General features: G+C 66.6%; 207 protein-coding genes and 1 pseudogene. 135 read left to right on the forward strand and 73 right to left on the reverse strand.

Translation table 11 applies throughout. The features are described 5' to 3' along the window. The first annotated feature begins 12 nt into the window (after positions 1-12). Together dxs and AC4PTB_RS03810 are read left to right on the forward strand one after the other, a co-directional pair. Positions 13-1,938 (forward strand): 1-deoxy-D-xylulose-5-phosphate synthase, encoded by a 1,926-nt coding sequence (dxs, locus tag AC4PTB_RS03805; protein ID WP_492191768.1) that lies wholly within the window; start codon positions 13-15, stop codon positions 1,936-1,938. A 142-nt stretch (positions 1,939-2,080) separates the two neighbouring features. Continuing rightward, positions 2,081-2,665, forward strand: coding sequence for a hypothetical protein (locus AC4PTB_RS03810; protein WP_492191769.1), 585 nt, complete (start codon positions 2,081-2,083; stop codon positions 2,663-2,665). 12 nt (positions 2,666-2,677) lie between these two features. On the opposite strand, the gene AC4PTB_RS03815 is transcribed toward AC4PTB_RS03810, so the two are convergent. After that, a complete protein-coding gene (locus AC4PTB_RS03815; RefSeq protein ID WP_492191770.1) occupies positions 2,678-3,352 on the reverse strand; it encodes an anti-sigma factor in 675 nt (224 codons plus the stop codon). After that, positions 3,349-3,894: a sigma-70 family RNA polymerase sigma factor gene (locus AC4PTB_RS03820; protein WP_492191771.1), complete on the reverse strand. Its 546-nt coding sequence runs from the start codon at positions 3,892-3,894 to the stop codon at positions 3,349-3,351. Before AC4PTB_RS03820 ends, AC4PTB_RS03815 begins: the two co-directional genes overlap by 4 nt. A 165-nt stretch (positions 3,895-4,059) precedes the next feature. On the opposite strand from AC4PTB_RS03820, the gene AC4PTB_RS03825 reads away from it, so the two are divergent. The 4 genes from AC4PTB_RS03825 to AC4PTB_RS03840 are packed head-to-tail and all read left to right on the forward strand — an operon-like array spanning position 4,060 to position 7,015. Next, positions 4,060-4,767, forward strand: coding sequence for a TspO-related membrane protein (locus tag AC4PTB_RS03825; RefSeq protein WP_492191772.1), 708 nt, complete (start codon positions 4,060-4,062; stop codon positions 4,765-4,767). Further along, the gene (locus AC4PTB_RS03830; protein ID WP_492191773.1) at positions 4,764-5,315 is read left to right on the forward strand and encodes a glutathione peroxidase; all 552 of its coding nucleotides are present in this window, start codon (positions 4,764-4,766) and stop codon (positions 5,313-5,315) included. Before AC4PTB_RS03825 ends, AC4PTB_RS03830 begins: the two co-directional genes overlap by 4 nt. Further along, entirely contained in the window at positions 5,316-5,456 is a 141-nt protein-coding gene (locus AC4PTB_RS03835) for a DUF2256 domain-containing protein (protein ID WP_492191774.1), read from the forward strand. It begins immediately after the preceding gene. Then, complete coding sequence (locus AC4PTB_RS03840; protein WP_492191775.1) at positions 5,453-7,015, forward strand: cryptochrome/photolyase family protein; 1,563 nt, start codon at positions 5,453-5,455, stop codon at positions 7,013-7,015. The genes AC4PTB_RS03835 and AC4PTB_RS03840 overlap by 4 nt, the downstream gene beginning before the upstream one ends. 12 nt (positions 7,016-7,027) lie before the next feature. Here AC4PTB_RS03840 and AC4PTB_RS03845 read toward each other — a convergent pair whose 3' ends face one another. From AC4PTB_RS03845 to AC4PTB_RS03865, 5 genes are all read right to left on the reverse strand, one after another. After that, complete coding sequence (locus tag AC4PTB_RS03845) at positions 7,028-7,936, reverse strand: ABC transporter permease (protein WP_492191776.1); 909 nt, start codon at positions 7,934-7,936, stop codon at positions 7,028-7,030. After that, on the reverse strand, positions 7,929-8,936 hold the full coding sequence (locus AC4PTB_RS03850) for an ABC transporter permease (RefSeq protein WP_492191777.1): 1,008 nt from the start codon (positions 8,934-8,936) through the stop codon (positions 7,929-7,931). The genes AC4PTB_RS03845 and AC4PTB_RS03850 overlap by 8 nt, the downstream gene beginning before the upstream one ends. A gap of 127 nt (positions 8,937-9,063) precedes the next feature. Next, complete coding sequence (locus AC4PTB_RS03855; protein WP_492191778.1) at positions 9,064-10,767, reverse strand: peptide ABC transporter substrate-binding protein; 1,704 nt, start codon at positions 10,765-10,767, stop codon at positions 9,064-9,066. Positions 10,768-10,835: 68 nt separating this feature from the next. Next, complete coding sequence (locus AC4PTB_RS03860; protein WP_492191779.1) at positions 10,836-11,834, reverse strand: ABC transporter ATP-binding protein; 999 nt, start codon at positions 11,832-11,834, stop codon at positions 10,836-10,838. Further along, the gene (locus AC4PTB_RS03865; RefSeq protein WP_492191780.1) at positions 11,827-12,852 is read right to left on the reverse strand and encodes an ABC transporter ATP-binding protein; all 1,026 of its coding nucleotides are present in this window, start codon (positions 12,850-12,852) and stop codon (positions 11,827-11,829) included. The genes AC4PTB_RS03860 and AC4PTB_RS03865 overlap by 8 nt, the downstream gene beginning before the upstream one ends. Before the next feature lie 816 nt (positions 12,853-13,668). Here AC4PTB_RS03865 and AC4PTB_RS03870 point away from each other — a divergent pair. Further along, on the forward strand, positions 13,669-14,835 hold the full coding sequence (locus AC4PTB_RS03870) for a M20 aminoacylase family protein (protein WP_492191781.1): 1,167 nt from the start codon (positions 13,669-13,671) through the stop codon (positions 14,833-14,835). Between the two features lie 177 nt (positions 14,836-15,012). Here AC4PTB_RS03870 and AC4PTB_RS03875 read toward each other — a convergent pair whose 3' ends face one another. The 3 genes from AC4PTB_RS03875 to kynU form a co-directional block, all read right to left on the reverse strand. Further along, positions 15,013-15,420, reverse strand: a complete 408-nt coding sequence (locus tag AC4PTB_RS03875; protein WP_492191782.1) for a universal stress protein — start codon at positions 15,418-15,420, stop codon at positions 15,013-15,015. Positions 15,421-15,533: 113 nt separating this feature from the next. Continuing rightward, positions 15,534-16,535: a GTP 3',8-cyclase MoaA gene (gene moaA / locus AC4PTB_RS03880; RefSeq protein WP_492191783.1), complete on the reverse strand. Its 1,002-nt coding sequence runs from the start codon at positions 16,533-16,535 to the stop codon at positions 15,534-15,536. Between the two features lie 71 nt (positions 16,536-16,606). Then, a complete protein-coding gene (gene kynU, locus AC4PTB_RS03885; protein WP_492191784.1) occupies positions 16,607-17,803 on the reverse strand; it encodes a kynureninase in 1,197 nt (398 codons plus the stop codon). Between the two features lie 103 nt (positions 17,804-17,906). Here kynU and AC4PTB_RS03890 point away from each other — a divergent pair, with 103 nt between their 5' ends. The 3 genes from AC4PTB_RS03890 to AC4PTB_RS03900 all read left to right on the forward strand — a co-directional run bounded on the left by AC4PTB_RS03890 (position 17,907) and on the right by AC4PTB_RS03900 (position 21,680). Beyond that, positions 17,907-18,362, forward strand: coding sequence for a methyltransferase family protein (locus tag AC4PTB_RS03890; RefSeq protein WP_492191785.1), 456 nt, complete (start codon positions 17,907-17,909; stop codon positions 18,360-18,362). A gap of 291 nt (positions 18,363-18,653) precedes the next feature. Next, positions 18,654-20,228: a Re/Si-specific NAD(P)(+) transhydrogenase subunit alpha gene (locus AC4PTB_RS03895; protein ID WP_492191786.1), complete on the forward strand. Its 1,575-nt coding sequence runs from the start codon at positions 18,654-18,656 to the stop codon at positions 20,226-20,228. A gap of 15 nt (positions 20,229-20,243) precedes the next feature. After that, positions 20,244-21,680, forward strand: coding sequence for an NAD(P)(+) transhydrogenase (Re/Si-specific) subunit beta (locus AC4PTB_RS03900; RefSeq protein WP_492191787.1), 1,437 nt, complete (start codon positions 20,244-20,246; stop codon positions 21,678-21,680). A 136-nt stretch (positions 21,681-21,816) separates the two neighbouring features. Here the strand turns inward: AC4PTB_RS03900 and AC4PTB_RS03905 are convergent, their stop codons facing one another. Further along, positions 21,817-22,557, reverse strand: coding sequence for a sulfite exporter TauE/SafE family protein (locus AC4PTB_RS03905; RefSeq protein WP_492191788.1), 741 nt, complete (start codon positions 22,555-22,557; stop codon positions 21,817-21,819). A 218-nt stretch (positions 22,558-22,775) separates the two neighbouring features. On the opposite strand from AC4PTB_RS03905, the gene mdh reads away from it, so the two are divergent. Then, positions 22,776-23,738, forward strand: coding sequence for a malate dehydrogenase (gene mdh / locus AC4PTB_RS03910; protein WP_492191789.1), 963 nt, complete (start codon positions 22,776-22,778; stop codon positions 23,736-23,738). Between the two features lie 51 nt (positions 23,739-23,789). Here the strand turns inward: mdh and AC4PTB_RS03915 are convergent, their stop codons facing one another. Next, entirely contained in the window at positions 23,790-24,830 is a 1,041-nt protein-coding gene (locus tag AC4PTB_RS03915) for a glycosyltransferase family protein (protein ID WP_492191790.1), read from the reverse strand. Between the two features lie 214 nt (positions 24,831-25,044). On the opposite strand from AC4PTB_RS03915, the gene sucC reads away from it, so the two are divergent. The 19 genes from sucC (at position 25,045) to AC4PTB_RS04010 (ending at position 43,120) form a co-directional block, all read left to right on the forward strand. Then, positions 25,045-26,238, forward strand: a complete 1,194-nt coding sequence (gene sucC / locus AC4PTB_RS03920) for an ADP-forming succinate--CoA ligase subunit beta (RefSeq protein ID WP_492191791.1) — start codon at positions 25,045-25,047, stop codon at positions 26,236-26,238. 4 nt (positions 26,239-26,242) lie between these two features. Further along, a complete protein-coding gene (gene sucD / locus AC4PTB_RS03925) occupies positions 26,243-27,127 on the forward strand; it encodes a succinate--CoA ligase subunit alpha (RefSeq protein WP_023914735.1) in 885 nt (294 codons plus the stop codon). A gap of 113 nt (positions 27,128-27,240) precedes the next feature. Further along, positions 27,241-27,555 carry a hypothetical protein gene (locus tag AC4PTB_RS03930; RefSeq protein WP_492191792.1) on the forward strand — a complete coding sequence of 105 codons (315 nt, stop codon included), beginning with the start codon at positions 27,241-27,243 and terminating at the stop codon, positions 27,553-27,555. A 17-nt stretch (positions 27,556-27,572) separates the two neighbouring features. Continuing rightward, entirely contained in the window at positions 27,573-27,947 is a 375-nt protein-coding gene (locus AC4PTB_RS03935) for a hypothetical protein (protein ID WP_492191793.1), read from the forward strand. A gap of 237 nt (positions 27,948-28,184) precedes the next feature. Further along, positions 28,185-31,157 (forward strand): 2-oxoglutarate dehydrogenase E1 component, encoded by a 2,973-nt coding sequence (locus AC4PTB_RS03940; protein ID WP_492191794.1) that lies wholly within the window; start codon positions 28,185-28,187, stop codon positions 31,155-31,157. A 1-nt stretch (position 31,158) separates the two neighbouring features. Continuing rightward, on the forward strand, positions 31,159-32,709 hold the full coding sequence (gene odhB / locus AC4PTB_RS03945; RefSeq protein ID WP_492191795.1) for a 2-oxoglutarate dehydrogenase complex dihydrolipoyllysine-residue succinyltransferase: 1,551 nt from the start codon (positions 31,159-31,161) through the stop codon (positions 32,707-32,709). Beyond that, positions 32,709-33,365: a hypothetical protein gene (locus AC4PTB_RS03950; protein WP_492191796.1), complete on the forward strand. Its 657-nt coding sequence runs from the start codon at positions 32,709-32,711 to the stop codon at positions 33,363-33,365. Before odhB ends, AC4PTB_RS03950 begins: the two co-directional genes overlap by 1 nt. Position 33,366: 1 nt before the next feature. Beyond that, positions 33,367-34,755 carry a dihydrolipoyl dehydrogenase gene (lpdA, locus tag AC4PTB_RS03955; protein WP_492191797.1) on the forward strand — a complete coding sequence of 463 codons (1,389 nt, stop codon included), beginning with the start codon at positions 33,367-33,369 and terminating at the stop codon, positions 34,753-34,755. Between the two features lie 134 nt (positions 34,756-34,889). Next, on the forward strand, positions 34,890-35,756 hold the full coding sequence (locus AC4PTB_RS03960; RefSeq protein ID WP_492191798.1) for an HpcH/HpaI aldolase/citrate lyase family protein: 867 nt from the start codon (positions 34,890-34,892) through the stop codon (positions 35,754-35,756). A 10-nt stretch (positions 35,757-35,766) separates the two neighbouring features. Then, positions 35,767-36,333, forward strand: coding sequence for an NnrU family protein (locus tag AC4PTB_RS03965; RefSeq protein WP_492191799.1), 567 nt, complete (start codon positions 35,767-35,769; stop codon positions 36,331-36,333). Beyond that, a complete protein-coding gene (locus tag AC4PTB_RS03970; protein WP_492191800.1) occupies positions 36,330-36,533 on the forward strand; it encodes a DUF1737 domain-containing protein in 204 nt (67 codons plus the stop codon). The genes AC4PTB_RS03965 and AC4PTB_RS03970 overlap by 4 nt, the downstream gene beginning before the upstream one ends. A gap of 1 nt (position 36,534) precedes the next feature. Next, positions 36,535-37,572 (forward strand): MaoC family dehydratase, encoded by a 1,038-nt coding sequence (locus AC4PTB_RS03975; protein ID WP_492191801.1) that lies wholly within the window; start codon positions 36,535-36,537, stop codon positions 37,570-37,572. A gap of 331 nt (positions 37,573-37,903) precedes the next feature. Beyond that, on the forward strand, positions 37,904-38,302 hold the full coding sequence (gene sdhC, locus AC4PTB_RS03980; RefSeq protein WP_492191802.1) for a succinate dehydrogenase, cytochrome b556 subunit: 399 nt from the start codon (positions 37,904-37,906) through the stop codon (positions 38,300-38,302). Between the two features lie 10 nt (positions 38,303-38,312). After that, a complete protein-coding gene (gene sdhD, locus AC4PTB_RS03985; protein ID WP_444462824.1) occupies positions 38,313-38,714 on the forward strand; it encodes a succinate dehydrogenase, hydrophobic membrane anchor protein in 402 nt (133 codons plus the stop codon). A 16-nt stretch (positions 38,715-38,730) separates the two neighbouring features. After that, entirely contained in the window at positions 38,731-40,536 is a 1,806-nt protein-coding gene (gene sdhA / locus AC4PTB_RS03990; RefSeq protein ID WP_492191803.1) for a succinate dehydrogenase flavoprotein subunit, read from the forward strand. 64 nt (positions 40,537-40,600) lie between these two features. Further along, positions 40,601-40,840 (forward strand): hypothetical protein, encoded by a 240-nt coding sequence (locus AC4PTB_RS03995; protein WP_492191804.1) that lies wholly within the window; start codon positions 40,601-40,603, stop codon positions 40,838-40,840. Beyond that, positions 40,840-42,009 (forward strand): glycosyltransferase family 61 protein, encoded by a 1,170-nt coding sequence (locus AC4PTB_RS04000; protein WP_492191805.1) that lies wholly within the window; start codon positions 40,840-40,842, stop codon positions 42,007-42,009. The genes AC4PTB_RS03995 and AC4PTB_RS04000 overlap by 1 nt, the downstream gene beginning before the upstream one ends. A gap of 11 nt (positions 42,010-42,020) precedes the next feature. Next, positions 42,021-42,800: a succinate dehydrogenase iron-sulfur subunit gene (locus AC4PTB_RS04005; RefSeq protein ID WP_492191806.1), complete on the forward strand. Its 780-nt coding sequence runs from the start codon at positions 42,021-42,023 to the stop codon at positions 42,798-42,800. Between the two features lie 155 nt (positions 42,801-42,955). Continuing rightward, positions 42,956-43,120, forward strand: coding sequence for a hypothetical protein (locus tag AC4PTB_RS04010; protein WP_492191807.1), 165 nt, complete (start codon positions 42,956-42,958; stop codon positions 43,118-43,120). A gap of 174 nt (positions 43,121-43,294) precedes the next feature. On the opposite strand, the gene AC4PTB_RS04015 is transcribed toward AC4PTB_RS04010, so the two are convergent. Then, positions 43,295-43,642: an ArsR/SmtB family transcription factor gene (locus AC4PTB_RS04015; protein ID WP_492191808.1), complete on the reverse strand. Its 348-nt coding sequence runs from the start codon at positions 43,640-43,642 to the stop codon at positions 43,295-43,297. Between the two features lie 212 nt (positions 43,643-43,854). Here AC4PTB_RS04015 and AC4PTB_RS04020 point away from each other — a divergent pair, with 212 nt between their 5' ends. The 5 genes from AC4PTB_RS04020 to AC4PTB_RS04040 all read left to right on the forward strand — a co-directional run bounded on the left by AC4PTB_RS04020 (position 43,855) and on the right by AC4PTB_RS04040 (position 46,481). After that, positions 43,855-44,199: an AtpZ/AtpI family protein gene (locus AC4PTB_RS04020; protein WP_492191809.1), complete on the forward strand. Its 345-nt coding sequence runs from the start codon at positions 43,855-43,857 to the stop codon at positions 44,197-44,199. Between the two features lie 2 nt (positions 44,200-44,201). After that, the gene (locus AC4PTB_RS04025; protein ID WP_492191810.1) at positions 44,202-44,978 is read left to right on the forward strand and encodes a F0F1 ATP synthase subunit A; all 777 of its coding nucleotides are present in this window, start codon (positions 44,202-44,204) and stop codon (positions 44,976-44,978) included. Positions 44,979-45,048: 70 nt separating this feature from the next. After that, positions 45,049-45,285, forward strand: a complete 237-nt coding sequence (locus AC4PTB_RS04030) for a F0F1 ATP synthase subunit C (protein ID WP_013066486.1) — start codon at positions 45,049-45,051, stop codon at positions 45,283-45,285. Positions 45,286-45,358: 73 nt separating this feature from the next. Beyond that, positions 45,359-45,919: a F0F1 ATP synthase subunit B' gene (locus AC4PTB_RS04035; RefSeq protein ID WP_492191811.1), complete on the forward strand. Its 561-nt coding sequence runs from the start codon at positions 45,359-45,361 to the stop codon at positions 45,917-45,919. A 4-nt stretch (positions 45,920-45,923) separates the two neighbouring features. After that, a complete protein-coding gene (locus AC4PTB_RS04040) occupies positions 45,924-46,481 on the forward strand; it encodes a F0F1 ATP synthase subunit B (protein WP_492191812.1) in 558 nt (185 codons plus the stop codon). A gap of 132 nt (positions 46,482-46,613) precedes the next feature. Here AC4PTB_RS04040 and phaZ read toward each other — a convergent pair whose 3' ends face one another. Beyond that, a complete protein-coding gene (gene phaZ, locus AC4PTB_RS04045) occupies positions 46,614-47,882 on the reverse strand; it encodes a polyhydroxyalkanoate depolymerase (RefSeq protein ID WP_492191813.1) in 1,269 nt (422 codons plus the stop codon). Between the two features lie 92 nt (positions 47,883-47,974). On the opposite strand from phaZ, the gene phaC reads away from it, so the two are divergent. From phaC to AC4PTB_RS04065, 4 genes are all read left to right on the forward strand, one after another. Beyond that, positions 47,975-49,768: a class I poly(R)-hydroxyalkanoic acid synthase gene (gene phaC, locus AC4PTB_RS04050; protein WP_492191814.1), complete on the forward strand. Its 1,794-nt coding sequence runs from the start codon at positions 47,975-47,977 to the stop codon at positions 49,766-49,768. 193 nt (positions 49,769-49,961) lie between these two features. Further along, positions 49,962-50,408, forward strand: a complete 447-nt coding sequence (locus tag AC4PTB_RS04055) for a Phasin (protein ID WP_492191815.1) — start codon at positions 49,962-49,964, stop codon at positions 50,406-50,408. A 139-nt stretch (positions 50,409-50,547) separates the two neighbouring features. After that, entirely contained in the window at positions 50,548-51,090 is a 543-nt protein-coding gene (gene phaR / locus AC4PTB_RS04060) for a polyhydroxyalkanoate synthesis repressor PhaR (RefSeq protein ID WP_492191816.1), read from the forward strand. A 163-nt stretch (positions 51,091-51,253) separates the two neighbouring features. Next, on the forward strand, positions 51,254-52,198 hold the full coding sequence (locus AC4PTB_RS04065) for a LysR family transcriptional regulator (protein ID WP_492191817.1): 945 nt from the start codon (positions 51,254-51,256) through the stop codon (positions 52,196-52,198). 348 nt (positions 52,199-52,546) lie between these two features. Here the strand turns inward: AC4PTB_RS04065 and pyrG are convergent, their stop codons facing one another. Both pyrG and secG read right to left on the reverse strand, forming a co-directional pair. Next, complete coding sequence (pyrG, locus tag AC4PTB_RS04070; protein WP_492191818.1) at positions 52,547-54,190, reverse strand: CTP synthase; 1,644 nt, start codon at positions 54,188-54,190, stop codon at positions 52,547-52,549. A 151-nt stretch (positions 54,191-54,341) separates the two neighbouring features. Next, positions 54,342-54,776 (reverse strand): preprotein translocase subunit SecG, encoded by a 435-nt coding sequence (gene secG, locus AC4PTB_RS04075; RefSeq protein WP_492191819.1) that lies wholly within the window; start codon positions 54,774-54,776, stop codon positions 54,342-54,344. Between the two features lie 177 nt (positions 54,777-54,953). Between secG and AC4PTB_RS04080 the strand changes: the two genes are divergently transcribed. Together AC4PTB_RS04080 and AC4PTB_RS04085 are read left to right on the forward strand one after the other, a co-directional pair. Further along, positions 54,954-56,246: an adenylosuccinate synthase gene (locus tag AC4PTB_RS04080; protein ID WP_492191820.1), complete on the forward strand. Its 1,293-nt coding sequence runs from the start codon at positions 54,954-54,956 to the stop codon at positions 56,244-56,246. A gap of 4 nt (positions 56,247-56,250) precedes the next feature. Beyond that, positions 56,251-56,496 carry a DUF2842 domain-containing protein gene (locus tag AC4PTB_RS04085; RefSeq protein ID WP_492191821.1) on the forward strand — a complete coding sequence of 82 codons (246 nt, stop codon included), beginning with the start codon at positions 56,251-56,253 and terminating at the stop codon, positions 56,494-56,496. A 46-nt stretch (positions 56,497-56,542) separates the two neighbouring features. Here the strand turns inward: AC4PTB_RS04085 and AC4PTB_RS04090 are convergent, their stop codons facing one another. Then, positions 56,543-58,888 (reverse strand): hypothetical protein, encoded by a 2,346-nt coding sequence (locus AC4PTB_RS04090; protein WP_492191822.1) that lies wholly within the window; start codon positions 58,886-58,888, stop codon positions 56,543-56,545. A gap of 140 nt (positions 58,889-59,028) precedes the next feature. Here AC4PTB_RS04090 and AC4PTB_RS04095 point away from each other — a divergent pair, with 140 nt between their 5' ends. After that, the gene (locus tag AC4PTB_RS04095; RefSeq protein WP_492191823.1) at positions 59,029-59,700 is read left to right on the forward strand and encodes a thiamine diphosphokinase; all 672 of its coding nucleotides are present in this window, start codon (positions 59,029-59,031) and stop codon (positions 59,698-59,700) included. On the opposite strand, the gene AC4PTB_RS04100 is transcribed toward AC4PTB_RS04095, so the two are convergent. Next, entirely contained in the window at positions 59,651-60,562 is a 912-nt protein-coding gene (locus tag AC4PTB_RS04100; RefSeq protein WP_492191824.1) for a DMT family transporter, read from the reverse strand. The two genes, AC4PTB_RS04095 and AC4PTB_RS04100, sit on opposite strands and share 50 nt — an antisense overlap. A gap of 138 nt (positions 60,563-60,700) precedes the next feature. On the opposite strand from AC4PTB_RS04100, the gene AC4PTB_RS04105 reads away from it, so the two are divergent. After that, complete coding sequence (locus tag AC4PTB_RS04105) at positions 60,701-61,441, forward strand: alpha/beta hydrolase (RefSeq protein ID WP_492191825.1); 741 nt, start codon at positions 60,701-60,703, stop codon at positions 61,439-61,441. 111 nt (positions 61,442-61,552) lie between these two features. Continuing rightward, complete coding sequence (locus tag AC4PTB_RS04110; RefSeq protein ID WP_492191826.1) at positions 61,553-62,254, forward strand: alpha/beta fold hydrolase; 702 nt, start codon at positions 61,553-61,555, stop codon at positions 62,252-62,254. A 28-nt stretch (positions 62,255-62,282) separates the two neighbouring features. Here AC4PTB_RS04110 and AC4PTB_RS04115 read toward each other — a convergent pair whose 3' ends face one another. Beyond that, a complete protein-coding gene (locus AC4PTB_RS04115) occupies positions 62,283-64,625 on the reverse strand; it encodes a methyl-accepting chemotaxis protein (RefSeq protein ID WP_492191827.1) in 2,343 nt (780 codons plus the stop codon). Positions 64,626-64,793: 168 nt separating this feature from the next. Then, complete coding sequence (locus tag AC4PTB_RS04120) at positions 64,794-66,731, reverse strand: methyl-accepting chemotaxis protein (RefSeq protein WP_492191828.1); 1,938 nt, start codon at positions 66,729-66,731, stop codon at positions 64,794-64,796. Between the two features lie 1,101 nt (positions 66,732-67,832). Between AC4PTB_RS04120 and AC4PTB_RS04125 the strand changes: the two genes are divergently transcribed. The 24 genes from AC4PTB_RS04125 (at position 67,833) to AC4PTB_RS04240 (ending at position 95,580) form a co-directional block, all read left to right on the forward strand. Beyond that, positions 67,833-69,302, forward strand: a complete 1,470-nt coding sequence (locus AC4PTB_RS04125; protein WP_492191829.1) for a Ni/Fe hydrogenase subunit alpha — start codon at positions 67,833-67,835, stop codon at positions 69,300-69,302. Continuing rightward, positions 69,284-69,829: a homospermidine synthase gene (locus tag AC4PTB_RS04130; RefSeq protein WP_492191830.1), complete on the forward strand. Its 546-nt coding sequence runs from the start codon at positions 69,284-69,286 to the stop codon at positions 69,827-69,829. Before AC4PTB_RS04125 ends, AC4PTB_RS04130 begins: the two co-directional genes overlap by 19 nt. 83 nt (positions 69,830-69,912) lie before the next feature. Next, positions 69,913-71,283 (forward strand): sensor histidine kinase, encoded by a 1,371-nt coding sequence (locus AC4PTB_RS04135; RefSeq protein ID WP_492191831.1) that lies wholly within the window; start codon positions 69,913-69,915, stop codon positions 71,281-71,283. Beyond that, positions 71,280-72,278: an NADH-quinone oxidoreductase subunit B family protein gene (locus tag AC4PTB_RS04140; protein WP_492191832.1), complete on the forward strand. Its 999-nt coding sequence runs from the start codon at positions 71,280-71,282 to the stop codon at positions 72,276-72,278. The genes AC4PTB_RS04135 and AC4PTB_RS04140 overlap by 4 nt, the downstream gene beginning before the upstream one ends. Next, on the forward strand, positions 72,275-73,705 hold the full coding sequence (locus tag AC4PTB_RS04145) for a nickel-dependent hydrogenase large subunit (protein WP_492191833.1): 1,431 nt from the start codon (positions 72,275-72,277) through the stop codon (positions 73,703-73,705). The genes AC4PTB_RS04140 and AC4PTB_RS04145 overlap by 4 nt, the downstream gene beginning before the upstream one ends. A gap of 52 nt (positions 73,706-73,757) precedes the next feature. Continuing rightward, positions 73,758-75,977: a carbamoyltransferase HypF gene (hypF, locus tag AC4PTB_RS04150; protein ID WP_492191834.1), complete on the forward strand. Its 2,220-nt coding sequence runs from the start codon at positions 73,758-73,760 to the stop codon at positions 75,975-75,977. Between the two features lie 202 nt (positions 75,978-76,179). Further along, positions 76,180-77,256, forward strand: a complete 1,077-nt coding sequence (locus AC4PTB_RS04155) for a hydrogenase small subunit (RefSeq protein WP_492191835.1) — start codon at positions 76,180-76,182, stop codon at positions 77,254-77,256. A gap of 3 nt (positions 77,257-77,259) precedes the next feature. Beyond that, entirely contained in the window at positions 77,260-79,053 is a 1,794-nt protein-coding gene (locus tag AC4PTB_RS04160; protein WP_492191836.1) for a nickel-dependent hydrogenase large subunit, read from the forward strand. 9 nt (positions 79,054-79,062) lie between these two features. Next, the gene (cybH, locus tag AC4PTB_RS04165) at positions 79,063-79,851 is read left to right on the forward strand and encodes a Ni/Fe-hydrogenase, b-type cytochrome subunit (RefSeq protein ID WP_492191837.1); all 789 of its coding nucleotides are present in this window, start codon (positions 79,063-79,065) and stop codon (positions 79,849-79,851) included. A gap of 204 nt (positions 79,852-80,055) precedes the next feature. Next, on the forward strand, positions 80,056-80,688 hold the full coding sequence (locus AC4PTB_RS04170) for a HyaD/HybD family hydrogenase maturation endopeptidase (protein ID WP_492191838.1): 633 nt from the start codon (positions 80,056-80,058) through the stop codon (positions 80,686-80,688). Beyond that, positions 80,688-81,008, forward strand: coding sequence for a HypC/HybG/HupF family hydrogenase formation chaperone (locus AC4PTB_RS04175; RefSeq protein ID WP_492191839.1), 321 nt, complete (start codon positions 80,688-80,690; stop codon positions 81,006-81,008). The genes AC4PTB_RS04170 and AC4PTB_RS04175 overlap by 1 nt, the downstream gene beginning before the upstream one ends. Positions 81,009-81,015: 7 nt before the next feature. Further along, positions 81,016-81,432 carry a thioredoxin domain-containing protein gene (locus tag AC4PTB_RS04180; RefSeq protein ID WP_492191840.1) on the forward strand — a complete coding sequence of 139 codons (417 nt, stop codon included), beginning with the start codon at positions 81,016-81,018 and terminating at the stop codon, positions 81,430-81,432. A 3-nt stretch (positions 81,433-81,435) separates the two neighbouring features. Continuing rightward, entirely contained in the window at positions 81,436-82,263 is an 828-nt protein-coding gene (locus AC4PTB_RS04185; protein WP_492191841.1) for a hydrogenase expression/formation protein, read from the forward strand. Between the two features lie 89 nt (positions 82,264-82,352). Beyond that, a complete protein-coding gene (locus tag AC4PTB_RS04190; protein WP_492192578.1) occupies positions 82,353-83,108 on the forward strand; it encodes a [NiFe]-hydrogenase assembly chaperone HybE in 756 nt (251 codons plus the stop codon). Continuing rightward, positions 83,105-83,989: a hydrogenase expression/formation protein HupK gene (locus AC4PTB_RS04195; RefSeq protein WP_492191842.1), complete on the forward strand. Its 885-nt coding sequence runs from the start codon at positions 83,105-83,107 to the stop codon at positions 83,987-83,989. The genes AC4PTB_RS04190 and AC4PTB_RS04195 overlap by 4 nt, the downstream gene beginning before the upstream one ends. Then, positions 83,982-84,323: a hydrogenase maturation nickel metallochaperone HypA gene (gene hypA, locus AC4PTB_RS04200; protein ID WP_492191843.1), complete on the forward strand. Its 342-nt coding sequence runs from the start codon at positions 83,982-83,984 to the stop codon at positions 84,321-84,323. The genes AC4PTB_RS04195 and hypA overlap by 8 nt, the downstream gene beginning before the upstream one ends. Then, a complete protein-coding gene (hypB, locus tag AC4PTB_RS04205) occupies positions 84,323-85,330 on the forward strand; it encodes a hydrogenase nickel incorporation protein HypB (protein WP_492191844.1) in 1,008 nt (335 codons plus the stop codon). Before hypA ends, hypB begins: the two co-directional genes overlap by 1 nt. Continuing rightward, a complete protein-coding gene (locus tag AC4PTB_RS04210) occupies positions 85,330-86,808 on the forward strand; it encodes a sigma-54-dependent transcriptional regulator (protein ID WP_492191845.1) in 1,479 nt (492 codons plus the stop codon). Before hypB ends, AC4PTB_RS04210 begins: the two co-directional genes overlap by 1 nt. Further along, positions 86,808-87,098 carry a HypC/HybG/HupF family hydrogenase formation chaperone gene (gene hypC, locus AC4PTB_RS04215; protein ID WP_492191846.1) on the forward strand — a complete coding sequence of 97 codons (291 nt, stop codon included), beginning with the start codon at positions 86,808-86,810 and terminating at the stop codon, positions 87,096-87,098. The genes AC4PTB_RS04210 and hypC overlap by 1 nt, the downstream gene beginning before the upstream one ends. Next, positions 87,095-88,228, forward strand: a complete 1,134-nt coding sequence (gene hypD, locus AC4PTB_RS04220; protein ID WP_492191847.1) for a hydrogenase formation protein HypD — start codon at positions 87,095-87,097, stop codon at positions 88,226-88,228. Before hypC ends, hypD begins: the two co-directional genes overlap by 4 nt. Positions 88,229-88,339: 111 nt before the next feature. Continuing rightward, positions 88,340-89,362, forward strand: coding sequence for a hydrogenase expression/formation protein HypE (gene hypE, locus AC4PTB_RS04225; protein ID WP_492191848.1), 1,023 nt, complete (start codon positions 88,340-88,342; stop codon positions 89,360-89,362). Positions 89,363-89,536: 174 nt separating this feature from the next. Continuing rightward, complete coding sequence (locus AC4PTB_RS04230; protein ID WP_492191849.1) at positions 89,537-92,578, forward strand: CheR family methyltransferase; 3,042 nt, start codon at positions 89,537-89,539, stop codon at positions 92,576-92,578. Beyond that, positions 92,575-95,259, forward strand: a complete 2,685-nt coding sequence (locus AC4PTB_RS04235; RefSeq protein WP_492191850.1) for a putative bifunctional diguanylate cyclase/phosphodiesterase — start codon at positions 92,575-92,577, stop codon at positions 95,257-95,259. Before AC4PTB_RS04230 ends, AC4PTB_RS04235 begins: the two co-directional genes overlap by 4 nt. A 93-nt stretch (positions 95,260-95,352) precedes the next feature. Further along, the gene (locus tag AC4PTB_RS04240) at positions 95,353-95,580 is read left to right on the forward strand and encodes a hypothetical protein (protein ID WP_492191851.1); all 228 of its coding nucleotides are present in this window, start codon (positions 95,353-95,355) and stop codon (positions 95,578-95,580) included. A 63-nt stretch (positions 95,581-95,643) separates the two neighbouring features. On the opposite strand, the gene AC4PTB_RS04245 is transcribed toward AC4PTB_RS04240, so the two are convergent. The 8 genes from AC4PTB_RS04245 to xdhA all read right to left on the reverse strand — a co-directional run bounded on the left by AC4PTB_RS04245 (position 95,644) and on the right by xdhA (position 106,384). After that, the gene (locus AC4PTB_RS04245) at positions 95,644-96,927 is read right to left on the reverse strand and encodes an NAD(P)/FAD-dependent oxidoreductase (protein WP_492191852.1); all 1,284 of its coding nucleotides are present in this window, start codon (positions 96,925-96,927) and stop codon (positions 95,644-95,646) included. Positions 96,928-97,090: 163 nt separating this feature from the next. Next, positions 97,091-98,173 carry a BMP family ABC transporter substrate-binding protein gene (locus AC4PTB_RS04250; protein ID WP_492191853.1) on the reverse strand — a complete coding sequence of 361 codons (1,083 nt, stop codon included), beginning with the start codon at positions 98,171-98,173 and terminating at the stop codon, positions 97,091-97,093. Between the two features lie 41 nt (positions 98,174-98,214). After that, positions 98,215-99,144 (reverse strand): ABC transporter permease, encoded by a 930-nt coding sequence (locus tag AC4PTB_RS04255; protein ID WP_492191854.1) that lies wholly within the window; start codon positions 99,142-99,144, stop codon positions 98,215-98,217. After that, positions 99,141-100,220: an ABC transporter permease gene (locus AC4PTB_RS04260; RefSeq protein WP_492191855.1), complete on the reverse strand. Its 1,080-nt coding sequence runs from the start codon at positions 100,218-100,220 to the stop codon at positions 99,141-99,143. The genes AC4PTB_RS04255 and AC4PTB_RS04260 overlap by 4 nt, the downstream gene beginning before the upstream one ends. Further along, on the reverse strand, positions 100,217-101,734 hold the full coding sequence (locus tag AC4PTB_RS04265; protein ID WP_492191856.1) for an ABC transporter ATP-binding protein: 1,518 nt from the start codon (positions 101,732-101,734) through the stop codon (positions 100,217-100,219). The genes AC4PTB_RS04260 and AC4PTB_RS04265 overlap by 4 nt, the downstream gene beginning before the upstream one ends. Continuing rightward, positions 101,731-102,669: a xanthine dehydrogenase accessory protein XdhC gene (xdhC, locus tag AC4PTB_RS04270; RefSeq protein WP_492191857.1), complete on the reverse strand. Its 939-nt coding sequence runs from the start codon at positions 102,667-102,669 to the stop codon at positions 101,731-101,733. Before xdhC ends, AC4PTB_RS04265 begins: the two co-directional genes overlap by 4 nt. Next, entirely contained in the window at positions 102,666-104,999 is a 2,334-nt protein-coding gene (gene xdhB, locus AC4PTB_RS04275; protein ID WP_492191858.1) for a xanthine dehydrogenase molybdopterin binding subunit, read from the reverse strand. Before xdhB ends, xdhC begins: the two co-directional genes overlap by 4 nt. Next, positions 104,996-106,384 carry a xanthine dehydrogenase small subunit gene (xdhA, locus tag AC4PTB_RS04280; RefSeq protein WP_492191859.1) on the reverse strand — a complete coding sequence of 463 codons (1,389 nt, stop codon included), beginning with the start codon at positions 106,382-106,384 and terminating at the stop codon, positions 104,996-104,998. Before xdhA ends, xdhB begins: the two co-directional genes overlap by 4 nt. A gap of 193 nt (positions 106,385-106,577) precedes the next feature. On the opposite strand from xdhA, the gene dnaE reads away from it, so the two are divergent. Beyond that, positions 106,578-110,087, forward strand: a complete 3,510-nt coding sequence (gene dnaE, locus AC4PTB_RS04285) for a DNA polymerase III subunit alpha (protein ID WP_492191860.1) — start codon at positions 106,578-106,580, stop codon at positions 110,085-110,087. A gap of 6 nt (positions 110,088-110,093) precedes the next feature. Here the strand turns inward: dnaE and AC4PTB_RS04290 are convergent, their stop codons facing one another. Then, positions 110,094-110,300, reverse strand: coding sequence for a SlyX family protein (locus tag AC4PTB_RS04290; RefSeq protein ID WP_055213557.1), 207 nt, complete (start codon positions 110,298-110,300; stop codon positions 110,094-110,096). A gap of 73 nt (positions 110,301-110,373) precedes the next feature. Here AC4PTB_RS04290 and hisS point away from each other — a divergent pair, with 73 nt between their 5' ends. Genes hisS through hisG form a run of 3 tightly spaced genes read left to right on the forward strand, consistent with a single transcriptional unit; the run spans position 110,374 to position 113,647 of the window. Beyond that, on the forward strand, positions 110,374-111,873 hold the full coding sequence (gene hisS, locus AC4PTB_RS04295) for a histidine--tRNA ligase (RefSeq protein ID WP_492191861.1): 1,500 nt from the start codon (positions 110,374-110,376) through the stop codon (positions 111,871-111,873). Then, positions 111,873-112,943, forward strand: coding sequence for an ATP phosphoribosyltransferase regulatory subunit (locus AC4PTB_RS04300; RefSeq protein WP_492191862.1), 1,071 nt, complete (start codon positions 111,873-111,875; stop codon positions 112,941-112,943). Before hisS ends, AC4PTB_RS04300 begins: the two co-directional genes overlap by 1 nt. After that, complete coding sequence (gene hisG, locus AC4PTB_RS04305; protein ID WP_492191863.1) at positions 112,940-113,647, forward strand: ATP phosphoribosyltransferase; 708 nt, start codon at positions 112,940-112,942, stop codon at positions 113,645-113,647. The genes AC4PTB_RS04300 and hisG overlap by 4 nt, the downstream gene beginning before the upstream one ends. 15 nt (positions 113,648-113,662) lie before the next feature. Here the strand turns inward: hisG and AC4PTB_RS04310 are convergent, their stop codons facing one another. The 7 genes from AC4PTB_RS04310 to nhaA form a co-directional block, all read right to left on the reverse strand. After that, on the reverse strand, positions 113,663-114,601 hold the full coding sequence (locus tag AC4PTB_RS04310; protein ID WP_492191864.1) for a 2-hydroxyacid dehydrogenase: 939 nt from the start codon (positions 114,599-114,601) through the stop codon (positions 113,663-113,665). 3 nt (positions 114,602-114,604) lie between these two features. Continuing rightward, positions 114,605-115,744, reverse strand: a complete 1,140-nt coding sequence (gene rodA / locus AC4PTB_RS04315) for a rod shape-determining protein RodA (protein WP_492191865.1) — start codon at positions 115,742-115,744, stop codon at positions 114,605-114,607. A 9-nt stretch (positions 115,745-115,753) separates the two neighbouring features. Then, positions 115,754-117,691, reverse strand: coding sequence for a penicillin-binding protein 2 (gene mrdA / locus AC4PTB_RS04320; protein WP_492191866.1), 1,938 nt, complete (start codon positions 117,689-117,691; stop codon positions 115,754-115,756). 16 nt (positions 117,692-117,707) lie between these two features. Next, positions 117,708-118,247, reverse strand: a complete 540-nt coding sequence (locus AC4PTB_RS04325) for a rod shape-determining protein MreD (protein ID WP_492191867.1) — start codon at positions 118,245-118,247, stop codon at positions 117,708-117,710. Next, on the reverse strand, positions 118,240-119,139 hold the full coding sequence (gene mreC / locus AC4PTB_RS04330) for a rod shape-determining protein MreC (protein WP_492191868.1): 900 nt from the start codon (positions 119,137-119,139) through the stop codon (positions 118,240-118,242). Before mreC ends, AC4PTB_RS04325 begins: the two co-directional genes overlap by 8 nt. Positions 119,140-119,175: 36 nt before the next feature. Further along, positions 119,176-120,213 (reverse strand): rod shape-determining protein, encoded by a 1,038-nt coding sequence (locus AC4PTB_RS04335; protein ID WP_492191869.1) that lies wholly within the window; start codon positions 120,211-120,213, stop codon positions 119,176-119,178. A 169-nt stretch (positions 120,214-120,382) separates the two neighbouring features. Continuing rightward, a complete protein-coding gene (nhaA, locus tag AC4PTB_RS04340) occupies positions 120,383-121,552 on the reverse strand; it encodes a Na+/H+ antiporter NhaA (RefSeq protein WP_492191870.1) in 1,170 nt (389 codons plus the stop codon). A gap of 198 nt (positions 121,553-121,750) precedes the next feature. On the opposite strand from nhaA, the gene AC4PTB_RS04345 reads away from it, so the two are divergent. From AC4PTB_RS04345 to AC4PTB_RS04360, 4 genes are read left to right on the forward strand one after another with little or no spacing between them, the layout of a single operon-like run. Beyond that, positions 121,751-121,819 carry a hypothetical protein gene (locus AC4PTB_RS04345; protein WP_492192579.1) on the forward strand — a complete coding sequence of 23 codons (69 nt, stop codon included), beginning with the start codon at positions 121,751-121,753 and terminating at the stop codon, positions 121,817-121,819. A 9-nt stretch (positions 121,820-121,828) separates the two neighbouring features. Continuing rightward, positions 121,829-122,533 carry a TerB family tellurite resistance protein gene (locus AC4PTB_RS04350; protein WP_492191871.1) on the forward strand — a complete coding sequence of 235 codons (705 nt, stop codon included), beginning with the start codon at positions 121,829-121,831 and terminating at the stop codon, positions 122,531-122,533. Further along, complete coding sequence (locus tag AC4PTB_RS04355; RefSeq protein WP_492191872.1) at positions 122,533-123,561, forward strand: endonuclease/exonuclease/phosphatase family protein; 1,029 nt, start codon at positions 122,533-122,535, stop codon at positions 123,559-123,561. Before AC4PTB_RS04350 ends, AC4PTB_RS04355 begins: the two co-directional genes overlap by 1 nt. 18 nt (positions 123,562-123,579) lie before the next feature. Beyond that, positions 123,580-124,035: a hypothetical protein gene (locus AC4PTB_RS04360; RefSeq protein WP_492191873.1), complete on the forward strand. Its 456-nt coding sequence runs from the start codon at positions 123,580-123,582 to the stop codon at positions 124,033-124,035. A gap of 17 nt (positions 124,036-124,052) precedes the next feature. Here AC4PTB_RS04360 and ppx read toward each other — a convergent pair whose 3' ends face one another. The 6 genes from ppx to AC4PTB_RS04390 form a co-directional block, all read right to left on the reverse strand. Then, on the reverse strand, positions 124,053-125,606 hold the full coding sequence (gene ppx / locus AC4PTB_RS04365; RefSeq protein WP_492191874.1) for an exopolyphosphatase: 1,554 nt from the start codon (positions 125,604-125,606) through the stop codon (positions 124,053-124,055). 36 nt (positions 125,607-125,642) lie between these two features. Next, positions 125,643-127,817, reverse strand: a complete 2,175-nt coding sequence (locus AC4PTB_RS04370; RefSeq protein WP_492191875.1) for an RNA degradosome polyphosphate kinase — start codon at positions 127,815-127,817, stop codon at positions 125,643-125,645. A gap of 47 nt (positions 127,818-127,864) precedes the next feature. Next, positions 127,865-128,542 (reverse strand): P-loop NTPase family protein, encoded by a 678-nt coding sequence (locus AC4PTB_RS04375; RefSeq protein ID WP_492191876.1) that lies wholly within the window; start codon positions 128,540-128,542, stop codon positions 127,865-127,867. Position 128,543: 1 nt separating this feature from the next. Beyond that, positions 128,544-129,647, reverse strand: coding sequence for an AI-2E family transporter (locus tag AC4PTB_RS04380; protein WP_492191877.1), 1,104 nt, complete (start codon positions 129,645-129,647; stop codon positions 128,544-128,546). 84 nt (positions 129,648-129,731) lie between these two features. Beyond that, on the reverse strand, positions 129,732-130,025 hold the full coding sequence (locus tag AC4PTB_RS04385) for a hypothetical protein (protein ID WP_492191878.1): 294 nt from the start codon (positions 130,023-130,025) through the stop codon (positions 129,732-129,734). Between the two features lie 117 nt (positions 130,026-130,142). Beyond that, complete coding sequence (locus AC4PTB_RS04390; protein ID WP_492192580.1) at positions 130,143-131,051, reverse strand: LysR family transcriptional regulator; 909 nt, start codon at positions 131,049-131,051, stop codon at positions 130,143-130,145. Between the two features lie 123 nt (positions 131,052-131,174). On the opposite strand from AC4PTB_RS04390, the gene AC4PTB_RS04395 reads away from it, so the two are divergent. Then, the gene (locus AC4PTB_RS04395; RefSeq protein WP_492191879.1) at positions 131,175-131,600 is read left to right on the forward strand and encodes a DoxX family protein; all 426 of its coding nucleotides are present in this window, start codon (positions 131,175-131,177) and stop codon (positions 131,598-131,600) included. 57 nt (positions 131,601-131,657) lie between these two features. Then, entirely contained in the window at positions 131,658-132,488 is an 831-nt protein-coding gene (gene ygiD / locus AC4PTB_RS04400) for a 4,5-DOPA-extradiol-dioxygenase (protein WP_492191880.1), read from the forward strand. A 3-nt stretch (positions 132,489-132,491) separates the two neighbouring features. Here the strand turns inward: ygiD and AC4PTB_RS04405 are convergent, their stop codons facing one another. Then, entirely contained in the window at positions 132,492-133,421 is a 930-nt protein-coding gene (locus AC4PTB_RS04405) for an L-lactate dehydrogenase (RefSeq protein ID WP_492191881.1), read from the reverse strand. Between the two features lie 292 nt (positions 133,422-133,713). Here AC4PTB_RS04405 and AC4PTB_RS04410 point away from each other — a divergent pair, with 292 nt between their 5' ends. The 12 genes from AC4PTB_RS04410 (at position 133,714) to recN (ending at position 147,775) form a co-directional block, all read left to right on the forward strand. Beyond that, positions 133,714-134,883, forward strand: a complete 1,170-nt coding sequence (locus AC4PTB_RS04410) for a peptidoglycan glycosyltransferase FtsW (RefSeq protein WP_492191882.1) — start codon at positions 133,714-133,716, stop codon at positions 134,881-134,883. 10 nt (positions 134,884-134,893) lie between these two features. Beyond that, complete coding sequence (locus AC4PTB_RS04415; protein ID WP_492191883.1) at positions 134,894-135,997, forward strand: UDP-N-acetylglucosamine--N-acetylmuramyl-(pentapeptide) pyrophosphoryl-undecaprenol N-acetylglucosamine transferase; 1,104 nt, start codon at positions 134,894-134,896, stop codon at positions 135,995-135,997. Further along, positions 135,994-137,400, forward strand: a complete 1,407-nt coding sequence (murC, locus tag AC4PTB_RS04420; protein ID WP_492191884.1) for a UDP-N-acetylmuramate--L-alanine ligase — start codon at positions 135,994-135,996, stop codon at positions 137,398-137,400. Before AC4PTB_RS04415 ends, murC begins: the two co-directional genes overlap by 4 nt. A gap of 23 nt (positions 137,401-137,423) precedes the next feature. Then, positions 137,424-137,663, forward strand: a complete 240-nt coding sequence (locus AC4PTB_RS04425; RefSeq protein ID WP_492191885.1) for a DUF2484 family protein — start codon at positions 137,424-137,426, stop codon at positions 137,661-137,663. Positions 137,664-137,856: 193 nt separating this feature from the next. Next, complete coding sequence (gene murB, locus AC4PTB_RS04430; protein WP_492191886.1) at positions 137,857-138,777, forward strand: UDP-N-acetylmuramate dehydrogenase; 921 nt, start codon at positions 137,857-137,859, stop codon at positions 138,775-138,777. A gap of 111 nt (positions 138,778-138,888) precedes the next feature. Then, positions 138,889-139,767: a D-alanine--D-alanine ligase gene (locus AC4PTB_RS04435; protein ID WP_492191887.1), complete on the forward strand. Its 879-nt coding sequence runs from the start codon at positions 138,889-138,891 to the stop codon at positions 139,765-139,767. Then, positions 139,755-140,717 (forward strand): cell division protein FtsQ/DivIB, encoded by a 963-nt coding sequence (locus tag AC4PTB_RS04440; RefSeq protein ID WP_492191888.1) that lies wholly within the window; start codon positions 139,755-139,757, stop codon positions 140,715-140,717. The genes AC4PTB_RS04435 and AC4PTB_RS04440 overlap by 13 nt, the downstream gene beginning before the upstream one ends. After that, the gene (gene ftsA, locus AC4PTB_RS04445) at positions 140,714-142,042 is read left to right on the forward strand and encodes a cell division protein FtsA (RefSeq protein WP_492191889.1); all 1,329 of its coding nucleotides are present in this window, start codon (positions 140,714-140,716) and stop codon (positions 142,040-142,042) included. The genes AC4PTB_RS04440 and ftsA overlap by 4 nt, the downstream gene beginning before the upstream one ends. A gap of 201 nt (positions 142,043-142,243) precedes the next feature. Next, entirely contained in the window at positions 142,244-143,962 is a 1,719-nt protein-coding gene (gene ftsZ, locus AC4PTB_RS04450; protein ID WP_492191890.1) for a cell division protein FtsZ, read from the forward strand. A 215-nt stretch (positions 143,963-144,177) separates the two neighbouring features. Beyond that, on the forward strand, positions 144,178-145,095 hold the full coding sequence (gene lpxC / locus AC4PTB_RS04455; RefSeq protein WP_492191891.1) for a UDP-3-O-acyl-N-acetylglucosamine deacetylase: 918 nt from the start codon (positions 144,178-144,180) through the stop codon (positions 145,093-145,095). Between the two features lie 154 nt (positions 145,096-145,249). Then, entirely contained in the window at positions 145,250-146,095 is an 846-nt protein-coding gene (locus AC4PTB_RS04460; protein ID WP_492191892.1) for an outer membrane protein assembly factor BamD, read from the forward strand. A gap of 30 nt (positions 146,096-146,125) precedes the next feature. After that, on the forward strand, positions 146,126-147,775 hold the full coding sequence (recN, locus tag AC4PTB_RS04465) for a DNA repair protein RecN (protein WP_492191893.1): 1,650 nt from the start codon (positions 146,126-146,128) through the stop codon (positions 147,773-147,775). 163 nt (positions 147,776-147,938) lie between these two features. On the opposite strand, the gene AC4PTB_RS04470 is transcribed toward recN, so the two are convergent. Together AC4PTB_RS04470 and AC4PTB_RS04475 are read right to left on the reverse strand one after the other, a co-directional pair. Next, positions 147,939-148,331, reverse strand: coding sequence for a Cif family virulence factor (locus tag AC4PTB_RS04470; RefSeq protein ID WP_492191894.1), 393 nt, complete (start codon positions 148,329-148,331; stop codon positions 147,939-147,941). Next, positions 148,328-149,713 (reverse strand): FAD-binding oxidoreductase, encoded by a 1,386-nt coding sequence (locus tag AC4PTB_RS04475; RefSeq protein WP_492191895.1) that lies wholly within the window; start codon positions 149,711-149,713, stop codon positions 148,328-148,330. Before AC4PTB_RS04475 ends, AC4PTB_RS04470 begins: the two co-directional genes overlap by 4 nt. A 159-nt stretch (positions 149,714-149,872) precedes the next feature. Here AC4PTB_RS04475 and AC4PTB_RS04480 point away from each other — a divergent pair, with 159 nt between their 5' ends. Beyond that, a complete protein-coding gene (locus tag AC4PTB_RS04480) occupies positions 149,873-151,258 on the forward strand; it encodes a bifunctional enoyl-CoA hydratase/phosphate acetyltransferase (protein WP_492191896.1) in 1,386 nt (461 codons plus the stop codon). After that, on the forward strand, positions 151,258-152,427 hold the full coding sequence (locus AC4PTB_RS04485) for an acetate/propionate family kinase (RefSeq protein ID WP_492191897.1): 1,170 nt from the start codon (positions 151,258-151,260) through the stop codon (positions 152,425-152,427). Before AC4PTB_RS04480 ends, AC4PTB_RS04485 begins: the two co-directional genes overlap by 1 nt. Before the next feature lie 164 nt (positions 152,428-152,591). Here the strand turns inward: AC4PTB_RS04485 and AC4PTB_RS04490 are convergent, their stop codons facing one another. Genes AC4PTB_RS04490 through cobS form a run of 3 tightly spaced genes read right to left on the reverse strand, consistent with a single transcriptional unit; the run spans position 152,592 to position 157,256 of the window. Beyond that, complete coding sequence (locus AC4PTB_RS04490; protein WP_492191898.1) at positions 152,592-154,391, reverse strand: aminopeptidase P family protein; 1,800 nt, start codon at positions 154,389-154,391, stop codon at positions 152,592-152,594. A 6-nt stretch (positions 154,392-154,397) separates the two neighbouring features. Further along, positions 154,398-156,272 carry a cobaltochelatase subunit CobT gene (gene cobT / locus AC4PTB_RS04495; RefSeq protein WP_492191899.1) on the reverse strand — a complete coding sequence of 625 codons (1,875 nt, stop codon included), beginning with the start codon at positions 156,270-156,272 and terminating at the stop codon, positions 154,398-154,400. A 9-nt stretch (positions 156,273-156,281) separates the two neighbouring features. Further along, complete coding sequence (gene cobS / locus AC4PTB_RS04500) at positions 156,282-157,256, reverse strand: cobaltochelatase subunit CobS (protein ID WP_492191900.1); 975 nt, start codon at positions 157,254-157,256, stop codon at positions 156,282-156,284. Between the two features lie 176 nt (positions 157,257-157,432). On the opposite strand from cobS, the gene AC4PTB_RS04505 reads away from it, so the two are divergent. Both AC4PTB_RS04505 and AC4PTB_RS04510 read left to right on the forward strand, forming a co-directional pair. Beyond that, positions 157,433-157,804 carry a DUF4177 domain-containing protein gene (locus AC4PTB_RS04505; RefSeq protein ID WP_492191901.1) on the forward strand — a complete coding sequence of 124 codons (372 nt, stop codon included), beginning with the start codon at positions 157,433-157,435 and terminating at the stop codon, positions 157,802-157,804. 160 nt (positions 157,805-157,964) lie between these two features. Continuing rightward, positions 157,965-158,588 carry a DnaJ domain-containing protein gene (locus AC4PTB_RS04510; protein ID WP_492191902.1) on the forward strand — a complete coding sequence of 208 codons (624 nt, stop codon included), beginning with the start codon at positions 157,965-157,967 and terminating at the stop codon, positions 158,586-158,588. 180 nt (positions 158,589-158,768) lie between these two features. Here the strand turns inward: AC4PTB_RS04510 and AC4PTB_RS04515 are convergent, their stop codons facing one another. Further along, complete coding sequence (locus AC4PTB_RS04515; protein ID WP_492191903.1) at positions 158,769-160,922, reverse strand: malate synthase G; 2,154 nt, start codon at positions 160,920-160,922, stop codon at positions 158,769-158,771. Between the two features lie 155 nt (positions 160,923-161,077). On the opposite strand from AC4PTB_RS04515, the gene pepN reads away from it, so the two are divergent. From pepN to AC4PTB_RS04535, 4 genes are all read left to right on the forward strand, one after another. After that, positions 161,078-163,624 (forward strand): aminopeptidase N, encoded by a 2,547-nt coding sequence (gene pepN / locus AC4PTB_RS04520; RefSeq protein ID WP_492191904.1) that lies wholly within the window; start codon positions 161,078-161,080, stop codon positions 163,622-163,624. 173 nt (positions 163,625-163,797) lie between these two features. Next, positions 163,798-165,315, forward strand: coding sequence for an Asp-tRNA(Asn)/Glu-tRNA(Gln) amidotransferase subunit GatB (gene gatB / locus AC4PTB_RS04525; protein ID WP_492191905.1), 1,518 nt, complete (start codon positions 163,798-163,800; stop codon positions 165,313-165,315). A gap of 378 nt (positions 165,316-165,693) precedes the next feature. After that, positions 165,694-166,320: a hypothetical protein gene (locus tag AC4PTB_RS04530; RefSeq protein WP_492191906.1), complete on the forward strand. Its 627-nt coding sequence runs from the start codon at positions 165,694-165,696 to the stop codon at positions 166,318-166,320. 94 nt (positions 166,321-166,414) lie between these two features. Further along, positions 166,415-167,389, forward strand: coding sequence for a DUF808 domain-containing protein (locus AC4PTB_RS04535; protein WP_492191907.1), 975 nt, complete (start codon positions 166,415-166,417; stop codon positions 167,387-167,389). Here the strand turns inward: AC4PTB_RS04535 and AC4PTB_RS04540 are convergent, their stop codons facing one another. Together AC4PTB_RS04540 and AC4PTB_RS04545 are read right to left on the reverse strand one after the other, a co-directional pair. Further along, positions 167,390-167,944 (reverse strand): hypothetical protein, encoded by a 555-nt coding sequence (locus AC4PTB_RS04540; protein WP_492191908.1) that lies wholly within the window; start codon positions 167,942-167,944, stop codon positions 167,390-167,392. A gap of 232 nt (positions 167,945-168,176) precedes the next feature. Further along, positions 168,177-168,788, reverse strand: a complete 612-nt coding sequence (locus AC4PTB_RS04545; RefSeq protein WP_492191909.1) for a hypothetical protein — start codon at positions 168,786-168,788, stop codon at positions 168,177-168,179. 575 nt (positions 168,789-169,363) lie between these two features. Between AC4PTB_RS04545 and AC4PTB_RS04550 the strand changes: the two genes are divergently transcribed. From AC4PTB_RS04550 to AC4PTB_RS04575, 6 genes are read left to right on the forward strand one after another with little or no spacing between them, the layout of a single operon-like run. Beyond that, positions 169,364-170,962: an ABC transporter substrate-binding protein gene (locus AC4PTB_RS04550; protein ID WP_492191910.1), complete on the forward strand. Its 1,599-nt coding sequence runs from the start codon at positions 169,364-169,366 to the stop codon at positions 170,960-170,962. Positions 170,963-171,008: 46 nt separating this feature from the next. After that, complete coding sequence (locus tag AC4PTB_RS04555) at positions 171,009-172,073, forward strand: ABC transporter permease (RefSeq protein ID WP_492191911.1); 1,065 nt, start codon at positions 171,009-171,011, stop codon at positions 172,071-172,073. Further along, entirely contained in the window at positions 172,073-172,978 is a 906-nt protein-coding gene (gene nikC / locus AC4PTB_RS04560) for a nickel transporter permease (protein WP_492191912.1), read from the forward strand. The genes AC4PTB_RS04555 and nikC overlap by 1 nt, the downstream gene beginning before the upstream one ends. After that, positions 172,975-173,808, forward strand: a complete 834-nt coding sequence (locus AC4PTB_RS04565) for an ABC transporter ATP-binding protein (RefSeq protein WP_492191913.1) — start codon at positions 172,975-172,977, stop codon at positions 173,806-173,808. The genes nikC and AC4PTB_RS04565 overlap by 4 nt, the downstream gene beginning before the upstream one ends. After that, positions 173,801-174,580 (forward strand): ABC transporter ATP-binding protein, encoded by a 780-nt coding sequence (locus AC4PTB_RS04570; RefSeq protein ID WP_492191914.1) that lies wholly within the window; start codon positions 173,801-173,803, stop codon positions 174,578-174,580. The genes AC4PTB_RS04565 and AC4PTB_RS04570 overlap by 8 nt, the downstream gene beginning before the upstream one ends. Continuing rightward, the gene (locus AC4PTB_RS04575) at positions 174,577-175,632 is read left to right on the forward strand and encodes a dipeptidase (RefSeq protein WP_492191915.1); all 1,056 of its coding nucleotides are present in this window, start codon (positions 174,577-174,579) and stop codon (positions 175,630-175,632) included. Before AC4PTB_RS04570 ends, AC4PTB_RS04575 begins: the two co-directional genes overlap by 4 nt. A 51-nt stretch (positions 175,633-175,683) precedes the next feature. Here the strand turns inward: AC4PTB_RS04575 and AC4PTB_RS04580 are convergent. After that, positions 175,684-177,331: pseudogene (locus tag AC4PTB_RS04580) on the reverse strand (DEAD/DEAH box helicase). A gap of 121 nt (positions 177,332-177,452) precedes the next feature. Next, the gene (locus AC4PTB_RS04585) at positions 177,453-178,262 is read right to left on the reverse strand and encodes a hypothetical protein (RefSeq protein ID WP_492191916.1); all 810 of its coding nucleotides are present in this window, start codon (positions 178,260-178,262) and stop codon (positions 177,453-177,455) included. Between the two features lie 127 nt (positions 178,263-178,389). Between AC4PTB_RS04585 and argS the strand changes: the two genes are divergently transcribed. The 6 genes from argS to AC4PTB_RS04615 are packed head-to-tail and all read left to right on the forward strand — an operon-like array spanning position 178,390 to position 183,843. After that, positions 178,390-180,135 carry an arginine--tRNA ligase gene (gene argS / locus AC4PTB_RS04590; protein ID WP_492191917.1) on the forward strand — a complete coding sequence of 582 codons (1,746 nt, stop codon included), beginning with the start codon at positions 178,390-178,392 and terminating at the stop codon, positions 180,133-180,135. Between the two features lie 54 nt (positions 180,136-180,189). Next, on the forward strand, positions 180,190-181,203 hold the full coding sequence (locus AC4PTB_RS04595) for an SPOR domain-containing protein (protein WP_492191918.1): 1,014 nt from the start codon (positions 180,190-180,192) through the stop codon (positions 181,201-181,203). Beyond that, complete coding sequence (locus AC4PTB_RS04600) at positions 181,179-182,198, forward strand: glycoside hydrolase family 3 N-terminal domain-containing protein (protein ID WP_492191919.1); 1,020 nt, start codon at positions 181,179-181,181, stop codon at positions 182,196-182,198. Before AC4PTB_RS04595 ends, AC4PTB_RS04600 begins: the two co-directional genes overlap by 25 nt. Then, a complete protein-coding gene (locus AC4PTB_RS04605) occupies positions 182,191-182,994 on the forward strand; it encodes a segregation and condensation protein A (protein ID WP_492191920.1) in 804 nt (267 codons plus the stop codon). The genes AC4PTB_RS04600 and AC4PTB_RS04605 overlap by 8 nt, the downstream gene beginning before the upstream one ends. Then, a complete protein-coding gene (scpB, locus tag AC4PTB_RS04610) occupies positions 182,991-183,632 on the forward strand; it encodes an SMC-Scp complex subunit ScpB (RefSeq protein ID WP_492191921.1) in 642 nt (213 codons plus the stop codon). Before AC4PTB_RS04605 ends, scpB begins: the two co-directional genes overlap by 4 nt. A gap of 1 nt (position 183,633) precedes the next feature. Then, the gene (locus AC4PTB_RS04615; RefSeq protein WP_492191922.1) at positions 183,634-183,843 is read left to right on the forward strand and encodes a hypothetical protein; all 210 of its coding nucleotides are present in this window, start codon (positions 183,634-183,636) and stop codon (positions 183,841-183,843) included. A 4-nt stretch (positions 183,844-183,847) separates the two neighbouring features. On the opposite strand, the gene AC4PTB_RS04620 is transcribed toward AC4PTB_RS04615, so the two are convergent. Then, on the reverse strand, positions 183,848-184,633 hold the full coding sequence (locus AC4PTB_RS04620; RefSeq protein ID WP_492191923.1) for an enoyl-CoA hydratase: 786 nt from the start codon (positions 184,631-184,633) through the stop codon (positions 183,848-183,850). 68 nt (positions 184,634-184,701) lie between these two features. Here AC4PTB_RS04620 and AC4PTB_RS04625 point away from each other — a divergent pair, with 68 nt between their 5' ends. After that, entirely contained in the window at positions 184,702-185,118 is a 417-nt protein-coding gene (locus AC4PTB_RS04625) for a PaaI family thioesterase (RefSeq protein ID WP_492191924.1), read from the forward strand. Here the strand turns inward: AC4PTB_RS04625 and AC4PTB_RS04630 are convergent. Then, entirely contained in the window at positions 185,097-186,614 is a 1,518-nt protein-coding gene (locus AC4PTB_RS04630) for an SLC13 family permease (protein WP_492191925.1), read from the reverse strand. The two genes, AC4PTB_RS04625 and AC4PTB_RS04630, sit on opposite strands and share 22 nt — an antisense overlap. Before the next feature lie 240 nt (positions 186,615-186,854). Here AC4PTB_RS04630 and rplM point away from each other — a divergent pair, with 240 nt between their 5' ends. Both rplM and rpsI read left to right on the forward strand, forming a co-directional pair. After that, entirely contained in the window at positions 186,855-187,319 is a 465-nt protein-coding gene (gene rplM, locus AC4PTB_RS04635; protein ID WP_013066607.1) for a 50S ribosomal protein L13, read from the forward strand. A 2-nt stretch (positions 187,320-187,321) separates the two neighbouring features. Beyond that, positions 187,322-187,810 carry a 30S ribosomal protein S9 gene (gene rpsI, locus AC4PTB_RS04640; RefSeq protein WP_136906499.1) on the forward strand — a complete coding sequence of 163 codons (489 nt, stop codon included), beginning with the start codon at positions 187,322-187,324 and terminating at the stop codon, positions 187,808-187,810. 67 nt (positions 187,811-187,877) lie between these two features. Here rpsI and AC4PTB_RS04645 read toward each other — a convergent pair whose 3' ends face one another. Continuing rightward, entirely contained in the window at positions 187,878-188,507 is a 630-nt protein-coding gene (locus AC4PTB_RS04645; RefSeq protein WP_492191926.1) for a LysE/ArgO family amino acid transporter, read from the reverse strand. A gap of 70 nt (positions 188,508-188,577) precedes the next feature. Between AC4PTB_RS04645 and AC4PTB_RS04650 the strand changes: the two genes are divergently transcribed. The 3 genes from AC4PTB_RS04650 to fghA all read left to right on the forward strand — a co-directional run bounded on the left by AC4PTB_RS04650 (position 188,578) and on the right by fghA (position 191,632). After that, positions 188,578-189,501, forward strand: a complete 924-nt coding sequence (locus AC4PTB_RS04650) for a LysR family transcriptional regulator ArgP (protein ID WP_492191927.1) — start codon at positions 188,578-188,580, stop codon at positions 189,499-189,501. 183 nt (positions 189,502-189,684) lie between these two features. After that, a complete protein-coding gene (locus AC4PTB_RS04655; RefSeq protein ID WP_492191928.1) occupies positions 189,685-190,794 on the forward strand; it encodes an S-(hydroxymethyl)glutathione dehydrogenase/class III alcohol dehydrogenase in 1,110 nt (369 codons plus the stop codon). A 7-nt stretch (positions 190,795-190,801) separates the two neighbouring features. Further along, entirely contained in the window at positions 190,802-191,632 is an 831-nt protein-coding gene (gene fghA / locus AC4PTB_RS04660; RefSeq protein WP_492191929.1) for an S-formylglutathione hydrolase, read from the forward strand. Between the two features lie 69 nt (positions 191,633-191,701). Here the strand turns inward: fghA and AC4PTB_RS04665 are convergent, their stop codons facing one another. Beyond that, entirely contained in the window at positions 191,702-192,418 is a 717-nt protein-coding gene (locus AC4PTB_RS04665) for a Bax inhibitor-1/YccA family protein (RefSeq protein WP_492191930.1), read from the reverse strand. 121 nt (positions 192,419-192,539) lie between these two features. After that, positions 192,540-193,499 (reverse strand): NADPH:quinone oxidoreductase family protein, encoded by a 960-nt coding sequence (locus AC4PTB_RS04670; RefSeq protein WP_492191931.1) that lies wholly within the window; start codon positions 193,497-193,499, stop codon positions 192,540-192,542. Between the two features lie 336 nt (positions 193,500-193,835). Between AC4PTB_RS04670 and AC4PTB_RS04675 the strand changes: the two genes are divergently transcribed. Next, positions 193,836-194,198, forward strand: coding sequence for a helix-turn-helix domain-containing protein (locus AC4PTB_RS04675; protein ID WP_492191932.1), 363 nt, complete (start codon positions 193,836-193,838; stop codon positions 194,196-194,198). Positions 194,199-194,266: 68 nt separating this feature from the next. After that, positions 194,267-195,088, forward strand: a complete 822-nt coding sequence (locus AC4PTB_RS04680) for an inositol monophosphatase family protein (RefSeq protein ID WP_492191933.1) — start codon at positions 194,267-194,269, stop codon at positions 195,086-195,088. Positions 195,089-195,169: 81 nt separating this feature from the next. Here the strand turns inward: AC4PTB_RS04680 and guaD are convergent, their stop codons facing one another. After that, positions 195,170-196,408 (reverse strand): guanine deaminase, encoded by a 1,239-nt coding sequence (gene guaD, locus AC4PTB_RS04685; RefSeq protein WP_492192581.1) that lies wholly within the window; start codon positions 196,406-196,408, stop codon positions 195,170-195,172. A gap of 174 nt (positions 196,409-196,582) precedes the next feature. Between guaD and mgtE the strand changes: the two genes are divergently transcribed. From mgtE to AC4PTB_RS04700, 3 genes are read left to right on the forward strand one after another with little or no spacing between them, the layout of a single operon-like run. Beyond that, a complete protein-coding gene (gene mgtE / locus AC4PTB_RS04690) occupies positions 196,583-197,965 on the forward strand; it encodes a magnesium transporter (protein WP_492191934.1) in 1,383 nt (460 codons plus the stop codon). Further along, positions 197,962-198,561: a 5-formyltetrahydrofolate cyclo-ligase gene (locus tag AC4PTB_RS04695; protein ID WP_492191935.1), complete on the forward strand. Its 600-nt coding sequence runs from the start codon at positions 197,962-197,964 to the stop codon at positions 198,559-198,561. The genes mgtE and AC4PTB_RS04695 overlap by 4 nt, the downstream gene beginning before the upstream one ends. Before the next feature lie 46 nt (positions 198,562-198,607). Beyond that, positions 198,608-198,952, forward strand: a complete 345-nt coding sequence (locus tag AC4PTB_RS04700) for a zinc ribbon domain-containing protein YjdM (RefSeq protein ID WP_492191936.1) — start codon at positions 198,608-198,610, stop codon at positions 198,950-198,952. A 58-nt stretch (positions 198,953-199,010) separates the two neighbouring features. On the opposite strand, the gene AC4PTB_RS04705 is transcribed toward AC4PTB_RS04700, so the two are convergent. Continuing rightward, the gene (locus AC4PTB_RS04705) at positions 199,011-199,592 is read right to left on the reverse strand and encodes a CHAP domain-containing protein (RefSeq protein ID WP_492191937.1); all 582 of its coding nucleotides are present in this window, start codon (positions 199,590-199,592) and stop codon (positions 199,011-199,013) included. 314 nt (positions 199,593-199,906) lie between these two features. Between AC4PTB_RS04705 and AC4PTB_RS04710 the strand changes: the two genes are divergently transcribed. From AC4PTB_RS04710 to AC4PTB_RS04725, 4 genes are all read left to right on the forward strand, one after another. Continuing rightward, positions 199,907-200,722, forward strand: coding sequence for a TIGR00282 family metallophosphoesterase (locus AC4PTB_RS04710; protein WP_492191938.1), 816 nt, complete (start codon positions 199,907-199,909; stop codon positions 200,720-200,722). Between the two features lie 131 nt (positions 200,723-200,853). Then, on the forward strand, positions 200,854-202,641 hold the full coding sequence (locus AC4PTB_RS04715; RefSeq protein ID WP_492191939.1) for an SLC13 family permease: 1,788 nt from the start codon (positions 200,854-200,856) through the stop codon (positions 202,639-202,641). Between the two features lie 7 nt (positions 202,642-202,648). Further along, complete coding sequence (locus AC4PTB_RS04720) at positions 202,649-203,032, forward strand: hypothetical protein (protein ID WP_492191940.1); 384 nt, start codon at positions 202,649-202,651, stop codon at positions 203,030-203,032. Between the two features lie 86 nt (positions 203,033-203,118). Beyond that, positions 203,119-203,859 carry a YebC/PmpR family DNA-binding transcriptional regulator gene (locus AC4PTB_RS04725; RefSeq protein WP_492191941.1) on the forward strand — a complete coding sequence of 247 codons (741 nt, stop codon included), beginning with the start codon at positions 203,119-203,121 and terminating at the stop codon, positions 203,857-203,859. A gap of 267 nt (positions 203,860-204,126) precedes the next feature. Here the strand turns inward: AC4PTB_RS04725 and AC4PTB_RS04730 are convergent, their stop codons facing one another. From AC4PTB_RS04730 to AC4PTB_RS04760, 7 genes are all read right to left on the reverse strand, one after another. Next, positions 204,127-205,125 carry a hypothetical protein gene (locus tag AC4PTB_RS04730; RefSeq protein ID WP_492191942.1) on the reverse strand — a complete coding sequence of 333 codons (999 nt, stop codon included), beginning with the start codon at positions 205,123-205,125 and terminating at the stop codon, positions 204,127-204,129. Beyond that, on the reverse strand, positions 205,122-205,799 hold the full coding sequence (locus AC4PTB_RS04735) for an ABC transporter ATP-binding protein (RefSeq protein ID WP_492191943.1): 678 nt from the start codon (positions 205,797-205,799) through the stop codon (positions 205,122-205,124). The genes AC4PTB_RS04730 and AC4PTB_RS04735 overlap by 4 nt, the downstream gene beginning before the upstream one ends. Continuing rightward, complete coding sequence (locus AC4PTB_RS04740; protein ID WP_492191944.1) at positions 205,796-206,935, reverse strand: ABC transporter permease; 1,140 nt, start codon at positions 206,933-206,935, stop codon at positions 205,796-205,798. Before AC4PTB_RS04740 ends, AC4PTB_RS04735 begins: the two co-directional genes overlap by 4 nt. Continuing rightward, the gene (locus tag AC4PTB_RS04745) at positions 206,932-207,261 is read right to left on the reverse strand and encodes a hypothetical protein (protein WP_492191945.1); all 330 of its coding nucleotides are present in this window, start codon (positions 207,259-207,261) and stop codon (positions 206,932-206,934) included. The genes AC4PTB_RS04740 and AC4PTB_RS04745 overlap by 4 nt, the downstream gene beginning before the upstream one ends. Further along, positions 207,258-207,779, reverse strand: a complete 522-nt coding sequence (locus tag AC4PTB_RS04750; protein ID WP_492191946.1) for a nitrous oxide reductase accessory protein NosL — start codon at positions 207,777-207,779, stop codon at positions 207,258-207,260. Before AC4PTB_RS04750 ends, AC4PTB_RS04745 begins: the two co-directional genes overlap by 4 nt. Before the next feature lie 55 nt (positions 207,780-207,834). After that, positions 207,835-208,482: a nitrous oxide reductase accessory protein NosL gene (locus AC4PTB_RS04755; protein ID WP_492191947.1), complete on the reverse strand. Its 648-nt coding sequence runs from the start codon at positions 208,480-208,482 to the stop codon at positions 207,835-207,837. A gap of 100 nt (positions 208,483-208,582) precedes the next feature. Beyond that, complete coding sequence (locus tag AC4PTB_RS04760) at positions 208,583-209,014, reverse strand: DUF2946 family protein (protein WP_492191948.1); 432 nt, start codon at positions 209,012-209,014, stop codon at positions 208,583-208,585. A 216-nt stretch (positions 209,015-209,230) separates the two neighbouring features. On the opposite strand from AC4PTB_RS04760, the gene AC4PTB_RS04765 reads away from it, so the two are divergent. Then, on the forward strand, positions 209,231-210,118 hold the full coding sequence (locus tag AC4PTB_RS04765) for a DMT family transporter (RefSeq protein ID WP_492191949.1): 888 nt from the start codon (positions 209,231-209,233) through the stop codon (positions 210,116-210,118). Between the two features lie 65 nt (positions 210,119-210,183). Here AC4PTB_RS04765 and choV read toward each other — a convergent pair whose 3' ends face one another. The 3 genes from choV to choX all read right to left on the reverse strand — a co-directional run bounded on the left by choV (position 210,184) and on the right by choX (position 213,274). Continuing rightward, positions 210,184-211,230: a choline ABC transporter ATP-binding protein gene (choV, locus tag AC4PTB_RS04770; RefSeq protein ID WP_492191950.1), complete on the reverse strand. Its 1,047-nt coding sequence runs from the start codon at positions 211,228-211,230 to the stop codon at positions 210,184-210,186. A gap of 11 nt (positions 211,231-211,241) precedes the next feature. Next, positions 211,242-212,258, reverse strand: a complete 1,017-nt coding sequence (choW, locus tag AC4PTB_RS04775) for a choline ABC transporter permease subunit (protein WP_492191951.1) — start codon at positions 212,256-212,258, stop codon at positions 211,242-211,244. Positions 212,259-212,347: 89 nt separating this feature from the next. Next, positions 212,348-213,274 (reverse strand): choline ABC transporter substrate-binding protein, encoded by a 927-nt coding sequence (choX, locus tag AC4PTB_RS04780; protein ID WP_492191952.1) that lies wholly within the window; start codon positions 213,272-213,274, stop codon positions 212,348-212,350. Positions 213,275-213,390: 116 nt separating this feature from the next. Between choX and betI the strand changes: the two genes are divergently transcribed. The 6 genes from betI (at position 213,391) to AC4PTB_RS04810 (ending at position 218,797) form a co-directional block, all read left to right on the forward strand. After that, positions 213,391-213,975, forward strand: a complete 585-nt coding sequence (gene betI / locus AC4PTB_RS04785; RefSeq protein WP_492191953.1) for a transcriptional regulator BetI — start codon at positions 213,391-213,393, stop codon at positions 213,973-213,975. After that, positions 213,972-215,423 carry a betaine-aldehyde dehydrogenase gene (betB, locus tag AC4PTB_RS04790; RefSeq protein ID WP_492191954.1) on the forward strand — a complete coding sequence of 484 codons (1,452 nt, stop codon included), beginning with the start codon at positions 213,972-213,974 and terminating at the stop codon, positions 215,421-215,423. The genes betI and betB overlap by 4 nt, the downstream gene beginning before the upstream one ends. 81 nt (positions 215,424-215,504) lie before the next feature. Further along, positions 215,505-217,160 carry a choline dehydrogenase gene (betA, locus tag AC4PTB_RS04795; protein WP_492191955.1) on the forward strand — a complete coding sequence of 552 codons (1,656 nt, stop codon included), beginning with the start codon at positions 215,505-215,507 and terminating at the stop codon, positions 217,158-217,160. 53 nt (positions 217,161-217,213) lie between these two features. Beyond that, positions 217,214-217,849 carry a thermonuclease family protein gene (locus AC4PTB_RS04800; RefSeq protein WP_492191956.1) on the forward strand — a complete coding sequence of 212 codons (636 nt, stop codon included), beginning with the start codon at positions 217,214-217,216 and terminating at the stop codon, positions 217,847-217,849. A 78-nt stretch (positions 217,850-217,927) separates the two neighbouring features. Then, positions 217,928-218,482: a DUF1003 domain-containing protein gene (locus tag AC4PTB_RS04805; protein WP_492191957.1), complete on the forward strand. Its 555-nt coding sequence runs from the start codon at positions 217,928-217,930 to the stop codon at positions 218,480-218,482. 75 nt (positions 218,483-218,557) lie between these two features. Further along, entirely contained in the window at positions 218,558-218,797 is a 240-nt protein-coding gene (locus tag AC4PTB_RS04810) for an HP1242/YdcH family protein (RefSeq protein WP_492191958.1), read from the forward strand. 60 nt (positions 218,798-218,857) lie between these two features. Here AC4PTB_RS04810 and AC4PTB_RS04815 read toward each other — a convergent pair whose 3' ends face one another. After that, on the reverse strand, positions 218,858-220,255 hold the full coding sequence (locus AC4PTB_RS04815) for a helix-turn-helix domain-containing protein (protein ID WP_492191959.1): 1,398 nt from the start codon (positions 220,253-220,255) through the stop codon (positions 218,858-218,860). 110 nt (positions 220,256-220,365) lie between these two features. On the opposite strand from AC4PTB_RS04815, the gene AC4PTB_RS04820 reads away from it, so the two are divergent. Beyond that, on the forward strand, positions 220,366-220,926 hold the full coding sequence (locus AC4PTB_RS04820; RefSeq protein ID WP_492191960.1) for a hypothetical protein: 561 nt from the start codon (positions 220,366-220,368) through the stop codon (positions 220,924-220,926). Here the strand turns inward: AC4PTB_RS04820 and AC4PTB_RS04825 are convergent. Together AC4PTB_RS04825 and AC4PTB_RS04830 are read right to left on the reverse strand one after the other, a co-directional pair. Further along, positions 220,920-222,104, reverse strand: a complete 1,185-nt coding sequence (locus AC4PTB_RS04825) for a multidrug effflux MFS transporter (RefSeq protein ID WP_492191961.1) — start codon at positions 222,102-222,104, stop codon at positions 220,920-220,922. The two genes, AC4PTB_RS04820 and AC4PTB_RS04825, sit on opposite strands and share 7 nt — an antisense overlap. 119 nt (positions 222,105-222,223) lie before the next feature. Continuing rightward, the gene (locus AC4PTB_RS04830; RefSeq protein WP_492191962.1) at positions 222,224-222,574 is read right to left on the reverse strand and encodes a DMT family protein; all 351 of its coding nucleotides are present in this window, start codon (positions 222,572-222,574) and stop codon (positions 222,224-222,226) included. A gap of 176 nt (positions 222,575-222,750) precedes the next feature. On the opposite strand from AC4PTB_RS04830, the gene AC4PTB_RS04835 reads away from it, so the two are divergent. Together AC4PTB_RS04835 and AC4PTB_RS04840 are read left to right on the forward strand one after the other, a co-directional pair. Next, positions 222,751-224,283, forward strand: a complete 1,533-nt coding sequence (locus AC4PTB_RS04835; protein ID WP_492191963.1) for an acyl-CoA carboxylase subunit beta — start codon at positions 222,751-222,753, stop codon at positions 224,281-224,283. Between the two features lie 10 nt (positions 224,284-224,293). Next, positions 224,294-224,833, forward strand: a complete 540-nt coding sequence (locus AC4PTB_RS04840) for a DUF6497 family protein (protein WP_492191964.1) — start codon at positions 224,294-224,296, stop codon at positions 224,831-224,833. Positions 224,834-224,957 lie beyond the last annotated feature (124 nt).

Genomic DNA, 224,957 nt, shown 5'->3' on the forward strand with positions numbered 1-224,957 from the left:
GAGGACGCAGCCATGAGCGCCACGACATCCCGCACCCCCCATCTTGACCGCGTGACCGGTCCTGCCGATCTCAAGGCGATGAGCATTGCCGATCTGACGGCGCTCGCCTCCGAAGTCCGGCGCGAGATCGTCGAAGTGGTCAGCCAGACCGGGGGGCATCTTGGCTCCTCGCTTGGCGTCGTCGAACTGACGGTCGCGCTGCATGCGGTCTTCAACTCGCCCGGCGACAAGCTGATCTGGGACGTGGGCCACCAATGCTATCCGCACAAGATCCTGACCGGCCGCCGCTCGCGCATGCTGACGCTGCGCCAGGCGGGGGGGATCTCGGGCTTCCCGAAACGATCTGAGAGCCCGCATGACGCCTTCGGCGCGGGCCATTCCTCGACCTCGATCTCGGCCGCTCTTGGCTTTGCAGTCGGTCGGGAACTGGGTCAGCCGGTGGGCGACACCATTGCCATCATCGGCGACGGCTCGATCACCGCGGGCATGGCCTATGAGGCGCTCAACCACGCCGGCCATCTGAAATCGCGGATGTTCGTGATTTTGAACGACAATGACATGTCGATCGCGCCGCCGGTGGGGGCGCTGCAGCATTATCTCAACACCATCGCCCGGCAGGCGCCCTTTGCGGCGCTCAAGGCCGCGGCCGAGGGGATCGAGATGCACCTGCCCGGTCCGGTGCGCGATGGCGCGCGGCGTGCGCGGCAGATGGTGACTGCGATGCCAGGGGGCGCGACGCTCTTTGAAGAACTTGGCTTCGACTATATCGGCCCGGTCGATGGCCATGACATGGCGGAGCTGGTGGAGACCCTGCGCGTGACCCGCGCCCGCGCCTCGGGGCCGGTCCTGATCCATGTCTGCACCACCAAGGGCAAGGGCTATGCCCCCGCCGAGGGCGCCGAGGACAAGCTGCATGGCGTGTCGAAATTCGACATCGAGACCGGCAAGCAGAAGAAATCGATCCCGAATGCGCCGAATTACACCACCGTCTTCGGCGAACGCCTGACCGAGGAGGCGGCCCGCGATCAGGCCATCGTGGCGATCACCGCGGCGATGCCCACCGGCACCGGCGTTGACATCATGCAAAAACGCTTTCCGCGCCGGGTCTTCGATGTCGGCATCGCGGAACAGCATGCGGTGACCTTTGCCGCGGGCATGGCCGCGGCGGGGCTGAAACCCTTCCTCGCGCTTTATTCCAGCTTCGTGCAGCGCGGCTATGACCAGATCGTGCATGATGTCGCGCTGCAAAACCTGCCGGTGCGGCTGATGATCGACCGCGCCGGGCTGGTGGGGCAGGACGGGGCGACCCATGCCGGGGCCTTTGACGTGTCGATGCTGGCGAACCTGCCGAATTTCACCGTGATGGCGGCTGCCGACGAGGCGGAGCTTTGCCACATGGTGGTGACCGCGGCGGCGCATGATTCGGGTCCGATCGCATTGCGCTATCCGCGCGGCGAGGGCCGGGGCGTCGACATGCCCGAACGCGGCGAGGTGCTGGAAATCGGCAAGGGCCGGGTGCTGAAGGAAGGCACCGAGGTTGCAATCCTGTCCTTTGGCGCGCATCTGGCGCAGGCGCTGAAAGCGGCCGAGATGCTGGAGGCCGAGGGCGTCTCGACCACCGTTGCCGATGCCCGTTTCTGCCGTCCGCTCGACACCGATCTGATCGACCGGCTGATCGAGGGCCACGCGGCGCTGATCACCCTTGAACAGGGCGCGATGGGCGGTTTCGGCGCGATGGTGCTGCATTATCTCGCCCGCACCGGCCAGCTGGAAAAGGGCCGCGCCATCCGCACGATGACGCTGCCCGACTGCTACATCGACCATGGCTCGCCCGAGGAAATGTATGCCTGGGCCGGGCTGACCGCGAATGACATCCGCGACACCGCCCTTGCCGCCGCGCGGCCGGCCAAGGCGGTGCGGGTCGTACACAGCGCGTAAAGCCGCGCAAGACACCGCAAAGATGCACGGACAAGGCATAAATTCGCCGTGTCCGTGCATTTGGCTTGCCTGCGACAAGCCGGACATGACACAGTCAGACGGGGTCCCGCGGTCGGGCCGGACCCGCAGTCGGACGAAACTCTTGAAATTCCAACAGGTTTATTACGTTCTTGACCCGCAGGACCGGATTCTCTGGATCGGCGGCGAATGGGACGAGTTCGCGCTGGCAAATGGCGGTTCGGGCGCTTGCGCGAATCTCGTGCTGGCCACGCCGCTTTCGCGCCATGTCGCGGGCGAGACCACGCGCGCCGCGCTGGCGCGGATGATCGGGGCCGTGCGTGCTGCGGGGGCGCCGCTGCGCATCGACTATCGCTGCGACAGCCCGCGGCTGGCACGCCGCGTGCGGTTCACCATCCAGCCGATGAAGGAGGCGCGCGTGCTGATGGTGCATGATCTGCGCGACGCCTGCGCCTTCGAGGAGGCGCTGCCGCATTGGCGGACCGAGGCGTCGGCGGCGGCGCGGAAATGCTCGTTCTGCGGCGCGGTGCAACAGCCCGGACGCGGCTGGAGCTTCGCCGAGGATCTGGGCGCGGCGCATCCGGCCGCGGTCGACTATGACGTCTGCCCGGGCTGCACGGCGCAGATCGACGCGGCGGTGGCTGACCTGCGCCCGCGCCGGGCGCCCGGCAGGCCGATGACCGGTGGCTTCGGCCCCGGCGCTGACTAGATCCGGCGCAGGCTAAATCCGGCGCAGCGCCGCCTTGGCGACCAGCGGGCCGGTGGCGACGCCTTCGGGCGATCCGCCCAGCGGTTCCTCGGTGATCGCCAGCACCGCCTCGGCCAGCATCGGTCGGATCGCCTCGGGGATCGGCATCGCCGCCTTGCCCTGCCGCGGCATCACGCCGAGCGAAATCGGTTTCGCCTCGCCCGCGATCACCCACAGTTCGAAATCATGCCCCGGCGCGGGGGCATTGCCGCCCATCGACACCCGCATCTCGCCGGTCTCGCTGTCATAAAGCGCCGCCAGCCGCACTGTGCCATCCGAAGACACCATGTCCGAAACCAGCATCGGCCCGCGCGCCGGCAGCAGCGGCTGCCCAAGCGTCAAAAGCGCCGCCAGAAACGCCACCGACAGCCCCGATGCCCCGGCGATCCAGCGCCAAAGACCAAAGCTCGCCCGCTCCGGCCGCCCGAAGACCCGGGTCTCGACGCCGCTCCAGAGCCGCGCGGGCGGCGCCACCGGCGTCACCTCCGCGGCAAGCGGATCGAACCGGCTTTCCCAGCGCGCCACCTCGCGGGCGAAATTGGCATCGGTCGCGATCCGCCGCACCGCCGCCAGCCGCTCGGGGCCGGGCAGGGTGCCCAGCACATATTCCCCCGCCAGCGCGATATCGTCCTGCGTCAGCCCGCTCATCCTTCCAGACACTCCCGCAGCGAGATCAGCGACCGGCGCAGCCAGGACCGCATCGTGTTGAGCGGCACAGCAAAGCGTTCCGCCAGTTCCAGATAGCTTTCGCCCTCGACATAGGCGCGGCGCACGGCCTCGGCGCGGGCCTGGTCCAGACGGCCCAGACAGGTCTCGATCTGCCGCCCCTCCGAGGCGCGGATCGCCGCCGCCTCGGGGCCGGGGGCCTCGGCGGGCAGGTCCTCCAGCATCTCGACCCCCACCTCGCCGCCCTTGCGCCGCCGCAGCCGGTCGATGCACAGATTGCGGGTGACCGAATTCAGCCAGGCGGCGGGGCTTGCCACCTCGGGGACATAACGGTCGGCATTCATCCAGATCTTCACGAAGACATCCTGCAAGGCATCCTCCGCTTCACGGCGGTCCTTGAGGAGACGCAGGCAGAGGCCGAAAAGTTTCGCGCCCTGCACCGAATAAAGCCGTTCGAAGGCCGCCCGGTCCGCCAGCGCCACCCGCGCCAGCAATTCCCCCAGATCCTGTCCTGCATCCGCCATCTGATCCGGTCGCCTTTCGCCGCTTTCGTCGTTTCGGACGCAACCTTTTGCCCGGCGCCCGCGTCTTGTCAAAACAAGAATGACACGAGGCCCGCCGCGATGACAATCGCCGAGGTTGCGCTTCGCGGCGCGGACCCGCAGGATGGCGGAAAACGGAGGATGAGGATGGATCGCTGGCTGCTGGCGCCCCTGGTGCTGATCACGACGCTGACCTTTGCCGGATCGCCGTTCCTGAGCGAGGGCTTTCGCGGCTTCACGCCGTCGCAATTCCCGATCGTGGCGGACCGCTGGCCGGTGCAGCCGGTGGGCTGGGCGTTTTCGATCTGGGGGGCGATTTATCTGTGGCTGATCGTGGGCGCGGGCTACGGGCTGGTGCGGGCGTGGCGCAACCCGGAATGGCAGGACATGCGGCGGGCACTGATCCTGTCGCTGGCGGTGGGCAGTTTCTGGATCACCGTGGCGAATTTGCAGCCGGTGCTGGCGACGGTGATGCTGATCTTCATGGCGGCGACGGCGATTGCGGCCTTTCTGCGTGCGCCCGCCGGTCTGTGGGCGGCGGGACCGGTCGGGCTTTATGCGGGCTGGGTGACGGCGGCCTGCGGCGTCGCCATTGCCATCACGCTGGGCGGGCAGGGGGTCTTGACCGGCCAGCAGGCGGCCTATCTGTCGCTGACCGGCGTCACCCTGACCGCGCTTCTGGTCGTCTGGCGCCGCCCCGATGTGCCAAGCTATGCGTTCGGCGCGGGCTGGGCGCTCTTTGGGGTTATCGTGTCGAATGCCCGGGCGGGGGACTGGCCGGTGCTCGCTCTCGCCCTTGTCGGGCTTTTGCTTGTCGCGGCAACGCTTCTTTTGCGCAGGAGGAAACTGCAATGAAATTCAAGCTGATGGCGGCCGCGGTGCTGAGCGGTTTCGGGGCCTTTGCCACCCCCGCGGCGCGCGCTGCCGAGGCCGAGGCGCCGAGCTTCACCTTCGCCTCGATCGAGGGCGGCGTGATCGACACCGCCGCCTATCGCGGCCATCCGGTGCTGGTGGTCAATACCGCGTCGCTGTGCGGCTTCACCCCGCAGCTGGAAGGGTTGCAGGCGCTGCACAAGGTCTGGGGCCCGAAGGGGCTGATCGTTCTGGCCGTGCCCTCGGATGATTTCAAGCAGGAGCTGGAGAGCGGCAAGGAGGTTTCGGAATTCTGCACCCTGACCTATGGGCTGACGGTGCCGATGACCGACATCACCCCGGTTCTGGGCGAGAACGCGCATCCGTTCTACAAATGGCTGAAAGAGACGCAGGGTTTCGTGCCGCGCTGGAATTTCAACAAGGTGCTGCTGGATGGCGAGGGCAAGGTGGTCGCCACCTGGGGCTCGATGACGAAGCCGGAAAGCAGCGCCATCCGCGCCGCTTTCGAGCCGCTTTTGCCGGGGGCGTGAGTGGCGAAAAGGATCCGCAAGGGCGATCTGCCGCAGAAGATCTGCGCCGGATGCGGCCGCCCGTTCACCTGGCGCAAGAAATGGGCGCGGGACTGGGAGAATGTCCGGTTCTGCTCTGACCGCTGCCGCCGCGCGCGATGAGGCTGGTTTTTATCCTGGGCGATCAGCTGACGCGGGGGATCTCGTCTTTGGACGGGATCGAGCCCACGCGCGATGTCGTGCTGATGGTCGAGGTCGCGGCCGAGGCGACCTATGTCCGGCACCACAAGCAGAAGCTGCTGCTGGTCCTGTCGGCGATGCGGCATTTCGCGGATGAGCTGCGGGCCGAGGGGATCGCGGTCGATTACGTGCGGCTGGACGATCCGGCCAATGCGCAGGATTTCACCGGCGAACTGGCCCGGGCCGTCGCGCGGCACCGGCCCGAAGCGGTGGTGGTGACGCATCCGGGCGAATGGCGGGTGCTGCAGCTGATGCAGGGCTGGTCCGGGCGGATCGGTGTGCCGGTCGAGATCCGCGAGGATGACCGTTTCCTGTGTTCGCCCGCGGAATTTGCGCGGCTGAGTGCGGCGGGCAAGACCGGGCGGATGGAGTATTTCTACCGCGAGATGCGGCGGCGCACCGGGCTTTTGATGGAGGGGGCGAAACCCCTTGGCGGCAAATGGAATTACGACGCCGAGAACCGCAAGGCCCTGCCGCGTGGCCATCGCGCGCCAAAGCGCCTGCGCTTTGCCCCCGATCCGCTGACCGAAGACGTGGCGGCCCTTGTCGAGGCGCGGTTCGCTGGTCACTTCGGCAGGCTTGATCGTTTCGGCTGGCCGGTGACGCGGGCGCAGGCGTTGCAGGCGCTCGATCATTTCCTCTGCGTCGGTCTGCCGTCCTTTGGCGATTGGCAGGATGCGATGCAGGCGGGCGAGGATTTCCTCTATCATGCGCTGATTGCGCCCGCGCTGAACATCGGTCTGCTGACCGCGCTTGAGGTCGCGCAGGCGGCGGAGCGGGAATATCACGCGGGCCGGGCGCCCCTGAACGCGGTCGAGGGCTTCATCCGGCAGGTGATCGGCTGGCGCGAATTCGTGCGCGGGATCTATTGGACCGGGATGCCGGGCTATGCGGCGACGAATGCGCTGAACGCCACGCGGCCGCTGCCGGCGTTCTACTGGAGCGGCGAAACGCGGATGCGCTGTCTGGCCGAGGTGATCCGGGGCACGCGCGACAATGCCTATGCGCATCACATCCAACGGCTGATGGTGACGGGGAATTTCGCGCTTCTGGCCGGGATCGCGCCTGCGGAAATCGAGGAATGGTATCTGGCGGTCTATGCCGATGCGTTTGAGTGGGTGGAGCTGCCGAATGTGCATGGGATGGTGGCCCATGCCGATGGCGGGCGGCTGGGGTCGAAACCCTATGCGGCGGCGGCGGCCTATATCGGGCGGATGTCGGATTACTGCCGCGGCTGCGGCTATGACGCCAAGGCGCGGACCGGGCGAAACGCCTGTCCGATGAATTATCTGTACTGGAGCTTCCTGATCACCCATCAGGCGCGGTTCGGAAAGAACCCGCGGATGGCGCTTCCCTACAAGGCCCTTGCCGCGATGGGGGAGGGGGAGCGGGCGGCGATCCTGGCCGAGGCCGAGGCGTTCCTGGCCAAAATGGAAACGCCGGAGGCAGAGCCCCCGGCGCAAATCCCGATGCCGTGGTGATCAGCGGCGTGATCAGCGGCCGCGGATGCGCGGGTCGAGCGCGTCGCGCAGACCGTCGCCAATATAGTTCACGCTCAGCACCGTCAGCGAAATCGCGATGCCGGGAAGGATCACCCGCCAAGGGTAAAGCTGGATCTGATCGACGGCATCGAACAGAAGCCGCCCCCAGGTCGGGAAATCGGGCGGAAAGCCGAGGCCCAAGAACGACAGCGCCGATTCCGTGATGATCGCCGAGGCGATGCCAAGCGTGGCCGAGACCATGATGGGCGACATCACGTTGGGCAGGATGTGGCGCAGCACAAGGCGATGGGACGGCGTGCCGATCGAGCGCGCGGCCAGCACGAATTCGCGTTCCTTCAGCGCCAGCACCTCGCCGCGCACGATGCGGGCGGTCTGCATCCACGACGTTGCCCCGATCGCGGTGACGATCAGAAGGAAGATCCCGCCCTCGGGGCCGAAGCCCTTCGACAGCGGATCGCGGAACAGCGTCACCATCAACAGCAGCAGGGGCAGCAGCGGCAGCGCCAGGAACAGGTCGGTCAGCCGCATCAGATGCCCGTCAAGGCGTTTGAAATAGCCCGCGAGCACGCCGATCGTGGCGCCAAGGAAGATCGAGAGCGACATCGCGGTCAGCCCGACCGAGATCGAGACCTTGCCCCCCGCCATCATCCGCGCCAAGAGGTCGCGGCCGAGCTGGTCGGTGCCCAGGGGATGGGCGAGCGAGAAGCCCTTGTTGCGGGCGCGGAAATCGACATAGGTCGGGTCGATCTTCCAAAAGAGCGGTCCGAGCAGGATCAGCCCGAGGATCGCGACAAAGATCGTCAGGCCGACCAGCGCGCCCTTGTGGGTTTTGAACTGGTCCCAGACATCCCACCACTGGTTGCGCGGCGGGCGGATTTTGGCAGCGGTGGTGTCAGTCATAGCGGATCCGGGGATCGAGGATGCCGTAAAGCAGGTCGGCGATCAGGTTGAAAAGCACGATCAGCACGGCGAAGATGAAGGTCAGCGTCATCACCATCGGCAGGTCGTTGGCGTGGATGGCCAGGATCAGCTGCTGGCCGAGCCCGTTCACCTTGAACACCTGTTCGGTGATGATCGCGCCGCCGAAGATCGAGGGCACGCCAAGCGCGATCACGGTGACGACCGGGATCAGCGAGTTCCGCAGCACGTGGATCAGCACCACGACGCGCTCGGTCAGGCCCTTGGCGCGGGCGGTGCGGACATAATCCTGGCCGAGGTTGTCCAGCATCGACGAGCGCATGAACCGCGAGATCTGCGCCGCGTTGAAGAGCGAGAGCACCGTGACCGGCATCACCATCTGCTGGAGCTGCTTGGTGAAGCTTTCCCAGTCGGTGACCTGCAAGGTGGTGTCATAGACCATCGGGAACCATTGCAGCTTGACCGCGAAGATCACGATCAGCACGACGCCGGTGAAGAAGGTCGGCACCGAAAAGCCGATCATCGAGATGAAGGTGCCGAGGTTGTCGAACCAGGAATATTGTCGATAGGCCGAGATAATCCCGATCGGCATCGCGATCAGCACGCCGATCACGTAAGCCGAGCCGACGACGATCAGCGTCTGCGGCATGCGCTCGGCGATGATGTCCATCACCGGCTGGCGCGACTGGAACGAGATCACGCGCTGCATGTCATCGGCCAGATGCGTGCCGAACAGGTTGTCGATCAGATGCATCGGCTCGATCCAGAACATCTGCTTGAGCCAGAGGAAATAGCGCACATACCACGAGGCATCGAGGCCAAGCGCGCTGCGCATCTTCGCCTTCACTTCGGGCGGCACGGTCAGGGGAACCTCGCCCAGAGGGTCGCCGGGGGCCGCCTCCAGAAGCAGGAAGATCACCAGAGAAATGATCAGAAGCGTCGGGATCGCAATCAGCAATCGTCGCATCGTATACTGGAACATCGGCGCCTCGGCTCGTCTCTCTTTCTTTCGGGGGGTGGCGGGGGGGCGCCGGGCCGCAGGCCCGGCGCCCCCCCGCCCGGGTCGGACCGGCCCTGCCGGTCCGACCTCACGGTTTCTTATCCTGCGATCACTTCGCCCGCGACCAGTCGGCCACGTTCCAGTATTCGCTGTCCCAGGCGTTCATCTCGACGCCGAGAAGCGTGTTCGACACCGCCGAGAAGCGGGCCCGGTTCGCCAGCGGCACGGTGACCATCGACTCTTTGGTCACCATGTCGTTCAGCTTCTTGATCATGTCGGCGCGTTTGTCCGCATCGGCGGTCGTCAGCATCTCCTTGATCAGCGCATCGTAATCCGGGTTGCAGAAGCGCGGGATGTTTTCGCCCTGCCACTGATCCTCGGGCTTGGGCGCCTTTTCGCAGGTCAGCTGCGCCAGATAGGCTTGCGGATCGGTGCCGTCCCATTCGTTGGCGAACATCTGCACATCGGCGTAGAACTTCTGGAACGTGTCGGGCGAGCCCGCATCGCCGCCAAAGAAGACCGAGGGGTCGATCTGTTTCAGCTCGACCTCGATGCCGACATCGTTCCACCATTGCTTGATCATCGCCTGGAAGTTCTGCCGGATCGGGTTGACCGAGGTCTGGAACACCAGGCTCAGCTTCTTGCCGTCCTTGTCGCGGATGCCGTCGCCGTCGGTGTCGGTCCAGCCCGCTTCATCCAGAAGCTTTTTCGCGCCTTCGACATCCTGCGTCAGGCAGCCGGTGTTGTCCGAGGCGAACATCTCGGGCGCGGGCACCAGGTTGCAGGTCGGCCGCGCCGCCTCGCCATAGCCGATTTCAACCAGCAGCGACCGGTCGATCGCCATCGACAGCGCCTGCCGCACGCGGATGTCCGAGAACACCGGATGCGGATGCTTGACGGTCGAGCGCTCGCCCTCGGGCAGGGCCGAGGAGGGGTCGGTCATGTTCAGCTCCAGCCGTTCGACCAGCCCGCCGTAAGCGTTCATGAACTTGCCCTTGCCGGCGGCGATCATCTGCGCCTGCACTTCGGGCTCGATCTGGGTGTTCCAGCCGTAATCGTATTCGCCGGTCTCCATCACGGCGCGCGCCGTCGACATCGCGTCGTTGCCGCCCTTGAGCGTCGCACGGGCGAAGGCGGGCTTGGCCGGATCGCGGTAATAGGGGTTCGCCTCGAACACCGCCACGTCATTGGTCTTGAAATCGGTGATCATGAACGGGCCGGTGCCGACCGGCTTGAAGTTCGCCTCGGTGCAGCTCGAGGCATTGGCGCCCAGGCATTTCTCGAACTGCTTCTTCTGCAGGATCGGCGCCAGCGCGCCGACGAAAGCGGAATAGGGATTCGTCTTCGGCTTCAGGAAGGTGATCTTCACGGTCAGCGGATCGACGGCCTCGATCTTCTCGATGCCTTCGAATTTCGACAGCTGCGCGCAGCCGCCGGCCGGATCCATGCAATATTGCCCGGTGAAGACCACGTCATCGGCGGTGAAATCGCTGCCGTCCGACCATTTCACGCCCGGCAGCAGTTTCCAGGTGATGGTCTTGCCATCGGCCGAGACGCCGCCGTTTTCCAGCGTCGGGATTTCCACGGCAAGGCGGGCCATCAGCGTGCCATCGGGCTTGTAGGAGGCCAGCGGCTCCGAGACCATCGAGGAGGCGTTGATGTCCTTGGTGCCCGAGGACAGGTACTGGTTCATCGTCGAGGCGGCCTGCGACTGGATGATCTTCAGCTCACCGTCGGCACCGCGTTCGGCGAACGCGGCGGGCGCAAAGGCCAGCAGGGCCGCGGCCCCCATCAAAGCGGTCTTGAGTTTCATGCGTCCTCTCCTTCATGGATGCAGGGATCACGTTTGCTCGGGCTCTTGCCCGCGTGTCACGCCGCCGTTTACCCGGCGGTCTGATTGTGCAGATGGCAGGCGGTGAAATGACCCGGCGCCACTTCGCGATATTCGGGTTCCACCTTGCGGCACAGATCCATCACCTTCGGGCAGCGGGTGCAGAAATTGCAGCCCTTGGGCGGATTGGCGGGCGAGGGCACGTCGCCGGTCAGGATGATCCGCTGCCGGGTCTTTTCGGCATTCGGATCGGGCTCGGGCACGGCGGAGAGCAGCGCCTGCGTATAGGGGTGCAGCGGCGCCTCATAAAGCGCATCGCGCGAGGCCAGCTCGACGATCCGGCCCAGATACATCACCGCGACCCGGTCGGCGATGTGGCGCACCATCGACAGGTCGTGGCTGATGAAGAGATAGGTCAGCCCAAGGCTGTCCTGCAGCTCTTCCAGCAGGTTCACCACCTGCGCCTGGATCGACACGTCCAGAGCCGCGATCGGCTCGTCGCAGACGATGAAGCGCGGGTTGAGCGCCAGTGCCCGGGCGATGCCGATGCGCTGGCGCTGGCCGCCGGAAAATTCATGCGGATAGCGGTTGGCGAAATCGCGGTTCAGCCCGACCTTGTCCATCAGCGCATAGATCCGGGCCAGCTTCTGCGCCCGGTTCAGCGTCGTGTGTTCATCAAGCGGCTCGCCGATGATCCCCGCCACCGTCATCCGCGGGTTCAGCGATGCCTGCGGGTCCTGAAACACCATCTGCATCTTCGGGCGCAGCGCCCGCAACTCGCCCGGCGGCGCGGCCAGGACATCCTCGCCGTCGATCAGCACCGAGCCCGCGGTGGGTTCGTAAAGCCGCAGCACCGCGCGCCCGCAGGTGGATTTGCCGCAGCCCGATTCCCCCACCAGACCAAGGGTTTCGCCCTCGTAGATGGTGAAGGTCACGTCATCGACCGCCTTCACGTCACCGACCTTGCTGCGGAACAGCCCCGCGGTGATCGGGAAATACATCTTCAGCCCTTCGACCTCGACCAGAGGCCGCTTGCCGCCGTCAAACATCGACTTTCTCCGTCACTTCCCGGCGCGGGGCATTCGTTTCGAAATCCCAAAAACAGGCCGCATCATGGCCCGGACCCACGTCATAGCGCGCCGGATTGGCGGCATCGCAGGCGGCAAAGCGCAAGGAACAGCGGTCGCGGAACGGGCAGGCGGTGGGGGCGGCGCGCAGGATCGGCGGCTGCCCCTCGATCACGTTCAGCTTCTCGGCGCGCTCGCCGCGCACCGAGGGCACCGTTTGCAACAGCGCCCGCGTGTAGGGGTGGCGGGGCTTGGCGAAGACTTCTTTCACCGTGCCATGTTCGACGATCTGGCCGCCATACATGACCATGATCCGGTCGGCGATGCCCGCGATCACGCCCAGATCATGGGTGATCCAGACAATCGCCATGCCCAGTTTCTGCCGCAGATCCTTCACCAGTTCCAGGATTTGCGCCTGAATCGTCACATCGAGCGCCGTCGTCGGCTCGTCGGCGATCAGCACTTTCGGATCGCAGGCCAGCGCGATGGCGATCATCACCCGCTGCCGCATCCCGCCCGAGAACTGATGCGGGAAATCCTTCAGCCGCCGCCCGGCATCGGGGATGCCCACCAGCTCCAGCAGCTCCTGCGCGCGGATCTGCGCCTGCGCCTTGGTCATCCCCATATGCTTCATCAGCGGCTCGCGCAGCTGATAGCCCACGGTGAAGACCGGGTTGAGCGAGGTCATCGGGTCCTGAAAGATGAAGCCGACGCCGGGGCCGCGCACCGCGCGCAGCTGGGCGGGGGTGCATTTGAGCAGGTCAAGCCCGTCGAACATCACGCTGCCCTCGCGCACCTCGGCGGGGGGGCTGGGCAACAGCCCGATCAGCGACATCATGGTGACGGATTTGCCGGACCCCGACTCGCCGACAACGCCCAGCAATTCGCCGGGCTTCAGGTCGAACGAGACGGAATTGACCGCATGCACCTCGCCGCCACGGGTGCGAAAAATGGTCTTGAGGTTCGTCACCTCGAGCACGGGCTGCGCGCCATTGCGCATTGCGTCCCCCAGTCTTTGACTTGCGCCGTTTTCCGGCGTTGTTCTGCGCGCCTTCACAGATAGGTGAAGATATTTGACCGATTGTTAGAGATTTTCGCGTCCAGTGCAAGCGGTAACGCCGCGGCAGCCCTGCGCGGGCGGTACGGCGGCTGCGTCCACCCGTGCCGAAGGGGCAGCCGATGCCGGTTGTGATCTTGCGCAAGGACCCGGTGCGTTTTCCGCCGTCCTGCCCGAGGCCGCCGATGTGGGAAGGTGGGCGCGGGCATCGCCGAAGTGGCGGGGGTTCATTTTCTTGCGCAGGCCGGAGGCATGTCGTGATTTTGGAAAAGACCCGGGGCGTGAGCAAGCAATCTTCGTGAAACCGGGGCTGGAGCCGGCAAAGGCGCCGCGATCCCGCCGAATTGCCGATCCTGCAGGCGGCGATGTGGCTGTGGCAGGGGCTTGCCGCCGGGACGGACCCCGCGCCCGGCCTTCGCCACGGCGGCATCGCCGGGCGGTCGGACACGCCTCTCGCGGCCGAGGGTTTGGCCGCCCGGGTCGATTTGGCGCGGGCGCGGGGCGGGAAAGCCCCCTGCCGGGCCGGGGCCGTCGGCGGCGGTGATTCCCCGCGGCCCACTTCGGGTGACCGGCCTTGTCACGCCCTTGAAGGCGCGGGCCGGGCCCTTTGGGACGCTGCCGGCGGCTGCACCCCGCGCCGCTTCCGCCGCGGCCGTTTGACCGACGGATCAAAAATTGACCCCGGCCCCGGCTTCTGATCTTGCCGCCGCCGCCAAAGCCTGCGACGTTTCAAGGATCTTTGCCAGGAAAGACAGGATCATGCCCGTCAAGAACCGCTTTGCCGAATTGCTGCCCGAAATCACCGCCTGGCGGCGCGACTTCCACGAAAACCCGGAACTGCTTTACGAGGTGCACCGCACCGCCGCCAAGGTCGCGGCGCTGTTGCGCGACTTCGGCTGTGACGAGGTGGTCGAGGGCATCGGCAAGACTGGCGTCGTCGGCGTGATCCGCGGCCGCAGCGATACGTCGGGCCGGGTGGTGGGGCTGCGCGCCGACATGGATGCGCTGCCGATCATGGAGCAGACCGGGGCGGCCCATGCCTCGAAAGTGCCGGGCAAGATGCATGCCTGCGGCCACGACGGCCATACCGCGATGCTGCTGGGCGCGGCCAAATATCTGGCCGAGACGCGGAATTTCGACGGCACCGCGGTTGTCATCTTTCAGCCCGCGGAAGAGGGCGGCGCCGGCGGCAAGGCGATGGTCGATGACGGGATGATGGAGCGCTGGGGAATTCAGGAAGTCTACGGCATGCACAACATGCCGGGCTTTCCGGTCGGCAGCTTCGCCATTCGCCCCGGCCCGATGATGGCGGCGACCGATCAGTTCGACATCGTGGTGACCGGCAAGGGCGGCCATGCGGCGAAACCGCATGATTGCATCGACACGACGCTGGTCGCGGCGCATATCGTCGTGGCGATGCAGCAGATCGCGGCGCGCAATGTCGATCCGCTGAAACAGGTTGTGGTGTCGATCTGCACCTTCCGCACCGAGAGCGAGGCTTACAACGTCATTCCCCAGACGGTGGTGCTGCGCGGCACGGTGCGCTCGCTTGATCCCGCGGTGCGCGATCTGGCCGAGGCGCGGGTGAAGGCGGTGGCCGAGGGGATCGCGGCGGCGCATGGCGCGACGGTCGGGATCGACTATTTCCGCGGCTATCCGGTGACGCTGAACACGCCCGAGAATACCGACCATGCCGTCGCTGTGGCGCAGGCGGTCTCGGGCCATGTCGATACGACGGTGGCGCCGATGATGGGGGGCGAGGATTTCTCCTACATGCTGAATGCGCGGCCGGGGGCCTATATCTTCCTTGGCAATGGCGACAGCGCGGTGCTGCATCACCCGGCCTATGATTTCGACGACAGCGCAATTCCCTTCGGATCGAGCTGGTATGCCGGGATGGTCGAAAGCCGGATGCCCGCGGCGTAAGACGGGCGGGGCAGGGGGCGCTGCCCCTCTCCCGGCCAAGTCACCCCCCGGGATATCTGCACCAAGCGAAACCAAAATGAAAAAAGGGCGCCCGCACGGAGCGCCCTTTTGCATGTCCCCCTGGCGAAACTCTCCCGGGGCAAGGCCGCAAGGCTGCCGGGGCAGAGCCCCTCCGCCTTAGCGCAGCACCATCACCGAACAGGGCGCATGGCGCACCACCCGCGCCGCGGTCGAGCCGATCAGGTAATCGCTCAGACCCGGCCGGTGCCCGGCGATCACGATGCAATCGGCGCCGATTTCGTCCACCAGATCAAGGATCTCGTTCGCCGCATGGCCTTGCCGCAGCACGCCCGCGCCATTCTCGAACTCGGCCGCCAGCGCATCAAGCTGGTTTTGCAGCGTCTGGCGCAGCTCGGCATCATAGCCCTCGGGCATGTAGGAAATCGCATAGCCCGGCACATCGGCCATCACATGCACGATGGTCACCCGCGCCCCCGCGGCGGCCAGCGTCCGGGCCACGTTCAGCGCCGTGTCGGGATTGTGTTCCGCGTCGAAGGCGACGGGCACGATGAGGTTGGAATACATGGCGATCCCCCTTGAAGGCGTCGTTACGGATGGGGTCATTCTGCCCGAAAAACAGGCGGGCGCCTTGATGCAGGTCACGCTTTCTGTCCGTTTCCGGACTTACCCCTCCCTGTCTATCCCCCGGTCTGGTTCATGCCGCGCCCGACCCGGCCCGAGACCCCGGTGGCGCCATAGCCGAAATCATGGCCGCGCGGCTTGCGCCCGATCGCGGCGCGGATGGCGCGGATCAGGGCCGTGTCCCCCTCCGAGCCGCGCAGGGGCGCGCGCAGATCGGTGCCGCCCTCCTGGCCCAGACAGGGAAAAAGCATGCCCGTCGCGCTGAGCCGCACCCGGTTGCAGGCGGCGCAAAACCCGTGCGAGAGCGGCGTGATGAAGCCGATCCTTTGACCGGTTTCGGCGGCGTGGACATAGCGGGCGGGGCCGCCCGTCGTTTCGGGCAGGTCGGTCAGGGTCAGGTGATTGGCGAGCCGCGCCCGCACCTCGGCCAGCGACAGGAAGGTGGCGGCGCGATCTTGCATCGGCATCTCGCCCACCGGCATCACCTCGATGAAGCTCAGGTCATGGCCCTCGGCCCCGGCCCAGGCGGCAAGATCGCGCAGCTCGTCCTCGTTCACCCCGCGCAACGCCACGGTGTTGATCTTCACCCGCAGCCCGGCCGCTTTGGCCGCGGCGATGCCCGCCAGCACGGGGGCCAGATCGCCGCGCCGGGTGATTGCCCTGAACCTTTCGGCGCGCAGGCTGTCGAGCGAGACATTCACCCGCCTCACCCCGCAGGCGGCCAGATCGGCGGCATGGGCGGCCAGCGTCGTCCCGTTCGTGGTCAGCGTCAGTTCGTGCAGCGCGCCGGTTTCCAGATGCCGCGACAGCGCCCGGAACAGGCTGATCACGTTGCGGCGCAACAGCGGCTCGCCACCCGTCAGACGCAGTTTGCGCACCCCCAGCCCGATGAAGACCGAGCAGAGCCGGTCAAGTTCCTCGAGCGAGAGCAGATCGGCGCGGGGCAGGAAGCGGGTGCCCTCGTCCATGCAATAGCTGCAGCGAAAATCGCAACGATCCGTCACCGAGACCCGAAGGTAGGTGATCGTCCGCGCGAAAGGATCGGTCAGCTGTTCCATGCCCGCAGGTTAGATGCCCCGCCGCGGCCCGGCAAGCACCGGCTGCGGCGGGTTGTCGCGGTTTGGCGACCTCAGGTCACTTTCGCCCGGGCGTGGAATTCGGGCCGGTCCCAGGCGCGGGTCGCCATCACCTCGGTCAGGATTTCGGCGGCGCGGTCGATCTCGGCCTCGCCGATGTAAAGCGGCGTCACGCCGAAGCGCAGGATGTCGGGGGCGCGGAAATCGCCGATCACGCCGCGGGCAATCAGCGCCTGCATGATCGCGTAACCCTCGGGATGGGCGAAGCTGACCTGGCTGCCGCGGGCCTGCGGATCGCGCGGGGTGACAAGGGTCAGATCGGGGCAGGCGGTCTCGACCGCGGCGATGAAGCGGGAGGTCAGCGCAATCGAGCGGGCGCGGACATCGGTCATCGAAACACCGTCCCAGACATCAAGTGCTGCGTCGAGCGCGGCGAGTTGCAGCACCGGCGGCGTGCCGACGCGCATCCGCGCCGTGCCCGGCGCGGGGCGGTAGCCGGGCTCGAAGGCAAAGGGCGCGTCATGGCCGAGCCAGCCCGACAGAACGGGGCGCACCTGGCCCGCATGGCGGGGGGCAACATAGATGAAGGCCGGGCCGCCGGGGCCGGAGTTCAGGTATTTATAGGTGCAACCGGCGGCGAAATCGGCGCCTGCCCCCGCCAGATCGACCGGCACCGCGCCCGCCGAATGGGCCAGATCCCAGAAGGCCAGCGCCCCGGCGGCATGGGCTTTCGCGGTCAGCGCTTTCATGTCGTGCCTGCGGCCGGTGCGGTAATCGACCTCGGTCAGCATCGTCACCGCCACCGTCGCGTCGATCGCCGCTTCGACCTCTTCCGGCGCGACCACGCGCAGCTCATAGCCCTGACCGAGACACCCGGTCAGCCCCTGCGCCATGTAAAGATCGGTGGGGAAATTGCCGCTGTCGGACAGGATCACCCGGCGCGCGGGGCGCAGCTGCAGCGCCGCATCAAGCGCCTGAAACACCTTGATCGAGAGCGTGTCGCCCAGCGTGACCGACCCCGGCTCCGCCCCGATCAGCCGCCCGATCCGGTTGCCCAGCCGCTCGGGCAGGTCCATCCAGCCGGCCCTGTTCCAGGCGGTGATCAGCATCTCGCCCCATTCGGCGCGGATCGCCGCCTCGACCCGCGGGGCGACGGCGCGCGGCAGCGGCCCAAGCGAATTGCCGTCCAGATAGATCACGCCCGCGGGCAGATCGAAAAGCGCCTTGGTGGCGGTGAAATCGGTGGTCATCGGGGTCTCCTTTCGGGCAGACTGGCGCGGGCAGAGGGCGGCCGCAAGGGGGTTGCGCGCCGCAGCACCCCGCATCACCCTGCGGCGGGGAAAGGGGGCCGCGATGACCGTGAAACAGGCGCTGAGAGAGATTGACCTGCCGCCGCTGTGGCTGGCGCTGTTTGCCGCGGCGGTTTGGCTGACCGGGCGGGCCGTGCCCCTGCCGCTGCCCTTCACCCATCCGCCGGGCTATGCGCTGATTCTGGCGGGCGTCGGTCTGACGCTGGTCGCGGCGGCGCAGATGGTGCTGGCGCGCACCACTCTCATTCCGCGGCGCAGGCCGGGGCGGCTGCTGACGGGGGGCGTCTTCGCGCTCTCGCGCAATCCGATCTATCTGGCCGATGCGATGATCCTCGCCGGGCTGGTGCTGGTCTGGGATGCCGCGCTGGCCGCGCCGCTCGTGCCCGCCTTCATGGCGCTGATCACCCGCCGCTACATCCGCGGCGAAGAGGTCGCCATCGCCACGCTCTTCGGCCCCGAATACCAAGCCTATCGTGCCCGGGTCCGCCGCTGGCTGTGACCGATTTGCTGCATTGCAGAAAAATCGTCGCACCCCCTCGCAAGGCCTGTGCCAAAGCGACGCCGCAAGGGCGGCGGAGACCCCGGCCAAACCCTTGAATCCGCGCCAAAATTGTCAGCGGTAACATGGTATGCAAAGGTATACATCGCTGGGGGCGCGACCCGGCATCCGTTTTGCAAGTCTTTCCTTGTTTCAATCGCTTGTGAAACTTTCTTACGCGGTGTTAAGAGGTCTCGCCACGTTTTGTCCCCGGGCTGAAATCGTCCCGGGGCAGCATTGGGAGAGACACAAGTGAAAATCGGCGCTCCGAAGGAGATTTTCGAGGGAGAGGCGCGTGTCGCGCTGACCCCCGACTCTGCGGTCCAGCTGCAAAAGCTGGGGCACATTTGTTTTCTCGAGGCGGGGGCGGGTCATGCCGCCGGCTTCGAGGATTCGGCCTACGAAGCCGTCGGCGTGACCGTGGTGAAAGGTGCCGAGGCGCTTTTCGACGCGGTCGACGTGGTGGCCAAGGTGCGCCCGCCGGTTGAAGCCGAAGTGGCCCGGCTGAAAGCGGGCAAGACGCTGATTTCCTTCTTCTATCCGGCGCAGAACAAGGATCTGCTCGAGGCCGCCAAGGCCACCGGGGCGAATGTGATCGCGATGGACATGGTGCCGCGGATCTCGCGCGCGCAGAAGATGGACGCGCTCAGCTCGATGGCGAACATCTCGGGCTATCGCGCGGTGATCGAGGCGGGCAACAACTTCGGCCGTTTCTTCACCGGCCAGGTGACGGCGGCGGGCAAGGTGCCCCCGGCCAAGGTGCTGATCGTCGGCGCGGGCGTGGCCGGTCTGGCCGCCATCGGCGCCTCGACGGCGCTCGGTGCGATCACCTATGCCTTTGACGTGCGCCCCGAAGTGGCCGAGCAGATCGAATCGATGGGCGCCGAATTCGTCTATCTCGATTTCGAGGAACAGGCCCAGGATGGCGCCGCGACCGGCGGCTATGCCGCGCCCTCCTCGCCGGAATTCCGCGAAGCGCAGCTGAAGAAATTCCGCGAACTCGCCCCCGATATGGATATCGTCATCACCACCGCGCTGATCCCGGGCCGCGATGCGCCGATCCTGTGGACGCGCGACATGGTCGAGGCGATGAAGCGCGGCTCGGTCATCGTCGACCTTGCGGCCGAACGCGGCGGCAACTGTGAGCTGACGAAAAAGGACGAAAAGATCGTCACCCCGAACGGCGTGACGGTGATCGGCTACACCGATTTCCCCTCGCGGATGGCGGCGCAGTCGAGCCAGCTTTACGCCACGAACATCCGTCACATGATGACCGACCTGACGCCCGGCAAGGATGGCGTCGTCGTGCACAACATGGAAGATGACGTGATCCGCGGCGCCACCGTGACCTTTGACGGCGCGATCACCTTCCCGCCGCCGCCGCCGAAAATCGCGGCCATCGCGGCGCAAAAGCCGAAGGAAAAGGCCAAGGTCCTGACGCCCGAGGAAATCCGCGCCGCCGAGAAGGCCGCCTTCCGCAAGGAAACCCGCAACCAGATCCTGATGCTGGGTGTGGGCGGCGTGGCTTTGCTGGCGCTGGGCCTTGTGGCGCCTGCGTCCTTCATGGCGCATTTCATCGTCTTTGCGCTGTCGTGCTTCGTCGGCTTCCAGGTGATCTGGAACGTCAGCCATTCGCTGCACACGCCCTTGATGGCGGTGACGAACGCGATTTCCTCGATCATCATTCTGGGCGCTTTGCTGCAAATGGGCTCGGGCTCGTTCCTGGTCATCCTGCTTTCGGCCGTGTCGGTCTTCATGGCGGGCGTCAACATCTTCGGCGGTTTCATGGTCACCCGGCGCATGCTGGCGATGTTCCAGAAGTCGTAAGCGGAGGAAAGAACAATGGATTTCGGTTTCACCACGGCCGCTTACGTCGTTGCGGCAGTTCTGTTCATCCTCTCGCTGGGCGGCCTTTCGGGGCAGGAAAGCGCGAAACGCGCCGTCTGGTATGGCATCGTCGGCATGGCGCTTGCCGTGGGCGCGACGCTCGCTGGCCCGGGGCAGGGGCTTTGGGTCCTGTCGCTGATCCTTCTGGGCGCGGGCGGCTTTTATGGCATGAAGGTCGCGAAAAAGGTCCAGATGACCGAGATGCCGCAGCTTGTGGCCGCGATGCACTCGCTGGTCGGTCTGGCGGCCGTTCTTGTGGGCTACAACGCCTATATTGAATCGGTGCGCGTGCCGGGCATGGACGAGGCGGCGAAAGCCGCGCTGGAAGGCTTCGCGGCGCTCGTCGCGCACAAGACGCCGACCGAGCTGGCGATCCTGCGGGTTGAGCTGTTCCTGGGCGTCTTCATCGGGGCTGTGACCTTCACCGGCTCGATCATCGCTTTCGGCAAGCTCGCGGGCAAGGTCGACACCAAGGCGAAGAAACTGCCGGGCGGGCATCTGCTGAACGCGACGGCGGCGCTGACCTCGGCGGCGATGCTCGTGCTCTTCATGCTCGATTATGGCACCTGGCCGCTTCTGGTGATGACGCTTCTGGCGCTGTTCATCGGCTATCACCTGATCATGGGCATCGGCGGCGCCGACATGCCGGTGGTGGTGTCGATGCTCAACAGCTACTCGGGCTGGGCGGCGGCGGCGATCGGTTTCTCGCTTGGCAACGATCTTCTGATCGTCACCGGCGCTCTGGTCGGCTCCTCGGGCGCGATCCTGAGCTACATCATGTGCAAGGCTATGAACCGCTCGTTCATCTCGGTGATCCTGGGCGGCTTCGGCAATACCTCGGGTCCGGCGATGGAAGTCGCGGGCGAGCAGGTGGCGATCGATGCGCAGGGCGTGGCCGATGCGCTGAACGAGGCTGACAGCATCATCATCATCCCGGGCTATGGCATGGCGGTGGCGCAGGCGCAGATGGCGGTGTCGGAGCTGACCTCGGTGCTGCGCGGCCGCGGCAAGACCGTGCGTTTCGCCATCCACCCGGTGGCGGGCCGTCTGCCCGGGCACATGAACGTGCTTCTGGCCGAGGCGAAGGTGCCCTATGACATCGTTCTGGAGATGGACGAGATCAACGAGGATTTCGCGAATACCGACGTGGCGATCGTCATCGGCTCGAACGACATCGTGAACCCGGCGGCGCAGGAAGATCCGAATTCGCCCATCGCCGGGATGCCGGTTCTGGAATGCTGGAAGGCGAAACAGGTCTTCGTGTCGAAACGCGGTCAGGGCACCGGCTATTCGGGCATCGAGAACCCGCTGTTCTACAAGGAAAACACCCGCATGTTCTATGGCGACGCGAAGAAGTCGCTGGAAGAGCTGCTGCATCTGATCCGGCACTGAGCCGCCTTGGACCCCGTGACGGAGCCCCGCCGGAAACGGCGGGGTTTTTCATTTCGCCCCGGCGCAGCAGGGGCGACCCGCCGGGGCTTCGCCCCCGGACCCCCAGGATATTTGCCCCAAGGGGAAAGGGGAGGGCTCAGGGAAGCAGATCCCAGAGCAGCTTGAGCGAGATCAGCAGCAGTGCCCAGGTGACGAGCTTGTAAAAGCTCTCGTGCGGCAGGATTCGCACCAGCTTCACCCCGAAAAAGACCGAGACCGCGGCGACCGGGGCCAGTGTCAGCGCCGTGCCGAGGCTGGTGACATTGATCTGGCCAAGCGCCGCATAGGGGATCAGCTTGATCGCATTCACCCAGGCAAAAAGCAGCGTCGAGGTTCCGGCAAAGACCGTCCGTGGCAGGTTGAGCGGGATCGTATAGGCCTGATAAGGCGGGCCGCCGGAATGGCTGACGAAGCTGGTGAAGCCGGTGATCGTGCCCCAGAAAAGGCCGGGCGCCAGCCGTGGCTCGCGCGCACCGCCAAGGCGCGGACGCGCGAGCGCATTCAGCGCGAAAACCACCCCGATCAGACCGACCAGCGCCGTCACCGCGGCTTCGGGCACGACCGAGGCGGTGGCCCAGCCGAAGCCCACCCCCAAAGCTGTCGCAGGCACCAGGATCTTCAGCACCCGCGCGTCAAAATCGCGCCGGTAGGCAATCAGCCCGAACAGATCCGAGACGATATAGACCGGCAGCAAAAGCCCCGCCGCCGCCACCGGGTTCATCACCCCCGCCAGAAGCGGCACCGACAGCGAGGAGATCATCGGCAGACCGCCCTTGGCCATGCCGACGCTGACCGCCGCCAGCACCGCCATGACCCAGCCAAACGCATCGAGTTCCATCACCCCTCCGAGAATCACCCGGCCGCGACCCGGGCTTTCGCGCCCCGGGCCGCCCGCCGCAGGGAAATGTTTAGCGCAAACAGCGGGGCGGGGGCAGTATGCAATCGCATACATCACAAGGGAACTGGTCCTGCTGCCCCGCAGCACCCTTGCCAGCCGGGGGGTTAGACGCTAGTCCTTCGCCACGCTTACACCATTCCCGACCTGTGGAGGAACCCATGGCCCGACCCAAGATCGCCCTTATCGGCGCCGGTCAGATCGGTGGCACGCTTGCCCACCTCGCCGCGATCAAAGAACTGGGGGACGTTGTCCTCTTCGACATCGCCGAGGGCACGCCGCAGGGCAAGGCGCTCGACATCGCCGAATCCGGTCCCTCCGAGGGCTTCGATGGCTGCTTCAAGGGCACCAATGACTACGCCGACATCGCGGGCGCCGATGTCTGCATCGTCACCGCCGGTGTGCCGCGCAAGCCGGGGATGTCGCGCGATGACCTGCTGGGCATCAACCTGAAAGTGATGAAATCGGTCGGCGAGGGCATCGCCAAATACGCGCCGAACGCTTTCGTGATCTGCATCACCAACCCGCTCGATGCGATGGTCTGGGCGCTGCAGCAATTCTCGGGCCTGCCCGCGGAAAAAGTCGTCGGCATGGCCGGCGTGCTTGACTCGGCGCGGTTCCGTCACTTCCTCTCGGTCGAATTCGGCGTCTCGATGCGCGATGTCACCGCCTTCGTGCTGGGCGGCCATGGCGACACGATGGTGCCGCTCGCCCGCTACTCGACCGTCGCAGGCATCCCGCTGCCGGATCTGGTGCAAATGGGCTGGACCACGCAGGAGAAACTGGACGCGATCATCCAGCGCACCCGCGATGGCGGTGCCGAGATCGTCGGCCTGCTGAAAACCGGCTCGGCCTTCTATGCGCCCGCGACCTCGGCGATCGAGATGGCGGAAGCCTATCTCAACGACCAGAAACGCCTGCTGCCCTGCGCGGCCTGGGTCGATGGCGCCTTCGGGCTGGACGGCATGTATGTCGGCGTGCCGACGATCATCGGCGCCGGTGGCATCGAGAAAGTCGTCGACATCAAGCTGAACGACGCCGAACAGGCGATGTTCGACAAGTCGGTCGAGGCGGTCAAAGGTCTGGTCGCGGCCTGCAAGGCGATCGATCCGACGCTGGCCTAATCGGCGCCAAAGTTATGAAAGGGCGGGGATTTCCCCGCCCTTTTTCGTGGCTCACGCCAGGCTTTCCGGGGCAAAGCCGAAGGTGGCCCGCAGATTTTCCAGCAAATCCCGTTCGCGCGCGATCAGCGCCCGGTCAAAGGCGGCGGGGCTGAGGTCGGGGCAAAAGCCGAGCTGCGCCGCGACGCTTTGCGCGATGCCGGGAGTGTCGTGGCTCAGCACCCCGCGCGCCTCGAGTGCCGCCGCCTGCGGCCGGTCGAGTGTCTTGGCCAGCCGCCAGATCCGGTGCAGCCGCTGCGCATCCCCCGCGCGCCCGGCCACCGCCGCAATCTGCATCAGACGCGCCGCGCCATGGCGCGAGGGGGCACCGGGGACAACCCCCTGCGCCCGGCGCAAGATTTTGAGAAGATAGTGCAATTCGGTCAGCCCGTCGAAATGCAGCAGGCGCAGCCCGGGCAGGGTGCCCTGCGCCACGGCGCGCCCGCCCGCCCAGCTCTGCAGCCCGTGATGCACGCCGATGAAGAGCCCCCGTCCCGCCCGGGCGCAGCATTTGCCGTTGTGATGCCCGGCAAGGCCGTGGTGCAGATAGTCGCAGGCCGCCGGGGCGAAGATCCCGGCGCCCTCGGTGTCAAAGTCGCGCCAGGGCCTGCGGAAAGCGCCCGCGAAAATATCGGCCCCGGCGCGCCCGCCGATCTGCACCCGCTCGGCCACCTCCACCGCGACCCAGTCGAGCGCCGCGGGGGCGGCGGCCAGCGCCTCGGCCACGCTGCCCCCCGGCGCAGTCAGGAATTCGTCGGCATCGCAATGCATCACCCAGTCGAGCCGGGTCTCGGCGAGCGTCTTCGAGGCGATATACTTTTGCCGCGCGGTATGCAGGTTCGGACGCCGCCCGCCCCCCTGAAACGCCCATCCATCCTCGCCCGCGTGGTGCAGATGCACCCCCGCCATCGCGCCCAGAAGATCGGCGGCCTCCGGGTCGGGCCGGTCCAGCCACAGATGCACCTCGGCCGCCCCCGCCGCAAGATGATGCGCCGCCTGCGCCGCCAGCAACACCGCCGGCTCATCGACCAGCGCAACCACCCCCCAAGAGGCCATGCCATCCTCCGCAAATGCCCAGCCGCGACTGAACGCGATTCCGTTACCGCAAGCAAGTTCGCTGCTCTGCGGCAATTTGTGATCACGCATTTGCGGGCCGTGATCACAAAGCCGGTTTTTCTGCCCCGGCGCCCGCGAAACCCGCAGTTTTGGGTTTGTGGCCGGGGCGGAATATGCCAAACCATCGCAAACACATCAGCATGGGATCAATGCCATGAATATCCACGAATACCAGGCCAAGCAGTTGCTCAAGAGCTACGGCTGCCCGGTCTCGAACGGCCGCATCGTGCTCAAGGCAGACGAGGTCAAGGCAGCCGCCAGCGAGCTTGACGGCCCGCTTTGGGTGGTCAAGGCGCAGATCCACGCCGGGGGCCGCGGCAAGGGCCATTTTGTCGAGCCCGAAGCGGGCGAAAAGGGCGGCGTGCGTCTGGCCCGCTCCGTGGCCGAGGCCGAAACGCTGGCGCGGCAGATGCTGGGCCGCACCCTTGTCACCCACCAGACCGGCCCGGCCGGCAAACAGGTGAACCGCATCTATATCGAGGAAGGCTCGGACATCGCGCGCGAGCTGTATCTGGCGCTGCTCATTGACCGCAAATCCTCGCGCGTGAGCTTTGTCTGCTCGACCGAGGGCGGCATGGACATCGAGGAAGTGGCTGCCCACACGCCGGAAAAGATCCTCTCCTTCTCGGTCGATCCGGCGACGGGGCTGAGCGATTTCCACGGCCGCCGCATCGCCTTTGCGCTTGGCCTTGAAGGCAATCAGGTCAAGCAATGCGTCGGCCTGATCAAGAAGCTCTACAAGGCCTTCCTCGAGAAGGACATGGAGATGCTGGAGATCAACCCGCTGATCGTCACCACCGAGGGGCAGCTCAAGGTTCTGGATGCGAAGCTCGGCTTTGACAACAACGCGCTGTATCGCCAGCCCGAGGTGATGGACCTGCGCGACGTGACCGAGGAAGACCCGAAGGAACTGGAAGCCTCGCGGTTCGACCTGAACTACATCGCGCTGGATGGCGAGATCGGCTGCATGGTAAACGGCGCGGGTCTGGCGATGGCGACGATGGACATCATCAAGCTTTATGGCGCCGAACCGGCCAACTTCCTCGATGTCGGCGGCGGCGCGTCGAAAGAGAAAGTGACCGAGGCCTTCAAGATCATCACCTCGGACCCGAAGGTGAAGGGCATTCTGGTCAACATCTTCGGCGGCATCATGCGCTGCGACATCATCGCGGAAGGCGTGTTGGCGGCGGTGAAGGAAGTCGGCCTGAAGGTGCCGCTGGTGGTGCGGCTTGAGGGCACGAATGTCGAACTTGGCAAGGATATCATCGCCAAGTCGGGGCTGAATGTGATTGCCGCGGATGATCTGGCCGACGGCGCGAAGAAGATCGTGGCAGCGGTGAAAGGCTAAGAAGATGGCAGTCCTCGTCAACGAACACACCAAGGTCATCTGCCAGGGCTTCACCGGCTCGCAGGGCACTTTCCACTCGGAACAAGCCATCGCTTACGGCACGAAAATGGTCGGCGGCGTGACCCCGGGCAAGGGCGGCACCGAACATCTGGGCCTGCCGGTCTTCAACTCGGTCCATGAGGCGAAACATGTCACCGGCGCCCATGCGACGGCGATCTATGTGCCGCCGCCCTTTGCCGCGGACAGCATCCTTGAAGCGATCGACGCCGAGATGGAGCTGATCGTCTGCATCACCGAGGGTATCCCGGTTCTGGACATGATGCGGGTGAAACGCGCGCTCATTGACAGCAAATCGCGCCTGATCGGGCCGAACTGCCCCGGCGTGATGACGCCCGACGCCTGCAAGATCGGCATCATGCCGGGCTCGATCTTCAAGCGCGGCTCGGTCGGCGTCGTGTCGCGCTCGGGTACGCTGACCTATGAGGCGGTGAAACAGACGACCGATGTCGGTCTGGGCCAATCCTCGGCCGTGGGCATCGGCGGCGATCCGATCAAGGGCACCGAACATATCGACGTGCTGGAAATGTTCCTTGCTGACCCGGAAACCACCTCGATCATCATGATCGGCGAAATCGGCGGCTCGGCCGAGGAAGAAGCCGCCGAATTCCTGATGGCGGAAAAGAAAAAGGGCCGCTGGAAGCCGACCGCGGGCTTCATCGCCGGTCGCACCGCCCCCCCCGGGCGTCGCATGGGCCATGCTGGCGCCATCGTCTCGGGCGGCAAGGGCGATGCGGAAAGCAAGATCGAAGCGATGAAACGCGCGGGTATCGTGGTGGCGGACAGCCCCGCCCATCTGGGCGAAGCCGTGCTGAAAGCGATCAAGGGCTGAGGCCCTTCGGGGCCGCGGCAGAGGAGGCCGCGGTCCCATCTTTGCTCCGGGGGTGTCGGGCCGCCGGGTGTAACAAGGGCAACGCGTGGCCGCAGGCCAGACGGGAGGGTCGCATGAAGCTTTCACGGACGACGGGGGGGATCGCCCTCGCGCTGGCGCTTGCAGGCTGCACCGATCCGGCGCCGGTCGCTCCGCCGCCGCCGGGCCCGATCACCACCACTCCGATCGTGACGACGCAAAAAGTTCCCGTCGGCATGACGCCGACCGGGGCGACCGGCTATGCGCTGGCCAATTCCGCGCGCACGAACGGCACCATCCTTGACGGCACCGCAGCGCCCTGCGGGCCGGAAAACGCAGGCGGCCGCTATCAGATCGCCTGTTCCGAAGCCGCCGGATTGCCCGGCACTGCAACCCCCTACCGCCGCTGACCTATCCGAGGCAAAGCATGTCCCGCTCCGCATCCGCCGTTCTGGCCGCCCTTCTGACGCTGTCGCTCTCCGCCTGCATGGAGAGCGCGCCCACGCTTCCCGTCGCCGGTTCCGCCGCCCCCGCGCTGGCGCCGCCGATCCCGGTCGACAACCGGGCCAAGGCCGATTTCGCGCGGATGACCGGCATCAACAGCGATGCCGTTGCCGCGATCTCGGGCGATGCGACGCGCTCTTACATCTATTTCGATCTGTTCGCCGCCAACAAGGAGGCGGTGGCCGCCGCGCCGGAGCGGCTGTGCCGCCACTATGGCAAAAGCCTGAAAACCTCGCATGTCACCGATCCCGGCGACCGCGTCCCCGGCATGAAAGCGCTGGTGGTGGCCTGCAAATAGGCCTCCAAAGCCCTGAGATGAAAGGAAAGTCGATGCGTCCCCTCACGCTCGGTCCGATCCTCCCCCGGCCGCCTGCCGCGGCCTTCGCCGTGGCGCTCGCGCTGCGGCCGTGGTCCGCCCCCGTGTCGAGCGCGCGTCCCCTCCGCGCCTGATCCGCCCCGGCGCGTCACCGGCGCGCCGGGCCCCGTTCCCTCCGGCCCCTGGCCGTCCCGCAGCCGATCTCGCAAGGATCACCCCATGAACGACCACACACCGAACGACCAGTTCCACGCTTCGTCCTTCCTGCAAGGGGCGAACGCGGATTATGTCGAACAGCTTTACGCCCGTTATGCCGCCGATCCGACCTCGGTCGATCCGAACTGGGCCTCTTTCTTCGAAAGCCTTGGCGACACCGAACTTGACGCCAAGCGCTCGGCGCATGGGCCGAGCTGGGCCCGCGCCGACTGGCCGCCGACGCCCAGCGACGATCTGACCGCGGCGATGACCGGCGAATGGCCGATGCCCGTCGCACCCAAGGAAAACAAGGCCGCGGCCGAGAAGATTGCCGCCGCCGTCAAGGCCGCGGGGGTGCAGGTCTCGGACGAGGCGATCAAGCGCGCCGTGCTGGACAGCATCCGCGCGCTGATGATCATTCGCGCCTACCGGATCCGGGGCCATCTGATCGCGGACCTTGACCCGCTTGGCATGCGTTCGGGCGAGGAGTCGCACCCGGAACTTGACCCGCGCTCCTATGGCTTCACCGAAGCCGACATGGACCGGATGATCTTCATCGACAACGTGCTGGGCCTGCAGGTCGCCTCGATGCGGCAGATCCTCGACGTGCTCAAGCGCACCTATTGCGGCACCTTCGCGCTGCAATACATGCATATTTCGAACCCCGAGGAAGCCGCCTGGCTGAAGGAACGGATCGAGGGCTATGGCAAGGAAATCCAGTTCACCCGCGAAGGCCGCCGCGCCATCCTGAACAAGCTGGTCGAGGCCGAGGGCTTCGAGAAATTCCTGCATGTGAAATACACCGGCACCAAGCGCTTCGGCCTTGACGGGGCCGAGGCGCTGATCCCGGCGATGGAACAGATCATCAAGCGCGGCGGCGCGCTTGGCCTCAAGGAAGTGGTCATCGGCATGCCGCACCGCGGCCGGCTGAACATTCTGGCCACGGTGATGGCGAAACCCTATCGCGCGATCTTCCACGAATTTCAGGGCGGCTCCTACAAGCCCGAAGACGTGGATGGCTCGGGCGACGTGAAATATCACCTTGGCGCCTCCTCGGACCGCTCGTTTGACGGCCACACCGTCCACCTGTCGCTGACCGCGAACCCGAGCCACCTGGAAGCGGTGAACCCGGTCGTTCTGGGTAAGGTCCGCGCCAAGCAGGATCAGGCCAATGACGAGGACCGCACCCAGGTTCTGTCGGTGCTGCTGCATGGCGATGCGGCCTTTGCGGGGCAGGGGATCGTGGCGGAATGTCTGCAGCTGTCCGGCATCAAGGGGCACCGCACCGGCGGCTGCATCCATATCGTCGTGAACAACCAGATCGGCTTCACCACGGCGCCGCATTTCAGCCGCACCTCGCCCTATCCGACCGATATCGCGCTGATGGTGGAGGCGCCGATCTTCCACGTCAACGGCGACGATCCCGAGGCCGTCGTGCATGCCGCGAAAGTGGCGACGGAGTTCCGGCAGAAATTCCACAAGGACGTGGTCATCGACATCTTCTGCTATCGCCGCTTCGGTCACAACGAAGGCGACGAGCCGATGTTCACCAACCCGGCGATGTACAAGAACATCAAGGGCCACAAGACCACGCTGCAGCTTTACACCGAACGTCTGGTCGCCGACGGGCTGATCCCTGAAGGCGAGATCGAGGACATGAAAGCCGCCTTTCAGGCGAAGCTGAACGAGGAATACGAGGCGGGCAAGCAGTTCCGCCCGAACAAGGCGGACTGGCTGGATGGCCGCTGGAAGCACCTTGACCGGCAAAGCAGTGATTACGACGCGGGCGTGACCCCGATCTCGCCCGAGCTGATGGCCGAGGTGGGCCGCGCGCTGACCAGCTACCCCGAGGATTTCGACATCCACAAGACCGTCGCCCGCCAGCTCGAGGCGAAAAAGGCGATGTTCGAAAGTGGCAAGGGCTTTGACTGGGCCACGGCCGAGGCGCTGGCTTTCGGCTCGCTTCTGGCCGAGGGCTTCCCGGTGCGTCTGGCCGGTCAGGACTGCACCCGCGGCACCTTCAGCCAGCGCCATTCCGGGCTGATCGACCAATCGACCGAGGAACGCTATTATCCGCTCAACCACATCAAACCCGGTCAGGCGAAATACGAGGTCATCGACAGCATGCTGTCGGAATATGCCGTGCTTGGTTTCGAATATGGCTATTCGCTGGCGGAGCCGAACAGCCTGACGCTTTGGGAGGCGCAGTTCGGCGATTTCGCCAATGGCGCGCAGATCATGTTCGACCAGTTCATCAACTCGGGCGAGCGGAAATGGCTGCGGATGTCGGGGCTGGTCTGCCTGCTGCCGCATGGGTTTGAGGGGCAGGGGCCGGAACATTCCTCGGCCCGGCTGGAACGCTATCTGCAACTGAGCGCCGAGGATAACTGGATCGTCGCCAACTGCTCGACGCCGGCGAACTACTTCCACATCCTGCGTCGGCAGATCCACCGCAACTTCCGCAAGCCCTTGATCCTGATGACGCCGAAATCGCTGCTGCGCCATCCGCTGTGCACCTCGACGGCCGAGGAATTCACCACCGGCTCGTTCTTCCGCCGGGTGATGTGGGATGATGCCGATGCGCAGCATCACGGCAATTCGGAGATGACGACGAAACCCGATGCCGAGATCCGGCGCGTCGTGCTCTGCACCGGCAAGGTCTACTATGATCTCTTGGCCGAACGCGACAAGCGCGGGCTTGAGGATGTCTACATCCTGCGTATCGAGCAGCTTTACCCCTTCCCGGCGCATTCGCTGGTGACGGAACTGGGCCGCTTCAAGGAGGCGCAGATCATCTGGTGTCAGGAAGAGCCGAAGAACCAGGGCGCCTGGAGCTTCATCGAGCCGAACCTGGAATGGGTGCTCTCGAAGATCGGGGCGAAACATGGCCGGGCGCGTTACGCGGGCCGGACCGCCTCGGCCTCGCCTGCCACGGGTCTGGCGTCCCGCCACAAGGCCGAGCAGGACGCGCTCGTCCACGACGCGCTGGAGGGCTGAGATGACCGAGATCCGCGTTCCCGGGCTTGGGGAAAGCGTCTCGGAAGCCACTGTCGCCACCTGGTTCGTGAAACCGGGCGAGATGGTCGTGACCGATGCGATGCTTTGCGAGCTTGAAACAGACAAGGTGACGGTCGAAGTCCGCGCCCCCTCGGCGGGGGTGCTGAGCGAGATCGTCGCCAAGGAAGGCGAGACGGTGGCGGTGAACGCCCTGCTGGCCGTGCTTTTGTCCGCGGGCGCGATGCCGCCCGCGCAACCCAAATCCGAAGGCCCGGCAGCCCCTCAACACGCCGCGCCGACTGTTCAAGAGGTCAAGATGACGGATGTCATGGTCCCCGCGCTGGGCGAAAGCGTTGCCGAAGCCACCGTTTCCACCTGGTTCAAGAAGCCGGGCGATGCTGTCGCGCAGGACGAGATCCTGTGCGAGCTCGAAACCGACAAGGTCTCGGTCGAGGTTCCGGCCCCGGCGGCGGGTGTCTTGAGCGAGATCCTCGCCCCCGAAGGCGCTTCGGTCGCCGCGGGCGGGCGTCTGGCGATCCTGTCGGCGGGCTCTGCCGCGGCTCCGGCCCCGGCTGCTGCGGCGGCTGCCGCGCCCGCCCCGGCGGCGGCGCCCGCGAAGGATGTCGAACATGCGCCTGCGGCGAAAAAGGCGATGGCGGAGGCGGGGCTCAGCCCCGATCAGGTCACCGGTACCGGCCGCGATGGCCGGATCATGAAGGAAGACGTGGCCGCGGCTTCTGCCGCCGCCGCGGCCCCGGCCCCTGTTGCGCCCGCGCCGGTCGCGACGGCGCAGGTCTCGATCGCGCCGCCGCCCGCCACCGTGCCGCGCGCCCCGGTCCCGGCCGAGGATGCCGCGCGCGAGGAACGGGTGAAGATGACCCGCCTGCGCGCCACCATCGCCCGCCGCCTGAAAGACGCGCAGAACACCGCCGCGATGCTGACCACCTATAACGAGGTGGACATGTCGGGCGTGATGGACCTGCGCAATGTCTACAAGGACCAGTTCGAGAAGAAACACGGGGTCAAGCTCGGCTTCATGGGCTTCTTCGTGAAGGCCTGCTGCCATGCGCTGAAGGAAATCCCCGAGGTGAACGCCGAGATCGACGGCGGCGACATCATCTACAAGAACTACGTCCATATGGGCGTGGCGGTGGGCACGCCCTCGGGCCTTGTGGTGCCGGTGCTGCGTGACGCGGATCAAAAGGGCTTCGCCCATATCGAGCGCGAGATCGCCGAACTGGGCAAGCGCGGCCGCGACGGCAAGCTGACGATGCAGGAGATGCAGGGCGGCAGCTTCACGATCTCGAACGGCGGCGTCTATGGCTCGCTGATGTCCTCGCCGATCCTGAACCCGCCGCAATCGGGCATCCTTGGCATGCACAAGATCCAGGACCGCCCGGTGGTGGTGAACGGCCAGATCGTGATCCGCCCGATGATGTATCTGGCGCTGAGCTACGACCACCGCATCGTCGACGGCAAGGGCGCGGTGACCTTCCTTGTCCGGGTGAAAGAGGCGCTGGAAGATCCGCGCCGCCTGCTGATGGATCTGTAATGGTTTTTGCGTCCGCCATCGACGCAACAAGGAACTGGACAAGCACACTTAGCCGCTTCGGTTATGGTGTGCTTGTTCTGGAGAGCTTCTCTCGCGCTCAGTTGTTACCTGCCTCTCTGAGCTTAAGGGCCACCGGTAATTCGGTGGTCGAGGCTGAGAACCTTCCTTTCTTGGTTCTCTGGGTGATGCTCTCGCTAATTCTGGGAGCAGTCGCAACTATGCTGGGCTCGCTCGGTGAACGGGAAAAATTTGGTGAACTTGCAAGAACTCGCCGAGCATTCAGAGTTGGGAAGATCGGGAACCCAATGCTGATCGAACTTCTTAGAGATGGAAACTCGCGTTATGATTTAGCTTCGGGCTTAATTGGAACTTTGTATATGGTACTCGCTGGCGCGGGACTCGCCTACGGCCTGTCAAGCGAGCAAGTAGCGGGTTCCGAACAAAGCCTGCATAGCAAATGGCAGATCGGCATTATTGGGTGTTCAGCCGGATTTCTGTCCTACCTCGTCAAGCTCTCAGCAATCGGGGGCTTGGAGGCTCTAGACGCAGTCCTTGACGAATACGAATTTTCGTCATCGGACAGCGCATCCGCAGAACCATCAAGAAACAAAACTGGCCAGGACAAGGATTCTGGCACCGAAACTACGGGAGCCTGAAATGGCAGAATTCGACGTCATCATCATCGGCGGCGGCCCGGGCGGCTATGTCTGCGCCATCCGCTGCGCGCAACTGGGGCTGAAGACCGCCTGCGTCGAGGGGCGGGGCAGCTTGGGCGGCACCTGCCTGAATGTGGGCTGCATCCCGTCCAAGGCGCTGCTGCATGCCACGCATGAGCTGCATGAAGTGCACGAGAACTTCGAGAAGATGGGCCTGATGGGCGCCAAGGTGAAGGTCGACTGGGCGAAGATGCAGTCCTACAAACAGGACGTGATCGACGGCAACACCAAGGGCATCGAGTTTTTGTTCAAGAAAAACAAGGTCACTTACCTGCGCGGCTGGGGCTCGATCCCGGCGCCGGGTCAGGTGAAGGTCGGCGACGAGGTCCATACGGCGAAGAACATCGTCATTGCCACCGGCTCGGAATCTTCGGGCCTGCCCGGCATCGAGATCGACGAGCAGACGGTGGTGACCTCTACCGGGGCGCTGTCGCTTCCCAAGGTGCCGAAATCGATGGTGGTGATCGGTGCGGGCGTGATCGGGCTGGAGCTTGGCTCGGTCTATGCGCGGCTGGGCGCCGAGGTGACGGTGGTCGAATATCTCGATGCGATCACGCCCGGCATGGATGCCGAGGTGGCCAAGGGGCTGCAGCGCATCCTGACCCGTCAGGGGCTGAAATTCGTGCTGGGTGCCGCGGTGCAGGGCGTCGACAAGGCCAAGGGCAAGAACACCGTGCGCTACACCCTGCGCAAGGACGAAAGCGCCCATGCGATCGAGGCCGAGGTGGTGCTGGTCGCCACCGGCCGCAAGCCCTTCACCAAGGGGCTGGGCCTCGAGGCGCTGGGCGTCGAGATGCTGCCGCGCGGGCAGGTGAAGACCGACAGCCACTGGGCAACGAATGTGCCCGGCCTCTATGCGATCGGCGATGCGATCATCGGCCCGATGCTCGCCCACAAGGCCGAGGACGAGGGGATGGCGGTGGCCGAGGTGATCGCGGGCAAGCATGGCCATGTGAATTACGATGTCATCCCCGGGGTGATCTACACCACGCCCGAGGTGGCCTGCGTCGGCAAGACCGAGGATGCGCTGAAACAGGAAGGCCGGGCCTACAAGGTCGGCAAATTCTCCTTCATGGGCAATGGCCGGGCGAAAGCCGTGTTCCAGGCCGAGGGCTTCGTGAAGATCCTGGCCGATGCGGCGACGGACCGGATTCTGGGCGCCCATATCATCGGCCCCTCGGCGGGCGACATGATCCACGAGATCTGCGTGGCGATGGAATTCGGCGCCTCGGCGCAGGATCTGGCGCTGACCTGCCATGCCCATCCGACCTATTCGGAGGCGGTGCGCGAAGCGGCGCTGGCCTGTGGCGACGGTGCGATCCACGCCTGAGACCGACCGGCCCCGGCTTCGGCCGGGGCCGCTTTCGGACCGGCGGCGCAATTCTCTGCACCGCGGCAAATCTGGGCTTGCTGAATCTGTCCGGCTTGTGCTTCATCGCGCAAGATTGTTGCGAGGAGAGAATCATGACCGCTGCCCGCCCCACCCGTTCGGTGCTTTACATCCCCGGCTCCAAGGAGCGGGCGCTGGAAAAGGCGACGGGTCTTGCCTGCGACGCGATCATCTTCGATCTGGAAGACGCGGTGGCGGTCGAGGAAAAGGTCAATGCCCGCGCCATTCTGATCAAGGCGCTGCGCGAGGCCGATTTCGGCGCGCGGATGCGGATCGTGCGGATCAACGGGCTGGACAGCGACTGGGGCCGCGACGATGCGCTGGCGATGGCGGCGGCGCTGAAGGATGGCGTGAAGATCGATGCCGTGCTGATCCCCAAGGTCTCGACCAAATCCGACCTTGATGCGGTGGCGAACCTGATCCCCGCCGTGCCGCTTTGGGCGATGATGGAAACTGCGCTCGGCATGCTGAACGCCGCCGATATCGCGGCGCATCCGCGGCTCGAAGGCATGGTGATGGGCACCAACGATCTGGCCAAGGAACTGCAATGCCGCTTCCGCGCCGACCGTCTGCCGCTGCAAACGGGGCTGGGCCTGTGCCTGTTGGCCGCCAAGGCCTTTGGCAAGATCATCGTCGACGGCGTCTACAATGCCTTCAAGGATGACGACGGCCTGCGCGCCGAATGCGATCAGGGCCGCGACATGGGCTTTGACGGCAAGACGCTGATCCACCCGGCCCAGCTGGAAATCGCCAATGCCGCCTTTGCGCCCTCTGAAGCCGAGATCGACCTGGCCCGGCGCCAGATCGCCGCCTTTGACGCGGCGCAAGCCGCGGGCCAGGGGGTTGCGGTTGTGGATGGAAAGATTGTCGAAAACCTGCATATCGTGACGGCGCGGCAGGTCCTTGCGAAAGCGGAGGCGATTGCCGCACTCGCAAGTTGAGAGGCAAGCCATGTCCCTGATGATCCTCGGCATCCTGCTTTGGGTGCTGCCCCATTCCTTCAAGCGCCTGGCGCCGCAGCGGCATCTGATGCTGATGCCGCAGATCAAGGCGATCGTTGCGGCGCTGATCCTGACCGGCACCGCGTTGATGGTGATCGGTTACCGCTCGGTCGAAGTGACGCCCGAGGACAACCTTTACACGCCCTTGCCGGGGATTGGCCATCTGAACAACCTGCTGATGCTGGTTGCGATCTATCTGTTCGGCGTCGGCGGATCGCGCTCGATCCTGATCGACAAGATGCGCCATCCGATGCTGACCGGCATGCTTTTGTGGGCGGTCTCGCATCTGCTGGTGAACGGCGATTATGTCTCGGTGATCCTGTTTGGCACGCTGGGCATCTGGGCCGTGGCCGAGATGGTGATGATCAACCGCGCCGGTCCCTGGAAGCGGCCGAAACCCGGCTCGCTCAAGGGCGATCTGAAGAACCTCCTCGGCACGCTGGCGATCTATGGCCTCATCGTCTGGCTGCACGGGCTGATCCTGGGTCACAGCCTGTTTCTGGGGACCTATCCATGAAGCTCTACCGGCTCCTGACCGAGGATGACACCTCGGCCTTCTGCCACAAGGTGTCGATGGCGCTGGCGAAGGGCTGGGAGCTGCACGGCAGCCCCGCCTATGGCTTCGACGCGGCGCGCGGGGTGATGCGCTGCGCGCAGGCGGTGGTGAAGGACGTGCCGGGGGAGTACCACCCCGATCTGAAACTGGGAGAGCAGTAAGATGGCGACGAAGACGAATCCGGGCCGTTTCTTCGAGGATTACGCGGTGGGGCAGGTGATCGACCATGCCGTGCCCCGCACCGTGGCCGAGGGGGAGCGGGCGCTTTACCACGCGCTTTATCCGGCCCGGCATGCGCTGTATTCCAGCGATGTCTTCGCCGCCGCTTGCGGGCTGGATGGCTCGCCGCTGGATGATCTGCTGGCCTTTCACACCGTCTTCGGCAAGACCGTTCCCGATATCTCGCTCAATGCGGTGGCCAACCTGGGCTATGCCGAGGGGCGCTGGCTCTTGCCGGTCTATCCGGGGGATACATTGCGCTCGGTCTCGGAGGTGATCGGGGTCAAGGAGAATTCGAACGGCAAGTCGGGCAATGTCTATGTCCGCACGCAAGGCGTCAACCAGAATGACGAGGTCGTGCTGGAGTATGTCCGCTGGGTGATGGTGCGCAAGCGCGATGCCGCCAGCCCGGCGCCGGCGCCGGTGCTGCCCGAGCTGCGCAAGGTCGTTCCGGTCGAAGATCTGGTGATCCCCGAGGGGCTGAGCTTTGACGATTACGACTTCACCCTTGCGGGCGAACCGCATCGGCTGGCCGATTACGAGATCGGCGAAAAGATCGATCATGTGGACGGTGTGACGATCGAGGAGGCCGAGCACATGCTGGCCACGCGGCTGTGGCAGAACACGGCCAAGGTGCATTTCGACGCCACCTTCCGCGAGGATGGCAAGCGGCTGATCTATGGCGGCCATGTCATTTCGATGGCGCGCGCGCTGTCGTTCAATGGCCTTGCGAATGCGCAGATGATCGTGGCGCTGAACGGTGGCACCCATGCCAATCCCTGTTTCGCGGGCGATACCGTCAAGGCCTGGTCCGAGGTTCTGGACAAGGCCGAAACCGTGGCGCCGGGCGTCGGCGCGATCCGGCTGCGGCTGGTCGCGGTGAAACAGGGCGCGGCGCCCTTTGCGCTGAAGGGCGCGGACGGGAAATATCTGCCCGAGGTGCTTCTGGATCTCGATTACTGGGCGCTGATGCCTTTGTGATCGCAAATCCGCCGCGGGGGGTGAGTCGGACAAAGGAGGGCGGAAACCGGGCTGCGGTTTCCGCCCTTTGCCTTTGCGCTGAAGGGCCGCAGGCCGCCTTGCCCGGACGAAAAGCGGCATCCCGATGTTACCGGACGACATTTGCCCGGCGCCGGTTTTTGTAATCACAAAGCGAAATTTCCGCCGTTTTTTTGCAACTGCGAAGGCGAATTTTGATCTGAATGCGTGACTTGGCCGCCGTGACCGCCTATTCAGGTCGCACAATTCCGGCCAACCCGTCTGCCTCCATTCTCTGGCCCGCGCAGACGGCCCAGCGAGTGAGGGACCCCAAATGGCTGAACCGAAACGGGTCGAGCGACCCCTTTCCCCCTTCATGATCGGCCCGTATTACCGTCCGCAGATGACGTCGATGAGCTCGATCCTGACCCGGATCACCGGCAACGCGCTGATTGCGGGCTTCCTGCTTGGCGCCTGGTGGCTGATCGCCGCGGTCTCCAGCCCCGGCTATTTCGGCTTCGTGAACTGGATCGTCACCTCCTGGCTGGGCTGGCTGATCTTCGCGGGCATGGCCTGGGCGATGTGGTATCACTATCTGACCGGGCTGCGGCACCTGCTGTGGGACACCGGCCGCGGGCTGGATATCGAAACCGCCGAGAAACTCGGCTGGGGGGCGATCATCGGCTCGGTCGTGCTGACGCTTTTGACGCTCATCATTCTGGCGATTTTCTGAGGAGGCCACCATGCGCTATCTGACCGATCGCAAACGCGCCGTCGGCAAGGGGGCCTCGGGGTCCGGCACCGAACATTTCTGGTGGATGACGATGTCCTCGGTGGCGCTGGCCTTTCTGGTGCCCGCCTTCATCTTCGTCTTCGGCTCCGCCATCGGCGGCACGCAGGAAGAAGTCATCGCGCATTTCTCGCGGCCCTTCCCGGCGATCCTGACCGCGCTGGTCACCATCGTCGGCATGCGCCATTTCGCCAAGGGCGCGCAGGTGATGCTGGAAGACTACACCCAGGGCAGCCTGCGCAAGGGGCTGGTGATCTTCGTCTATTCGCTGTCGTGGCTGATCTCTGCGATCGTGCTTTACGCGCTGGCGAAGATGACCTTCCTGACCGCCGCGGCGCAACAGATCACGAACTGACAGGGGCAACCGGACAATGGCTTCCTATACTTACGAAACCCACAACTATGACGTGGTGGTGGTCGGTGCCGGTGGCGCGGGCCTGCGGGCAACGCTGGGCATGGCCGAACAGGGGCTGCGCACCGCCTGCGTGACCAAGGTCTTCCCGACCCGCTCGCACACCGTCGCGGCACAGGGCGGCATCGCGGCGTCCCTTGGCAACATGGGCCCGGACAGCTGGCAATGGCACATGTTCGACACCGTCAAGGGCTCGGACTGGCTGGGCGACACCGATGCGATGGAATATCTGGCCCGTTCCGCGCCTGCCGCGGTCTATGAGCTGGAACATTACGGCGTGCCGTTTTCCCGCACCGAGGCGGGCAAGATCTATCAGCGCCCCTTCGGCGGTCACACCACCGAATTCGGCGACGGCCCGCCGGTGCAGCGCACCTGCGCCGCCGCCGACCGCACCGGCCACGCCATCCTGCACACGCTCTATGGCCAGTCTCTGAAGAACAACGCGGAATTCTTCATCGAATATTTCGCGCTCGATCTGATCATGTCCGAGGATGGCGTCTGTCAGGGCGTCGTCTGCTGGAAGCTGGATGATGGCACCTTCCACGTCTTCAACGCGAAGATGACCGTTCTGGCGACGGGCGGTTACGGCCGCGCCTATTTCTCGGCGACCTCGGCGCATACCTGCACCGGCGACGGCGGCGGCATGGTGGCGCGGGCGGGTCTCGCGCTGCAGGACATGGAATTCGTGCAGTTCCACCCGACCGGCATCTATGGCTCGGGCTGCCTGATCACCGAAGGCGCGCGCGGCGAGGGCGGCTATCTGACGAACAGCCAGGGCGAGCGCTTCATGGAACGCTATGCGCCGCATTACAAGGATCTGGCGCCGCGCGACTATGTTTCGCGCTGCATGACGCTGGAAATCCGCGAAGGCCGCGGTGTGGGCGAACATAAAGACCACATCCACCTGAACCTGTCGCACCTGCCGAAAGAGGCGCTGGCCGAACGTCTGCCGGGCATCTCGGAATCGGCGAAGATCTTTGCCGGCGTTGACGTGACGAAGGAGCCGATCCCGGTTCTGCCCACCGTCCATTACAACATGGGCGGCATTCCCACGAACTACTGGGGCGAGGCGCTGAACCCGACCGCCGACAATCCGAACGCCGTCGTTCCGGGCCTGATGGCCGTGGGCGAGGCCGGTTGCGCCAGCGTTCACGGGGCGAACCGCCTTGGCTCGAACTCGCTGATTGACCTTGTGGTCTTTGGCCGGGCCGCGGCGATCCGGGCGGGGGAAATCGTCGATCCGAAGGCGCGTCCGGCGGCCTATAACCAGGCCTCGGTCGACAAGTGCTTTGCCCGGTTCGACGGGCTGCGCCATGCCAAGGGCGGCACGCCCACGGCGGATCTGCGGCTTGAAATGCAGCGCACGATGCAGGCCGATGCGGCGGTCTTCCGTACCGACAAGACCCTGGCCGAAGGCAAGGCGAAGATGACCGAGATCGCGGCCAAGGTTGCCGATCTGAAGGTCACCGACCGCTCGCTGATCTGGAACAGCGACCTGATGGAAACGCTGGAACTGACCAACCTGATGCCGAACGCGCTGGCCACCATCGTCGGCGCCGAAGCCCGCAAGGAAAGCCGCGGCGCCCATGCCTCGGAAGACCATGCGACGCGCGACGACGTGAACTGGCGCAAGCACTCGATCATGCGGGTGGACGGCAACAAGGTTGACCTGAGCTATCGCCCGGTGATCACCGAACCGCTGACCACCGAAGCGGAAGGCGGCATCAGCCTGGCGAAGATCGCGCCGAAAGCGCGGACCTTCTGAGATGGCGCGGGGCTGGGCATATGGGATCGCGGCGGCGGGGCTTGTCCTTGCCGGTTGCGGCCCCATGGCCCTGCCCGAAGCCGAGACGCTTTGCGCCGAAAGCGTCGCCCCGAAAGCGCCCCTCTCCGGCGAAGGCCGGATGGGCGTCACCTCGGGCGGCGCATTCGAAAGCGGCGTGAAGCTGACCTTCACCATGGGCAGCGGCGGCGGCGATCCCGGCGCGGCCTATGACCGCTGCGTCCGCGCCCGCGCGGGGCAGGGGCCGAGCCGCCCCTATTACGCCGTGCCGCGGGGGAGGGGATGATGGAGCTTCTGTGCTTCCGCGATGTCCCCGTGATGCCGGTCACCCGGATCCGGGGCCATGTGCCGCTGGGCGGTCCGGTCTGGCCCGAGTTCGAGCGCCAGACCGCGGCGCGGTTTTGCCATTCCGGCCGTCCCACTGACAGCGCGCCGCCGCTGCGCAAGCCGGTGCGGCAGTTCCGCCGCCCGGCGCTTTGGGGCGGATACCTCAGCCATGAATTCGGCCATCTGGTGGCCGAGCACATCACCCGGCTTTTGCCCGCCGTCAGTCAGCGCGATACGGATGTGGTGCTGTTCACCCTGCCCACCGGCACCGCGCCCGAGGCGCTGGCGCCCTGGGTGCATCAGGTGTTCGACTGGCTGACGATGCCGCCGCGCCGCGCCCGCTTCGTCACCGAGCCGAGCCTTGCCCCCGAATTGCGCGTCTGTGCCCAGGGCGAGATGCTGGGCGGCACGGCCCCCGATCCGGCCTATCTTGATCTGCTTGACACGCTGCCCGCCCGGCATGGGCTTGATCTGCAACCGCGCCTGCCGCTCGTCTATGTCAGCCGGGCCGGGCTTGTGGCGACGGGCCGTGGCGGCCATCTGGGCGAGTCCTATCTGGCCGGGCTGCTGGCGCAGCTGGGCGTGAGGGTGATCGACCCCGGAACCCTTCCGATCCGGGCGCAGATGCAGGCCTATGCCCAGGCCGAGGCGCTGGTCTTTGCCGAGGGCTCGGCGCTGCATGGCCGCCAGCTGCTGGGGCGCCTCGATCAGGACATCCACATCCTGCGCCGCCGCACCGGGCCGAATGCCTGGAGGGCGGTGCTGACGCCGCGCTGCCGCAGCCTGCACGCGCATGATGTCGTCGCCGGTCAGCTGACCGTTTCGGGCACGTTCAAAGGCCCCGAACATGTCACCCCGCGCGAATTGCGCCATCTTTACGCGGCCTTCTACGATCTGCCCGCGCTTTTTGCCGCCTTCGCCGATCTGGGCGTGCCGCTGGCCCGGCACTGGGACCACGAGGCCTGGCGTCAGGCCGTGCTGACGGATGCGCTGCGCTGGCTTCTGGCCCAGGCCGTTCCGGTCGCCCAGGCGCTGCCCAATCTCATCCATCTCATCGAGCAGATTTCCACCCCCGATGAGCTTCTCGACTTGGCCGAGCCGCCCCCGGCCCGGTCCGCTTCGCACTGAAAGGACGCCCAATGGTTCAGTTCACGCTTCCGAAAAACTCCAAGATCCGCGTCGGCAAGACCTGGCCGCGGCCCGAGGGCGCCAAAAACGTGCGCAAGTTCAAGATCTACCGCTGGGACCCGGATACCGGCGAAAATCCGCGGGTGGACACCTATTTCCTCGACATGGACCGCTGCGGGCCGATGGTTCTCGATGCGCTTCTGAAGATCAAGAACGAGATCGACCCGACGCTGACCTTCCGCCGCTCCTGCCGTGAGGGGATCTGCGGGTCGTGCGCGATGAACATCGACGGCATCAACACGCTCGCTTGCATCTACGGGCTCGACGAGATCAAGGGCGATGTGCGGATCTATCCGCTGCCGCATATGCCGGTGGTCAAGGATCTGGTGCCGGATCTGACGCATTTCTATGCGCAGCATGCCTCGATCATGCCCTTCCTGCAGACGACGACGAACAAGCCCGAAAAGGAATGGCTGCAATCGATCGAGGACCGCAAGAAGCTCGACGGTCTTTATGAATGCGTGATGTGCGCCTCCTGCTCGACCTCCTGCCCGAGCTACTGGTGGAACTCGGACCGCTACCTGGGCCCGGCGGCGCTGCTGCATGCCTATCGCTGGATCATCGACAGCCGCGACGAAGCCACGGCCGAGCGTCTGGATGCGCTGGAAGACCCGTTCAAGCTTTACCGCTGCCACACGATCATGAACTGCGCCAAGACCTGCCCGAAGGGGCTGAACCCGGCCAAGGCGATCGCCGAGATCAAGCGGCTGATGGTCAGCCGGCACGTCTGATCCGGCTTTGGTGCGACACCAGGCCCCGGCTGTGCCGGGGCCTTTTTGCTGCGTTGCAGAAAATGCATATCGCAATTGCAGCATTTGCGCTGTCGGGCGCGGCGGGCATGGGATAGTTTGTCGCAGGGCAGACCGCCCGGCCACAGGAGCACGCCATGTCGAAGATCGTCACCTTCCGGAAGAAATCCGAGCAGGAAAAAGCCGCCGAAGCGTTGAGGATTCTGGCCGAGGCCTACGCCTATTACACCCCGGCCCGGGGCAGGGCGGATCTGGTCGAAGAGACCGAGCTCGAACAGATGTTCGAATATTACGCGGCCTGACCCGGACCAACCGCAAAAGCGCCCCTGCCGTTCGGCGGGGGTTTTTCTTTGCGGCAAGGCCGGGGGCGCTGCCCCCGGACCCCCGGCGTATTTGCGCCAGGAAAAACTGCGTGCTTCGCCTGGTCGCAATTGGCCGGGGGGGGGATTGCCGAAGGCCAGAGGGGGCAGCGCCCCTTACTCGGCTTCCGCCGCGCGCAGCTCGAGTTCCAGAAACCGCTCGAAAGCCTCCAGATCGAGCGGCTCCAGCGTGCCGAAGCTTTCAATCCAGGTGATCGCCCCCGCCATCGCCGTCGGTTCAAGCTTGCACCATTTCACCCGACCGCGCTTTTCCTGGCTGATCAGACCCGCCTCGGCGAGGATCGCCAGATGTTTCGAGATCGCTGCAAGCGACATCGCAAAGGGCGCCGCCACATCGGTCACCGCCATGTCGTCTTCGAGCAGCATGGTCAGGATCGCCCGCCGCGTCGGGTCGGCCAAAGCGGCGAAAATGGCGTCAAGGCGGGCGGAAGCGGAAGGGTCCATGCCGCCACCTTGCGCATCCTGCGGCAAAACGTCAACCGATCGGTTGAATATGACTTTGGTCCGGCACCCGCGAAACCCCCGCCCGTCCGCCGCGGTTGATTGCGCAAACGAAAGCAAAAACAAGGACTTGCAATCGTGGAAAGACTCTGTCAACGGCGTTGACTCATCGGGCTTGCGCCGTTACACACGGCCTCAACCTGCGGGGAGCATCCATGTCGGAGGAAGTTGGCGGAGAGCCCGATCCCGAGCGTCTGGCGGCGCTTGAGAAACGGCTTTCGCAACTGAAGAAGACCGAGGAGGCGCCCAAGCGCGCAGCGGATGGCAATTTGCGCATGGCCGACATGGCCTGGCGGATGGTCATCGAACTGGTTTCGGGGCTGGGGATCGGCTTCGGCATCGGATACGGGCTGGATGCCGTTTTCGGCACGCAACCCTTCCTGATGCTGATCTTCGTCTTCCTCGGTCTCGCGGCGGGGGTGAAGGTGATGCTTCGCTCGGCCGCGGACTTGACAAAGGCACAGGCAGCTGCGGCCGCAGCTGGCAAAGAGGGGAAATAGTCGTGGCAGAAGAAGCTGGCACCGGCCTTGTGTTCCACCCGATGGAACCGTTCAAGATTCACTCGATGTTCGACGGCGAGGCGATCCGTTGGTTCGAGTTTTTCGTGCCGACGAACGCGACCCTGTGGATGGCGATCGGCGTCGTGATGATCGCGCTTCTGATGGTCGTGGGCACGCTGCGCCGCGCCATCGTGCCGGGCCGCATCCAGTCGCTGGCCGAGTTGACCTACGGCTTCATCCACAAGATGGTCGAGGATGTCGCGGGCAAGGATGCGCTGGTCTACTTCCCCTATATCTTCACGCTGTTCCTGTTCATCCTGTTCTCGAACTTCCTCGGGCTGATCCCGATGGCCTTCACCCCCACCTCGCATATCGCGGTGACCGGCGTGATGGCGATGGGCGTGTTCATCGGCGTGACCGCGCTGGGCTTCATGAAGCACGGCGCCCACTTCCTGAACCTGTTCTGGGTTTCGGCCGCGCCGCTGCCGCTGCGCCCGATCCTCGCGGTGATCGAGGTGATCTCCTACTTCGTGCGCCCGGTCAGCCACTCCATCCGGCTTGCGGGCAACATGATGGCCGGCCACGCCGTGATCGAGGTGTTTGCCGCCTTCGCGCCGCTGATCCTGTTCTCCTTCGTCGGCGTGATCGTGACGCCGCTGTCGGTGCTGGCGATCGTCGGGATGTATGCGCTCGAAATCCTCGTGGCCTTCGTGCAGGCCTATGTCTTCACCATCCTGACCTGCGTCTATCTGAAAGACGCGCTGCATCCGGGCCACTGAGGCCCGGACCGCAGGCAGGTCCCCGTCACAACCTCAATTCAGCCAATTCCAACCTCAAGGAGTGTCCATCATGGAAGGCGATATCGTTCAAATGGGTGCCTACATCGGTGCTGGTCTTGCGTGCACCGGCATGGGCGGCGCCGCCGTCGGTGTGGGCCACGTTGTCGGCAACTTCATCTCGGGTGCGCTGCGCAACCCGTCGGCGGCCGCTTCGCAAACCGCCACCATGTTCATCGGTATCGCGTTCGCCGAAGCGCTGGGGATCTTCTCGTTCCTCGTCGCGCTTCTGCTGATGTTCGCCGTCTGATCCCTGCTGAGAAACCTTGCGGTCGGGTGGGTGTTCGCACCCACCCGGTAACTGAAGGGTCCAGGGGGACGACATGGCAAACGAAACACACGCGGTCGAGGCCGCTGCTGCTGTCGCCGGACACGCTGCCGAGGCTGCGGAAAAGGGCGGGATGCCGCAACTCGACTTCTCGACCTTCCCGAACCAGATCTTCTGGCTGCTGTTGGCTCTGGGCGCCATCTACTGGCTGCTCAAGAACATCGCCATTCCGCGCATCGCGGGGATTCTGGCCGATCGTGCGGGCACCATCGCCGGCGATCTCGAGGCGGCGGAACAGTATAAGCTGAAGGCCAAGGACGCGGAAGCGGCCTATGCCAAGGCGCTGGCCGATGCCCGGGCGCAGGCGCAAAAGATCATCGCCGAGACCCGTGCGCTGATCCAAAAGGACCTCGATGCCGCCACGGCGAAAGCCGATGCGGATATCGCGGCCCGCGTCGCGCAATCCGAGGTGAAGATCGCCGAGATCCGCGCCGGGGCGCTGGAGGCGGTGCAGATCGTCGCCACCGATACCGCCACGGCGATCGTCACGGCGTTGGGCGGCAAGGCCGACATGGGCGCGCTCAATGCGGCCGTGGGCCAGCGGGTGAAGGGGTAAGGCGATGAAGAAACTGACGTTCCTGCTTGTTGCTCTGGCGGCGAACCCGGCTTTCGCATCCGAGGGCCCGTTCGTTTCGCTGCGCAACGCGCATTTCGTGATCCTCGTCGCGTTCCTGATCTTCATCGGCGTGCTGATCAAGTTCAAGGTTCCCTCGATGTTGCTGGGCATGCTCGACAAGCGTGCCGAGGGCATCAAGGCGGATCTGGACGAGGCCAAGGCGCTGCGCGACGAAGCGCAGAAGATCCTGGCGAGCTACGAGCGCAAGGCGCGCGAAGTGCAGGGTCAGGCCGACGACATCGTCGCCGCGGCCAAGCGCGACGCGCAACTGGCGGCCGATCAGGCCAAGGCCGATCTGAAGGAGGCCATCGCGCGCCGCCTGAAGGGGGCCGAAGACCGGATCGCCTCGGCGGAAGCCGCTGCGCTCAAGGACGTCAAGGATCGCGCCGTGCAGGTGGCCGTTGCCGCTGCCGCCGAGGTTCTGGCGAACCAGATGTCGGCTGCCGACAAGTCGGGCATGATCGACGCGGCGATCACGGAAGTGGAAACCCGGCTGAACTGAGCCTGGTCCCAGATCTGATCGAAAACCCGGCCCCTCGGCCGGGTTTTTATTTTGGCCCCGGCACGGTGCGGGGGGCGGGGCAAAAGAAAACGCGCGCCCGGGGGCGCGCGTTCGAAAGTCGGGGCAGGGGGGTCAGACGGCGCGGATCGCGGTCACGCTCGCTTTCGGCGTCCCCGCATTGGCATCGATGAAATTCAGCACCAGCGGCCGGATGTTGTTGCGCCAGGACGAGCCCGCGAAGATGCCGTAATGGCCCGCACCGGGTTCCAGATGCTGCGCCTTCTTCTCCTCGGGCAGGCCGGTCAGAAGCCGCAGCGCCGCCACGCATTGCCCGGGGGCGGAAATGTCGTCATTCGCGCCTTCGACCGTCTTCACCGCGACGCGGGTGATCTTGCCGATATCGACGCGCTTGCCGTCGACCTCGAAGCGGTTCTGCGCGATTTCCAGCCCCTTGAAGATCCGCTCGACCGTGGACAGATAAAATTCCGCGGTCATGTCCATCACCGCGAGATATTCATCGTAGAAGATGTTGTGATGGTCGTGTTCCGAGCCTTCGCCCTTCGCCTCCATCACGATCTTGTCGGTGAACGCCTTGGTGTGCTTTTCCATGTTCATCGAGATGAACGAGGCCAGCTGCATCAGCCCCGGATAGACCAGCCGCCCGGCGCCCTTGTATTTGAAGCCGACGCGCTGGATCACCATATGCTCGAGCTGCCCCATGGTGACGCGGCGGCCGAAATCGGTCACCTCGGTTGCGGCGGCATCCGGGTCGATCGGCCCGCCGATCAGCGTCAACGTGCGCGGTTGCGCCTCGGGTTCTTGCTCGGCCAGATAGGCGGTCGCGGCCAGCGTCAGCGGCGCCGGCTGGCAGACCGCGATCACGTTGATGTCAGGCCCCAGCGCACGCATGAAATCGACCAGGTAGAGCGTGTAATCCTCGATGTCGAACTTGCCCGCGCTGACCGGAATGTCACGCGCATTGTGCCAATCGGTCACGTAAACGTCGGCATCGGGCAGAAGACTGGCTACGGTGGAGCGCAGGAGCGTCGCATAATGGCCCGACATCGGCGCCACCAGCAGGATGCGCCGCGGCATCGGCGCCCGGCCCTGGACCTTGAAGTGGATGAGCGCGCCGAAGGGCTTGTCGATCAGCGTCTCGATCTCGATCAGATGGTCCCGGCCATCGGCGGCGGGGATCGAGCGGATGCCCCAGTCGGGCTTGATCACCATGCGCGCGAAGCTGCGCTCGGTCACCCGGCCCCAGGCGGACATCAGCTTGAACATCGGATGCGGCGTCAGCCCCCAGACCGGATAGGAGGCCATGGCACGGGCCGAAGCCCCCATCCATTCATTGGTGTTCCTGATGGTTTCCATCAGGTCGTAGTTCATCATGCCCTTCATCGGCACTCCTCGGGAAACCGCACAATCGTCGCTTGTTCCGTTGCAAGCGGACGTTATGTTTCAAGATAAAAGGATAGGGAGGAAAATTCGTTATGACAACGCCTGAAAAGGTCGAATCTGCTGCATCGCAGCAAATGCGGGACAATCTGGCGCGTATTGAAGCCCTTACACAGCGCATGGTTGAAGCTTTCGCGCAAAGGCGCGCGGTGAATCCGGCTCTGGAGGGGCCGGGGCTTGATCTTTACGTCACCTCCTCGACCGCGCTTTTGCGCGAGATGACGGCGAATCCGGCGAAGATCTTCGAGGCGCAGGTCAGCTATTGGGCGCAGGCGATGACGCATTACATCGACGCCACCCATGCCTTTGCCCAGGGCACCTTCAAGCCGCCCGCCGATCCCGGGCCAAAGGATCGCCGCTTTTCCAACCCGCTTTGGGACAGCCACCCCTATTTCAATTTCATCAAGCAGCAATATCTGATCGCCTCGGGCTCGATCGAGGAGGCGCTCTCGAAGATCGAGGGGCTCGATCCGGTCGACCGCCGACGGCTGGAGATGTTTTCCAAACAGATCATCGACATGATGGCGCCGACGAATTTTCTGGCGACGAACCCGGATGCGTTGGAAAAGGCGGTGGCGACCGAGGGCGAAAGCCTGGTGCGCGGGCTGGAGAACCTGGTGCGCGACATCGAGGCGAACCACGGCGATCTGGTGATCACGCTGTCCGACAAGAACGCCTTCCGTGTCGGCCACAACATCGGCACGGCGAAGGGGCAGGTGGTCTGGCGCAACCGGCTGATGGAGCTGATCCAGTACGAGCCCACCACCCCCGAGGTGCACAAGACCCCGCTGATCATCTTTCCGCCCTGGATCAACAAGTTCTACATCCTGGACCTGAAACCGCAAAACAGCCTGATCCGCTGGATCGTCGATCAGGGCTTCACGCTGTTTGTTGTCAGCTGGAAGAACCCGGACCGGTCCTATGCCGATGTGGGGATGGAGGATTACATCCGCGACGGCTATCTGGCGGCGATCGAGGAGGTGAAGGCGATCACCGGCGAAAAGCAGGTGAACGCGGTCGGCTATTGCATCGCGGGCACGACGCTGAGCCTGGTCCTGTCGCTGCTCGATCAGCGCAAGGACCGCTCGATCAAGTCGGCGACCTTCTTCACCACGCTGACCGACTTTTCCGATCAGGGCGAATTCACCCCCTTCCTGCAGGATGATTTCGTCGACGGGATCGAGCGGCAGGTGCGGACGGATGGCGTGCTGTCGAGCTATTACATGACGCGGACCTTTTCCTATCTGCGGGCGAATGACCTGATCTATCAGCCCGCGATCCGCAGCTACATGATGGGGGAATCGCCGCCCGCTTTCGATCTGCTCTATTGGAACGGCGACAGCACCAACCTGCCGGGCAAGATGGCGATCGAATATCTGCGCGGGCTTTGCCAGGCCGATGCCTTCACCCGGGACGGGTTCGAGCTGATGGGGGAGCGGCTGCATGTCTCGGGGGTCAAGGTGCCGCTTTGCGCCATCGCTTGCGAGACCGATCACATCGCGCCCTGGATCGCCAGCTTCAACGGCGTGGCGCAGATGGGATCGCGCGACAAGACCTTCATCCTGTCGGAATCGGGCCATATCGCCGGCATCGTCAACCCGCCGACAAAGGACAAATACGGTCACTACACCTCCGCGGCGCCGATTGCGGACCCGCAGGCCTGGAAGGCGGCGGCAAGCTATACCAAGGGCAGCTGGTGGCCGCGCTGGGGCGACTGGCTGGCGGGGCAGTCCGGCAAAAAGGTCCCCGCGCGGGCCCCGGGCGATGCGGCGCATCCGCCGCTTGCCCCGGCGCCCGGAACCTATGTCGCGGAAGTTGTGCCGCTTTAGCGCAACGAACCGGAAAGGGGGCCTCGGCCCCCTTTGGCCCAAGCTGATTTGCCATGACGCAGATCAACCCAGGCGCGAATATCGCGCTGCGATGCAGAAAATTTTGCTTGCAATGCTGCACCGCAGCATTTATATCTGAGTCAAGCGAACGGGCCCCGCCGCCTCGATGGGCCCTCTGACCGGAGCGACTGAAATGGCCAAGACCCAGGACTTCACCAAGATGATGCAGGACATGATGGCCTCGATGCCGATGGACATGTCGAAGATGCAGGATGCGTTCAAGGCGCAGACCGTGCTGACCGAAAAGATGGCCAAGGTCGCGCTCGACGCGGCGGAGAAATCGACTGACATCTCGGCGAAATGGGCCAAGGACTCGCTGGCCAAGGTCGGCGCGCTGACCGCCTCGAAAGCCGAACCGGCCGATTACGCCAAGGTGATGAGCGATTTCGCCTCGGCCTCGGTCGAGATGGCCACCGAAAACCTGGCCGCCTTTGCCGAAGTGGCGAAGAAGGTGCAGATGGACACGGTCGAGCTGATGTTGGCCGCGGGCAAGGAATTGACCGAGGAAACCACTGCCGCCGTGAAAAAGGCGACCGATGACGTCACCGCCGCCGCGAAAAAGACCGTCGCGGCGAAGTGAACCGGATCGGCCCGGCTCCCTCCTCCCTGCCGGGTTGACCGTGGGCGCACTTCGGTGCGCCCTTTTCTTTTGTTGCTTTTGCCGCGGCGCAGCCTAAACATTGCTGCGGCGCCGATAAGACCCACCGGGAGGAGAGACCATGGCCGAAGAGGCGAAACCCTTGCTGATCAAGCGCTATGCGAGCCGGCGGCTTTATAACACCGAGACGAGCGATTACGTCACGCTTGAGGATATCGCCTCCTTCATCCGGCAGGGGCGCGAGGTGCAGATCGTCGATCTGAAATCGGGCGACGACCTGACGCGGCAATATCTGCTGCAGATCATTGCGGAACATGAAAGCCGGGGCGAGAATGTGCTGCCGGTGGATGTGCTGACCGATCTGGTGCGCAGCTACACGACGCAGGCGCAATCGGTGGTGCCGCAATTCCTGGCCGCGAGCTTCGAGATGCTGCGCGAGGGCCAGTCGAAGATGATGGAGAATTTCGCCACCTTCCCGCCGGTGCCCGGCTTCGAGGCGCTGCAACGCCAGCAGGAGGCGTTTCTGAAGACGCTGATGGCGGGTTGGGGCGCGACGGTCGGCACCACGCCCGAAGCGGGCGGCGAGGGCGCGGGCGGGCGCGACGAGCTTGACGCGATCAAGAAGCAGCTCGCCGAATTGCAGTCGAAGCTGTCGAAATTGTAAGCAGGCCGGGGGGCGCTGCCCCCCGGACCCCCCGCTCGGGGGCATGCCCCCGAGACCCCCGGCCCGGATCTCTGGCCGTTTTTCTGAAAACTGCGGGGGCCACGCGCCCGGGCTTGCCAGGACAGGCTGCGGACCGGCATTCTGGCCCCGACAGGGAGCGGCGATGACGGGCAAGGCAAAAGGGCGGAGCGAAAAGATCAGCCTCTGGGCGGTCGAGATGCTGGTGGCGACGGCTGAAGAGGGGGCGATCACCGCGGCGGCGCGGCGGCTGGGGGTCTCGGCCTCGGCGGTCAGTCAGCAGATCGCGGCGCTGGAAACCGCGCTCGGGGCGGAGCTGGTCGACCGCACGGCGCGGCCTTTCGGGCTGACGGCGGCGGGGCGGGCGTTTCTGCCCCATGCCGAGGCGATGCTGGACGAGCTGGCGCGGGGGCGGGCCGGGGTGGGCCTGGCCGATCCGGCGGGTCTGCGCAGTTTCCGTCTTGGGATGATCGAGGATTTCGAGGCCGAGGTGACGCCGCTTTTGCTGGCGGGGATGGGGGCGGAGCTGACCGCCTGTCGGTTCCTGCTCGAGACCGGGCCGAGCCATCGGCTGGCGGCGCAGCTGGAGGCGCGGGCGCTTGACATGGTGGTGGCGGCGGAGATCGAGGGGGCGCAGGAGGGGGTGGAACGGCATCCGCTGCTTTCCGAGCCGCTGATCGCGGTCTGGCCGGAGGGGCGGGTGGCGGCGGATCTGCCGCTTCTGCATTATTCGCGCCGCACGCTGATGGGGCAGCAGATCGCCGCCTATCTGGGCAGGATCGGCGAGAGCCCCGGGCATCGTTTCGAGATCGACAGCACACCGGCGATCCTGGCGATGGTGGCGGCGGGGCAGGGCTGGTCGATCCTGACGCCCTCGGGGGTGCTGCATGGCAAGCGGGCGGGGGTGGCGCTGGCGCCGCTGCGGGGGCCGGGGATGAGCCGCCGCATCGTGCTGAGCGCGCGGGCGCGCATGATGGGGGATCTGCCGGGCGCGGTGGCGCAGCGGCTGCGCGGTCTTCTGGCCGAGCGGATCGTGGCGCCTGCCCTGGCCGAGGCGCCCTGGCTGGCGACCTCGTTGCGCGTCGAATGAGTGCGCCCGCGCGCGGAGGCCCCGACAGGGGGGCTTTCCGCCCCCCTCTGCTCCTGCGGAGCATTCACCCCCCGAGGATATTTGCCGCAAGGTGAAAGGGGAGCGGGGGCGTCGCGCCGTGCCACGGGGAAAGCCCGGCACAGGCCCGGGGCAGGAGGGGGAACCGGGCGTTTCACCCTGGAGCCTCATCGCGTGCCCGCCTGTACCGTGCCCGACCCTTCGCCAAGCCGGTCGAGAAAGGCTTTTGCCTTTTACCTTGCGGCAAATATCCCGGGGGGTGAGCGGCGCAGCCGCGAGGGGGGCAGAGCCCCCCCTTTTGGGGCGCCCGCGACAGCGGGCGCAACCGTTTCAGACCAGACGGCTTTGCGCCAGAGCGGCCTTGACGAAGCCCGCAAACAGCGGATGCGGCGCGAAGGGTTTCGATTTCAGCTCCGGGTGGAACTGCACGCCGATGAACCACGGATGGTCCTTGTGCTCGACGATCTCGGGCAGACGGCCGTCCGGGCTCATCCCCGAGAACACCAGACCGCAGTTTTCCAACGCCTCGCGATAGGTGATGTCGACCTCGTAGCGGTGGCGGTGGCGCTCCTCGATCTCGGTCTTGCCGTAAACCTCGGCCACGCGCGAGCCCGCCGTCAGATGCGCCGAATAGGCGCCCAGCCGCATCGTGCCGCCCTTGTCGTCGGTCAGTTTCCGCTCCACCCGGTGGTTGCCCTGCACCCATTCCTTGAGGTGGTAAACCACGGGCGTAAAACGCTTTTCGCCCGCCTCATGGTCGAATTCCTCCGACCCCGCATTGGTCAGCCCCGCCATGTTGCGCGCGGCCTCGATCACCGCCATCTGCATGCCAAGGCAGATCCCCAGATAGGGCACGCCCTTTTCGCGCGCAAATTGCGCCGCGCGGATCTTGCCCTCGGTGCCGCGCTCGCCAAAGCCGCCAGGCACCAGAATCGCGTGGAAAGGCTCCAGATGCGGCGCCGGGTCTTCGCGCTCGAAGATCTCGGCGTCGATCCATTCCGCCTTCACCCGCACCCGGTTCGCCATGCCGCCATGCGTCAGCGCCTCGGCGATCGACTTGTAGGCGTCCTCGAGCTGCACATATTTGCCGACGATCGCCACGCGGACCTCGCCCTCGGCATGGGTCAGCCGGTCCATCACATCTTCCCAGCGGCTCATGTCGGGGCGCGGCGCGGGCGAGATGCCAAAGGCGTTCAACACCGCCTGATCCAGCCCGGCGCGGTGATAGGCCAAGGGCGCCTCGTAGATCGAGCGCAGGTCATAGGCCGGGATCACGCTGTCGGGTCGCACGTTGCAGAAAAGCGCGATCTTCGCCCGTTCCTTGTCCGGGATCGGATGTTCCGAGCGGCAGACCAGCACATCGGGCTGCAGCCCGATCGAGCGCAGCTCCTTGACCGAATGCTGCGTCGGCTTCGTCTTCAGCTCACCAGAGGCCGCCAGATAGGGCAAGAGCGTCAGATGCATGAAGATGCACTGCCCGCGCGGGCGTTCCTGGGCGAATTGCCGGATCGCCTCGAAGAAGGGCAGGCCCTCGATGTCACCCACCGTGCCGCCTATCTCGCACAGCATGAAATCGACCTCGTCATCGCCCACGGCGATGAAGTCCTTGATTTCATTGGTGACGTGCGGGATCACCTGGATCGTCTTGCCCAGGTAGGCGCCGCGGCGCTCTTTCTCCAGCACGTTCGAATAGATCCGCCCGGACGACACCGAATCCGTCTTGCGGGCGCTGACGCCGGTGAAGCGCTCGTAGTGGCCCAGATCAAGGTCGGTCTCGGCGCCGTCATCGGTGACGAAAACCTCGCCATGTTCAAACGGCGACATCGTGCCCGGATCGACGTTCAGATAAGGGTCGAGCTTGCGCAGCCGCACCGAAAAGCCGCGGGCCTGCAGAAGGGCGCCGAGGGCAGCCGAAGCCAAGCCCTTGCCCAGCGAGGAAACCACGCCCCCGGTGATGAAGACATAACGCGCCATGAGACCCCCGTGACAAGCAAAAGAAAAGGCTTGTTCCGGTCGGGATCGACCGGAACCACGGGATTTGACTGATACACGATTCGCAGCCTGCCCGCAACCAGACCGCAAGACTTGGAGTAAACTAAGAGCCGAAGGCCCAGTTATAGTGGGCTCAGTTCGAGGCGGGCGCCTCCGGCGCCGGCGTTTCGGTCGCCGCGGGCGCTTCGGCCGGGGCTTCGGTGGCCGCAGGCGGCAGAACCGGCGGCACGACCGGCGCGTCGGTCGAGGGCGGCGGGGCCGAAATCAGCGGCGCGGTGCCGGTGCTTGCCGGGGCCTCGGCCGGGGTGGTGTCGATGACCGAGATCCCCTTGCCCGCCCGGGCCGACAGCACCGTCAGGGTGATCGAGGTGCCCAGAAAGGCGATCGCGAAGACCCAGGTCAGCTTGGTCAGCGCATTGGCCGCCTGCCGTCCGGTCATCACGCCGCCACCGCCGCCGCCGCCCATGCCAAGGCCGCCACCTTCGGACCGCTGCAACAGTACCACCCCGATCAGGAGCAGCGCCAGCACGAGGTGGACGACGAGGATGACGTTCTGGACGTTTTCCATGAGGGGGACGCGCCTTTTTTCATTCGACGCGCCTATCTAGGCGCTTGGCCCGCGGCGCGCAACCCGGTTTTCTGCCGCTGCCGGGCCGCGCGGCCTCCTTGCGGCGAAAAATCGGTTTCCCCCGGGCGTTCACCCGGCTATATGTCGCGCGGTTTTTCAGACCTGCGGAGAATGCGAATGGCCAACGTGGTGGTTGTCGGCGCCCAATGGGGCGACGAAGGCAAGGGCAAGATCGTCGACTGGCTCAGTGAACGGGCCGACGTGATCGCCCGCTTTCAGGGCGGCCACAATGCCGGCCACACGCTCGTCATTGGCGGCAAGGTCTACAAGCTGAACGCGCTGCCCTCGGGGGTTGTGCGCGGCGGCAAGCTTTCGGTGATTGGCAACGGCGTCGTGCTGGACCCCTGGCATCTGGTCAAGGAAGTGGCGGCGATCCGCGAGCAGGGCGTCGAGATCAATCCCGACAACCTGATGATCGCGGAAAACACCCCCCTCATCATGCCGTTCCACGGCGAGCTGGACCGGGCCCGCGAGGCGCAGGCCTCTGTTGCCAAGATCGGCACCACCGGCCGCGGCATTGGCCCCTGCTACGAGGACAAGGTCGGCCGTCGCGTCATCCGCGTGGCGGATCTGGCCGATGACGAGACGCTGCAACTGCGCGTCGACCGCGCGCTTGTGCACCACAACGCGCTGCGCGCCGGGCTGGGCCTTGGCCCGATCGACCGCGCGGCGGTTCTGGCCGATCTGCGCGCCATCGCCCCCGAGATCCTGCAATATGCGAAGCCGGTCTGGAAGGTGCTGACCGAGCTGCGCAAGGCGGGCAAGCGCATCCTGTTCGAAGGGGCGCAGGGCTCGCTTCTGGATATCGACTTCGGCACCTATCCCTTCGTCACCTCCTCGAACGTGATCGCGGGGCAGGCGGCGACGGGCGTTGGTCTCGGGCCGAATGCGGTCGATTATTCGCTCGGCATCGTCAAGGCCTACACGACCCGCGTTGGCGAAGGCCCGTTCCCGACCGAGCTGAAGGACGACGACGGCGAGCGTCTGGGCACGCGCGGCCATGAATTCGGCACCGTGACCGGGCGCAAGCGCCGCTGCGGCTGGTTCGATGCGGTGCTGGTGCGCCAGACCTGCGCGATTTCCGGCATGAAGGGCATCGCGCTGACCAAGCTCGACGTGCTGGACGGGTTTGAAAAGCTCAAGATCTGTGTGGCTTACGATGTCGATGGCGTGCGCTACGACTATCTGCCGACGCAGGCCGCGCTGCAGGCGAAGGCGAAGCCGATCTATGAAGAGCTGGACGGCTGGTCGGAAAGCACGCAGGGCGCGCGGTCCTGGAACGACCTGCCGGGCGCGGCGGTGAAATATGTCCGCCGCATCGAGGAGCTGATCCAGTGCCCGGTGGCGATGCTCTCGACCTCGCCCGAGCGCGACGACACCATTCTTGTGACCGACCCCTTCGAGGATTGAGCCGGTGCCGATCCCCTACAAGACCCGCCGCCGTCTGGCGCTCTTCGTTCTGGTCGTCGGCCTTCCCGCCTATATCGTCGCGGCGGTTTCCGCCGTGGCCTGGGCCGAGGCGCGCTGGGGCGTTCTGCCCTGGTGGGGATCGGTGCTGGTCTATCTCGGGCTCGGCTTTCTCTGGATCGCGCCGATGAAGCCCATCTTCATCGGCGTCGGCAAACCCGACCCGGACGCGCAACCGCCTGAACAGAAATGAAAACGGAGGGGCTTGCCCCTCCGTTTCCGTATCGTGTGTCCCGGTTTCAGGCGCGGGCCTGATAGAACCGGCTCGCCTCGGTGATCGCGTATTGGCCGCGCTTCACCTTGGCGATCTTGCCCTGACGCAACAAGGTTCCGAACATCCGCAGCCGGTCTTCGCGGCTGAAGCTTTCATCGCCCACGGCCGAGACCTTGCTGAGGATGTGCGGCGGCGAGAAATGCGGCCGCCCCTCGACCTGCGCGGTATAGGCGGCGGCGGCTTCCAGCAGCTCGGCCAGACCCTGCGGCGCCCGGCTTTGCGCGAATTCGGCAAAGCTCGAAGCTTCCTCGGGGCTCAGCGGCAGATCGATCTCGTCCTCGTCGGCCTCCTCGGCGGCGGTCTCCCGCAGCAGGCTGGTGGCGACGATCCGGCGCGGACGGACCGCCTGCGCCTTGGCGATGGCCTCGGCGGGGGCGCGGTCGACGCGCTGTTCGGAGACCAGCACCAGCGGCGCCGGGCGTGCCTCGGGGCGGGCAGAGGTCTGGTGGTGGCTTTCGCCGACCGCGGGCAGCACCGGACGGCGCGGCCGCACCGCCTGGGTCAGATCCTGCCGATAGGGTTCGGTTTCGTCCTTTGCGGCCTCCTTGGTCCCGGCCCGGCGTTCGGCCACGGTGGCGGCAACGGCGGCCTTGAGATGCGCGATCGCCGAGATCCGGCGCCGGTTCTCGTTGCCCGCCATCTGCGCATCGGCCTTTTGCAGCAGCCGCGGCAGATCGCCTTCGGGCAGCGGCGGGGCTTTCGCGGCGGGGCGCACGGGCAGGATCAGCGGCTCGGTCGGATGGCTGCGGCGCTCGACCAGGCCGGGCGGCAGCGCGTCGGACGGCGCCGGGACAGCGGCGGTCGCAGGCTCCGGCGGGTCTTCGGCGAAAAGCGCGTCAAGGTCGATCTCGGGCGTCGTGGCCGCCGCCGCTTCGGGCGCGGCCGCGGGGGCGGCTTCCTCCGGTTCGGGCTGCGGTTCGGGATCGAGGTCGACCACCAGCGCCTCAAGCGCGATTTCAGGTTCCGGCGTGGCTTCAGGCTCCGGCGCGACCTCGGGCTCCGGCGTGGCTTCGGCGGTGACGGGGGCCGTTTCGGCAGGCCCGGCCGTGGCCTCGGCGCGGTCGGTGCTCCAGCCGTCGATGCCCCAATCGACATCGCCCAGATTCTCCGTCAGCGCGGCCAGTTCCGCCATCAGCTCGGCTTCCGCCTCGGGACTCAGCGCCGCCGGCTCCGGCGTGGCCGGGCTTTCGGCGGCAGAGGTATCGGGGGCGGGGGCTTCGGCCATCGGCGCGGTGGCCGAGGTCGGCATCGGATCGATCTCTTCGACAGCTTCGGGGGCCGCTTCGGCTTCGGGCGCAGGCATCGCTGCGGCGGCGGCCTGCGGCTCGGCGCGGCGCAGCTTGATCACCCGCGCCCGGATCACCGGGCGCGGCGCCTCGGGCGCGACAGGCTCCGCGGCGGGCGCATTCTCTGCCGTTTCCACGGCGGGCGCTTCCTGTGCCGTCTCCACGTTGGTCGCTTCCGGCGCCGCCTCGGCGGCAGGTGTCGGCACGGCACCGGCCCCCTCGACCGACCCTTCGGCGCTGCCCTGCGCCTCGGCCTGCTGCTGGCGGGCGGCGCGGCGTTCGGCGCGGCGGCGCATGCGCTCGATCTTTTCGGGATCCATGCTGCCGCCCGGGGTCTCGTCTTCCTCCTCCTCCTCGCTCTCGGCAGAGGGCGCGGCGACAGCGGCCTGCATCGCCTCGGCGGGGGGCTCCTCGGCGTTCAGCTCCTCCGCGCGCAGCGGGCCCGAGATGTCGAGCGCGAAGCCGAATTCCTCCGGGGCGGCGATGGCCTCAGCCGCCTCTGCCTCCGCTTCGGTCCCGGCGGCAATCTCCGTTCCGATCGGGGCCGGGGTCTCGGGGATCTGCGCGGCGGGGGGCAGGTCGGCCTCCGGCTCCGGCTCGGCCGTGCCCTGCGCCGCGCGCGCCTGCGCCACCGCCGAGCGGATGCGCTGCAGCTTCGCCGCCACCGATTCGCTGATCGGATCGCCGACGCCCTCGGACACCACGGCGGCGGTCATCCCCGGCGTTCCGGCCCCCTGCACCACGGCGGGCGCCGGTTCCGGCGGTGCCGCAGGACCCGGCCGCAAGACCACGCTGTTCTTTTCGATCTTCGCATCGATCCGCCGCGCCATCTCGCGTTCGGCGATCCGATGCAGCATCTCGGCATCGGGCTGTGGCGGCTCGGCGCCGAAATACCGGTCTTCCGCGGCCAGATCGCGGAAATATTCCGCAATCGCCTTCATCGTCGTGAAGGGCTCGTCGAACCCCTCCAGCGTGCACGAGAAGGTGCCGTAGGAGACGGTTAAGATCTTGCTCGCACCAACCATGGGCGTTTCGCCTCTCCTGAACCTCATTGCGTTCACCATCCTTGGGAACTGGTGCTTTCCGGTGAACGAAAAAGGGCAAATGCAGGGAATTTTCGCGATATCGGTTGCATGGCTTTGCCTTAATCCTCATCAATCATGCCATGAATGCGGAAATTGTCCATTGTGAAGCTGGGGTCACGCTGCTGGGCGGGGGAATCGCCGCTCCGGCCGATGTTGCCAATGCGTTGACGATCGCGCCGGTGCTCGTGGCGGCTGATGGCGGTGCCGACCGGGCGCTGGCGCTGGGTCTGACGCCTGCGGCGGTGATCGGCGACATGGACAGCCTGTCGGCGGCGGGCCATGCGGCGCTGGCCGGGCGGGTGCATGCCGTGGCCGAGCAGGACAGCACCGATTTCGGCAAATGCCTGCGGCTTGTCGCGGCGCGGTTCTATCTCTGCCTTGGCTTCACCGGGCTGCGGCTCGATCACACGCTGGCGGCGCTGACCGAGCTGACGGCGCGGCCCGGGCAGATCGTGATCCTGATCGCCGAGGATGAGGTGATCTTTCGCGCCCCGCCGCGGCTGGTGCTGGATCTGCCCTTGGGCACGCGGCTGTCGCTGCATCCGATGGGGCCGGCTTCGGGGCGCTCATCCGGGTTGCGCTGGCCGATCGACGGGCTCGCTTTCGCCCCCGAGAGCCGCACCGGCACCTCGAACGAGGTGACAGGTCCGGTGACGCTCGAGATCGACGGCCCGATGCTGGTTCTGCTGCCGAAGGATCAGCTCAGCCCCGCGCTGCGCGCGCTTTTGCCGCCAGACGTTCGCGGTGGATGATGTAAAGCCCCGAGGCGGTGATGATGCCGATGCCGACCCAGGTCAGCGCATTCGGGAAATCGCCGAAGACCAGATAGCCGAACAGCGTCGCCGTCAGCATCTCGAAATAATGAAGCGGCGCCAGCGTCGAGGAGGGGGCGTATTTCAGCGCATAGCTCATCGACATGTGGCTGACGGTCGAGGCCAGCCCGACGCAGAAACACCAGAGCCAGAAGATCCCCTCGGGTGCCTCGAAGCGCATCTGGCCAAGGTCGACTTGCCCGCCCAGCGCCAGAATCGGGATCAGGATCACGATGGCGGCCCAGGCGGTGTGCAGGTTCATCGGCACCGGATGCATGTGCCGCGACAGCGCCCGCGTCAGCAGGATGTAAAGCGCGAAACCGACCGCCGTGCCCAGCGGATACAGCGCGACGACGCCGAAAACGGCGAAAGACGGCTGGATCACGAACAGCGCGCCGATGAAGCCCACGACCGAGGCGCCGATCCGGCGCGGCCCGACCTCTTCGTTCATCACGAAGCGGCCGATGAACAGGATCACGAAGGGTTCGACAAAGGCGATGGCCAGCGCATCGGCAATCGGCATGTGCTGCACGGCGGCGACAAAGGAATAGGTCGACAGCACCGAGACCGCGGCACGGGCAAAGGTCAGGCCAAGGGCGCGGCGGCTCATGCCCCAGGGATGGCCCAGAAGCGCGACGATCGGCACCATCAGCGCCAGTTGCGCGACATAGCGGCCCAGCGTGACGGTGCCCACGGGCACCGCCTGCGCCGCCAGTTTCGAGGCCACGTCGATCAGCGGCGCGATGATGCAAAAGCCAAGCATCAAAAGGATGCCGGGCAGGATACGGTCTTGATGGCTCATGCTTTCGCCTAGCGCGCGGGGCAGGGGGCGTCCATCCTGAAAACGACGGCCCGGGCGCGATTTGCCGCGCCCGCACCCTTGGGCTTGAGCCGGGACATGATTGGGCGCTAGGCTTTCGCGACGCTTCAGGAGACTGCCATGACCGATTTCTTCGACAGCCCCGAGGGCCGCCGCATCGCCTATGACCTCCGTCCGGGCAAGGGGCCGGGGGTGATGTTCCTGCACGGGCTGCATTCCGACATGACCGGCACCAAGGCCACGGCGCTCGATGCCTGGGCCGCCGAAACCGGCCGCGGCTTCCTGCGCTTCGACTGTTCCGGGCACGGGCAATCCTCGGGCGTCTATGCCGAAACCTCGATCGCGGACTGGTATCAGGACGCGCGCTCGGTGCTTTTGAACCTGGCCGAGGGGCCGCAGGTGCTGGTCGGCTCTTCGATGGGGGGCTGGCTGGCGCTGTTGCTGGCGCGGGACTGCCCGGAAAAGGTCGCGGGTCTGGTGACGATCGCGGCCGCTGCCGATTTCACCGAGGACGGCTATTGGGCCAGCTTCTCGCCCGAGCAGCAGGCGCTGCTGATGGAACAGGGCTATCTGGACCTGCATCACGGCGGCCCGGTGCCCTATCGCATCAGCCGCAAGTTCATCGTCGACGGCCGCGATCATTTCGTGCTGCGCAAGCCCCTGTCGCTGCCCTTCCCGACGCGGCTGCTGCAGGGTTCCGAGGACCGCGCCGTGCCGCCGGACTGGGCGGTGAAGCTGTTCCACCATGCCACGGGGCCTGACATCCGGCTGACGCTGGTGAAGGGCGCGGATCACAATTTCTCCGCCCCCGACAATCTGGCGCTGATCAAGGCGGCGATCGACGAGATCGCGCCGCTCTGACCCCTGCCTGCGGAGCCGGGCGCTAACCTTTGCGCGAGGGGGGTTTTCCCTTGCCCCCCCTTCGCGCTACCTAAAGCAAAAAGCGCGAAACCGCGCGTTGCTGGGGTGAGCATGTCTGCCGATCCGTTGATCTTCCTGCCGGGCTTCATGTGTGATGCGCGGCTTTACTGGCATCAGATCATTGCCTTTTCCGCCGATCGCGCGGTGATCGTGGCGCCGCTTGCGGGCGCGACGGTCGAGGAGATGGCCGAGCGCGTCCTTGCGGTTGCGCCGCCGCGGTTCAGTCTGGTCGGGCATTGGCTGGGGGGGCTGGTGGCAATGGAAATGGCGCGCCGGGTGCCCGAGCGGGTCTCGGGACTGGGGCTGATCGATGTCTCGCCGCTGGCCGAGACCCCGGCGCAGGCGGCCGGCCGCGAGCCGCGGATCGTCCGCGCCCGCACCGGGCGGCTGGACGAGGTGATGCTGGAAGAAATCCCCGCCGCCGCGCTGGCCCCGGGCGCGGGCCGGGCCGAGGTGCAGGCGATGCTTCTGGAGATGGCCGGAACGCTTGGCCCGGAGCTGTTCACCAGCCAGTCCCGCGCCCTGATGCGCCGCCCCGATCAGCAGCGCGCGCTGCGCAATCTGCGGGTGCGGACCTTGCTGATCTGCGGCGAATACGACACGATCTGCCCGCCGCGGCGGCATGAATTCCTGGCAGAACTCATGCCGCAGGCGCGTTTCCGGCTGATCCCCGGCGCCGGTCATCTGGCGCCGCTCGAACAGCCGCTTTTGGTTTCCGAGGCGCTGCGCGACTGGCTCGACGCGCCGCGCTGACCGCCCGGGCGAAGGGGCCAGGCCCCGTTCAGGCGCTGCGACGCGACACGAACAGCGCCGGACGGGGCTCCTCGACCACCGGCGCGCGCGGCGCCCAGGCCTCTTCGCGCTGCAGCTGGAAGGTCGCCACGGCCTCGGCCAGCGCCGTCGCCTCGCCCTGCAGGGACCGCACCGCGGCGTTGGTCTCCTCGAAGACGGCGGCGTTTTGCTGCGTCGTGCGGTCCAGTTCCGTCGTCGCATTCGAGATTTCGGTGATCCCGGTCGCGGTCTCCTGCGAGGCGGTGACGATCTCGGTGATCTTTTGCGCCACATCCTCGACCCCGGCGACGATCTCGCGCAGCGCCTGACCGGAATCATGCACCAGCCCGACGCCCTGGTTGACGTTGTTCGACGAGGTCTCGATCAGCCGGGCGATCTCGCGCGCGGCCTCGGAAGAGCGCTGCGCCAGCGCCCGCACCTCGGAGGCGACGACGGCAAAGCCGCGCCCGGCATCGCCCGCCCGCGCCGCTTCCACCCCCGCGTTGAGCGCCAGAAGATTGGTCTGGAAGGCGATGTCATCGATCACCTGCAGGATGCGCGCGATCGCCTCGGAGGAGGCCTTGATCTCGTCCATCGCCGACACCGCCCGCGACACCACCTGATGCCCGGCCCCGGCGCGGTTCGAGATCTCGGTCACCGCGCTGCGGGCGATCTGCGCCGAATTGGCCGCCGAACGGACCGTGGCCGACATCTGTTCCAGCGCCGAGGCGGTCTGTTCCAGCATCGCCGCATTGCGTTCCGAACGCCGCGCCAGGTCTTCGGCGGCCCCGGCGATTTCGCGCGCCGAGGTGTCGACGGCCGTGGCCGAGACCGAAATATCGCCCAGCGTGCCGGTCAGGCTTTCGGTGGTGCGGTTCATCGTCTCCGCGATCTCGGCGAAGACGCCGTGGAACCGCGTCGGCATGCGATGGGTCAGGTCACGCGCCGCCAGACGTTCCAGCGCGACGCGCACGGCGCTGAGCCCGTCATCCGCCGCCTCGCCGATCCGGTTCATCCCGGCGCAGAGATCGGCGAAGATGCCGGTCTTGTCGTCGGTGCGCAGCCTGCGCGAGAAATCGCCCTCGGCGCAGGCGGCCACCACGGCGGCGATTTCCTCGGCGGCGGCATGTTCGCGCGCCTGGGCGGCGGCGGCGGCGGCGCGTTCCGCTTCGGCCTGGCGGGCCCGTTCCTCCATCTCGGCGCGTTCCTGCGCGGCGGCGGCGATCCGGGCCTGGGCTTCGCGCTCGGCGGCGGCGACGCTTTCCGCCTCCAGCCGCTGGCGTTCAAGGATCGTGGCGCGGAAGCTTTCCAGCGCCGCCCCGATCGAGCGCACTTCGCTGACCAGGGTCTCGGGCACCGAGATATCGGTCCGCCCCTCGGCCAGGTCCTGCACCGCCGTCGTCACCGCGCGCAGCGGCCTCACCGTGGCCCGGAACAGCCGAACCGCCGAGACCCCGAGCACCAGCATCCCGATCCCGCCCGCCAGCGCCATCAGGATATAGCCGCGCATCTTCGCCGCATCGGTCGCCGCCGTCATCTTCAGCACATCGGCGTCAAGATCCTGGCGCAGGCTGGAAAGGGCCAGCGGCATCGCGTCATAGCTCTCGTCGCAGGCTTGCAGGATGCCGTCGACCTGCAGCGCGAGATCGGCATATTGGTGGAAGGCGTCCTGATATTCGATCAGCTTCGCCAGCGTCCGTTCCCGGTGCTGCGCCGAAACGAACATCGTTTCGGGATAGGATTTGAAGGTCTCGATCTCCTTGTCGAGCTTGTCGATGTAGGTCGGATCAAGACGCATGATGAAGTCTTTTTCGGCCCGCCGCATCCGCAGCAAGCTCAGCTCGACCTTCGGCAGGGCCAGCGCGCCCACAATCTTTTCGGCGGCATGCACGGCGCCGCGCAGCTGCCCCTCAAGCCCGGACGCGGGATCAAGTCCGAGCACCACCCGGGTATCGGCAAAGAGGGCGAAATTTTCCTCGTAGCTGTCGAGCAGATCCTGCAGCGCCGCGGCCCGGCTGGCGCTGTCGGCAAAGCCAAGGGCAGCCTCGTCGGCCACCAGCGTCTTGAGCTGGGCCGAGGCGCCCTGGATGACCCGCGCGTGATCGCCGATTCGCGCTTCCTTGCGATCGATGCGGAACTTCGCCTCGATGTCGCGGGCGGACGCCAGGGTGCGCTCCAGCTTGGCCAGTTCGCTGTTCAGATGCGCAATGTCCAGGCTTTGCTGTTCAGCCCTGCGGTCGACGAGCGCGGAATAGAAGAACGTGGCAAAAACTGCCGTCGTGCAGAAGACGATGACGAGGCCCATGCGGACCAGGTAGGACAGAAAGCTGCGGGATTTACCTGCGCGTGCCATGCGGTTGCTCCGAAAGTTCGCTCCGGCAAAATCACGCAAAGGAATTAAGGGCAGGTGAAATTGCGCGGAGATTGGTAAACTTTTGCCTTTGTCAGATCCGGGGATCGGTCGAGGTGCAACCGCCCCCCGGCTGCGACCGGGGGGCGGCGCCTCGAAACCGGACGGCGGTCAGCCCGCCATCCGCTGGTCCCAGTCGGGCTCGCCGGCGCGGCCGGCGATGCGGAACACGGAGCTGAACTCCTTGAGCGTGCGCGCTTCGTGCAAAAGACCCTGGGTCGCGGCGGAATTTTCCTCGAACATCGCGGCGTTATGCTGCGTCACCTGATCGAGCTGGTTCACCGCCGCCGTCACCTCGGAGATGCCGGAGGATTGCTCGGCCGCGGCGCTTGCGATCCCGTCCAGAAGCCCGTCCAGCTCGGTCACCAGCGTCTCGATCTCGCCCAGCGCGGTGTCCGAGCGCGCGGCCAGATCCACCCCCGTGGCAACCTGTCGCGACGAGGTGTCGATCAGGGCGGCGATTTCGCGCGCGGCTTCCGAGGAGCGTTGCGCCAGCGCCCGCACCTCGGAGGCGACGACGGCAAAGCCGCGCCCCGTTTCGCCCGCCCGTGCCGCCTCGACCCCGGCGTTCAGCGCCAGAAGATTGGTCTGGAAGGCGATGTCGTCGATGACATGGGTGATGCGCGAGATCTTGTCGGAGCTTTGCGCGATGTCGTCCATCGCCCGCTGCGTCTGCCGCACCACGTCGCGGCCGGTGGCGGTGGTGGTCCGGGTGCGGTTCACCGCCTGCGCCGCGGAGCGCACCCCCTCGACCGATTGCGCGACCGAGGCCGCCATCTGGTTCATCGCCGCCGCCGTTTCCTCCAGCGAGGCGGCCTGCGTTTCGGTGCGCCGACCCAGCTCCATCGAGGCCGAGCCGAGCTGGCCCGCCTCGGTCTCGACCACTTCGGTCGTTTGCACGATCGAAGAGATCAGCCCCGCGACCTTGTCGATGGCGCCGTTGAAATCATGGCGCAACCCTTCGTAGGCGGAGGGGAAGGTCTCGGTGATCCGGGCGGTCAGATCGCCCGCCGAGAGCGCCTGCAGACCCCGGGCCAGAGCCGAGACGACATTCATCTGCTCGCGCATCTGCGCCTCGCGTTCGGCCTCGGTGCGCTGACGCTCGGCCTCGCGTTCGGCCTGGCGGGCCGCTTCGGCGCGCTGCGCTTCCGCCTCGGCCTCCTGTTCGCGGCGCCGCAGCGCCTCTTCGCGGTCGCGGGCCTGCGCCTCGGCCCGGGCAATCTCGGCCTCCTGGTCGCGGCGCTGCCGCTCCAGCTCCGCCTTTTCCGCCAGCGAGGCCCGGAACACCTCGAGCGCCTGCGCCATTTCGCCGACTTCTCCGCGTGCATTGGTGCAGGGCACCGGGCTCTCGGTGTCGCCGGCGGTCATCTGCCGCATCCGGTCATTCACCGCGCCGAAAGGCCCGGTGACCGAGCGCGCCAGCGCCGTCGCCGCCCCGCCCAGCGCCACCAGCGCCACCGCCATCGCGATCAGCGAAGCGTTGCGCAGATAGGCCAGCGCCGCGGTGATGTCGGTGACATAAGAGCCGGTGCCGACGATCCAGCCCCAGGGGGCGAAATCGCGCACGAAACCGATCTTTTCCTCGGGCGTCTCGTTTTCGGGCTTCTTGAAGTGGTAGATCACCTTGCCGCTGCCCGCGGTCTCGGCGACCTTGATCATCTCGACGAAGAGTTTCTTGCCATAAGGGTCGGTGTAGCCCAGCTGCGACGTGCCGATCCAGTCGGGCATCGTCGGGTGGACCTGAATCACGCCCTTGTGGTCGAGCACGTAAAAATAGCCCGAGGTGTCGAATCGGAGTGCGGTCAGACGCCGGGTGCCCTCGGCGCGGGCCTGATCAGGGGAAAGCTTGCCCGCCTGCACCTGCGCCTCAAGGTCGATCAGGATGCCGATGGCGGTGTCGGTGACATCGCTGAGATGCTGTTCACGCATCTGATAGGCGTTCGACACCGCAAAACGCACAAGCGTTTCGGACAGGATGATCAGCGAGAGCGCGGCAAGGGCCACGATGGCGTAGATACGGGCGGAGATACCGAAGAATTTGTTTTTCATGGGGCCTTGAGATCTGGGAAGGTGAAAGCCTGGCCAGGAACGGTACGCGACAAGACTGGAAACGGGCCGAAGTGGGACCCCCAATCTGGCAGCTAACTGTCAATATTCTCTTACGGTTTCTTGCGGTTCTGGATTTGTTTTAGATTTAGTGCCGCCCGCCGCGGCTGTAGGCGCCGCCCGCGCCACACCCGTCGCAAGCCCCCCCCCCGAGACGGCCTCCGCCGCCCGGTGGCAGGCCGGAAAGGCCCGGAAACGGGGGCGAAAGCCTGGCCGAAATGCTGGGTGGAAGGCGGGTTTCCGTTTTTTCCGCGTGCTGGAATGTATTTGATCGCACCCTCTTTTGCGGGCCGTCGCGCCGGGGCCACAAAACGCCGGACGGCCCGGTTCGGGTCGCGGTTTTTGCTGGGAAATTCGCCTTTTGCGGGTTTTTCTGGGGCGATTTTCTCGCGCGCAGAAGGGGCCGATGCGGTCCCGGTTTATGCGGGTTCCCGATCTGTCCCTCGGGTTTGCGTCGGTCTTACGAGGTTCGTCCGGCGTGATGGGGTGTGGATGGTGTCCGATATGGCCGGACGAGGCCGGATTTCGGCGCGGGGCTGCGGCGCGGCGCCCGTGCTCTTTCCGGGGCGGGAATTTTGCCGGAAAACAAGGTCAGTCATAATTCCCTAATTCAGCATGCGGCCGGGGGCGGCGGTCGCTGCGCCGAAAAGCTTTTGGCAAGCATGATGAAAAGCTTTCCGGCGCCGCGGGCAATTCGTTTGACCGGCCCGGCGGGTTCGCGCAAATTTGATCCATCCCAAGGGAAGGGTGGAGGATGGAGGGGTTCGGGCCGCAGAAGGCCGCAGATCCTGGAAGATGGCGAGGGGGTCTGGGTCGGACATATGGCCCCCGCGCATCGCGTCGGGACCGGGAGAGATCCCGCCCGACCACGGACCGCGGCGATTGTGCCTGACCTCTCCATGACCCCCGGCCGGACCTCGGCGCCCCGGTGTCGTGCCCGTGCCCGCCGTCCTGTTGCTTCGACCCGCGGGGTCCCGCCCGCTGCCCCGCCTGCTGCCGCCGAGTGCCCCGATGCTTGCCCGTGAGACTGTCCCCCCCCTCCGCATGCTGCCGATCCCGGTCACATCGGCGCACCGCCCGGCCTGCTCCGGCCCGGAGCGCGAGGGCCAGGGCAGGGTGACGATCCGCCTCGATGCGGGCGGCGCGCTGCAACAGGTGCAGCTGCAGCTGCTCGAACAATGCGGGGTCGAGACCTTCCTTGAGGGCCGCGCGATTGCCGAGATCCCCGAGGCGGTGCAGCAGCTGTGCGGCCTCTGCCCGGTGAGCCAGCATCTGGCCGCAATCAAGGCGATGGACCGGATCGCGGGTTATGACCGGCTCACCCCCACGGCGGAAAAGCTGCGGCGGCTGATGCAATACGGCCAGATCGTGCAAAGCCATGCGGTGCAGCTTTATCATCTGGCCGAGCCGGACCTGCTTCTGGGCTTCGACAGCGAACCCGCAAGGCGCGGTCTGGTCGATGTCGCGCGCGCCTTTCCGCAGCTGGCGACCGAGGGGGTGCTGATGCGCCGCTTCGGGCAGGAGGTGGTGCGGGCGATCACCGGCGGGCGGTTGCGCGGCGCCGGGGCGGTGCCCGGGGGGATGCGGCGGCGGCTGGCGCGCGAGGACCGCGATCAGCTGCGCGCCGATGTCGATCAGGTCATCGACTGGGCGGTCGGCGCGCTGCGGGTGCTGGAGCGGCTGCAGGGCACCAACCCGGCGTTTTACGACGATCTTGGCGCGGATGACGGCAACCTGCTGGCGCTGGTCGGGCCCTCGGGGGCGGTGGATTTCTACGATGGCCAGCTGCGGGCCCGCGATGCCCGGGGGGCGACGCTGTTCGACGCCATCCCCGCCGCGGCCTATCGCGGCGTTCTGGCCGAAACGCCCGGCCCGGGTGCTCCGCATCTGCGCGCGCTCGGCCCCGAGACGGGTTGGTATCGCGTCGGACCGCTGGCGCGGTTGCAGGTCTGCGACCTTCTGACCTCCGAGAAGGCCGAGACCGAACGGCAGCGGCTTCTCGCCCCCGCGGACGGGAAGCCGTTGCAGGGGGCGGTCTTCCACCACGGCGCCCGGCTGGTCGAACTGCTGCATGCGGCCGAGCTGATCCGCGACCTGCTGGACGATCCCGAGCTTCTGGGCGCTGATCTGATGGCCGAGCGCGGCGCCCCGCAGCGCGAGGCTGTCGGCGTGATCGAGGCGCCGCGCGGCACGCTTTTGCAAAGCTACGAGGTCGACGAGGCCGGACGGGTCCACCGCTGCACGCTGCTTTTGTCCACCCGCAACAACAGCCGGGCGCTGAATGCGGCGCTGCAGGGGGTGGCGGCGCGCTATTGCGACGGCAGCCGGGTCACCGAGGGTCTGCTGGCCCATATCGAGGTGGCGATCCGCGCCTTTGACCCCTGCCTGTCCTGTGCCGCCCATGCGCTGGGGCAGATGCCGCTGTCGGTCGAGCTGATCGATGCCGCGGGGACGGTCGTTTCGGGGCTGCGCCGGGGCGCGGACGGGGGGGTGTCATGCTGCGTTCGATCCTAGGGCCGCGTCTGGTCGTCTTTGCCTGGGGCAATGAAAGCCGCGGCGATGACGCGCTGGGGCCGCGGCTGGCCGCGCGCATTGCCCGGGCGGGCTGGAGCCACATCACCCTGATCGAAGAGGAGCAGCTGCAGGTCGAACATGCGCTGGATCTGGTCGGTCAGGATATGGCGCTGTTCATCGATGCGGGCATGGGCACGCCCGCGCCCTTTGCCTTCGTGCAGGCGATGCCGCGCCGCTTCCTCGGGCCCTCGACCAGCCTTGGCATCGGCCCCGAGGGCGTGCTGGAAGCCTATCGCCAGGTCATGCATGACGAGCCGCCGCCCGCTTTCGTGCTGTGCCTGCGCGGCGAAAGCTTCGCGCTGCAGGAAGGTCTCAGCGCCGCGGCGCGGGTGCATCTGGCGCAGGCCTGGGGCTTTCTGATCCCGCTGCTGTCCTGGCCCGGGATCGACCGCTGGCAGGCGGCGCTGACCGGCCCGGCCGAGGATCTGTTCCCCGCCAGCGACGATCGCCGCCCGGCCGCCGAGTGACCCCGCAGGACCCGGGCCGGCTCTCCCCTTGCGCGGGGCCGCAAGCCCGATATGCTGAGGCCGCCCCGCACCGGAGCCGCGCCATGCCCCGACCGCCCGTCACCGACGGTCCGCCCCGTTTCGATCCGGCCGCTCTGGCCGGTCTGTTGCCCGGTCATGCGGCGGGCGATGCGGTCTGGGTCGATGTGCTCTCGGCCGTTGATCGCACCTATGCGGAACTTGTCGAGTATCAGGAACGGCTGGAGCGGCAGAACCACGAACTCGAAGACCTGCGCTCCTATCTTGGTTCGATCTTCGCCTCGGTCTCGGATGCGCTGATCGTCGTTTCGCGGGCGGGGGAGGTGCTGGGCACTTCGGCCTCGGTCGAGGCGCTGACCGGGCAGGGGGCGGGGGTCTGGCAGGGGCAGCCGCTCTCGGCGCTGTTCGATCCGGCCTCGGGGCTGCGGCTTGACCGCGTGCTGGCCGAGGCGGCGAACCGCCGTGCCCCGGTCACGATCGAGGCGGCGCTGATCGGACCGGGCGGTCCGGCGCCGCTGGAACTGTCGGTCAGCCCGCGCCTGGACGAGCGCGACCGGCTGATCGGCTATGTGCTGACCGGCCGTCCGCTGGGGGAATTGCGCCAGGCCTATTCCGAACTTGAACGCTCGCATGCGGCGTTGATCGCGGCGCAGGCGCAGCTGGTGCGCAACGAGAAACTCGCCTCGCTGGGCCGTCTGCTGGCGGGCGTCGCGCATGAGCTGAACAACCCGATTTCCTTCGTTTACGCCAATGCCCATGCGATGGAGCGCTATGCCGCGAAATTCGAGACCTATTTCGCCGCGGTGCAGGCGGGGGCCTCGCGCGCGGAGCTGGTGGCGCTGCGCGAGCGCCTGAAGCTGGAGCGCGAGCTTGGCAATCTGCGCACCGCCATCGACGGTGCCCGCGACGGCGCCGAGCGGGTGCGCGCCATCGTCGAGGATCTGCGCCGCCTTTCCTCGGAGGGCACCGGCGCGCAGGTGGCCTTCGATCTGGTCGCCACCGCCGGGGTGGCGGCGGATTGGGTGCGGCGTGGCTCGAAAACCGCGGTGGCGGTCGATTTCATCGGCCTTGCCGCGCTCGAGGTGATCGGGCGGCCGGGTCATATTCAGCAGGTGGTGATGAATCTGGTGCAAAACGCCCTTGATGCGATGGGCGATTTTCAGGATGGGCGCATCCGCATCGAGGCGCGGATCGCCGCGGGCCGGGGCGAACTGGTCGTCTCCGACACCGGGCCGGGGGTGCCCGAGGATGTGGCGCCGACGATTTTCGACCCGTTCTTCACCACCAAGGATGTCGGCAAGGGCACCGGGCTGGGGCTGTCGATCAGCGCCAAGATCGTCGAGGAACATGGCGGGCGGCTGCGGCTTTTGCCCGAAAGCCCGCTCGGCGGCGCCTGTTTTTGCTTCGATCTGGCGCTGGCGGGGGCGCCGGCATGAAGGTTCTGTGGTTGCAGGCCGCGGGCTGCGGCGGCTGCACGATGTCGGCGCTTTGTGCCGAGGCCCCCGATCTGATCGACACCCTGGCCTCGGCGGGGGTGGAGTTCCTGTGGCATCCGGGGCTGAGCCTTGCCACGGGCGGCGAGGTGCGCGCGCTTCTGGCGGCGATCGAGGCCGGAGAGATCGCGCTCGACTGTCTGGCCGTCGAGGGGGCGATTGCCCGCGGGCCGATGGGCACGGGGCGGTTCCAGATGCTCTCGGGCACCGGGCGGTCGATGCTTGACTGGGTGCGGGCGCTGGCGCCGCTGGCGGAGCATGTCGTCGCGGTGGGGTCTTGCGCCGCTTATGGCGGGGTGACCTCGGCCGGGGGGAACCCCTCGGATGCGGTCGGGCTGGCCTCTGAGGGCGCGCATCCGGGCGGCGTGCTGGCGCCCGGGTTTCGCGCCCGCTCGGGCCTGCCCGTCGTCAATATCGCGGGCTGTCCGACCCATCCGGGCTGGGTGACCGAGACGCTGATGCTGCTGGCGCAGTGCAAACTGTCCGCGGCGGATCTGGATGCGCTGGGCCGTCCGCTGTTTTACGCGCAACATCTGGTGCATCACGGCTGCCCGCGCAACGAATTCTATGAATACAAGGCCTCGGCGCTGCAGCTTTCCGATCTGGGCTGCATGATGGAACATCTGGGCTGCGTCGGCACGCAAGCCGTGGGCGATTGCAACATCCGCCCCTGGAATGGCGAAGGCTCCTGCACGCGGGGCGGCTATCCCTGCATCGCCTGCACCGCGCCGGAATTCGAGGAACCCCGTCACCCCTTCACCGAAACGCCAAAGGTCGCGGGCGTCCCGGTGGGGCTTCCGGCCGACATGCCGAAGGCCTGGTTCATGGCGCTGGCCTCGCTCTCGAAAGCCGCGACGCCCGAGCGGATCGCGCAGAATGCGGTGGCCCCGCGCGTGACGGTGCCGCCGACGATCCGCAAACCCGGGGGGCGGCGATGAGCGACACACCGCGGCTGGTCGTCGGCCCGTTCAACCGGGTCGAGGGCGATCTGGAGGTGCATCTCGATCTGGCCGGGGGGCGGGTGGCCGCGGCCCGGGTCAACAGCCCGCTCTACCGCGGCTTCGAGCGCATGCTGGAAGGCCGCGCCCCCAGTGACGCGCTGACGCTGACGCCGCGGATCTGCGGCATCTGCTCGATCTCGCAATCGGCCGCCGCGGCGCGGGCGCTGGGGGCGGCGATGGGGCTTGCGCCGACCGATCAGGGCGCGTGGCTGGCCGCACTCATTCATGCGGTCGAGAATGTCTCGGACCATCTGGTGCATTTCAACCTGTTCTTCATGCCCGATTTCACCCGGCCCTGTTACGCCGCCCGGCCGTGGTATCCGCGCGCCGTCGCGCGGTTTGCGTCGATCGAGGGGCAGGCGGGCCGGGCGGCGATCGCGGCGCGCGCGGGGCTGATGCATATTCTGGGGCTGGTGGCGGGGAAATGGCCGCACACCTTGGCGCTGCAACCGGGCGGCGTCACCCGCGCGCCGGGCGCGCGCGAGATATTGCGCATTCAGACCGAGCTGCGGATGTTCCGCAAACATCTGGAAACGCAGGTTTTCGGCGGGCGGCTCGAGGATTTCGCGGGCCTTGCCTCGGTTGCCGATCTGCTGCGCTGGGATCGCGGCGATGCCGGGCTGTTTGTGGAAATCGCCGCCGATCTGGACCTGGACCGGCTGGGCCGCGGTGCCGGGCGCTATCTGAGTTTTGGCGCCTATCCGCTGGCCGAGGGGCATGGTTTCGCGCCGGGGCTTTGGCAGGCGGGGGCGGTCACGGTGCCGGACATGGCGGCGATTGCCGAGGATCTCAGCCATGCCTGGATGCTGGGCGGCACGGCGCATCCCTTTGACGGCGTCACCCGCCCCGACGAGACGATGCGCGCGGGCGCTTACAGCTGGTGCAAGGCGCCGCGGCTGGGCGGGCAGCCGGTCGAGGTGGGGGCGCTGGCGCGGCAGGTGATCGACGGCCATCCGCTGGCGGTGGATCTGGCGGGGGGCGGCGTGCTGGCGCGCGTGGCCGGGCGGCTGCTGGAACTGGCGCGGACGCAGCTGCTGATGGAGGGCTGGGCGGCGGCGCTCGATCCCGGGGCGGTTTACATGCTGCAGGGCCGGATGCCCGAGGCGGGCGCGGGCGCGGGGCTTGTCGAAGCCGCGCGCGGCAGTCTGGGCCATTGGCTGCGCATCGAGGGCGGCAGGATCGCGTCTTATCAGATCATCGCGCCGACGACCTGGAACTTTTCCCCCCGCGACAGTGCGGGCGTGCCGGGGCCGCTGGAGGCGGCGCTGGTCGGCGCCCCGGTTGCGCCCGGCGAGGACAGCCCGGTGGCCGTGCAGCATGTCGTGCGCAGTTTCGATCCCTGCATGGTGTGCACCGTGCATTGAGCGCGGTGGGGGCGCTGCCCCCACACCCCCGGGATATTTGAGGCAAGATGAAATGCAGGCTTGGCAGATCAGGGTGCGGGGGCAGGTGCAGGGCGTGGGGTTTCGGCCCTTTGTCTGGCAATTGGCGCGGGCGCGCGGGCTGCGCGGGGTGGTGCTGAACGATGCCGAGGGGGTGCTGATCCGGGTTGCGGGCGCCTTGGGCGATTTTGCCGAGGCGCTGCGTCGCGATGCGCCGCCGCTCGCGCGGGTCGATGCGGTCGAGGTGGTGGCGGCGGTCTTCGACGATCTGCCCGAGGGGTTTGAGATCGTGGCCTCGGGCGGGGCCGGGGCCGAGACGCGGGTGACGCCCGATGCCGCGACCTGTCCGGACTGTCTGGCCGAGATCCGCGGCGAAGGCCGGCGGCGCGGCTATGCCTTCACCAACTGCACCCATTGCGGGCCGCGGTTTTCCATCCTGCAAAGCCTGCCCTATGACCGCGCCCGCACGACGATGGCGCCCTTTGCGATGTGCCCGGCCTGCCGGGCGGAATATGAAGACCCCGCCGACCGGCGCTTTCACGCCCAGCCCATCGCCTGCCCCGATTGCGGGCCTCGGCTCTGGCTGGAGGTGGGCGGGGTTGAGCTGCCGGGCGATGCGATCGCGCTTGCCGCCGCCCGGTTGCGGGCGGGGGAAATCCTTGCGGTGAAAGGGCTTGGCGGCTTTCATCTGGCCTGCGATGCGACGAATGCCGAAGCCGTCGACCGGCTGCGCGCCCGCAAGCACCGCCTGGCCAAGCCCTTTGCGCTGATGGCGCGCGAGGCCGATCTGGAGCGCATCGTCTCGGTCAGTCCCGCGGCGCTTGCGGCGCTGCGCGATCCCGCGGCACCGATCGTCCTGATGCCCGCGCGCGGCGTGTTGCCCGAGACCCTCGCCCCCGGCATCGGCGCGCTGGGGGTGATGCTGCCCGCAACGCCGCTGCATCATCTGTTGCTGGATGCCTTTGACGGCGTGCAGGTGATGACCAGCGGAAACCTTTCGGGCGCGCCGCAGGTGATCGGCAACGAGGAGGCGCGCGAAAAACTGTCGGCCTTTGCCGATGCCTTTCTGATGCATGATCGCGCCATTGCCCGGCGGCTGGATGACTCGGTCCTGCGGGCCGATCCGCCGATGGTGCTGCGCCGCGCCCGCGGCCAGGTGCCGGGCACGCTGCCGCTGCCGCCGGGCTTTGAGGCGGCGCCGCAGGTCGTCGCCTATGGTGGGCAGATGAAGGCGGCGCTGTGCCTGATCAAGAACGGTCAGGCGCTTTTGGGCCATCATCTGGGCGCGCTGGACGAGGCCCTGACCTGGGAAGCGTTCCTGCAGGCCGATGCCGATTATGCGGCGCTGTTCGACCATCACCCGCAGGCGGTGGCGGTCGATCTGCACCCCGATTTCCGTGCTTCCCGCCACGGCGCCGCCCGGGCCGGGCGGCTTGGCGTGCCGCTGATCGCGGTGCAGCACCATCACGCCCATCTGGCCGCCTGTCTGGGCGAAAACCTCTGGCCGAAGGAGGGCGGCAAGGTGGCGGCGATCGTGCTGGATGGGCTTGGCCTTGGCCCTGACGGCACGGTCTGGGGGGGCGAACTTTTGCTGGGCGATTACCGGGGCTTCGAGCGTATCGCCTGGCTGAAGCCCGCGCCCCTGATCGGCGGCGACCGGGCGCAGAGCGAGCCCTGGCGCAATGCGCTGGTGCGGCTGGATGCGGCGGGGCTGCCGGATTTGGCCGACCGGCTTTTCCCCGAAGCGCCGCGCGATCTGGCCCGTCAGATGGCGGCCAAGGCGATCAACGCGCCGCTGTCCTCGAGTGCCGGGCGGCTGTTCGATGCCGTCGCCGCCTGTCTCGGCATCTGTCCGATGCGCCAAAGCTATGAGGGCGAGGCGGCGATGCGGCTGGAATCACTGGCCGCCGACACCGGGCCGGTGCCGGAGCTGCCGGTCCTTGCGGGTGAGATCGACCCGGCGCCGCTGTTTCAACTTCTGGCGGCAGGCGAGCCGCCCGACCGCGTCGCCCATGCGCTGCACGCGAGCCTGGTGCAGGCTTTTGCCGCCGAGGCCGTGGCGCTGATCGACAGCGGACGGGCCGCGGCGGTGGCGCTGACGGGCGGCTGTTTCCAGAATGCCAGATTTGCAATCCTGGCGCGAGAAATCCTTGCCGGTCAAAGGATTCTGACGCAGTGCAGCATCCCGGCCAATGATGGCGGGCTGGCGCTGGGTCAGGCCCTTGTCGCGGCGGCAAAATTGGAAACTCTCTAACCAGAGTGGAAGCAAGGGCGGTCAGATTGCTTTCGGATTTTTTCCGCGACAAAATCGCACACCATTGAAAATAAAAGATAAAATTTTTCTGCGACAATTTGCCGTTTCTCATTGGCGGAAACCGGCCCAACGATGAGAATCCCACTCTACCCATGGGCGCGGCACCGAAGTCACGGCGCGTCTGAAGGCAAGGGAGGGACAATTGTCGGACATCGAAACTTTCTATGACGTGATGCGGCGTCAGGGGATCACCCGGCGCAGTTTCATGAAGTTCTGTTCGCTCACCGCAGCAGCTTTGGGGCTCGGCCCCTCCTTCGTGCCGCAAATCGCCGAGGCCATGGAAACCAAGCCGCGCACCCCGGTTGTCTGGGTGCACGGGCTGGAATGCACCTGCTGTTCGGAAAGCTTTATTCGCTCGGCCCATCCCCTGGCCAAGGATGTCGTGCTGTCGATGATCTCGCTGGATTACGACGACACGCTGATGGCTGCCGCGGGCCATGCCGCCGAGGCGGCCTTTGAAGACACGATCGCGAAATACAAGGGCAACTACATCCTGGCCGTCGAGGGCAACCCGCCGCTCAATGAAGACGGGATGTTCTGCATCACCGGCGGCAAGCCCTTTGTCGAGAAGCTGCGCCACGCCGCGGAAGGGGCCAAGGCGATCATCAGCTGGGGGGCCTGCGCGTCCTATGGCTGCGTGCAGGCCGCGGCGCCGAACCCGACCCAGGCGACGCCGGTGCACAAGGTGATCACCGACAAGCCGATCATCAAGGTCCCGGGCTGCCCGCCGATCGCCGAGGTGATGACCGGCGTCATCACCTACATGCTGACCTTCGACCGGATGCCGGAACTGGACCGTCAGGGCCGCCCGGCGATGTTCTACAGCCAGCGCATCCACGACAAATGCTACCGCCGCCCGCATTTCGACGCTGGCCAGTTCGTCGAACACTGGGACGACGAGAACGCGCGCAAAGGCTATTGCCTCTACAAGATGGGCTGCAAGGGCCCGACCACCTACAACGCCTGTTCGACCGTGCGCTGGAACGGCGGCGTCAGCTTCCCGATCCAGTCCGGCCACGGCTGCATCGGCTGTTCCGAGGACGGGTTCTGGGATCAGGGCAGCTTCTATGACCGGCTGACCACGATCAAGCAATTCGGCATCGAAGCCACCGCCGACCAGATCGGCTGGACCGCCACCGGCCTTGTGGGTGCCGCCGTTGCCGCCCATGCCGCCGTCTCCGTGCTCAAGCGGGCGCAGAAAAAGAACGAGGAGGCGTAAGCCATGACGACCCAGACGCCGAATGGCTTCACCCTTGATAACGCCGGCAAACGCATCGTCGTCGATCCCGTCACCCGGATCGAAGGCCATATGCGCTGCGAAGTGAACGTCAACGATCAGGGCATCATCACCAACGCGGTTTCGACCGGGACGATGTGGCGCGGCCTTGAAGTCATCCTGAAGGGCCGCGATCCGCGCGACGCTTGGGCCTTCACCGAACGGATCTGCGGCGTCTGCACCGGCACCCATGCGCTGACCTCGGTCCGCGCGGTCGAAAGCGCGCTCGGGATCACCATCCCGGACAATGCCAATTCGATCCGCAACATGATGCAGCTGAACCTGCAGATCCACGACCATATCGTGCACTTCTACCATCTGCATGCGCTGGACTGGGTGAACCCGGTCAATGCGCTGCGCGCCGATCCCAAGGCGACCTCGGAGCTGCAGCAGATGGTTTCGCCCAGCCATCCGCTGTCTTCGCCCGGCTATTTCCGCGACGTGCAGAACCGGCTGAAGAAATTCGTCGAAAGCGGGCAACTCGGCCTCTTCAAGAACGGCTACTGGGACAATCCGGCCTACAAGCTTCCGCCCGAAGCCGATCTGATGGCGACGACGCATTATCTGGAAGCGCTTGATCTGCAAAAGGAAGTGGTCAAGGTCCACACGATCTTCGGCGGCAAGAACCCGCATCCGAACTGGCTTGTCGGCGGCGTGCCCTGTCCGATCAACGTCCATGGCGTCGGTGCGGTCGGCGCGATCAACATGGAGCGGCTGAACCTCGTCTCCTCGATCATCGACCGCTGCACCGAATTCACCCGCAACGTCTATCTGCCCGACCTGAAAGCCATCGGCGGCTTCTACAAGAACTGGCTCTACGGCGGCGGGCTGTCGGGGCAATCGGTGATGTCCTATGGCGACATCCCGGAAAACCCGAATGATTTCAGCGCCGGTCAGCTGCATCTGCCGCGCGGTGCGATCATCAACGGCAACCTCAACGAGGTGCATGACGTTGATACGACCGACCCCGAACAGGTGCAGGAATTCGTCGACCATTCCTGGTATGATTACGGCGAGCCGGGGATGGGGCTGCATCCCTGGGATGGCCGGACCGAGCCGAAATTCGAGCTGGGTCCGAACCTCGTGGGCACCCGCACCAATATCGAGAATATCGACGAAGGCGCGAAATATTCCTGGATCAAGGCGCCGCGCTGGCGCGGCAATGCGATGGAGGTGGGGCCGCTGGCGCGTTACATCGTCGGCTATGCCAAGGGTCACGAGGACATCAAGACCCAGGTCGACGGCCTGCTGCGCGACATGAACCTGCCGGTTTCGGCGCTGTTCTCGACGCTGGGTCGCACCGCGGCGCGGGCCTTGGAGGCGGAATACTGCTGCCGTCTGCAAAAGCATTTCTTCGACAAGCTTGTCACCAATATCAAGAACGGCGACAGCTCGACGGCGAATGTCGAGAAATGGGACCCCTCGACCTGGCCCAAGGAGGCCAAGGGCGTGGGCATGACCGAGGCACCGCGCGGCGCGCTGGGCCATTGGGTCAGGATCAAGGATGGCCGCATCGAGAATTATCAATGCGTCGTGCCGACGACCTGGAACGGCTCGCCCCGCGACAGCAAGGGCAATATCGGCGCCTTCGAGGCCTCGCTGCTGAACACCAAGATGGAGCGCCCCGAGGAGCCGGTCGAGATCCTGCGCACGCTGCACAGCTTCGATCCCTGCCTCGCCTGTTCGACCCACGTCATGTCGGCCGAAGGCGCCCCCCTGACCACCGTCACGGTCCGCTAGGGGGATGCCATGAAGGGAGTTTCCGACGAAAGGATCAATGCCCCCGTCCGTGGCCCGGATGAAATCTTCGAGGCCTCGCGACTGACCGGCGACGCTACCCGCGAAGACCTTGAAAGCATCCGGCGGCGAACGTCTGTCTATGTCTACGAGGCGCCGGTGCGGGTCTGGCACTGGGTCAATGCGCTGGCGATCACCATTCTGGTGGTCACCGGCTATCTCATCGCCTCGCCGCTGCCCTCGATGCAGATCGGCGAGGCCACCGATCAGTTCGTCATGGGCTACATCCGCTTTGCCCATTTCGCCGCCGGGGTGGTGATGTCGGTGGGCTTCTTCGGCCGCATCTACTGGGCTTTCGTGGGCAATCGCCACGCCTGGCAGATGTTCTACATCCCGGTCTTCAACCTGCGCTACTGGAAGGAATTCGTCTTCGAGCTGCGCTGGTATCTGTTCCTCGAGGAAGAGCCGAAGAAATACATCGGCCACAACCCGCTGGCCCATGCGGCGATGTTCACCTTCATCACGCTCGGCATCACCTTCATGATGATCACCGGCTGGGCGCTTTATGCCGAAGGCGCGGGGCAGGGCGGCGTGACCGACAGCCTGTTCGGCTGGGTGCTTGGCTATGTGCAAAACAGCCAGCGGCTGCACACGTTGCACCATCTGGGCATGTGGGCGATCGTGATTTTCGCGATCATCCATATCTACGCCGCGGTGCGCGAAGACGTGATGAGCCGTCAATCGATGGTCTCGACGATGATCTCCGGGCACCGGACCTTCAAGGACGACCGGATCGAATGACCCTTTCCCAAGGGGCAGGCCGGGCGCAGAGCGATCTGTGCCCGGTTTTTTGTGGAAATAGTTCTTCCAAATACATCATAAAAGTGGTAAGGAAGTTTCCGAAATTCGCGATTTTCCGACTCTCTTGCCGGGTTTTCCCGGTCCTGCGGTTGGATCATCTTGGGCGCGCGGCGCCCGCGCGAGCGACGGTCTAGGGAGGGACCCATGCCAGCATTCACACCTGAACGGGTGCTCGTTCTGGGCATCGGCAATGTGCTTTGGGCCGACGAGGGCTTCGGCGTGCGCTGTGTCGAGCGGATGGCCGAAACCCATGCGCTGCCCGAGCGGGTGAAGCTGCTCGATGGCGGCACGCAGGGGCTTTACCTGCTGCCCTTCCTCGAAGAGGCCGAGGCGCTGATCGTCTTTGATGCGGTCGATTTCGGTCTTGCCCCGGGCACGCTGCTCACCCTGCGCGACGGTGATGTCCCCGCCTTCATGGGCGCGAAAAAGATGAGCCTGCATCAGACCGGCTTTCAGGATGTGATCGCGACGGCACAGCTGATGGGCCATTGCCCGGCGCATATGACGCTGATCGGCTGCCAGCCGGTCGAGCTGGAGGATTACGGCGGCAGTTTGCGCCCGGCCGTGGCGGAACAGGTCGATCCGGCGATCGCCGAGGCGGTGCGCGAGCTGCGCACCTGGGGGATCGAGGTGGGCAAGGGTGCGACGATCAGCAATGATCTGGTTGATCCCTCGCTTTCCCGCGATCTTTATGAGCGCGGCCGCCCCACCGAAGACGAAGCCTGCCGGATCGGCGATCACCGCTTCTTTCCCTCGGCCGCGAAGGTCCGCGCCTGATGTGTGTCGGCATTCCCGTGCAGCTGCTGGCGGTCGATGGCATCCGCGGTGACGTGATCGAGGACGGCCGCCCCGGCCTTGTCGATCTGTCGCTCACCCCCGAGGCGCGGCCGGGCGACTGGGTTCTGGCCTTCCTTGGTGCCGCCCGCGAAGTGCTGACGCCCGATCAGGCCGCGCAGATCACCGCCGCCCTTGCCGGGCTGCGGTCGCTGATGGCGGGCGGCGATCTGGGCGATGCCTTCGCCGATCTCGAAGCCCGTTCGCCCCAGCTTCCCCCCCATCTTCAAGCCGCGCTCGACGCCGGCAAGACCAGCGCCTGAGGACCTCATGCACGACTTTCACATGCCCGATACTGCGCCGCCCTCGGGCAATATCCATCCGCTGGTGGCGCGGCTGAGCACCGATTTCGGCTGGCCACGGCTGGAGAACGCGCATGACCTGCGCGAATTCACCACCCGGCCGGGGGCGCATTGCCTCTTCGTGCCGGGCGACGGCGCGCGCAATCTGGAAACCCCCGATGCCGCCGTGGTGCTGCCCGAACTGCGCCAGGCATTCCAGAACGCCTTTGACTGCGCCGTGGTCGGCGACGGCATCGAGGCCGAACTGCGCGAAACCACCCGGGTTCTGAAAACCCCCTCGTTCCTGTTCTTCCGCGACGGCGACTTTCTGGGCGGCATCGAGAAGATCCGCGACTGGGATGATTACATCGCCCGCACCTCTCACATCCTTGCCGCGAAAGGCTGAGCCATGGTCTCGAATTTCCACCTGCCCCCCGTCGGTTTCGGCCCCGGCTCGCAGCCCGAGGGGGACGAGGAACTGGGCTACATGCAGCTGCCCTCGGGGATGCGGACCTATTCGGCGCATCTGCCCGAGGTTGAGGATAGCTCCGCCGTTGCCCCGGCGCTGAAGCTGCTCTCCGAGATCGCCGCGGCGGCCGAGGCCTGCGCGCAGGGCGGCATGGCGAGCTTTGATCTGGCGGGGCTTGATGCGCAAAACCGCGCGCTGATCGCCGAGACGATGGGGCAGGGCGAGGTCGCGATGAAGATCCGCGGCATCCCGGCCCTGATGGTGCAGGAATCGGTCTTTGCCGGGGTCTGGTCGGTGGCCGGGGCGGGGGTCGACCGGATCGAGGTGGGGGCGGTGCCCGCGGCGGCGCTCTCGCGCGCTTTCGAGCCCTTCCGCAAGGGCCAGACCGCGCTGCCGCCGCTCTCCGACGGCGTCGTGAACGCCCCGGCGCTGGTCGCGGAACTTTTCGACAAATCCGCGGCTTACGTGGGCGGCGCGGCGGATGTGATCAACCTGACGCTGCTGCCGCATACGGAAGAAGACCTGACGCTGCTCGACTATATGCTGGGCGAGGGCGCGGTGACGATCCTGTCGCGCGGCTATGGCAATTGCCGCATCACCGCGACGGCGACGCCGCATGTCTGGCGGGTGCAGTTCTACAATTCGACCGATGCGCTGATCCTCGACACGATCGAGGTGACGACGATGCCGGAAGTGGCCTTGGCCGCGCGCGAAGATCTGGAGGATTCGGCGGGCCGCATCCGCGAAGTGCTGGAGGCGATCCGTTGAGCGGGCCGTTGAGCGGGGCAAATGCCCCCCGATCGGGGTTCGAGGGCTCGTATCTGGGCGCCAATGACCGGATTTCCGATCAGGCGATCATGGAATGCAAGATCTGCTGGACGCCCTACGATCCGGCCTCGGGCGACGAGTTCCGCCAGGTTCTGCCCGGCACGCCCTTTGCCCAGCTGCCCGAGGACTGGCACTGCCCGAATTGCGATGCGCCAAAAGCGCAGTTCATCGTCCAAAGCGACCCCGGCGCGCCTGCGCTTTTGGAACAGAACCGCATTGACGCGCAGGTGGCGGCGCTGGTGGCCGATTTCCGCGAGATCTGGCATGCGAAGATGCGCGACGTGCCCTTGGTGAACAAGGCTCTGTCGATCGAAGCCGTGGGCTTTCGCAGCCACGAAGGGCGCGGCCTTGGCGTGCTTGTCAGCCCTTGGTTCATGAACCTGATCCAGCTGCCCGCCGAGGGCGAGGATTGGTCGGGCCTGATCCCGGGCGCCAAGGAAGACCTGGAATTCCCCTCGGGCATCTATGAATTCATCCACAACCGGCGCGAGATGGTGGGCGGCTACAAGGCCTGTTCGCTGTACCCGACGATGGGCGATTTCCAGACCCAGATGCAGGCGGTCGATCTGGCGCGGGCGGTGATGATCGAACTCTTCAAGGCGGAAAACCGCGCCGAGACCGACCGTGCCGCCGAAATCCGTGCCAGCCGCGCGGCGGAGCTGGCGGCGCTTGAGGCGGCCGAGGCCGAGAAGGCTGAAACCGCCGCCCGGGCCGAGGCCCTGGCGCAGCCGACACGGCGGCGGCTGATCTCGGCGGGGCTTGCAGGCGAGGGAGAGGCGGAATGAGCGCGGCGCTGGGCATCGTGCTGCGTCCCGAGGGGGCGCGGCTGGCCGTCAACCTGACCCCGCCCGATCCCTTGCCGGTGGCGGCGATGCTGCTGGGCCGACCGCCCGAGGAGGTGGCTGTGATGCTGCCGCGGCTGTTCAATCTGTGCGGCGCGGCGCAGGGCCATGCGGCGCGGCTGGCGCTGGGGCTGACGGTGGAGGCGGCGCCCGCGCGGCGCGAGATCCTGCGCGATCATCTGGCGAAGCTCTGCCTGATCTGGCCGAAACTGCTGGGCCTGAGGCCGCAGCCCCTGCCCGATCATTGGGCCGAGGGCGGGCCGGCGCTGCAAGACTGGCTGTGGGGCGGCGAGAAGCCCGGTGATCTGTGGCACTTCCTGATCTCGGGGCGGGGGGTGGCGCCGCTTCTGGCGACGCTGGGCCATGCTTTCGCGCCCGGCGAGGCGGTGGCGGTGCTGCCCCCGCTTTCCGATCCCATGGCCTTGACGGCGCAGGAAAATTCCCCCGCCGGGCGGGTCGCGGATGAGCCGCTGATGCGTCAGGCCGAGGCGCGCTTCGGCCGGGGCCCGTTCTGGCGCGCGCTGGGCCGGATTGTCGATCTGCATGCTTTGGCGCAGGCGCCGCTGGCCGCCGAAACGCCGCGTCCGGGGCTCGCGCTGGTGGCGGCGGCGCGCGGCACCTATGCGCTTTCGGCCCGGGCCGAGGCGGGGATGGTCACGGCGCTTTCGCGCGTCACCCCCACCGATCACCTGCTGGCCCCGGGCGGCGCGCTGGCACTGTCGCTGGCCAGCCTGCCCGCCGCCAAGGCCGGTCTGGCGGCTTTGGTCGTCGACATTCTCGACCCCTGTGTGGCCGTTTCCGTGCAGGAGCTGGCGCATGCATGAGATGTCGATCGTCGAGGGGATTCGCACGGCGATCGAAGACTCTGCCCGCGCCAACGGGTTTTCAAGGGTGACGCGGGTGCGGCTCGAGATCGGGCGGCTGGCGGGGGTGGAGCGGGCGGCGCTGGACTTCGCCTTCGACGTGGTCTTGCGCGGGTCTTTGGCCGAAGGGGCCGAGTTGCAGATTCTCGACATTCCGGGGCAGGCGGCTTGCTTTGACTGCGGTAAAACAGTCGAAATCGAACATCGGCTGGATATCTGTCCAGAATGCGGTGGGGCCCGGCTGCTGGTGCAGGGCGGCGACGAGATGCGGATCAAGGATTTGGAGGTGCTCTGATGTGCACGGTATGCGGCTGTGGCGGTCACAGCGTCGAGGATCAGTTCAAGGACCATCTGAAGAAGACCGGCAAGGACGGCACGCACAAGCCCGCCCCCTTTGCGGTTCTGGCAGAGCCGCAGGGCACCCACAGCCATGCGCACAGCCATTGGCACACCCATGCTGACGGCACGAGCCATTCTCATCCGCATGCGCACAGCCACAGCCATGACACCGCCCATGGCGCCGAGGCCGACAGCGATCACCCGCATGCGCATGGGCACGATCACGGCCATTCCCATGGCGCTTGCGCCCATGACATCCATCTCGGCCACGGTCCGGCGGGCACCGAAGTGCCCGGCATGAGCCAGGCCCGGTTGATCGAGATCGAGACCGACATCTTGTCGAAAAACAACCAATATGCCGCCCGCAACCGCGCCGGGCTGGCACAAAAGAGCATTTTTGCAACCAACCTGGTCTCCTCGCCCGGCTCGGGCAAGACCACGCTGCTGGTGCGGACGATCGAGATGCTCGGCGCCCAGCCCCTTGCGGTGATCGAGGGCGATCAGCAGACGACGAATGACGCCGACCGCATCCGCGCGACGGGGGCGGCGGCCATTCAGGTCAACACCGGCAAGGGCTGCCATCTGGACGGGGCGATGGTCGAACAGGCGCTGGCGCATCTGCCGCTGCCCGAAGGCGCGCTTCTCTTCATCGAAAACGTCGGCAATCTGGTCTGCCCGGCCGCCTTCGATCTGGGCGAGGATGCCAAGGTGGCGATTCTTTCGGTCACCGAGGGCGAGGACAAGCCCTTGAAATATCCCGACATGTTTGCCGCGGCGGGGCTGGCGATCCTCAACAAGGTCGATCTGGCGCCCTATTGCGATGTGGACCTGGACCTTTACGAGGCCAATATCCGCCGGGTGAACCCGCAAATCGAGGTTCTGCGCGTCTCGGCCCGAACCGGCGCAGGCATGGCGGCCTGGATCGACTGGCTGCGCGCGGGTCTGGCGCGGAAAGCGCGCTGATGGCTGCCTCGGCCCCCGCGATCCTTCTGGTCGATGACGAGCCGCATTCTCTGGCGGCGATGAAACTTGCGCTCGAAGACGATTTCGACGTGCTGACCGCGCCGGGCGCCGAGGCGGCGATCGCTATTCTGGAAGAGGAATGGGTGCAGGTCATCATCTGCGATCAGCGCATGCCGGGCCGCACCGGGGTCGATTTCCTGACCGAAGTGCGCGAGCGCTGGCCGGAAACCGTGCGCATCATCATCACCGGCTATACCGACAGCGCCTCGATGATGGCCGCGATCAATGACGCGGGCATCCATCAGTTCCTGACCAAGCCCTGGCATCCCGAACAGCTTCTGTCCTCGGCGCGCAATGCGGCGCGGATGTTCACGCTCGCGCGGGAAAACGAGCGGCTCTCGCTGGAGATGCGGCTTTTGAATTCCACCTCGGAAAGCCGGGTGGAAAAGCGCCGCCGGGCCCTGCGCGAGGGGATGGGGTTCGAGACCATCCTGCGCACGCCGAATTCCGCGATGAATGCGGCCATTGCGCTGGCGCGGCAATTTGCCAGTTTCGACGTGCCGGTGCTGTTGCGCGGCGAACCCGGCTCTGGCCGGGCGCAGCTGGCGCGGGCGATGCATTACGTCTCGCTGCGCTCGGACAAGCCGTTTTACGAGATCAACCTCGCCGGTCTGCCCGAGGATCTGGCGATGATCGAGCTGTTCGGGGCGCGGCGCGGCGTGCTGCCCGGCGGCGTGGCGAAGATCGGTCTGGCGCAAAAGGCCGACCGCGGCACGCTTTTCGTGGCGGGGGTCGAGGCGGCCAGCCCGGCCTTGCAGCTGGCGCTGTTGCGGATGCTGGCGGACGGCGCGATCACGCCTTTGGGCGGGCAGGAAACCGCCTCGACCAACCTGCGGCTGATCACCGGCGCGGCGGCCGATCTGCGCGCGATGGTGGCCGAGGGGCGGTTTCGCGCCGATCTTTATTATGCGCTTTCGGCGGGGGAAATCGCGCTGCCGCCCTTGCGCGCGCGGCGCGGCGATGTCGCGCTTCTGGCGCAATCGATGCTGGCCGAGGCGGCGGTGCGGCATGGCAAGCAGGCGCTGGGCTTCGATGCCGCGGCGCTCGAATTTCTGGAAAACTACGACTGGCCCGGCAACCTGCGGGAATTGCACAATGAAGTCACGCGGATGCTGATTTTTGCGCAGGACAATGTGCTCGGCGCCGAGCTGATCTCGCGTCACATCCTGCAGGCCGCCCCCTCGGACAGCGGCGCCGACCGCTCGGCCGAGGAGGTGATGACGGCGGATGGCACGCTCAAGGATCGTATCGAGCTGATCGAGATGCGGATCCTGCGCGAGACGCTGACCCGCAACCGCTGGAACAAGAGCCGGGCGGCGGCGGAACTGGGGCTGAGCCGGGTCGGGCTGCGCGCGAAACTCGACCGCTACGGCATCGAGCATCCGGCGGGCCGGGTGCAGGAAGAGGAGGAAGACTGATGTGTCTGGGGATTCCGGGCCAGATCGTGGCGATCACCGACGCCGGTCGGATGATGGCCTTGGCCGATGTGTCGGGGGTGCAGCGCGAGGTGAACGTGGCCTGCGTCGCCGAGGGCCCGCTTGAGGATCTGCTGGGGCATTGGGCGCTGATCCATGTCGGCTTCGCGATGAGCCTGATTGACGAGGACGAGGCCGCGCGGACGCTGGAGGCTTTGCGCGATCTGGGCGAGGCGCAGGAGACGCTGGCGCAAATGGCCGAGGGGGCCGCGGCGCTGGAGGAGCGGGGATGAAATTCGCTTCCGAATTCCGCGACCCCGCGCTGGCCAAGGGGCTTTTGGCCGAAATCGCGCGGCTGGCCGAGCAGATCGGGGCGACGGCGGAAAAGCCCTTGCACATCATGGAGATCTGCGGCGGGCATACGCATTCGATCTTTCGCTACGGGCTCGACAAGCTCATTCATCCGGGCATCGAATTCATTCACGGGCCGGGCTGTCCGGTCTGCGTGCTGCCGCGCGCGCGGGTCGATGAATGCATCGAGATCGCGCAGCGCCCCGAGGTGATCTTTTGCACCTTCGGCGATGCGATGCGGGTGCCCGGATCGAAGCTGAGCCTGATGCAGGCGAAGGCGGCGGGGGCGGATATCCGCATGGTCTATTCGCCCTTGGATGCGCTGGAACTGGCGCGGCGCAACCCCGGGCGCGAGGTGGTGTTCTTCGGCCTGGGCTTCGAGACGACGACGCCCTCGACGGCGCTCGCGATCCAGCAGGCGGCCCGTGAGGGGCTTTCGAATTTCAGCGTCTTTTGCAACCATATCACCGTGCCCGAACCGATCCGGGCGCTGCTCGATGACCCCTACATGCGGCTCGACGGCTTCATCGGGCCCGGCCATGTGTCGATGGTGATCGGCATTCATCCCTATGATTTCATTGCGCAAGACTATGGCAAGCCGCTGGTTGTGGCGGGGTTCGAGCCGACGGATCTCTTGCAATCGGTGCTGATGGTGCTGCGCCAGATATCCCAAGGCCGCGCGGCGATCGAGAACCAATATGCCCGCGTCGTGCCCGAACATGGCAACAGGGTCTCGCTGGCGGCGATTGCTGACGTCTATGAGCGGCGGCCGTCCTTCGAATGGCGGGGGCTTGGCGAGATCGACGCTTCGGGGCTGCGCATTCGGGCGGCCTATCGCGCCCATGATGCCGAGGAGAAATTCGGCGTGGGCTATGCGGGCCAGCGCGCCGCGGTCGAGGAGGCCGAGGGCTGCGCCTGCGGCGCGGTGATGACCGGGCGGATGAAGCCGGTCGCCTGCGCGCAATTCGGCAAGGGCTGCACGCCGGAAATGCCCTTGGGCGCGCTGATGGTGAGTTCGGAGGGGGCCTGTGCGGCCTATTGGCAATATGGCGGGGCGCGGGCGGCGGAATAGTTTCGGGGGCGTTGCCCCCGACTCAAAGCGGGGGGCTGCCGCCCCCCGCCCCCCCCGCCCGGGGGAGATGCGATCTCCCCCGGACCCCCGCGAAATCTGGAGCGAGATGACATGGCGTTGAGAGATGAGCGGGTGACGCTGGCGCATGGCGGTGGCGGCAAGGCGATGCGGGATCTGATCGAGGAGGTCTTCACCTCGGTCTTTCAGCCGCCCGGCATGGAGGATCAGGCGCGGCTGACCGAGGCGGCGCTGGCCGAACCCGGCGCGCGGCTGGCCTTTACCACCGACAGCTATGTGGTGACGCCGGTCGAGTTTCCGGGCGGTGACATCGGCAAGATCGCGGTCTGCGGCACGGTGAACGATCTGGCGGTGGGGGGGGCGCGGCCGCTGTGGCTCTCGGCAGCCTTCATCCTTGAGGAGGGGACCGAGGTGGCGCTGTTGCGCCGCATCGTCGCCACGATGGCGCGCGAGGCGGAGGCGGCCGGGGTGCGGATCGTCACCGGCGACACCAAGGTCGTGGGGCGCGGCGCCTGTGACGGCGTTTTCGTCACAACCGCGGGGGTGGGGGTGATCCCGCCGGGCCGCGAGATGGCGGCGGGGCGGGTGCAACCCGGCGATGTGGCGATCGTCAACGGTGTGCTGGGCGATCATGGCGCGACAATTCTGGCGGCGCGGGGCGATCTGGCGCTGCGCTCCGACATCGAGAGCGATTGCGCCGCGCTGGGCCATCTGATGGCCGATGTGATCGCGGCGGCGCCGGGCATCCGCGCGGCGCGCGATCTGACCCGGGGCGGGCTGGCCTCGGCGCTGAATGAAATCGCCGTGGCGGCGGGCTGTGGTATCGTGATCGAGGAAACCGCGCTGCCGCTGCGCCCCGAGGTGGTGGGGCTGTGCGAGATCCTGGGGCTGGACCCGCTTTATCTGGCGAATGAGGGGCGGCTGGTGGTCTTCGTGCCCGAGACCGAGGCCGCCGCGGCGCTTGCGGCGATGCGGGCGCGGCCCGAAGGCGCAGGGGCTTGCGTCGTCGGGCGGGCGGTGGCAGATCACGCGGGACAGGTGCGGATGCGCACGGCCTTTGGCGGGGCAAGGATCGTCGACATGCTGGTGGGTGAGCAGTTGCCGCGGATTTGTTGAGCGGCGGGCCGGGGCGGCGGCGATCGCATCGGCCGAGATCGAAAGACGTTGACAGCGGGGGGCCGAAGGCTTCTCATCTCGAGGAAAATTCACTGGTTTCGCCGGGGCTTCGCAAAAAGCGACGGCGCGCGGATCCGGCGAAGACGCAAGGGCAGGGCCCGGAAAAGAGCGATCATGGTGGACGTTCCTGCGCCAGAGACGGAGATGCAGAGCGTGCCGGGGGCCGAAGTTTCGGCTGCGCCGGAGCCGCGGGCGGTGGTGGCCATCGGCGCCTCGGCCGGGGGGCTTGACGCGCTCGAGCGGCTGTTCGACGGGCTGCCCGCCGATACCGGCGCCGCCTATGTGGTGATCCAGCACCTTTCGCCCGATCACAAGTCGATCATGGCCTCGCTTCTGGCGCGACATACGAAGATGCCGGTCGTCACCGTCGAGGACGAGATGGAGCTGGCCGCCGACACGGTGTTTCTGATCCCGCCCGCGACGATCATGACGCTGGAGGGGCGGCATCTGCGGCTGGCGCCCAAGGACCGGCGCGTGCTGTCCTTGCCGATCGACGCGTTTTTCACCTCGATGGCGGCGGGCTTTGGCAGCCGCTCCGTGGCGGTTGTGCTGTCGGGCACCGGCTCGGACGGCACCCGCGGCGTCGGCGCGGTGCATGCGGCGGGCGGTGTCGCCATCGCGCAAGATCCGCGCGATGCGCGCTTTGACGGCATGCCGCGCTCGGCCATCGCGACGGGCTTCATCGATTCCGCGCTGGGCATCGAGCGGATCGGCCCCTGGATCGCCGATTACCTGATCCGGCGGCCGCGGCTGGGCCAGCTCACCGGGGTCGAGCGTCCCGATGCCGACTCGGCGATGGAGGATGACCGCATCGCCGTGGGCCAGTTCGACGGGCTCGAACCCGCCGAGGCTCTGGGCCGGATCGTCGAGATCCTGTCGCTCTCGGGCGAGGTGAATTTCCTTGATTACAAGCCCGGCACGGTGCAGCGCCGGATCGAGCGGCGGATGGGCGTGCGGCAGGTGCCGGACCTGACCTCCTATCTGGAACTGCTCACGCATGACCGCACCGAACTGGCGAGCCTGCGCCGGGAAATGCTGATCCCGGTCACCTCGTTCTTCCGCGACCCGGAGTCCTTTGCCGAACTGGCCGAGAAGGTGATCGATCCGCTGGTGGCGCAGGCGGCGGTGGGCTCGACGCTGCGGGTCTGGACGGCGGGCTGCGCCACGGGCGAGGAAGCCTATACGCTGGCGATGCTGTTCTTTGACGCTTTCGAGCGTGCCGGGCGCTGGCCGACGCTGAAGATCTTCGCCACCGATGTCGAGCCGATGAACATCGAGACCGCAGCGGCCGGGTTCTTTGCCGAGACCATCGCCGCCGATCTGCCGACGACTTTTCTGGAACGGTTCTTCACCACCCGCGGCGGGCAATACACGATCCGCCCCGAAATCCGGCAGACCATCGTTTTCGCCCGCCACAACCTGCTGTCGGACCCGCCCTTCACCCGGATGGATCTGGTCACCTGCCGCAACACGCTGATCTATTTCCGCCCCGAGGCGCAGGAACGCGCGCTGCGGCGGATGCATTACGCGCTGCGCACCGGGGGCTATCTGTTCCTCGGCGGCTCCGAGGCGCTGGTGCAGGTGCAGGACGATTTCTCGGTGCTGTCGGCCCGGCACCGGATCTGGCAGGCGCTGCGCCCGGGGGCCGCGCCGCTGACCGACCGCCGCGCCGGGCTTTACGTCACGCCGCGCCCGCCGCGCACGCGCGCCGACAATGCCCCCGTCACCGCGGTCGAGCGCGGCTTTGCCACGCTGTCGCGGACCTATGCGCCGCCGCCCGCGCTTTTGGTCAACAGCCACCACGAGATCCTGCATTCCTACGGCGAGGTCAGCCGCTTCATGCAGATGCGCGAAGGCGCCGCCTCGCTGGAAATCGGCCGGATGCTGGTCGAACCGCTGCTGCCCGTCGCCTCGGCGCTGCTGTTCAAGGCGGCGCGGCTGGGCGAGGAGGCGGCCTCGGATTCGATCCCGCTGGCCGAGGGCGTCCTTGGTCCCGATCCGGTGCGGCTGCGGCTGCGGGTCGTGCCGGTCAAGCAGGGCACCGACAGCGACGAGGGGCGGCTTTACATCCTGGCCTTCGAGCCCGACGAGGGGCCAGATGACGGCATTTCGGGCATCGACATCGACCGCGAAGTCGGCGCCCGCATCGAGATGCTGGAAGCCGAGCTGGCGATGACGCGCGAAAGCCTGCAGGCGATGATCGAGGAGCTGGAGACCTCGAACGAGGAATTGCAGGCGACGAACGAGGAGATGATGGCCTCGAACGAGGAGCTGCAATCGGCGAACGAGGAATTGCAGTCGGTCAACGAGGAGCTGAACTCGCTCAATGCGGAATATCAGGAAAAGATCGACCTTCTGAACCGCTCGAATGCCGATCTGGACAGCCTGACCGAGATCATGGCGATGAGCACGATCTTCGTCGACAGCGAGCTGACGGTGACGCGGTTCAGCCCCGACGCGGCCGAGCTGTTCCGCATCCGCGATGTCGATGTCGGCCGGCCGCTGGGCGATCTGACGCATCGGCTGGATTATCCGGCGCTGCTGGATGATCTGCGCCGCACGCTGCAGGGCCAGTCCCGCACCGAGCGCGAGGTCTCGGGGCTGAACGGGCGGCATTATCTGGTGCGGATGCTGCCGTACCGGGTGCCGTCCTCCTCGGCGCAGGGCGCGGTGGTGACCTTTGTCGACATCACCCAGACCCGCAATCTGCAGCTGCTGCAATCGGTGATCGACGGGCTGGCGGAACATGTGGCGGTGCTCGACGGGCAGGGCGACATTCTGCTGGTGAACGCCGCCTGGACCCGCTTTGCGGCGGATAACGGCGATCCGGCGCTGGCCCATACCGGGGTCGGCGCGAATTATGTCGGCCGCTGTGACATCGGCGAGGGGGCGGTGGATTCGGGCTATGCGAAACGCGCGGTCGAGGGGATCCGCGGCGTCCTGACCGGCAAGCAGCGGCATTTCACCATGGAATATCCCTGCGACGCGCCGGGGCAGCCGCGCTGGTTCGTGATGCATGCGCGCCCGCTCGACGGCGCCCGCGGCGGTGCCGTGGTCAGCCATATCGAGATCACCCGCTGGCACAGCCAGACCGATGCCGGGGGCGCGGCGGGGTCTGACGGGGCTGGTCCGCAGGACGGGGCGCCGCGGGCATGAGGCCCTCGGGACGGATCGATGCCGATCTGGCAGGGGGCTTCGGCCACGATCTGGTGACGCTGACCGAGTTGCAGTTCCGTCAGGTCGAGGCGGCGCTGACGGCGGCGGGTCTGGATGACGCGGTGCTTCTGGTCTTCAACCGGCTGCGTCTGGGCGTTGTCGAACAGGCCGCCGCGCTGGGCCAGCTGCTTGAGGAAGGGGCGCGCCAGCAAGCCGATCTGGAGGCCGCGCACAGGCTTTTGCGCGACGCTCCGGTGCCGATCCTCAGCATCGATGCGACGCTGGGGCTGCATTATTCCAACGAGGCGGCGCGGCGGTTTCTGGGCGAGAGCTTCGAGCAGAACGGCGGCGCGGCGCTGCGCCGGGCGCTGACGCGGCCGCAGATCGGGCGGTTGTCGGCGGCGCTGACGCAGCCCTGCGATCCGGCGGCGCCCGGCTGCGATCTGACGCTGGTTTTCAGCCCGGCGCCGGGGCAGCCGCGGACGGCGCAGGCCCGCCTGTTGCGGGCGCGCAAGCCGCAGGCCGGGACGGCGGGGCTGTGGTGGCTGATGCTGCTGCCCGAAGCCGGGACCGGAGCGGCGCTGGCGCAGGCGGGCGCGGATCTGCAGCGGCTGTTGCTGGACACTTTCTCCGACCCGGTCAGCGTCACCGATGCCGACGGCCGGATCAGCCTGGCGAACCGGGCCTTCCTGCGCGCCAACGGCCGCAGCGAGGCCGAGGTGATCGGGCATTTGCCGCAGGATTTCCTGCCGCTGATCGAGGCCTTGCACGGGGCGCAGCTGGATGCCCGGGTGCGCCGGACGCAAAGCGCGATCACGCTTGAACAGACGCGGCAGCGCCCGCCCGGCGGTCTCGTGCCGCATTCCGGGGTCGGGACGGCGGGCGGATGGGAACGGCTGCGCACCGAAAAGACGCCGCTTTTCGACGATTTCGGCGTGGTCATCGGCGTCGTGACCCGCAGCCATGACGTGACCGAGGAGGTCCGGGCGCGCGAGCTGGCCGAGATGGTCTTCGACCAGTCCTCGGAGGCGATCGTACTGACCGATCCCGATCTGCGGATCCTGCGCGCCAATGCCGCTTTCGAACAGGCGGCGGGCTTTGGTCAGGCGCGGCTGATCGGGCGGCTGCTGGAGGGGCTCTGGGTCGCGGTGGCCGCCCCGGGTCCGGGGGCCGCGCCCGCGGCGGTCGGGGCGCCGGAGACCTGGCAGGCCGAGCTGCAGGCGCGGGGGATCTGGCGCGGCGAGGCGGTGCTGCGCTCCTCCGAGGGCAAGTCGGTGATCTGCTGGAGCCGGATCACCCGTTTGTCCGATGCCTCGGGGCGGGTGCTGGGCCATGTGGCGATGTTCTCCGACCTGACGCCGCTGCGCCAGGCGCAGGCGGACAACCTGCGGCTGGCGAATTACGACCTGCTGACCGGGCTGCCGAACCGCAACCTGCTGGGCGAGCGGATCGACGGCTGGATCGATCTGGCGGCGCGCAGCGGGCGCGGCTTTGCGGTGCTGTTCCTCGATCTTGACCAGTTCAAGGCGGTCAATGACACGCTGGGCCATGAGACCGGGGACATGCTGCTGTCCGCGGTGGCGCGGCGGCTGCGGATCGGCACCGGGGCGGATCATTTCGTCGCCCGGATCGGCGGCGATGAATTCGTGCTGCTTCTGGGCGACACCGATGCCGAGGCGGCGCGGCGGCAGGCGCTGGCGCTGCTCGAGGCGCTGGCGGTGCCGATCGACCTGCCGGGGCTGCATCAGTATCGCCCGGCGGCGACGGTGGGGATCGCCTGTTTCGGCGCCCATGGCGAAAGCCGCGACGCGCTGTTGCGCAATGCCGATCTGGCGATGTACGCGGGCAAGATGAGCCGCCGCACGGTGATGGTCTACGAGCCGCAGATGGGGGTCGAGGCGGCGCGGGAACTTGATCTGCGCAACGCGCTGGCGGGCGCGGTCGAGCGCGGCGAGATGGTGTTGCAGTTCCAGCCGCTCTTCGCGCTGGCCGACCGGGGCCTGCGCGGCTGCGAGGCACTGATCCGCTGGAACCGGCCCGGCCGCGGCCTGATCTCGCCGGGCGATTTCCTGCCCGTCGCGCAGCGGGCGGGGCTGATGCCCGCGCTTGACCGCTGGGTCTTTGCCGAGGCGACACGGACCCTGTGCCGCTGGCGCAAGTCCGGGCGGGTGGGGGCGGACTGGCTGATGTCGATCAACCAGACCGCCGCCGATCTGGCCGTGCCCGACTGGGCCGAGGCGCTTTCGGGCTGTGCGGGCTGCGCCTGCGCCTGCAGCGGGCTGCAGATCGAGCTGACCGAGGATCAGCTGGCCGACCGGGTTCCGGGCGCGGTCGAGGCTTTGGGGCGGCTGCGCGCGCGCGGACTGCGGCTGGCGATCGACGATTTCGGCACCGGCTATTCCTGTCTGGCCTATCTGGCGCGGCTGCCGGTCTCGATGCTGAAGATCGACGCGCATTTCGTGCGCGGCATCGAGGCGGATCGCAACGCCCGGCTGATCGTCGAGGCGATCACCGGGCTGGCGCGGCGGTTCGGCTATACGACGCTGGCCGAGGGGATCGAGACCGAGGCCGAGGCGGCGACGCTGGCGGCGATGGGTTGCGACATGGGGCAGGGGTTCCTGCTGTCGCCGCCGCTTTCGGCCGCGGCCTTCGAGGCGCGGTTCCTGCCGCCGCAAGCCTAGCCCCTCATTCCCCCGTTCTTTCCCCCTGTCCTTTCGGTGCCGCCGCCCTATCCTTGGAGCAGCTGCACATCCCGGCCCGAAAGGAGCAAGATCATGTCGAACCTGCCGCCCTCGCCGCTTGGCACCTCGAAGAATTACCTGATCGCGATCGGGGTGGCCCTGTTGCTGGGCGGCTTCGAGTTCTTCGGCATCTGGCGTCACGAGGAACGCGCCAAGGCCGAGGCCGCCGCGGCCGCCACCGTCGCCGCGACGGCGAAACCGGCCCCCGCCAGCTCTGCCCCCGCCAGCTCCGCTCCTGCCGCCCCCACCCCCGCGAACTGACGGCAAACAGGCGCGGTGTCCCGCGCCTGTCCGTCGCCTCCGTGACAGGGGAGCGGGGCGAGCTTACCCCTTCTTCACGGCCTTCAGCTTGTCGATGCCCAGAAGCTTCATCGCCGCCTTTTCGTAAAAGGTCTCCGAGGTGCCGCGGCGCAGCTTGTGCATGAAATAGCGCTCGAACCCCTCCTTGGCCCAATGCACCCATTTGCCCTGGCTCGACCAGTTCACGTTGCGCGGCGGGATCTGCGGCTGCGCCACGAAGGCGATGCCCTTGTCGCCGAAATCCGCCAGACAGACGGCGTTCCAGCTGCCGACCTCGTCAGCCTCGAGCCCGCGCACGATCCGGCCGATGTTATGGGCGGTGGCGGTGACCATGCTTTCGATCATGAAGCCGGTCTTCGGCACGCCGCAGGGCACCGGCGTCGGTCCGACCGGCGGGATCGCCACGCAGACCCCCACCGCGAAGACGTTCTTGTAGGTCGGGTTCTGCTGGTGCTGATCGACGATGACGAAGCCGCGCGGATTGACCAGCCCCTCGATCCCCATCAGCGCCTTGATGCCGCGAAAGGCGGGCAGCATCATCGCATAGCCGAAGGGCAGCTCTTTTTCGGGCTTCGCCGTGCCGTCCTCGGTCACCTCCTCGACGATCATCTTGCCCTTTTCGACCCGCTTGATCCGGGTCGAGGTCATCCATTTGATGTGCTTTTCGCGCAAATTGCCTTCCAGCAGCCCCTTGGTGTCGCCCACCCCGTCCAGCCCCAGATGCCCGACATAGGGTTCCGAGGTGACGAAGGTCATCGGCACCTTGTCGCGGATCTTGCGCTTGCGCAGCGCGGTATCGAGGATGAAGGTGAATTCGTAGGCCGGGCCGTAGCAGCTTGCCCCCTGCGCCGCGCCGATGATGATCGGGCCGGGGTTCTCGCAGAAGCGGTCAAAGGCGATGCGGGCCTCTTCGGCATGGTCGATATGGCAGATCGACTGGGTATGGCCTTCGGGGCCGAAGCCCTCGATCTCGTCAAAGGCGAGTTCCGGGCCGGTGGCAATGACGATCTGGTCATAGCTGACCGACTGGCCGTTCTCCAGCTCGACCCGGTTTTCGGCCGGATGCAGGCGTTTCGCCGCCACCGGGATGAAGTCGATGTTCTTCCTTGCCATCGTCGGCGCCAGATCGACGGTGATCTCCTTGCGGTCGCGCCAGCCCACCGCCACCCAGGGGTTCGAGGGCACGAAGTGATACACCGGGTCCTTGGTGATGACGGTGACCTTGTCCTCCTTGCGCACCTGTTCGCGCAACTCGTATGCCATGATGGCACCGCCCAAACCGGCACCCAGAACCACGATATGAGCCATCTGTCCCTCCCCGAACTGGCTGTCGGGCCGAAGCCCTCAGATGCATATATGGGAATATGAATACATAAGCTGTCAAGCGGGAAGATTGCCCCCGCGGATCGGACGAAAAAGAAAGGGGCGGACAAGCGTCCGCCCCACAACCTTAGCATGAATTTTCGTCAGGTCACTTCGGCATTTCCGCCGAGATGCCTTCGACGAAGAAGTTGAGACCGGCCAGCTCGGCATCTTCCGGGGTCTTGCCCTCGGCCAGCCAGTCCGAGCCGTCCTGTTTCTTCAGCGGGCCGGTGAACGGGTGATAGGAGCCGTCGGAGATCTTCGCGATCAGCGCCTCGGCCTCGGCCTTCACCTCGGCGGGCACGGCCGAGGTGATCTCGCCGATGCCCACCATGCCGGTGCCGATGCCGCCCCAGGTGCCTTCGGATTTCCAGCTGCCATCGACCAGCGCCTGGGCGCGCTTGATGTAATAGGGCGCCCAGTTGTCGATCGTCGAGGAGACGCGCGGGCTGGGCTTGAAGGCTTCCATGTCCGAGGCCTGGCCGAAGGTGAGCACATTGCCCGCTTCCTGCGCCTTCGCCTGCGGCGCGGTCGAATCGGTGTGCTGCAGGATGAAATCGCAGCCCTCGGCGATCAGCGCGGCGGCGGCATCGGCCTCTTTCGCCGGGTCGAACCAGCTATAGGCCCAGACCACCTTGATCTCGACATCCGGGTTCACCTTTTTGGCGTGGATATAGGCGGCGTTGATGCCCTGGATCACCTCGGGGATCGGGAACGAGCCGATATAGCCGATCTTGTTCGTCTTCGTCATCCGGCCCGCGATCGTGCCCTGCACGGCGCGGCCTTCGTAGAAGCGCGCATCATAGGTCGACAGGTTCTCGGCGCGCTTGTAGCCCGTCGCGTGTTCGAATTTCACGTTCGGGAATTTCGCCGCCACGTTCACCGTGGCATCCATGAAGCCGAACGAGGTCGCGAAGATCAGCTGGTTGCCCTCCAGCGCCAGCTGGGTCAGGGCGCGTTCGGCATCCGGGCCCTCGGGCACGTTCTCGATGAACGAGGTGACGACCTTGCCGCCCAGCGCCGCTTCCATTTCGCGGCGGGCAACGTCATGCTGATACGACCAGCCCATGTCGCCCACCGGGCCGACATAGATGAAGCCGATCTTCAGCGGATCGGCGGCGGCCACGGGCAGGCCGACGGCGGCAAGCGTCGCGGTGGCGGCGGTGGTCTTCAGGAAGGATCTGCGGTCCATGGGAGCTTCCTTGTGTGCTGGGCGATGGCCCGGGTTTGGCCTCAGCTCGAGGCGTGGAACGGCCGCCCCAGCGCCGCCGGCGCGGCCGGTGCCCCGTGGCGGTGGGTGGCGGACAGGATCACCAGCACGAGCACGGTGATCACATAAGGCGCCATGGTCAGGAAATGTACCGGGATCGCATAGCCCGCCGCCTGCAACTGCAGCTGCAACGCGCTGATGCCGCCAAACAGATAGGCGCCAATCAGCACGCGCCCGGCCCGCCAGCTGGCGAAAACGACGATGGCCAGCGCAATCCAGCCCGCGCCCGCGGTCATCCCCTCGGTCCATTGCGGCACGCGCACAAGGCTGAGGTAAGCCCCGCCCAGCCCCGCCAGCGCGCCGCCAAAGACCAGCGCGGCGCAGCGCAGCGCGATGACCCGATAGCCCAGCGCATGGGCGGCATCGTGGTTCTCGCCCACGGCGCGCAGGATCAGCCCAAGGCGCGCATATTTCAGAAACGCCCCGACCCCGGCGACCAGCGCCAGCGAGGCATAGACCATCCAGTCATGACCAAACAGGATCGGGCCGATCACCGGCAGATCGGCCAGCGGACCGAAGGGCATCTTGCCGGTGGGCGGCGGGCGCACGCCCTCGAAGCCCTTGCCGACAAGCGCCGAAAGACCCAGCCCGAACAGGGTCAGCGCCAGACCGGTGGCGGTCTGATTCGACAGGAAAACCTGCGTCAGAACGGCGAAAAGACAGGCCAGAAGCGCCCCCGCCAGCGCGCCGCCCGCAAAGCCCAGCACCGGGTTGCCGGTGGTGACGGCCATGGCAAAGCCCGCGACGGCGCCGACGATCATCATCCCCTCGACGCCCAGGTTCAGCACGCCCGCCTTTTCCGCGACAAGCTCGCCCGTCGCCGCCAGAAGAACCGGCGTCGAGGCCGCCATCAGCGCCGCGATCAGGGTGACGATATCGATGCCGCCAATCATTTCGAGCCCTTTCCGACGCGCAGACGGTACTGCGTCAGCAGGTCGAATCCCAAGAGGAAAAACAACAACATGCCCTGAAACACCTGGATCGCCGCGGTGGGCAGGCCAAGCATCAGCTGCGCCATGTCGCCGCCGATATAGGTCAGCGCCATCAGCAGCCCCGCCAGCAGAATGCCGATCGCATTGAGCCGCCCCAGAAAGGCGACGATGATCGCGGTGAAGCCATAGCCCGCGTTGAAACTGTCGGTGATCTGACCCGAGGGGCCCGCGACCTCGAACATCCCCGCAAGGCCGGCGAGCGCCCCCGAAAGCCCCAGACAGAACATCACCAGTTTCGCGGGCAGCACGCCTGCAAAGCGCGCGGCCCGCGGCGCCTCGCCCGCGACGCGGATGCGAAAGCCCGCGATATGGCGGCTCATCAGCACATAGGTGGCGATGACCGCGACAAAGGCCGCGACGACACCCCAATGCATGCCGGTGCCCGCGATCAGCTCGGGGTTATGCGCCGAAGGGTATTGCTGCAGGTTGCGCGAGCCGGGAAAACCGTAGCCCTCGGGGTTCTTCAGCGGGCCAAAGGCCGCCCAGGCCATGAAATTCTGCGCCACATAGACGAGCATCAGCGACACAAGGATTTCCGAGGTGCCAAACAGCACCCGCAGCACCGCCGGGATCATCCCCCAGATCCAGCCGCCCAGCGCCCCCGCCACCACCATCGCCGGGAAGATCCAATGGCTTTCGGCCGGAAAGGCGGCAAGGGCGACCGAGGCCCCGGCCAGCGCGCCAATGATATATTGCCCCTCGGCGCCGATGTTCCAGATCCCCGCGCGGAAGCCCACGGCAAGCCCCGTCGCAATCAGGATCAAGGGCCCGGCCTTGACCAGCAGTTGCCCGCGGAAATAGGCCGCATTCGGGCCGAAGAGCGGGTCGTAAAAGATCACCTTGATCGCCGCGACCGGGTCCTTGCCCAGAATGGCGAACAGAACCCCGCCCGCGATCATCGTGGCCAGAACGGCCAGAACCGGGGTGGTGAAGGACCAGAACCGCGAAGGCGTCGGGCGTTTGACAAGCGTGATCACAGCGCCGCCTCCTGCATGCCATGGGCGCCGCCCAGCATCAGCCCGATCTCTTCCATCGTCAGCCCCTCGGTCGGGCGGGGTTCTGACAGCCGCCCCTCGTTCAACGCGCAGAAGCGATCAGCGATTTCCATAAGCTCGTCAAGGTCTTGGCTGATCACGATCACCGCCGCGCCCTTGGCTGCCAGATCCAGCAGCGCTTGCCGGATCGCCGCGGCGGCGGCGGCATCGACGCCCCAGGTCGGCTGGTTCACCACCAGAACCTCGGGCGCCTGCAGCACCTCGCGGCCGATGACGAATTTCTGCAGATTGCCGCCCGAGAGCGCGCGCGCCGCCACATGCGGCCCCGGGGTGCGGACATCGAAGCCCTTGATGATTTCCTCGGCAAAGCGACGCGCCGCGCCCATGTTCAGAAAACCGTTCCGCGTCAGGGGTCTGCGCACGGTCCCCGTGAGGATCGCATTCTCCGTCAGGCTCAGGTTCGGCACCGCGGCATGGCCCAGCCGCTCCTCGGGCGCCGCCAGAAGCCCCAGACGGCGGCGGTCATTCGGCCCAAGGTCGGAAATGTCCTGCCCATGCAGCGTCACCGTGCCCGCGCCCGAGGGCCGTTCCCCGGAAAGCGTCGCCAGCAGCTCTTCCTGCCCGTTGCCCGCGACGCCGCCGATGCCCAGCACCTCGCCCGCGGCCAGGGTGAAGCTGACCTCTTTCAGCGCCGGGCCGAATTGCGTCATCGGCGGCAGGTTCAGCCGGTCAACCTCCAAAATCACCGCGCCGCTTTTCCGCCCGGCCCGGTCGGTTGCGGCAAATTCGCCGCCCACCATCAGCTCGGCCAGCTCGCGCGCCGATTTTTCCCGGGGCATGCAGCTCGCCACCACCTTGCCGCCGCGCAGGATCGTCGCGCCGTCGCACAGGCTGCGGATTTCCTCGAGCTTGTGGCTGATATAAAGAATCGCCGTGCCCTCGGCCGCCAGCTTGCGCAGGGTGTGAAACAGGATTTCGACCTCTTGCGGCGTCAAGACCGAGGTCGGCTCGTCCATGATCAGAAGCTTCGGGTCCTGCAGCAGACAGCGGATGATCTCGACCCGCTGTCGCTCCCCCGCCGACAGATCGCCCACGATCCGCGCCGGATCCAGCGGCAGCCCGTAAGCCGCGGAAATCGCGCGAATGCGTTCGGCCAGATCGCGCATCGGCGGCGGGTTTTCCATGCCCAGAGCGACGTTTTCGGCCACGTTCAGCGCCTCGAACAGCGAGAAATGCTGAAACACCATCGCCACGCCCGCGGCGCGCGCAGCCCGCGGTTCGGCAGGCGTGTAGGGGCGTCCCTGAAAGGTCATCCGCCCGGCATCGGGCTTCACCAGCCCGTAAATCATCTTCACCAGCGTCGATTTGCCCGCGCCGTTCTCGCCCAAAAGCGCATGCACCTTGCCCGGCGCGACCTCGAACCCCACCCCGTCGTTCGCCACGACCCCGGGATAGGCCTTGGTCAGGCCCTCGATCTTGAGCAGCGACCCTGTCACCCGGTCTGTCCTTCCGTGTTGACGGTCAGCCCGGCTTGGCCGACCCGCCCCCTCAGTAGCGCGGCGGCGACGGAAATCGCAATGGCCTGCGGCTCCTTTCCCAATGCCGGATCGCCTATCGGGCAGGCAATGCGCGAAATTTGCGCGTGGGAATGCCCCAGATCGCGCAGGCGGCGCTGAAATCTGGACCATTTGGTCGCAGAACCGATCACCCCGCAGGCGGCAAAGCCATGGCGCAGAATCCGGTGGCACAACTCGAGGTCGAGCGCATGTGAATAGGTCAGGATCAGATGGTGTGCCGATGCGGCGGCAAGCGGCACCAGATCGGCGGGATTTGCCGCGATCAGCGTCGTGACGGCGTCGGGAATCGCCTCGGGGAATCGGTTTGCATCGATGTCGGCCCAGCGGATCGACCAGTGGGGCAGGGGGGCGAGCGTGGCGACCAGCGCGCGCCCGACATGACCCGCGCCCCAGATCCACAGCTCCTGCGCCGGGGCCGCCAGCGGCTCGATCAGCCAGCCGTCCAGCCAGAGCGGCGGGGCTGCGCCGCCGTTGCGCGCCTTGGCCAGCGCGCGCTGCACCGAAAGCGGCATCCCGGCCGCGGTCAGGGGGCGGGCATGGATCGGCCCCCTGATCCGCGCAAGGCTTTCGGCGTCCAGCGGCTCGAAGGCCAGCGTCACCGCGCCGCCGCAGCATTGGCCCAGCGCCGGACCCAGCGGAAAGCGGCGCAGGGCAGGGGCAGTCAGGCCGCGGGCGATCGCGATCGCCTCGGCCTCCAGCGAGCCGCCGCCGATCGTGCCCTCGCTGCACTCCGGCCAGACCCGCATCTCGGCGCCGACCTCACGCGGGGTCGAGCCTTTCGTCTCGACCACCAGCACCCGGACAAAGGCGCCCTTCGTGGCCGCCCGCGCAAGTCCTTGCAGATCCAGGCTCATGCGCGCCCCTCGGCGCGGCGGACCGCGGCCAGCACCGCTTCGGGCGTGGCGGGGGCCTGCAGGTCGGGCCAATGCGGACCACAGGCGGCGCAGGCGTCATGCAGCGCCAGAAAGGCGGAAATCCCCAAAAGGAACGGCGGTTCGCCCACGGCTTTCGAGCGAAAGATCGTCTCCTCGCGGTTCGGCTGGTCCCAGAGCGCGACGTTGAAAATGCGCGGCCGGTCGGAAAAGGCCGGGATCTTGTAGGTCGAGGGCGCATGCGTCATCAGCCGTCCGCGCCCGTCCCAGACCAGCTCCTCGGTGGTCAGCCAGCCCGCGCCCTGCACATAGCCGCCCTCGATCTGCCCGATATCGAGCGCCGGGTTCAGGCTGGCCCCGGCGTCATGCAGGATATCGGTGCGCAGGATGCGGTTTTCGCCGGTCAGCCGGTCGATCACCACCTCGGTGATCGCCGCGCCATAGGCGAAATACAAAAACGGCCGCCCCTGACCGCGCAACCGGTCCCAGGACAGCTTGGGTGTCGCGTAAAACCCTGTCGCGGAAAGGGAAATCCGCGCCATATAGGCCGCTGTGACGATCTCGGCAAAGGGCCAGCTCTTGTCCTGCGCGCGCACCCGCCCGGCGTCGAACACCACCTCGGCCGCGGTGCAGCCCTCGCGCCCGGCGATGAAACCGGCCAGCCGCCCGCGCAGGGTCTCGCAGGCGTCCTTCACCGCCATCCCGTTCATGTCGGCCCCCGAAGAGGCCGCGGTGGCCGAGGTGTTGGGCACTTTCGAGGTATCGGTCGCGGTGATGCGCACCTGCGCCGGATCAATCCCCAGAACCGCCGCCGCAACCTGCACCATCTTTGCATGCAGCCCCTGACCCATCTCGGTGCCGCCATGGTTGAGCGCCACCGAACCGTCCATATAGATCTGCACCAGCGCGCCCGCCTGATTGAGATGGGTCAGCGTGAAGGAAATCCCGAACTTCACCGGCGACAGCGCAATCCCCCGCGCCAAGGTTCGATTTGTGCTATTCCATGTGGCAATTTCGGCCTTTCGCGCCGCGAAATTCGCAGATTTCTGCAGTCGAGTGACCAGCTCAGGCAGTACGCAATCCGCCACCTCCTGACCGTAATGCGTCGTTTGCTTTTTCTTGGTCCCAATACGCTCGGGGGGGCGCGGGGGGGCAGACAGCCCCCCCGTCTCCGCCGCGTCATAGAAATTCAACGCCCGCAATTCGGCCGGATCCCGGCCCATCCCCCGCGCCAGATGCTCGATCGCGCGTTCCATGCCCAGCGCACCTTGCGGACCGCCAAAGCCGCGAAAGGCGGTGTTCGATTGCGTGTTCGTGCGCAGCCGGTGGCTTTCAATGCGCAGCGCCGGGACGAAATAGCTGCCATCGGCATGCAGCATAGCCCGGTCGCAGACCGGCAGGCTCAGATCGGCCGACCAGCCGCAGCGCGCCAGATGCAGGAAATCCGCCCCCAGCAACTTGCCCGAAGCATCGGCGCCGATCCGGTAGCGGATGCGGAAATCATGCCGTTTCCCGGTGATCACCATGTCGTCGTCGCGGTCGTAGCGCATCTTGCAGGGCCGCCCGGTCGCCATCGCCGCCACCGCGCAGGCAATGGCCAGGTGATTGCCCTGGCTTTCCTTGCCGCCAAAGCCGCCGCCCATCCTCCGCATCTCGACCCGCACATCGTGGAACGCCAGCCCCAGCGCATGGGCGACCTTGTGCTGGATTTCGGAGGGATGCTGGCTCGAACACTGGATCACCACCCCGGTTTCCGAGGGCAGGGCCAGCGCCACCTGACCCTCCAGATAGAAATGCTCCTGCCCGCCGATCTCGAATGTGCCCTCGGCCAGATGCGCGGCCCCCGCCAGAGCGGTTTCGACATCGCCGCGCGCCCAGATCACCGGCCCGCCCTCGAACCGGCTATTGGCCGCAAGGGCCTGATCCAGCGTCAGAATGGCCGGGCGCGGCGCATAGGTGACGCGCGCTTTGCGCGCCGCGATCCGCGCTGCGCGGTGGCTGGTCGCGGCGACCAGAAAGATCGGCTGGCCGATGAAATGAACCTCGCCCGTGGCCAGAACGGGTTCCGGGCTGGGCGCGGGCGAGGCATTGTTTTCATGCGGCAGATCGGCGGCGGTGAAGACCGCCACCACGCCGGGGCTGTGCCGCACCGGGTCCAGATCCAGCCCGGTGATCGCAGCCGAGGCCTCGGTCGACAGGCCGAATGCCAGATGCAGCGTAGTCGTGGGGCAGGGCTGGTCGTCCAGATAGCGCGCCTGCCCGGTCACATGCGCGCGCGCCGAGTCATGCGGCAGCGGCTTGCCAACGCTCATGGCGTCACCTCCAGCACCGAGACCGAGAGGCCTGAAAGCTCGCGGACATAGCGAAGCGCCATCGCTTGCGCGGCATTCATCCGATAGGCTGCGGAGGCGCGCATGTCGGAGAGCGGCGTGAAATCCTGCTCCAGAAGCGGCAGGGCGGCGGTGATGGCCTCTTCGGTGAAAGACTGTCCGATCAGCGCGGCTTCGAAGCTGGATGCGCGTTTCGGCACCCCGGCCATGCCGCCAAAGGCCACCCGGGCAGTTTCAATTTTCGAACCTTTCAGGGTCAGATTGAAGCCTCCACAGACCGCAGAAATGTCCTGATCGAACCTTTTCGAAAGTTTGTAGCAGCGCAGCCCCGGTGCCGATTTCGGCAAAGTGACGCTTTCGACGAACTCGCCCGGCAGGCGGTCCTGCTTGCGATACCCGAGGAAGAAATCCTCCAGCGGCATCCTGCGGCGATCATTGCCGCGGCGCAGGGTCAGGCTTGCCCCCATCGCGATCAGCGCCGGCGGCCCGTCGCCGATGGGCGAGCCATTGGCGATATTGCCGCCGATCGTCGCCACCTGCCGCACCTGTTCCGAGGCGAAGCGGCGCAAGAGCCCGGCCAGCGCCGGATGCGGTCCCTCGGCCCAAGCGCGCAGGGTGGCGATGGTGACCCCCGCGCCGATCACGAAGCCGTCGGACGTTTCGCGGATCTGCGCCAGGTCCTTGCAATGGCTGAGAAAAGCGACTTCGGGCAGGTCGCGCAGGGCTTTCGTCACCCAAAGGCTGACATCGGTGCCGCCCGCGATCAGCGTGGCATCGGGGTGACAGAGATACCACTCTGCAAGGTCGTCGGTGGTATCGGGCAGGAAGGCGGGGGCTGTCTGCCCCCGCACCCCCGAGGATGTTTCCGCCAAAGTGAAAGCGGCATCGGCTTGCAGCCAGGCTGCGGGCGGTTCGGTGGCGGCGGCTTCGGCGGCGCGCAGGATCGGAGCGTAGCCGGTGCAGCGACAAAGGTTGCCCGCCAGCAGATCGTCGTAATCCCGGCGGCCCGCGCCATGTGCCGCGGCCATCGAGACGATGAAACCGGGGGTGCAAAAGCCGCATTGGCTGCCGTGATGATCGATCATCGCCTGTTGCACCGGATGCAGGCGGCCATCGGGCGCCGCGATCCCCTCGATCGTGCGCAGCGCCTTGCCCGCGATCTGCGGCAGCATCGTCAGGCAGGCATTGACAGCGCGGCTGCCCGCCGCGTCAGTCACCATCACCGTGCAGGCGCCGCAATCGCCCTCGTTGCAGCCCTCCTTGGTGCCGGTCAGCCCCTCGGCGCGCAGCCAGTCCAGCAGGCTTCGCGTCGGATTCTCGACCCGCAACCGCCGGGTTTCTCCGTTGAGAAGAAACGCAATTTCCATGGCGTCTTCCGCCGCGATACCAGTTTGCGGCCTCCCGCCCGATGCGGCGTAGAGCGGGGGGCTCTGTTGCCAACAGCTTTGCCGAGGGCGCGGGCTCTGGCAAGAAATTCGGCCCGCGGCCCCGTGAAAATGCACCGCATGGTCAATTATTGGGCGGCTTGCCCCGCCCCGTCGCGACCCGTAGTCTGCGGCAATGAGTGATCCCCGATTCATCCACCTGCGCGTGCACACCGAATATTCGCTGCTTGAGGGCGCGGTTCCGGTGAAGAAGCTGATCAAGCTGTGCGACGCGATGAACATGCCCGCCGTTGCGGTGACCGACACCAATGCGATGTTCGCGGCGCTGGAATTTTCCGTTCTGGCGCAAGGGGCCGGGTTGCAGCCGATCGTCGGCTGCCAGGTCTCGGTCGCCTATGAGGTCGCCGCCCCCGGCGAGAAGCCGCGTCTGCCCGCGCCGCTCGTGCTGCTTGCGCAGAACGAGGCGGGCTACATGAATCTGATGAAGCTCTCGTCCTGCCTTTATGTCGACAAGGGCGGGCAGCTGCCGCAGGTGACGCTTGAGGATCTGGAGGCCCATGCCGAGGGGCTGATCTGCCTTTCGGGCGGGGCCGAGGGGCCGGTGGGCAAGCTTTTGCAACACGGGCAGGCGGGCAAGGCGCGGCTGTTGATGGAGCGGCTGGCGGCCTGTTACCCGACCCGGCTTTATGTCGAGCTGCAACGCCATCCGGGCGAGGGCGGGCAGCTGACCGAGGGCGAGCGGATGACCGAGCGGCCCTTTGTCGAAATGGCCTATGACCTCGGCCTGCCGCTGGTGGCGACGAATGATGTCTACTTTCCAAAATCCGACATGTACGAGGCGCATGATGCGATGATCTGCATTGCCGAGGGCGCCTATGTCGATCAGATCGAGCCGCGCCGTCGCCTGACGCCGCAGCATTATCTGAAGACCGAAGCCGAGATGGCGGCGCTGTTCGCCGATCTGCCCGAGGCGCTTGAAAACACGGTCGAAATCGCCAAGCGCTGCGCCTTTGCCGCGTTCAAGCGCAAGCCGATCCTGCCGCGTTTCGCCGATGACGAGGTGGAGGAATTGCGCCGTCAGGCCTGGGAGGGGCTGCGCGCCAGGCTGGCCGTGATCCCGCATGCGGTGCCGGTGGCCGAATACGAAGAAAGATTGAAATTCGAACTTGGCATCATCGAGCAGATGGGCTTCCCCGGCTACTTCCTGATCGTGGCCGACTTCATCAAATGGGGCAAGTCGCAGGGGATTCCGGTGGGTCCGGGGCGGGGGTCCGGGGCCGGTTCGCTGGTCGCCTATGCGCTGACGATCACCGACCTCGACCCGTTGCGCTACAGCTTGCTGTTCGAGCGGTTCCTGAACCCCGAGCGGGTCTCGATGCCCGACTTCGACATCGACTTCTGCATGGATCGCCGCGAGGAGGTGATCAAATATGTGCAGGGCAAATATGGCCGCGACAAGGTGGGGCAGATCATCACCTTTGGCGCGCTTCTGTCGAAGGCCGCGGTGCGCGACGTGGGCCGGGTCTTGCAGATGTCTTACGGACATGTCGACAAATTGTCGAAAATGATCCCGGTCGAGGGGGTGAAGCCGGTCTCGATCGAAAAGGCGCTGGCCGACGAGCCGCGTCTGCGCGAGGCGGCGAAATCCGAAGAGGTGGTGGCGCGGCTTTTGAATTATGCGCAAGCCATCGAGGGGCTGTTGCGCAACGCCTCGACCCATGCCGCCGGGGTGGTGATTGGCGACCGGCCGCTCGATGCGCTGGTGCCGCTGTATCAGGACCCGCGCTCCGACATGCCCGCGACCCAGTTCAACATGAAATGGGTCGAACAGGCGGGGCTCGTCAAGTTCGACTTTCTGGGTCTGAAGACGCTGACGGTGATCCAGAACGCCGTCAACCTGATCCTGAAATCCGGCCGTCCGCTGCATGTAAACCCTTTGGGCGAAACGCTTTATACCCCCGCCGAGGGGGCCGCGAACGAGATCAACCTGATCCCGATCGACGATGCGAAGACCTACGAACTTTACGCCGCGGCAAAGACGGTGGCGGTGTTCCAGGTCGAATCCACCGGCATGATGGACGCGCTGCGGCGGATGAAACCGACCTGCATCGAGGATATCGTGGCGCTGGTGGCGCTCTATCGTCCCGGCCCGATGGAGAATATCCCGACCTATTGCGAGGTGAAACACGGGCTGCGGCCGCTTGAATCGCTGCATCCGACCATCGACCCGATCCTGAAGGAAACCCAGGGCATCATCGTCTATCAGGAACAGGTGATGCAGATCGCGCAGGTCATGGCGGGCTACAGCCTTGGCGGCGCCGACCTTTTGCGCCGCGCGATGGGGAAGAAAATCGCCGAGGAGATGGCGAAGGAGCGTCCGAAATTCATCGAAGGCGCCAAGGCCACGCACAACATCGACGCGAAAAAGGCGGGTGAAGTCTTTGACCTGCTGGAGAAATTCGCGAACTACGGCTTCAACAAATCGCACGCCGCCGCCTATGCGATCGTCAGCTACCAGACTGCCTGGCTGAAGGCGAACCACCCCGTCGAATTCATGGCCGGGGTGATGAACTGCGATATCCATCTGACCGACAAGCTCGCCATCTACACCGCCGAGGCGCGGCGGGGGCTGGGGATCGAGGTGGTTCCGCCTTGCGTGAACCGCTCGCTGGCCACCTTTGACGTGGTCGACCAGAAGCTGATCTATGCGCTGGGCGCCTTGAAAAATGTCGGCGTCGAGGCCATGCGGCTGATCGAAAAAGCCCGCGAGGACAAGCCCTTCCGCGATCTGGTCGAGTTCGCGCGGCGCTGCGACCTCAAGCGGATCGGCAAGCGGCCGCTGGAGATGCTGGCCCGCGCGGGGGCCTTCGACGGGCTCGATCCGAATCGCAAGCGGGTGTTTGAAAGCCTCGAATCGCTGATGGCCTGGTCGGCGGCGGTGGCCGAGGCGAAAGCCTCGGCGCAGGTGTCGCTGTTTGGCGAGGCGGGCGACGATCTGCCGCCGCCGCGGCTGGCCGATACCGACGACTGGCTGCCCGGCGAACGTCTGGCCGAGGAGCACAAGGCGATCGGCTTTTATCTCTCGGGCCATCCGCTCGATGACTATCTGCCTGCGTTGAAACGCAAAAAAGTGCTGACCCTGGCCGAGGTCACGGCCAAGGCGCTGGGGCAGGGGCCTTTCATCGGCAAGATCGCCGGGCAGGTCGCGGCGCGGTCAGAGCGCAAATCCGCCAAGGGCAACCGCTTTGCCTTCGTCTCGCTGTCCGACCCCACCGGGCCTTATGAGGTCACGGTCTTTTCCGACACGCTCGAAGCCTGCCGCGCGCATCTGGAACCCGGGCAGGCGGTGGTGCTGACGGTCAAGGTCGATGTCGAGGGCGAGACGGTGAAGATGCTGTGCCAGACTGCGGCGCCGATCGACACGGTGGCCAGCGATGCCGGGGCCGGATCTGGGCTGCTGATCCACCTGGAAACGCCCGAGGCGGTCTCCTCGGTGGTTGCACTTTTCGAACGTCTTGCCGCGGAAGGACGGGTGAAATCGCGCGGACAAGTGACCTTTTCCGTCTTTGATGCGGAAAAGCGCCGCCGCTACCAGATCAGCGCCGGGCGCGAGCTGCCGGTGAACCCGCAGGTCAAGGGCGCGCTGCGCAGCCTGCGCGGCGTCGTGCAGGTGGAGGAAGTCTGAGCCCGCTCACCAATGCGGCGGCTTCTGATCCGCCAGCGGAATCGCCCCGCCTGCGGCAAATTCGCGCTCGGCCTCGCGTTCCATCAACAGCCCCAGCAGCCGCGACATCCGCGCGATCTCGCGGCCCTGTGCTGCCAGAACGTCGCTCAGCTCGTCCACGGTCTTGCGCAGATGCGCCAGTTCTTCCTCGGCGCGCTCGATCCTGTCGCTCATGTGCCCTCTCGTGCTTGCCGGGGTGGCCCCCATCCGCTACACCCTCGCCCGAGAAACGATCGGGTGCAAGACCATGTCCAGCGAGAAGAAACCGCGCCGTCCGAAGGCCGAGACGCCCAAGGGGTTCCGCGACTATTTCGGCGCCGAGGTGACCGAGCGGGCCGCGATGCTGTCGACCATCGCCGAGGTCTACCGCGCACATGGCTTTGACCCGCTGGAAACCAGCGCGGTCGAGACCGTCGAGGCGCTTGGAAAATTCCTGCCCGATGTGGACCGGCCGAACGAAGGCGTCTTTGCCTGGCAGGACGAGGGCGGCGATTGGCTGGCGCTGCGCTACGACATGACGGCGCCCTTGGCCCGCGTCGCGGCGCAGTTCCGCAACGATCTGCCCAGCCCCTATCGGCGCTACACGATGGGCCCGGTCTGGCGCAATGAAAAGCCCGGTCCGGGGCGGTTTCGTCAGTTCTATCAATGCGATGCCGATACGGTGGGCGCGGCCTCGGTTGCCGCCGACGCCGAGATCTGCGGCATGCTCTCGGACGCTTTGGAAGCAGTGGGCATTCCGCGCGGCGATTATGTGGTGCGGGTCAACAACCGCAAGGTTCTGAACGGCGTGATGGAAGTGGCGGGGGTGCTGGACCCCTCCGACCCGGATCGCTTCGCCGAGGAACGCGGCATCGTGCTGCGCGCCATCGACAAGTTCGACAAGTTCGGCGAGGCGGGCGTGCGTGCGCTGATGGGCAAGGGGCGGCTCGACGAGTCGGGCGATTTCACCAAGGGCGCGGGGCTGAGCGAGGCTCAGGCCGATGTGGTGATGGGCTTCATGGAGGCCAAGCGCGAAACGGGCGCCGCCACCGCCGCGCGTCTGCGCGAGCTGGTTTCCGGCTCGGCGCTCGGCGCGGCGGGTGTCGATGAACTTGAATTCATTGCGCAAATTCTGGACGGGCAGGGCTACGGCCCGGACCGCATCGTGATCGACCCCTCGGTGGTGCGCGGCCTTGGCTATTACACCGGTCCGGTCTTCGAGGCCGAACTGACCTTTGAAATCCTGGACGAAAAGGGCCGCAAGCGCAGCTTCGGCTCGGTCGTGGGGGGCGGACGCTATGATGATCTGGTGAAGCGCTTCACCGGGCAGGAAGTGCCCGCGACCGGCGTTTCGATCGGCGTCGACCGGCTGCTGGCGGCGCTGCGCGCCAAGGGGCGGATCGGCGGCGCGGCGCAGGGGCCGGTCGTTGTCACCGTGATGGATCGTGACCGGATGGGCGATTATCTCGCCATGGCCGCGACGCTGCGCCGGGCGGGCATCCGCGCCGAGGTCTATCTGGGCAACCCGAAAAACTTCGGCAACCAGCTCAAATATGCCGACAAGCGCGAAAGCCCGGTGGCGATCATCCAGGGCGCCGACGAGGCCGCCCGCGGTGTCGTGCAGATCAAGGACCTGATCCTGGGCGCGAAGATCGCGGCTTCCGCCAGTGTTGAAGAATGGAAAGCGCAACCGGCGCAATTCGAGGTTCCGACCGGGGAAATGGTTGCAAAAGTGCAAGAGGTCCTTGCGCGCTACGGGGTGAAGTGATGGCATCCAAGGCCGAGGCGCGATCCATCGGGCAGCGGCTTCTGGCCGCTTTCGAGGCTGCCGGTGCGGTGGAAGTCACCCCCGACATCCTGCAACCGGCCGAGGCTTTGCTGGATCTTTACGGCGAGGATATCCGCGCCCGCGCCTATGTCACTGCCGACCCCCTGCGCGGCGAGATGATGCTGCGCCCCGACTTCACCGTGCCTGTCGTGCAGGCGCATATGGCCGAGGGCGCTGAACCCGCCCGCTACGCCTATATGGGCGAGGTCTTCCGCAAACAGGATCATCGCGGCAGCGCCCGCGTGGCCGAATATTTTCAGGCGGGCTACGAAATCTTTGACCGCGAAGACCCCGAAGCCGCCGATGCCGAGGTTTTCGCGCTTTTCGCCAGGCTGCTGAAACCGCTCGATCTTTCCGCGACTATTGGCGATATCGGCCTGTTGCGGGCGGCGGTCGAGGGGCTGGATACCCTGCCTGCGCGCAAGGCGGCGCTGGCCCGTCACATCTGGCGCCCGAAGCGCTTTCATCGGCTGATGGAGCGTTACGCGGGGCTGAGCCCGGTGCCCGAAAGCCGCGCCGCGCTGCTTTCGGGCGCGACCTCTGACGCCCCCTGGATCGGCCTGCGCGCGCCCGAGGAAATGGCCGCCCGCATCGCGGTGCTGCGGGCCGATGCCGAGACCGCGCCGATCGCCGCCGAAGATGTGGCCCGGCTCGATGCGCTTTTCGCGCTGCGTTGCACCGCCGACCGGGCGCCCGCGCAGCTCAACGACCTTGGCATCGCCGCGCTGGCCCCGGCGATTGCCCGGCTGGAACGGCGGCTGGCGGCGCTCGATGCCCGTGGCATCGACCTGACCGCGCTTGCGTTTGAGGCCAGCCACGGCCGCGCCACGATGGAATATTATGACGGCTTCGTCTTCAGCTTCGAGACCGCCGATCCGGGCTTTCCGCCCATCGCCTCGGGCGGGCGCTACGACGCGCTGACCCGGGTGCTGGGCGGCGGGCGCGCGATCCCGGCGGTGGGCGGGGTGATCCGCCCGGGCCTTGTCGCCGATCTGGGGGGAATGCCATGAGCGCGATCAAACTGGGCGTGCCCTCCAAGGGGCGGCTGATGGAGCAATGCTTCGATTGGTTCGCCGCGCGTGGGCTGCGGCTGATGCGCACCGGCTCGGATCGCGAATATGCGGGTGCGGTCGAGGGCGCGGAAGCCGTTGAACTGGTTCTGCTTTCCGCCGGTGAAATCCCGCGCGAGCTGGCCGCGGGGCGCATCCATCTGGGCGTCACCGGCTCGGACCTCGTGCGCGAGAAACTGGCCGATTGGCAAACCCAGGTCGCTGATCTGGTGCCGATGGGCTTTGGCCATGCCGATCTGATCATCGCCGTGCCCGCCTGTTGGGCCGATGTCGACACGCTTGAAGACCTGGATGCGGTGGCCCATGCCTTTCGCGCCGCGCATGGGCATCGGCTGCGGATCGCGACGAAATATCATCGGCTCTTGCGCGAATTTCTGGCGCGCGAGGGCGTGGCGGACTGGCAATCGGTCGACAGCCAGGGCGCGACCGAGGGCACGGTGAAGAACCTCACCGCCGAGGCCGTGGCCGATATCACCTCTTCGGGGGAAACGCTGCGGGCCAATCACCTGAAGATCTTGTCGGACGGGCTGATCCACCAAAGCCAGGCGACGCTGTTTGCGGCGCGCGCAGCCGATTGGACCGGGCTGGAAGCCCCCTTTGCTGCGCTTTGCGCGCAGCTTGGTTTGAACGCGCCGAAGCTCTGATCCCGCCCGTTGGCCTCAATAGCCGCGGGCGCGGTCGACCAGATGCAGCGGCGCCTCGCCTGCCTCAAACCGGCGGATGTTCTCCGCAATCACCCGCGCGGCCGAGGCGGGGCGGGTCTCGGCGGCGATATGCGGGGTGACGGTGACCTTCGGATGCGCCCAATAGGGATGCTCTGGCGGCAGCGGCTCCACCCGGAACACATCAAGCGTGGCATGGCCGATCTGCCCGGTCTCCAGCGCCGCCAGCAGCGCCGCATCGTCAATCAGCGTGCCGCGGCCGGGGTTCAGGATCGCCGCGCCGCGGGGCAGCAGGGCCAGCGTTTCGGCGTTCAGAAGGTCGGTCGTCTCGGGCGTGTTCGGCAGCACGGTGACGAGGATCTCGGCGCGTGAGAGCGCCGCGCGCAGCCCCCCGGCGCCCGCAAGGCAGGTGATCCCGGGCAGGGATTTCGGCGTCCGGCTCCAGCCCGTCACCTTGAAGCCAAGTGCCGCCAGCGTCGTCGCACAGGCGCCACCCAGGGCGCCAAGCCCCAGCACCACGACCGAACGATCTTGCGCAAGCGGTGGCACATGGCCTGCCTGCCGCCAGATACCGTCCTGATGCGACAGGAAAAAGTCGATGTTCAGATGGGCGCGCAGCACATGGCCCGTCACCCATTCGACCATGCCGCGCTCCAACCCCTGATCGACCATCCGGCACAGGGGCTGCGTCAGCGTCGGGTTGCCCACGACGCGCTCCACCCCGGCCCAAAGGCTCAGCACCGCTTTCGTGCGCCTGTAGGCGGTGAAATCCTGCACCGGGCCGCGGGGGCTGTAGACGATGTAATCGACCGTCGCGGGATCAACCGGCGGCAGCACCAGACGCGCGGCGATGCCCGCTTCGGCAAAGGCCGCGGACAGCGCCCCCTCATAGGCGGGCCAGTTTTCGATCCGGTCAGCGAAAAGGACGGTCAGCATGATTTACCTCGGGCGGTGGACATGGGCGCTTTGCACAAGGCCGAAGGCGGCCAGCAGGATCATCATCGCCGTGCCGCCATAGCTGACCATCGGCAGCGGCACCCCCACCACCGGCATCAGCCCCATCACCATCCCCATGTTGATGGCGAAGAAGAAGAAGAACGTTCCGGCGACGCCGAGCGAGACGAGCGAGGCATAGCGGTCCTTGGTCGAGAGCGCGGTATAGGTCGCGAAGGCGATGATGCCGACATAAAGCGACAACAGGCCAAAGGCGCCGATGAAGCCAAATTCCTCGGCCAGCGTGGTGAAGATGAAGTCGGTGTGCTTTTCCGGCAGGAAGTTCAGATGGCTTTGCGTGCCCTGCATGTAGCCCCGCCCCGACCAGCCGCCCGAGCCGAGCGCGATCTGCGCCTGCATGATGTTGTAGCCCGCGCCCAAGGGATCGGCGGAAGGGTCAAGGAACGTGTCGATGCGCTTGAACTGATAGTCGTGCAGCAGCTGCCACGAGGTGCCGCGGCTTTCCAGCACCGCCGCCACCAGCGCCACGACCACCGCGATGATCGTGCCAAAGAACCAAAGGCTGACGCCTGCCGCGAACATCACGAAACCGCCGCCCAAGGTCAGCATCACCGCCGTGCCCAGATCGGGCTGGGTCAGCACCAGAAAGGTCGGCATCAGGATCAGCGCCACCGGCAGCGCCACCCAGATCGGGCTGGAGACCTTTTCGGCGGGCAGCCAGTCATAATAGGCGGCCAGCAGCATCACCAGACCGATCTTCATGATTTCAGAGGGTTGCAGCCGCAGGGGGCCAAGATCCAGCCAGCGCTGCGCCCCCATCCCGATATCGCCGACGAGTTCCACCGCCACCAGCAGCAACAGCGCGATCGTGTAGATCACCCCCGAGACATTGCGCCAGAACCAGATCGGCGTCAGCCCGACCGCGATCATCGTCACCAGACCGACGCCGAAGCGTTTCATCTGTGGCTCGGCCCAGGTCTCAAGGTTCCCCCCGGCGACGGAATAGAGCATCAGAAAGCCGGTCCCCGCCACCGCGGTCAAAAGGAAGATCAGCGGCCAGTTCAGGAACAGGATCTTCGTCGGCCCGGTGGGGATCGTCTTGAGGTTGTTTTGCAGGTAACTCATCGCGCCCCCTCAGGCCCGGCCACGGGTCGGCGCGGCGAAACGCGCCGGATCGATCAGGTCAAGCGACTCGAACCGGGTTTTCACCGTCTCGCGCTGCGCGGCGGGATAGGCGGCCAGCGGCGGCAGCCCGCCCGCCAGCGCAAACAGCAAGATGTCGCGGGCGATCGGCGCCGCCGCCGAAGAGCCGCCGCCGCCATGTTCGACGATCAGCGCCACCGCAACTTTCGGATCGGCCACCGGGGCGAAACAGACGAACAGCGCATGGTCGCGCTGCTCCCAGGGCACGGCCTTGTTGTTGACCACGGCCGAGCGCACCTGCGAGGTGCCGGTCTTGCCCGCCATCAGCCAGTCCTGCAGCACCACCTTGGAGCCGCCCGCGGTGCCATGCGAGCCGTTCACCACGGCCCACATGCCGCGCCGCGCGACGGCCAGATGCGCCGGGTCGATATCCAGCAGCGGCGCTTCGGGGACGGGCACCTCGACCCCGTCGCGCGCCCGCACCAGCCGCGGCACCACCGCCCGCCCCGAGGCGATGCGCGAGGCCATCACGGCCAGCTGCAACGGCGAGGCCAGCACATAGCCCTGACCGATCGAGGCGTTGATCGTGTCGCCGATCTGCCAGCCCTTGCCGTGCCGCTTCTGCTTCCAGTCCTTCGTCGGCGCATTGCCTTCGGCCACCGCCGACATCGGCAGGTCGTGCCTGACGCCGATCCCCAGCCGCCGCGCCATCGCCGAGATCGCCTCGATGCCGACGCGCTGCGAGATGTCATAATAATAGGTGTCGCAGCTCTGCTCGAGACTGTAGACCGCATTCACCCGGCCATGGCCCGAATGCTTCCAGCAGCCGAAACGCCGCCCGCCCACGGTCATGTAGCCCGGGCAATAGACCGTCTCTTCGGGGCTGATGACCCCGGCCTCCAGCGCGGCCAGCAGCGTCACCATCTTGAAGGTCGAGCCGGGCGGGTAAAGCCCCTGCACCGTCTTGTCCGCCAGCGGCCGGTGGTCGTTTTCCATCAGCGCGGTGTAATCGGCGCCGGAAATGCCGCGCACAAACAGGTTCGGGTCAAAGGACGGCGCCGAGGCGATGGCCAGGATATCGCCATTCGTCACATCCATCACCACCGCGGCGGCACTTTCCCCCGCCAGCCGTTGCAGCGCGAAATTCTGCAACCGCGCCTCCAGCGTCAGCTGCAGCGCCACGCCCGGATCGCCCTCGCGGCGGCTGAGTTCGCGCATCTCGCGCCCGGCCGAATTCACCTCGACCCGCCGCTGTCCGGCCTTGCCGCGCAGCTCGTCCTCGAGCTTCGCCTCGATCCCCGACTTGCCAAGCTGGAAGCGCGGAATGCGCAGCAGCGGATCGGGGTTTTCCAGCTTCGACAGGTCGTAATCCGACACCGGCCCGACATAGCCCAGCACATGGGCGAAATCCGGCCCATGCGGGTAATGCCGCGACAGGCCGACTTCGGGGGTCACGCCGGGCAGGGCGGGGGTGTTGATCGAGACCGAACAGAATTCCTCCCAGCTCAGCCGGTCGGCGATGGTGATCGGCGCATTGGGCGGGCGACGCTTGATTTCCGCCAGCAATTCCGCGGCATCGGCATCGGTCATCGGGATCAGCCGGCGCAGCGCCGCCAGTTCGGCGGGGACATCCTCGGCATCCTCGCGCGTCATCGTCACGCGGTAATTCTGTTCGTTGCCCGCCAGAAGCAGGCCGTTGCGGTCATAGATCAGCCCGCGCGCGGGCGGGATCAGCCGGATCTTGATCGAATTGCCATCCGCCAGCATGCGGAATTCATCGGCCCGTTCCAGCTGCATGTGCCGCATCCGCAGCCCCAGCGCCGCCACCACCGCCGCCTGCGCGCCGCCCAGCATCAGCGCGCGGCGGGTGATCGTGGTGCGGCTGGCCTGCGCATTGGCCTGGCTGCGCCGTCTGAGCCCCTTCAGCATCCTGCTGCCCCCCCGTTCACAACGGCCGCCCGAGGTCGTCGACCTCGCCCGGCGCGGCGCGGCGCAGCCCGAAGGCCAGCGCCGACAGCGCCACGACGAAAGGATAGGCGACAAAGGTCGCCAGCATGCGCAAAACTTCGCGACCAAGCGGCGGCTGCTCGACCATGACAAGGCCGAGGATGAAGCGGTTCGCCAGCAGCATCCCCACCAGCACCGTGCCGATCAGCACCGCCTCCAGCACGAAGGGCAGATCGCGCGAGCTTTGCTCCCGCGCGCGCAGGAATTCGGTCCCCGCCAGCACGATCAGCGTCCAAAGCCCGATCGGGCGCCAGGAGATGAAATCTTCCAGCAGGAAGGCGGCGACGATCAGCGCCGCGGGCAGGTAATCGGGGCGGCGCATCACCCAGGCCAGCGTCAGCGCCAGCATCAGATCGGGGCCGGGAAACCCGTCCGAGACCGGGTTGATCGGCAGCATCCGCAAGAACAGGATGATCAGCACCAGGCCAAGATAAAGCGCCGCATGGGCCAGCCGGCGCGAGGTGACGGGGTCAACCATCCTCGCCCCCGGAGGCGGCGGGGGGCAGGGGCCGGACCGCGGGCGGCGGCACCAGCGGGCCGACATCCTTGATCCGCTCGGCCGGATGCGAGCGCAGGACGCGCAGGAAATCAAGGCGTTGGTAATCGGCGGCCAGAAGCACGCGCAACCGGCGGTCCTGTCCCTGCACGACCTGGCCTACCAGAAGACCGGCCGGGAACACCCCGCCATCGCCCGAGGTCACGACGCGGTCGCCCGGCCGCACCAGATCGGGGTTTTCCAGGAAATCCAAGGGCGGCAGGGTGGAATTGTCCCCCGCCAGCAGCGCCCGCTGCCCGGCGGGCTGGATCGTCACCGGCACGCGCGAGGCGGTATCGGTCAACAGCACCACCCGGCTGGTCGTCCGGCCGACGCCGGAAATGCGGCCCACAAGCCCCAGCCCGTCCATCGTCGCCCAGCCATCGACGATGCCATCGCGCGAGCCCAGGTTGAGCAGCACCGATTGCCGGAACGGGCTGCCGCTGTCGGCCAGCACCACGCCCGAAACCGAGGTGAGCTTGGGGTCCAGCCGCACCTGGTTTTGCGCCAGCAGCTTGGCGTTTTGCTGCTCCAGCTGCACCGCCGCTTCCTTCCACGCCTTCATCTGCTGAAGTTCGCGGCGAAGCTCCTGGTTCTGTTCATAAATCCTTGCGTAGCTCTGAAAGCCCTCGACCATGCCAAGCGCTTTCGTCACCGGCACCATCGCCCAGTCGAAAGTCGGCACGAAGCGGTCGACAAAGGCCGAGCGCAAGCGCTCGACCCGCGGGCCGTCGATGCGCCACAAAAGGAAGGAAAGGGCAAGTCCGATCGCCAGCACCGCAATCAGGATGCGGCGCAGCGGTCCGGCATAGTCCTCGTCGCGGTCTCGTGCCACGCAAGCCTCCGGTCACGACTGGAACTGGGCGGGGCCTCAGCTGTCGTAGTCGATCACATGCCGCAGTTGCTGTTCGTATTCCAGCGACTTGCCGGTGCCCAGAGCGACGCAGTTGAGCGGCTGGTCGGCGATGGAAATCGACAGCCCGGTCTGTTCGCGCAGCGACAGGTCCAGCTCGCCCAGCAGCGCGCCGCCGCCGGTCAGCATCACGCCGCGGTCGACGATGTCGGCGGCCAGATCGGGGGGCGTGGTTTCCAGCGCCTGCATCACCGCATCGCAGATCTGCTGCACCGGTTCGGCCAGCGCCTCGGCGACCTGGGCCTGATTGATTTCCATTTCCTTCGGCACGCCGTTCAGCAGGTCACGGCCCCGCACCAAAAGGCTGGTGCCGCGGCCGTCATCGGGCATGCGCGCGGTGCCGATCGTGGTCTTGATCCGCTCGGCGGTGGATTCGCCGATCAGAAGGTTCAGATTACGGCGCAGATAGGAGATGATCGCCTCGTCCATGCGATCCCCGCCAACGCGGACCGAGCGGGCGTAAACGATGTCGCCAAGGCTCAGCACCGCGACCTCGGTGGTGCCTCCCCCTATATCGACGACCATGTTCCCGGTCGGATCGGTGATCGGCATGCCCGCGCCGATCGCCGCGGCGATCGGTTCGGCCACCAGACCGGCCCGCCGCGCCCCCGCCGACAGCACCGACTGCCGGATCGCGCGTTTCTCAACCGGCGTCGCGCCATGCGGCACGCAGACCAGGATCTTCGGCTTTGAGAAGGTGGAATGCTTGTGGACCTTGCGGATGAAGGTCTTGATCATTTCCTCGGCGCTGTCGAAATCGGCGATGACCCCATCGCGCATCGGCCGGATCGCCTCGATCGAGCCGGGCGTGCGGCCCAGCATCAGCTTGGCATCCTCGCCCACGGCCAGAACCTGTTTCTTGCCGTCCTTGACGTGATAGGCCACCACCGAGGGCTCGTTCAGCACGATGCCCTTGCCCTTGACATAGACCAGCGTATTCGCCGTTCCGAGGTCGATTGCCATGTCGGAAGAGAAGATTCCGCCCCACCCGCTCATATCGCCGTTCCCATGATGATGCTGCCGCGACTCGGCTCCGAGCCCGGTTTATGCCCATATAGGCAAAGCCCCCGCGCGGGGAAAGCCGCTATCGCTGAAATCGGCGGATTGACGGCGGGGCCGGGGCGGAGCGGGCCGGGGCGTCTCACCCGATGGCTCACCGGGCGGCTCAATGCCCGGGCCCGGTGCGCGGCGGCGCCATGCGCAGCACGGCAAAGCCCAGCAGCGCCGAAACCAGCGACCCCGCCAGCACCCCCAGCCGCACCGCGTTCATTTCGGCATCGGTCTGAAAGCTCAGCGAGCCGATGAACAGCGACATGGTGAAGCCGATCCCTGCGAGCGCCGAGATGCCGTAAAGCTGCAGCCAGCCCGCCCCCTCGGGCAGGCGGGCAAGGCCCAGTTTCACCAGCGCGAAAGTGGCGCCAAAGACCCCCAGCTGCTTGCCGACCACCAGCCCCAGCGCGATGGCCAGCGGCAGCGGTGCCAGCAGATCGGCAAGGCCAAGGCCGCTCAGGTTGACGCCCGCATTGGCCAGCGCGAAGATCGGCACGATCAGGAAGGCGACATAGGGCGCCAGCCCATGTTCCAGCGCATGCAGCGGCGATTTGCCGAAACGGTCGCGGACCGGCAGGAAAAACGCCGTGATCACCCCGGCCAGCGTCGCATGCACCCCCGATTTCAGCACCAGCACCCACAGCACCGCGCCGAGGATCAGCGTCGGTGCGATCCGATGCGCCCCAAACCACAGCCGCAGTGCCATCAGCGCGATCGGGATCAGCGCCAGAGCCAGATAAACGGGCTTCAGCGTCGCGGTGTAAAACAGCGCGATCACCAGAATGGCGCCAAGGTCATCAAGGATCGCCAACGTCAGCAGGAACAGTTTCAGCGCGGGCGGCACCCGCCGGCCCAGCAGCGCCACCACCCCGATCGCGAAGGCGATGTCGGTCGCCGCCGGGATCGCCCAGCCGGTGCGATAGAGCGGATCGGACCAGGTGAAGGCAAGATAGATCAGCGCGGGCACCACCATCCCCCCCAGCGCCGCCACCCCGGGCAGCACCACATTCGAGGGCGTCTTCAGCCGCCCCTCGCGCAGCTCGTGTTTCAGCTCCAGCCCGACCAGCAGGAAAAAGATCGCCATCAGCCCGTCATTGATCCACAGGACCAGGGGTTTCGACAGCCCCGTCTCGCCCAGGGCGACGGTGAATTTCAGCTGCAGAACCTGCGTGTAAAGCCCTGAAAGTCCGGAATTCGCCAGGATCAGCGCCACAATGGTTGCCAGGATCAGCATGATGCCGCCCGCGGCCTCATGCGCGAAAAGTTTCTCGATCCGTGTCAGCACTGGCGCTCCTTTCGTTGGGTTTGTCCGAAAATGGGGCCTGAGACGCCGGGCGCAAGAAAAATCGACATCTGGCACGTCGTTTTCGTTTGCTCCCGGCAGCCCCGCCGGGCCTGCCCGCCGCGGTTGCCCTGAATTTGCGGCGTGCAAACAGCGGTTTGGACGCGGGGGCTGTGGTTTGGGCCGTAGTTTAGACCCGGGGTGGCGGCGGGGCGAAATTCCGGCATTTTTCGACCTTGGGCTGATGCAAAAGCCGGAACGACGGTTTAGACTGGCCGCATGGACAAGCCGCTTTCTCTTTGGGCCCGCATTGGCGAGGCGCTTTCGGCTCTCGCCCGGGGCGAGGGGCTTTCGGCGGTTTTCGACCATCTGAAAACCCCGCCCGAACGCAGCGTCGCCTTTACCATCGCGGTGATCGCGCTGGGCGCCAAGATGGCCAAGGCCGATGGCCGCGTCACCCGCGACGAGGTGACGGCCTTTCGCCGCGTCTTCGTGATCGCGCCCGAGGAAGAACAGAACGCCGCCCGCGTCTTCGATATGGCGCGGACCGATGTGGCGGGCTTTGACGCCTATGCCCGCAAGATCGCGGCGATGTTCGGCCCGGGCGCACCGGTGCTGCAGGATCTGCTGGAGGGGTTGTTCACCATCGCGCTCGCCGATGGCGAATATCACGACAACGAGGATGCCTTCCTGCGCGAGGTCTCGGCGATCTTCGGGCTCGATGAGGCCTGTTTCCGCTCGATCCGTGCGACTTATGTCGCCGATGCGGCGCCCGATCCCTGGTCGGTGCTGGAGCTGGCGCCGGGATCGGATCTGGCGGCGGCGCGGGCGCGCTGGCGCAAGATGGTGCGCGAGGCCCATCCCGACCGGGCGATGGCGCGCGGCCTGCCGCCCGAGGCGGTGAAGCTGGCCGAAGAGCGGATCATCGCGCTCAACCGCGCCTGGGCAGAAATTTCGGCCGGGGCGAAACAGGCGGCGCTGTGATGCGGATCGCCTGTTACAATGTCGAATGGTTCACGTCCTTGTTCGACCGGCGCGGCCGGATTCTGGAGGATGGCGAAAGTTCGGGGCGCTACGGGGTGACGCGGGCGGAGCAGCTGGGCGCGCTGGGCATCGTCTTTACCGCGCTGGACGCCGATTGCATCCTTATCGTCGAGGCCCCCGACGACAACCCCCGCCGCCAGACCGTGCCGATGCTCGAAGCCTTCGCGGCGAAATACGGGCTGCGGCAGCGCTCCGCGGTGAGGGGTTTTGCCAATGACACGCAGCAGGAAATCGCCGCGCTTTACGACCCCGAGGTGCTGCGGCTCTGGCATGATCCCGCCGAGGGCAGCGCCGCGGCGCCGCGCTTCGATCTGTCGCTGAAGATCGATCTCGATATCGATGACCGGCTGGACACGGTGCGTTTCTCGAAACCGCCGCTGGAAGCGCAGCTGGAGGTTCTGACCGGCCCCGCCACCGGCAAGCGGCTGCGGCTGATCGGGGTGCATCTGAAATCCAAGGCGCCGCATGGGGCGAATGATCCGGCCTCCGAGGTGCGGCTGGCGATCGAGAACCGGCGCAAGCAGCTGGCGCAATGCCTGTGGCTGCGCCGCCGGATCGACGAGGTGCTGGACGCGGGCGAAAGCCTGATCGTGCTGGGCGATTTCAACGACGGGCCGGGGCTGGACGAATATGAGGCGCTGTTCGGCCGGTCGGGGCTTGAAATCGTGCTGGGCACCGGCGGCCCGCCCGCGCGGGCGCTGCACGACCCGCATGCGCGCTTGCCGCGCGGCAAGACGACGGCGCTGCCCGCCTCGGCGCGGTTCTTCATCCCCGAGCCGCCGCCGGGGCGGTTCTTTTCGGCGATGCTCGATTACATCGCGCTGTCGCCCGATCTGTGCGCGCATGCACCGAAATGGCGGATCTGGCATCCGTTTGACGATCCGGGCTGCTATCGGGTGGCGGAATTGCGCGAGGCCTTGCTGCAGGCCTCGGATCATTTCCCCGTCTCGGTGGATTTGGCGCTGTAGCGCGCCTATATTGGGCGGATGAAACCTTCTGCGCTTCTTCTGGGATCTGCTGCGCTCGCCCTTGCTCTGGGCGGCTGGCTTGTCTGGGCCGAGGAGGCGCCGCAGCCCGCGCCGCCCCCGGTTCCGCCGCCGGTGGCCGAAGTGCCCGCGCCCAGCCCGCGCGATGACATGGCGGCGGGCAAGTCGCTGATCGAGCGGGGCGCGGACATGTTCCTGCGTGGGCTGCTTCAGGAAATGGCCCCCGAGATCGAGGAGATGCAAAAGGGTCTGGGCACGGCGGCGGACAAGCTTGGGCCGAAGCTGCGCGAGATCATGGCGCTGATTGACGATGTGCGGAATTATCAGGCGCCCGAGCGGCTGCCGAACGGCGATATCGTGATCCGCCGTCTGCCGGGGGCGCCGAAGCCGCCGCCCTTGCCTGCGCCCGATGACCGGGCAAAGCCGGGAAGCCCGGGGCCGGTGACGGATCTGTAAGGCCCGAAACCGCCGGATCAGCCCGGCAGCACCACCATCGGCGTGGCCTTCATCGCCGCGGCAAGTGCGGCAAAGCGGGCCTCGGCCACTTCGCCAAACAGCCCCGCGCCGCGTTTCGTCAGCCGCAGCTCGATCGCATTCGTTGTCGCGTTGTAGCTCAGTTCCCCGGCATCGCCCGGGTCCTGGATCGAGAACATCGCGCCAAACCGCATCGCCTTGCCCAGAATTTCCGCCTCGCGCAGCTGTTCGGGCGAGAGCAGCGAGAACAGCGGCTCGAACCGGCTGCCCGCGCGCGAATTCTTGTAGCGATGCAGCAGCGACACCCCCAGAAACACCCGTTCGGGATGGCTCAGCGCCGCCATGTTGGCGCGGGTGACATTGTCGAAACAGGCCTCGGCGCGGTAATCGGGATGGGTGCGCCAGGTGGTGTCGTGAAGCAGGCAGGCCGCCCGGATCAGCCGGTAGCGCTTGGGCGAGACCTCGCCAAAGAGCGGCTGGATGAAGGCATGCAACCGTTTCCCGAACCCCGGCAGCCGCGACATCGTGCGTTCGGCATGCCGGCACGCCTCGATCAGGGGATCGCGCGCCCGCAGCTTGTCGGGCATCTTTTCATAAAGCAGCCCCTCGCGGATGCCATAGGAGGAAACGTCGATCTCCTTCGGCTTGAAGGTCTCGATCAGCTCGCGCAGCACCATCGAGGCGAGCGGCACCAGCTCCATCCGCGCTTCCGAGGTGCCGGTCTTCGCCCGCAGCGCCGCCATGTCCTGCTTGGCGACCCAGTCGAGCGTTTTCAAAAGGTTCTCCGGGTCCATCCGGTATTCGTGCAGCACCAGAAGCGGATAGTTGCGCCGCTCCATGTCGAGCCGCGCAATCGCCCGCCACGAGCCGCCGACCAGATAGAGCCGCTCATGCCCAAGCCCCACCGCCGCGGCGAGCCGCGCGATATGCTCGCGGATATGCGCGGTCAGCTCCTTGCGGCCGCCCTTGACCTGCTGCAGCCGGAACGGGCCCAAGGGCGAGGTCGCCCGCGCGCCGACCTTGCCGCCGCCCAGAACGGCCAGCTCCATCGAGTTGCCGCCGATGTCGCAGATGATCCCCTGCGCCTCGGGCCAGCCCACCAGCACGCCCTGCGCCGAAAGCCGCGCCTCCTCGGCGCCGTCGATCACATGCAGCCGCAGCCCGGTTTCCTGCTCGACCTGACGCTGAAACTCCGGCCCGTCCTTGGCCTCGCGCACCGCGGCAGTGGCGACACAGGTCAGCGGCCCGATCTCCATGCCCTTCGCCAGCAGCGCGAAACGCTTGAGCGCCGAGAGCGCCCGGGCCCGGCCCTTGGGGTAAAGCATCCCGGTTTCCGCCAGCCCCTGACCCAGCCCCGCCATCACCTTTTCGTTGTAGAAATAGGCGGGCGAGCGGGCGGCGCCGTCAAAGACCACCATCCGCACCGAGTTCGAGCCGACATCGACGACACCGACGCGCGAGAGCGCCCGCGCCGAGGGATCATCGAACAGCTCGCGCCCGAAAGGATCCCAGTCCTCGTTGTCCGAGTGCGGGGCAACGGTCTTTGCGATCATCGGGCAGCCTGCTGAGTCGTTACGGTGTGAGCGACCTCACGCTATCGTGTCCAGGGGGGAATGGGCAAGGGCAGGAACGTCCTTGGCCCCCGCCGAGCCCCGCCCCGAGAGCGAAGGATTTTCCATGAAATAGCGATGACAGGAAAAAAGCTCTTTTCCTTCAGGTAGATGGCGTGTGTAGTGGCCATCGGGGCCGAGTAACCAGCTTTGCGCGGTATCGGCCATGTTCGCGGTCATGATCTGCCCCACGATCTGCGCCTTCACCGTCTCGTTCTTCGCTTCGACCAGGGTTTCGACCCGGCGCGTCAGGTTGCGGCCCATCCAGTCGGCCGAGGACATGAAGACCCGCGCCTGATCCGAGGGCAGGCCGTGGCCATTGCCGAAACAGACGATGCGCGAATGCTCCAGGAAGCGCCCGACGATGGATTTGACCCGGATATTCTCCGACAGGCCCTTGATGCCGGGCCGCACGCCGCAGATGCCGCGGGTGACAATGGAAATCTTCACCCCGGCATTCGAGGCGGCATAAAGCGCGTCGATCACCTCGGGGTCGATCAGGCTGTTCATCTTGGCCCAGATCTCGGCCGGACGCCCGGCTTTCGCATGGTCGATCTCGGCGCCGATCAGCTCCAGAAGCCGCGGTTTCAGCGTGATCGGCGAGATGGCGAGGTTCTCCAGCCCTGCGGGCTGCACATAGCCCGACAGGTAGTTGAAGACCTTGGTGGCGTCGCGGCCCAGCTGCGCATCGCAGGTGAAGAAGCTCAGGTCGGTATAGATCCGCGCGGTGATCGGGTGATAGTTGCCGGTGCCATAATGGGTATAGGTCACCAGCGTATCGCCCTCGCGCCGCACCACGGTCGAGATTTTCGCATGCGTTTTCAGATGCATGAAGCCATAGACCACATGCGCGCCCGCGCGTTCCAGCCGCCGCGACTGGCGGATGTTCGCCGCCTCGTCGAACCGCGCCTTGAGTTCCACAAGCGCCGTGACCGATTTGCCCGCCTCGGCCGCCTCGCACAAAGCATCCACCACGGGGCTGTCCTTGGAGGTGCGATAAAGCGTCTGCTTGATCGCCAGCACGTTCGGGTCATGCGCCGCCTGATTGAGGAAGCGGATCACCAGATCGAAGGTCTCGTAGGGGTGATGCAGCAGGATGTCTTTCTGCCGGATCGCCGCGAACATGTCGCCCGCGTGATCCTCGACCCGTTCGGGCACGCGCGGGGAAAACGGCGGCCAGAGCAGGTCGGGGCGGCTCGACAGCACCAGCTGCGACAGATCGGCGATGCCCAAAAGGCCCTTGACCTCGACCACCGCATCGGGGGCGACCTGCAATTCCTCCATCACCAGACGGCGCAGCGCCTCGGGGGCGCCCGCCGAGATCTTCAGCCGGATCACCTGACCGCGGCGACGCCGTTTCAGCGCGGTTTCAAACTCGCGCACAAGGTCTTCGGCCTCGTCCTCGACTTCCAGATCGCTGTCGCGCAGCACCCGGAAGGCGCAATGGCCGGTGTCGGCATAGCCGGGGAACAGCATGCCCAGATGCAGCAGCAGCAGCTCTTCGAGCGGCAGGAAGCGGGCCTCGCCGGGCAGGCGCACGAAGCGGGCGATCTGCTGCGGGATCGGCAGCAGCGCCTGCATCCGGCGCTTGTCGATCTCGCGCTCCAGTTCCAGCGCCAGACAGAAGCCGGTGTTGGGAATGAAGGGGAAGGGGTGAGCCGGGTCGATGGCGAGCGGCGAGAGCACCGGGAAGACATTGGCAAGGAAATATTCCGCCAGAAAGGCGCGGTCGCGGGCGTTGATCCGGGTGCGGGTGAGCAGATGGATGCCCTCGGCCTCCATCTCGCGGCGCAGCCGGTTGAAGGTGGTCTGCTGCGTTTCCATCAGCTTGCGCGCATCGGCGTTGATCAGCACCAGCTGTTCGGCCGGCGTCAGCCCGTCATCCGAGGGCACGACGTTACGCTCGCGCACCAGCTCCATCAGCCCGGCGACGCGGACAGTGTAGAATTCGTCCAGATTGTTGGCCGAGATCGACAGGAAGCGCAGCCGTTCCAGCAGCGGCACGCGCGGATTTTCCGCCTCTTCCAGAACCCGCCAGTTGAAGGCGAGCCAGCTCAATTCCCGGTTGAAAAACCGCTTTGGCCCGGTGCGTTCTTCGTCCGGGATGGTGACGGGGGCAGGGTAAGGGGCGGAAAGAAAATCGGCGAGTGTCATGGGGCGCTTATGCTTTTCAATTGTGACGGCGCGATGACAGTTTGGCGTCAGCCTTGCAGCCTGTCCAGCACTTCGGCAGCCATCGCACGGGTAATTGCGCGGCCTTCGGCCAGCGCGCGCGCATCCAGCGCCTCCACCACCGCCCGCGCCGTGCCCAGCGCGCGTTCCATCCGCAAGACCAGCCAGTCGATCAGGCTTTGCGGCACCGTCAGCTGCCGGTCGGCGAAAAGCTTGACCAGCACGGCGGCCAGCAGCGCCTCGTCGGGCGGGGCGATGCGCACCGATTGCGTCGCATCAAGGCGGCTTTTCAGATCGGGCAGCCGCAAGCCCCAGTCGCGCGGCGGGCAGGGGGCGGTGATCAGACAGCGCCCGCCCTCGGCCGCGGTCAGGTTGAGCAGGTGAAACAGCGCCTGTTCCGCCGCTGCCTGCCCGGCCAGATGCTGCGCATCCTCGATCACCACGGCGCCGGTCGCGGCCAGATCGGCCACCGCCTCGGGGCGCAGCTCGGCGGCGGGGCGGATCACCGCGCCGCGCTCAGAGGCCCAGATCGCGGCCAGATGGCTTTTGCCCGCGCCCTCGGGGCCCAGAAGCAGCATCCGGCCCTGCGCCCAGGTTTCGGGCGCGTCAAGCAGGCTCAGGGCCAGCGCATTGGCCGGGGCGACGAAGAAATCCTCGCGTCCCTCGGCGACGCGCACCGGCAGCGGCAGGGGCAATTGGCGGGTCATGTCAGGCCTTGGTCTCGGTGGCGTCCGACAGCGTCGTCGGCGTCTCGTCCAGCGCGGCAAGACCGCGGTAAAGCCGCCCCTGCCGGTAATGCTCGATGGCGAAGCGGGCCAGCACGCCGATCACCGCCGAGACCGGCACCGCGACCAGCATGCCGACAAAGCCGAACAGCGTGCCAAAGGCGGAGAGCGCGAAGATCAGCCACAGCGGATGCAGCCCGACCGAATTGCCGACCAGACGCGGGGTGATCACGTTGCCCTCCAGGAACTGGCCGATGGCGAAGATCGCGGCGACGATGCCGATCGACATCCAGTCGCCCCAGAACTGGAACAGCGCCAGCCCGATCGCCAGCACCCCGCCCACCAGCGCGCCGACGTAGGGGATGAAGGTCAGCGCCCCGGCGATGGCGCCCGCCAAAAGGCCAAAGCTCAGCCCGGCCGCCATCAGCGCGGCGGCATAAAAGCCGCCCAGAATCAGGCAGACCGAGACCTGGCCGCGCACGAAGCCCGACAGCACCCGGTCGATGTCGCGCCCCAGCTGCCGGATCGTCGGCGCATGGTCAAGCGGCAGCAGCGTGTTGATCTGCGCCACCATCCGGTCCCAGTCGAGCAGCATGTAAAAGGTGACGACCGGCACGACGACAAGGAACACCACCGCATTCACCAGCGTCATCGCCGAGGACAGGAGCCCCTGCGCCAGCTCGCCGCCGCGCGCCTTGACCGCATTGCCCAGGCTGGCCAGCGATTCATTGATGATCGAGCCATGTTCCATCATCGAGGGGAAGGTGGTGGTCAGAAACCCCTGCAATCTGGTGGCGATGGCGGGGGCGGTCTCGACCAGGCCGATGAGCTGGCGCAGCAGCAGCGGCGCCACGGCCAGCGCCAGAATGACGATGCCCAGCGTGGCGATCAGCGCGATGGTGGTGGTGGCCAGCGCCCGGCTCAGCCCCAGCCGTTCCAGCCGGTCGGCCAGCGGGTCGAGGAAATAGGCGATGGCGCCGCCCACCAGAAAGGGCAACAGCACATCGCCCAGTTTCCAGAGCACCAGAACAAGCACTGCGGCACTGATGCCCCAGATGGTGATTTGGCTGCGAACCGGCAGGGCCATGCGCCTCTCCTTGCGAGTACCGGGGCAAAATCGGGGTTTTGCGGCCCGGTTGCAAGGGCCGATGCGGTGAAAACCGGGGCCGGATCAGCGGCCGGTATCCAGGGGGGCGGTGTCCGGGGCGCCGACATCGGGGGCGATGGTCATTTCGGCGGTGCCGGGGCCGGGATAGCGAAACGCCATGCGCATCAGCGGCGGCGGCGACATCCGCTCAAGCTTGCGGAATTTCACCGCAAAGCCAAGGCTTTCCAGATGCGCCATCATTTCGGCGCCCTGTTCGGGGGTGCCGCCGATCTGGCGCAGTTCGATGATGCGGATGCCGCGCAGATGGTGGCGCAGCCGGGCGTGGTCGCTTTCGATCAGGAAGGGCACATGGGTCATGCGCGCAGCATGGCAAGGGACATGGCCGAGGCCAAATGGTTTTTTCGTGACGGGGCACTCCTGCGCCCGCTGTTGCCGATCCGACGCGGCGGCCGGATCGGGGCCTGGCGACCCGGTCTAGAGAATCCCGGCATGGCGGATGTCCTCGGCGGCGAAATCGATCAGCGCGCGCAGCTTGCGCGGCAGCACCCGGCCTTCCAGATAGACCGCGCTGACCGGGCTGGGCGGGCTGTGAAAGCCGGTCAGCAGCGGCACCAGCGCCCCCGTTTCCAGCGCGCCGCAGACTGCAAACCGCGGCGCATGGGCGATGCCAAGCCCCGCAATCGCCAGCTCGGCCGCCGCCCGCGCCGAATTGACGTGAAACCGGCCCTGCACCGTGACCTCCCGCGCCGCCCCCGCCTGCGCGGCGCCCGCCTGAAACTGCCAGCGCCGCGGCTGCTGCCGGTTGGTGTCGACGATGCAATCATGCCGCGCCAGATCCTCGGGCTGCGCGGGCGTACCATGCGCGGCCAGATAGGCCGGGCTTGCCACCACCACGGTCCGGCTTTCGCCCAGCCGCCGCGCCTTCAGCGACAGCATCTCCGAGCGGCCGATGCGAAAGGCCAGATCGATCCCGTCGCGCGCCAGATCGACGAAGCGGTCGCTCAGCCGCAGATCGAAGCGCAGCCCCGGATGCGCCGCGGCAAACCGCGCCAGCATGCCGCCGACATAGATCTCGCCCAAAGTCACCGGCGCCGACAGCCGGATCACCCCGGAAAACCCGCGCGAGCCCTCGGAAACCCCGGCCAGAAGATCGTCGAGATCATCGAGCAGCGCCGGCGCCCGCGCCAGCAGATCCGCCCCCGCCGGCGTCAGCCCGACCCGCCGCGTGGTGCGCTGCAACAGCCGCACACCGAGCCGCGCCTCGAGTTCCGCGACATATTTCGAGGTCAGCCGGTTCGACACCCCCAGCTGATCGGCGGCGGCGGTGAAAGACCCGGTCTGCGCCGTGGCAACAAAGGCGCGCAATTCCTCGGTGATGTCCATCCGGTCCCCATTCAGAACAATATAGGGATAGTCATTCCATACATTCTTCATTTTGTGGAGGCTCCGCAAGGCCTATTCCGGTTGCAGCAAGGCCGCGTCGGGCGGCCCGACCAGGAGATCAAGATGACCACGACCCCCGCCGCCGCCGATTATGCCGCCACGCTGTTGCGCCTGACCTCGGGCGTGACCTTCCTGGCCCATGGGCTGCTCAAGCTGACCGTTTTCACCATCCCGGGCACGGTGGGCTATTTCGAAAGCCTCGGCCTGCCGGGCGCCTTTGCCTATCTGACGATCCTGGCCGAGCTGGGCGGCGGGCTGGCGCTGATCCTCGGCGTCGCAACCCGGGCGGTGGCGTTGGCGCTGATCCCGGTTCTGCTGGGGGCGGTCTGGGTGCATGCGGGCAATGGCTGGCTGTTCTCGGGCACCGGCGGCGGCTGGGAATTTCCGCTGTTCTGGGCGATGATCCAGGGCGTGATCGCGCTTCTGGGCGCCGGGGCCTTTGCGCTGCACCTGCCGGGGCTGGACCGCCGCCTTGGCATCTTCGCCTGAGCCAACCGTCACCGCCCGCGGCGCCAACCCGCGGGCGGTCCGCCCAAGGAGAAAGCCATGCCCCCCGTTCAAACCCTCTCGGCCCTGCGCGACCGCTTCGCGCCCTCGGACCGGATGCCGCTGGTCTTTCTGGGCCACGGCAGCCCGATGAACGCGATCGAGGACACCGCCAACAGCCGCGCCTGGACCGCGCTGGGCCGCAGCCTGCCGCGCCCAAAGGCGATCCTTGTCGTCTCGGCGCATTGGATGACGCGGGGCACGACGCTCGTCGATGTCTCGGCGCTGCCGCGCACGATCCATGATTTCTACGGCTTCCCGCAGGCGCTTTTCGACCAGCGCTATCCGGCCCCGGGCGCTCCGGCGCTGGCGCGCGAGGTGGTCTCGCTTCTGGCCAGCCACCGCGCCGCGGGCGATGACAGCTGGGGCCTCGATCACGGCGCCTGGACGGTGCTGAAGTTCCTGTATCCCGAGGCCGACGTGCCGGTGTTTCAGGTCTCTGTCGACATGAGCCGCGATCTGGCCCATCAGCTGGAGATCGGCCGGACGCTGTCAGAGCTGCGCAACCGCGGCGTGCTGATCCTCGGCTCGGGCAATGTGGTGCACAACCTGCGCGCCGTGACCTGGAGCGATGACGCGAAACCGCTTGATTTCGCACAGGACTTCGACGCGTTGTTCACCGGGCGGCTGACCGATCGCGACTTTGCCGCGCTGGCCGACCGCGCCGGGCTCGGCTCCCTTCTGCAGCAGGCCCATCCCAGCCTCGATCATTACCTGCCGACGCTGACCATCGCGGGCGCCTCGGATGCGCGCGACGATCTGACCTTCCTGACCGAGACGATCGATCTGGGGTCGATCTCGATGCGCTCCTTCGTCTTTCACCCGCGCTAGGGGCTACCACAGCCCCTCGGCGCTTTCCTTCAGCACCGCGGCCGAGCGGTGCAGCGCCGCCCATTCCCCCTCGTCAAGCGAAGGGACCAGCGTCGAGACCACCCCGGCCGCGCCGATCACCCGCGGAAGCGACAGCGCCACATCGGCAATCCCCGCCACCTCGGGCGAGCGGATCGAGACCGACATCACCGCGCGCTGATCGTCGCGGATCGCCTGCACCAGCCGCGCCAGCCCCGCGCCGATGCCATACCAGGTCGCGCCCTTGCCCGCGATGATCCGATAGGCGGCCTGGCGCACCCCCGCGTCGATCTTCGCCCGCACCTCCTCGGTGATCGCCACCCCCAGCTGCGATGCGATCCGGTCCAAAGGCTCGGCACCGACGCGGGCGCTGGACCATGCCAGCACCTCGCTGTCGCCATGCTCGCCCAGCACGAAGCCATGCACCGAATGCGCGGCCACCCCCAGATGCCCGGCCAGAAGCGACCGGAACCGCGCCGAATCCAGCAGCGTGCCGGTGCCGATCACCCGCTCGGGCGGCAGGCCCGAGGCGCGCTGCGCCACCTCGGTCATGATGTCGACGGGGTTCGAGGCGACGATCAGCAGCGCCCCGGGCGCCTGGGCGCGCACCTTGGCGATGACTTCGGAAAACACCTCGGCATTGCGCGACAGAAGGCTGAGCCGGCTCTCGCCCGGCTTTTGCGCCACCCCCGCCGCCAGGATCACGATGCCCGCCCCCGCCAGCACCTCGTAATCGCCCGCGCCCAGCTTCACAGGATGCGCAAAGGGCACGGCATGGCCGATATCCTCGGCCTGCGCCTGCGCCAGCGCCGCGTTGCGATCGACAAACACCACCTCCGACGCGCCACCGCGCATCGCAATGGCAAATCCCGCCGCCGAGCCGACCATGCCCGCGCCCACGATTCCGACCTTCATCGCCCGTCTCCCGATTGTGATGGCGCTACCATGACACGCCCGCATTCCCGCGCAACCCCGTTTCAGCCCCGCCGCCCCTTTGCCGCAACCCCGGTTTTCCTTGGCGCAAATACGCCCGGGGGTGCGGGGGCGGAGCCCCCGCGGGTCGCCCCGGCCCTGCCGGGGCGAAAGCCCCCGCGCGCGGCGGCCCGGCAAAAGCTCTGGTCAGAAGGGGCAACTTGGTCTAAAGTCGTTGCCAAGACCCGATAATCGGGCGTTTCTCGGCAGATCAGGCAAACGAGCGGTTTTCGCGATGACGGAAATGGTTTTCGGCACCGTCCCCTTGCGGGCGACGGATCCCGTGCTTCCACGCTGGTGGCGCACGATCGACAAATGGGCGCTGACCGCGGTCTTCGCGCTCTTTGGTGTCGGCATGCTTCTGGGCCTTGCCGCCTCGGTGCCGCTGGCCGAAAAGAACGGGCTTGAACCCTTCTATTACGTCAAGCGTCAGGCGCTGTTCGGCGGCGTCGGCCTGGTCGTGATGGTCGCGATCTCGATGATGAGCCCGCAGCAGGTCCGCCGCATCGGCGTCGTGGGCTTCGCGCTCGCCTTCCTTACCCTGATGGCCCTGCCGGTGATCGGCACCGATTTCGGCAAGGGCGCGGTGCGCTGGATCTCGCTCGGCTTCGCCTCGTTCCAGCCCTCGGAATTCCTCAAGCCCGGTTTCGTCATCGTCTCGGCCTGGTTCATGGCCGCCGCGCTGGAGGTGGCAGGCCCGCCCGGGCGGCTTTATTCCTTCATTCTCACCGCGCTGATCGTCGTCACGCTGGCGCTGCAGCCCGACTTCGGACAGGCCTCGCTGATCCTGTTCTCCTGGATGGTGATGTATTTCGTCTCCGGGGCGCCGATCCTGCCGCTGGTCGCGGCGGGGGGGCTTTCGGTGGCGGGGGGCTTTCTGGCCTACAACATGTCCGAACACGTCGCGCGCCGGATCAACGGCTTTCTCTCGGCCGAGGTCGATCCGCGTACCCAGATCGGCTATGCCACGAACGCGATCCAGGAGGGCGGCTTCTTCGGCGTCGGCGTCGGCGAGGGCTCGGTGAAATGGTCGCTGCCCGATGCGCATACCGACTTCATCGTCGCCGTCGCGGCCGAGGAATATGGCCTCGTCCTCGTCCTCGGCATCATCGCGCTTTATGCCATCGTCGTGCTGCGCTCGCTCACCCGGATGATGGCCGAACGCGACCCCTTCGCGCGGATCGCGGGCACTGGCCTTGCCTTCGCCTTCGGCGAGCAGGCGCTGATCAACATGGGGGTTGCGGTGCGGCTTCTGCCCGCCAAGGGCATGACGCTGCCCTTCGTCAGCTATGGCGGCTCCTCGGTGATCGCCAGCGGCATCGCGCTTGGCTTCCTGCTCGCGCTTACCCGTACCCGGCCGCAAAACGAGATCGCCCGGATTCTCGGCAATCGTCCCGCCGCCTGAGGAGGGGGTCATGGATCACGACAAACCGCCTCTGCTTCTGATCGCCGCCGGGGGAACCGGCGGCCATATGTTCCCGGCCCAGGCGCTCGCCGAGGCGATGGTCCGCCGCGGCTGGCGTGTGAAGCTTTCGACCGATGCCCGCGGCGCCCGCTATGCCGGGGCCTTTCCGGCGCAGGTGCCGGTGGAACAGGTGGCTTCGGCCACCTTTGCCCGCGGCGGCGCGCTGGCGAAACTGGCCGTGCCGTTCCGGCTGGCGGGCGGGATGGTTTCAGCCGTCTGGCGCAATCTGCGCGACCGGCCCGCCGTCGTGGTGGGCTTTGGCGGCTATCCGACGATCCCGGCGCTGGCCTCGGCGCTGGTTCTGGGGGTGCCGCGCGCGATCCATGAACAAAACGGCGTGATGGGCAAGGTGAACCGTGTCTTCGCCCGCCGCGTCCATGCCTTTGCCTGCGGCACCTGGCCCACCGATCTGCCGCCCGGCGTGCAGGGCACCCATACCGGCAACCCGGTCCGCGCCGCCGTGGTCGAGCGCGCCGGGGCCGCCTATATCCCGCCGGGCGATTATCCGATGTCGGTTCTGGTGATCGGCGGCTCGCAGGGGGCGCGGATCCTCTCGGATCTGGTCCCCGCGGCCTTCGCCGCCCTGCCCGAGAGCTTGCGCCGCCATCTGCGCATCGCCCATCAGGCCCGCCCCGAGGATGCCGCCCGCGTCACCGAAGCCTATCAGGCCGCGGGCCTCGAGGCCGAGGTCGCGCCCTTCTTCGCCGATGTCCCCCGCCGTCTGGCGGAATGCCAGCTTGTCATCTCGCGCTCGGGCGCCTCGTCGGTGGCCGATATCTCGGTGGTCGGGCGGCCCGCGATCCTCATTCCCTATGCCGCCGCGACGGGCGATCACCAGACCGCCAATGCCCGCGGCCTGACCGAAGCGGGTGCGGCGATCCTGATCCCCGAGGCCGCCGCCTCGGTCGCCACGCTCTCCAGCCAGATCGCGCTTGTTCTGGACAATCCCGAAGGCGCGGTGCAAATGGCGCGTGCAGCGCTGGCCGAAGGCATCCCCGATGCCACGGCGCGGCTCGTGACCATCGTCGAAAAGCTTGCAGGACCCCGCCCATGAACGCGACCAAATTGCCCGGAGAGCTGGGCCCCATCCATTTTATCGGCATTGGCGGCATCGGCATGTCGGGCATTGCCGAAGTGCTGATGACGCAGGGCTTTTCGGTGCAGGGCTCGGATGCGAAGGCCAGCAAGATCACCGACAGGCTGGTCGAGCTGGGCGCGACCTTTTTCGAGGGGCAGCGCGCCGAGAACATCGGCGCCGCCGCGGTGGTGGTGATCTCCTCGGCGATCAAGCCGGGCAACCCGGAACTTGAAGAAGCCCGCCGCCGCCATCTGCCCGTGGTGCGCCGCGCCGAGATGCTGGCAGAGCTGATGCGGCTGCGCTCGAACATCGCGATCGCGGGCACGCATGGGAAAACCACCACGACGACGATGGTGGCGACGCTGCTCGACAAGGGCGGCTTTGATCCCACGGTGATCAACGGCGGCATCATCCATGCCTATGGCTCGAATGCGCGGGCCGGGGCGGGGGAATGGATGGTGGTCGAGGCGGATGAAAGCGACGGCTCCTTCAACCGGCTGCCCGCGACGATCGCCATTGTGACCAACATCGACCCCGAGCACATGGAGCATTGGGGCACGATCGAGAACCTGCGCAAGGGCTTTTACGATTTCGTCTCCGGCATCCCGTTCTACGGTCTGGCCGTCTGCTGCACCGACCACCCCGAGGTGCAGGCGCTGGTGGGCAAGATCACCGACCGCCGCGTCGTGACCTTCGGCTTCAACGCGCAGGCCGATGTGCGCGCGATCAATCTGCGCTTTGAAAATGGCCGCAACTGCTTTGATGTCCAGCTGCAGGCCGAAGGCGCGGTGATCGAGGGCTGCACCCTGCCGATGCCGGGCAATCACAACGTCTCGAACGCCTTGGCGGCCGTCGCCGTCGCCCGCCATCTGGGCATGAAGAAGGACGAGATCCGCGAGGCGCTGGCGAATTTCGCGGGCGTGAACCGGCGCTTCACCAAGGTGGGCGAGGTGCTGGGCGGTGTCACGGTGATCGACGATTACGGCCACCATCCGGTTGAAATCGCAGCCGTTCTGAAAGCGGCGCGGCAGGCGGTGTCGGCCACGCCGGGCGCGCGGGTGATCGCGGCGCATCAGCCGCACCGCTACACCCGGCTGCAAAATCTGTTCGATGATTTCTGCACCTGTTTCAACGAGGCCGATGTCGTCGCCATCGCCGATGTCTATGCCGCGGGCGAGGAGCCGATCCCCGGCGCGTCCCGCGATGATCTGGTGTCCGGGCTGATCCGGCACGGCCACCGCCACGCCCGCGCGCTTTTGAACGAGGAAGACCTGGCGCGACTGGTCCGGGAACAGGCCCGGCCCGGCGATATCGTGGTGTGCCTTGGCGCCGGGACGATCTCGACCTGGGCGAACGGATTGCCCGCCAAACTCGGATAACCCAGCACTATCGGAGGACAGCCATGACGTTTTCGCTTGCCACCGCTTGTCTCTGGGCGGTGATCGCCTCTCTCATCGCGCTGGGTCCGCGCCGGTTTCACTGGCGTGCCGCCTGGGCGCTGATCGCGGTCGGGGTGCCGATCCTTGGCTGGGTCACCTATGAGAACGGCCCGGTCTGGGGGATGGTCGCACTGGCAGGGGGGCTGAGCGTGCTGCGCTGGCCGGTGCGGCGGCTCTTTGCCGCGATGCATCGGCGCGACTGACGGGCGGGGCAGGGGGGCGCTGCCCCCTCTTTTGGCTGCGCCAAAATTCACCCCCGGCGTATTTGCGCCAAGAAAAAGCCCGGCGTTTTCCTGGTCGAAATACGCCGGGGGGAGTCCGCTTGCGGACGGGGGGCAGCGCCCCCCCTTTGTTTCGACCCCTTGCCCCATTGGGGTGCTCTCGTTATGGCAGGGCATGGACAAGCTGAGCTACACCCCGCGCGGCGCGCTGACGCCGAATTACCCCCTGGCCGATCTGACCTGGCTGCGCGTCGGCGGTCCGGCGGATTGGCTGTTTCAGCCCGCCGACGAGGCGGATCTGCGCGCCTTTCTGGCGGCGCTGCCTGCGGATGTAACGGTCTTTCCGATGGGGGTCGGCTCGAACCTGATCGTGCGCGACGGCGGGCTGCGGGCCGTGGTGATCCGGCTGGGCCGCGGCTTCAATGCGATTGCGATCGAGGGCGAGACCGTGACCGCGGGGGCGGCTGCGCTCGATGCCCATGTCGCGCGCAAGGCCGCCGAGGCCGGGCGCGATCTGACCTTTCTGCGCACCATTCCGGGCGCGATCGGCGGCGCGGTGCGGATGAATGCGGGCTGCTATGGCGCCTATGTCGCCGATGCTCTGATCTCTGTCCGGGTCGTGCTGCGCTCGGGCGAAGTTGTTGAAATGGCGGCCGAAGATCTGCATCTGGCCTATCGCAGCTCGACCCTGCCCGATCAGGCGGTGATCGTTTCCGCGACCTTCCGCGCCGCCGCTGGCGATCCCGCGGCGCTGGCCGCGCGGATGGAGGAGCAGATCGCCAAACGCGACGCGAGCCAGCCGACCAAGGCACGCTCGGCCGGATCGACTTTCCGCAACCCTTCGGGGGCGTCCTCGACCGGGCGGGCCGATGACAGCCAGGAGCTGAAGGCCTGGAAGGTGATCGACGACGCGGGGATGCGCGGGGCGACCCTTGGCGGCGCGCAGATCAGCCCGATGCACTCGAATTTCCTGATCAATGCGGGCGGCGCGACGGCGCGCGATCTGGAAACATTGGGCGAGGAGGTGCGCAAAAAGGTTTTGCAGACGCAGGGAATTTCGTTAGAATGGGAAATCATGCGCGTGGGCGAATATTGAGGTCGTCGCGCAGTCCATAACAAGATGCGGCAGAACAGCCCGGGGCGAACCCCGGCAATTGCGAAAGTGGCGGGCATGTCGAGCAGGACGGTCCCCCTCGTGGCGGTACTCATGGGCGGACCCTCGGCCGAGCGCGAGGTGTCATTGTCCTCCGGGCGCGAATGCGCCAAGGCACTGCGGGCGGCGGGATACGATGTAGCGGAAATCGATGCGGGGGCGGACCTTGCAGAGCGTCTTCGGGCGCTGAAGCCCGATGTCGTTTTCAACGCGCTGCATGGCCGCTGGGGCGAGGATGGCTGCGTGCAGGGCATCCTGGAATGGCTGCGGCTGCCCTATACGCATTCGGGCGTGCTGGCCTCGGCGCTGGCGATGGACAAGACCCGCGCCAAGGCCGCCTACAAGGCCGCCGGGCTGCCGGTGGTTGAAAGCCGTCTGGCGGGCAAGGCCGAGGTGATGGCGGCGCATGTGCTGCCCGCGCCCTATGTGGTGAAGCCCAACAACGAGGGGTCGTCCGTCGGCGTCTATCTGGTGCTGGATGGCGCCAACCGGCCGCCGCAGCTCTCGGACGAGATGCCCGAGGTGGTGATGGTGGAAACCTATGCGCCGGGGCGGGAGCTGACCTGCACGGTGATGGGCGACCGGGCGCTGTGCGTGACCGAGATTATCACCACCGGCTGGTATGACTATGCCGCGAAATATACCGCGGGCGGCTCGCGCCATGTCTGCCCGGCCGATCTGCCCGCCGAGATTGCCGAAACGATCCGCGATTACGCCCTGCGCGCGCATCGGGCGTTGGGCTGCCGTGGCGTCAGCCGCACCGATTTTCGCTGGGATGAAAGCCGCGGCACGGCCGGGCTGATCCTGCTTGAGACCAACACCCAGCCCGGCATGACGCCCACCTCGCTCGCGCCCGAACAGGCGGCGGCGGCGGGGATGTCCTTTGCCGATCTGTGCCGCTGGATGGTGGAGGATGCCTCATGCGACCGCTGATCGCCGAGCCGCGCTATCCGCAGATGCACGGGGCAGGGGGGGCGAAAGCCGCGCTCAAACCCGCGCTTGCGCAAAAGCCGCAAAAGCCGCCGCGCCGCACCGTGGCGCCGACCCGGCTGTCGTTCCGGCTCGAACGGCTCTGGCTGACGCCGGTCGTGCGCGTCGTCACCCGCGTCGGCGTGCCGGTGTTCTGCGTCACCCTGGGCCTCGGCCTGTGGCTGGGAAATGAGGACCGTCGCGCCGATCTGATCGAATGGTCGCAGGATCTGCGCATGCAGATCGAGAACCGCCCGGAATTCCAGCTGTCCAGCCTGTCGATCGAGGGCGCCTCGCCCGAGGTCGAAGGCGCGGTCCATGCGCTGTTGCCGGTGCGGCTGCCCGCCTCGCGCTTCGCGCTGGATCTGGAGGGCTACCGCGCCGCGATCCTGCGGCTTGATGCGGTGAAGACGGTGGCTTTGGTGGTGCAACCGGGCGGCACGCTCTCGGTGCGGGTGACCGAGCGCGAGCCGGTGATCCTGTGGCGCACGGCGCTGGGGCTGCAGATGCTGGATGAAAGCGGGCATCGCACCGCCTCGCTGACCCGGCGCGACGCCCGCCCCGACCTGCCCTTGATCGCGGGCGAGGGGGCGGACAAGGCCGTGCCCGAGGCGCTGGCGATCCTGGCCGCGGCCAAGCCGATCCTGCCGCGGGCGCGCGGGCTGATCCGCATCGGCGAGCGCCGCTGGGACATCGTTCTGGACAAGGACCGCCGCATCCTTCTGCCCGAGAAAGACCCGGTGCAGGCGATCGACCGGGCGCTGGCGCTTGACGCCGCGGAAGATCTGCTCAGCCGCGATTTCGTCCGGCTTGATCTGCGCAATGCAACCCGGCCGACGATCCGTCTCAGCGCGCCGGCGCTGGTGGCGCTCCAGCAGGCGGCCGCGCAACCCATAGCGGGGGCTTCGCAATGAGCGAGTTTCACAAGACCCAGCGTGCCATGCGCACGATGCGCACCACCGCGATGGCGCGTGGCGTGATTGCGCTGCTCGATATCGGCACCTCGAAAGTGTCCTGTCTGGTGCTGCGCTTCGAAAATCCCGAGGCGGCGAATGACTACCCGACGCCGCTGTTCCAGCAATCGGCGATGCGGGTGATCGGGGCGAAGACCATCGCCTCGCAAGGCGTCCGCTACGGCGAGATCGACGCGATGGCGGAAACCGAACGCGCGATCCGCACCGCGGTGCAGGCGGCGCAGAAGATGGCGAACACCCGCGTCGATCACGTCATCGCCTGTTTTGCCGGGGGCGATCCGCGCAGCTACGGGCTGGCGGGCGAAGTCGATGTGGCGGGCAGCCATGTCGAGGAGCAGGATGTCGCCCGGGTGCTCGCCGCCTGCGACATGCCCGACATCGGCTGGGGCCGCGAGGTGCTGCATGCCCATCCGGTGAACTTCGCGCTTGATCACCGCTCGGGTCTGTCCGATCCGCGCGGCCATGTCGGCGCGAAACTGGCCACCGACATGCATATGCTGACGGTCGATGCCGCCTCGGTGCAGAACATCATCACCTGCATCCGGCGCTGCGATCTGGAGCTGGCGGGGATCGCCTCCTCGGCCTATGTGGCGGGGCTTTCGGCGCTGGTCGAGGATGAACAGGAACTGGGCGCGGCCTGCATCGACATGGGCGGCGGCGCCACCGGCGTTTCGATCTTCCTGAAAAAGCACATGATTTTCGCCGATACCGTGCGGATGGGCGGCGATACCGTCACCCGCGACATCTCGGCCGGGCTGCAGGTGCCGATGGCGCTGGCCGAGCGGATCAAGACCTTCCACGGCGGCGTGCATGCGACCGGCATGGACGACCGCGAGATGATCGAGCTCTCGGCCAATTCGGGCGACTGGGAAAAGGACCGCCGCCAGATCAGCCGCACCGAGCTGATCGGCATCATGCGTCCGCGCGTCGAGGAGATCCTGGAAGAGGTCCGGGCCAGTCTGGACGTGGCGGGGTTCGACCTGCTGCCGAGCCAGCAGATCGTGCTGACCGGCGGCGCGAGCCAGATCCCCGGGCTCGACATGCTGGCGGCGAAGATCCTGGGCCAGAACGTGCGGCTGGGCCGTCCGATGCGGGTGCAGGGCATGCCCGAGGCGATGCGCGGCCCGGGCTTTGCCGCGATGGTCGGTCTGGCGCTGTTCGCGGCCTGTCCGCAAGACGAATGGTGGGATTTCGAGATCCCGCTGGAACGCATGGGAGGGCGCTCGTTCAAGCGCGCGATCCGCTGGTTCCGCGATAACTGGTAGACCTATCCACAGGGTTGAAGCCGATTCGCTTCCCCAGATGATGCGTCATGCGCGAAATGCCGCCTAACGCTTCTGTTAACTATCCATATTTTGTGGATTTGTTGTGTTTTTTGAGTGACGAAACTCTGAAAGCTGGATACACTTGTGGTAATTTCGGGGACAGTCGGCCGAGAAAGGCCGCGGGAACACAGGCGGACTCCAATGACCTTGAATCTGAGCATGTCAGAGCACGAAGACCTCAAGCCGCGGATCACCGTCTTTGGGGTCGGAGGTGCGGGTGGCAACGCGGTCAACAACATGATCGACAAGGCGCTGGAAGGCGTCGAGTTCGTCGTGGCCAACACCGATGCGCAGGCGCTGCAGCAATCGCGCGCCCGCGATCGCATCCAGATGGGCGTGAAGGTGACCGAGGGGCTCGGCGCGGGCGCCCGTCCCTCGGTGGGCGCGGCCGCGGCCGAGGAAAGCATCGAAGCGATCGTCGATCATCTGGTCGGCGCGCATATGTGCTTCATCACCGCGGGGATGGGCGGTGGCACCGGCACCGGCGCGGCGCCGATCATCGCGCAGGCCGCGCGTGAACTGGGCGTGCTGACCGTCGGCGTGGTGACGAAACCCTTCCAGTTCGAAGGGCCCAAGCGCATGCGTCAGGCCGAGGCGGGCCTTGAGGCGCTGCAAAAGGTCGTCGACACGCTGATCATCATTCCGAACCAGAACCTGTTCCGTCTGGCGAATGAAAAGACCACCTTCACCGAAGCCTTCGCGTTGGCCGATGACGTGCTGTATCAGGGCGTCAAGGGCGTGACCGATCTGATGGTCCGCCCCGGCCTGATCAACCTCGACTTTGCCGACGTGCGCGCGGTGATGGACGAGATGGGCAAGGCGATGATGGGCACGGGCGAGGCCCAGGGCGACGACCGCGCCGTTCAGGCCGCCGAAAAGGCGATCTCGAACCCGCTGCTTGACGAAATCAGCCTGCGCGGCGCCAAGGGTGTGTTGATCAACATCACCGGCGGCTATGATCTGACCCTGTTCGAACTGGACGAGGCCGCCAACCGCATCCGCGAGGAAGTGGACCCGGATGCCAATATCATCGTCGGCTCGACGCTTGATCCGTCGATGGAGGGGATGATGCGGGTGTCGGTCGTGGCGACCGGTATCGACGCCGCCCCGGCGCAGGAAATCCCGGTGCCGCGCCGCTCGATGGCCGAGCCGCTGAAAGCCGCGGCCCCCGCCCCGGCGCCGGTCGAACCCGCGCGTCCGGCGTTGACCGTGACCTCGACGCAGCCGGTGACGATGGCGCAACCGGCGCCGCAACCTGTTGCGCCGCAGCCCGCGCCGCAGCAGGTGGCGCAACAGCCGATGCCCGCGCCGCAGCAACCGGCCGCGCAGCCGGTCTATGACCGCACCCTGTTCGAGACGCCGGTCGCCGCCGCGCCCGCGCCGCAGCCGATGCCCGCGCCGCAGCCGCAGCCGCAACAGTTCAGCGACGAGCTGCCGCCGCCCGCCTACCAGCCCCGTCCCGCCGCCACGCGCGAGATGATGCTGGACGAAGAGGCCAGCTTCGTCGCGCCGCGTCCGCGCGCGCCCGGCCAACCCTCGCCCGAGGCGCTGGCCCGGCTGCAGGCCGCCGTCAGCAAGGTGCCGTCGGGCAATCCGGCCCCCGCCGCGGGCTATCACCGCCCGATGGCGCAGCCTGCGGGCAGCCTCGCCCGCGCCCCGGCGCCGCAACCGGCGGAAAAACCGCGCTTCGGCATCAATTCGCTGATCAACCGGATGACCGGCCATGCCGAGGCCGCGGCGCTGGCCCCGGCGCAGCGGCAGATGCCCGCCGCGCCGCAGCATCAGCCCTATGACGACGAGCAGGACCCCGATCAGGATCGTATCGAAATCCCGGCTTTCCTGCGCCGTCAGGCCAATTGACGCATCACAACATGTCGCAGAAGGGCCGGTGAAAACCGGCCCTTTTCTTTTGTAATTCAATGCTCTAACGCGAAGTCGGCAGGGTTTTGCCCATGCCTTGGCCTTCTGTTTCAGTTTGTTGCAAAAGGTGAATTGTGTGTTTGGTCAACGGTTCTTAACTGAGGCTCGGAAGTCCCCGCCACGATCGGCCGGGGAAAAGAAAGGCAAGCACGACCGTGCAAACCACGCTTGGCGCATCTGTCACCTTCGTCGGGATCGGCCTGCATTCGGGCAAGCCGGTGCGGATGATCGCACATCCCGCCCCCGCCGATCACGGCATCGTCTTCCGTCGCACCGATGTGACGGGCGTCGATCCGCGCATCCCGGCGCTTTGGGATCATGTCACGCCCTCGAAACTGTGCACGCTGATCGAGAATGCCGACGGCGTGTCCGTCTCGACGATCGAACATATCATGGCGGCGCTGGCCGGTCTGGGCATCGGCAATGCGCTGATCGAGATCGACGGGCCGGAAGTGCCGATTCTCGACGGCTCCTCGGCGCCCTTCGTGCGGGCGATCCGCCGCGTCGGCCTGCGGCGTCTTGACGCCGATCTGCGCGCGATCCGGGTGCTGCATCCGGTCGAAGTCCGCGAGGGCGAGGCCGTGGCGCGGCTGGAACCGGCGCCGACGCTGGAGATCGATTTCGCCATCGATTTCGCCGATGCGGCGATCGGCAAACAGGCGAAAAGCCTGAAGATGGCCAATGGCGCTTTCGTGCGCGAGCTGATGGACAGCCGCACCTTCTGCCGTCAGGCCGATGTCGATTACATGCGCGCCCATGGCCTTGCGCTGGGGGGCACCTATGAAAACGCCGTCGTCGTCGATGGCGATGCGGTGCTGTCGCCGGGCGGTCTGCGCCATGCCGACGAGGCCGTGCGCCACAAGATGCTCGATGCGATGGGCGATCTGGCGCTGGCCGGGGCGCCGCTGATGGCGCGTTATGTCGGCAATCGGGCGGGTCATGCGCTGACGAACAAGCTTCTGCGCGCGCTTTTTGCCAATCCCGACGCCTGGGTCTGGGAAACCTGCTCGCCCGAACAGGCGCATCGGCTGCCGGGCGCGGGCGTGCTGCGCGGCTCGATGGCGGCGCGCTGAGGCTTCACGGCCGCGTCAGTCATCCCCCGGCACGCGAAAGGCGTTTTGCGCCGCCGTTTTTTCTGTGCTAGGACGGGCGAAACAGCGGCCCCCCCGGGGGGGGTCAGAGGCGGCAGACCGGACGCAGTTCCGGTGACGAACGGAAGAGGCAGCGATGGCAACGGGCAAAACGGCGGCGCTACGGGTCGGCAGTCTTGCGCTGCTTGCGGCTTTGGCGGCCTGCGGTCCGTCGCAAAAGGAGCCGCCGCTGGAAAATTTCACCGCCGAGGAAATCTACAAGCGCGGCGAATATGAACTCGAGGTCGGCAACCCGCGCCGTCCCGCCGAGGCGCTGCGCTATTTCTCGGAGGTGGAGCGGCTCTACCCCTATTCCGAATATGCCAAACGCGCGCTGATCATGGAGGCCTATGCCCAGCATAAGGCGAAGAAATACGAAGACGCCCGGTCTTCGGCGCAGCGCTATCTGGACACCTATCCGGGCTCGGAAGATGCGGCCTATGCGAAATATCTGCTGGCGCTCTCCTATTACGATCAGATCGACGAGGTCGGCCGCGATCAGGGCCTGACCTTCCAGGCCTTGCAGGCGCTGCGCGCGGTGATCGAGGAATATCCCGACAGCGATTACGCCCGCTCGGCGGCGCTGAAATTCGACCTTGCCTTCGACCATCTGGCGTCGAAGGAAATGGAGATCGGCCGGTTCTACCTGAAAAAAGGTCATTATACCGCTGCGATCAACCGCTTCCGCGTCGTGGTCGAGCAATATCAGACCACCACCCACACGCCCGAGGCGCTGATGCGGCTGGTCGAATGCTATCTCTCGCTGGGTCTGACCGACGAGGCGCAGACCGCGGGGGCGATCCTGGGTCACAACTTCCAGTCCTCGCCCTTCTATGACGATGCCTACAAGCGTCTGAAAAAGATGGGTCTTGAGCCCGAGGCGAAGGGGTCGAACTGGCTTTCCGCGATCTACCGGCAGGTCATCAAGGGCGAATGGCTCTGACCCCGCGCGGGACCGGGGCAGGGGACTGAGATGCTGTGCACGCTCGACATTCGCGACATGCTGCTGATTGACCGGCTGCAGCTTGACTTCGGCGCGGGGCTGAATGTGCTCACCGGCGAGACCGGGGCGGGCAAGTCGATCCTGCTGGATTGTTTGGGTTTCGTGCTGGGCTGGCGTGGCCGGGCGGAGCTGGTGCGGCAGGGCGCGGCGCAGGGCGAGGTGGTCGCGGTCTTCGAGCTGCCCGCGGGCCATCCGGCGCGCAGGGTGCTGGAAGAGGCCGGAATTCCCGCCGAGGACGAGCTGATCCTGCGCCGGGTGAATGCGCGTGATGGCCGCAAAACCGCCTTCATCAACGACCGCCGGGCGAGCGGCGAGGTTCTGCGCGCGGTCTCCGAAACCTTGGTCGAACTGCACGGGCAGCAGGATGACGGCGGGCTGCTGAACGCCCGCGGCCACCGCGCGGCGCTGGATGCCTTTGCCGGTCACGACGATCTTCTGGCGGCGGTCCGCGCGGCCTGGGCGGCACGTGCGGCGGCGGCAAGGCGGCTCTCTGAGGCCGAGGCGGCGCTGGCGGCGGTGAAGGGCGAGGAGGATTTCCTGCGTCATGCCGTGGCGGAACTCGACAAGCTCGCCCCTGTCGCGGGCGAGGAGGCCGAGCTGGATACCCGCCGCCGTCTGATGCAGGCGGCGGAACGGATCCGTGCCGATGTGGTGCGCGCGCATCAGATCCTTGGCCCCGAGGGCGCCGAGGGGGCGATGCGCGACGCCGACCGCTGGCTTGCGGGCGCCGCCGACAAGGCCGAGGGGACGCTGGATGGGGCGCTGGCCTCGCTCGAACGGGCGCTGATCGAGCTGGGCGAGGCGGTTTCGGGCATCGAGGCGGCGCTGCAGGCGATGGCCTTCGATCCGCGCGCGCTGGAGGCCTGCGAGGAGCGGCTTTTCGCGCTGCGGGCGGCGGCGCGCAAGCATGGTGTGGCGCCGGATGATCTGGCCGAGCTGAGCGGCAAGCTTTCGGCGCGGCTGGCGGCGCTTGATGCGGGCGAGGAGGGGATATCCCGGCTCGCGGCCGATGTCGCGGCGGCCGAGGCGGCTTTTGGCGCGGCGGCGGCGCGGCTTTCGGCGGCGCGGGCCGAGGCGGCGGGGCGGCTTGATGCGGCGATGGCGGCGGAACTGGCGCCGCTGAAGCTGGAACGCGCTGTTTTCGCGACGAAAATCACCCGCGGCGAGGCGGGGCCCGAGGGCTGGGACACGGTCGCCTTCACCGTGGCGACGAACCCGGGGGCGCCTGCGGGGCCGCTCGACAAGATCGCCTCGGGGGGGGAGCTGTCGCGCTTTCTTCTGGCGCTGAAAGTGGTGCTGGCCAGGGGCGCCGATGCGCTGGTGCTGATCTTCGACGAGATTGACCGCGGTGTGGGCGGGGCCACCGCCGATGCAGTCGGGCGGCGGCTGGCGCAGCTGTCGGAAACCGCGCAGGTGCTGGTTGTCACCCACAGCCCGCAGGTCGCCGCGCGCGGATCGCATCATTTCCGCGTCGCGAAATCGGTCAGTGACGGCATGACCACCTCGCGCGTCGAGGCGCTGCCGCCGTCCGAGCGGGTGGATGAAATCGCCCGGATGATCTCGGGCGCCGAGGTGACCGACGCCGCCCGGGCCGCGGCGCAATCGCTTCTGCACGGCTGAGGCAGGGGGGCGCTGCCCCCGTCCCTGCGGGACTCCCCCCGGGATATTTCTGGCAAGATAAAAGGGCAGGAGACTTTCTTCGCGTCGTCTTTCACCTTGGTCGAAATATCTCGGAGGGGATTTGGCGTCAGCGCCAAGAGGGGGCCGCCCCCCGGCCCCTGCCTTACGATTCCACCACGAATTGCGCGGTGACGATCTGCCAGTCCTCGGGGCCGAGGCGTTCAAGCGTGGCGCAGAACACCGCGCCGATCCGGCCCGCGTCCTGCCCGGCCTCGTCGACCAGACCCGAGAGCACGAAGCGTTGCAGCAGCACCGTCACCGCGCTGCCGATCGGGCGCAGCCGGGTGCGGCCTGTCACCAGTCGCGCGCGCTGGAAGGCGCCGGCGAATTCGCCCGCCATCAGCTCGGCGATCGCCGCACGGCCCTGCGCCGCGCCGCCGGTGAGGCTGAGGAGTTCGCCATCCTCGACGAAGAGCTGCGACAGCCCCAGCGCGTCGCGCGCGCCCCAAAGCACGGCAAAGGTCCGCGGCAGCTCTGCCGGTTGCGAGATCGTCACGACAGCTCTCCGGGCTGCGGCACCAGCTTGCCGGGGTTGAGGATGTTCAAGGGGTCCAGCGCCGCCTTGATCGCCCCCATCACCGCCCAGGCCGGCCCGTGTTCCTCGGCCATCATCGCGCGCTTGCCAAGGCCGATGCCATGCTCGCCGGTGATCGTGCCGCCCATCGCCAGCGCCATCGCGGCCAGATCATGCGCGACCTGTTTTGCCGTCGCCAGTTCCGCCGGGTTGTCCCGGTCCAAAAGCAGGATGGCGTGGAAATTGCCGTCGCCGACATGGCCCAGGATCGGCCCGGTCAGCCCCGCCGCGGCAATCAGCGCCCGCGCCCGCGCCACCGCCTCGGCCAGCCGCGAGATCGGCACGCAAACATCCGTCACCAGCCCCATGCAGCCCGGCCGCGAGGCGATGCAGGCCGAATAGGCGCCATGCCGCATCTTCCACAGCCGGTTGCGCTCCTCGGTCGTCGTCGCCCATTGGAAATCGGCGCCGCCCATCTCGGCCACCACCTCGCCAAAGCGCTCCGAGGCCTCGGCCACGCCCGCCTCGGAGCCGTGGAATTCCACCATCAGATGCGGCGTCTCGGGCAGGGCGGTGCCGTTCATCTTGTTGAAAATGCGGGCGATATCCTCGTCGACGAATTCGATCCGCGCGACCTCGATACCCAGCTGAATGACATGCTGCACAGTTTCCACCGCCGCCTCGAAACGGTCAAAGGCGCAGACCGCCGAGGAGACCGCCTCGGGCTGGCCATGCAGGCGCAGCGTCAGTTCGGTGATCAGCCCCAGCGTGCCTTCCGAGCCCAGCATCAGCGCCGTCAGATCATAGCCCGACGCCGATTTCGCCGCGCCCGAGCCGGTGCGGATCACCCGCCCGTCGGCCAGAACCACGGTCAGCCCCGCCACATTGTCCCGCATCGAGCCATAGCGCACCGTCGTCGTGCCGCTGGCCCGCGTCGCCGCCATCCCGCCAAGGGACGCATTCGCCCCCGGATCGACCGGAAAGAACAGCCCCGTCGCGCGCAGCTCGGCATTGAGCGCCTCGCGGGTGATGCCGGGCTCGACCCGCACCAGACGGTCTTCGGCGCGCAGCTCCAGCACCCGGTTCATGCGGCTGAAATCGACGACGATCCCGCCCGCAACCGCCAAAGCATGGCCTTCCAGCGAGGTCCCCGCCCCCCAGCCGACCAGCGCGACGCGATGGGCTGCGCAAATTTTCGTGAGGGCCGCGACCTCTTCGGTGGTCTCGGGGAAGACCACCGCCTCGGGCGGGGTCAGGGGGAACCAGGTCTCGGATTGGCCATGGCTTTCGCAATCTGTCCTTTTTTTGCTGATCCGATTGCCGAAAATTACCTGCGCCTCTTGCCAGAATGTCGCGTCTGCCATCTGCCCCTCCCGCTGTCGTCCCGTCTTATGCGGATCGGCGCCGTCCCGAAAGGGGCGAAAAAACCGCAGCAACAGGCGTTGAACAATATCTTTCGCGGATGCACCACTCCGCTCGGACAGGAGACAGCCGCAGAGTCGCGGCGATGGAGGGAGTCCGCGATGATTTTCGAAAGCCGCATGTATCACGAAATTGAGCCGGGGATGAGCGCAGAGCTGCGCCGGCTGTGCACCGCCGATGATATTTATGCCTTCGTCGCTGCCTCGGGGAACCACAACCCGATGCACCTCGAGCATGTTGACGAAGACGGGCAAAAGGAAAAACCGCTGGCGCCGGGGCTGTTCGTGGCGGCGCTGATTTCCTCGCTTCTGGGGTCGATCCTGCCCGGGCCGGGCACGCGCTATCGCGACCAGCAGCTGAGCTTTCACGATTATGTCACCGCGGGCGAGGAGCTGGTGGCCAAGGTCACGGTGACGGGCAAGGAACCCGAGGGGGTGATCGCGCTGGAGACCGAGGTGCGGCGGGTCGAGGGCGGCGCGCTGATCTGTTCGGGCACGGCGCGGGTTCTGGCGCCGAAGACCTATATCCGCTACGAGGAAATCGACGCCCCGGGGCTGATCGTGCAGCGCCACCGCCATTTCGAGGCGCTTCTGGAAAAGGCCGAGGCGCTGCCGGAACTGGCGACGGCGGTGGTCTGCCCCGAGGAGCAATCGGCGCTGGAGGGCGCGCTGATCGCCGCCGAGCGCGGGCTGATCAAGCCGATCCTGGTCGGCAATCCGGCGAAGATCGAGGCGGCGGCGAAGGCCTTGTCGAAATCGCTCTCGGGCTTCGAGATCGTCGAGAACCTGAGCCATCGCGACGCCGCCCGGGCGGCGGTCGAGCTGGTGCGCGCGGGCCGGGCGCAGGCGATCATGAAGGGGCACCTGCATACCGATGACCTGCTGCGGCCGATGCTTGACAAGGAAAAGGGGCTGCGGATCGGGCGGCGCTTCACCCATGTCTTCGTGATGGACGTGCCCGGCGTCAGCCATCCGCTGCTGGTCACCGATGCGGCGATCAACATTGCCCCCGATCTGGCGACCAAGGTCGACATCGTGCAAAACGCCATCGATCTGGCGATTTCGCTGGGCATGGAGACGCCGAAAGTCGGTGTGCTGAGCGCGGTTGAAACGGTCAATCCGGCGATGCCGAGCTCGATCGATGCGGCGCTTTTGTCGAAAATGGCCGAGCGTGGGCAGATCCGGGGCGGGGTCGTGGACGGGCCGCTGGCGATGGACAATGCGGTCGATATCGGCGCCGCGCGCACCAAGGGGCTGCGCGGTCCGGTTGCCGGACAGGCCGATGTGCTGGTGGTGCCGGGGATCGACGCGGGCAACATGCTGGCCAAGCAGCTGGCCTATATTTCCCACGCCGAAGCCGCGGGCGTCGTGCTGGGCGCGCGGGTGCCGGTGATCCTGAACTCGCGGTCGGATTCGGCGATGGCGCGGCTGGCCTCGGCGGCCGTGGCCTCGATCCACTGGAACCGGATCCGCGGGGGGAATGCCTGATGACGCGCGCCATTCTGACGCTGAACGCGGGCTCTTCGTCGCTCAAGCTCGGGCTGTTCGACGAGGCGCTGGCGCCCCTTGCCACCGCCCATGTCGACCGGCTGGGCGCGCCCGAGGCCTCGCTGAACCTGAAGGATGCTGACGGCAAGGCGATGCCGGTGCCGCATCTGGCCCCGGATGATTTCGCCACCCATACGCTGGCGCTGCGCTCGGCGCTTGGGGCGTTTCGCACCGACATGCCGGAGCTGGAGATCGTGGCGATCGGGCATCGGATCGTGCATGGCGGCACCGATCACGCCGAGCCGGAAAAGGTCACCGACGTGCTGATGGACCACCTCGAGCGGCTGAACCCGTTTGCGCCGCTGCACCAGCCGCATAACCTTGCGGGCGTGCGCGCGGCGATCGAGGCCTTTCCGGGCGTGCCGAATGTCGCCTGTTTCGACACCGCCTTTCATCGCGGCCATCCCTTCGTCGACGACACCTATGCGCTGCCGCGGCACTATTACGAAAAGGGCGTGCGGCGCTATGGCTTCCACGGGCTGAGCTACACCTATATCGACGGTGTGCTGGCGGCCGAGGAACCGGAGCTGCGCGCGGGCCGGGTGGTGATTGCGCATCTTGGCTCGGGCGCCTCGATCTGTGGTGTGCACAATGGCCAGTCGATCTCCTGCACCATGGGCTTCTCGACGCTGTCGGGCCTGCCGATGGGCACGCGCGCCGGGGAACTGGACGCGGGCGTGGTGCTTTACCTGATGGATCAGGAAAAGATGAATGCCGAGGACATCACCGAGCTGCTGTTCAAGCGTTCGGGGCTGATCGGCATGTCGGGGGTGTCGAACGACATGCGCACGCTTGAAGCCTCGAAGAGCCCGCATGCCGCGGAAGCGATCGACTATTTCTGCCACCGGGTGAAGCGCGAGATCGCCTCGCTGGCGGCGGCGATGGGCGGGATGGATGCGCTCGTCTTCTGCGGCGGCGTGGGCGAGAATTCCTCGCATGTGCGCGCGGCGGTCTGCGAGGGGCTCGACTGGGCGGGGATCACGCTTGACGAGGCGGCGAACCTGGCGCATCGGCGCGAAATCTCGACCGGGCGCGTCGCGGTGCGGGTGATCCCGACGAACGAGGAAGTGGTGATCGCGCGCGCGGCGAAAGACGCGCTGCATATCTGAACCGGGCCGGGGGCGCTGCCCCCGGACCCCCGAAAAGGGGGGGCTGCGCGCCCCCCTCTTGCCTTCGGCAATTCACCCCCGCGGCGTATTTTGCCAAGGAAAACCAAGGGGCAGGGCCGATCGATCCGGTCCCGCTTTTTCTTGGCGCAAATACGCCCTTGCTGTCAGAGAGGGGCGCAGGCCGTGCTCAGCCAGGCGCGGGTGGCCGGGCCCACAAGCGGGCCGATCCGGTCCAGGACCCCGGCGTGATAGGCGTCAAGCCAGGCGCGTTCGGGCTGCGAGAGCATCTCCGCCACGATCAGGCGGCGGTCGATCGGCACCCAGGTCAGGGTTTCGAAGCACAGATGGTCGCGGCCGTCGCCGATCTTTGGCGCCTCCTCGACCCGGATCAGGTTCTCGATCCGGATCCCCCACTGGCCTTCGCGGTAATGGCCCGGCTCGTTCGACAGGATCATGCCGGGGGCGAGGGGCACGTCGGAAATCCGCGAGATCCGCGCCGGGCCCTCGTGCACGCAGAGCGCCGCGCCGACGCCGTGCCCCGTGCCGTGGTCATAATCCATCCCCGCCTGCCAGAGCGCCACCCGCGCCAGCGCGTCAAGGTCACGTCCCGCCAGGCCGCGCGGAAAGCGGGCGCGGGAGATCGCGATCATGCCTTGCAGCACGCGGGTAAAGGCCTCGGCCGCGCCCTCGGGGACCGGGCCCACGGCGAGGGTGCGGGTGATGTCGGTGGTGCCGTCGGGATATTGCGCGCCAGAGTCGATCAGCAAGAGCTCGCCGGGGCTGACGCGGCGGTTCGTCGCCTCGGTCACCCGGTAATGCACGATGGCGCCATTTGGCCCGGCGCCGCAGATCGTGTCGAAGCTGATGTCCAGCAGCTGCCCGGTGGCGCGGCGGTGCTGTTCCAGCCGCTCCACCACGTCGATTTCGGTCAGCTTGCCCTTTGGCGCCTCGGCCTCGAGCCAAGCCAGGAATTCGACCAGAGCCGCGCCGTCGCGCAGATGGGCGGCGCGCATCCCCGCCACCTCGGCTGGGGTCTTGCGGGCCTTGGGCAGGATGCAGGGATCCTCGGCCCAGATCACCTCGGTGCCGGCCTCCTCCAGCTCGCGGCCGACCTGATGCGGCGCCGAGCCCGGATCGACCAGAACCGGGCCTTTCAGGCCGCGCAGCGCGGCGGCAAAGGCCGGGACCGGGCGCAACGTCACCTCATTGCCCAGATGCGCGCGAACTTCGGGCGAGAATTTCGCCGCTTCGGCAAAAAGCGTCAGATGGCCGTTGGCTTGCAGCACGGCAAAGGCCTGCACCACCGGGTTGCGGGGAATGTCGGCGCCGCGGATGTTCAGCGCCCAGGCGATGGAATCGGGCAGCGTCAGCACCGCCGCGACCGCCCCCTGCTTGCCCAGTGCCGCAGCAAGGCGGCCGCGCTTCTCGGCGCTGCTTTCCCCGGCAAAATCAAGCGGATGCACCCGCGCGGGCTGCATCGGCGGGGCCGGGCGGTCGGCCCGGATCGCATCGATCAGGTTTGCCGTCTCGACCAGCGCGATGCCCGAGCCCTCAAGCGCGCGGCGCAGATCCTCGACCTCCTTGCGGCTGTGCAGCCAGGGGTCAAAGCCGATGCGCCCGCCCGCGGGCAGGTGTTCGAGAAGCCAGGGCCCGGCCTTGACCTCGGGCCAGGGAACGGGGGTGAAGGCAGTCAGATCGACCTCGGATTTCACCTGTACCCGGTAGCGGCCGTCGATGAAGACCCCGGCGATGTCGGGCAGAACGAGGCAGAACCCGGCCGAGCCGGTGAAGCCGGTCAGCCAGGAAAGCCGCGCGTCGCAATCGGCGACATATTCGCCCTGATGCGCATCGGCGCGCGGGATCAGGAAGCCGGTCAGCCCCGCGTCGCGGATCGCCTGCCGCAAGAGCGCAAGCCGGGCCGGGCCATGCGCAGGCGTCGAGCGGCTGGTGAAATCCTGAAACATGCCCGCTTACCCCGTCTTTTTCATCCCCAGCACCCGCGCCCGCGCCCGCGGATCGCTGTCGAAAAGCGCCGCCAGCTGTTCGGTCATCGCGCCCGCCAGCTGCTCGACATCGGTGATGGTGACGGCGCGCGAATAATAGCGCGTCACATCATGGCCGATGCCGATGGCCAAAAGCTCCACCGCGCGCCGACGTTCCACCATGGCGATCACGTCGCGCAGGTGTTTTTCCAGATAAATCGCGGGGTTGACCGAGAGCGTCGAGTCATCGACCGGGGCGCCGTCGGAAATCACCATCAGGATTTTCCGCGCCTCGGGCCGCGCCATCGCGCGCTTGTAGGCCCATTCCAGCGCCTCGCCATCGATGTTTTCCTTCAGCAGGCCTTCCTTCATCATCAGGCCCAGATTGGAGCGCACCCGCCGCCACGGCGCATCGGCGGATTTGTAGATGATGTGGCGCAGGTCATTGAGCCGCCCCGGCCCCTGCTTGCGCCCCTCGGCGAGCCATCTTTCGCGCGATTGCCCGCCCTTCCAGGCGCGGGTGGTGAAGCCCAGGATCTCGACCTTGACCGAGCAGCGTTCGAGCGTGCGCGCCAGAACATCGGCGCAGATCGCGGCAATCGAGATCGGCCGCCCCCGCATCGAGCCCGAGTTGTCCAGAAGCAGCGTCACGCAGGTATCGCGGAATTCGGTGTCCTTTTCGATCTTGAAGGACAGCGGCGTCGTCGGGTTCGCCACGACGCGGGCAAGGCGGCCAGCGTCAAGCGTGCCTTCCTCGCGGTCGAATTCCCAGGACCGGTTCTGCTGCGCCTGAAGCCGCCGTTGCAGCTTGTTGGCAAGCCGCGCCACCGCGCCTTTCAGCGGTTCGAGCTGGGTATCAAGGTAAGCCCGCAGCCGTTCCAGTTCCGCCGCCTCGGCCAGATCCTCGGCGCGGATTTCCTCGTCGAAGTCGGTGGTGAAGACGGTGTAATTCGGATCGGCGTTCGAATGCGGCGCGGGCGGCGGCGGCTCGGGCGGCGCATCGGCCTGCGGCATGTCGATTTCGTCGCCGGTTTCGTCATCGGCCAGATCGTCTTGGCTGACGGTGGTCTGGCGCTGGTCCTGCTGCTGTTCCTGGGCCTGCTCGGGGCTGGCCTCGCCGTCGTCGTCCTGCTGCTCTTCCTCCGAGCGGTTGTCCTGATCCGCTTCCGGGTCTTCCTCGCTGTCCTGATCGGCCTCGTCGTTTTGCTGCGCGTCGGGGTCCTCGCCCAGCTGATCGCCATAGCCGAGATCGGCAATCACCTTGCGCGCCAACCGCGCAAAGGCCGCCTGATCGGAAAGCGCCGCCTCGATGCCCTGAAACTCGGCGCCCGCCTGATCCTCAAGAAAGCCGCGCCAGAGGTCGAGCACATGGTTCGCGGCCTGCGGCAGTTTCCGCCCCGTCGCCATTTCGCGCACCATGTAGCCCGCGGCAACCGCAAGCGGCGCCTCGGCCTGGGTGCGGATCTGGCCATAGCCCTTGCGCTCGGCCTCATGGCCGATCTTGAAGTCGATATTGGTCAGCGTGCCGGGCATGTCGCGCGCGCCCAAAGCCTCGCAGCGCGCGGTTTCCATCGCCTCGTACAGCGATTTCGCCATGTCGCCCGAGGGCGCATAGCGGGCAGCGACGGCCGTATCGTGATGGCGTTGCCGCAGGGCCAAGGCATCGCCGGTGCCGCGCGCCATCATGATCTCGTCGCGGGTCATCCGGCGGGAAACCTGCGGCAGGCGCATCTGATCGCCCGCCACGCCGGGCGGATCGACGCTGAAACTGACGCTCAGTTCGGGCGCATCGGCCAGCGTGCGCGTGGCCTCGGCCAGGGCCTTCTTGAACGGATCGGCGGGGTTGTCACTGGGCTTGGTCATCGCCCCCCCTTAACGCCCCGCGATGACGGCGGCGCTTTCGGGCAATTCCTCGTCGAACAGGCGCTGGTAGAACTCGGCCACGGTTGCCCGTTCCAGCTCGTCGCATTTGTTCAGGAAGGTCAGCCGGAAAGCATAGCCCACATTACGGAAGATGTCGGCGTTCTGCGCCCAGGCGATGACGGTGCGGGGCGACATTACCGTCGAGAGATTCCCGGCCATGAAGGCGGTCCGGGTCAGCTCGGCCACGGTGACCATCTGCGAAATCGTCTTGCGGCCCTTTTCAGTGTTGTAATGCGGCACCTTCGACAGCACGATCGCGGCCTCGGCGTCGTGGGACAGATAGTTCAGCGTCGCGACAAGCGACCAGCGGTCCATCTGGCCCTGGTTGATCTGCTGCGTGCCGTGATAAAGCCCGGTGGTGTCGCCCAGACCCACGGTGTTCGCCGTCGCAAACAGCCGGAAATAGGGGTTCGGGGTGATCACCTCGTTCTGGTCGAGCAGGGTGAGTTTCCCGTCGGCCTCCAGAACGCGCTGAATGACGAACATCACATCGGCGCGGCCCGCATCGTATTCGTCGAACACAATCGCGGTCGGGTTGCGCAAAGCCCAGGGCAGGATGCCTTCGTGGAACACCGTGACCTGCTTGCCATCAACCAGCTTGATCGCATCCTTGCCGATCAGGTCAATCCGGCTCACGTGGCTGTCAAGGTTGACCCGCACGCAGGGCCAGTTCAGCCGCGCCGCCACCTGCTCGATATGGGTCGATTTGCCGGTGCCGTGATAGCCCTGGATCATCACGCGGCGGTTGTAGGCAAAGCCCGCCAGAATCGCCATCGTGGTGTCGGGGTCGAATTTGTAGGTCGGGTCAAGGTCCGGCACGCGGTCGGTGCGGTCGGCAAAGGCCTTCACCTTCATGTCGCTGTCGATCCCGAAGACTTCGCGCAGATCGATCTCTTCGGTGGGCTTGGCGGTCTGGTCGAGCATCTTCGGTCCTCTTCGTGCACTCGTCGTTTTGTGGCCGATGGGGCGCCCCGGCGCAAGAGGCGGATTGTGACAGGGACAACGAGCAGGACAGGGAGGGGAGGGGGCGTCGTTCACCCCTTCGTTGCTTGACCTGCCGCGCGCAAGGCGTATCTGTCGCGGCCAAAACGAGGTGCGTCATGCAGCTTTACGACTACAAGGTGGTTCCCGCGCCGGTGCGGGGCGAAAAGGACCGCGGGCTGAAAACCGGGGCCGAGCGCTTTGCCCATGCTCTGGGCGAGCTGATGAACGAGCTGGCGCGCGAGGGCTGGGAATATTGGCGTGCCGAGACGTTGCCCGCCGAGGAACGGGCGGGGCTGGCGTCGAAGACGACGGTGATGCACCATCTGCTGGTGTTTCGTCGCGCGCTGGACACGGCCGGGCCCGGCGAGGCCGAGACGGAAGACGAGACCGGCCTGACCTTTTCGACCGAACGGCGCGGCAGGCTGACCGCCTTCGCCCCCGAAGGCCGGGCGCCGCGGCTGGGTCCGGCGGCGGACGAGTCGTTCTGAGACCGGCCTTCGCGACGCGACGGCAGCTTGCCCCTTGGCTTGGCGGGGAAATGCTCTATCCTCTGCCCCCCGAGTCGGTGAGCGGACCCAGAAGCCGCACCGAGAGCGAAACCTGGCCCCCCTGAGCTGGCCCTCTGAGCCGGCCCCATGAGCAAGACCCATGAGCAAGACCGACCCTTTCGGCTTCAACATTTCTGCCGCAGCCGACAAGAAAAGTCGGACCAAGGGCAAGCGCGGCATGTCCGGCGCCTTCGAGACCTCGACCCGGCAATGCGATCACCCCGATTGCAAGGAGCCGGGCCAGTACCGCGCGCCGAAAAGCCCGAAGGTGCTGGATGACTATTTCTGGTTCTGCAAGGACCATGTGCGCGAATACAATCTGCGCTGGAACTATTTTCAGGGCCAGTCGGACGAGGAATTCCAGCAGTTTCTGGACAATGCCAATGTCTGGGAACGGCCGACGAAACCCTTTGGCCGCTCGAAAGAGGAAAAGGGCTGGGCGCGGCATGGCATCACCGATCCGATGGAGCTTCTGGGCGCCAATGCGACGCAGAACCCGGGGCGGACCGTGGTGGGGCGCAAGCTGCCGCCGACCGAGCGGCGCGCGCTTGAGCTGCTTGATGCCAAGGATACGATGACGAAGACCGAGATCCGCGCGAGCTACAAGGCGCTGATCAAGGTGCTGCACCCCGACATGAACGGCGGCGACCGCAGCCAGGAAGAGATGCTGCAGCAGGTGGTCTGGGCCTGGGATCAGATCAAGGACAGCCGCAACTTCAAGTGAAGCGGCGGGGGCGCTGCCCCGTCGTCCATTGGTTCTTGAACCAATGGCGCACCAATGGACGACCCCCGGGATATTTGAGGCAAGATGAAAGGGCGCCCGTCGCGGGGCGCCCTTTGCTTTCACCTTGGTGCAAATATCCCGGGGGCGGGCCCGCAGGGACGGGGGGCAGAGCCCCCGTTTCTACGCCCTGGCGGCTTTCACCTGCGCGCGGCGCTGGTGCAGCACCGGCTCGGTATAGCCCGAGGACTGGATCCGGGCGAGGAAGACCAGATCGCAGGCGGCCTGAAACGCCAGCCCGTCGAAATTCGGCGCCATCGGCTGATAGGCCGGATCGCCCGCATTCTGCCGGTCGACCACGGCCGCCATCTTGCGGAAGGCCTTCATCACCTGCGGCTCGCCGACGATGCCGTGATGCAGCCAGTTCGCCAGCGCCTGAGAGCTGATCCGCAGCGTCGCGCGGTCTTCCATCAGGCCCACGTCATGGATGTCGGGCACCTTGGAGCAGCCGATGCCCTGATCGACCCAGCGCACCACATAGCCCAGAATGCCCTGCGCGTTGTTTTCGATTTCCGCGCTGATCTCGGCCTCGGAATAGGTGCGCCCGACGGCGAGCGGGATCGTCAGCAGATCAAAGAGCCGCAGCGGCCGTTGCAGCTGCGCGATCTCGCGTTGCCGCGCTTTCACATCGACGCGGTGATAATGCGTCGCGTGCAGCACGGCCGCGGTGGGCGAGGGCACCCAGGCGCAATTCGCCCCGGCCATCGGATGGGCGATCTTCTGCGCCAGCATCTCGGCCATGTTGTCGGGCGCGGCCCACATGCCCTTGCCGATCTGCGCCTTGCCCGGCAGCCCGCAGCGCAGGCCGATATCGACGTTGCGATCCTCATAGGCCGAAATCCAGGGCTGCGATTTCATCTCGGCCTTGGTCACCATCGGCCCGGCTTCCATCGAGGTGAAGATCTCGTCCCCGGTCCGGTCAAGAAAGCCCGAGTTGATGAAGGCCAGCCGATCTTTCGCGGCGCGGATGCATTCCTTGAGATTGGCGCTGGTGCGGCGTTCCTCGTCCATGATGCCGAGCTTGACCGTATTGGCGGGCAGGCCCAGCACCTCCTCGACATGGGCGAAGCTGGCGCAGGTGAAGGCGACTTCCTCGGGGCCGTGCAGCTTCGGCTTGACCACATAGACCGAGCCGGTGGTGGAATTGGCGCCGCGCTTCAGGTCATGGAGCGCGCAAAGCGTGGTCACCATCGCATCCATCAGCCCCTCGGGCGCCTCGGCGCCGCTGCGGGTCAGGATCGCGGGCGTGGTCATCAGCGGCCCGACATTGCGCACGAGCATCAGCGCCCGGCCCTTGAGCGTGACGGTGCCGCCCCCGGGCGCGGTGAAGGTCAGATCGGGGGCAAGGGCGCGGGTAAAACTGCGAGTGCCCTTGCTCACCTGTTCGGTCAGATCGCCGCGCATCAGGCCCAGCCAGTTGCGATAGGCCAGAACCTTGTCGGCAGCATCGACGGTGGCCACCGAATCCTCGCAATCCATGATCGAGGACAGCGCCGATTCGAGCACCAGATCGGCCAGGCCCAGCGGGTCGGTGGCACCGATCGGATGGGCGCGGTCGAGCTTCAGGATCAGATGCAAGCCGTTGTTGCGCAAAAGGATTTCGGTGGGCGCCTCGGTCGCGCCGCGAAAGCCTGCAAATTGGGCGGGGTCTTTCAGCCCGGTTTCCTCGCCCGCCACTTCGGCGAACAGACCGCCGTCTTGCAGCCAAAGCCGCGTCGCCCGTGCCCAGGACCCGGCCACCAGCGGGCAGGCGGTATCCAGAAAGTCCTTGGCCCAGGCGATCACCTTCGCGCCGCGGACGGGGTCGTAGCCGGGCGCCATGGGCGGCGCTCCCAAAGCATCGGTGCCGTAAAGCGCGTCATAAAGGCTGCCCCAGCGCGCATTCGCGGCATTGAGCGCATAGCGCGCATTGGTGATCGGCACGACCAGCTGCGGGCCGCAGACCTGGGCAATCTCGGGATCGGTCGGGCCGGTCTCTATGCTGAAATCGGCGCCCTCGGGCACCAGATAGCCGATCTCTTCCAGAAAGGCGCGATAGGCGGTGGCGTCATGGCCCTGCGTGCGGTGTTGCAGGTGCCAGGCGTCGATCTGCGCCTGCAGGTCGTCGCGCTTGTCCAGCAGCGCCCGGTTCTGCGGCCCGAAATCGTGGATCAGCGCCGAAAACCCCGCCCAGAACCGCGCCGGATCGACCCCGGTCCCGGGCAGCGCCTGCGTTTCGATGAAGGTCGCCAGTTCGGCTGCAACCTGCAGCCCCTCGCGGTCCACGCGTTCCGTCATCGGCTCCTCCCAAGCTTTGGCCGGTATCTTGGCCCTGATGCCGCCCCTGTCCAGCGAAATTCGCGCTCTCCCGGCTGTCGGCGATGCCTTGCCGGGGGGGCGGGAAGGGCCTAGCTTGCGCGAAAGCCCAGTGCAAGCCCAGTGCGAGGAAAGTCATGGACGGCGTCACCCTTTTGTCGGATTACAAGCCCTATCCCTTTGAGATCGTGTCCGTTTCCCTGACCTTCCGGCTTGATCCGGCGGCCACGCGGGTTCTCGCGACGCTCGACGTGACGCCACGGCAGCCGGGTGCTGACATGGTGTTGCAGGGTGAAGACCTGCGGCTGATCTCACTTTCGCTTGACGGGCGGGCGCTGGCCCCGGGCGACTATCATCTGGACGAGACCGGCCTCGTGCTGCCCGCCGCGGGGCTGCCCGCAGGCCCGTTCCGGCTGCAGACCGAGGTCGAGATCGCACCGGCCGCGAATACCGCGCTTGAGGGGCTTTACATGTCGAACGGCATGTATTGCACCCAATGCGAGGCCGAGGGCTTTCGCCACATCACCTTCTATCCCGACCGCCCCGATGTGATGAGCCGCTTTCATGTGCGCATCGAGAGCGATCTGCCGGTGCTTTTGTCGAACGGCAATCCGGTCGGGCAGGGGCCGGGCTGGGCGGAATGGGACGACCCCTGGCCGAAGCCTGCCTATCTTTTCGCGCTGGTGGCGGGGGATCTGCGCGCCACCTCGGGCAGCTTCACCACGCGGTCGGGCCGCAAGGTCGATCTGAACATCTGGGTGCGTCCGGGCGACGAGGACCGCTGCGATTTCGCGCTGGGCGCGCTCGCCCGGTCGATGAAATGGGACGAAGAGGCCTATGGGCGCGAATATGACCTTGATCTGTTCAACATCGTCGCCGTCGATGATTTCAACATGGGGGCGATGGAAAACAAGGGCCTGAACATCTTCAATGCGAAGCTGGTGCTGGCAAGCCCCGAAACCGCAACCGACACCGATTACGAACGCATCGAGGCGGTGATCGCGCATGAATATTTCCACAACTGGACCGGCAACCGCATCACCTGCCGCGACTGGTTCCAGCTGTGCCTGAAAGAGGGGCTGACGGTCTACCGTGATCAAAGCTTCACCCGCGACGTGCGGCTGGGCGGGCTGAAGCGCATCGAAGACGTGGCGGCCCTGCGCGCGCGCCAGTTCCGCGAGGATGCGGGGCCGCTTGCCCATCCGCCGCGGCCCGACCGCTACAAGGAAATCAACAACTTCTATACCGCGACCGTCTATGAAAAGGGCGCCGAGGTGGTGGGCATGCTGGCGACGCTGCTGGGGCCTGCGGGGTATCGCGCGGCGCTGGATCTTTATTTTGACCGCCATGACGGCCAGGCCTGCACGATCGAGGACTGGATCAAGGTCTTCGAGGATGCCTCGGGGCGCGATCTGCGCCAGTTCAAGCTCTGGTATACCCAGGCGGGGACGCCGAAGCTGACGGTGAGCGAGAGCTATGAGAACGGCACCTTCACGCTCGACGTGACCCAGACCACCCCGCCCACCCCGGGCGAGACGGAAAAGCCGCCGCGCCACATTCCGCTCGCGGTGGGGCTTTTGTCGCCCAATGGCGACGAGGTGGTGCCGACCAGGGTGCTGGAGCTGACCGAGGCGCGGCAGAGCTTCCGCTTCGAGGGGCTGTCGGCGCGGCCGGTGCCCTCGATCCTGCGCGGTTTTTCGGCGCCGGTGATCCTTGAGCGCGCGACGACGCCCGCGGAACAGGCGTTTTTGCTGGCCCATGACACCGATCCCTTCAACCGCTGGGAGGCCGGGCGGACGCTGGCACGCCAGACCCTGATGGTGATGGCGCGCGGCGAGGGGACGCAGCTTGATTACCTCGATGCGGTGGGGCGGCTCATTGCGGATGAAGAGGCCGATCCGGGGTTCCGCGCCGCCTGTCTGCGCCTGCCGGGCGAGGACGAGATCGCCGCGGCGCTGTTCGCGCGCGGGGACACGCCCGACCCGGAGGCGATCCGGGCAGCGCGGCGCAAGCTGATGAAGATGCTCGCCACCCGGCACGGCGCGGCGCTGAGCCGGGTCTATGACAGCTGCGCGGTGACCGGCCCCTACAGCCCCGACGCCGGTCCGGCCGGGCGGCGCGCGCTGCGGCTGGCCACGCTGGCGCTGCTGACAACCGAGGATGGCGGCGCGCGGGCGGCGGCGCTTTTCGCCGAGGCCACGAACATGACCGAGAGCATCGGCGCGCTCAATCTGCTGGTGGCCGAGGGCAAGGGGCAGGGGCAGCTGGCCAGTTTCGCCGCGCGCTGGGCCGCCGATCCGCTGGTGATGGACAAGTGGCGGATGGCGCAGGGCGCGCTGACCCCGCCCGAGGCTGCGGCCGAAACCGTGGCCCAGCTGGCGGCGGCGCCGGAATTCGACTGGAAAAACCCGAACCGCTTCCGCAGCCTGCTGGGGGGCTTTGCCGCCAACCATGCGGGCTTTCACCGTGCCGATGGTGCGGGCTATGCGCTTTATGCCGATTGGCTGTTGCGCCTCGATCCGCTCAACCCGCAGACCGCGGCGCGGATGTCGACCGCCTTCGAGACCTGGCGGCGCTACGATGCCACGCGGCAGGCCCATGCGAAAGCGGCGCTTGAGCGCATCGCCGCCACCCCCGGCCTCAGCCGCGATCTTGGCGAGATGGTCGGGCGGCTTGCGGGCTGAAAGCGCCGGGGCGCTGCCCCGGACCCCGGCGTATTTGCGCCAAGAAAAAACACATCGGCTTTTTCTTGGATCAAATACGCCCTTTCGACCTGACACCCGCCACGCGGGCGGGCCATCTTGCCCCGCGCCGCGCCCTGCCCTAGAAGGGCTCAAGCCGAGAAAGGGAACCCGCAATGCTTGATCACCTTGCCTTCACCGCCCCCGAACCGAAAGTCATTGCCGGCGCGAAAAGCGACTGGGAGCTGGTGATCGGGATGGAGGTGCACGCGCAGGTGGCCTCGAATGCGAAGCTGTTCTCGGGCGCTTCGACGATGTTCGGCAATGAGCCGAACGCGAATGTCGCCTTTGTCGATGCTGCGATGCCGGGCATGCTGCCGGTGATCAACGAGTTTTGCGTGGCACAAGCCGTGCGCACGGGGCTCGCGCTGAAGGCGGGGATCAACCTGCGCTCGGCCTTCGACCGCAAGAACTATTTCTACCCCGACCTGCCGCAGGGCTATCAGATCTCGCAGCTTTACCACCCGATCGTCGGCGAGGGCGAGATCATTGTCGACATGGGGCCGGGTGTGGCGCGCAAGGTGCGGATCGAGCGGATTCACCTGGAACAGGACGCGGGCAAGTCGATCCATGACATGGACCCGACGATGTCCTTTGTCGATTTCAACCGCACCGGTGTGGCGCTGATGGAGATCGTTTCCCGTCCCGACATTCGCGGCCCCGAGGAAGCGGCGGCCTATATCGCCAAGCTGCGGCAGATCCTGCGCTATATCGGCACCTGCGATGGCAACATGCAAAACGGCAACCTGCGCGCCGATGTGAACGTCTCGGTCTGCCGTCCCGGCCAATACGAGAAATATCAGGAAAGCCAGGATTTCAGCCATCTGGGCACGCGCTGCGAGATCAAGAACATGAACTCGATGCGCTTCATTCAGCAGGCGATCGATTACGAAGCCCGCCGCCAGATCGCGATTCTGGAAGATGGCGGCTCGATCGTGCAGGAAACCCGGCTTTACGACCCGGACAAGGGCGAGACACGGTCGATGCGCTCGAAGGAAGAGGCGCATGACTACCGCTATTTCCCCTGCCCGGACCTGCTGCCGCTCGAAATCGAACAGGCCTGGGTCGATGACATCGGCGCGACGATGCCGGAACTGCCGGATGAGAAAAAGGCCCGCTTTGTCAAGGATCTGGGGCTTTCCGAATATGACGCCTCGGTGCTGACGGCGGAAGTGGCGGATGCCGAATATTTCGAAGCCGTGGTGGCGGTGGCCGAAGATGGCAAGCTGGCCGCGAACTGGGTGATCAACGAGCTCTTCGGGCGCTTGAAGAAAGAGGGCCACGAGATCGGCCAAAGCCCGGTCAGCCCGGCGCAGCTCGGCGGCATCATCCGGCTGATCCGCTCGGGGGACATTTCGGGCAAGATCGCCAAGGATCTCTTCGAGATCGTCTATACCGAGGGCGGCGACCCGGCCGCGATCGTCGAGGCGCGCGGCATGAAGCAGGTGACCGACCTGGGCGCGATCGAGGCAGCGGTCGATGAGATCATCGCCGCGAACCCCGCGCAGGTGGAGAAGGCGAAGGCCAATCCGAAGCTGGCGGGGTGGTTCGTGGGGCAGGTGATCAAGGCTTCGGGGGGCAAGGCCAACCCCGCCGCGGTCAACGAGATCGTGGCGCGGAAGCTCGGGTTGTAAGATTGAAAAGGCGCTCCCGAGGGAGCGCCTTTTGATTTCGGGGGCAACTTGAAATTTACGAGGGAGCTCGTATATTGATCGCAAGGATCGGGTTCAAGGAGGCGAAGAGACTTGCGATAGAAGCGCTGGAAAGCGGCTCGTATCAGATCGAGAGACGGAGCGCCCTGAGCAGCAAGAACTTGCTTGCGACCGGGGAGGTTACGGAAGCCGAAGTTGTGGCCATTCTGAAGCGATGCTCCGGTCAACATCATCGCAGAGACGAGCATCACGTCAGGAAGGGTGTTGATGTGCACATTCTCAAGAGGGATGGCTAGTACATCAAATTCTATATTCTGACGCCAGATGTCTTTTTCGTGAGCGTTCATCGGGACGAATGACATGAAGCTCTATCACGCGGGAGAATGCTCCAAGGGGATATGCGAAACCTGCGCTGATGTAGTGTCGACGACATTCCGGTATTGCGATGTTCCGTTCGAAGATCAGACCGGCATGGCGAAGGATATTCTGGTGGCGGTCTGCGACCGGTGCGGAGGTGTCGTCAGTATTCCGGCCCAGTCGCTGCCTGCCCTGCGGCGCGCGCGTCCGGTTGCGGAGATTCCGCTTGAGGTGCAGGTTCCGGCTCCGGATCTGGAAGTACTGGATGCCGCTGTGACGCTGGTCGCGCGTCATGCGTCGCCACGGCACAGGAAGGCGATCTTGGCATTCTTCATGAACAGAATGTCTCGTGATCCCGAGTCCATCCAGAAACTGAAAAATTGGAAAGCTGTCGTGGGCAAGAACGCCTCTGCTTCTCCGGCCGGAGTGCGTATTCCTCAAAAACGCCTTTCCTTCAAGCTTTCGCCGGAGAGCGATCTTTGCTTGCGGAGCCTTGTGGAGCGATCCGGACTTCGCAGAACGGAAGTCATCCGTGGTGTTCTCAGCCAGATACGCCATGAGGTTGTCGAGCCGTCAAACCCTCCGATTTTGCAGCAGTTGCGGGAAATGTCCGAGGTCTTGCAAGCCTGACCAAGGATCGCTGGTCGGAAGGCTGAGGTTTTGTCTCCCCTTGCACCCCGCCCCCTCAGCCCCTACTTACCCGCAAAACCCAAGGGAGATTTGAATGAGCGGCCTTCTCGCCCTTCTTGATGACGTGGCGGGGATCGCCAAGATTGCCGCCGCCTCGGTGGATGATGTCGCCGCAGGCGCGGCCAAGGCGGGGGCCAAGGCCGCGGGGGTCGTCATCGACGATGCCGCCGTCACGCCGCGCTATGTGCATGGGTTCGAGGCCAGCCGCGAATTGCCGATCGTGGGCAAGATCGCCATGGGCTCGATCCGCAACAAGCTGGTGTTCCTCTTGCCCGTCGCGCTGATCCTCTCGGCCTTTGCGCCCGGGGTGATCACGCCGCTTCTGATGATCGGCGGCGCCTATCTGTGCTTCGAGGGCGCGGAAAAGGTGTTTCACCTCCTGTTCCCGCATGCCCCCCATGCCGATGGCCATGTCGATCCGAACGACGATCCGGCGGGCGATCCGGCGCATCTGGAACGCGAAAAGGTCTCGGGCGCGGTGAAGACCGATTTCATCCTCTCGGCCGAGATCATGACCATCGCCATGGCCTCGTTGCCCGCGGGGCAGCCGCTCTGGATGCAGACGCTGGCGCTGGCCGTGGTGGCCATCGGCATCACCGTGCTGGTCTATGGCGGGGTCGCGCTGATCGTGAAGGCGGATGATGTCGGGCTGTGGCTGGCGCGCAGGGGCAAGATTGCGCCGATCCGCTGGGTCGGACGCGGCCTTGTGCGGGCGATGCCGCCGCTGCTCACCGCGCTGTCGATCCTTGGCACGGCGGCGATGATCTGGGTTGGCGGCTCGATCCTTTTGCATGGCGCGGCAGAGCTGGGCTGGCCCGGGGCCTATGACACGATCCACCATCTGGCCGAGGGCGCGGGGCATCTGCTGCCCGCGGGCGGTTTCACCGAATGGCTGGTCACCGCCGCCCTGGATGGCGTGCTGGGGCTGATCTTCGGGCTGCTGCTGATCCCGCCGGCACTTTATGTCGTGGGGCCGGCGCTGCGGCTGGTGGCGCGGCTGCGCGGCTGATCAGACCGCCGTCGGCAGCGGTCGCGCCCCGGCGGGAACGCCGTTCAGCATCCGCAGCTTGCCCTGACGCTGCGGCGTCGGACGGGGGGGCTGGGCCGAGCGCCCCTCGGGGCCAAGCGGCTCGGGATGCGCCATCAACAGCCCGTGCCGCGCCTTCAGCGCCGAAAGCGCCGCCGCCGTGCGCAGATCTTCCAGCGCCGCCAGGGTCTGCTGCAGCTGCTCCGAGAGCGCGCTCAGCTGCGGCTCGGGCAGGGTGTCGTGGCGGGTGCGCTGCGCCTGCGCGCGCAGGATGAATTCCGCCTGCATCGTCACCGCAGCCAGCATCCGCATTTCGCCCACGGCCAGATCAAGGTCTTCTTCCTGCAGCAAAAGCCAGCGTTCGCGCGCCTCGCCCGCATGGGCGACGACTTGCAGCGCCGTCTCGCGCACCGCATCGATCTGCTGACGCAATGCGGTCAGACGGGCGGCCCGGCGGGTGGCACCGGGCGTCATCAGGTTGCGCATCCGCACCCAGAGGCTGGGGGGCTGCTCTTGGCCGTGGTCTTCGGGGGACATCTTGATCTTCCTTTGCCTCGCCTTCGCCGGTGAGGGGTGGGCCCCCCGACGTTTCTTTTGTGCGAGACTCGCGCAGGATTGGTTAAGATATGGTTAACAATCCCGGTAACCCCGCGGAGCGGGGAAAATATCGGTTCCGGCGATGTCATCGTGCATCGCTCTGGCGCCGACCGGGCACTGGAACCTGTGCCACGGGTCTGCCCGGCCCGCGCAGGCGGGCAAGGCCATGCGGTCAGACGATGCGGCGACGCTCGACCTTTTCGATGATCATCGCGCATTCCTCGACGAGGTAGAAGAAATAGTCGTGCTTGATGTCGAGCCCGTCGAGCATCAGGCTGGACATGAAGCGCAGCTTCGCCGTCGCTTCAAGGATCGAGGTCGGACGGTGGTCAAGGATGTCCTGCTCTGCCACGCCCATGCGGTAGCGGTAAAGCTTGATCATCTCTTCCAGATCTTCGATCGCCACCATCTCGGGGCTGCAGGCCTTGAGCACGAAGCGGCGGTGCGCATTGGGCAGGCCCTCCGGCACGACGCGCTTGGCCAGATCGCTCAACTGCTTGAAATCCTGAAAGGAAAGATCGGTGATCGTCAGACTGTCCCGGGCCACCATCTCGCCCGAATCCAGCGCCACCTGATCGGTCTCGGCCTCGGTCTCGCGGTGTTTGGCGTAGAACTGCCGCGACAGGGTTTCCTGTTCGACGATCAGATCTTCCAGCAGATGTTCGAGATAGTCGTATTGCGCGATCTTCTCGGACAGGGCCAGCTGTTCCGTTTCCGCCGCCATGGCCACCGTAACCGGCTGGGCTTCCTTCAACTCGTGCTTCTTGCGGAACGTGAACGCCATGTTGGTTCTCCTCGGCTGCTTGGCACCCTTCGGGCACCCGTCTGATGCAGCCACTATCGGCACCGGCTGCGGCATGAGTGAGGAAGCTTTTCGGAATTGTCGCCCAAAATGGAAACAAAAGGTTAACGACGTGTTGAGGTCGTCAATAATCCTTAATGACTCCTTAATTCCCCGGCGAACCCCTTAAAACTTGGGGAAAACTGTTAACCAAGCGGCAATAATTCCACGTCCGGGGCGGCACTGGTCGCGCGCGCTCAACCGTCGCGCTGCGGCAATTGTGTCAAAATTGCGCGATCCGGGCGGCTTCGCCGTGATCCCGCCGCGGTTTGCCGCCCCGGCTTTCGAAGACCGCGACGGGGGCTTGACGTGGCCGCGTTGACGATTCGCGCGGCAGGGCAGGGGCGGTCGTTCGCGTTGCGGAAACACCGGGCAATCGATGGGCGTTTTCCCGCCGCCGGGCGCCGTTGCGTTCACGCGCGCTTGATCTTCCGCAAGGAACGGGCAAGCTTCGTCGGATCGGGCCGGTCCGCTTCGGAACGCCCGCGACAAGAAACGACAGGACAGGGAGTCCGCATATGACATCACTCCGCAGCCTTCGCCCGGCGGCCGCTTTCGCCACCCTTCTGGCTTGTGTCGCGCCCGCGGCGCTTTTCGCGCAAACGCCCGCCGACACGCTGGTTCTGGCCGATGCGATCGACGATATCGTCTCGATCGACCCGGCCGAAGCCTTTGAATTCTCGGGTGCGGACCTGAACAACAACCTTTACGATTCGCTGGTGGAACTGGACCCCGCGAAACCCGGCGAGCTGGTGCCGGGTCTGGCCGAAAGCTGGTCGGTCGATGAAGATGGCGTCACCTATCGCTTCAAGATGCGCCCGGGCGTCACCTTCTCCAGCGGCAATCCGGTCACCGCCGAGGCCGCCGCCCTGTCGCTGCGCCGCGTCGTCCAGATGGACAAGACCCCGGCCTTCATCTTGACCCAGTTCGGGCTGAGCAAGGACAATGTCGAGCAGACCGTCAGCTTCGAGGGCGACACGCTGATCCTGAAGACCGACAAACGCTATGCGCCCAGCTTCATCTACAACTGCCTGACCGCGACGCCTGCCTATATCGTCGATGTCAAGGCGGCGATGGAGCATGAGGTGAACGGCGACATGGGCAATGACTGGCTCAAGTCGCATTCCGAAGGCAGCGGCGCCTATGTGCTGCGCTCGTTCAAGCCGAACGAGGGCTATATCCTGCAAGCCCGCGAGGGGCATTGGCGCGGCGATGCGCCGATCAAGAACGTGCTGATGCGCCATATCCCCGAGGGCGCGACGCAGCGGCTGCTGCTGGAAAAGGGCGATATCGACATTGCCCGCGAAATGACGCCGACCGATATCGAGGGCGTCAGCGGCAATCCCGAGATCGTGGTGCAAAATGACGTCGGCGGGCAGATCTATTATCTGGCGATGAACCAGAAGGTGGCCGATCTGGCGAACCCGAAGGTGCTCGAGGCGATGCGCTGGGCGGTCGATTATCAGGGCATGGCCGACAGCATCCTGAAGGGCCAATGGGTCGTGCATCAGTCCTTCCTGCCCAAGGGCTTCCTTGGCGCGCTGGACGACACGCCCTACAGCCTTGATCTGGACAAGGCGAAAGCGGCCTTGGCCGAGTCCGGCGTGAAGCTGCCGCTGGAGGTCAGCCTGACCGTGCGCAACAACCCCGAGCGGATGAACATCGCGCAATCGGTGCAGCACACTTTCGGGCAGATCGGCATCAACGTCACGCTGGATGTGGGCGACGGCAAGCAGGTGCTGGAAAAATACCGCGGCCGTCAGCACCAGATCACCCTGCAGACCTGGGGGCCGGATTATCCCGACCCGCATACCAACGCCTCGACCTTTGCCGAAAACCCCGACAATTCGGACGCGGCCAAGGCGACGGGCTATCTGGCCTGGCGCACGGCCTGGGACCCGGGGGCGATGGGGGCGCAGGCCGAGGCCGCGGTGGCCGAACCCGATGCCGCCAAACGCGCCGCCATGTATGAAGACATGCAGCGCGTGCATCGCGACAGCTCGGCCTTCGTGACGATGTTCCAGATGGCGCGGCAAGATGCTTTGCGCGCCAATATCAAGGGCTTCCACGCCGGTGGCGCCACCGATCAGGCGAGCTACTGGACCGTGACCAAGTAAGACGATCCCGCCGCCCGGGGCCGATCCGGGCGGCGGGGCTTGCCCCATGACCACGACCGAACCTTCCCCCGCCCCGTCCTCCCGTCTGCCCGCGCTTGCGCGCCATGCGGCCGGGGGTCTTCTTACCCTTGCCATCACGCTGCTGGGCCTCTTGCTCGTTACCTTCGTCATCGGCCGCGTCGTGCCGATCGATCCGGTGCTCTCGATCGTCGGCGAACGCGCCACCGAGGCGCAGTATCAGGCCGTCCGCGAGGCGCTGGGCCTCGACCAGCCGCTCTGGCAGCAGTTCTGGATTTACGTCCGCGACGCCGTGCAGGGCGATCTGGGCCAGTCGATCCGCACCCGCACCCCGGTGATCGAGGATGTCGCCCGCGTCTTCCCCGCCACGCTGGAACTGGCGACGCTCGGCACGCTGATCGGCGTCGCTTTGGGCGTGCCCGCGGGCGTGCTGGCCGCGACCCGCCCGGGCACCCTCGCCGATCAGATCGTCCGACTGGTCGGCCTTGTCGGCTATTCGATGCCGGTGTTCTGGCTCGGCCTGATCGGCCTTTTGATCTTTTACGGCCAGCTCGGCTGGGTCGGCGGCCCCGGGCGGCTGGATGCCACCTACGAGATGATGCTGGAATTCAGCATGACCCGCTACACCGGCGCCATCCTGATCGACAGCGCCCTGAACGGCGCCTGGGACATCTTCGCCAACGCGATCTCCCACATCCTGCTGCCTGCGGGGATCTTGGGATATGTCTCCATGGCTTACATCAGCCGCATGACGCGCAGCTTTATGATGACGGAACTGAGCCAGGAATATATCACCACCGCCCGCGTCAAGGGCATGCCGGAATGGCGGGTGATCTGGGTGCATGCGATGCGCAATGTCTCGGTGCCGCTGATCACCGTGATCGCGCTCTCCTACGCCTATCTGCTCGAAGGCTCGGTGCTGACCGAAACGATCTTCGCCTGGCCGGGCCTAGGCCTTTACATCACCGACGCGCTTTTCGCCGCCGACATGCCCGCCGTTCTGGGCGGCACCGTCGTCGTGGGCGTCGTCTTCGTCACGTTGAACATGGCTTCCGACATCCTTTACCGCATCGTCGATCCGAGGGCCCGCTGATGACCGCGCTCACCCTTTGGTTGACCGATCCGAACCCGTCCTCGCGCCGTCAGGCCCGGTTGGGGCAGGCCTGGCTTGCCTGGCTGCGCCTGCGCCGCAACCCGCTGGCGATGCTGGGTCTTTTCATCATCGCGGGGCTGTGCCTGCTGGCCGTCGCGGCGCCCGTCTTTGCGCCGCAGGACCCTTTCGCGCAGAACCTGGCCGAGCGGCTTTTGCCCCCCGGCACGCCCGGGCATTGGCTCGGCACCGATGATTTCGGCCGCGACATCTGGAGCCGGATCGTCCATGGCGCCCGCATCACGCTGGCCATCGTCGCCCTTGTCGCCGTCACCGCGCCGCTGATCGGGCTGTTGATCGGCACCGTCGCGGGCTATTTCGGCGGCTGGGTCGATACCGTTCTGATGCGGATCACCGATATCTTCCTTGCTTTCCCGCGGCTTATCCTGGCGCTGGCGCTGGTCGCCGTGCTGGGGCCGGGGGTGCAGAACGCCGTTCTGGCGATCGCCCTGACCGCCTGGCCGCCCTATGCCCGCGTCGCGCGGGCGGAAACCCTCACCGTGCGCAATTCCGATTACATCGCCGCCGTGCGGCTGCAGGGCGCGGGGGCGGGGCGGATCATCTGGGGCCATGTCGTGCCGATGTGCCTGCCCTCGGTGATCATCCGCGTCACGCTCGACATGGCGGGGGTGATCCTGATCGCGGCGGGGCTTGGCTTCTTGGGCCTTGGCGTGCAGCCGCCCTTGCCGGAATGGGGGCTGATGATTTCCTCGGGCCGCAAGTTCCTGTTCGAGCAATGGTGGGTCGCCACCATGCCCGGCCTTGCGATCTTTACCGTCTCGCTCGGCTTCAACCTTCTGGGGGATGGTCTGCGCGATGTCCTCGACCCGCGGAGTGCCGCCCGATGAGCCTGTTGCAGATCGAAAACCTGCGCGTGACCTTCGCGACCGAGACCGGCCCGGTGCAAGCCGTGCGCGGGGTCAGCTTTTCGCTGGGCCGGGAACGGCTGGGGATCGTCGGCGAAAGCGGCTCGGGCAAGACCATCACCGGGCGCTCCGTGCTGCGGCTGATCCGGCCACCCGGGCGGATCGAGGCGGATCGGATGACGTTCGACGGCATCGACCTTTTGAAAGCCAATGAAAAACAGATGCGTGCCCTGCGCGGCCCGCGTCTCGCCATGGTGATGCAGGACCCGAAATATTCGCTGAACCCCGTCATGCGGATCGGCGCGCAGCTGACCGAGGGGCTCTTGCGCCGCGACCGCATCAGCCGGGCCGAGGCGCGCAAAAAGGCCATCGCGGCGCTGGAAGCGGTGCAGATCCGCGACCCCGAACGGGTGATGGAGGCCTGGCCGCATGAGCTGTCGGGCGGTATGGGGCAGCGGGTGATGATCGCGATGATGCTGATCCCGGAACCCGATCTGCTGATCGCCGATGAGCCGACTTCGGCGCTGGATGTAACCGTGCAGGCCGAGGTTCTGTCGATCCTCGATGATCTGGTGAAAAGCCGCGGCATGGGGCTGATTTTCATCAGCCACGATCTGCGGCTTGTGGCGCGGTTTTGCGACCGGGTGCTGGTGATGTATCGCGGCCGTATCGTCGAGGAACTGGCCGCGCATGATCTGATGGCGGCGAAACACCCCTATACGCAGGGCCTGTTGAACTGCCTGCCGCGGATCGGAGGCCCGCGGGCGCCGCTGCCGGGGCTTGATCGCACGGGGGACTGGGCGCATGTCTGATCTGATCGAAATCGAGGACCTCTCGGTCACGTTCCGCGCGCATGGCCGCACCGTCCGCGCGGTCGAAGGCGTCAGCCTGCGCGTGCCCGCACAGGCAAGCTTCGGTCTGGTCGGCGAAAGCGGATCGGGCAAATCGACCATCCTGCGGGCGATTTGCGGGCTGGCGCCGGTCTCGGGGGGCGCGATCCGCATTGGCGGGCAGCCGCTGAAAGCGCCGCGCGACAAGGCCTTTGCCGCGCGCGTGCAGATGGTGTTCCAAGACCCCTATGCCAGCCTGCATCCGCGCCACACCATCGACCGCACGTTGTCGGAGCCGCTGGCTATCCATGGCATCGGTGACACCGACGCGCGGGTGGTGCGGGCGCTGACCGATGTCGGCCTGCCGACCGCGTTCCGCTTTCGCTATCCGCATCAGCTCTCGGGCGGGCAGCGCCAGCGCGTCGCCATTGCCCGGGCGCTGATGCTGGAACCGGAAATCCTGCTCTTGGATGAACCGACCTCGGCGCTCGATGCCTCGGTTCAGGCCGAGGTGCTGAACCTGCTCAACCGCTTGCGGGCGGAACGCGGGCTGACCTTCCTGATGGTCAGCCACGATCTGGCCGTGATCGATCACATGTGTGACCGCGTGCTGGTGATGCAGAACGGCCGCGCGGTCGAGGAACTGGCGCGCGACGACCTTGCCCAGGCCCGGATGAAGACCGCCTATGCGCAAAGCCTGTTCGCGGCCTCTGCGGACCGGATGCTGGACCCTGCCGGAAAGGAAGTGCGATGATCCCCGTGTTTGACGGCCACAACGACCTGTTGTTGCGGCTTCTGGAAGCGCCTGAAAAGCGGCGCGACATCTGGCTGACCGGCGAGGGCGGGCAGCTTGACCTGCCGCGGATGCGCGCGGGCGGGTTTGCGGGCGGTTTCTTCGCGATCTATCTGCCGTCCCCCGTCGCCCATGACGATACCGAACTGATGGCGCAGATGGCCAATCCGCCCTACCGGCTGCCGCTGCCCGCGCTGATGGATGCTGCCGAGGCAGCCGATCCGGCTTTGCGCGCCGCAGGCCTGATGCTGTGGATGGAGCGCGCGTCGGGTGGCGCTTTCCGCATCTGCCGCACCGCAGGCGAGATCCGCGCCGCGATGGCCGAAGGCGTCATCGCCGGGATCATGCATATGGAAGGCGCCGAGGCGATCGACGCCGATCTGGATGCGCTCTATGCGTTCCACGCGCTCGGGCTGCGCTCGCTTGGGCCCGTCTGGTCGCGCCCGACGATTTTTGGCCATGGCGTGCCCTTTGCCTTTCCGTCGAGCCCCGACACCGGGCCGGGCCTGACCGCGGCGGGCAAGCGGCTGGTCAGGGAATGCAACAAGCTCAAGATCATGATTGATCTCAGCCATTTGAACGAAAAGGGCTTTGACGATGTGGCGGCGCTGTCGGATGCGCCGCTGGTGGCCACCCATTCGAATGCGCATGCGCTTTGCCCGTCGTCGCGCAACCTGACGGACCGGCAGCTCACCATCATCCGCGAAAGCCGCGGCATGGTCGGGCTGAACTACGCCGTCAGCTTCCTGACGCCCGATGGCCGCAAGGACCCCGGCTGCGGCTGGGAGCCGATGCTGCGCCATCTGGATCACCTGATCGCGCGGCTGGGCGAGGATCACGTGGGGCTGGGCTCCGATTTCGACGGCGCGGAAATCCCCGATGTGCTGGGCGATGTCGCGGGGTTGCAGGGCTTCATCGCCGCGATGCGCGACCACGGCTGGGGCGAGGATCTGATCCGCAAGATCGCGCATGAAAACTGGCTTGGGGTGCTCGAGCGCACTTTCGGCGCATAGGCCAAAAGAAAAGCCCCGGCAAACCGGGGCTTTGCGTTTTGGCGCGGCAGATCAGCCTTCCGAGGGTTCCGTGACCGGGGTTTCGACCTCGGCCTCGGCGGTCTCGTCGCCGTCCTTGTCCTCGATCACAGGCTTCGTGGTGCGGAAGGATCGCAGCAGGAAATCCGGCACGTGATCGCCCATGCCGACGACCGCAGGCCCGTTGTCGCGACCGCGACGGCTGTCGCGATAGGGTTCGGACCGGCGCTCGTCGCGGCGATCTTCGCGCGGGCCGTCCGGGCGGATCGGCTCGGCACGGTGGCTGTCGCCGCGCGGGCCTTCCGACCGCCGCGCGTCAGAGCGCCGACCCTCGGAGCGTTTCGCCTCGGGCACCTCGACGATCAGCGAGCTGTCTTCTTCAAGGGCGACGATCACCGGCGCGCGGTCTTCGCGCGGCGGGCGTTTCTCGTCCCGACCCCGCCCCGAACGCGACCGGGAGGAGCGCGATTTCGGCCCCTTGTCATCGTCATATTTGCGCGGCTCGCGATGCGCGGCATCCGACAGCGAGAACCCCTCGGGCGGATCGGCGCGCGGGATCGCCATTTTCACCAGCGCTTCGATCGCGGTCAGGTATTTCTCGTCGGCGGGCGTGGCGATCGAGAAGGCGGCGCCCAGACGCCCGGCGCGGCCGGTGCGGCCGATGCGGTGGACGTAATCCTCGGCATGGCTGGGCAGATCATAGTTGAAAACGTGGCTGACGGCCGGAATGTCCAGCCCGCGCGCCGCCACATCCGAGGCGATCAGAAGCTGCAGCGTGCCGTCGCGGAAGGCATCGAGCGTTTTCGTGCGCAGGCTCTGGTCCAGGTCGCCATGGATCGGCGCGGCGTTGAACCCGTGCGTTTTCAGCGACTTCGCCACGATGTCCACATCGGTCTTGCGGTTGCAGAAGATGATGGCGTTGGTGCAGGCCTCGCCCTCGGCCTTGATGATCGCGCGCAGAAGTTCGCGTTTCGCCTTGGCCGACTGGTCGCGGCGCGGCGGCGTGATCTGGATCAGCTTTTGCGTGATCGTTTCCGAGGTCGTCGCCTGCCGCGCCACTTCGATGCGGGCGGGGGCATGCAGGAAGGTGTTGGTGATGCGCTCGATCTCCGGCGCCATCGTTGCACTGAAGAACAGCGTCTGCCGGGTGAAGGGGGTGAGCTGGAAGATCCGCTCGATATCCGGGATGAAACCCATGTCGAGCATCCGGTCGGCCTCGTCGACCACCATGATCTGCACGCCGGTCAGCAGAAGCTTGCCGCGTTCGAAATGGTCCAGCAGCCGCCCCGGCGTCGCGATCAGCACATCGACGCCACGGTCGATCAGCTTGTCCTGTTCGCCAAAGGACACGCCGCCAATCAGCAGCGCCTTGGTCAGCTTGGTGTATTTCGCATTAGGTGTCGAAATTCTCGGCCACCTGCGCCGCCAGTTCCCGCGTCGGGCAGAGCACGAGCGAGCGCGGCATCCGCGCCCGCGCCCGGCCCGAGGACAGCATGGTCACCATCGGCAGGGTGAAAGAGGCGGTCTTGCCGGTGCCGGTCTGGGCGATGCCCAGCACGTCGCGGCCTTCGAGCGCCGACGGAATGGCGCCCGCCTGGATCGGGGTGGGCGTTTCATATCCGGCATCTGCGATGGCACGCAGCACGGCAGGGTCAAGCTTGAGATCGGTAAACTTCGTCATGGGCGTCCTGTGGCGCGTGGGAAGGCCCCGCGCGCGGGGTGGGGGGACGCGTTGAAACCGGGCGTCCCGTCTGCCCGCCGGATTGCGGGTGAGGTCGCGTTAGCGGAAAAATCGCGATCCGTCAATCTGAACGGGGTGCGACGCGCTTTCCCATCTTGCGCAAACGGATCAAAATCCCCCGGTTCGAGGTCTCGAAATCGGAAATCAGCGCCTCGGCCAGCTGCCCCATCGGCCCGGCATCATGGCTTTGCCGCCAGATCCGCGCCAGCAGATTGCGCGGCAGATCGCCGCCGCGCAGATCATAAGCCGAAAGCCCCATCATCAGCGGCCCCCGGTGCGGGCGGCGGTTCGGGAACAGCTCCCAGGCGGCAAGGCCGGAAAAGCGCCGCTCGGTCTCGTAAAGCTTCACCAGCCCGAACATCAGCGCCATCTGCGCGCCAAGGCTGCGCTCGGCCTCGGTCCGGCCGTGATCGGCAAAGCACTGCGCCGCCGACACCCGCCAGCGCGTCGGCATGTCCCGCGCGAGGCGTTCTCCGTGTTCGTCCCAGATCCGGAAATAAAGGCGCCGCGCCGCCTCGGGCACCGCGGCGCGGCGCAAGACCATGACAAGCTGCGCATGCAGGAATTCCAGCTCGGTCGTGGCCGGGTCTTCGGTCGCCATCTGGCGCGCAAGATTGCGCGCGCGGGCCGAAAAATCGGTAAAATTCGGCGGTTCCATCGCGCCTTCGGGCGCGATCAACGGCTTGTCGCAAAGGGCGCCAAGGTCCAGATCGGCAGGCGGCAGGTCATCCGGCGCAAGGTCGAAGGGCTGCTCGCGCGCCACGAGCCGTTCCCAGGCCATGCCCAGACCCAGGCCAAGGCCGCTCTCGCCCGCGTCGAATTCGCCCCGCGCCGCCAGTGTCGGGCGGGGCCTGTCCTCGGGTTCGCTCATGCCGGGCCTCCCTTCGGGCGGCATTGAACCGGCTTCGAAAGCCAAGTGCAAGCGCCAAGGCGGGGCAAGAGTTGACGGCAGGGCGCCGCTCTGGCAGGGGTGGGGCAACGAAGGAAGCGATCAGATCATGAACCTCTTTGCTGATGTGCGCGCGGTCGTGCTTGCCGCGCTGGATGCGATGGTGGCCGAAGGCGCGCTGCCTGCGGGCCTTGATACCCAGGCTGTGGCGGTCGAGCCGCCGCGCGATGCCGCCCATGGCGACATGGCGACGAATGCCGCGATGGTGCTGGCGAAACCCGCCGGAACCAACCCGCGCGCGCTGGCCGAGGGGCTGGTGGCGAAACTGGCCGCCGATGCCCGGATCGCCTCGGCCGAGGTTGCGGGGCCGGGTTTCATCAACCTGCGGCTGGCACCCGGGCTTTGGGCCGATGTGGTGCGCGCGGCGCTGACGGCTGGTGCCGATTTCGGCCGCTCGGATCTGGGCCGCGGCATCAAGGTCAACGTCGAATATGTGTCCGCCAACCCGACCGGGCCGATGCATGTGGGCCATACCCGCGGCGCGGTTTTTGGTGATGCGCTGGCCAGCCTGCTCGATTTCGCGGGCTACGATGTGACGCGCGAATATTATATCAACGACGGCGGCGCGCAGGTCGATGTGCTGGCGCGCTCGGCCTATGAACGCTACCGCGAGGCGAACGGGCTTGAGCCCGAAATCCGCGAAGGGCTTTACCCGGGCGATTATCTGATCCCGGTGGGCGAGGCGCTGAAGGCGAAATACGGTGCCAGCCTGATCGACAAGCCCGAAAGCGACTGGCTGGCCGAGGTGCGGGTTTTCGCGACCGAGGCGATGATGGCGATGATCCGCGAGGATCTGGCGCTGCTTGGCGTGAAGATGGATGTCTTCTATTCCGAAAAGTCGCTTTACGGCACCGGCCAGATCGAGGCGGCGCTGCAGCGGCTGCAGGATCTGGGCCTGATCTACGAAGGCGTGCTGGAGCCGCCGAAGGGCAAGCTGCCCGAGGATTGGGAGGAGCGCGAACAGACGCTGTTCCGCTCGACCAGCTATGGCGATGACGTGGACCGGCCGGTGAAGAAATCGGACGGCAGCTGGACCTATTTCGCCCCCGACATCGCCTATCACTGGACCAAGATCGAACGCGGCTTCGACCAGCTGATCGACGTTTTCGGCGCCGATCATGGCGGTTACGTGAAGCGGATGAAGGCGGCGGTAGCGGCGCTTTCGGAAAACCGGGTGCCGTTGGACATCAAGCTCATTCAGCTGGTGAAGCTGTTCAAGAACGGCGAGCCCTTCAAGATGAGCAAACGCGCGGGCACCTTTGTCACCCTGCGCGACGTGGTCGAGCAGGCGGGGGCGGGGGTGACGCGCTTCCACATGCTGACGCGCAAGAACGATGCGCCCTTGGATTTCGACTTCGACAAGGTGCTCGAACAATCCAAGGACAACCCGGTCTTTTACGTGCAATATGCCCATGCCCGGGTCGCCTCGGTGCTGCGCAAGGCGCGCGAGCTGGGGATTGACGTGTCGGATGCGGCGCTGGCCGCGGCCGATCTGGACCGCAACACCCACGAGGCCGAACGCGCGCTGGCGAAAAAGATCGCCGAATGGCCGCGACAGGTCGAAATCGCCGCCCGCGCGAACGAGCCGCATCGGGTCGCCTTCTTCCTGTATGAGATCGCCTCGGACCTGCATGCGCTGTGGAATCGCGGCAATGACGAGCCCTCCCTGCGGTTCCTTCAGGAAGGCGATCTGGCCGCCTCGTCGGCGAAAATCGCCCTTGCCCGGGCCTCGGCCGTTGTGATTTCGGCGGGTCTTGGTATTCTTGGCGTCACCCCGGCCGAAGAGATGCGCTAAGGCACCGCCGGAGGGCAGGGCCGCACCGGCCCGAAAACCGGAGATGGGGCGAGCATGACCGATCCCGACACCCGCAATGGCGGGGGTTTTGGCAGGCTGGGCGGGGGCGAGACAGGCCCCTCCCTTGACATGCCTGCGCCCCAGTCCGCGCGCTGGGTGCAAGTGGCGGGGGCAGCCGTTTCCGGGGCGCTGATCTTGGGCGTGATCATCTGGGGCTATCGGCTGGCGGTGCGCGATGTCTCGGGCGTGCCGGTGATCCGCGCGCTTGAGGGGCCGGCGCGGATGGCGCCGTCGGACCCGGGCGGCGATCTGGCGGCCCATGTCGGGCTGGCGGTGAACGAGGTGGCGGGCTCGGGTCTGGCCGCGCCGGGGCCAAGCCGCGTCGTGCTGGCGCCGCCGCCCACGGGCCTGTCGCCCGATGATGCGCCGATGTCGGAACTCAAGCCGTTGCCGCAGGTGCAGAACCCCGCCGCGGCGGAAGAGCTGGCGATGGAAGGCCCGCCGGTGCCGGTGCCCGACAGCGCCTTGCCGCCGAAACCGGCGCTGGAGGCGCCCGCCGCCGATCCGGCCGCGGAGTTGCCGACCGATCCCGAGCCACCCGCCGAAGCGGCGCCTGCCCAGCCTGCGGTCGAACCGCCGCCTGCCCAGACCGCCGCGGCCGAGCCGGTCGTTCCGGCCGATGTGCCCGGCGTGGTGAAATCGCCCCGTCCGCTGGCGCGTCCCGATCTTGACATCGAGGCCGAGGCCGCCGCGAAAGCCGTTGCCGCGGCGCTGGCCGGTCCCGAAACGGTCGAGATCAAGGCCGCCGATCTGCCTTCGGGCACGCGGGTCGTGCAGCTGGGCGCCTTTGACAGCCCCGAGGAGGCCCGCGCCGAATGGGGCCGGATCTCGGGCCGGTTCGAGGCGCTGATGGCGGGCAAGAAACGCATCGTCCAAGAGGCCGCCTCGGGCGGGCGCAGCTTCTGGCGGCTGCGGGTCTCGGGCTTCAAGGGCGTCGAGGAGGCGCGTCAGTTCTGCGCCGCGCTGGTGGCCGAGGGGGCGAATTGCATTCCGACCGTGATCAAGTAACCGCCTGTGGCGCCACGATTCTGGGCGTCGAGGGCACGGTGCTGGGCGCCGATGAGGCGGCGTTTCTGCGCGCGGCCGACCCCTGGGGTCTGATCCTGTTTGCGCGCAATGTCGAAAGCCCGGCGCAGCTTTGCCGCCTGACGTCCGATCTGCGCGCGGCCCTGGGCCGCGATGCGCCGATCTTTGTCGATCAGGAGGGCGGGCGGGTGCAGCGCCTGCGCGGGCCGCAGTGGCGCGACTGGGCGCCGCCTTTGGACGACGCGCTCTTGCGCGGTCCGCGGGGCATGTGGCTGCGCGCAAGGCTGCAGGCGGCCGAGCTGCGCGCGGTGGGCATCGACGGCAATTGCGCGCCGACCTGTGATATTGCAGGCCCCCGCACGCATCCTTTCCTGCGCAACCGCTGTCTTGGCGAAACCGTTGAGGCGGTGGTGCAAAACGCCCGTGCGACGGCGGATGGCCTGCTTTCGGGCGGGGTGCTGCCGGTGCTCAAGCACATGCCGGGCCATGGCCGCGCCGAGGCCGACAGCCACAAGGATCTGCCCGTGGTCCGTGCCGCGGCCGAAGATCTGCGCGCGCAGGATTTCGCCCCTTTCGCGGCGCTTTCCGATCTGCCCTTGGGCATGACCGCGCATATCCGCTTCACCGCCTTTGACGACGCGCCTGCGACGCAAAGCGCGAAGATGATCGATCTAATCCGGCAGGAAATCGGCTTTGCCGGGCTTTTGATGACCGATGACATCGGGATGCAGGCGCTTTTGGGCAGCTATGCCGAGCGCGCCGCGGCCTCGCTGGCCGCCGGCTGCGACGTGATCCTGCATTGCAACGGCACGCGCGCCGAGTTCGAGGACACCGTGGCGGCGGCGGGGCGGCTGACCCCCGCGGCCAGCCTGCGCGCCGCAGCGGCGCTGCGTTTGCGCCACCCCCCCGCTGCGGCTGACTTGGTGGCGCTGGCGGCGGAATTTGACGCTGCGGGCGGCGGCGGGTCGGATGGCTGAGGAAACGGTAAGCCTTTTTGAAAGCACAAGTGTCAGCGAACGGCTTGCGGCCGAGGCGCTGATTGTCGATGTCGACGGCTTTGAAGGGCCGCTGGACCTTCTCTTGACGCTCTCGCGCACGCAAAAGGTCGATCTGCGGCGCATCTCGGTTCTGGCGCTGGCCGAGCAATATCTGAAATTCGTCAACGAGGCGAAGGCGCTGCGCATTGAGCTGGCGGCCGATTATCTGGTGATGGCGGCCTGGCTTGCGTTTTTGAAATCGCGTCTGCTGCTGCCGCCCGAACCGGGCGAGGATGGCCCCTCGGCGGAAGACCTTGCGGCGCATCTGGCCTTCCAGCTGGAACGGCTTGCGGCGATGCGCGAGGCGGCGGCGACCTTGATGGCGCGCGATCAACTGGGGCGCAACTTCTTTGCCCGTGGCTACAGCGAAACCGTCGAGCGGGTGCGCCGCGTGACCTATTCCGCGACGCTGCTTGAGCTGATGCAAGCCTATGCGCGGATCCGCACCCGCGACGAATTCCGCCCCTATGCCTTTGATCGCAAGAACATCTTCACCATGGAAGAGGCGCTGGACCGGATGCGGCCGCTGATCGGCTATGCCGGCGCATGGACCGATCTGACCGATTATCTGCCCGAGGGCTGGGGGGCGGACCCGAAGCGGCGCCGCTCTGCCACCGCGGCGACCTTTGCGGCCTCGCTCGAACTGGCGAAACAGGGCCAGATCGAGATCCACCAGACCGAAACCTTCGCGCCGATCACCATTCGCGCCCGAACCACGCCGCGGACCAGCACATGAGCGACAGCCGTTACGATCCGAATGAAAAATCGCTCTTCGACGCGCCACCGCTGGCCGAGCAGGAGCGGATGGTCGAGGCGATCCTGTTCGCCGCGGCCGAGCCGGTCAGCCTGCGCGAGATGCAGGACCGGATGCCGCATGGCTGCGATGCGGCCGAGGCGCTGGCCTATCTGCGCCGCCGCTACGAGGGGCGCGGCGTGCATCTGGTGAAGATCGGCGACGCCTGGGCCTTTCGCACCGCGCCCGATCTGGGCTTCCTGATGCAGAAGGAAACGGTGGAGCTGCGCAAACTCTCCCGTGCGGCGATCGAAACGCTGGCGATCATCGCCTATCACCAGCCGGTGACGCGGGCGGAAATCGAGGAAATCCGGGGGGTTGCGGTCTCGCGCGGGACGATCGAGCAGCTATTGGAGCTGGAATGGATCCGGCTTGGGCGGCGGCGGATGACGCCCGGCCGTCCGGTGACCTTCATCGTGACCGAGACGTTCCTTGATCATTTCGGCCTTGAATCGGCGCGCGATCTGCCCGGGATCAAGGAACTCCGGGCGGCGGGGCTGCTTGACAACCGGCCGATGCCGGGGGCCGAGGAGGACGAGGGCGACATGGTGGGCCAAAGCGAGCTGTTCGAGGAGGAGTGAGATGGACCCGATGAAGCTGTTGCAGATGGTCTGGAACATGACCCTGCGCCGCCTGCTGCGGATCGGCGTGGCGAAGGGGATCGAGCTGGCCGCGGGCCAGGGCAAGCCCGCCGCGCAGATGACCAAGGCCGAGCGCAAGGCGGCGAAATCGGCGCGTCAGGCGGCAAAGCGCGCGCGCCAGGCGGCGGCGATCACCCGGCGGATGCGCTGAGCCGTCACGCCCAATCCGGTTTGCGCTTGTCGAGAAACGCCTGCACCCCCTCGGCGGTGTCGCGGTAAAGCATGTTTTCCACCATCACCGCGCCCGCATGGTCATAGGCCGCGGCCTGATCCATCCCGATCTGCTCGTAAAACGCCCGCTTGCCGATCCTAACCGCGGCACCCAGTTTCGCGGCAAGCGTCTCGGCCAGCGCCGTCGTTGCCGCCTCAAGCTCGCCCTGTGGCACGACGCGGTTGACCAGCCCGACCTCGCGCGCGCGGGCGGCGTCGATGAATTCCCCCGTCGTCAGCATCTCGAAGGCGACCTTGCGCGGCACCACACGGCTCAGCGCCACCATCGGCGTCGAGCAGAACAGCCCGATGTTCACCCCGTTGACGCCAAAGCGCGTGCCCTCGGCCGCGACGGCCAGATCGCAGCTGGCCACCAGCTGGCAGCCCGCGGCGGTGGCGATGCCGTGGACTTCGGCGATCACCGGCTGCGGCAGGGCAGGGATCATCTGCATCACCGCGGCGCAGCGCGAGAAAAGATCGGCGAAATACGCCCGCCCGCCATCCGCTGCCGCCCGCCCGGCCTGCATTTCGCGCAGGTCATGGCCCGCGCAAAAGCCCTTGCCCGCGCCTTTCAGCACCACGACCTTCACCCCCGCATCCCCGGCCAGCGCCGCAAACCGCGCCGCCAGCGCCGCCAGCATCGCATCCGAGAGCGCATTCAGCGTCCCCGGGCTGTTCAACGTCAGATGCGCGGTGACGCCACGTTTTTCGATCCCGACAAGCTCGCTCATTGCAATTCCTCCCCCGGCCCGGAACTCTGGACCCGGAAGTCTAGGCCTGGGAGAGGCCGGGAGGAAAGATGCAACTGAAGATGGACGTGACGGCGCTGAACGCCTTTTTGCGCCGCGAGTTTGCGCAGGTGGCCGATATGTTCGAGGTGATCGAAGCGGGGGCGGAAACGGTGATCCGGCTGCGCGTCGATGACAGCCATCTGCGCCCGGGCGGCACGGTCTCGGGGCCAACGATGTTCGCGCTGGCCGATGTGGGCATCTATCTGGCGATCCTGAGCCGCATCGGCCCGGTGGCGCTGTCGGTGACGACGAATGCCACGATCGACTTTCTGCGCAAGCCGCTGGCCGGGATCGACCTGCTGGCGCGGGTGCGGGTGCTGAAACTGGGGCGATCCCTGGCGGTGGGCGATTGCCTGATCTTTTCCGAAGGCGAGGCGGAGCCGGTCGCGCGGGCTTCGATGACCTATTCGGTCCCGCCGCGCTGAGGCGGCGCAAGCTCGAAGACCACCGGCGCCAGCAGCATCACCGCGGCAAAGATCACCACGATGGCGATCAGGTCCATGCGCGCCCCCGCCCGGGCCATGTCGGCCAGCCGCAAGCCCTTCCAGGAAAAGGCGATCGCATTGGGCGGCGTGGCGGTGGGCAGGGTGAAGGCCATCGAGGCGCCAACCGCCACCGGCAGCATCAGCCAGGGCACGGCCAAGCCAAGCCCCGTCGCCACCGCCGCCGTCACCGGCAGGAAGGTCGCGGCGGCGGCGGTGTTCGAGGTCAGCTCGCTCAGAAACACGATCCCCGTCGCGACGATCAGCACCAGAAGCCACAGCGGCAGCGCCGCCAGACCGCGCGCAAGCCCCCCCACCGCCGCCGCAAGGCCAGAGCTTTCGAACCCCGCCGCCAGCGCCAGCCCACCGCCGAACAGCAGCAGGATGCCCCAGGGCAGGGCGGGGGCGACGCTCCAGTCCAGCACGAAGCCGCGGCCCCGCCCGAGCGGGCAGGCAAAAAGCAGCAGCGCCGCGGTGATCGCGATGCCGCTGTCCGAAATCGGCAGGCCAAGCGGCGCGCGCAGCACCCAGGCCAGAGCGGTCAGCACGAAGACCGTGGCCACGATCGCCTCGGCCCGGCCGAACGGGCCAAGCGCCCGGGCTTCGGCGGTGATCAGCGCCCGCGCCGCGGTCAGATCCAGCCCGCCAAGGTCAAACAGCCAGCGGGTCAGCAGCACAAGCATGACCGGCAGCATCACCGCCACCACCGGCACGCCAAACAGCATCCATTGAAAGAAGCCGATCTCGATCCCGTGGCTTTCGGCCAGAATGCTGGCCAAAAGCGCATTCGGCGGCGTGCCGATCAGCGTGCCCACGCCGCCGATCGAGGCCGACCAGGCGATGCCCAGCATCAGCGCCACGCCGAAGGCCCGCGCCCGTTCCCTCTCGGCATGGGTCTCGACGAAGACGACGACCGAGGTGGCGACGGTGACCATCATCATCGCCGCCGCGGTGTTCGAGATCCACATCGACAAAAAGGCGGTGGCGAGCGCGAAGCCCGAGATCAGGCCGCGCGCGGAATGTCCGGCACGGGCGACGATGAACAGCGCGATGCGCCGGTGCAGCCCGTGGCGCTCCATCGCGGCGGCCAGAAGAAAGCCGCCAAGAAAAAGGAAGATCAACGGGTTGCCGTAATGCGCCGTGACCGCGGCGATGGGCAGGATGCCCAGAAGTGGCATCACAGCGACGGGCAGGAGCGCGGTGGCGGCCAGCGGCACCGCCTCGCTCAGCCACCAGATCACCATCCACAGCGTCAGCCCGGCCAGGCGCCAGGCTTCGGGCGGAAGATCCGCGGGCGCGGGCAGCGCCAGCACCGGCACTAGGCAGAGCGGGCCGGCCAGAAGCCCGATGCGCCGCCCCGCCGGCAGCGCCTCCGCCGGCAGCGCCTCCGCCGGCAGCGTCTTGCCCGGTGCCGATCCGCTCGCCTGCCGCTCGGTCATGTTCTCTCCCGTGTTCCGGTTGCCGCGCCCCAGCCTAGCACGGGCGGCGGCGGCTGGGGCGCGACCGATCGCGCCGCCGGAACCAGAATCATTTTTGCGCCCAGAGTGGGGTATTTTGATACCTATTTTTCAAGTCATTGATTTGGAATGAAATAAATCGCATCAACGCGCTTGCTTTGTGATCGGAAAGCGCGGATAAGCCCGCATCCAGTTTCCCAACCCTTCAAAGGGCGATCGACAATGAAAACCTATACCGCGAAACCGGCGGAGATCGAGAAGAAGTGGATCCTGATCGACGCCGAGGGCGTCGTTCTGGGCCGCCTCGCCACGATCGTTGCCATGCGCCTGCGTGGCAAGCACAAGCCGACCTTCACCCCCCACATGGACATGGGTGACAACGTCATCATCATCAACGCCGACAAGGTGCAGATGACCGGTGCCAAGCGCGAAGACAAGCGCTACTACTGGCACACGAACCACCCGGGCGGGATCAAGTTCCGCACCGCGCGTCAGGTTCTGGAAGGCGCGCATCCCGAGCGCGTGGTGATCAAGGCCGTCGAACGCATGATCTCGCGCAACCGTCTGGGCCGCGCGCAGATGTCGAACCTGCGCGTTTACGCCGGGGCCGCCCATCCGCATGAAGCCCAACAGCCCGAAGTTCTGGACGTGAAAGTCCTGAACAAGAAGAACACCCGGAGCGCCTGATCATGTCCGATATCAAATCCCTCGACGATCTGAAGTCGGCCGTTTCGGGCACCCCGGCGGCGGCCGTGGCCGCCGCGGTGGAGCGTACCCCGGTGCGTGACGCCCAGGGCCGCGCCTATGCCACCGGCAAGCGCAAGAACGCCGTGGCCCGCGTCTGGGTGAAGCCCGGCACCGGCAAGATCACCGTGAACGGCAAGGAAATGCCGGTCTATTTCGCGCGTCCGGTGCTGCAGCTGATCGTCAACCAGCCGTTCGGCGTCGCTGGCGTCGAAGGCCAGTATGACGTGATGGCGACGGTGGTCGGCGGCGGTCTTTCGGGTCAGGCCGGTGCGGTCAAGCACGGCATCTCGAAAGCGCTGCAACTGCACGAGCCGTCGCTGCGCGCCGCGCTGAAAGCCGCTGGCTTCCTGACCCGCGATAGCCGCGTTGTCGAACGGAAGAAATACGGCAAGGCCAAGGCCCGTCGCTCGTTCCAGTTCTCGAAACGCTGATCGTTTCGACCTCAAGATCACAGGGCGGTCCCGGTCCGGGGCCGCCTTTTCCTTTGCCGGTGGCCGCTTAGACGGTCATCGCCCAGACCCGGCGCAAAAGCCCCGCCGCCAGCGTCAGCATCATCGCACCGATCAGCAGATCCAGCACCCGCCAGGCCAGCGGCCGCGCAAAGAGCGGCGCCAGAAACCGGGCGCCGAAGCCCAGTGCGGTGAACCAGACCGCGCTGGCCAGGCCCGCGCCCAGCACAAAGGGCAGATGCGCCCCCGCCGGTTGCGCCGCGCCGACCGAGCCCACAAGCAGCACCGTATCCAGATAGACATGCGGGTTGAGCAGCGTGAAGCCCGCCACCCGCGCCAGCGCCCCGGCGCGCGTCAGCGCCACACCGCCGTTGTCGGCCTCCAGCCGCTCGGGCCGCAGCGCGCGGCGCAGCGCCGACAGTCCGTACCAGCCCAGAAATACCGCCCCGCCCAGTGACAGCGCGGTGACCAGCCGCGGCGCCGTGCCCAGCACCGCGCCCAGTCCCGCCACCCCGGCGGCGATCAGCGCCAGGTCGCAAGCCGCGCAGAAAGCGACGACAAGTCCCACATGTTCGCGTCGCAGCCCCTGGCGCAGCACGAAGGCATTCTGCGCGCCGATCGCGACGATGAGGCCAAGGGACAGGGCGAAACCGGTGAGGAGGGGGGCAAGCTGGGTCATCGGACTTCCTTGCCCGCGCTTGCGGGTGTAGTCAAATTCAGGATGCTAAGCTCGATGAAGGATGGCTAAGGTGCTCGACTATCCCCTGCTGGCGGCCCTGGCCGCGGTGATCCGCGAAGGCGGGTTCGACCGGGCGGCGGCTCGGCTGGGGGTCACGCCCTCGGCGGTGTCGCAGCGGATCCGGGCGCTGGAAGAGCGGGTGGGGGCGACTCTGGTGGTGCGCAGTCAGCCGCCGGTGCCGACCGAGGCGGGGGCGCGGCTGTGTGCCCATGTCGCGCGGGTGCAGCTGCTGGAAGGCGAGCTGGCGGCCGATCTTCCGGCATTGGCGGGGCAGGGGCCCCCCGCGCTTCCCGTGGCGGTGAATGCGGATTCGCTGGGCAGCTGGTTTCTGCCCGCCGCGGCGCGGTTTTCCGAAGCGACCGGGGCGCTATTGCATCTGCTGCTGGATGACGAGGAACACACCGCGGCGCGACTGCGCGCGGGCGAGGTGCTGGCGGCGGTGACGGCGGAACCGCTTGCGGTGCCCGGCTGCCGGACCCGGCCGCTGGGGGCCTTGCGCTATGTCGCCTGCGCCAGCCCCGGCTTCATGGCGCGGCACTTCCCGCAAGGCGTCACGGCCGCGGCGCTCGCGCATGCGCCGGTGCTGCAATTCGACCGCAAGGACGGGCTGCAGGCGCGCTGGCTGCGCCGTCATCTGGATCTGCCGCTGCAGGCGCCGACGCATCAGCTGCCCTCGACGCAGGGGTTTCTGGACGCCAGCCTGCTTGGATTGGGCTGGGGGCTGCATCCGCTTCCGCTTGTCGCGGCGCCGCTTGCGGAGGGGCGGCTGGTCGAGCTTTTGCACGGCGCCGGGCTGGAGGTGGGGCTGCACTGGCAGCATGCGCGGCTGGGGGCGCGGCTGCTGGAGGCGCTGACGCGCGAGGTCGTGGCCGAGGCGCGGCGCTGCCTGATCCCGCCCGATGCGGGAATCGCTGGTCTTGCGGGGGCGGACTGATATCCTCCCCCGCAGTATGATCCGGGGGAGACACTGCTGCCGACCCCACCCGAGGACAAGAAGCGCATTCTGCCGCGGGTGAAGCGGATCACCCGCCCGCCCGAGGGAGAGGGCGGCGCCAGAACCGGGGAATTGCTGGCGCTGATGCGCAGCTGTCTCAAACAGACCAACAGGGAGAAAGACATGAAATCGCGTGCCGCCGTGGCCTTTGCGCCGGGCAAACCCCTTGAAGTCGTGGAAATCGATGTCGCGCCGCCGCAAGCGGGCGAGGTTCTGATCCGCATCACCGATACCGGCGTGTGCCACACCGACGCCTTTACTCTGTCGGGGGATGACCCCGAAGGCCTGTTCCCGGTCGTGCTGGGCCATGAGGGCGCGGGCGTGGTGGTCGAGGTCGGCCCCGGCGTCACCTCGGTCCAACCGGGCGATCATGTCATTCCGCTTTACACCGCCGAATGCGGCGAATGCCTGTTCTGCAAATCGGGGAAAACCAATCTCTGCACCGCGGTCCGCGCGACCCAGGGCAAGGGTGTGATGCCCGATGGCACCTCGCGCTTTTCCTACAACGGCCAGCCGCTGTATCACTACATGGGTTGCTCGACCTTTTCCGAATATACCGTGGTGGCCGAGGTCTCGCTGGCGAAGATCAACCCCGCGGCCAATCACGAACATGTCTGCCTGCTGGGCTGCGGCGTGACCACCGGCATCGGCGCGGTGCACAACACCGCCAAGGTGCAGGCAGGCGACAGCGTCGCGGTCTTTGGCCTTGGCGGGATCGGGCTGGCGGTGATTCAGGGTGCGCGGCAGGCGAAGGCCGGGCGGATCATCGCCATCGACACCAACCCGGCGAAATTCGATCTGGCGCGGCAGTTCGGCGCCACCGATTGCGTCAACCCCAAGGATCACGACAAGCCCATTCAGCAGGTGATCGTCGAGATGACTGGCTGGGGCGTCGATCACAGTTTTGAGTGCATCGGCAATGTCAACGTCATGCGGGCGGCGCTGGAATGCGCGCATCGCGGCTGGGGGCAATCGGTGATCATCGGCGTTGCCGGGGCGGGGCAGGAAATCTCCACCCGGCCGTTCCAGCTGGTGACCGGGCGCAAATGGATGGGCACGGCCTTTGGCGGGGTGAAGGGGCGCTCGCAACTGCCGGGCATGGTCGAGCAGGCGATGGCGGGGGAGATCGAGCTTGAGCCCTTTGTCACCCACACGATGGGGCTCGATCAGATCAACGAGGCCTTCGACCTGATGCACGCGGGCAAGTCGATCCGCTCCGTGATCAAATTCTGAGGCCGCGATGGAACGTCTTGAAACGCATGGGTCTTTCGGCGGCACGCAGGAGGTGTGGCACCACACCTCCGCCACGCTGGGCTGCGAGATGCGCTTTGGCCTTTACACCCCGGCGCATGAACCGGGGGAGCGGCTGCCGGTGGTCTATTGGCTCTCGGGCCTGACCTGCAATGAGCAGAATTTCATCACCAAGGCGGGGGCGCAGGCCCATGCGGCGCGGCATCGGCTGATTGTCGTCGCCCCCGACACCAGCCCCCGCGGCGACGGCGTGGCCGATGATCCGGCCTATGATCTGGGGCAGGGGGCGGGGTTTTACCTGAACGCCACTCAGGCGCCGTGGTCCGCCCATTACCGGATGCACGATTATGTCGTGACCGAACTGCCCGCGCTGATCGAAGCCGCTTTCCCGGCCTCTGACCGGCGCTCGGTGATGGGGCATTCGATGGGCGGCCACGGTGCGCTGGTGGCGGCCTTGCGCCATCCCGGGCGCTACCGGGCCGTCTCGGCCTTTTCCCCGATCGTCGCGCCGATGCAGGTGCCTTGGGGGGAAAAGGCCTTCTCGGCCTATCTGGGGCCGGACCGGGCGGCTTGGGCGGAATGGGATGCGATGGCGCTGCTGGCGGGAGCGACCGAGCGTCTGCCGATCCTGATCGATCAGGGCGAGGCGGACAGCTTCCTTGAAGACCAGCTCAAGCCCTGGATCTTTGCCGAGGAAGCGGCGCGGCTTGGCCATCCGGTGACGCTGCGCCGCCATCCGGGCTATGACCACAGCTATTACTTCATCGCGAGCTTCCTGGCCGATCACTTCGCCCATCACGCTGCCGCGCTGCAGGGCTGAGCCCAAAACGGAAAAAACCCCGCGGCGGACCGCGGGGCCTTTCCCGGAGGTTGGTTCGGGTCGTTCAGATCATTCGCGATTGCCAAGGAACTGCAGCAGGAACATGAACAGGTTCAGGAAGTCCATGTAGAGCTGCAGCGCGCCAAGGATCGCGGCCTTGCCAAGGAAATCCGCATCCGATTGGGCCAGTTGCAGATAGGTGTTCTTGATGTTCTGCGTGTCATAGGCGGTCAGACCCGCAAACAGCAGCACACCGATCACCGAGATCGCGAATTGCAGCGCCGACGACGCGATGAAGATGTTCAGCAGCGAGGCGACGATCAGGCCAATCAGACCCATCATCAGGAACGAGCCGAAAGCCGAGAGGTTGCGCTTCGTCGTGTAGCCGTAAAGCGACAGCGCCGCGAAGGCGATGGCGGTGATCAGGAAGGTCTGGGCGATCGAAACGCCGGTGTAGACCTTGAAGATGAAGCTCAGCGACAGGCCCATCAGCGCCGAATAGCCGAAGAACACCATCTGCGCGGTCGAGGTCTGCATCTTGTGGATCAGCGCCGAGAAGGCGAAGACCACGACCAGCGGCGCGAACATCACAACCCATTTCAGCGGCGTGCCGAAGATCGCGGCCAGCAGCTGCTCGTTCAGGCTGACGCCGAAGGCCACGGCGCCGGTGACGATCATCGCCACCGACATCAGGCCATAGACCTTGTTCATGTGAGTCCGCAGACCCTCGTCGATGTAACTCGCACGGCCAGCCGCGGTGCTGTGCATCGTGTTGTAATTAGCCATGTGGTTGTCTCCAGTCTGTGCGGCACCCGGCAAGAGCGCGCGCCGTCGGGTCCGATATTGGAAAGGACCGGGGGGGTTTCAAGAACCCGGCGGCAGAAAATCGGCCGCCGGCGGGGTGGCCTCACCCCATCGTGACGACGATCTTGCCGGTGGAGCGGCGGGTGCGCAACATCTCCAGCGCCGCGGCGGTCTGCGACAGGGGGAAGCGGGCGGAGATATGCGGATGCAGCTGGCCCGAAGCGGCAAGGGCGAAAAGCTCGGTCATCGAGCGGCGCAGCGCCGCCGGGTCGAGATCCAGATAGCCGCCCCAGTAAAGCCCATGGATTTCAAGGTTTTTCACCAAAGCATGGTTGAGCTTGAGCGCGGGCGGTGCCCCCGCGGCAAAGCCGATCAGCAAGAACCGCCCGCCCGGTTTCAGCGCCGCGAAACCGGCCTCGCCCAAGCTGCCGCCGACCGCGTCATAAACGACATCGGCGCCGCCAAGCGCCTTCAGCGCGGCTTTCAGATCGGGGGTCTCGGCATCCAGCGTCTCGGCCGCGCCCGCCTGTGCGGCGATGGCGCATTTTTCGGCCCCGCGCGCGACGGCGATCACCCGCGCCCCCAGCCGCGCGCCGATCTCGACCGCGGTCAGCCCGACGCCCCCCGCCGCGCCCAGCACCACCAGCGTCTCGCCCGGGGCCAGCCGCCCGCGCAGGGTCAGCGCCAGATGCGAGGTGCCATAGGCGATCTGGAAGGCGGCGGCGGTGTCGAAATCCAGGCTGTCGGGCAGGGGGGTGCAACGGTCCTCGGCAAAGACCCCGGCCTCGGCCAGGCCGCCGTGACCGGCATGGATGGCAACGCGGGTGCCCGGCGTCAGGCTTGTGCCCGGCCCGGCGGCGGTGATCGTGCCCGCGGCCTCGAGCCCGGGCACGAAGGGCAGCGGCGGGGTGGCCTGATAGCGCCCCTCGAGCATCAGCAGGTCGGCGAAATTCAGGCCGCAGGCGGCGATCCGCACCGCCACCTCGCCCGGGCCGGGGGCGGGCAGCGGCAGATCGGCAAGCGTCGGCGGCGTCGTCGGATCGGTGTGAAGGAAGGCGCGCATCTGGGTCTCCGGTCTGGGATCGGGGCTGTCAGCCTAGCGCGGAGGGGGCGGCGCGACCAGCCCCCGGGATGGTTCTTGATCGCCGAATCAACCGGCACGCGAAGCGCATGGTTTGCGCGACGAAAGTGCAATTTGCGATGCAATTTGCGAATCGCGCGGCGGCCGGGGCCGCCGATCTTGAGGCAATATTTTCAAAAGGCGCGGAATGTGCGACATAACGTAGCGGTTAACCCCTGATTTCACCTGTCTTTTTGGATAGTTTCCAGAATTTGCAACCGCAGCGCCTCTCTGCTCTATGCTAGCGTCATCTATCCGAAGAGCTCCGGGGAAGAATGAATGAAGCATCCGGTCGATGTCCATGTGGGCAAACGTATCCGTCACCGTCGCTGGCTGGCGGGGGTCACGCAACAACAGCTGGCCGACAAGGTCGGCATCAAGTTCCAGCAGATTCAGAAATACGAAACGGGGATGAACCGTGTCTCGGCCTCGCGGCTTTGGGACATTGCCGATGCGCTCGACGTGCCGGTGTCGTTCTTCTTCGAGGGGTTGTCGGGCGAGGACCCGAACACGGCGGCGCAGGAGGGGGATCTGTTCTCCGACAAGGAAGCGCTGGCGCTGGTGCGGTCCTATTACGCGATCCCCGAGGCGCAGCGGCGCCGTCTGTTCGAATTGGCGAAGGTCCTCTCCGACGTGGCTTGATATGGCCGCACAATCGGGGTTGAAAAGACGGGGAGCGGTGACGCTCCCCGTCTTTTTTCGGAGTCCACATGCCGCCCCATCTGAGCGAGGCCGAAAAGGCCGATCTGATCGCCACTGCCGAGGCCCTTGCCGATGCCGCGCGGGCGGTGACGCTGGTGCATTTCCGCGTCCCGGGCGGGATCGCCGCCGAAACCAAGGAGGCGGTGCGCTTCGATCCGGTCACCGTGGCCGACCGCGCCGCGGAACAGGCGATGCGCGAGATCCTGGCCTGGCGGCGGCCCGCGGACGGGATCTGGGGCGAGGAATTCGGCGTGACGCGCGGGACATCGGGTCTGACCTGGGTGCTGGACCCGATCGACGGCACCCGGGGCTATCTGTCGGGCACGCCGACCTGGGGGGTGCTGATCGCGCTTTCGGAAGAGGGCGGCGACACGCCCGGGGCGCCGCTTCTGGGGCTGATCGACCAGCCCTATATCGGCGAGCGGTTCCTGGGCGGGTTCGGTCAGGCGCGGGTGACCGGGCCGCTGGGCCGGGCCGATCTGCGCGCCCGCGGCCCGCGGCCGCTGTCCGAGGCGATCCTTTATTCCACCTTCCCCGAGGTGGGCACGCCCGAGGAGGGCGCGGCCTTCGCCCGGCTGGCGGCTCAGGTGAAGCTGACGCGCTATGGTACGGATTGCTATGCCTATGGGCTGATCGCGGCGGGGCAGATCGATCTGGTGGTCGAGGCGGGGCTGCAGCCCTATGACGTTGGCGGGCCGATCGCGGTGATCGAGGCGGCAGGCGGCATCGTGACCGACTGGACGGGCGGTCCGGCATATCGTGGAGGGCGGGTGCTGGCGGCGGCCAATGCCGAGGTGCATGCGGCGGCGATGGCGGTGCTGAACGGCTGAGGGGCAAGATCGGGGGGCTGCCGCCCCCCGAGCCCCCCGCCCGAAGGGGCCGTCGGGCCCCTTCGGACTTCCCCGAGGGGATCACTTCATCCGCCGTCCGGCCACCCAGACCCCGGCAATGGCGCGGTCATCGCCCATCATGATCGTCGGGAAAAGCGCCTCCCAGAAATCGCCTGCCCGCTCGGCGCGCTGCGCGATCGCCGGGGTCGAGGCCAGATCGACGGCGATCAGATCCGCCTCCATCCCCGCGGCGATATTGCCGACCATCGTGTCGATGCGCAAAACCCGCGCCGCGCCAAGGGTCGCCAGATACCAGAGCGCGGCGGGATGCAGTGCGCCGCGCTTGAGCTGCCCGATCTCATAGGCCGCCGCCATCGTGCGCAGCATCGAGAAGCTTGATCCGCCGCCGGTGTCGGTCGCCAGCCCGATCCGCAGCCCCGCCGCGGCCAGCCCCGCCGTGTCAAACAGCCCCGAGCCGATGAAGCTGTTCGAGGTCGGGCAATGCGCCAGCCCCGCGCCGATCTCGCGCAGCCGGGCGATCTCGCGCGGCTCAAGGTGGATCGCATGGCCGTAAACGCCGTTTTCGCCCAGCAGGCCAAAGGTTTCGTAAGTGTCGAGATAGTCCCGCGCCGCCGGATACAGGCTTTTCACCCAGGCGATTTCATCGACCTGCTCGCTCAGATGCGTCTGCATCAGACAGTCGGGATGCTCGGCCCAGAGGCTGCCCAAAGCCAGCAGCTGATCGGGTGTCGAGGTGGGCGAGAACCGCGGCGTGATCACATAGCCCAGCCGGTCCCGCCCGTGCCAGCGCGTCAGAAGCGACTTGCTTTCGTCATAGGCCGTCTGCGCCGTGTCGCGCAGCCCCGCGGGCGCGGTGTCGCGGTCCATGCAGGTCCGCCCCGCAAGTGCGCGCATGCCGCGCCGCGCCGCCTCGCCCATGAAGGCATCGACCGAGGAGGAATGGATCGTCGCATAGGAGCACATCGAGGTCGTGCCATGCGCCAGCGCCAGGTCAAGATAGCGCGAGGCGATCTCGGCCGCATAGGCGGGATCGGCAAAGCGCATCTCCTCGGGGAAGGTGTAGCTGTTGAGCCAGTCGATCAGCCGCTTGCCCCAGCTGGCGATGATCGCGGTCTGCGGGTAATGCACATGCGCATCGACAAAGCCCGCCGAAATCAGCTTGTCGCCCAGATCGGTGCGATGCGCCTGCGGGTGGCGTGCCAGCACCGCCGCGGCCGGGCCCAGATCGACGATCCGCCCCGCCTCGATCGCCACCGCGCCGTGACGGTCGTGCCGGGCCGCCCCCGGCCCCTCGATCATCGCATCGCCCGCGTATCGCAGCAGTTGCCCCAGCAAAATCTCCACGCGCCACCTTCCTTTCCCGTGCGCCCCCATGCTAGGGCCGCGATCAGGCTTCGGCAATCACGGCTTTTTTGTCGCAGTCGGCTGCGATAAGGTGGCGCAAATCATAAACGGGCGACAACAGGGGGCGGCATGGCACAAGAGCGGGCAGAAGAGCACGAAGCCGAAGACCTGCCCGCGCTGACCGAAGATCTGGTCGAACGCGTTCTGACCGCGACCGAGGCGGGCGACGCGGCGCTGCTGGCCGAGCTGCTCGAACCGCTGCACGGCGCCGATATCGCCGACCTTCTGGAACAGGTCACCACCGCCGAGCGGCGCGAGATCCTGCGGCTTTACGGCCGCGAGATGGACGGCGAGATCCTGACCGAGATCGACGAATCGATCCGCGAGGAGGTGATCGAGCAGATCCCGGCCGATGTTCTGGCCGAGGCGGTGCGCGAGCTTGATTCCGACGACGTTGTCGACCTGATCGAGGATCTGGAGGAGGTCCAGCAGGAAGCCATCCTTGAGGCGCTGGATGAAACCGACCGCGCCGCGGTCGAGCAGTCGCTGACCTGGCCGGAAAATTCCGCCGGCCGTCTGATGCAGCGCGAGGTCGTCGTGGCCCCGCAGCACTGGACCGTGGCCGAGGCGATCGGCTTTCTGCAGCGCGAGGACTGGCTGCCCGACCAGTTCTATCACGTCATCCTCGTCGATCCGGCGCATCATCCGGTGGGCTATGTGACCTTGGGCAAGATCCTGTCGTCAAAGCCCGATACCGCGCTCAGCGCAATCACCGAGGACAGTTTCCGCACCATTTCCGCCCGCCAGGAAGAGGGCGATGTCGCCTATGCCTTCAACCAGTATCACCTGATTTCGGCGCCGGTGGTGGATGACGATGGCCGTCTGGTCGGCGTGATCACCATCGATGACGCGATGAACGTGCTCGATGAGGAACACGAGGAAGACATCCTGCGGCTGGCGGGGGTGGGCGAGGAAAGCTCGATCTCCGATTCGGTGCTGGAAACCGTGCGGCAGCGCCTGCCCTGGCTGGTGGCCAATCTGTTCACGGCCTCGCTTTCGGCGGTGGTGATTTCGCAGTTTCAGGCGACGATCTCCTCGCTGGTGGCGCTGGCGGCGCTGATGCCGATTGTCGCCTCGACCGGCGGGATCGCGGGAACGCAATCGCTGGCCGTGGCGGTGCGGGCCTTGGCGACGCGCGATCTGACCGCCTCGAACGCGCGCCGGGTGGTGTTGCGGGAAATCGGCGCCGGGCTGGTGAACGGGCTGAGCCTGGCGCTGCTTCTGGGCGTCGCGGGCGGGCTGATCTTTGGCCATGCCGAGCTGGGCGTGGTGCTGGGGCTGGCGATGATCGTCAATCAGCTGGTCGCGGCGCTGGGGGGCGTGATGGTGCCCTTGACGCTGGAACGGCTGGGGCTGGATCCGGCGCTGGCCTCGGGCACCTTTGTCACCACGCTGACCGATGTGATGGGTTTCTTCGCCTTCCTGGGTCTGGCGACCTGGGTTCTGATATGACCGATCTGGCTGCGTGCAAGGCCGAGGCGCGCAGAGCCGCCTTTGCCGCGCGCAAATCCGCCTTTGCGGCGGGGCAGGGCGAGGCCTGCGCGCATCTGCTGGCGGCGCTGATGCGGTTTTCAGGCGCGCCCTTGGCGGGCTATCTGCCGATCCGCACCGAGATCGACCCGCGCCCGGCGATGGCGGCGCATCGCGGCGCGGTCGGCGTGCCGGTGATTGCGGGTGAAGGCCAGCCGCTGACATTCCGCAGCTGGACGCCCGAGGCGCCACTGATCCCCGGACCTTTCGGAGCCTATGTCCCCGAAACCGGTGCCGAAATCACGCCGCGGGTGCTGATCGTGCCGCTTGTCGCCTTTGACCGGCGCGGGTTCCGGCTGGGCTATGGCGGCGGTTTTTACGACCGCACGCTGGAACGTCTGCGCGCTGCCGGGCCGGTGACGGCGATCGGCTTTGCCTTTGCGGCGCAGGAGCTAGACACTGTTCCGACCGAGCCCACCGATCAGCCGCTCGATCTGATCGTGACCGAGACCGGGCCGATCCTGCCGCCGCCCCGTGATCTGTGCCGTGATCTGCCCCGCGATCCCGGCCGGGGCTGAGGCCGCGCGCTCTGGTCAAGCCCGCCTGCGCGGGCTAAAGCGGGGCATGACCGATGACACCCTGCCGCCGTGCCCCGAATGTGCCAGCACCTTCACCTATCAGGTGGATGCGCTTTTCAGCTGTCCCGAATGCGGCCATGAATGGGCCCCCGGTGGCGACGCCGCCGAGACCGGCGTGATCCGCGATGCCGTCGGCAATGTGCTTTCCGATGGCGACACGGTGACGGTGATCAAGGATCTCAAGCTCAAGGGCAGCTCGCAGGTGGTCAAGGTCGGCACCAAGGTCCGCGGCATAAGGCTGGTGCCGGGCGATCACGACATCGATTGCAAGCTGCCCGGCGTCGGCCAGATCGGGCTGAAGTCGCAATTCGTGAAAAAGGTTCAGGACTGACGAAAAAGGGCGCCGCGGGGCGCCCTTGCTGTTTCCGGGGGGTGTCGGGGAGGGGGCCTCAGCCCCGGTCCTTGAGGATGAAGCCCGAGACCGGATAGACCCGGCCCGCGACGCTGTCCTGGCTCATCACCCGGACCTGGCTCCAGTCGTTGTTTTTCGACACGTCATGCACGCGCATCCCCAGCGACACCCGGTTGCGCTGCCAGTTCGCATGATCGATCTTGATCTCGCGCGGCGAGACCACTTCGGAGACCACCGCGACATGGCCCATCGGCATCTTGCGGGTGGGGGAAAAGGCCATCACCGCGCCCGGTTCGGGGCGGTGGCTGCGCTCGTAGCGGCCCGAGGCCTTCGACCACCAGGTGCCCGCATTGCCCTGCAGATCGATCCCCGAGACATTGCGCGCGAAAGGCACGCACCAGACCCGGCCGCCGCGCGACCGCAGCTCCCGCGCCAGCGCCACCGCGCTGTCGCGCCGGGCCGGATCAACACCTTCGGGGCGTTCCTTCGCCGAAGCAAAGCTCATCCGCGTCGCCTGTTCGGTTCCGACGCCACCGCCGCAAGCCGAAAGCGCGGCCAGAACGGCAAGAGCGAGGGGAAGCCGGGCAAGGCGCCCGGAGGATGTCAGCGTGATGTTCATCGGACCTGTAACGAAATGTGAGTGCGTGGCTTCGTCGAGGTGACCTCCTAACCGGGAACGGCATCAAGGTTAAAGCGCCCTGCGCGGCGGGGGCGGAAAACGGGCGGAATCCCGCCATCTTGCAGCTTTTCGGGCGGCGGATTTCCGCCGAGGCTGAAATTTTTCTCTAGGTCTCCCGATGGGTTCGTGGGGTTTTGACCCCCTCCGCGCGCCCCCCCGAGTCTCTGCCCGAAATCTGTCCCCGAACGGGCCGAAATGCCGTTTTGCGCAAGGCAACGGTTGCTTTCCGGCGGGGCTTCGGCCAAAGAAAATCCATGAAGATCTTGTTTCTTGGCGATGTGATGGGGCGCGCGGGGCGTGCCGAGGTGGCGGAACGGCTGCCGAAGCTGCGCGCGGACTGGGGGCTCGATTTCGTCGTGGTGAACGGCGAAAATGCCTCGGGCGGCATGGGATTGACCGGCGAGCATGCGAAACTGCTGCTGGCGGCGGGGGCCGATGTGGTGACGCTGGGTGATCATGCCTTCGATCAGAAGGACATGCTGCGCTTCATCGAGACCGAGCCGCGGGTGATCCGGCCGCTGAATTACGCGAAAGAGGCGCCCGGCAAGGGCGCGCGCTTGTTCGAGGACCGCCGCGGCCGCAAGGTGCTGGTGACGCAGGTGCTGGGCCAGGTCTTCATGAAGCGCCCCTTCGATGATCCGTTCTCGGCGATCGACACCGTGTTGCGCACCCATCCGCTGGGCGGGCTGGCGCAGGCGATCGTTGTTGACGTGCATTGCGAGGCGACCTCGGAAAAGATGGCGATGGGGCAATATTGCGACGGCCGCGCCAGCCTTGTCGTCGGCACCCATACCCATGTGCCCACCGCCGATGCGGTGATTCTGAAGGGCGGCACCGCCTATCTCTCCGATGCCGGCATGTGCGGCGATTATGACAGCATCATCGGCATGGAAAAGGCCGAGCCGATGCGCCGGTTCCTGACCGGGATGACGCGCGACCGCTTCACCCCGGCCGAGGGGGCGGTGACGCTCTCGGGCGTCTATGTCGAGACCGACGACCGCTCCGGCAAGGCCACGCGCATTGCGCCGGTGCGGCTGGGGGGGCGGCTGCCCGAGGCGCTGCCGGTCTGACCATCCCGCCCCAGATGTCCGCAAAAACAGCATTTTCCCGCCGGGCGCCGAGGATGGCACGGAAAGCGGCGATGAAAGCTTGCCCGGATGACCTGGGCGGCTAGTATCGCGGCGAAGCAGAGGGGCCTGAGATGATCGATCTTGGACTGAGCGCCGCGGCGCAGGCATGGCTTTCCATTGCCATCGTGCTGGGCATGTTCGTTCTGTTCGTGCGTGAAAAGGACCCGCCGGAAGTGATCGCCATCGGCGGCGCGGCGCTGATGCTGGTGCTGGGGCTGGTGCCCTACAAGGACGCGGTCGGAACGCTGTCGAATTCGGCGCCCTGGACCATTGCTTTCATGTTCCTGATCATGGGGGCGCTGGTGCGCACCGGCGCGCTGGACCGCGCCACCCGGGCCGTCGAGAGCCAGATCGACGAACGCCCCGCGATGACGACGGCGTTGCTGTTTGCCATCGTCATGGGCGCCTCGGCCTTCATGAACAACACCCCCGTCGTGGCGGTGATGATCCCGATCTTCATGCAGGCGGCGCGCAAGCTGGGGGTGCCGCCCTCGCGGCTGCTGATGCCGCTGTCGTATTTCACCGTCATGGGCGGGATGATCACGCTGATCGGCACCTCGACCAATATCCTTGTCGACGGGGTGGTGCGCCAGGACGGGATGGCGCCGTTCTCGATCTTCGAGATCGCGCCGGTGGGGCTGGCGATCTGTCTGGCGGGCTCGATCTTCATGGCGCTGTTTTCGCGCCATCTGGTGCCCGACCGGGTCTCGATGGCGGCGACGCTGGGCGGGGGCCGCCCGAAGATGAAATATTTCACCGAAGTGGCGATCCCCGAGGAATCGGCGCTGATCGGCAAGGGCGTGCTGGAGATCGACATCTTCAAGCGCACCGGGGTCCGGGTGATCGATGTTCTGCGCGGCGATGCCAGCTTGCGGCGCGATCTGGGGGCGGCGGTGCTGGAGGCGGGCGACCGGGTGGTGCTGCGCACCGAGGTGTCGGAGCTTCTGGGCATGCAGGCCAACAAGGATGTGCGGGTGGTGGACAAGCTCTCCTCCGTCGCCACCGAGACGGTCGAGGTGCTGATCTCGCCCGGCTGCCGGATGATCGGGCGGTCGCTGGGCGATCTGCGGCTGCGGCGGCGCTATGGCGTCTATGTGCTGGCGGCGCATCGGCGCAACCAGAACATCGGTCGCCAGCTTGAAGATCTGGTGGTGGTCGTGGGCGACACGCTGCTGCTCGAGGGGGCGCCCGAGGATATCGCCCGGCTGGCGCAGGACATGGATCTGGTCGATGTCTCGCGCCCCACCGCGCGGGCGTTCCGCCGGGCCAAGATGCCGATCGCGGTTCTGGCGCTGCTTGCCGTGGTCGGGCTTTCGGCGCTCGACGTGGCACCGATCATGGAGCTGTCGATGGTGGCGGTGGCGGTGATCCTGCTCACGCGCTGCATCGACGCCGACGAGGCCTTTTCCTATGTCGATGGCCGGCTGCTGGCGATGATCTTCGCCATGCTGGTGGTGGGCGAGGGGCTGGACGCCTCGGGGGCGGTCACGCTGATCGTCGATGCGGTGGCGCCCTTCATGCAGCATCTGCCGCCGATCGCGGCGCTGGCGGCGGTCTATTTCCTTGGCCTTGCGATGACCGAGCTTTTGTCGAACAATGCCGTGGCGGTGATCTTCACGCCGATCGCGATCCAGCTGGCGCATACGCTTGGCCTTGATCCGCGCCCCTTTGCCGTCGCCGTGATGTTCTCGGCCTCGGTCGCCTTTGCCACGCCGATCGGCTATCAGACCCATATGATGGTCTATGGGCCGGGCGGCTACAAATTCTCGGATTTCCTGCGGCTCGGCATTCCGCTTGATATCCTGACCGGCGTCGTCGCCGTGCTGATGATCCCGCTTGTCTGGCCGCTCGTTCCCTGAGGTTTCCATGCGTTTCGCCGTCCTGCTGCCCACCGTCCTGCTGCCCGCTGTCCTTGCGCTTTCGGCCTGTTCGCTGCCGCCTGCGCCCGAGCCCAACCCCGGGCGGATCGATCTGCTCGCGAACCGGCTGACGGTGCATTTCACCGATGGCAGCCGCTGCAGCGCCGATATCGCCGCCGCGCCCGAGGGGCAGCTTTCGGGCTGCGCCGTGCCGATGACCTATGCGGTCGAGATCCGCCGCAAGATCCATGTTCCCGCCGCCGAGGGGCTGATCGAACCCTATGCGACGGTGCGGCTGACCCGGCAGTCTGACGGGCGCGTCTTCGACTGGGTCACCCCCGAGGGCGGCGCGTGGCATCGCCCGGTGAATTACGGCCATCAACCGGGCTGACGGGCCTGTTTCATTGGCCCGGCTTGCGGGAGGGGCGTGCTTTGGCTATAGCGGCCGCCAGCACACCAATTCGACGGAGTAGGGGCATGGCAGGCCATTCCAAATGGGCGAACATCCAGCACCGCAAGGGCAAGCAGGATGCGATCCGCTCGAAGATGTTCTCGAAGCTGGCGAAGGAGATCACCGTCGCCGCGAAGATGGGCGACCCCGATCCCGACAAGAACCCGCGTCTGCGTCTGGCGGTGAAGGCCGCCAAGGCGCAATCGATGCCGAAGGACGTGATCGACCGCGCGATCAAGAAATCGCAGATGGGCGATGCGGCGGATTACACCGAGATCCGCTACGAGGGCTATGGCCCGAACGGCATCGCGATCATCGTCGAGGCGATGACCGACAACCTGAACCGCACGGCGTCGAACGTGCGCAGCTATTTCACCAAATCGGGCGGCAACATGGGGCAGACCGGCTCGGTCAGCCACGGCTTCGACCGGGTGGGCGAGATTTCCTATCCCGCTTCGGTGGGCGATGCCGATGCGGTGATGATGGCGGCGCTGGAGGCTGGCGCCGATGATGTCGAGAGCGACGACGAGGGCCACTGGATCTATTGCTCGGTCGAGGCGCTGTCGGAAGTTTCCGAGGCGCTGGAAAAGGCTTTGGGCGAATCGACCGAATCGAAGCTGATCTGGAAGCCGCAGACGACGACCGAGGTTGATCTGGAAACCGCGCAGAAGCTGATGAAGCTGATCGATGCGCTGGAAGAGGACGACGACGTGCAGACGGTGACGCATAATTTCGACGTTCCCGAGGATGTCGCCGCGCAGCTTTGAGGACCGGCGGAACGAGTGTCAAAAGGCGCCCCTCGGGGCGCCTTTTGTTTCGCCACGCTTTCGCGTGGCGACCCGCCGGGGGGCTTTGCCCCCCGGACCCCCCAGCGTATTTGCACCAGGAAAAGCAGGAGGGGGGATCGGGCGCCGTCCTCTCCAGCTGGTCTGTTTCATCTTGCGCCAAATATCCCGGGGGTCCGGGGGCGGAGCCCCCGGCGGGTCGCCCCGGCGGCAGCCGGGGCGAAATACCCTGCCCGCCGCATCAGGGTGTCAGCCAAACAGGATCAGGTTCGAGCGCGCAATCACCCAGATCGTCACCACGCCATAGGCTGCAAATCCCGCCATCGCCCAAAGCGTCAGGCGGCGCATCACCGCGGGCAGGGGGCCGCGCAGGCTGGCGCGGGTCGCAAAGGGGCTTGTGGCGCCCAGCCCCAGCGCCAGTGCCGTCGCCCCGAACAGGGGCAGGTAAAAGGCATAGCCGATATAGCCATAGTCCGGCTTCAGGATGCAGAAGGGGCAATGGTGGTTCGGGTTTTCATAGATGTAAAGCGAGATCGTCGAGACCATCGCCAGCAGAGCCGCGCAGAAAAAGCCCGCGCCTGCCAGCGCGAAAAGCCCGTGCCCGCGGCCCCTGCGCAGGGCGCGGAGGCCGGTTGTCAGCACCAGCCCCCCGGCGATCGCCAGCGCCCATAAGGCGGTTGCCGGATCGACCCCGGCCATCTCGTCGGAAATCCCCGCATGCGCCGGGGTGAACAGCTTCGAGCAGCAGGAGGTGATGACATCGGTGCGCAGGTTCAGGAAATAGGCCAGCTGCAGCCCGCCGGTCAGCAGCACCAGCGGTGCGATCGCCAGCACGGCGGCATATTTCACCCGCGTCAGCGGATAATCGCGGCCGAGCCGGTCGACATGATCCAGCACCAGCCAGACCGCCGCGGCGAAGAAACTGGCGATCTGGCCGTAAAGCGCCGGAAAGCCGTAGCCGTTCGCATTCAGCGTGCCCACCGCGCACATCGCCCCCACAAACAGCGCCGCCATCCGGTCGGCGTTGAAAACAAAAAGAAACAGCGCGGCCGCCTCGGCTGCCATCACCAGCGCGAAAAGCGTCGAGACCAGTTCGGTGCGCCGCTCCAGCAGCAATTGCGCGCGCGCGCCGCTGCTCAGATCCCAGCGCCGCAGCACCGATATTCCGAAGCCCCCCGCCCAGAGCGCCACCAGCGCCGCCAGTGCTGAAACCAGCAGCAGCGTCAGGATCGGCGTGTGAAAGATCACGACCGCACCTCGAGCACCGCGCCGTCCTGCATCTCGACCACGGCGGTCACCGGCGCGGCCGAGATGATGCGCGGATCATGGCTGGACAGGATCACCGTCTTGCCCTCGGCGCGCAGCCCGGCGACGATATCCAGGAAGCGATGCGCGAGCGCAGTATCGAGGTTCGCGGTCGGCTCGTCGGCGATCAGCACCGGCGCGTCATTCACCAGCGCCCGGGCAATCGCCGCCCGCTGCGTCTCGCCGCCCGAAAGCACCTCGACCGGCATCCGCGCCTTGTCCGCAAGGCCGAGGCTGTCGAGCCGCGCCAACGCGCGGGCCTCGACCTCGGCGCGGGGCGCGCCCAGGGGGGCGGCGGGCAGCATCACGTTTTCCAGCACCGACAGGCCCCGGATCAGGTTGAAGCGCTGAAAGACAAAGCCGAAGCGGCGCCGCCGCAGATCGGTCAGGAAGCGCTCGGGCAGGGAGGAGATCACCTCGCCTTCCAGCGTGATCCGCCCCGTCGTCGGCCGCGCCATGCAGCCCACCAGGCTGAGCAACGTCGTCTTGCCCGAGCCCGAAGGCCCCATGAGAACCGTGACCCCCGGCGCGATCGCCAGATCGATGCCACGCAGCGCGGTGACTTCATTCGCGCGGCCCTCGTTATAAGTCTTTGAAACGCCGTGCAATGTTATCATCGCATCACCGCATCCGGGTCGGCCGCCGCGCTGCGCCAGACCGGAACCACGGTCGCGGCGGCATAGGGCAGGGTGGTCAGAAGGAAGAGCGTGCAAAGCTGCAAGGCGTCGATGGCGGGCGTCAGCCGGAACTCGGGATAGATCACCGCCCAACCCTGCAGCAGCGGCGCAAAAAGCGGCGCGCCCGCCCAGAACACATGCGCATAGGCGAGCACCGTTCCGAGCAAAAACGCCCCGCCCGAGATCAGCCCCCCCTCCCAGAGTTTCATCGCGATCACGTCGCGCGTGTCCCATCCGATCGCCTTCAGAATGCCGATTTCGCGCGCCTCCTCGGCGGACAGCCCGCTTGCCTTGTCGGCGGCAAAGATCGCGAAGGCCAGCAGCGCCACGAAGGCCAGCGCCACCATCACCCCCTCGCGCCAGTCGAAGAGCTTCTGATAGGTGCGGGCGATGTCCTCGCGGGTGACAAAGCGCGCCTCGGGCAGCTGGGCCGTCGCCTTTTCGACCACGGTCGACAGCTCGCGCGGGTTGCGCACGCTGACCGCCAGATCGGTGAATTGACCCGCAGGCACGTTGAAAAAGCTGCGGAAATCGGCTTCGTTCATCAAGATCAGATCGGCGCTGAGCAGCGCGGTTTCGGTGCCAAGCGTGCGGGCGATGTCGAAGCGCACCAGATCCCCCTCGCGGCGCGACAGGAACAGCGGCGTGCCCTGCCATTTGAAATCGCGCAGCCGCGGCACCGCTTCGCCCAGGATCACCTGCCCCGGCGGCGGCGTCATCGCCGCGGTGCCCGGTACCATCACCGTGTAATTCGCCCCGTTGATCCGGTCGTAGAAATAGCCCCAAAGCCGCCCCTCGACCCCGGTGACGCCGCGGATCGCGGCAAGCTGCGGCACCGCCCCGGCGCCGATCATCGTCTGCCGGCCAAGGCTGAGGCTTTGCACGATCAGATCGGGGGCGCTGGCCAGCGTTGCCGCGGCCTCGCGGCGCAGGCTGGCGGCAAAGAACATCGCCGAGGCAAGGAGGAAAACGACCGCGGCAAAGACCAGAACCAGCGAGAGCGTCTTGACCCGCCGCCGCGCCAGCGCCGCAACGGTGAAATCCAGAAGCGCCCGATGCCGGTTCAGCAGGCTCATTGCAGCGCCCCGGCCGAAAAGCCAAGCGCCGTCGGCCCGAAATGCGTAGGCGGGGCGATCAGGCTGCCCGATGGAAAATGGTCGAAAGACAAGGGGTTGTCCTGAAAGGCCGTGGCCAGATCGGCCAGCGACGGGTGGCGGGTGTAGCGCGCCTCGGTGAACAGCGCGAGATCGCTCAGGCCAAGGTCCCGCACCAGATGCGCGGCGGCCTGCAGACGCGCGGCCTCGCGCGGGGCGGTCAGAACGGCATGCGCCGCCTCGGCCCCCGCCAGCGCGAAAGCCAGGCCAAAGGCCGCCAGCACCGGGGTTGCGGGACGCAGGCTCATTCGAACCGGCCCTCGTCCAGCTTCGCGGGCAGGTCCGCGGGGATGTCGGCAAAGCGCAGCAGGCGCTTGCCCGCGTGATCGCGCATGAAATCGGCCGCTTCGGCGTCACTGGCCAGGGGCACGAATTCATGCCCCATCGGTCCCAGCACATCCGAGCCGATCGCGTAAAGCGCCGTCTCGGCCGCGATCGGGCGCAGGCCGTAATAGTCGGTCACCCCCATCGCGCGGATCTGGTCGCGACGGCGCCCGGCGGCATAGCGCGGCACGTCGTGGAGGAATTTGAAGAAGTCCTTCGGGCCGTCGAAATGCAAGGCCATGCCATCGGCAAAGACCAGCGTCGCGATCCAGTCGGGATAGCGCGCGACGAACATGCCGCAGACCGGGCAGGTGTCGCGCGGCCCGGGTTTCGGCAGATCGAGGGGCGTCGCCTCCGCGCGGGCGTCCTGCGGCAGGCCAAGGGCAAGCGTCGAGACGCCCGCCAGCAGGCCAAGCGCCTTGCGGCGGGAAAGGTTGCACATGGTCAACTCCATCCCCGGCCGTGCCAAGCGGACACGGCCGGAATGTTGCAAAAGGTCAATGCGAGGCGGGCATCTTCAGCCCCATCTCATGCCGTTTTTCGGCCCGGCGCTTGCGGATCATCGCGGTGTCCTTGGCCATCTCGACATAGGCGGCCAGCAGCGCGGCGTCGAAATCGGCAAGGCTTGCCCCGGCGCTGCCCGCGACGGCGGCCTCGGCCTTGGCGCGCTCGGCAAAGGCCAGTTTCGACACCGCAGACATCGTGCCCGGTTTCGCGGGATCGATCACATAGGTCATCGCGGCAGTATCGGCGAGCGGCTTCGTCTCGCCCTCGGCCCCGGCATCGCCCGCATAGATCGCCTTCGGCCCGGCATCCATGTTCAGCGCCAGCGAAATCGCCGCGCAATGGATCGAGCAGGTGCCGTCCACGGTGTCGTTTTCATAGACGATCAGATGGCGCGAGGCCGAGAACATCGCCCGCATCATGCCGCAATAGGGGCAGCGCGGATATTTGCCCAGATCGTCGGTCACCGGGTCGGTATCGACCTTGAGAAACCGGGTCAGGCCGTTTTCATCGGTCCATTGCATCGGGCTGACCGGCTTTTCGGCGGGGGACATCGCCATTTCGGCGCGGACGGGCAGGGCGGCCAGCGGCACAAGCGCGGTGGCAGAGGCGGTGGCGGCAAGAAAATCACGACGTTTCATCGCTGTCTCCAAACGGAAAGCATGGCTGGGATCAGGGCTGGGCAGGACAGGGAACCCGCGGGGACGGGGAGGGCGGGACGCTGCCCCCCTCGCGCCCCCGTCAGAGGTCCGGCAGCCCGGGCGGTGCGCGGATCAGGCCGCTGCGCGGCAAAGGCGCGATGAAGGCGAAGGGGATCAGGGCCGCGGGATCAAGCGCGGTCAGAAGATGCAGCTGCGGCGGCGGCAGAACCGGCGACGCGGGCATGGCAAAGGCGCAGACCGCGGCGCTGGCGCAGATCGCACAGGACGCGTGGCCCTCCCCCATCTGCACCACCCGGCCCGAGGCGGGGTCGTAAAGCGCGACGCCCTCGCCAGTGCAGAGCTGCAGGAAGCCCGCCCGCGCGCCGGAGGGAAGGCCCGCCAGATCCTGCAGCGCCGCCGCGCTGAGATGTTCGGCGAAAAGCAGGCTTTGCAGCGCGATGGCCAGCACCGCCAGCCACCGGGCGAAAACGCCGGTGCGAAGGGACAGCTGGGGGCGGGCAGGGCGGGTCATGAAAGCTCGCGGGCGGGCGTTTGGCGCAGGATCGCGGCAGCCGGGGCGGAAAGCAACACCTTTCGTGCAGCTTTTCCGGGCGGCGCCACGCCACCACGCTAGCCCGGCGTGCCGCGCGCCGCTTTGACCGAGGTCAAGGTCGCAGCCCGATCGGCGGCCCTGTATCCGGCACAATCGGTCGCTTGCGCCGCCGCGCGGGGCGGGGCAGCAAGGGGCATGACCGCGATCTCCGAGAAAAACCGTCCCGTCGAGGGCGTGCTGTGGATGCTGGCCACCGGCCTCGCCTTTGTCTTCGTCAACGGCATCGTGCGCTATCTGGGCACGGCGCTGCCTGCCGCGGAATCCGCCTTCATCCGCTTCGCCTGGGGGCTGCTGTTTCTCGCCCCCTCGCTGCTGCCCTTGCTGCGCTCGGGGATTTCGCCCGCGCTTTTCAAGCTCTTCGCGCTGCGCGGCGCGTTGCATACGGTGGCCGTGATGCTGTGGTTTTACGCCATGGCGCGGATCACGATTTCCGAGGTCACGGCCATCGGCTATCTCAACCCGATCATCGTCACCCTGGGCGCGGGGCTGTTCTTTGGCGAGGGGTTTCGCCCGGCGCGGATGGCGGCGGTTGGCCTCGCGATGCTCGGCGCGCTGGTGGTGCTGCGCCCGGGCCTGCGCGAGCTGTCGCCCGGCCATCTCGCCCAACTTGGCGCGGCTTTCGGCTTCGGCCTGTCTTATCTGGTGATGAAGCGGCTGACGCAGCTGGCCCCGGCCTCGACCGTGGTGGCGGTGATGGCGCTTTCGGTCACCCTCGGCCTTGCGCCCTTTGCGCTGGCGGTCTGGCAGCCGGTGAGCCTTTCGCAGCTGCTCTGGCTCGGCGCGGTCGCGGTCTTTGCGACGGCGGGGCATTACTGCATGACCCGCGCCTTTGCCTGCGCGCCGATGACGGTGACGCAGCCGGTGACCTTTTTGCAGCTGGTCTGGGCGACGGCTCTCGGCTGGTCGGTCTTTGGCGAGCCGGTCGATGCCTGGGTGATCCTTGGCGGCACCATCATCCTGGCGGCGGTGCTCTTCCTGACCTGGCGCGAGGCGCGGGGGGATGCGTCGCAAGGGCGTATTTGAGCCAGGAAAAAGCCCGAGGTCGAAGGGCCCCGGGCTTTGCTTTTTCTTGGTGCAAATACGCCTCTTTACCCCCTGGTGGCGGTGCCGCGCGGGTCGATCAGCCGGGCGATCACGCCCTCGCGGGTGATGCGCCGCCCGTCGGTCAGTGCCACGGCGGGGACGGTCTTCAGCAGTTCCATCACCTGGATCACCGGGGTTTCGGGCGCAATCGGCGCCCCCTCGGCCGCGCCCGGTTCGGCCATGTCCTCGGCCGTCAGCACCCCAAGCGGGTTCATGTGGGCGACGAATTCGGCCACATAGGCATCGACCGGATTGGCGATGATCTCGCGCGCCGTGCCCATCTGCACCAGCCGCCCGCCTTCCATCAGCGCGATGCGGTTGCCGAGCTTGAAGGCCTCGTCCAGATCATGGCTGACAAAGACGATGGTGCGCTTCAGCGTCGATTGCAGTTCGAGCAACTCGTCCTGCAGCTTGGCCCGGATGAGCGGATCAAGCGCCGAGAACGGCTCGTCCATCAAGAGGATCGGCGCTTCGGTGGCAAAGGCGCGGGCCAGACCGACGCGCTGCTGCATGCCGCCCGACAGCTCGCCCACCTTGCGCTCGGCCCAGTCGGTGAGGTTCACCAGCTTGAGCTGCGCATCGACGCGGTCGCGCCGTTCCGCCTTGCCCATGCCGCTCAGTTCCAGCCCCAGCCCGACGTTTTCGCGCACCGTGCGCCAGGGCAGCAGGCCGAATTGCTGGAACACCATCGCGACGCGGGTCTGCCGGATCCGGCGCAGCGTCTGCGGATCGGCATGGGTGACATCGACAAGGCCGTTGCCGTCGCAGACCTCGACCTTGCCGCGGCAGACCGGGTTCAGCCCGTTCACCGCGCGCAAAAGCGTCGATTTGCCCGAGCCCGACAGCCCCATCAGCACCAGGATTTCCCCCTCGGCCACCGAGAGCGAGCAGTCATGCACCCCCAGAACCTGGCCGGTGCGGGCCTGGATCTCGGCGCGGCTCATCCCCTTGTCCATCAGCGGCAGGGCGCGGTCGGGGTGATCGCCAAAGACGATCGAGACAGCGTCGAAGCGCACCGCGACGCCCGCGGTCAGCTTCGGGTCGGTAATCATGCTCGCATGCCTCATTTCGATCCCCCGAAGCGCATCATCCGGTCGAGCACGATGGCGACGACGACGATGATCATGCCCGATTCAAAGCCCAGCGACGTGTTGACCGAGTTGAGCGCCCGCACCACCGGCACGCCAAGCCCGTTCGCGCCCACAAGCGCCGCGATCACCACCATCGACAGCGAGAGCATGATCGTCTGGTTCAGCCCCGCCATGATCTGCGGCAACGCATAGGGGAGTTCGACCTTCCACAGCACCTGCCAGGGCGTGGCGCCAAAGGCGCGCGCGGCCTCGAGCAGCGGTTGCGGCGTGGTCGACACGCCCAGATGCGTCAGCCGGATCGGCGCGGGCAGCACGAAGATCACCGTGGCGATCAGGCCGGGCACCATGCCGATGCCGAAAAACACGATCGCCGGGATCAGATAGACGAAGGTCGGCAGCGTCTGCATCAGGTCCAGGATCGGCTGCATCGCCATGTAAAGCCGGGGCCGGTGCGCGGCGGCAATGCCGATCGGCACGCCCAGCGACATGCAGACGACACAGGCCGAGATGACCAGCGTCAGGCTTTCCGTCGTCGGCTTCCAGTAGCCCTGGTTGAAGACGTAAAGCAGGCCCAGCAGCACGGTGAGCAGGATCGACACGCGCCGTTGCAGGAACCACGAGATGCCGAGGAAAAACCCCGTCAGGACGAAGGGCTGGTATTCGGCCGGGTAAAGCGGCGTGTAATCCGCGGCGCCGGTGATCCAGGATATGTCGAGCGGCGTGGCAAAGATCGCCATGATGCCGTCGATCAGGGTTTCGAAGATCGCGGCCAGATGGTCGAAGACGATCGAGAAACTGTCGCGCATCCATTCGAAGACGTGCTTGGCCCAGGGGCCGACCGGGATTTTCCATTTGCCGGTGAAAAGATCGGTGCCGCTGTGTCCGGTGATCCCCCCGGCGTCGATCATCAGTCCTGCCAGTTTCTCCAGCACCGTCTTGAGCAGGATGGCGCCGAAGATCGACGCGGCGATGGTGCCGATCAGGCGCATCGTTTGCTGTAGCATGTCGCTTGCCTTGCGTGGTTCGAAAGACCGACAGGCGGGGCCCGCCTGCCGGGATCGTCAGGTCAGTGCAAGGCTTATTTCAGCGCCGCGGTCACGGCCGCAAGGCCGTCGCCGCCGTCCTTGGTGGTCACGCCCGCCAGCCAGGGCGCCAGAACCTCGGGATGGGCGGCCAGCCAGTCGCGCGCGGCGGTCGGCGGGTCGATGCCGTCATCAAGGATCTTGCCCATGATCTCGTTTTCCATCGTCAGGCTGAATTCGAGATTGGAGAGCAGCTTGCCGGTGTTCGGACATTCCGCGACATAGCCCTTGCGGACGTTGGTGCGGACCTCGGCACCGCCGAAATTCGGGCCAAAGACCTCGTCGCCGCCGGTCAGGTAGCTCATCTTGAAATTGGCGTTCATCGGATGCGGTTCCCAGCCCAGGAACACCACCGGCGTATTGTCCTTTTCGCCCTTGGCGACGGCGGCCAGCATCCCCTGTTCCGAGCTTTCGACAACCTCGAAGCCCGACAGGTCGAACTTGCCTGCGGTGATCATGTCGAGCACCAGACGGTTGCCGTCATTGCCCGGCTCGATCCCGTAGATCTTGCCCTCGAGCGCGTCCTTGTGCGTCGCGATATCGGCGAAATCCTTGATGCCAAGCGCCGTGCCCGCGGCATTCGTGGCCAGCGTGTATTTCGCCCCCACCAGATTGGTGCGCAAAGTCTCGACCGTGCCGTCATCGCGATAGGGCGCTAGGTCCGCCTCCATCGAGGGCATCCAGTTGCCCAGGAACACGTCCACATCCCCCGACGAGAGCGCCGAATAGGTCACCGGCACCGACAGAAGCTTGATGTCGGTCTCATAGCCCAGCGCCTGCAGCACCGTCGTCGTCACCGCCGTCGTCGCGGTGATGTCGGTCCAGCCCACATCCGAAAAGATCACCTTGTTGCAATCGGCCGCGGCGGGAAGGGCAAGCGAAACTGTCGCAGCCCCGGCAAGAAGGAAGGAACGAAGCGTCATCTGGGTCTCCCGTTGGTTGCCCGGTTTACGGTCAGGCTTTTTGTTGATTGACTAGTCAATAAACTTGCCTGTAGCTCCTAAAAGCAAGATCTTTTTTGAGCGGAGTCGCAAAAGACATGCCGAAGCTTGGAGCGGAGCCTATTCGACGGGCGGCCTTGGTGAAAGCCACGATCGAAACCGTGGGCGAGGCGGGATCACTTGAGGTTACTGTAGCACAGATTGCGCGGCGCGCGGGCATGTCCTCGGCCTTGGCGCATCATTATTTCGGTTCGAAAGAGCAGATTTTCCTGGCCGCGATGCGGGCGATCCTGACGCTTTACGGCGCCGAGGTGCGCGGGGCGCTGGCGGCGGCCGAGCGCGGTCCCGAATCGCGGCTGCGCGCAATTATCGCGGGGTCGTTCTCGCCGGGGTCGTTCCGGCGCGAGGCGATCTCGGCCTGGCTGAATTTCTACGTTCTGGCGCAGACGAATCGCGAGGCGATGCGGCTTTTGCGGGTCTATCAGCGCCGCTTGCGCTCGAACCTGCAGCATGAGCTGCGCCCGCTGGTCGGGCCGCGGGCCGAGGCGGTGGCGCGCGGTCTGGGGGCGATGATCGACGGCGTCTACATCCGTGCAGCGCTGGCCGAACATGCGCCGGATCGCGCTTATGCGCTTGAAATCGTGTATGAATATCTCAACCGGGAACTGGGGGTGCAGCGATGAGGGCACAGCCGAAGGCCAGCCATTTCGTCAATGGCGCATGGCTTGAAGATGCCGCGGGCGAGACGATCGAGGTGATCTTTCCCGGAACCGGCGAGGTGATCGCGGTGCTGCACGAAGCAACGCCCGCGGTGATCGAGGCGGCCCTTGCGGGGGCGGTGGCGGCGCAACGCGCCTGGGGCGCGCTCAAGCCCGTCGAGCGGGCCCGCATCCTGCGCCGCGCCGCCGATCTGATTCGAGATCGGGGGGCAGAGCTGGCGGAGCTGGAAACCCTCGACACCGGTAAGCCGCTTCAGGAAACGCTGGTCGCCGACTGGCCATCGGGCGCCGACAGTCTGGAATATTTCGCGGGGCTCGCGCCGACGCTGACCGGCGAGACGATCCCCTTGGGCGGCGATTTCGCCTATACGATTCGCGAGCCGCTGGGGGTTTGTGTCGGCATTGGCGCCTGGAATTACCCCAGCCAGATCGCCTGCTGGAAAGCGGCCCCGGCGCTGTCGACCGGCAATGCGATGGTGTTCAAGCCCTCGGAACTCACCCCCCTTGGGGCGCTGCAACTGGCCGAGATCTTCATTCAGGCCGGGATGCCCGCGGGGGTGTTCAACGTCGTGCAGGGGCGGGGCGCGGTGGGCGCCGCGCTGACCAGTGACTCGCGGGTGGCCAAGGTGTCGCTGACCGGCTCGGTCGCGACCGGCGCGCGGGTCTATGCGGTGGCGGGCGCGGGGATGAAACATGTGACGATGGAGCTGGGGGGCAAATCGCCGCTGATCGTCTTTGAAGATGCCGATATCGAAAGCGCGATCGGCGCGGCGATGCTGGGCAACTTCTATTCCTCGGGGCAGGTCTGCTCGAACGGCACGCGGGTCTTCGTGCAGAAATCGATCAAGGAGCGCTTCCTGACCCGACTGGCCGAACGTACCGCTTTGATCAAGGCGGGCGATCCCCTGGACGAAGCCACGCAATTCGGCCCGCTCGTTTCGGCAGCGCAGCATGCCAAGGTGCTGGGCTATATCGCCACGGCCAAGGCCGAGGGGGCGCGGCTGATCTGCGGCGGGCAGGCGGGCAACGAGGGGCCGCTTTTCGTGCAGCCGACGGTCTTTGCCGATGTCACCGACGGCATGACGCTGGCGCGCGAAGAGGTCTTTGGCCCGGTGATGGCGGTGCTGGATTTCGAGACCGAGGCGGAGGTGATCGCGCGGGCGAATGGCACCGAATTCGGTCTGGCCGCCGGGGTCTTTACCGCCGATCTGGCGCGCGGGCACCGGGTCATCGCGCAGCTGCAGGCGGGGACCTGCTGGATCAACGCCTATAACCTGACGCCGGTGGAGATGCCCTTCGGCGCGGTGAAAGCCTCGGGGCTGGGCCGCGAAAATTCCAAGGCCGCGATCGAGCACTATACCCAGGTGAAGGCCGTCTATGTTGGCATGGGGCCGGTCGAGAGCCCCTATTGAAACGCAGGCCGGGGGGTCCCCCCCGGACCCCCCGGCGTATTTGCGCCAAGAAAAAACAGGGTTCAGGCAGAGGGTCGCGCGATGGATGCGGATTATGTGATCGTTGGGGCAGGCTCGGGCGGCTCGGCCTTGGGCTATCGGCTGGCCGAGGCCGGGCATCGGGTGGCGATCATCGAATTCGGCGGCACCGACTGGGGCCCCTTCATCGAGATGCCGGCGGCCCTGTCTTACCCGATGAACATGGGGCGCTATGACTGGGGCATGGGCACCGAGCCCGAGCCGCATCTTGGCAACCGCCGTCTGGTGACGCCGCGCGGCAAGGTGATTGGCGGGTCGTCCTCGATCAACGGCATGGTCTATGTGCGCGGCCACGCCTGCGATTTCGACCATTGGGCGGAACAGGGCGCGGCGGGCTGGGGCTATGCCGATGTGCTGCCCTATTTCAAGCGCCAGGAACATTGGCACGGCGGCCATGACGGCGCCGACGCGACCTGGCGCGGCTCGAAAGGCCCGCTGCATGTGACGCGGGGCCCGCGCAGGAACCCGCTTTTCCAGCATTTCATCGAGGCGGGGGCGGCGGCGGGCTACCCCGTGACGATGGATTACAACGGCGAGCAGCAGGAGGGCTTCGGCCCGATGGAGGCGACGATCTGGCAGGGGCGGCGCTGGTCGGTGGCCTCGGCCTATCTGCGCCCCGCGATCAAGACCGGGCGGCTGAAGATCGTCCGCGGTCTGGCGCGCAAGGTGGTGATCGAGCAGGGCCGCGCGGTCGGCGTCGAATATGAAAAGGGCGGCGAGATCAAGGTTCTGAAGGCGAAGGCCGAGGTGATCCTTGCGGCCTCGGCGCTCAATACGCCGAAGCTTCTGATGTTGTCCGGCATCGGCGACGCGGAGCATTTGCAAGCGCATGGGATTGAGGTTCTGGCGCATCGCCCAGGGGTTGGGGCGAACCTGCAGGACCACCTTGAAATCTATATGCAATTCGCATCCCGGGAGCCGGTCACGCTGTATAAATACTGGAACCTTTGGGGCAAGCTGACGGTCGGCGCGCAATGGCTGCTGACCAAGCGCGGCCTTGGCGCCTCGAACCAGTTCGAGGCCTGCGGCTTCATCCGCTCCGACAAGGGCGTCGAATATCCCGATATCCAGTATCACTTCCTGCCCATCGCCGTGCGCTATGACGGCAAGGCCGCCGCCGAGGGGCATGGCTTTCAGGTCCATACCGGGCCGATGCGGTCGAAATCGCGCGGCACGGTGCGGCTGCGGTCTGCGGACCCGCGCGAAAACCCGGAGATCCGCTTCAACTACATGTCGCATCCCGACGACTGGGCGGAGTTCCGCAAGGTGGTGCGGCTGACGCGGGAAATCTTTGCCCAGGCGCCGATGGCGCAGCATGTCAAGCACGAGATCCAGCCCGGTGCGGCGGTGCAAAGCGATGATCAGATCGACGCCTTCATCCGCGATCACGCCGAAAGCGCTTATCACCCCTGCGGCACCGCGCGCATGGGGCGGGCGGATGATCCGATGGCGGTGGTCGACCCGGATGCGCGGGTGATTGGGGTCGAGGGGCTGCGCGTCGCTGACAGCTCGATCTTCCCGCGGGTGACGAATGGCAACCTGAACGCGCCCTCGATCATGACCGGCGAGAAGGTGGCCGATCATATTCTGGGCCGTCGTCTGCCCGCCGAGAATGCGGCCCCCTGGATCAACCCGAACTGGCGGGTGTCGCAGCGCTAAGCATGACCGGCGCGCAGGCTTGCGTTCGCCTTCCGTTCTGCTAGCCTGCGGCGATGGTGAAGTGGGTTCTGATCGGGCTTGTGCTGGCGCTGCCGGCGCAGGCCGAAATCTTGCAGGGGCGGGCGCGGGTGGTCGATGGCGATACGCTGGCCATCGGCACGCAAAAGGTGCGTTTGTTCGGGATAGATGCGCCGGAACATGATCAGCTGTGCAAGGATGCGCAGGGGCGTGATTGGCCCTGCGGGCAGGCGTCCCGGGACCGGCTTGGCGCGCTGGCCTCGGGCACGGTGCGCTGCGCGGGTGGGGATCGCGATCGCTACGACCGGCTTCTGGCGGTTTGCAGCGCGGGCGGGCGCGATCTGAACGCGGTGCTGGTGGCCGAGGGCATGGCCGAGGCTTACCGCAAATATGCGCGCGACTATGTTCCCGAAGAGACGCAGGCGCGCGCCGCGCAGCGCGGCATCTGGGCCGGGCCGCATCTGGCGCCCGAGGCGGCGCGGCATGGCCCGGTGCAAAGCCCGCCCGGGGCCTGCCGGATCAAGGGCAATATCTCGAAAAAGGGGCAGATCTTCCATCTGCCCGGCTCGCGCGATTACGACCGCACCCGGATCGACGAGACAAAGGGCGAGCGCTGGTTCTGCACCGAGGCCGAGGCGCGGGCGGCGGGCTGGCGGCCCATGGGCAGCTGATCGCGCCTCCTCTCACGTTCTCGTCGGTGGACATCCGGCCCGCCCCGTCGCAGCATCGCCAAAACGGCAGGGGGGGCCATGGACGCCAAGCTTCGCATCCTTTCCGAACGGCTTTTGCGCAAGAGCTTCGAAGAGTTGAACGAACGCGACCGGCGCGTGCTGCGCCATGTCGCCGAACATGGCACGGTGGCGCGCGATCTGAGCCAGCCCGAGTCCGATCTGGGCGCCCGCATCGCCGACCGGGTCGCGGCCTTTGGCGGGTCCTGGAGCTTCATCGGGATTTTTGCGCTGGTCCTGCTGGGCTGGGTGGCGCTGAACACGGTGATTCTTGTCACTGCCATTGACCCCTATCCCTTTGTTTTCCTGAACCTGATCCTGTCGATGCTGGCGGCGGTTCAGGCGCCTGTGATCATGATGAGCCAGAACCGGCAGGCGGAAAAGGATCGCCTTGCCGCGGCGCATGATTACGAAGTGAACCTGAAGGCGGAGGTTGAGATCATGCGGCTGCATGAAAAGCTGGACGAGTTGCGGATGGTGGCGCTGGAGGGGCGGTTCGCGGCGCTGGAGGCACGGCTTGACGCGATTGCGGCGGCGGTGGGGGCCGGGAAGGGCGCGGACGGGGCGGCGACTTGATACGGGTCAAGGTGGCGCAAGCGCTCCGGGGCTAGGCTTGAGTCGTAGGAAATGCAGATCGCAAAGGAACAGCTCATGTCGAACACCCCGCATACCCTGTCCGAGGAATTCCCGTTCGAGATGGACAAGCTGCATGCTTTGAAGGTCACGAACGCCCATTTCGCCAAGCTTCTGGAAGATTACGACGCGGTGAATGACAAGGTTCACCGGGCCGAAAGCAATGTCGAACCGCTGGACCATTTCGCCGAAGTGGATCTGCGCAAGCAACGCGCGCATATCAAGGACGAAATCGCCCATATGCTGCACCATTCCTGACGACCTCCACAGACTGATCGACAAGCCTCGGATCTTCCGGGGCTTTTCGATGTCTCAGGATCAGGCGATGTCGTAAGGCAGCAGGCCGCGGCGGTTCGGATCGACGCGCAGCCGCCGTTCCAGCGGCGGCACCGAGCGCTGGTGGCAATCCTTGCGCTCGCAGATCCGGCAGGAGATTCCGATCGGCTGATAGGCGCGCGGATTGCCCAGTTCCATGTCGTCGGCATAGACCATGCCGCGGGCATGGCTGACCTCGCAGCCCAGACAGATCGCATAGCGCCGCACCGGGGCGGTGAAGCTGCCGCCGGTTTTCGACACGTCGCGGGCAAGGCAGAGATAGCGCACCCCATCGGGTGTCTCGGTCAGCTGACGCAGGAATTTCGTCGGTGTTTCAAAGGCCTGATGCACGTTCCACAGCGGGCAGGCGCCGCCGAAGCGGGCGAATTGCAGCCGCGTCGCGGAATGGCGCTTGGTGATCGTGCCGGCCTGATCGACGCGGACGAAGAAGAAGGGGATGCCCTTGGCGCCGGGCCGTTGCAGCGTCGAGAGCCGATGCGCCACCTGCTCGATGCTGGCGCCGAAAGCATCGCCGAGCCGCTCCAGATCGTGGCGGGTTTCCTGCGCCGCCTCCAGGAAGACGCGATAGGGGAGCAGCGCCGCACCGGCGAAATAATTCGCCAGACCGATCTTGGCGATTGCCCGCGAAGTCTCGGATTGGAAGCGCGCCAGATCCAGCGTCGCCTCGAGCAACTCGTTCTGGGTGATCAGCGCGACCTGATGCAGCAGCTGAAACGCCTGCGTCGAGCGGCTGGCATGGGTGGAGATCAGGATGCGGTCGCCATCGCGGGCGCGCAGCTCGGACATGTTCGAAAACTGCACCTCGACACCGCGGGCGCGCAGGGCCTCGGTGGCCCGTGTGATCGGATCCAACCTCTTGCCATCCGGGCAGGAAAACCGTTCCGCGGCGCGATCGACGGCATCGATGTAATTGTCGCAATAGTGAAAGAAGTCGCGGACCTCTTCCCAGGGCGAAACCACCGTCTGCGCGCCTTCGCGGCCCAGGGCCTCGTCCAGCGAGGCCAGCCGTTCATGCGCCTGCCGGTAGGCGCGGTGCAGTTCGAGGAAAGCCCGGGCGAGGGCGGGCGCATTCGAGGCCGCCAGCCGCAGATCGGCGAGCGGCGGCGTGCCGCCATCGGCAAAGACCGGATCCGCCATCGCCTCGCGCATGTCACTGACCAGCCGCTCCGCATCGCCCGCCGACAGCTCGGTCACGTCAAGCCCGAATTCCCCCGCCAGCGCCAGCACCACCGCGGCCGAAACCGGACGATGATTGTTTTCCATCTGGTTCAGATAGGGCAGCGAGACCCCCAGCCGGTCGGCAAAGGCCTTTTGCGTCAGCCCCAGACGCGCCCGGGTCTCGCGCAGTTTCACCCCGGCGTAAAGTTTTTGCGTGGCCATCTCGCCCCCTGCTTTGCAAAGCTCTCGTAGCCTTTGCAAACGGTGTCCGCAAGGGAAGGTTGCATTGCCGGGACAAAGCGCCCTAGCTTGGCGCAGCAGAGGGGGGGACCATGCGAGGGCTGTCGGCTTTGATCGTTCTGGCTTTGTGCGGCTGCGCTCCGGTGCCGCCCGCGATCACGCAAGATCAGCAGGCGCGGATCGCGGCGCCCGATCCTGCGCTGGCGGCGCAGGTGGCGCGGTTGCTGCCCGCCTTGCGTGCCGAAGAGCGCGCCCGCAATGCCCGGGCGCTGTCCGGGGGGCGGGGGCTGACCCCGGCCGAGCAGGACATCGCCCGCCGCGTTGGTGTGCAACATCCTGAAAAGGTGCGGCTTCTGGTGCTGCCGAAGATCCCGCCGATGACCGACCCGGAGCTGGCGCGGCTGTTCCGCATCGAGCGCGCCTGGGGGCTGACGACGGGTTATGGCATCACCGTGACGCAGATGCCGGTGCCCGACTGGCTTTTGGCGCATGAGCTGGTGCATGTGGCGCAATACGAGCGGCTGGGCGCCGGGCCGATGCTGCGCCGCACGCTGACCGAGTCGCTGGTGCTGCCCGGCAATCTGATCCCGCTCGAGCGCGAGGCGATCGCGCTGGGCGACCGCGTGGCGAAATCGCCCGCCTATGGTTACTGAGGCCGCGCCATCACCCAGAGGATCGCCACGACCGAAAGCGCCGAAGAGCCGAACATCACCCAAAGCAGTCGCGCCACCTCGACCTCGGGGCCAAGCAGCGTCGCGGTCAGGCTGGCCAGAGCCGCGCCGGTGCCGATCGTCATGGTCGCGCCCAGACCCGAGGCGGTGCCCGCGAGATCCGCCCGCACCGACATCAGCCCGGCATTGGCCGAGGGCAGGCTGAGGCCGTTGCCGATCCCGGTCACGCCGACGACGGTGAAAAAGGTGATCGGGCCCAGCACGCCCGCGGCCTTGGCGATCAGCGCCACGGCGATGGCGGCGGTGGCAAGCACCGTGCCCCAAAGCACCATCCGGTCCATGCCCAGATGCAGCGAAAACCGCCCCGAGATCCAGTTGCCGATCAGATAGCCAAGCGACGGCAGGGCGAAGAAATAGCCGACCTCGACCGGGGAGAGGCCAAAGGCCTGCTCGCCCACCAGCGCCGCGCCGCCCAGATAGGCGTAAAACAGCCCCGCCGAGGCGGCGGCCGACAGCGCATAGCCCCAGAACCGCGGCGAACGCAGCAGGATCGGATAGGCCCGCATCTGTGCGCCAAAACCAAGCCCCCCGCCCGAGACGGTCTCGCCCATGTCGGCCCAGACCAGCGCGAAAAGAAGCGCCCCCGAGGCGGCCAGCACGGCCAGGTTCGCCTGCCAGCCGAAAAGCCCGTCCAGGAGCCCGCCCACCGCAGGTCCGATCATCGGCACCAGCGACATCCCCATGGTGACATAGCCGATCATCGAGGCGGCCGCGGGGCCGGGCACCATGTCGCGCACCGCCGCGCGGGCCAGCACGAAGGCGGTGGCCACGACCGCCTGCACGAAGCGCGCGGCGAGGAAAGCCTGGGCATTCGGCGCAAACAGCGCTGCGACCGAGGCGAGGGTGAAGATCGCCACCACCCACAGCAGCACCGGGCGGCGGCCGTAGCGGTCGGAAATCGGCCCGACGACGAATTGCGCCACGGCGGAAGCCGCCAGATAGGCGGAAACGGCCAGCTGCATCAGCCCGTAATCGACGCCGAAATGCCGCGCCATCCCGGGCAGCGAGGGCAGGAAGATGTTGAGACTGAGCGCCGCCACGCCGGTGGCGAGCACAAGGGTGACGATATGCGGGGGCGTGTTGCGGGACAGGAAGGCCATGGCACCGCGCTAGGCCGCGCGCGTCATTTTGTCCATCGGGTAAAATGTATGCGTCACAAGATCGGGGAAGGGCGGGGAAAGGCGCGACCCTGTCTGACCCGTCCGGGGCAACCGCGCCGTCAGCCCTTGTTCGAAAAGATCAGCGCCGCCCCGGCGACGATCAGGGCGAATCCGGCCAGCGTGCGCCAGGTCGGCGGCTCGCCCAGCCACCAGCTGTTGAAGCCGACAAAGACGGTGAGCGAAATCACCTCCTGCATCACTTTCAGCTGCGCCGCCGACATCGCGCCGTAGCCGATGCGGTTGGCGGGCACCATCAGGCAATATTCGAAGAAGGCGATACCCCAGGAAATCCCGATCGCCACCAGCATCGGCGCCGATTTGAAACGCAGATGCCCGTACCAGGCGAAGGTCATGAACACATTCGAGGCGGTCAGCAAAAGAAAGGTGACGAGGGGCGCGGGCAGGGTCATGATCGGCTCCGAAACGGCTGTGCTCTCCTAGCGCGTTTGGCCCGTCGGCACCAGATTATTTGCAATATCGCAATTCGCACTTCGCGGTCTGAGAATTATTTGCAAATTTTCCCGAATCCGCTTGGTAACAATCTTTCGTTCCGATAGGTTGCGCGGAAATTCTCGGAGGAGATCCCATGAAAGACATCCTGAGCGAGCTGGAAAGCCGGCGTGCGGCGGCGCGGCTTGGCGGCGGCGAGCGGCGCATCGAGGCCCAGCACAAGAAGGGCAAGCTGACGGCGCGCGAACGCATCGAACTGCTTCTGGACGAGGGCTCGTTCGAGGAATTCGACATGTTCAAGGCGCATCGCTGCGTCGATTTCGGCATGGAAGCCGAGCATATCTCGGGCGATGGCGTCGTCACCGGCTGGGGCACGGTGAATGGCCGCATGGTCTATGTGTTCAGCCAGGATTTCACCGTCTTCGGCGGCTCGCTGTCCGAAACCCATGCCGAGAAGATCTGCAAGATCATGGATATGGCGATGCAGAACGGCGCCCCGGTGATCGGCATGAACGACTCGGGTGGCGCGCGGATTCAAGAGGGCGTCGCCTCGCTCGCCGGTTACGCCGAGGTGTTCCAGCGCAACATCATGGCCTCGGGCGTGGTGCCGCAGATTTCGCTGATCATGGGGCCCTGTGCCGGTGGCGCGGTCTATTCCCCCGCGATGACCGACTTCATCTTCATGGTGAAGGACAGCTCCTACATGTTCGTGACCGGCCCCGACGTGGTGAAGACCGTGACGAACGAGATCGTCACCGCCGAGGAACTGGGCGGCGCCTCCACCCATACCAAGAAATCCTCGGTCGCCGACGGCGCCTATGAGAACGACGTGGAAGCGATCGCGGAAACCCGCCGCCTGATCGATTTCCTGCCGCTCTCGAACCGCGAAAAGGCGCCGGTGCGGCCCTTCTTCGACGAGGTCAACCGCATCGAGGAAAGCCTTGATACGCTGATCCCGGCCAACCCCAACATGCCCTATGACATGAAGGAATTGATCACGAAGATCGCCGACGAGGGCGATTTCTTCGAGATTCAAAAGGATTACGCCGGCAACATCATCACCGGCTTCATCCGCATCGAGGGTCAGACCGTGGGCGTCGTCGCGAACCAGCCGATGGTTCTGGCGGGCTGCCTTGACATCGACAGCTCGCGCAAGGCGGCGCGGTTCGTGCGCTTCTGCGACGCGTTTGAGATCCCGATCCTGACGCTGGTCGACGTGCCCGGCTTCCTGCCCGGCACCGGCCAGGAATATGGCGGCGTGATCAAGCACGGCGCGAAGCTGCTGTTCGCTTACGGCGAAGCCACCGTGCCGAAAGTCACCGTCATCACCCGCAAGGCCTATGGCGGCGCCTATGACGTGATGGCCTCGAAACACCTGCGCGGCGATTTCAACTATGCCTGGCCCACCGCCGAAATCGCGGTGATGGGGGCCAAGGGCGCGACCGAGATCCTGTATCGCTCGGAACTGGGCGACAAGGACAAGATCGCGGCGCGCACCAAGGACTACGAAGACCGCTTCGCCAACCCCTTCGTGGCGGCCGAACGCGGCTTCATCGACGAGGTGATCAAACCCTCGTCCACCCGGCGTCGGGTGGCCCGTGCTTTCGCGAGCCTGCGCTCGAAGAAGCTGGCCAACCCGTGGAAGAAACACGACAACATTCCGCTCTGAGGGGCGCGGAATGCTTCGTGGGGCCGGGCAGGCGCGCACAGCCTTGCGGGGGGCGATCGCGGTCGTCCTCGCTGTGACGGCGCTTGCCCGGCCCATCTCTGCCCAGGAAGATGCGGCGATCGAGGCGGATCTGATCCCGCCGATGCCCGCGCAGACCGGGGCGGAAACGGCTTTCGGGCCGGTGCAGGAAACCGGGCCCTTGCCGGTGCCCTCGGGGCCGCAGATCACGGTGCCGTCGGGGATCAGGCTGCACTGGCTGGAGACCCGGATGGACGGGGCCGGTCCGCAGGGGCTGACGCTGCGCTTTCGCTTCGTCGCGCCGCAGGTGGCCGGGGCGGGCTATGGCCCGGACAAGGCCGCGGCCGACCTGCAGGCGCTGTGCGACGGTTTCGCGCTGGCGCATCTGCCCGCGGACGGGCCGCAGCCTGCCGGGCTTGTCCTTGATCTGGCGGACCGCGTCGTGCCCTTCGGGGCATCGGACGACAGGGCTGTGCAATTCTTCGAGGCCTATTCCATCGCCGATGGGGCCTGTCACTGGGAGCTTTTCTGATGGCGACGCTGCGCAAGCACACAACGGGTTGGGGGGAAGTCACGACTTGCCCGAAACTTTTGTGTTCACGCGCTTTTCGCTTCATCCCTCTTGACGGTCGCGGTAAGTTGGCGCGCGACCGGAA

Source organism: Rhodobacter sp. 4.3.4 (assembly GCF_058724655.1).

Bases quoted from the DNA above. Each gene is read 5' to 3' on its own strand.
- dxs (WP_492191768.1), top strand. From the start codon at position 13: ATGAGCGCCACGACATCCCGCACCCCCCATCTTGACCGCGTGACCGGT.
- AC4PTB_RS03815 (WP_492191770.1), bottom strand. From the start codon at position 3,352: ATGAGCGGGCTGACGCAGGACGATATCGCGCTGGCGGGGGAATATGTG.
- AC4PTB_RS03820 (WP_492191771.1), bottom strand. From the start codon at position 3,894: ATGGCGGATGCAGGACAGGATCTGGGGGAATTGCTGGCGCGGGTGGCG.
- AC4PTB_RS03825 (WP_492191772.1), top strand. From the start codon at position 4,060: ATGGATCGCTGGCTGCTGGCGCCCCTGGTGCTGATCACGACGCTGACC.
- AC4PTB_RS03830 (WP_492191773.1), top strand. From the start codon at position 4,764: ATGAAATTCAAGCTGATGGCGGCCGCGGTGCTGAGCGGTTTCGGGGCC.
- AC4PTB_RS03840 (WP_492191775.1), top strand. From the start codon at position 5,453: ATGAGGCTGGTTTTTATCCTGGGCGATCAGCTGACGCGGGGGATCTCG.
- AC4PTB_RS03845 (WP_492191776.1), bottom strand. From the start codon at position 7,936: ATGACTGACACCACCGCTGCCAAAATCCGCCCGCCGCGCAACCAGTGG.
- AC4PTB_RS03850 (WP_492191777.1), bottom strand. From the start codon at position 8,936: ATGTTCCAGTATACGATGCGACGATTGCTGATTGCGATCCCGACGCTT.
- AC4PTB_RS03855 (WP_492191778.1), bottom strand. From the start codon at position 10,767: ATGAAACTCAAGACCGCTTTGATGGGGGCCGCGGCCCTGCTGGCCTTT.
- AC4PTB_RS03860 (WP_492191779.1), bottom strand. From the start codon at position 11,834: ATGTTTGACGGCGGCAAGCGGCCTCTGGTCGAGGTCGAAGGGCTGAAG.
- AC4PTB_RS03865 (WP_492191780.1), bottom strand. From the start codon at position 12,852: ATGCGCAATGGCGCGCAGCCCGTGCTCGAGGTGACGAACCTCAAGACC.
- AC4PTB_RS03870 (WP_492191781.1), top strand. From the start codon at position 13,669: ATGCCCGTCAAGAACCGCTTTGCCGAATTGCTGCCCGAAATCACCGCC.
- AC4PTB_RS03875 (WP_492191782.1), bottom strand. From the start codon at position 15,420: ATGTATTCCAACCTCATCGTGCCCGTCGCCTTCGACGCGGAACACAAT.
- moaA (WP_492191783.1), bottom strand. From the start codon at position 16,535: ATGGAACAGCTGACCGATCCTTTCGCGCGGACGATCACCTACCTTCGG.
- kynU (WP_492191784.1), bottom strand. From the start codon at position 17,803: ATGACCACCGATTTCACCGCCACCAAGGCGCTTTTCGATCTGCCCGCG.
- AC4PTB_RS03890 (WP_492191785.1), top strand. From the start codon at position 17,907: ATGACCGTGAAACAGGCGCTGAGAGAGATTGACCTGCCGCCGCTGTGG.
- AC4PTB_RS03900 (WP_492191787.1), top strand. From the start codon at position 20,244: ATGGATTTCGGTTTCACCACGGCCGCTTACGTCGTTGCGGCAGTTCTG.
- AC4PTB_RS03905 (WP_492191788.1), bottom strand. From the start codon at position 22,557: ATGGAACTCGATGCGTTTGGCTGGGTCATGGCGGTGCTGGCGGCGGTC.
- mdh (WP_492191789.1), top strand. From the start codon at position 22,776: ATGGCCCGACCCAAGATCGCCCTTATCGGCGCCGGTCAGATCGGTGGC.
- AC4PTB_RS03915 (WP_492191790.1), bottom strand. From the start codon at position 24,830: ATGGCCTCTTGGGGGGTGGTTGCGCTGGTCGATGAGCCGGCGGTGTTG.
- sucC (WP_492191791.1), top strand. From the start codon at position 25,045: ATGAATATCCACGAATACCAGGCCAAGCAGTTGCTCAAGAGCTACGGC.
- sucD (WP_023914735.1), top strand. From the start codon at position 26,243: ATGGCAGTCCTCGTCAACGAACACACCAAGGTCATCTGCCAGGGCTTC.
- AC4PTB_RS03930 (WP_492191792.1), top strand. From the start codon at position 27,241: ATGAAGCTTTCACGGACGACGGGGGGGATCGCCCTCGCGCTGGCGCTT.
- AC4PTB_RS03935 (WP_492191793.1), top strand. From the start codon at position 27,573: ATGTCCCGCTCCGCATCCGCCGTTCTGGCCGCCCTTCTGACGCTGTCG.
- AC4PTB_RS03940 (WP_492191794.1), top strand. From the start codon at position 28,185: ATGAACGACCACACACCGAACGACCAGTTCCACGCTTCGTCCTTCCTG.
- odhB (WP_492191795.1), top strand. From the start codon at position 31,159: ATGACCGAGATCCGCGTTCCCGGGCTTGGGGAAAGCGTCTCGGAAGCC.
- AC4PTB_RS03950 (WP_492191796.1), top strand. From the start codon at position 32,709: ATGGTTTTTGCGTCCGCCATCGACGCAACAAGGAACTGGACAAGCACA.
- lpdA (WP_492191797.1), top strand. From the start codon at position 33,367: ATGGCAGAATTCGACGTCATCATCATCGGCGGCGGCCCGGGCGGCTAT.
- AC4PTB_RS03960 (WP_492191798.1), top strand. From the start codon at position 34,890: ATGACCGCTGCCCGCCCCACCCGTTCGGTGCTTTACATCCCCGGCTCC.
- AC4PTB_RS03965 (WP_492191799.1), top strand. From the start codon at position 35,767: ATGTCCCTGATGATCCTCGGCATCCTGCTTTGGGTGCTGCCCCATTCC.
- AC4PTB_RS03970 (WP_492191800.1), top strand. From the start codon at position 36,330: ATGAAGCTCTACCGGCTCCTGACCGAGGATGACACCTCGGCCTTCTGC.
- AC4PTB_RS03975 (WP_492191801.1), top strand. From the start codon at position 36,535: ATGGCGACGAAGACGAATCCGGGCCGTTTCTTCGAGGATTACGCGGTG.
- sdhC (WP_492191802.1), top strand. From the start codon at position 37,904: ATGGCTGAACCGAAACGGGTCGAGCGACCCCTTTCCCCCTTCATGATC.
- sdhD (WP_444462824.1), top strand. From the start codon at position 38,313: ATGCGCTATCTGACCGATCGCAAACGCGCCGTCGGCAAGGGGGCCTCG.
- sdhA (WP_492191803.1), top strand. From the start codon at position 38,731: ATGGCTTCCTATACTTACGAAACCCACAACTATGACGTGGTGGTGGTC.
- AC4PTB_RS03995 (WP_492191804.1), top strand. From the start codon at position 40,601: ATGGCCCTGCCCGAAGCCGAGACGCTTTGCGCCGAAAGCGTCGCCCCG.
- AC4PTB_RS04000 (WP_492191805.1), top strand. From the start codon at position 40,840: ATGGAGCTTCTGTGCTTCCGCGATGTCCCCGTGATGCCGGTCACCCGG.
- AC4PTB_RS04005 (WP_492191806.1), top strand. From the start codon at position 42,021: ATGGTTCAGTTCACGCTTCCGAAAAACTCCAAGATCCGCGTCGGCAAG.
- AC4PTB_RS04010 (WP_492191807.1), top strand. From the start codon at position 42,956: ATGTCGAAGATCGTCACCTTCCGGAAGAAATCCGAGCAGGAAAAAGCC.
- AC4PTB_RS04015 (WP_492191808.1), bottom strand. From the start codon at position 43,642: ATGGACCCTTCCGCTTCCGCCCGCCTTGACGCCATTTTCGCCGCTTTG.
- AC4PTB_RS04020 (WP_492191809.1), top strand. From the start codon at position 43,855: ATGTCGGAGGAAGTTGGCGGAGAGCCCGATCCCGAGCGTCTGGCGGCG.
- AC4PTB_RS04030 (WP_013066486.1), top strand. From the start codon at position 45,049: ATGGAAGGCGATATCGTTCAAATGGGTGCCTACATCGGTGCTGGTCTT.
- AC4PTB_RS04035 (WP_492191811.1), top strand. From the start codon at position 45,359: ATGGCAAACGAAACACACGCGGTCGAGGCCGCTGCTGCTGTCGCCGGA.
- AC4PTB_RS04040 (WP_492191812.1), top strand. From the start codon at position 45,924: ATGAAGAAACTGACGTTCCTGCTTGTTGCTCTGGCGGCGAACCCGGCT.
- phaZ (WP_492191813.1), bottom strand. From the start codon at position 47,882: ATGAAGGGCATGATGAACTACGACCTGATGGAAACCATCAGGAACACC.
- phaC (WP_492191814.1), top strand. From the start codon at position 47,975: ATGACAACGCCTGAAAAGGTCGAATCTGCTGCATCGCAGCAAATGCGG.
- AC4PTB_RS04055 (WP_492191815.1), top strand. From the start codon at position 49,962: ATGGCCAAGACCCAGGACTTCACCAAGATGATGCAGGACATGATGGCC.
- phaR (WP_492191816.1), top strand. From the start codon at position 50,548: ATGGCCGAAGAGGCGAAACCCTTGCTGATCAAGCGCTATGCGAGCCGG.
- AC4PTB_RS04065 (WP_492191817.1), top strand. From the start codon at position 51,254: ATGACGGGCAAGGCAAAAGGGCGGAGCGAAAAGATCAGCCTCTGGGCG.
- pyrG (WP_492191818.1), bottom strand. From the start codon at position 54,190: ATGGCGCGTTATGTCTTCATCACCGGGGGCGTGGTTTCCTCGCTGGGC.
- secG (WP_492191819.1), bottom strand. From the start codon at position 54,776: ATGGAAAACGTCCAGAACGTCATCCTCGTCGTCCACCTCGTGCTGGCG.
- AC4PTB_RS04080 (WP_492191820.1), top strand. From the start codon at position 54,954: ATGGCCAACGTGGTGGTTGTCGGCGCCCAATGGGGCGACGAAGGCAAG.
- AC4PTB_RS04090 (WP_492191822.1), bottom strand. From the start codon at position 58,888: ATGGTTGGTGCGAGCAAGATCTTAACCGTCTCCTACGGCACCTTCTCG.
- AC4PTB_RS04095 (WP_492191823.1), top strand. From the start codon at position 59,029: ATGAATGCGGAAATTGTCCATTGTGAAGCTGGGGTCACGCTGCTGGGC.
- AC4PTB_RS04100 (WP_492191824.1), bottom strand. From the start codon at position 60,562: ATGAGCCATCAAGACCGTATCCTGCCCGGCATCCTTTTGATGCTTGGC.
- AC4PTB_RS04105 (WP_492191825.1), top strand. From the start codon at position 60,701: ATGACCGATTTCTTCGACAGCCCCGAGGGCCGCCGCATCGCCTATGAC.
- AC4PTB_RS04110 (WP_492191826.1), top strand. From the start codon at position 61,553: ATGTCTGCCGATCCGTTGATCTTCCTGCCGGGCTTCATGTGTGATGCG.
- AC4PTB_RS04115 (WP_492191827.1), bottom strand. From the start codon at position 64,625: ATGGCACGCGCAGGTAAATCCCGCAGCTTTCTGTCCTACCTGGTCCGC.
- AC4PTB_RS04120 (WP_492191828.1), bottom strand. From the start codon at position 66,731: ATGAAAAACAAATTCTTCGGTATCTCCGCCCGTATCTACGCCATCGTG.
- AC4PTB_RS04125 (WP_492191829.1), top strand. From the start codon at position 67,833: ATGCTGCCGATCCCGGTCACATCGGCGCACCGCCCGGCCTGCTCCGGC.
- AC4PTB_RS04130 (WP_492191830.1), top strand. From the start codon at position 69,284: ATGCTGCGTTCGATCCTAGGGCCGCGTCTGGTCGTCTTTGCCTGGGGC.
- AC4PTB_RS04135 (WP_492191831.1), top strand. From the start codon at position 69,913: ATGCCCCGACCGCCCGTCACCGACGGTCCGCCCCGTTTCGATCCGGCC.
- AC4PTB_RS04140 (WP_492191832.1), top strand. From the start codon at position 71,280: ATGAAGGTTCTGTGGTTGCAGGCCGCGGGCTGCGGCGGCTGCACGATG.
- AC4PTB_RS04145 (WP_492191833.1), top strand. From the start codon at position 72,275: ATGAGCGACACACCGCGGCTGGTCGTCGGCCCGTTCAACCGGGTCGAG.
- hypF (WP_492191834.1), top strand. From the start codon at position 73,758: ATGCAGGCTTGGCAGATCAGGGTGCGGGGGCAGGTGCAGGGCGTGGGG.
- AC4PTB_RS04160 (WP_492191836.1), top strand. From the start codon at position 77,260: ATGACGACCCAGACGCCGAATGGCTTCACCCTTGATAACGCCGGCAAA.
- cybH (WP_492191837.1), top strand. From the start codon at position 79,063: ATGAAGGGAGTTTCCGACGAAAGGATCAATGCCCCCGTCCGTGGCCCG.
- AC4PTB_RS04170 (WP_492191838.1), top strand. From the start codon at position 80,056: ATGCCAGCATTCACACCTGAACGGGTGCTCGTTCTGGGCATCGGCAAT.
- AC4PTB_RS04175 (WP_492191839.1), top strand. From the start codon at position 80,688: ATGTGTGTCGGCATTCCCGTGCAGCTGCTGGCGGTCGATGGCATCCGC.
- AC4PTB_RS04180 (WP_492191840.1), top strand. From the start codon at position 81,016: ATGCACGACTTTCACATGCCCGATACTGCGCCGCCCTCGGGCAATATC.
- AC4PTB_RS04185 (WP_492191841.1), top strand. From the start codon at position 81,436: ATGGTCTCGAATTTCCACCTGCCCCCCGTCGGTTTCGGCCCCGGCTCG.
- AC4PTB_RS04190 (WP_492192578.1), top strand. From the start codon at position 82,353: ATGGAATGCAAGATCTGCTGGACGCCCTACGATCCGGCCTCGGGCGAC.
- AC4PTB_RS04195 (WP_492191842.1), top strand. From the start codon at position 83,105: ATGAGCGCGGCGCTGGGCATCGTGCTGCGTCCCGAGGGGGCGCGGCTG.
- hypA (WP_492191843.1), top strand. From the start codon at position 83,982: ATGCATGAGATGTCGATCGTCGAGGGGATTCGCACGGCGATCGAAGAC.
- hypB (WP_492191844.1), top strand. From the start codon at position 84,323: ATGTGCACGGTATGCGGCTGTGGCGGTCACAGCGTCGAGGATCAGTTC.
- AC4PTB_RS04210 (WP_492191845.1), top strand. From the start codon at position 85,330: ATGGCTGCCTCGGCCCCCGCGATCCTTCTGGTCGATGACGAGCCGCAT.
- hypC (WP_492191846.1), top strand. From the start codon at position 86,808: ATGTGTCTGGGGATTCCGGGCCAGATCGTGGCGATCACCGACGCCGGT.
- hypD (WP_492191847.1), top strand. From the start codon at position 87,095: ATGAAATTCGCTTCCGAATTCCGCGACCCCGCGCTGGCCAAGGGGCTT.
- hypE (WP_492191848.1), top strand. From the start codon at position 88,340: ATGGCGTTGAGAGATGAGCGGGTGACGCTGGCGCATGGCGGTGGCGGC.
- AC4PTB_RS04230 (WP_492191849.1), top strand. From the start codon at position 89,537: ATGGTGGACGTTCCTGCGCCAGAGACGGAGATGCAGAGCGTGCCGGGG.
- AC4PTB_RS04235 (WP_492191850.1), top strand. From the start codon at position 92,575: ATGAGGCCCTCGGGACGGATCGATGCCGATCTGGCAGGGGGCTTCGGC.
- AC4PTB_RS04240 (WP_492191851.1), top strand. From the start codon at position 95,353: ATGTCGAACCTGCCGCCCTCGCCGCTTGGCACCTCGAAGAATTACCTG.
- AC4PTB_RS04245 (WP_492191852.1), bottom strand. From the start codon at position 96,927: ATGGCTCATATCGTGGTTCTGGGTGCCGGTTTGGGCGGTGCCATCATG.
- AC4PTB_RS04250 (WP_492191853.1), bottom strand. From the start codon at position 98,173: ATGGACCGCAGATCCTTCCTGAAGACCACCGCCGCCACCGCGACGCTT.
- AC4PTB_RS04255 (WP_492191854.1), bottom strand. From the start codon at position 99,144: ATGATTGGCGGCATCGATATCGTCACCCTGATCGCGGCGCTGATGGCG.
- xdhC (WP_492191857.1), bottom strand. From the start codon at position 102,669: ATGAGCCTGGATCTGCAAGGACTTGCGCGGGCGGCCACGAAGGGCGCC.
- xdhB (WP_492191858.1), bottom strand. From the start codon at position 104,999: ATGAGCGTTGGCAAGCCGCTGCCGCATGACTCGGCGCGCGCGCATGTG.
- xdhA (WP_492191859.1), bottom strand. From the start codon at position 106,384: ATGGAAATTGCGTTTCTTCTCAACGGAGAAACCCGGCGGTTGCGGGTC.
- dnaE (WP_492191860.1), top strand. From the start codon at position 106,578: ATGAGTGATCCCCGATTCATCCACCTGCGCGTGCACACCGAATATTCG.
- AC4PTB_RS04290 (WP_055213557.1), bottom strand. From the start codon at position 110,300: ATGAGCGACAGGATCGAGCGCGCCGAGGAAGAACTGGCGCATCTGCGC.
- hisS (WP_492191861.1), top strand. From the start codon at position 110,374: ATGTCCAGCGAGAAGAAACCGCGCCGTCCGAAGGCCGAGACGCCCAAG.
- AC4PTB_RS04300 (WP_492191862.1), top strand. From the start codon at position 111,873: ATGGCATCCAAGGCCGAGGCGCGATCCATCGGGCAGCGGCTTCTGGCC.
- hisG (WP_492191863.1), top strand. From the start codon at position 112,940: ATGAGCGCGATCAAACTGGGCGTGCCCTCCAAGGGGCGGCTGATGGAG.
- AC4PTB_RS04310 (WP_492191864.1), bottom strand. From the start codon at position 114,601: ATGCTGACCGTCCTTTTCGCTGACCGGATCGAAAACTGGCCCGCCTAT.
- rodA (WP_492191865.1), bottom strand. From the start codon at position 115,744: ATGAGTTACCTGCAAAACAACCTCAAGACGATCCCCACCGGGCCGACG.
- mrdA (WP_492191866.1), bottom strand. From the start codon at position 117,691: ATGCTGAAGGGGCTCAGACGGCGCAGCCAGGCCAATGCGCAGGCCAGC.
- AC4PTB_RS04325 (WP_492191867.1), bottom strand. From the start codon at position 118,247: ATGGTTGACCCCGTCACCTCGCGCCGGCTGGCCCATGCGGCGCTTTAT.
- AC4PTB_RS04335 (WP_492191869.1), bottom strand. From the start codon at position 120,213: ATGAGCGGGTGGGGCGGAATCTTCTCTTCCGACATGGCAATCGACCTC.
- AC4PTB_RS04350 (WP_492191871.1), top strand. From the start codon at position 121,829: ATGGACAAGCCGCTTTCTCTTTGGGCCCGCATTGGCGAGGCGCTTTCG.
- AC4PTB_RS04355 (WP_492191872.1), top strand. From the start codon at position 122,533: ATGCGGATCGCCTGTTACAATGTCGAATGGTTCACGTCCTTGTTCGAC.
- AC4PTB_RS04360 (WP_492191873.1), top strand. From the start codon at position 123,580: ATGAAACCTTCTGCGCTTCTTCTGGGATCTGCTGCGCTCGCCCTTGCT.
- ppx (WP_492191874.1), bottom strand. From the start codon at position 125,606: ATGATCGCAAAGACCGTTGCCCCGCACTCGGACAACGAGGACTGGGAT.
- AC4PTB_RS04370 (WP_492191875.1), bottom strand. From the start codon at position 127,817: ATGACACTCGCCGATTTTCTTTCCGCCCCTTACCCTGCCCCCGTCACC.
- AC4PTB_RS04375 (WP_492191876.1), bottom strand. From the start codon at position 128,542: ATGACCCGCCAATTGCCCCTGCCGCTGCCGGTGCGCGTCGCCGAGGGA.
- AC4PTB_RS04380 (WP_492191877.1), bottom strand. From the start codon at position 129,647: ATGGCCCTGCCGGTTCGCAGCCAAATCACCATCTGGGGCATCAGTGCC.
- AC4PTB_RS04385 (WP_492191878.1), bottom strand. From the start codon at position 130,025: ATGACCCATGTGCCCTTCCTGATCGAAAGCGACCACGCCCGGCTGCGC.
- AC4PTB_RS04390 (WP_492192580.1), bottom strand. From the start codon at position 131,051: ATGGACATCACCGAGGAATTGCGCGCCTTTGTTGCCACGGCGCAGACC.
- AC4PTB_RS04395 (WP_492191879.1), top strand. From the start codon at position 131,175: ATGACCACGACCCCCGCCGCCGCCGATTATGCCGCCACGCTGTTGCGC.
- ygiD (WP_492191880.1), top strand. From the start codon at position 131,658: ATGCCCCCCGTTCAAACCCTCTCGGCCCTGCGCGACCGCTTCGCGCCC.
- AC4PTB_RS04405 (WP_492191881.1), bottom strand. From the start codon at position 133,421: ATGAAGGTCGGAATCGTGGGCGCGGGCATGGTCGGCTCGGCGGCGGGA.
- AC4PTB_RS04410 (WP_492191882.1), top strand. From the start codon at position 133,714: ATGACGGAAATGGTTTTCGGCACCGTCCCCTTGCGGGCGACGGATCCC.
- AC4PTB_RS04415 (WP_492191883.1), top strand. From the start codon at position 134,894: ATGGATCACGACAAACCGCCTCTGCTTCTGATCGCCGCCGGGGGAACC.
- murC (WP_492191884.1), top strand. From the start codon at position 135,994: ATGAACGCGACCAAATTGCCCGGAGAGCTGGGCCCCATCCATTTTATC.
- AC4PTB_RS04425 (WP_492191885.1), top strand. From the start codon at position 137,424: ATGACGTTTTCGCTTGCCACCGCTTGTCTCTGGGCGGTGATCGCCTCT.
- murB (WP_492191886.1), top strand. From the start codon at position 137,857: ATGGACAAGCTGAGCTACACCCCGCGCGGCGCGCTGACGCCGAATTAC.
- AC4PTB_RS04435 (WP_492191887.1), top strand. From the start codon at position 138,889: ATGGGCGGACCCTCGGCCGAGCGCGAGGTGTCATTGTCCTCCGGGCGC.
- AC4PTB_RS04440 (WP_492191888.1), top strand. From the start codon at position 139,755: ATGCGACCGCTGATCGCCGAGCCGCGCTATCCGCAGATGCACGGGGCA.
- ftsA (WP_492191889.1), top strand. From the start codon at position 140,714: ATGAGCGAGTTTCACAAGACCCAGCGTGCCATGCGCACGATGCGCACC.
- ftsZ (WP_492191890.1), top strand. From the start codon at position 142,244: ATGACCTTGAATCTGAGCATGTCAGAGCACGAAGACCTCAAGCCGCGG.
- AC4PTB_RS04460 (WP_492191892.1), top strand. From the start codon at position 145,250: ATGGCAACGGGCAAAACGGCGGCGCTACGGGTCGGCAGTCTTGCGCTG.
- recN (WP_492191893.1), top strand. From the start codon at position 146,126: ATGCTGTGCACGCTCGACATTCGCGACATGCTGCTGATTGACCGGCTG.
- AC4PTB_RS04475 (WP_492191895.1), bottom strand. From the start codon at position 149,713: ATGGCAGACGCGACATTCTGGCAAGAGGCGCAGGTAATTTTCGGCAAT.
- AC4PTB_RS04480 (WP_492191896.1), top strand. From the start codon at position 149,873: ATGATTTTCGAAAGCCGCATGTATCACGAAATTGAGCCGGGGATGAGC.
- AC4PTB_RS04485 (WP_492191897.1), top strand. From the start codon at position 151,258: ATGACGCGCGCCATTCTGACGCTGAACGCGGGCTCTTCGTCGCTCAAG.
- AC4PTB_RS04490 (WP_492191898.1), bottom strand. From the start codon at position 154,391: ATGTTTCAGGATTTCACCAGCCGCTCGACGCCTGCGCATGGCCCGGCC.
- cobT (WP_492191899.1), bottom strand. From the start codon at position 156,272: ATGACCAAGCCCAGTGACAACCCCGCCGATCCGTTCAAGAAGGCCCTG.
- cobS (WP_492191900.1), bottom strand. From the start codon at position 157,256: ATGCTCGACCAGACCGCCAAGCCCACCGAAGAGATCGATCTGCGCGAA.
- AC4PTB_RS04505 (WP_492191901.1), top strand. From the start codon at position 157,433: ATGCAGCTTTACGACTACAAGGTGGTTCCCGCGCCGGTGCGGGGCGAA.
- AC4PTB_RS04510 (WP_492191902.1), top strand. From the start codon at position 157,965: ATGAGCAAGACCGACCCTTTCGGCTTCAACATTTCTGCCGCAGCCGAC.
- AC4PTB_RS04515 (WP_492191903.1), bottom strand. From the start codon at position 160,922: ATGACGGAACGCGTGGACCGCGAGGGGCTGCAGGTTGCAGCCGAACTG.
- pepN (WP_492191904.1), top strand. From the start codon at position 161,078: ATGGACGGCGTCACCCTTTTGTCGGATTACAAGCCCTATCCCTTTGAG.
- gatB (WP_492191905.1), top strand. From the start codon at position 163,798: ATGCTTGATCACCTTGCCTTCACCGCCCCCGAACCGAAAGTCATTGCC.
- AC4PTB_RS04530 (WP_492191906.1), top strand. From the start codon at position 165,694: ATGAAGCTCTATCACGCGGGAGAATGCTCCAAGGGGATATGCGAAACC.
- AC4PTB_RS04535 (WP_492191907.1), top strand. From the start codon at position 166,415: ATGAGCGGCCTTCTCGCCCTTCTTGATGACGTGGCGGGGATCGCCAAG.
- AC4PTB_RS04540 (WP_492191908.1), bottom strand. From the start codon at position 167,944: ATGTCCCCCGAAGACCACGGCCAAGAGCAGCCCCCCAGCCTCTGGGTG.
- AC4PTB_RS04545 (WP_492191909.1), bottom strand. From the start codon at position 168,788: ATGGCGTTCACGTTCCGCAAGAAGCACGAGTTGAAGGAAGCCCAGCCG.
- AC4PTB_RS04550 (WP_492191910.1), top strand. From the start codon at position 169,364: ATGACATCACTCCGCAGCCTTCGCCCGGCGGCCGCTTTCGCCACCCTT.
- AC4PTB_RS04555 (WP_492191911.1), top strand. From the start codon at position 171,009: ATGACCACGACCGAACCTTCCCCCGCCCCGTCCTCCCGTCTGCCCGCG.
- nikC (WP_492191912.1), top strand. From the start codon at position 172,073: ATGACCGCGCTCACCCTTTGGTTGACCGATCCGAACCCGTCCTCGCGC.
- AC4PTB_RS04565 (WP_492191913.1), top strand. From the start codon at position 172,975: ATGAGCCTGTTGCAGATCGAAAACCTGCGCGTGACCTTCGCGACCGAG.
- AC4PTB_RS04570 (WP_492191914.1), top strand. From the start codon at position 173,801: ATGTCTGATCTGATCGAAATCGAGGACCTCTCGGTCACGTTCCGCGCG.
- AC4PTB_RS04575 (WP_492191915.1), top strand. From the start codon at position 174,577: ATGATCCCCGTGTTTGACGGCCACAACGACCTGTTGTTGCGGCTTCTG.
- AC4PTB_RS04585 (WP_492191916.1), bottom strand. From the start codon at position 178,262: ATGAGCGAACCCGAGGACAGGCCCCGCCCGACACTGGCGGCGCGGGGC.
- argS (WP_492191917.1), top strand. From the start codon at position 178,390: ATGAACCTCTTTGCTGATGTGCGCGCGGTCGTGCTTGCCGCGCTGGAT.
- AC4PTB_RS04595 (WP_492191918.1), top strand. From the start codon at position 180,190: ATGACCGATCCCGACACCCGCAATGGCGGGGGTTTTGGCAGGCTGGGC.
- AC4PTB_RS04605 (WP_492191920.1), top strand. From the start codon at position 182,191: ATGGCTGAGGAAACGGTAAGCCTTTTTGAAAGCACAAGTGTCAGCGAA.
- scpB (WP_492191921.1), top strand. From the start codon at position 182,991: ATGAGCGACAGCCGTTACGATCCGAATGAAAAATCGCTCTTCGACGCG.
- AC4PTB_RS04615 (WP_492191922.1), top strand. From the start codon at position 183,634: ATGGACCCGATGAAGCTGTTGCAGATGGTCTGGAACATGACCCTGCGC.
- AC4PTB_RS04620 (WP_492191923.1), bottom strand. From the start codon at position 184,633: ATGAGCGAGCTTGTCGGGATCGAAAAACGTGGCGTCACCGCGCATCTG.
- AC4PTB_RS04625 (WP_492191924.1), top strand. From the start codon at position 184,702: ATGCAACTGAAGATGGACGTGACGGCGCTGAACGCCTTTTTGCGCCGC.
- AC4PTB_RS04630 (WP_492191925.1), bottom strand. From the start codon at position 186,614: ATGACCGAGCGGCAGGCGAGCGGATCGGCACCGGGCAAGACGCTGCCG.
- rplM (WP_013066607.1), top strand. From the start codon at position 186,855: ATGAAAACCTATACCGCGAAACCGGCGGAGATCGAGAAGAAGTGGATC.
- rpsI (WP_136906499.1), top strand. From the start codon at position 187,322: ATGTCCGATATCAAATCCCTCGACGATCTGAAGTCGGCCGTTTCGGGC.
- AC4PTB_RS04645 (WP_492191926.1), bottom strand. From the start codon at position 188,507: ATGACCCAGCTTGCCCCCCTCCTCACCGGTTTCGCCCTGTCCCTTGGC.
- AC4PTB_RS04655 (WP_492191928.1), top strand. From the start codon at position 189,685: ATGAAATCGCGTGCCGCCGTGGCCTTTGCGCCGGGCAAACCCCTTGAA.
- fghA (WP_492191929.1), top strand. From the start codon at position 190,802: ATGGAACGTCTTGAAACGCATGGGTCTTTCGGCGGCACGCAGGAGGTG.
- AC4PTB_RS04665 (WP_492191930.1), bottom strand. From the start codon at position 192,418: ATGGCTAATTACAACACGATGCACAGCACCGCGGCTGGCCGTGCGAGT.
- AC4PTB_RS04670 (WP_492191931.1), bottom strand. From the start codon at position 193,499: ATGCGCGCCTTCCTTCACACCGATCCGACGACGCCGCCGACGCTTGCC.
- AC4PTB_RS04675 (WP_492191932.1), top strand. From the start codon at position 193,836: ATGAAGCATCCGGTCGATGTCCATGTGGGCAAACGTATCCGTCACCGT.
- AC4PTB_RS04680 (WP_492191933.1), top strand. From the start codon at position 194,267: ATGCCGCCCCATCTGAGCGAGGCCGAAAAGGCCGATCTGATCGCCACT.
- guaD (WP_492192581.1), bottom strand. From the start codon at position 196,408: ATGATCGAGGGGCCGGGGGCGGCCCGGCACGACCGTCACGGCGCGGTG.
- mgtE (WP_492191934.1), top strand. From the start codon at position 196,583: ATGGCACAAGAGCGGGCAGAAGAGCACGAAGCCGAAGACCTGCCCGCG.
- AC4PTB_RS04695 (WP_492191935.1), top strand. From the start codon at position 197,962: ATGACCGATCTGGCTGCGTGCAAGGCCGAGGCGCGCAGAGCCGCCTTT.
- AC4PTB_RS04700 (WP_492191936.1), top strand. From the start codon at position 198,608: ATGACCGATGACACCCTGCCGCCGTGCCCCGAATGTGCCAGCACCTTC.
- AC4PTB_RS04705 (WP_492191937.1), bottom strand. From the start codon at position 199,592: ATGAACATCACGCTGACATCCTCCGGGCGCCTTGCCCGGCTTCCCCTC.
- AC4PTB_RS04710 (WP_492191938.1), top strand. From the start codon at position 199,907: ATGAAGATCTTGTTTCTTGGCGATGTGATGGGGCGCGCGGGGCGTGCC.
- AC4PTB_RS04715 (WP_492191939.1), top strand. From the start codon at position 200,854: ATGATCGATCTTGGACTGAGCGCCGCGGCGCAGGCATGGCTTTCCATT.
- AC4PTB_RS04720 (WP_492191940.1), top strand. From the start codon at position 202,649: ATGCGTTTCGCCGTCCTGCTGCCCACCGTCCTGCTGCCCGCTGTCCTT.
- AC4PTB_RS04725 (WP_492191941.1), top strand. From the start codon at position 203,119: ATGGCAGGCCATTCCAAATGGGCGAACATCCAGCACCGCAAGGGCAAG.
- AC4PTB_RS04735 (WP_492191943.1), bottom strand. From the start codon at position 205,799: ATGATAACATTGCACGGCGTTTCAAAGACTTATAACGAGGGCCGCGCG.
- AC4PTB_RS04740 (WP_492191944.1), bottom strand. From the start codon at position 206,935: ATGAGCCTGCTGAACCGGCATCGGGCGCTTCTGGATTTCACCGTTGCG.
- AC4PTB_RS04745 (WP_492191945.1), bottom strand. From the start codon at position 207,261: ATGAGCCTGCGTCCCGCAACCCCGGTGCTGGCGGCCTTTGGCCTGGCT.
- AC4PTB_RS04750 (WP_492191946.1), bottom strand. From the start codon at position 207,779: ATGTGCAACCTTTCCCGCCGCAAGGCGCTTGGCCTGCTGGCGGGCGTC.
- AC4PTB_RS04755 (WP_492191947.1), bottom strand. From the start codon at position 208,482: ATGAAACGTCGTGATTTTCTTGCCGCCACCGCCTCTGCCACCGCGCTT.
- AC4PTB_RS04760 (WP_492191948.1), bottom strand. From the start codon at position 209,014: ATGACCCGCCCTGCCCGCCCCCAGCTGTCCCTTCGCACCGGCGTTTTC.
- AC4PTB_RS04765 (WP_492191949.1), top strand. From the start codon at position 209,231: ATGACCGCGATCTCCGAGAAAAACCGTCCCGTCGAGGGCGTGCTGTGG.
- choV (WP_492191950.1), bottom strand. From the start codon at position 211,230: ATGATTACCGACCCGAAGCTGACCGCGGGCGTCGCGGTGCGCTTCGAC.
- choW (WP_492191951.1), bottom strand. From the start codon at position 212,258: ATGCGCCTGATCGGCACCATCGCCGCGTCGATCTTCGGCGCCATCCTG.
- choX (WP_492191952.1), bottom strand. From the start codon at position 213,274: ATGACGCTTCGTTCCTTCCTTCTTGCCGGGGCTGCGACAGTTTCGCTT.
- betI (WP_492191953.1), top strand. From the start codon at position 213,391: ATGCCGAAGCTTGGAGCGGAGCCTATTCGACGGGCGGCCTTGGTGAAA.
- betB (WP_492191954.1), top strand. From the start codon at position 213,972: ATGAGGGCACAGCCGAAGGCCAGCCATTTCGTCAATGGCGCATGGCTT.
- betA (WP_492191955.1), top strand. From the start codon at position 215,505: ATGGATGCGGATTATGTGATCGTTGGGGCAGGCTCGGGCGGCTCGGCC.
- AC4PTB_RS04800 (WP_492191956.1), top strand. From the start codon at position 217,214: ATGGTGAAGTGGGTTCTGATCGGGCTTGTGCTGGCGCTGCCGGCGCAG.
- AC4PTB_RS04805 (WP_492191957.1), top strand. From the start codon at position 217,928: ATGGACGCCAAGCTTCGCATCCTTTCCGAACGGCTTTTGCGCAAGAGC.
- AC4PTB_RS04810 (WP_492191958.1), top strand. From the start codon at position 218,558: ATGTCGAACACCCCGCATACCCTGTCCGAGGAATTCCCGTTCGAGATG.
- AC4PTB_RS04815 (WP_492191959.1), bottom strand. From the start codon at position 220,255: ATGGCCACGCAAAAACTTTACGCCGGGGTGAAACTGCGCGAGACCCGG.
- AC4PTB_RS04820 (WP_492191960.1), top strand. From the start codon at position 220,366: ATGCGAGGGCTGTCGGCTTTGATCGTTCTGGCTTTGTGCGGCTGCGCT.
- AC4PTB_RS04825 (WP_492191961.1), bottom strand. From the start codon at position 222,104: ATGGCCTTCCTGTCCCGCAACACGCCCCCGCATATCGTCACCCTTGTG.
- AC4PTB_RS04830 (WP_492191962.1), bottom strand. From the start codon at position 222,574: ATGACCCTGCCCGCGCCCCTCGTCACCTTTCTTTTGCTGACCGCCTCG.
- AC4PTB_RS04835 (WP_492191963.1), top strand. From the start codon at position 222,751: ATGAAAGACATCCTGAGCGAGCTGGAAAGCCGGCGTGCGGCGGCGCGG.
- AC4PTB_RS04840 (WP_492191964.1), top strand. From the start codon at position 224,294: ATGCTTCGTGGGGCCGGGCAGGCGCGCACAGCCTTGCGGGGGGCGATC.